This is a genomic window from Ruegeria sp. R13_0 (assembly GCF_017743995.1).
Lineage (GTDB): Bacteria > Pseudomonadota > Alphaproteobacteria > Rhodobacterales > Rhodobacteraceae > Ruegeria.
This window is the reverse complement of the sequence record NZ_JAGHRB010000001.1, coordinates 114,924-339,805: the sequence shown is the minus strand read 5'-3', so window position 1 is coordinate 339,805 and position 224,882 is coordinate 114,924. Positions and strand designations below refer to the sequence as shown.

The following is a 224,882-nucleotide window of genomic DNA, read 5'->3' as shown; positions in this document are numbered from 1 at the left end:
GTTTCTGCAACCCTCGCGCATTTTGCTGGAACAATGCGGAGTGTGGGACCGGCTGGACAGCCACGCCGCACCGCTGCAAGTTATGCGGATCGTTGATGCAGGCGGCGAAATTCCCGAACCGCGTGTTGTGCGGGACTTCAACGCCTCGGATATTTCCGAGCAACCTTTTGGCTGGAACCTGCCCAACTGGCTGCTGCGGCGCGAGATGGTCGCGCGCCTGTCGGAACTGCCCAATGTCGATTTCCGCCCCGGCACCGCGACGGTCAGCCTGTTCACTCGCACCGCCGAGGCCCGCGTGGGGCTGAGTGACGGCAGCCGTATCCGCTGCAAGCTGGTGATCGCCGCGGACGGGCGCAACTCACCGATGCGCGAAGCCGCCGGGATAGCCGTTCACACCACGCGTTACGGTCAAAAGGCCCTGGCCTTTGCCGTGACACACCCCATCGCGCATGAGAATGTCTCAACCGAGATTCACCGCTCTGGCGGGCCGTTCACGCTGGTGCCCTTGCCCGATTGGCAGGGTCAGCCGTCGTCGGCCATTGTCTGGATGGAGCGTGGTCCGCGCGCGGTCGAACTGCTGAACCTCGACGCCGAGGCTTTTGAGGCCGCGATGACAGAACGCTCCTGCGGGTTGTTCGGGCCTTTGAAGCTGGCTTCACGTCGCACGATCTGGCCGATCATCAGCCAATCCGCCGAACGATTGTCGGGCGAGCGTATTGCCCTGATGGCCGAAGCCGCCCATGTCGTGCCGCCCATCGGCGCGCAGGGTCTGAACATGTCATTGGGCGATCTGCGGACTCTGCTGGACCTTGCACAGGCCCGCCCCGATGGTCTGGGCGACACACAGATGCTTGAGGCCTACCACAAGGCCCGCCATGCAGAGATCGAGCTGCGCGTGAAAGGGATCGACCTTCTGAACCGCACCTCAATGCTTGAAGCGCGGCCCCTGAGGGACGCGCGCGCCATGGGCCTCAACGCGCTTTATTCCATGGCGCCAGTGCGCAAGACGTTGATGCAGATGGGCCTCGGCATGCGCTGAGGCCCAAGTGGCTTACAGAACCTGATCCAACACGCGCTTCAAACGCGCAATCGTGCCATCAACGTCATAGAGCTTATCAAGACCGAACAGACCCAACCGGAACGTGCTGAAACCGGCAGGCTCATCACATTGCAGAGGCACGCCAGCCGCGATCTGCATCCCCAAAGCGGCGAATTTCTTGCCGTTCTGAATCTCGGGATCGGCGGTATAGCTGACCACAACGCCCGGAGCGCCAAAGCCTTCAGCAGCGACCGAAACGATGCCCTTGTCCTTTAGCATCGCGCGCACGCCATTGCCTAAAGTCCATTGCGCCTCGCACAGTTTTTCAAAGCCGTAGTCCTGTGTCTCGGCCATCGTATCGCGGAATGCGCGCAGCGCGTCGGTTGGCATAGTCGCGTGATAGGCGTGACCGCCATCCTCATAGGCTTGCATGATTTGCCGCCACTTCTTGAGATCAATGGCAAAGCTGTCGGACTGAGTGTCCTGCAGCCGCGCCTCGGCCCGGTCCGAGAGCATGACCAGACCGGCACAAGGCGACGCGCTCCACCCTTTTTGCGGGGCCGAGATCAGCACGTCCACACCGGTTGCCTTCATGTCGACCCACACGCAGCCCGACGCAATGCAATCCAGAACCATCAGCGCGCCGACCTCATGCGCAGCTGCAGCCATGGCCGAGACATAGTCATCGGGAAGAATCACCCCGGCCGAGGTTTCCACATGCGGGGCAAACACCACATCCGGACGCTGTTCGCGGATCTTTGCAACCACATCGTCAATCGGTGCGGGTGTAAACGGCGACGGGCTGTCATTGCCGGTTTCACGCGCCTTCATCACAGTCACCGACCCAGTCAGCGCGCCGTTTTCGATAATCTGGCTCCAACGGTAGGAAAACCACCCGTTGCGCACCACCAAGACATTGGCATCACGGGCAAATTGACGGGCCACGGCCTCCATCCCATAGGTGCCACCACCGGGGATGATGGCAACGCCGTCCGCATTGTAGACCTGTTTCAGCATGCCCGAGATATCGCGCATCACCTGCTGAAAGCTTGCAGACATGTGATTCAGGGATCGGTCCGTGAACACAACCGAAAATTCTTCGAGGCCATTTGGGTCGATGGAATCCAGCAAGGCGGGCATTTTATGTCCTTTCGATCAATGTTGACGGCACCTTCAACACATTATCATTGCGGGTAAAGCGCATTTCCGACGAAAAGGTGACGCAAAGTCACCTTTGCTTTTTTAGTAAAAATTAACCCTCAAACGCACCAATATTTTAGTATTGACGCCAACTAGTGTCACATGCCCTTTACACTTCTGCGTGCTTCTGCCCAGATGCATACACTTTTAAAACGAAGGGAAATTAAAACCCGTGACTGCACATAAGCGGATCAGCTTTCAGAGTGTCCGAGATGAGGTAAAGCGCAGGATCGAAAGCCGAATTTGGCCTCAGGGATCATTGCTGCCTACCGAGACCCAACTGGCGGAAGAGTTCAATTGCGCCCGCGCGACCGTGAACCGCGCCCTGCGCGAACTGGCCGATCAGGGGGTCGTCGAACGCAAACGCAAAAGCGGAACCCGCGTCAAGAAAGAGCCCAGCAAACATGCCAAGCTGGAGTTTTCGCTGACCCGCCAGGTGGTTGAAAACCAGAACGCGACGTATCGTTACGCTCTGGTCGAGCGCAACGTTGTCACAAGCCCCGGCTGGCTGGCCTCGCAGCTGAGCGTCGCGCCAAATGCGCGTGTGCTGCACGTCATTTGCATGCACTACGCCGACAACAGGCCGTTTCAGCTGGAAGAGCGCTGGATCAACCTGGATACCGTCCCCGAAGTCGAAGAGGCCGACCTGAGCGACAATGGCCCACATGAATGGCTGCTGAATGCCGCACCGTTCACCGATGCCGAGGTCGCCTTTTGCGCCGTGTCCGCCGACAGCCGGTTGGCCGAGTTCATGGGCACCACCGCAGGCACATCGATGATTCAATTAGAGCGCACAACTTGGAAGGATGAAAAACCCCTGACCTTTGCGCGAATGACACATCATCCAGGCTTCTACATTCGCACCAAATACTGATCCGGTTCAGCCAATCGGTCCGGGCAAACGCTCTTCGCTGAGCAAGACATTCGCCTCGACATCGCCAGCACCGGGAAGGGTCATGATCCGTCGCCGCAGGACCCGTTCGAAATCCGACAAATCTCGTGCCACCACACGCAGACGGTAGTCGTATAGCCCCAGAACATGCTCGACCGTCTGTACCTCGGGGATGGCGCTGACGGCGCGCTCGAAATCCTCAAGGCTCACCTGCCCCTTGCGCGCCAGTTTGACTCCTAGGAAGACGGTGACGCCGAACCCCAAAGCCTCGGCATTCAGGCGTAGACGACGGCCCTTGATCACACCCGCCTCTTCCAGCCTTCGAATGCGCCGCCATGTGGCAGGCTGCGACAGGTCCAAGCGACGCCCGATCGCACCGGCACTTTGGGTTGCGTCCTGCACCAGAGCGCGCAGGATCTTGCGGTCGATTTCATCCAACTCGATCATACGGGCAGCACCTCGTCCCGTTTAAGGCGCGCGATGTGCATCAGGGCCTCGATGTCAGCGATATGCGGCAGGGTCAGAATGCGGTCCCGATAAACTACCTGATAGTGGGCCATGTCTCGCGCCAGCACCGACAGGCGCACATCCACGCGGCCAAGGAAGGTCTGAATTTCGATCACCTCGGCGACCTCGCGTGCGGCCGCGGTGAACTCGTCAAACGCCCGCGCCTGTGTCTTGTCCAGCGTGATCCGCAAAGAGACCTCAACCGCGTAGCCCAAAGCAGCCCAGTTGATCACGGCCTCTTGTCCTTCGATCACCCCTACCGCCTGCATCTTTTCGATCCGCCTCCAGCAAACGCCCGAACTGATACGGCACCGTTCGGCAAGTTCGGCCGTTGTCAGGCTTGGCTCCGCCTGAAAATGGCGCAATATCCGCCGATCAACATCATCAAGCATGATTTTTTCACGTTTCCACAATTCAGAGAATTATTCTTCATCTTTTTCGTAAATACTCAATCCCAACCCTATCGCCAATACCAAAGGCTCAGGCTAAAAGCACAGCAATCGAAACAGAAAGGACCAGCGAAATGCGCGTCTATTACGATCGCGATTGCGACATCAACCTGATCAAAGACAAAAAAGTGGCCATTCTGGGCTATGGCAGCCAAGGTCACGCGCACGCGCTGAACCTGCGCGACTCGGGTGCGAAGAACCTGGTCGTTGCCTTGCGCGAAGGGTCGCCCTCGGCCAAGAAAGCCGAAGGTGAAGGTCTGACGGTCATGGGTATCGCCGAAGCGGCAGCATGGTGCGATGTCATCATGTTCACCATGCCCGACGAACTGCAGGCTGAGACCTACAAGAAATACGTGCATGACAACATCAAGCCGGGCTCGGCTATTGCCTTCGCGCACGGCCTGAACGTCCACTTCGGCCTGATCGAGCCGAAAGAAGGCGTCGATGTCATCATGATGGCCCCTAAAGGCCCCGGCCACACCGTGCGTGGCGAATACACCAAAGGCGGCGGCGTGCCTTGCCTTGTTGCCGTCAACAACGACGCGACCGGCAAAGCACTGGAAATCGGTCTGTCCTACTGCTCGGCCATCGGTGGCGGCCGCTCGGGCATCATCGAAACCAACTTCCGTGAAGAATGCGAAACCGACCTGTTCGGCGAACAGGCCGTTCTGTGCGGTGGTCTGGTCGAGCTGATCCGCTGTGGCTTTGAAACTCTGGTCGAAGCGGGCTACGCGCCCGAGATGGCCTATTTCGAGTGTCTGCACGAAGTGAAGCTGATCGTTGACCTGATCTATGAAGGCGGCATCGCCGACATGGACTACTCGATCTCGAACACCGCCGAATACGGCCAGTACGTCACCGGCCCGCGTATCCTGAAGTACGACGAGACCAAAGCGCGTATGAAAGAGGTTCTGAACGACATCCAGCAGGGTAAATTCGTTCGTGACTTCATGCTGGAAAACGCTGTTGGCCAGCCGACCATCAAAGCGTCGCGCCGTGCCAATGACGAGCATATGATCGAGGAAACCGGTGCCAAACTGCGCGCCATGATGCCCTGGATCTCGGCAGGCAAAATGGTCGACAAAGAAAAGAACTAAGCCCGGCATCCGTCGGTGAAAGGGCGGCCCGTGTGGCCGCCCTTTTTCATTTGCACCCGCGCTAAACTCGCCCCATAAACGTCTGATCAAAAGCGATTTTCCCCCAACCCACAGGTTCTACTATGGTGTCCCAGCCCACAAATCAGGATTGGATAGGCGTCTTCTCGCTAGGCCTTATCTGGGGCGGTACATTCATGGTCGTGGCCATGGCGCTGGAGGGGTATGGCCCGATCACGGTTGCCACATCTCGCACCACGCTCGGCGCTTTGACGCTGCTTTTGCTGATGCGGATCACCGGACGTCGGTTTCCGACCCTCACCCCGGCACTTGGCGGCTCAATCATCCTGATCGGCCTGCTGTCCACGGCGATACCGTTCATACTGCTCAGTTGGGGGCAACAATTCGTGCCTTCGGCCTTTGCAGGCCTGTCGATGGCGGCCATCCCCTTGATGGTGTTGCCACTGGCGCATTTCTTCTCGGACGAACCGCTCAACCTGCGTCGATTTCTGGGGGTGTGCCTTGGGTTTTCCGGAGCATTGGTATTGATAGGTCCGGGGCTTTTGCAACTGGGCCAAGGAACCGAGCCACTTGCGCAGATGGCCTGTATCACAGCCGCCTTATGCTACGCGGTTTCCTCCATTCTGACGCGACGGTGCCCCCCGGTTGATCCGGTTGCACTGGCGGCCCTGACATTGCTGGTGGGAGCGGCGCTGCTGCTGCCGATCATGCTGATGACCGAGGGGTTGCCCGAATGGCAAGGCACCCGCCCTACTCTTGCGCTGATCGCACTGGGCCTGGTGCCGACAGCCTTGGCGAACCTCTTGCGTGTCTCGATCACGCGCAGCGCGGGGTCGGTATTTCTGACCCTCGTGAACTATCAGGTCCCCGTCTGGTCGATGGTTTTCGGAGCGTGGATTCTATCCGAGGCCCTGCCCCTGCGATTCTACATCGCACTGACCCTGATCCTGACGGGCATGGCTATCAGCCAGTGGTTCAGCCTGCGCAAAGCCCTGATCGGGCGCTAGGACGCCGCTGCCTCGACCTCGGCCACGATGCCATCAACCACCTGCGTCAACAGGGCAGCATCCTCGCATTCAGCCATGACACGGATCAGAGGCTCGGTCCCTGACTTGCGGATCAGCAGACGACCCTGCCCGTTCAGGCGCGCTTCGGCATCGGCAATCGCGGCTTGAACACTGGCGACCTCAAGCGGCAGTTGACCCTGCTGGTAGCGTACGTTTTTCAACAGCTGAGGGACCGTTTCAAACTGCTGCGCAAGCTCCGAGGCTTTGCGTCCGCTCAGAACCATCTCCGACAGGAAATGCAGCCCAGCCATCAGGCCGTCGCCAGTCGTCGCGTAGTCGCTCATGACGATATGGCCGGATTGTTCGCCGCCAAGGTTGAAGCCACCCTGGCGCATCCGTTCCACGACATAGCGATCGCCAACTGCCGTCCGCTCCAGCCGCAGGCCCTGCCCTTGCAGATGGCGCTCCAACCCGAGGTTAGACATGACCGTCGCCACCAAGGCACCACCACGCAGTTGCTCGGCCCGAGCCCAAGCCCCGGCCAACAGGGCCATCAGTTGATCGCCATCAGCAACCTTACCGTTTTCGTCAATCACGACGACCCGATCCGCATCTCCATCGAGGCAGATACCAACATCCGCGCCATGCGAGACAACGGTTTCCGCAGCCACGCGCGGCTTGGTCGAACCACATTCGAGATTGATATTCTTACCGTTGGGCGACACGCCCATCGGGATTACTTCGGCACCAAGCTCCCACAGGACCTCGGGCGCCGTGCGGTGGGCGGCACCATTGGCGCAGTCGATCACCACTTTCAAACCATCCAGACGCACATCGCGCGGAAGCGAGGATTTGACCCGCTCGCCATAACGGAATCGCGCATCATCAACCCGGCGGGCCCGCCCGATATTCTGGGCCTGAGCGGGGCTGACGCCCTCTTCGATCAAACGCTCAATCTCAAGCTCGGCCTGATCCGAGAGTTTATAGCCATCAGGCCCAAAGAACTTGATGCCGTTATCTTCCGCCGGATTGTGGCTGGCCGAGATCATAACTCCCAGATCCGCGCGCATGGATTGGGTCATCAGACCCACCGCAGGGGTCGGAACCGGTCCCAGCAGCAAAACGTTCATACCGGTCGAGGTCAAACCCGCCGTTAGCGCGTTTTCCAGCATGTAGCCAGACAGGCGCGTGTCCTTGCCGATGACCACGCGGTGAACGCCAGACGTGTCGCGGCGAAAATAGCGCCCGACCGCCGCACCTATGCGCAAGGCCATGTCTGCTGTCATCGGATGCGTATTGGCTGTGCCTCGCACACCATCAGTTCCGAACAGCTTGCGCATAGTTGACTCTCCGTAAAATCTGCCTGTGACCGGATTAACGGACGGCAGCCCATAGGCGCAAGGCCTGAGCTGTCTCGGCCACGTCATGGACCCGAATGATCTGCACGCCCTGGGACAATCCGTCCAGAGCAACCGCGATTGACCCCGGCGCGCGCGCGGTTTTTCGCGGCTCCTGCCCGATGGAGCCGATAAAGCCCTTGCGCGAGACGCCCAGTAGAATCGGGCAACCCAGCCCGTGGAACAGGCTTAAGTTGCGCAGGAGGACCAGATTGTGGTCCTCGGTCTTGCCGAAACCAATGCCGGGATCGACGATGATCAGATCCCGGTTCAAGCCCAACGCCTCAAGCCGTTCGATCTGGCCTGCTAGAAAATCATAGACGTCCAGCACCACGTTTTCATAGACCGGATTGTCCTGCATTGTCGCGGGATCGCCCTGCATATGCATGACACAGACCGGCGCGCCCAGCCCTGCGCAGAACGGCGCAAGCTCCGGGTCGAAGGTGAAGCCCGAGACATCATTGACCAGCCCCGCCCCGGCCTCGCAGGCCGCTTTCGCTACAGCGGTCTTGCGTGTGTCGATTGAGATCAGGGCGTTGGTCTCAGCCCGGATCGCTTCGATCACCGGGCGGGTCCGGGTGATCTCTTCGTCTGCGGGCACAAAATCTGCTCCGGGACGCGTGGATTCTCCGCCGATATCCAGAATCGTGGCACCGCGCGAGACCATCTCAAGGGCCCCTGCCCGCGCGGCCTCGACCGAACTGTGGATGCCACCGTCCGAGAAGCTGTCAGGCGTTGTGTTCAGGATGCCCATGATATGTGGACGCGCTATATCCAAACCGGACAGCGCCGCGCGCGGGCGGCTGAGGCGCTGTAGCACATCCGCGGGGATATCCGCTGCAGCTACGACCTGAGACGCTCCATCGCGCGAAAGCGCTTCGGCATGGGTGAACCACAGCGACTGCCCGGCCAAAGGCACGGCTCCATCCGGACGAGCAGTACCGTGCTGTACCAACGGTCGGTAGTAGCGGCTCACAATTGTGCCTGATCAATGGCCACGGCGCGCAGGGGCGTTTTCGGCTCTTTCGGCAATGCGCCTCCGATCACCATCATCTCGCTGGCCTCAAAGGTGGCGGCAAACCATGCCGCCAGCGCAACTGCGTCGGATGGCGCGGCAGAGGGGCCATCAACGGCATCCAGAACGATCTTTGACGGGGCCCAAACGCAAATCTGGCCGTTCTTCATCGCCCAATCCAGTTCGGTCCGGGTCGAAACGACCACGCAGCGATGATCGCGCGCGGCCAGAACCCACGCGTTCTGTTCGATCGACAAAAGGTCGATTCGGCGCTGGGTCATGGCGTGACCCGTCTGCGGTACTGGAAGGTCCGAGGCCCCAACACACAGGATCAAGGGACGCTGACGGTTTTCCAACTGATCGATCCAGCCGGTCAGGTTATCCGAGGCCATCGCCTCATTCGATAGATAAACAAGACGTGGATGCGGGCGTTCCTCTTCGACGACGTCGTGGTGCACGGCGTCCTTGCCGCGCACGATCTCGACCCCGAGCGCACCGGGGCCGCGATCCAGCTTTTCGATCCGAACAAAAACGCGAACTGCTTGCGGCTCCAGCAGGATACGTTCGGCCACGCGTTCGGCCAGTGTTTCCAACAGGTTCAGACGCTCGGCCGCCAGTTCATAGGCAATCGCCTCGGTCACGCGGTCATAGGACAGGATACGATCCACGTCGTCGTCGATATCCGAGGTCAGCGGGCGCACCTCGACCACGATATTGAAGCAGATACGCTGGGTCGTGCCGCGTTCTGCCTGAAAGGCACCGATCTCAACCTCGACAGTATGATCACGGAGCGAGATGCGATCCAAAGGCCCTCTGGGCGAAGTCGCCTCGGACCGTTCAGAGGGGTGCGCAAAAGCGAGGCGGATTTCAGAACTCATGGAGCAGGCCTTCTTGGGCTCGGTGAAACTTTCGCCCAATCTAGGCGTTTCGAGGGCCTATAGCATTCATACAAACGCCATTCCAACCGCTGATTTCGACGCTTTTTCTGCGTGCAATGGTATACGCTGCGCCTTGAATTCAAGACGCAGCGCCAGACCTGCCTCAGTTGCTCGCAGTGCGGTAATTGTGACGGTAGAAGATGTGAACACCAATCTGCGCCGTCTGTTTATAGACCCGCGCCCAGGACGGGCGGACCGCAGTGGTGTGATAGTGGGTCGCCCCTTCAGTCAGCTCTTTGGCAACACCATCCATCGCCGCGCGGGCGACTTTCGAGACACGCTCAAATGCTTTCTTCTCGTGGATCACTTCCTTGCGGCCATCACATGTATAGGTGAACTGGCACTGGTACTTTTTACCGGTCCCCTGACGGATCACACCGCAAAGGCTATCGGGAAAGCGGCTGCTTTTGACCCGGTTCAGGATGACCTCGGCCACGGCGAACTGGCCGCGCACGCTTTCACCACGGGCTTCAAAATACAGCGCCTCGGACAGGCATTTCCAGCCTTCATCCCCGGTCGCTTTTGGCTGTTGATCCAGCCAGTCCTTGGAATAGGACACTTTGATCGGTTCAGCCACTTTGCGCGGCTGGAACAATTTCAGATAGTCCCGAAAGCTCTGACCCGGCAACTCATTGCGGGCAACCAGTTCTTTCTTGGCGGTATCCGTGGCTTCCCTCTCAGAATAGGACGCACTCGGCAGCACGGTTGCTGCCAATGTGGCAACAGCCATTATGTAACGTAGCATCAGATAACCTCGCACAGGCACTTCACGCGCCAAACCCTCCCCCGGCGGGCGCGACGAGGCATTTAGCGCAGTCTTGCGCAAAGGTCCAGATCAGAGGCAAATACAAGTGGAAAATCGCTCGTAGGGAAAAACAATTCCGCCACAAGTTCGCTTATTGACCACTAATCATGGGGTTTCAGGCTGCTGTCAACCCCCAAGTCTGGACGAAATCGCCAGTTGAGCGGCAGCCAGCCGAGCGACCGGTACCCGGAACGGAGAACAGGACACGTAGTCAAAACCCAGATCGCGACAAATAGCGATTGATTCGGGGTTTCCGCCGTGTTCGCCGCAGACCGAAAGGGTCACATCGGGCTGTGCCGCGCGCCCCCTTTCAGACCCGAGCTTGAGCAATTCGCCAACCCCGTCCGCGTCCAGAACATGGAACGGGTCCTCGGTAAACACGCCCTGCCGAACATAGGCCGACATGAAACGCCCCGCGTCATCGCGTGACAGACCATAAGTCATCTGAGTCAAGTCATTGGTTCCGAAGCTTAAGAAAGCGGTGTTTGGTGCAATCTCTTCAGCGCGCAGGCAAGCACGTGGTGTTTCGACCATCACGCCGAGGCGGTATTCAAACTCTTGCCCCTTTTCCGCTGCGACAGCGGCCGCCACCGAGTCGATGCGGGACTTTACCAACTCGACCTCTCGCTTGGCCGAAACCAGAGGGATCATCACCTCGGGCACGACCGGCGCGCCGTTCTTGCGGGCCTCAAGCGTGGCTTCAAAAATCGCGCGAGCCTGCATGTCGTAGATTTCCGGGACCGTAACGCCCAGGCGAACGCCGCGCAGACCCAGCATCGGGTTGTATTCGGTCATTGCGGAGACGCGACGCTCCACATCCGAAACAGGCAGATCCAGTGCTTCGGCCAATTCGCGTTGGCCGCCGCGGGTGGTGGGCAGGAATTCGTGCAGCGGCGGGTCAAACAGGCGAATACAGACCGGTTGCCCCTCCATGATACGGAAAAGCTGCACAAAGTCGTCGCGCTGCATGGGCAGCAAACGCTCCAACACGGCCGCTCGACCGGATGAGGTCTGGGCAAAGATCATCTCGCGCATCACGATCAGGCGACCGGGGTCAAAGAACATATGCTCGGTCCGGCATAGGCCGATGCCCTGCGCCTGAAAATTCCGCGCGGTTTGCGCATCCGCAGGGGTATCGGCATTGGCGCGGATTTCGATGTCCCGCTCGGCATCCGCCCAGCCCATAAGAGTCTGGAAACAGTCGTCCAGCGCGGCCTCGAGCATCTCGGGCTGCCCCGCCAGAACCTGCCCCGAGCTTCCGTCGATCGTCAGAATGTCACCGGTCTTGAACACCCGTCCATCCGGGGTTGTCAGCATTTTCTTCTTGGTCTGGAACCGCATCTCGGACGCGCCGACGATACAGGGCAGACCCAAACCCCGCCCGATCACGGCGGCATGGCTGGTCATCCCGCCCTTTTCGGTCAGAACGGCAACGGCGGCATGCATACCCCGCACATCCTCGGGCGAGGTTTCACGGCGCACCAGTACACAGGCCTCACCCCGCGCGGCGCTGGCTTGCGCCTCGGCGGCCGTAAACACGATCTTGCCGGTCGATGCCCCCGGACTTGCGCCGATTGCGGTGGTCAGCACATCTCGCTCTGCTTCAGGATGGACCTGCCGGTGCAGCAGTTCGTTCAATGCATGAGGGTCCACGCGCATCACCGCCTCTTGCGGCGGGATGATACCGTCTTCAGCCAACCGCACCGCAATTCGCATCGCCGCGCGCGAGGTCCGCTGAACGCGCACACCGTCCAGAATATGCACATTGCCGTTCTGGATCACGAATTCGACCTGCATTTCCTCGCGCAGCTTCTCGCGCATCAAAGCGGCCTGAGCCTTCAGATCGGCAAAAGCACTGGGCGCCACTTCTTCCAGAGACGGCCCTCGCGGGTCTTTCTCAAGATACAGCGCCGAGACGTCTTCACCCAACGCATCCCGCCCCTGGCTCTGGCTCAGGTACCGTCCGGTGATCTGAGGCATACCGGTTGTCGGATCCACCAGTTGTAACACACCCGAGCCGCATTCGCCCTGCCCGACGCCCGGGATCATCTCTTGGATGACAAGCCCCAGCCCCGCATCGGCCGGAGCGCCCTTGGCCTGACGCAACAGGCGCGCTGAGGTGCCATCCCACGCCCGCGCCATCGAGCGCAGAACGCCAATCAGCTGCTCACCACGATCCTCGGGGAAAACCTCATCGGTCTCATCCTCATAGGCGTGCAGAGTGCGCTTGAGACCTACGACACCATCCTCGTCGATCTCGTCAAACACATCCGCATCCAGACGCGCCACATGGATCGCATAGCTTTGCACAAAGCGCAGATACATGGCTGCGGCAGGCTCATCACCCATCGAGTTCGACAGCTCGGCAAACCGCGCTTCGTTCATTCCGATATTCAGAACCGCGCCGGGGCCGCCCCAATCGGGGTCCTCGGAACTGGGGCGCACACACAACAAGGCCGTCGGCTCGAATTGCTCAAGGATTGCGGCCAGATCGGGGATTTGTCCCTCGGCGATGCGCTGCACTGCGTCAAACGACAACGCGACCGTGCGCGGCACCGGCATCTCCAACCGGACCAGACGTTGCAGGCACTTTGCCCGCCCCCCATGGGTGTGCGGGGCAACGGGTGCGGTGGGTGTGATGAGCGTGGTATGCGGATTATTCTGCACTGCGGCACCTTTTGGTTTCACCGCAGCATAGGCCCCTGCGCCGGTCACGCAAGGGTGATCTGGGCACGCAAATCCGCGCGCCCGGAGCTTTAGCCTTCGATCTTTGTCAGATCGGCAACGCTGGAACAGACCGAGCGGATCTGGCTGAGCAGGTTCAGACGGTTGCGACGCAGGATGTCATTGTCAGTGTTAACCTGCACATCCTCAAAGAACGCATCCACCGGCCCGCGCAGCGCGGCCATGGCCGCCATCGCAGTCGGGAAATCTTCGGCCTTGAGCGCCGGATCAATCTGCGCCTGCGCCGCATCAAGCGCCGCGAACAGAGCCTTTTCGCTGTCGGTCTCGGCGAATTTCACATCCGCTCCGTAGGAGTATTCGACCCCGTCCTTCTCTTCGGCCTGCGTCAGGATGTTGTTGGCGCGCTTGAACCCCTGCACGAGGTTTTCCCCATCCTCGGTCGCGATCACCGCGTTCAGTGCGCGAGCGCGTTTGACCAGCAGGTTGAGGTCGTCATTCCCCTCCATCGCTATACAGGCGTCGATGATGTCGTGGCGGATGCCCTCGTCGCGGAGGAAGACTTTGAGGCGGTCGTGGAAGAACTCCAATAACTCAGGAGCAGGTCTTACCACGTCGCGACCGCCTATCTTGGCAAGGACGAGCCCGGCACCGAGCACATTAACGCCACCAGAGAGGCTTGCTTCTTGCTTTTTCCTTTCGGCATGTTGCTCCGAATGGCGTTCGATTTGTATTGAAGCAAAATCTAACAAGCTAACCCGAATATCATTCTCCAAAGTCAACCGAATAACCCCCAACGCAGCACGTCGCAGCGCGAACGGGTCTTTCGAGCCGGTCGGTTTCTCATCAATGACCCAGAACCCGGTCAGCGTATCCAGCTTGTCGGCCAAAGCCACGGCCACCGAAACCGGCGCGGTGGGCACATCGTCGGACGGGCCAAGGGGCGAATAATGCTCTTCACTCGCTTGCCCCACCTCGGGCGGCAACTCGGCGGCCTCGGCATAGTAGCGGCCCATGAGGCCTTGCAGCTCAGGGAATTCGAACACCATCTCGGAGGACAGATCGGCCTTGCAGGCCTGTGCGGCCATCATCGCCAAGGCCGGAGTCGCCCCGACCGCCGGGGCCAGTTCATGCGCGAGGGCGGCGATACGTTCCACCCGTTCGCCCTGAGAGCCAAGCTTGGCGTGGAAAGTCACCGTGTTCAGACGCTCGACCCACGGCTCGAACCCGTCGGATTTGACGATGCGCAGGTCATTCTCCCAAAAGAACTTCGCATCCGCCAGACGGGCCGAGAGGACCTTCTGGTTCCCCGCCAGAATGGTCGCGCCATTGTCAGCGGTTTCGCGGTTGGCGACGGTGATGAAACGCTCGATCCGGCCGGTTTTGGGGTTCTTCACGGAAAAGAACTTCTGATGCTCTTTCATAGAGGTCTGCAGCACCTCGGGCGGCAGTTCCAGAAACTCCTCGTCGATCTGCCCCATCAGCACCACGGGCCATTCAACCAGACCAGCGACCTCGGCCAGCAAGCCTTTGTCATCGACAACTTCCAGACCGGCGGCAAAGGCCATGTTCTGGGCATCGTTCCAGATATGTTCGGCGCGTTCCTCGGGCGACAGGACCACAAAGGCACGTTTCAGCTTGGCGGCATAATCCTCGAACGAGGTGACGGCAAAGCGGTTCGGGGCCATGAACCGGTGGCCCTCGGTCGTGTCGCCAGAGGTGATGCCTTCGACCTCAAGCGGAACGACTTGCGCGCCGGCCTCATCGGTCAGAATGCACAGGATCGAGTGCAGAGGCCGCACCCACCGCATCGGGCCGGAACCCCAGCGCATCGACTTGGGCCATGGGAAGTTGCGGATCGTGGCCTCAAGCACTTCGGCCACGATCGCAGCCGCCGGGCGTCCGGGCTTTTCGATCTGGGCGAAATAGACCGCGCCTTTGGGGGTGTCGCGTTCCTCTAGCTGGTCGCGGGTCAGACCAGCGCCGCGCAGGAAGCCTTCGATGGCTTTGTCCGGCGCGCCGACCTTGGGACCTTTGCGTTCCTCGCGGATCGTGGGGCTCTCGGCCAGCAGGCCTTCGACCGCCAAGGTCAGACGGCGCGGCGTCGTCAGGGCGGCGGCGGAGGCATAGGTCAAACCGGCCTCGACCAAACCATCGGTGATCCGCTTTTTCAGGTCCTCAACCGCGCGGGTCTGCATACGCGCGGGGATCTCCTCGGAAAACAATTCGATCAGCAGGTCGGGCATTTTCGGTCCTTAGAAATTTACGATCGTCTGGATGACGATGGCATTGGCGATATCCACAAAGAATGCGGATACAAGGGGCAGCACGATAAAGGCAATAGGCGATGGACCATATCGCTTGGTTACCGCCGTCATATTCGCGATAGCGGTGGGGGTTGCGCCCAAGGCGAAGCCTCCGAACCCCGCAGCCAGCACCGCGGCCCGATAGTTTGAACCCATAACGGGGAACAAAATCCAGATGACAAACACAACGGTCAGCAGGGTTTGCGCGGTCATGATGACAACGATGGCCATCCCGAGTTCGGCGATGGTCCACAGTTGCAAGCTCATGAGAGACATTGCCAGGAACGCGCCCAGAGAGAACTCGGATATCAGCGCCAATGAGGGCGTCCGCGCAACAGGAGGGGCTTTGGGAAACAGCGCGGCCCGCAGGTTGGCAATGACGATCCCCATGATCAGGCAGGGCACGAACAATGGCAGCTTCAACCCGGCGGCTGCAATCACCTGATGCAGAAAGTAACCCGCAACAATCGCGACGTTGAGATACAACATCACCCGCATGATGGTCAGATGATCCACTTTCGCGGCGGCTTCGCTTGGCTTGTCGGGCAAACCAACCGTGTGTTCTTCTTCCGGCCGTTCAGGGGTGAGGTCTTTTCCCTCAACCAGGAACCGTGCAATGGGTCCCCCGACCAAAGCTGCCAGCACCAGACCCAGCGTCGCCACAGCGACGCCCAGTTCGGTCGCACCAACCAGTCCGGTGACTTCGCCAACTTCCGGAGCCCAGGCAATCGCCGTGCCGTGCCCACCGATCAAAGCGGCGGATCCGAACAGAACCCCGGCCTGCGCAGGGTAGCCAAAGACCACAGCCCCGGCCGCACCTACCCCATTTTGCAGAACGATCGTGACGAGGGTCAAAACCAACAACAGAAATAAAGGCTTGCCACCTGCTATCAGATCAGACAACCGCGCATTCAGCCCGATCCCTGCGAAGAACACCACCAGCAGGAAATCACGCGCGGCCAGGCCAAAACTCATCTCGATGCCGAAAACCAGGTACAGCATCAGCAAGAACACCGAGGCAAGCAGGCCCCCGGTCACCGGTTCGGGGATGTTGAACTGGCGCAGAACCGCCACCCTTGCGTTGATCTCGGCGCCGATGAGGTACACCGCAAATCCCATTGTCGCTGTTAGAAAATCGGGAATTTGCAGCATTTCCTCGATCACTGATCTGTCTCCTCCGGCCTCGGCGGACATTCCTCGCCAACGACAGTGCCGTCATAGGCTTTCTCACCACAATTGTTCAGTGCATGCCAGACATAGCCCTTTCCGTCCAGCGTGATGGCAACTATGCGGTCGACCCCGTAGTGGATATTCTTCGCGCTCATGAAGGCCTGCGCCTGCCCCGTCTTCAACGCTTCGGCCACGGCGACTGCATCATAGCAATCGAACCAACCCGGAGCGGTCAGGGGCTCGGCATTCTCGACCGGTATGAAGCCGGACAGCTGTTCCTTAGAGATATCCGTGTTGAAACAAGCCCGATACCGGATCGGAGAGCTATCGGCATCAATTGCCTGAAACGAAGAATAGGCAATTGGCTGCGGAGCCTCACCGCCCACGGGCAAGAGGGCGACGTCCTGTCCGGGCTTGGGTTCGACCTCATAGTAAAAGCCGTAGACTTGCAGGTAATACATGCCCGCCCCGGCAAGCACGGCCGAAAGCCCCAGAATGATCGCAAGCAATTTTCCCGTCATTGTCTTAGGCTGCCTCTTTCAAGTTCCTGAAAAATCGGACAGGTTTCGGGTGGAAACTGGAAACCACAAGGGTGTTTTCATGGAATCGACCCTCGCTGTTGGGTTCTTTGGTGCGCTGTTTGCGATCATGAACCCGATAACCAACCTGCCTGTGTTCCTGAGTGTTACGCAGGACCTGCCCCCTGCGGATCAACGCAAAGTCGCAGTTAAAACGGCGCTCTACTGCCTGGTCTTGGGCGGCGCGTTCGCGGCCATTGGCAGTCAGACGCTGAGCCTGTTCGGAATCAGCGTGGACCATCTGCGCGTCGCCGGAGGCTTGGTTGTGCTGATGATCGGCCTGAATATGCTGAACGGCAACGAAAGCACCTCGCATCACGGGACGGACGGCGAAAAAGAGGCCTATCCTGCGCCCGACACGGTCGCGTTCTACCCGCTGGCCTTTCCCATTCTGGTTGGTCCGGGCACGATCACGACCCTGATCCTGTACGCGCATCACGTCAACAAACCACTTGAAGCTGTTGTTTTTGCGGGTGTATTCCTGACAGTCGTTGCCTTGCTTCTGCTCACCTTCTGGAATGCCCCTTGGCTGTCCAAACGTCTTTCGAGCAACGCGCGCGTCATCATGAGCCGCTTCATGGGCATGATCCTGTCGGCCATCGCTATCGGCATGATTTCTGACGGCCTCAAGGCATTGCTGCCCGGATTGGCCTGAACGCTGCATCAGGCCTCGTACCCGGCGGCCTTGGTCAGGACAAACGCATCCGCACACTGCTTGGCCAGCGCCCGGACACGGCCTATATACGCCTGGCGTTCGGTTACCGAGATCACCCCGCGCGCGTCCAGCAGGTTGAATATGTGGCTGGCCTTAATGCACTGATCATAGGCCGGGTGCGCCATCACGATGCGCTTGCCTGACTTAGGATCATCATGCTCTTGCGCCAGAATGGTGGCGCATTCAGCCTCGGCCTCTTCGAAATGACGAAGCAGAACCTCAGTATTCGCCACATCAAAATTCCAACGGGCGTATTCCTCTTCGGTCTGCTTGAAGATATCACCGTATGTCAGCGGGCTTGGGGACTGAGGGTCGTTGAACGGCATGTCCATCACGTGGTCAATGCCCAGCACATACATCGCCAGACGCTCCAGACCATAAGTCAGCTCGCCGGAGACCGGCGCGCAGTCATGACCACCGACCTGCTGGAAATAGGTGAACTGACTGACTTCCATACCGTCGCACCAGACCTCCCACCCTAGGCCCCACGCGCCGAGGGTCGGGCTTTCCCAGTCGTCCTCGACAAAACGGATGTCGTGCAGCTCCATGTCGATGCCGATGGCCTCGAGGCTGCCCAGATACAGCTCTTGCAGGTTTGGCGGGCTGGGTTTGATCAGAACCTGATACTGATAGTAGTGCTGCAAACGGTTCGGGTTCTCACCATAGCGCCCATCGGTCGGACGGCGCGAGGGTTGGACATAAGCCGCGGCCCAAGCTTTGGACCCAAGAGCCCGCAAGGTGGTCGCCGGGTGGAACGTGCCAGCGCCCACCTCCATGTCATAAGGCTGCAGAATCGCACAGCCTTTCGAGGCCCAATAGGTCTGAAGCCGCAGGATGATCTCCTGAAAAGAACGAGGTGCGCTGGACTGATCGGTCATGACATTCCCTTTGGGCGCGCCTGCGCCCGGTTCCGATGGGTTTGGCCCTTCCTATGCAAGGGGCCGAGGGGCGTCAACGGGCCAATAGGTCCCTGCTGTATCTGCGCTGCCACACCGCAAATTCCCCGCATTCTCGCCATGGCTTTCGCCACCCGAAATCGGGTATTCTGAGCAAAAGCATCAAAACTGCATAAACGGGCAGAAAATGACACGAGTATTTACGGCAATTTTATTGTTTCTTTTGGTCGGCCTGCGCGCCGCAACCGCCCAGCAAGATCAGGGCGTCTGGGTTCAAGTCGAAGCGCAGCCATCCCTGCGTGAGGCGCAGGATCGTGCGCAGGTTTATGCCCGCGCGCTTCCCGACGTGAACGGCTTTCGCCTGGGCAGCGGTTGGTACGCCATTGTGATCGGCCCCTATCTGCGCAGCGACGCAGAACAGGTGCTGCGGGTTTACCGCGCCGAAGGACAAATTCCTCGCGACAGTTTCATCACCTTCTCAAGTTCCCTAGGCCAGCAGTACTGGCCGATCGGGGCGAATGTGTTGAACCGGGGCACCATTGCCCCGCCGGTAGAACCCGAACAACCCACTATTGACACGCTGTCAGGCGCAACCCCGCAGCCTTCGGATGAAACCCGTGCCCAGGCGCTTCAATCTGAGCGTTTGCTGACGTCGCAGGAACGCAAGGACCTGCAGACAGCCCTTCAGGCCGCGGGGTTCTATAACTCGACCATAGACGGAGCCTTCGGCCAAGGCACGCGCCGTTCCATGGCCGACTGGCAAAGCTTCAACGGATATGAGGCGACCGGCGTTCTGACCACTGTCCAACGCGCCGCATTGATTGAGGACTATAACGCGCCGCTAATCAGCGTCGGAATGGCACGATACACTGACGAGCAGGCCGGGATCACAGTTGGTCTGCCGCTGGAGGCCATCGCCTTTGATCGCTATGAGGCCCCTTTTGCGCATTTCCAAAGCACCTCTGACCTGAACGCACAGGCGCTGCTGATCAGTCAGGAGGGCGGCAAATCCACCCTGCGCGCGCTCTATGAGGTGATGCAGTCGCTGGAAATCGTGCCGCTGGACGGCCCGCGAGAGCTGCGCGGTGATCGCTTTACTCTGGAAGGGCGCGGCAAAGGCATCGTCTCTTACACCGAAGCGGCGCTGAAAGATGGCAAGATCAAAGGCTTCACGCTGGTCTGGCCCGAGGGTGATGAGGCTCGCCGCGCCCGTGTTCTGGCTGCGATGAAGGCCAGCTTTGCCACCACCGACGCGGTTCTGGATTCCAGCGCAGGCGCAGATGCTGAGCAGCGCGTCGATCTGGTCTCGGGTCTTCAGGTTCGCAAACCGCGCCTGTCCCGTTCAGGCTTCTTTGCGGATGCGTCCGGCACTGTCCTGACCGTATCCGAGGCCGCCGACAGCTGCAGCCGTGTGACGCTGGATGGCGATCAGGAGCTTCAAGTGGCCTGGACGGATGCCGATCTGGGCGTGTCTGTCCTGCGCCCGCGCAAGTCTTTGGCACCGATCAACGTGGCCGAGTTCCGCTCAGACCAGCCGCGTATTCAATCAGAGGTCGCGGTCTCAGGTTTCTCTTACGAAGGGGCTTTGGGGGCACCGACGCTGACCTTCGGCCAGATCGCGGACGTGCGCGGCCTGAACGGTGAATCCGTTGTAAAGCGCCTCGCTCTGGCTGCCCAACCGGGCGATGCCGGTGGTCCGGTCTTTGACGACAGCGGCAGCGTTGTCGGCATGCTTCTGCCCACCCCGTCCGAGGGTCGCACCCTGCCCGGCTCGGTCAGTCTGGCGGTTTCGACCCAAGGGCTGAATGATGTCCTGACGCAAGCGGGCATCTCGGGCCAAGCGGCGCAAGAGACGACCGAAATCTCACCCAATGAACTGAGCCGCCGCGCCAATGGGATGACTGTTCTGGTGCATTGCTGGGACTAACAATGCCCCAAAACTGAAAAAACCGCTGCGCATCTGCGCGGCGGCTTTCTCGTTTCTTGACTACAGAATGTCCGGCGTCACATAGATCAATGTCGGCCCCGAGGCCTGAAACGCGGCTTTGACCGCCTCCTGCATCTCATCCAGAGTTTTGGGCGCACTGGACAGCGCCCCGAACGCCTCGGCCAGTTTGCAGAAATCAGGATTACGCGCTACAACGGCGTTAGGTGCAATCTGACTGCGGACCATGCTGTCCTCTATCTCTTTCAGCTTGCCGTTGTCCCAGAGGATAATCGGCAACGGCAGGCCAAGCTCCACCGCCACGCCCAGTTCTTGCATCGTGTACTGGAACCCATAGTCCCCTGCGATCACCGCCGTTGGCCGCCCGCGCCGCGCCACTGCCCCACCGATGCCAGCGGGCAGAGCATAGCCCAAAGTGCCAAAGCCGGTCGGATGGTGCCAATGGTGGGGATAGGCCATGTCCCAGACCTCTTTCGCGGCATAGGCGAATTGGGTCATATCCGAATAGATCATGGTGTCGGCGGGCATCGCGGCGCGCAGCGCGTCTGCGACCGGAACGATACCTGGGCGCTCTGCATCAACCTCGGCCCGCCAGCGGGTGCGGGTCTCGGCAACTTCCTCAGCGTTCCAGCCTGCCGCAGGTTTGGCGCTTTCTGTAACGGCCCACAGAGCGCGGGCAAAGCTGGCGCTATCGGCCTGAATTTTGACAGCGGCGCGATGGCGGTCTGACAGCACCTCGGTGTCCAGATCGACGCGGACCAGATGCGCCGAATGACCAAGCTCTTCCCGCCAGAGATCAACCTCACCCAGCTCGGCCCCAACGGCGATCACCAGATCGGCTGAGGCGATCACCTCGGCGCTGCCGGGCCGAGGCAGCATCGCCCCGAAATCCAGCGGATAGTTCACACCGACCATTCCCCGCCCTGCGTAAGTCGTGAAACAGGCCGCACCCAGTTGGGTCAGGATTTGCCGCCATTCGTTCGATTTGCAGCCACCACCCAGAATGAACAAAGGCCGTTTGGAGATGTTCAGCAAGGACACAACCGGCGCAACATCCGGTGCAAACACCTTGGGGCGCAAGGCCGGTTGGTTCGGGAATGGCGCGGGATCGGCATCGCCCTCAAGCTGAGCAATCGGCACCTGTATGTGCTTTGGCCGCGGGCGCGAGAGTTCGAATTCCTCAAACGCGCGCTCGACCAGACCGTAGGCAGACCGAGCGGTGTTCGCTTGCGCCGACCAATCCGCAACCGTGCCCGCCGCCCCTTGCTGGTCCTTCATCTGATGCAACTGACCGCGCTGCGCCTGCGTCTCATCAAGACAGGATGACAGCACCAGCATCGGGACCGAGTCGCTATAGGCCTGCCCCATCGGCGTCATGATGTTGCACAGCCCGGGACCGGTGATGACATAGGCAACGCCCGGCTTACCTGTCGCCCGCGCGTAGCCATCGGCCATGAACCCGGCGCCCTGCTCGTGCCGAGCCAACACGTGTGTGATCCCGGCCTCTTCAATGCCGCGATACATTTCTTGGTTGTGGACGCCTGGAATGCCGAAAATCACATCCACGCCGCGATCCCTCAGCATATGGGAGATTTGCGCGCCAAGGGGTCTTTTCATCAGTCTCTCCAGAATTGGACGGTAAAGATTGCGTAGACGGCCAGCAACTCGAGCCGGCCGACCAGCATGCCTGCGGTCAACAACCATTTTGCGGTGTCGTTTAGACCGGCAAAATTACCCGCCGGGCCAATTTGGTTCCCTAGGCCCGGTCCGACATTGGCCAGCGCTGTCGCGGCACCTGAAACGGATGTGATGAAGTCCAGCCCGGTCAGCGCCAGCGCCCAGGACAAAATCCCCATCGACAGGACGAAGAACATGAAAAAGCTCATGACCGAGGTCAGAACGTCCCGGCTGACGGGCCTCCCGTCATAAAGCGGTACGAACACCCCATGCGGTGATCGAATGCGCCGGATCTGCGTTTTGATCGATGCAAACAGAAGCTGATAGCGGAACACCTTGATCGAACAGGCGGTCGATCCGGCGCAGCCTCCGATCAGACCGATCAGGAAGAACAGCATGATCGGGAAGCTGCCCCAGAGCATGTAGTCGACACTCGCATAGCCAGTGCCTGAGATGATTGAGGTGATGTTGAACAACGACTCGCGCAGGGCACTTTCCCAATGGTGCGGGAAGACCGAAGTCAGGAACACCGACATCACCACGACCAGTACCAGAATGGTTGCCAGAAAGGCGCGGATCTGACTGTCCCGCCATAGCGACGAGGTGTTGCCATTGGCCAGTTGCACATAGCGCACGAACGGCAATGCCGCGAGGATCATGAAGACCGAGGCCGCGTATTCCGCCGGGCCGCTGAAGGTTCCAAATGAGCTGTCGTAGTTCGAAAATCCGCCCGTTGCGATGGTCGTCATGGCGTGGACCGTCGCGTCAAAGAACCCCATCCCGACGGCCGCATAGACAAGGCCGCAGGCTAGCGTCAGAAACACATAGATTAATGAGATCTGGCCCGCGATCTCCTGTGCGCGGGGAAGGATTTTCCCCATGGTTTCAAACCCTTCCGAGCGGAAGATTTGCATACCACCGACCCGCAGCTCAGGCAGGAAAACCATAGCGACAACGATGATCCCGATGCCGCCCAGCCATTGCAGGATTCCTCGCCACAGCAGCAGGCCCTGCGGCAGGTCATCCAGACCCGAAATCACGGTCGATCCGGTGGTGGTCAGGCCTGACATCGCCTCAAAATAGGCGTCGACAAAGCGCAGCTCGGTCTCGCCAAACAGAAACGGAATTGCTCCGAACACCGGCAGCGCCACCCAGACACCCGAGGTCAGCAAAAAGGTCTGGCGGATGGTCAGACCTTCGCCCACGCCATTGGCGCAGCTCAGCGCAAGGACAACGCCGGTCAGTACGGTGATGATCGCGCTTTCAAGAAAGACATGCCACTCGCCTCGCCCCTCGATCATGTCGGCAAGCATAGGCAGCAGCATGGTCGCCCCCAGAATGGCGACCAGCATGCCAATCACATATCCGACCGGGCGAAGATCCATCATGACGCGCAGCGTTGGCGCGCCAGCCCGACCGTGTCAAGCAGATGACCCCGATTACTCGTCGGTTTTCGCAGCAACCTTTGGCATCGCCGGCGGTTTAGATGGCGCACGCGTCTTGCGAGGGGCCGGTTTAGGGGCCTCTGTCGTGGCTACAGCCGCTTTGGCCGGTGCACTTGGCGTCTTGGCGGCCGTTTTCGGCGCAGGCTTTGGGGTCGCCGGAGCTTTGGCCGGTGCCGCCTTTTTAGCCACGGTCTGTTTCGGAGTTGCCTTGGCCGCAGGTTTAGGTGTTGCGGACGCAGGGGCAGCCTTGGCCGCGGGTTTGGATGTCGCCGGTGTAGGCACTGCCTTGGCCGCTGGTTTTGTCTTTGCTGTTGCCGGGGTCGTCTTATCAGCCGTTTTGGGCTTTGCTACAGCCGGGGCTGCCTTAGCCGCAGGTTTAGGCGTCGCCGGTGCGGGGGCAGCTTTGGCGGCTTCTGGTTTCGTCGCCGTGCGTGGTTTAGCGGTGAATTTTGCAACCGGTTCCGCCTTGGGCTTCGATGCAGCGGGTTTGGGCTGCGCCTTCTTGGCAGTCGAGGCCCGCTTGGCCGGAGCAGGTTTTGCAGCCTGTTTGGCAACAGGTTTAGGTGCCGTCGCACGTTTTGCTGCAGGTTTGGCCGGCGCCGGCTCCGATGCTGTATTGCGCAGCGCGTGCAAGGGCGCCATCGGCAGTTCCATGGCCGACCGGGCCATGATCTGCATAATCTTCATCTGGCTGACCACGGCGTATCCAGCCACGCGCATTGCAGCCGCCTGCAGCTCCAACGGTTGGGAAATTGGGTTCATGACATGTCTCTCCTGTAAATGCGATGCAGCCGGAACTCTGAGAGAGGGATGCCCAGCCCGCGCCGATCACTCGGGCGGTTGGCGGGGTCTTGCAGTCCAAGGCGTCGCACGTCTCGGCTTCCTTCCGGGGGCGGCACACCCGTACAAACGGGCAAGCGGCAGCTGCATTCCCTGCCTTCATAGCCCAATTACTGCGCAAACGCAGCAAATTTCGCTGCATTGCGGCGAAAAAGCGCTGTTTAGAAGAAGACGCGGCTAAATTTTCCGCATCCCCGCAGGGTTAGCCCACGTGGAATAAGGTCGTGAACAGACGTGGATCAAGGCTGGAGGCCGCAAATGTAGGCCCTTCCGTCAGGATCGAGACCGCATCATGGCTGTGCAGGCTCTCCTGATGGCTGGCGATCACACGGAAATCGCCCACGTGATGATCGGCCAGCAGTTCCGCACAGAACAGGCGCGCAGCATCTTCGACAAAGATCGGATTGGCCGCGTTCAACTCGGCAAAAGCCTGTTCATCCTCACGCTTGACCATGACCTGCGTTTCGGTCGGGACGGCACGGCGGCACAGCTCGATCAGGTCTTCGAACCACAGGCAATCAGCGTCGCAATCCACCAGCACCGAAATCCGCGCGACCGAGCGCTGCGAGTGCGGCGTCGCCAACTGTCCGCGCTGCGACCGGGCATGCTCGCTCAGTTCCAGCGAGCAGGGGCAGGTCGAGGAATAGACATAGTCCAGATGCATGATCTTCTGGCGCACACCGTTCTGTTCGATCAGCTCCAGCGCGATGTCGTAATACTGGTAGCCCTCGAGGCCAGAGCGCAGGCTTTTAACCTTGGCCGGATAGGAAAAGCGCATCTGCAGGCGCGCGTCGAAACTGTCGAGATCAGTCAGATAGTCGCTCAGGGCCGCTTCCATCACCTCAAAGCTGAAGGTCCGCTCGGCATGTTTGTAGAAGGACCGCATGATGCGGGACATGTTGATGCCCTTCTTCTCGGCCTCAAGGCTCACCGTGCCGGTGACCGAAGTCTCAAGCGTCAGGTCATCCCCATCCTTGCGATGAAAACGGATCGGCAGGCGAAAGTTCGAGATGCCCACGTGCTGGATCTGCTGCTTGGCCCCCCGGATCAGGCTGGACGGGCCGTTTTGCAGGTCGGGCAATGTGGCCCGGTACGCCTCATCCGCGACAAAATCCTCGGGGTAGTCACGCGAAAGCGCGGGATAGTTCACCGCCGACATGCCGGGCACGAGACGCGCCAAGGACGGGTCCAGCTGGCTGATCTCGGCCGCAGGCGCGGTCTTGGCCCATTGCCGTAGCAATTTCAGCGCTTCAGCGGCCTGTTCCCGGTTTGGGGCGTCGTCAATGTCACGGGGGTGAACATTCATAGGCTGAGGTTCCTCGGTTGGCCGTCGAAATTAAGACGGCTGAAGTTCAGTATCCAGTTTAACCCGATACGGGCCAATTAACAGGATGGATCGAAAAAACCCAGCGTAAATCCGGCATTCTGCGCGCGGCAACGACACAGTTTACGCTAACCTCGGTGGATCAGAGAGGCAGGTTGCACCGCCCCTCTGTCTATAACGACACCTGCTAGCCCTGCGAAACGTCCAATGCGTGCTGGATATCGGCCAACAGATCGTTTGCATCCTCAAGACCAATGGACAGGCGGATCAGACCGGGTGTGATGCCCAGTTCATCTTTCTGTTCGTCGCTCAGACGTTGATGGGTTGTGGTTGCCGGATGGGTCGCGATGGATTTCGCATCCCCCAGATTGTTCGAGATCACCGGGATCGTCAGCGCATTGAGAAACGCAAAGGCTGCGTCCTTGCCGCCCTTGATGTCCAGCGACAGCACGGTTCCGCCCTTGCCCCCCAGCTGCGTCTGCACCAGAGCATTCTGCGCATGGGTTTTCAGGCCCGGATACAGCGTCCGCTCCAGCGCCGAGTGGCCTTCCAGCGCCTCGGCCACGGCCTGCGCTGTTGTGGCCTGCGCGTTGACCCGCAGGGCCATCGTTTCAAGACCCTTCAGCATGATCCACGCGCTGAACGGGCTGAGCGCGCCGCCGGTATGTTTCATGTAGGGTTCGACCGTGCCGCGGATGAACTCCTTGGTGCCAAGGATCACACCGCCCAGCGCCCGGCCCTGCCCGTCGATATGTTTGGTCGCCGAATAGATCACCACATCCGCGCCCTGTTCGACCGCGCGCGAGAACACCGGGGTCGAGAACACGTTATCCACCAGAACCAAAGCTCCGACCGAATGGGCCAGTTCCGCAACGGCAGCAATGTCGATCACCTCGAGCGTCGGGTTCGACATGGATTCGAAGAACACGGCCTTTGTGTCCGGGCGGATCGCCGCCTCCCACTGGTCAAGATCGGTGCCATCGACAAACGTCACCTCGACACCATAGCGGGTGAGGATGTTTTCCAGAATGAAGAGGCACGACCCGAACAGCGCCTTGGCCGAGACCACATGGTCCCCCGCCTTCAGCATTGAGGTCAACGCACCATTGACAGCTGCCATGCCGGACGCCGTGGCAAACGCATCCTCGGCCCCTTCCAGCGCGGCGATGCGCTGTTCGAACATCGACACAGTCGGGTTGCCGTAGCGGGCATAGATGAACTCATCCGGGCCACATTCCAAGAACCGGGCCTCGGCCTGTTCGGCAGTGTCATATACGAAGCCCTGGGTCAGGAAGATCGCTTCGCTCACCTCGTTGTACTGACTGCGACGGATGCCGCCATGGACGGCTTGGGTGCGTTTGGTCCAGTTCTCGCTCATGTCATTCCTTTCGGCCTCGATCCCCGAGGCGCATCAAAAAAACCCCAGACGCGGTCAAGCGAAAGGGGCCTTTCATCCTGACCTTTTAGCGGTGTTATTTAGCGTGGCCCGCAATCCGGTAACAAATCGCCACGTGGTGTTGTTGCCCTTACGCCGCAGTTGCGAATTCGTCAAGCCCGACACCTGCAACGTCACGGTTCTGTAATCGTTCATTCATGGAAACGTCATAGCGTCATGACAAAGCGGCACCACAACATCTTGTATGGGGCAGAGCTATGCCAGTAATCAGGATCAATGCTGTCAACGGACGTGCTGAGTTGCATGGTAGTTCCCGACCCTTGATCGAGGCTGTGCAAGAGGCCCAGAAATCCGACGGGCCAGTCATTATAATGACCCACGGATACAAGTATCGGCCCGACGATGCAGGTGCCTGCCCACACCGGCATATTCTGTCGCTGCATCCCAAGGCGATGCCCTGGTACAGCCCCAGCTGGCCACAACATCTGGGCTTTGGTAGCGGGTTTGAGGACGAAGGTCTTGCCATTGCCATTGGCTGGGACGCGCGGGGCCCGCTCTGGTCAGCGCAACGTCGTGCCGTTGAAGCGGGCAAGGTACTGGCCGAAGTCGTCCGCAAAGTACATCATTTGAACCCCAAGCGTCCGATCCATTTCATCGGCCATTCCATGGGTATCGAACTGGCGCTGGAGGCTCTGCATCACATTCCACCCGGCGCGCTCAGCCGGATCATTTCCCTCACCGGGGCTGCCTATCAATCCCGCGCCGTGGCGGCCCTGACCACACCTGCCGGGCGCGCGGCTGAATTCATCAACATCATCAGCCGCGAGAACGATCTATTCGACTTTCTTTATGAAACATTCATCCAGCCACCCCGTCGTGGTGATCTCAGCATTGGCGCGGGCCTGACGGCACCAAACTCGGTCACATTGCAGATCGATTGCCCAGACACGGTGGATCACCTGTCGGCGCTGATCTTCCCTCTCGCTGCGCCCGACCGGCGTATCTGCCATTGGTCCAGCTACACGCGTCCCGGCGTGCTGCGCGTCTACAACGCCTTGCTGCGCGACCCCGAGCGCCTCTGCCTGCAAAGGCTCAAACGCGGTATCCCCGAAAAACCGCACAGGCGCTGGTCACGGTTTTTTGCCCTACCCCGCCCACAGGGCCTCTTGCCGTTTGCTCAGAAAGCTTCATGATCCCCCCAGCTTGAGGAGACATCATGATCGACCTGTATTTCTGGCCCACCCCGAACGGTTGGAAAGCCTCCATCGCCCTGGAAGAGATGGAGCTGCCCTACACCACCCATCTGATCAATATCGGCAAGGGCGACCAGTTCGATCCGGAGTTTCTGAAGATCTCACCCAATAACCGCATGCCTGCCATAGTCGATCCGGACGGGCCTGATGGTTCGCCTATCACGGTGTTCGAAAGTGGCGCGATCCTGATGTATCTGGCCCGTAAAACCGGCCGGTTTTACGGCGCGACCGAACGGGACAGGGTTGCGGTAGAAGAGTGGCTGATGTGGCAGATGGGCGGCGTTGGCCCGATGGCGGGTCAGGCGCATCACTTCCTGAAATATGCCCCTAACCTGGAGCCTCCTCAGGACCTGCCCTATGCCAAAGACCGCTACCGAGCCGAAGTCGCCCGGCTTTACGGCGTGCTGGATCGGCGTCTGGCCGAGAACGAGTATGTCGCGGGTGATTTTTACTCGATCGCCGATATGTCTATCTGGGGCTGGGCGAGCCTTTGGGAGGGTCAGCAGCAGGTTCTGGACGACAAGCCTCACTTCGCCCGCTGGCTAGAGGCTGTGAGTGCCCGCCCGGGCGTGCAAGCCGGACGCGCCTTGTATGCAGAACTGCGCGGGGATCACAGCAGCAAGCAAGCGCAGAGTGTTCTGTTCAAGCGGTGAGGTAATGCGCATTCCCACCTGGAAGGTATTTCGCTAAAGCCGCCGCTGGATTGCAGACGAGCGTCCGGCAATCTATTATTTTATATATTTTTTTGCCACTGCACCTTTTCTCCGCTCAACTTAAGGTATAATCGATTCTTGCTGGCAGCAACGCCGCTTAAATACATTTCTCTGGAGATTTTGGATGAGTTGGAAATTCATCGTCCTTGGGGCGGGTTTAATTGTGTCTGCATGTACCGTTTCCCCATATGAATCCTGCATTCAGCAAGTGAGGTTTGCCTATAACGGTCAGATAGCAAGCGCCCAAAAAGAGATTAAGGCGGCGCACGCCAACCTCAGCAGAGGTTATAGTATAAAGAAGCACTCCTTCACTGAAACATACGTGGACAGATGTGTAAAAAACGGTGTTTTATATGCCTGCACAAAGGAACGAAAGAAAACGACCGAAGTTCCGATCCCAATCAACCGCGATGCCGAGGCGCAACGTCTGCGGCGAAATTCGGATCTACTTAAACAGCTGATTGAGACACGAGCTCGTGCGGCCGCACAGTGTAACGGCTTGCCGACCTCTTCTTGAAGCAACCCTAGAGGGTGTCACTGCTCGCCCTCTCCCCGCACCAGAACATCCAGCATTCCCGAGATATCCTCGATCTCTTCCGCAATTACATGGATCACGGTATCGGCCTTCTGCATTCGGCCCGTGACCCTCAGCAACCGCCCCGATATCACCGCGCGGCGGAATTGCTCGTAGATCTTGCGCCAGACCACGATGTTCACGATCCCCGTCTCATCCTCAAGCGTCAGAAAGATTACGCCTTTGGCGGTTCCGGGCCGTTGTCGCAGGATCACCAGACCCGCCACCGCCACCCGCGCGCCTTCGGGCGGCTGATCCAACCGGTTGGCAGGCAAACAGGCCGGCGGTCGGGGCCAGGTTCGGTTTGAAACATCAGGACAAGTCGCAGCAACAAGCATGAGAACAAAGATAGAACAACTGCTCAGAAAGTCCAGACGCGGCGCACAGAGTCGCAAATGAGGCTAGAAAGACCTAAATGCCTTGATTAAGGAAGAATTCGAACATCGCAAAAGGAAGACGCAAGCCATGGCAAAGATCACCTATGTCGAGCATAGCGGTACCGAACATACAGTCGACGTCGCCAATGGGCTGACCGTTATGGAAGGTGCCCGAGACAACAATATTCCCGGCATTGAGGCCGATTGCGGCGGCGCCTGCGCCTGCTCGACCTGCCACGTCTACATTCACCCCGACTGGGTCGAGAAAATCCCCGACAAGGACGACATGGAAGAGGACATGCTGGACTTTGCCTATGAGCCCGATCCGGCCCGCTCGCGTCTGACCTGCCAGATCAAGGTCACGGACGCACTGGACGGTCTGGTCGTGCAAATGCCGGAAAAACAGATCTGATGCCCTCCAAAGCGCCGCGTCCCCCCGTCTGCCGTTGGCACCATCGGGCACGCGGCGCGACACTGATGTTGTGCCTTTGGCTGGCGGGCGCAAGCTCTGCCGCAGCATCAGAAGAAATCATCGAAGCCCGATTTACCGAACCCACAACACGCTACGCCCATGGCGTATTGGGGGACGACTTGGAATACGGCGCCTTGGAACTCCGGGTCGAAACGCGCGGTTCAGACAGTGCGCAAACGTTGCGGACGATACGCCTGCCCCAAGATCGGGTTTTCGAAGACCTTTCCCCTCGACTGGTGGACATGGACTCGGACGGAAAGCCCGAAGTGATCGTGATCGAATCTCACGCGCAACTTGGCGCACAACTTGCAATCTACGACGCAAGCGGCACAAAGATCGCTGCCACCCCGCATATCGGAACGCGCTTCCGCTGGCTCGCCCCGATAGGAGCCGCTGATCTGGATGGCGATGGCTATACCGAGATCGCTTATATCGACCGCCCTCACCTCGCCAAAACCCTGCGCATCTGGCGCTACAAAGAGGGCGCGTTGGCCGAGATCGCCTCTCTGCCGGGTCTGACCAACCATCGCATCGGCGAAGACTATATCTCTGGTGGCCTGCGTGACTGCGGCAAGACGCCAGAACTGATCACAGCCAGCGCCGACTGGTCACGCATCATAAGCGTCGCCTACAACGGTGGATGGACCACGTCAGACCTCGGCCCCTTCACAGGCCGCCAAAGCCTGAACCAAGCCTTAGAGTGCTGATCCGCTCTTCATCTGGCTAAAAATATCCTGGGGATGAGGCCGCAGGCCGAGGGGGCAAAGCCCCCTGACCCACGTCAAAGTCAAAGCGCCCGCCACCCAATATCGCGGCGATAAAAGCCCTCGGGCCAATCCACTCCGTCAACCATTTCATAGACCCGATCCCGCGCTTCTTGCAAAGTCGCGCCTCGGGCGGTGACGTTCAGAACACGTCCGCCAACCGCTTGAATCTGACCTTCAACTGCCTTTGTCCCGGCGTGAAAAACCATGTTGCTGCTGTCTTCAGGAAGGTTATCCAAACCTTTGATAACCGAGCCTTTCTCATAATCACCCGGATACCCGTTGGCTGCCATAACAACGGTCATCGCATGATCATCGGCCCAGTTCACCCGCGTCTCGTCCAAGCGTCCTTCGGCTGCGGCATGCATCAGATCCATCGCTTGCGCCCCAAGACGCATCATCAAAACCTGACATTCGGGATCACCGAACCGGACGTTGTATTCCACCAAACGCGGCTGCCCGTCCTTGATCATCAAACCGGCATACAGAACCCCTTGGAACGGCGCGCCCCGGCGCTTCATCTCGGCCATGGTTGGGCGGATGATTTCATCCATCGCGCGCGCCTCAATCTCGGCGCTCAGAACCGGAGCCGGGGAGTAAGCCCCCATCCCACCGGTGTTCAGACCCGTATCCCCCTCGCCCACACGCTTGTGATCCTGCGCGGTGCCGATGGAAAGGATGTTCTCTCCATCGCACAGCACAAACAGCGAGGCCTCTTCGCCATCCATAAACTCTTCGATGACAACCTCGGCACCAGCCCCGCCGAACGCCCCGCCAAACATGTCGTCAATTGCGTCCAGAGCGGTCTGCTCATCCATCGCCACAATCACGCCCTTGCCCGCCGCCAGACCATCAGCCTTGACCACGATCGGAGCGCCCTGCTCTTGGATGTAAGCCTTGGCGGGCGCGGCTTTGGTGAACCGTGCATAGGCGGCAGTAGACGCGCCCGAGGCATCGCACACCTCTTTGGTGAAGCTCTTCGAGGCTTCCAACCGGGCCGCTTCGGCAGAGGGGCCAAACACCAGCACACCGGCTTCACGTAGCCGGTCGGCCACGCCAGCGGCCAGAGGGGCCTCGGGGCCGACGATCACGAAATCAATCGCGTTGGCCTCGGCGAAATTGACCACCGCACCGCCATTCTCGATATCCAGCGAAGCGCATTCGGCGATCTGGGCGATCCCGGCATTGCCCGGCGCAACGATCAGACGGTCGCATTTGGGGTTCTGCATCACCGCCCAGGCGAGGCTGTGTTCACGCCCACCGCTGCCGAGAATAAGAATGTTCATTGGGTCGTCTCCGATCTGCTTGGCCTCGCCTGCGCGGCGTTCTATGCTGGCAAGGCATTTGACACAAGGCGCTGAAATGTCCGACCTGCTTGACGACCCAATTCCCGGTCAAAACACCCCTGAATACTCGGTTTCCGAGATTTCTGGCGAGGTGAAGCGCACGCTAGAGGGCTCGTTCGGGCGAATCCGTGTACGCGGAGAGGTAGGGCGTGTGTTCAAGGCGCGCTCGGGTCATTTGTATTACGACATCAAGGACGACCGGAACGTTCTGGCCTGCACCACGTGGAAGGGTCAGATTTCCGGCCTGTCCGTTGTGCCCGAAGAAGGGTTGGAAGTCGTCGTCACCGGCCGCCTGACCGCATTCGGCGCGCAATCCAAATACAACATGAATGTCGATGAGGTTGCAGTCGCGGGCCAAGGCGCGCTGATGGCGCTGCTCGAAAAGCGCAAGAAACAGCTAGAGGCCGAAGGGCTGTTCGCGCCTGAGCGCAAGAAACCGCTGCCCTACCTGCCCCAGATCATCGGTGTCGTGACCTCTCCGTCCGGGGCGGTGATCCGCGATATTCTGCATCGTCTGCGCGACCGGTTCCCCCGCAAGGTTCTGATCTGGCCCGTTGCCGTACAGGGTGCAAACTGCGCCCCCGAGGTGACCCGCGCCATAGAAGGCTTCAACGCGCTGACGCCCGGTGGTGCGCTGCCGCGCCCCGATCTGATCATCGTTGCGCGCGGCGGCGGCTCAATCGAAGATCTGTGGGGGTTCAATGAGGAAAACGTAGCCCGCGCGGCGGCTGCATCAGAAATCCCGCTGATCTCAGCCGTAGGGCACGAGACGGACACGACGCTGATCGACTTTGTCTCCGACCGCCGCGCGCCGACGCCAACGGCCGCTGCGGAATTGGCTGTCCCCGTGCGGATGGAGTTGATGGCATGGACTAACGAACAGGGTGCGCGCCTATCGCGGGCCGCCAGTGATGCGGTTCAGCGCCGTGCGCAGCGACTGCGTGACGTGGCACGTGCGTTGCCACGCCCGGACAGCTTGTTGAACTCTCCACGGCAACGCCTTGATCTAATTGCAGAACGCCTGACACCCGCGCTAAATCGTGGGGTGCAAAACCGCCGCCTGCAACTGGTCGAGATGTCGGCGCATCTGCGCCCGTCGACTTTGCGAGGCGTCGTCTCCTCCCGTCAGGAACATCTACGTAACCTGTCTTCGCGCCTCTCCCTCCGCCCGATCCAGCGCGAGATTGAGCAACAACGCCAGTCTACCGCCCGACTGGCTGAGCGGCTGGACGCGGCCCAAACCGTCCGACTGGAGCGCCTGCGCCAGCAACTGAGCTCAACCGACCGCTTGCGTGAAACGCTCAGCTACAAGGCAACGCTGGCGCGGGGCTATGCGGTTGTCCGCGCCGAGGGTGACGTCGTGACGACCAAGGCGCAGGCCGGCAAACACGCGGTGCTTGAGATCGAATTCTCGGACGGTCGCCTGACGACCGGTCCATCTGGCCGCCCTGCCGCGAAAAAACCCAAACCCGACGCGCCGGATCAGGGATCGCTGTTCTAGAGGTTAAACCCCGACTTCAGGCCCCAGACACACCATCTCTTCCCCGAGGTCTTCCGCCTCATAGAGTTCGGTCGCCTGCGGGTCGCCTTCGAACTGCGCGATCAGCCCACCGCCCGAGCGAGTGAATACCCAGCATTGCGGGTCCAACCGGTCCTCGTAGACGAAACAGATCTGATCCTCGCGCTGATACCAGACGCCTTCTTTGCACTGTCCGTCCAAAAACGACCAGATCACGCGGCGGTTAGGCAGATACCGCTCGACTCCGTAAACCTGCCCTTCAAAGCCATAAAACAGGGTTTTGCCCCGCGTATACTCATCGAACTCGGCCCCAGACAGCGCCGTTTGCGCGCCCGCCGTCTGCGCCGACAGCGCCAATAGAATCACAAGATGCCTCAACATGAGGCCATAGTGTCAGATGCGGGCGGGCATGGCCAATCACCACGCCGGTATTCGCCTGCCCCCACGTCATTATTGTACCGCGTGCCTCCGCAAAGAACAGTGGTCTCGAACAAGACAGAGGGAACTGATGTGACAAACCTGCTATTCTGGCTCGCCGCCGCGTGCGCCTTGGCCTATTTGCCGCTATCCCCGCGCCCGGCAAGCGTGCTCCGCACCGTTCTGAAAACCGCGTCGGTTGCTTTCTTGGCCCTCATCGCCTTCCTCAGCGGAGGCGCGACTTTACTGGTTGTCGCCTTGGGCCTCTGCGCGGTTGGGGATGCTCTGCTGTCGCGAGAGTCCGACACCACCTTCATGGCGGGTATCGGCGCGTTTGCAACGGGCCATATCGCTTACATCGCACTATTCCTGACGCATCCCAGCAGCAACTTTGACCTCATTCTGGAACGTCCGGGATACTTCTGGTCACTCCTCATTCTGGGGATCGTTGCCGCCACTTTGCTCACCCCGCGCGCTGGAGAGCTAAGACTACCGGTTCTGCTCTACATCCCGATCATCCTCGGCATGGGAGTCGCAGTTCTGTCTTTGCCCGAGACCGGAATGCTGCGTTGGGCTTTACCGGCGGCACTGGCCTTCATCGCCTCGGATCTCGTGCTGGCGACCGAGAAGTTTCTACTGCCCCAAGACCACCCGGCGTTGAAGCTGACGCCCTATCTGGTCTGGCCGCTTTATTGGGCTGCGCAGGCTGGACTGCTGATCGCTTTCACCTGACCCTTTGCAACTCCGGTAAATCCACATTAGGTGGAGGGGAACACCTGCGGAGACCGAAAATGGCGTTTTTTTCAAAGCTGAAGGACAAGCTGTTCAAATCCTCGTCCCGTCTTGAGGAAGGGCTGGACGCCATTGTCGAAGACGGAGGTGAAGAAACCACCGCACCAGAGCCGGTGGCGCAGACGCCCGAACCCGCCCCGCAACCGCAGCCGCAACCGCAACCGCAACCGCAGGAACCTGCTCCTCAACCCGAGACTGCGCAAGAAAATCAGCCCGCATCCAGCGGATTGCTGGGTCGCCTGTTCAGCCGCACGGAAGCCAAGGCCGAAATCCGCCGGACCCTGGATGACGATATGCTGGAACAGCTCGAAGAGCTGCTGATCGCCTCGGACATGGGCGTCGACACGGCCCTGCGCGTCACTTCGAACATGGCCGAGGGGCGCTTTGGCCGCAAACTCTCGTCCCGAGAGATCAAGCAACTGCTGGCGCAGGAAGTGGCCCGCGTGATGGAGCCGGTGGCCCTCCCCCTGCCGATCTACCCCAAACGCCCGCAAGTGGTGCTGGTGGTTGGCGTCAACGGCTCTGGCAAGACCACGACCATCGGCAAACTGGCCAGCCAGTTCAAATCCGCGGGCAAGAAGGTCGTGATCGCCGCCGGAGATACCTTTCGCGCCGCCGCCGTGGAGCAACTTCAGGTCTGGGGTGACCGCGCTGGCGTCCCGGTTCTGACCGCGCCCGAAGGCTCGGACCCCGCCAGCCTTGCCTTTGACGCCCTGACCAAAGCGCAACAGGACGGCGCAGACCTACTGATGATCGACACCGCAGGCCGCCTGCAAAACCGCGCCGACCTGATGGAGGAACTGGCCAAGATCGTCCGCGTTATCCGCAAGGTCGATGAAACCGCGCCGCACAACACGCTGCTTGTGCTGGATGCGACCACGGGCCAGAACGCCCTCAGCCAGGTGGAAACCTTCCGCAAACTCGCCGATGTGTCGGGCCTTGTGATGACCAAACTGGACGGCACAGCAAAAGGCGGCGTGCTCGTCGCGCTGGCCGACAAGTTCGGCCTGCCGATCCACGCCATCGGCGTCGGAGAGCAAATAGACGACCTGGCCCCATTCGACCCCGAAGAATTCGCAGCGGCCCTGACCGGCCTCGACCAAAACTGATCCGCCTCTTCATCTGGCTGAAAATATCTTCGGGGGTCTGGGGGCAGACAGCCCCCAGCCTCACCACACGAGACAAGTTCTGACAATTGAGCGACTGGCTGATCTCACTCGAAGGCACCGAAGCGGGCCACAATCTCGCCCTTGGCCTGGCGTTGATGGCCGCCTTCCTGCACGCGGTCTTTGGAGCACTGCAAAAGGGCCGCCACGATCCGTGGCTGTCTCGTGGGGCCATCGACGCCTGCTATTGCCTGATGGCCATCCCCTTTGCCCTATTCGTCGTGCCATGGCCCGAACCCTATATGTGGCCCATTTTCGGCATCGTCTGGCTGATCCACATCACCTACAAGATCCTTCAGGCCTTGGCCTATACCAAAGGCTCCTACACGGTGGTCTACCCGGTCGTTCGCGGTACCGGCCCACTTTTCACTGTGATCGGAGCCTACCTTCTGTTCGGAGAAACCTTCACAGGCACGCAATGGTTCGGTGTGGCCGTCCTTCTGGCCGGCATCTTCGGGCTGGCTGCCTATAATTTCCGGTTTCTGGAAACCAATCGTGAGACTCTAGGCATCGCTCTTGCCCTGGCGATTGCCACCGGTCTCTTCGTAGCGCTCTACACGACCTATGACGCCTATGGCATCCGCGCCACCGTCGATCCGTTCACCTTTCTGGCCTGGTTCTTCATGATCGACGGATTCGCCATGCCGATCTACGGGTTCCTCAGATGGCGCGCCATGATCAACCGCCCCTCCCCCGGTCCGCTGATGCTGCGCGGGCTCGCAGGCGGCTTGATCGCGCCGCTTTCATTCGGGGCCATCATGCTAGCCACCCGATTAGACAAAGTCGGAGAAGCGGCTGTACTGCGGGAAACATCAACTGTATTTGCAGCCTTGATCGGGTGGCTGGTTTTGAAAGAAACCGTTGGCCCAAGACGCATCGCCCTGATGGCACTGATTGCATTGGGCGCTGTAATCGTTGAAATGGGCGGATGAACAGCAGGACACCACGATGACAGGCAAAAAAGAGATCAATCCGTTTCTGAAACAGGTGCTAGAGCTGGGCCCCCCGCTGGCCTTCTTCTTCATCTACCTGCGACTGCGTGATGATAGCTTTCTGATCGGCGGTATAGAGTATTCAGGCTTCATCATCGCAACCATCCTCTTTGTCCCGCTGATGCTGGCGGCAATGGGCATCTTGTGGTTCCTGACAGGCAAGCTCAGCCGGATGCAGATATTTACCGCCTTCATGGTGATCTTCTTCGGAGGCCTGACCGCCTGGTTCAACGATGAGCGGTTCTTCAAAATGAAGACCACGCTGGTCTACGGGTTCTTCTCGGTCATCCTTGGGATCGGGTTGCTGCAGGGCAAGTCCTACCTCGCCTACGTTCTGGACGAGATGCTGCCGATGAAGCACGAAGGCTGGATGATCCTGACCCGTCGCCTCTGTGCCTGCTTTGCCGTTCTGGCCATCGCCAATGAGATCGTCTGGCGCACCATGTCCACCGATCTTTGGGTCAAGATCGAAACCTTCGCCTTTCCCATCGCGCTGATGGCCTTCCTGATGTACCAGTTCCACCGTCTGCAAAGCTATCTGGAGGACCCTGATCGCCAATAGGTAACAAAAAGCCCCATTGGTATCACTTTGATATTCAATCAGGGAAACCGCTTGGCTTGTTGTCCTTGCTGTGAATAAATGCGTAACCACTCACCATCCTACTCCGGAGATCAGTACCCGAATGGCGGTATTCCCAAATAGCGGCTTCCTGTCCGATGCATCCGAAGGCCTGCGCGAGATGCTCTCGGCGTTGGCGACGGAAATCTCTTTGGATAAAAACGAAACCCTGTTCGATCAGGATGACGAAGGCGATGCGCTTTATGCCATCATCGAAGGGACGCTCGAAGTGTCCTTCCTGGCGATGAGCGGCCGAAAGCTGGCTTTGACGCTCATGCGCCCAGGCGAGGTTTTCGGTGAGATTGCCCTGTTCGACAGCGGCCCTCGCACTGCCACTGTTGCGGCGGCTGAACCTTCTCGGGTTCTGCGCGTGCGTCGCAGGGACGTGATGGAGCAAATCCGTCAGCACCCCGATCTTGCAGTTGATATGGTCCGTCTGGCCGGGTTGCGGATGCGGTCGATGAGTTCCCAGTTGAACGAGCAGGTCTTTCTGCCGATGCCGATTCGACTGGCGCGCAAACTGTTGCACCTGTCGTCTCTGCAGGACGATCCCACGGAACGCATTACCCTGTCACAAAGTGAATTGGCCGAATTCGTCGGGGCCACGCGTGAGGCCGTCTCGAAAACCATTTCGATCTGGAAACGCGACAATGTGGTCGAGGCATCGCGGGGCGGATTGCTGATCCACGACATCGAAGCTTTGCGCGCTTTGGCTGAATCAGACTTGATCTGACCCTTTGTGATCTTGTTCACAGACGACTCAGAAGACAGTGCCCTAAGGTAAACCTGTTACCGTAGGAGGTCAGTAATCATCCCCGATATCTGTCCACTGATCTCTCCCTGTACCTAAGCCATATGCCCAAAAGGCATATGGCTTATTTTCTTTCTGCTGGGCCTAATAGGACATGAAAAAAGGCCGGAGAAAACCCCGGCCCTTTTCGGTAGTTATGTGATGAGCTTAGTTTTCAAGGCTCAACGCGACAAAGCGCGGGTCGCCGCCGCGGCGTACCAACAGCAGCAGCGATTTGCGCCCGGCTTCGGTAGCTTCTTCAATACGCGCCTCAAGGTCGCTGATGGATTCGACCTTCTGCTGCCCGGCTTCGGTGATCAGATCACCTGCGCGCAGACCTTTCGCAAAGGCCTCCGAGGCTTCGTCAACCTCGGTCACGACCAGACCGTCCGCCTCTGCGTCCAGGCCCAGATCTTCACGCAGCGTATCTGTCAGCGGTGAAATGGTCAGGCCGAGAATGTCAGCGTTTTCTTCGGTTGGCGCATCCGGAGTATCTTCCTCACCCGCATCCGCACGCTCGGCATCCTCACGGCGCCCCAGAGTGACCAACACGGTCTGTGTACCTCCGTCGCGATGCACGACCACACGAACCGATTTGCCAACGGTCGTCTCACCGACCTGACGGACCAGACCGCGGGTATCTTCAACCTCGACCCCGTCAAAGCTGAGGATCACGTCCCCTGCTTTCAGACCGGCCTCTTTCGCAGGACCCTCAGGTACGTCGCTGATCAACGCACCGCCGGGTTTATCCAGCCCCATCGCCTCGGCCATATCCTCAGTTACGTCCTGAATCCGTACGCCCAGCCAACCCCGGCGGGTTTCGCCGAACTCACGCAGTTGGTCGACGACCTTGGTCACGACATTGGAGGCCATCGAAAAACCGATACCGATCGAGCCGCCGTTGGGCGACAGAATCGCGGTGTTCACGCCGATGACCTGACCGTCCATGTTGAACAGCGGACCACCCGAGTTGCCCCGGTTGATCGCCGCATCGGTCTGGATGTAGTCGTCATAGGACCCACTCAGCGCGCGATTGCGGGCCGAGACGATCCCCGCCGACACCGAGAACCCCTGCCCCAGCGGGTTGCCCATGGCAATCACCCAGTCGCCAACTCGCGCCGTGTCGCTGTCGCCGAACTGAACGTACTGCAGAGGCCCCGAAGCCTCCACTTTCAGCAGAGCAATATCGGTTTTCTCATCCGTGCCGATGACCTTGGCAGGCAGTTCCTTCACGGGCTGACCGTCACCGGGGAAGAATTCAATCAGAATCTCATCAGCCTCGGCGATGACGTGGTTATTTGTGACGATAAAGCCGTCTTCCGAGATCACGAACCCCGACCCCAGCGCATTACTGCGGCGCGGGCGGTCACCATTATCGCCGTTGCGATCCTGAAACTCGCGGAAGAAATCTTCGAACGGAGAGCCCTCGGGCACGATCCCCTGCGGTCCGGTCTGGCCTTCGATCAGGGTCGATGTGGTGATGTTGACCACCGCCGGGCTGATCTGTTCGGCCAGCGGCGCAAGGCTTTCCCCGCGTGCATAAGCAGCGACCGTCTGCGCTGCGATCAGAACCATCGCTCCGAAGGCCAGCCACATCAGTCGCATGAAACCAACACCATCGTCCCGCCGGACGGAAATACTGCGCGCTTGTGCCTGCACTTGGGAACTCCTTGTCGTCAAATTCATACAGACCACCCTAAGGCAGGCCTTCTTGACACCCAATGTAGTCGGTTTGATCACGCTCGCAACTGAGGATCGCGGGGAAATCACCGGCAAGTGAGTTCAGCGGGTCAAAACCCCAGCTGATAGGCGCCCCAAAGCAGCACCAGACCACTGACAACGCAGAGCAGCCCTGCCAAACGCCGCGCCTGTTCTGGCAGCGTGCGCAGCGCCTCTAACATACGTTCAATAAGCGAAGGGGCCAGCGCGTAGGCCAGCCCCTCGACAATCAGCACCAGCCCGAAGGCCAGAAGGATCATACCCATTACTGGGTCGCCTGCCCGGTGGGCGATTTCAGGTAGTTGAAGAACTCCGAATCCGGGCTGAGGACCATCGAGCTGTTCCCGCCCTGCAAGGCCCGCTCGTAGGCGGACAGTGAGCGGTAGAACTCAAAGAACTCGGGGTCTTTGCCAAAGGCTTCAGCGAAGATCGCGTTGCGTTCAGCGTCAGCCTCACCGCGGATGATCTCGGCCTCGCGGTTGGCATCCGAAACCAGTTCAACCACGGTCCGGTCGGCCTGCGCGCGGACACGCTGCGCGGCTTCGTTACCACGGGCGCGTTCGTCGGTCGCTTCACGTTCCCGCTCGGCTTTCATCCGATCAAAGGTCGCCTCAAGGTTCGCTTGCGGCAGGTCGGTTGCTTTCAGACGCACGTCGATGACGTTGACGCCCAGCGCGCGTGCCTCGGCAATTGCGCTGTTGCGGATCCGCAGCATCAGGGCCGCACGGTCAGAGCTGAGGATATCCCGCGAGGAGACCGAACCCAAAACTTCCCGGGTTTCCGCGCGAAGGATACGGTCAAGACGGTCCTCGGCCACCGGAATACCGCCAACACCAACGGCCTGACGGAACTGCTCCAGATCTGAAATCCGGTAGCGCGCGAAGGCATCAACCACCAGACGACGGTCATCAAGAGGTGTCACCTCAAGCGGTTGCACGTCGATCGAAAGGATGCGGTCATCATAGCGCACAACCTCTTGAATCAGAGGGATTTTAAACGCCAATCCGGGCTCTTCCTTGACCGCAACAACGCGACCAAACTGCAGAACCAGAGCGCGTTCACGCTCATCCACGATGAAGACCGAGGACAGAACACCGACAATCGCGAGGAAGACGACGGGTAGGATAAATGTCGTTTTACGCATCAGTTGCTCTCCGCTGCAGGGGTACGACGCAGTTCGTTCAACGGCAGGTACGGCACAACGCCCTGCCCCGAGCCGCCGGTGTTTTCGTCAAGGATGATCTTGTCCACGTCACCCAGAACCTGCTCCATGCGCTCCAGATACAGACGCTTGCGGGTTACATCCGGCGCTTTGGAATATTCCTCCAGAACCGCGCTGAAGCGGCTGGCCTCACCTTGGGCGCTGTTGATCTGTTGGGCGCGGTAGGCTTCGGCCTCTTCCAGAACCTGAGCGGCTTCACCACGCGCTTCCGCGAGAACACGGTTGGCATAGGCATCCGCCACATTCTGCAGACGATCCCGTTCCTGCGCAGCGGCCTGAACATCACGGAACGCGGCAATCACGTCCTGCGGCGGGTCAGCCTTGTCGAAGTTCACGCGGACGATGTTCACGCCCGAATCGTAGCTGTCCATTGTCGCCTGGATCAGTTCCTGCAGACGATCTGCAATGATACCACGATCTCTGTTCAGGATCGGAGCAAGTTCGCTTTGCGCGATAATCTCACGCATCGCCGACTCTGATACTGCCCGGATCGTTTGGCGCGGGTCGCGCAGGTTGAAGAGGAACTTGGCGGGGTCGTTGATATTCCAAACGACCTGATAGTCGATATCGACAACGTTTTCGTCACCGGTCAGCATCAGACCGTCATCGCTGCCACGCGCGCCGCCCATGTCTTCATTCTGTTCCCGTGTAACGGGGATGACTTCAGCAGTTACGAACGGCCAAGGTGCAAAGTTCAGACCGGGATTTCCAACAGCCGAGAATTCGCCAAGGAACAGTTCAACTGACTGTTCTTCCGGCTTGACGGTGTAAAAACTGGCCGCAGCCCAGAGGCCGATTGCGACCAATGCGCCAATCGCCAAGGTGCCCTTGGTAAAGATCGGACCACCGCCGCCACCGCCTGAACCGTTGCTCCCACGGCCACCGCCGCCACGACCGCCCATGAGGACGCGCAGCTGCTCTTGCCCTTTTTTCATCAGCTCATCGATTTCGGGGATCTGCGGGCTCTCCCCTTCGGGAGGCTTGCGCCCGTCACCGTTATTGCCCCGATTTCCTCCACCACCAGAGGAGCCTCCGCCCCCCCAGGGGCCACCGCTGTTGCCCGCCATATGTGTCTATTCCCTTGTGTTTGACCGTGTGATCACGGTGTTCCTTGTAACTTGGTTGCGCGCAGTTGCAAATCAAGCCGTGCGTACAGGTTGCCGCATTGTCACCAGTTCTTCGGCCATGACCGGGTGAACTGCAACCGTGCGGTCGAAATCTTCCTTGGTCGCACCCATTTTGACGGCAATGCCTGCCAGCTGGATCATCTCACCCGCGCCCGGCGCCACGATGTGACAACCCAACACCTTGCGCGTCGCCTGAGACACGATCAGCTTCATCAGAACCCTCTGAGTGCCACCGGCAAAGGATTTCTGCATCGGCTTGAACGAGGTCGCGTAGATTTCCACCGGCTCTTGTGCCGCCGCTTCTTCTTCGCTGAGGCCGACGGTGCCGAATTCGGGCTGGGTGAAAATCGCGGTCGGGATCAGTTCGTGATCCACAGGGGTCGGGTTGCCTTTGAAGACGGTCTCAACAAAGGCCATGCCTTCGCGGATCGCAACCGGGGTCAGGTTCACGCGGTCGGTCACATCACCAATCGCGTAGATCGAGGGCACGCCGGTTTGGCTATATTCATCCACGTCGATCTCTCCCTTGCGGCCACGTGCGACGCCCACGTCCTCCAGCCCCAGATTGTCCGTGTTCGGAGCGCGCCCGGTGGCATACATGACCACGTCGAAATGATCCTCGGTCCCGTCGGTGGCTTTGACGCGGATCTTGTCGCCCTCCTTCGTCATCTCAAGCACATTGGTGCCCAGACGCACGTCGATACCGTTCTGGCGCATCTCTTCACAGATCAGGCCCCGCGCCTCTTCGTCAAAGCCACGCAGGATCTGCGCACCGCGGTAAAACTGAGTAGTTTTGACGCCCAGCCCGTTCATGATCCCGGCAAATTCGCTGGCGATATAGCCGCCGCCGACGATCAGGATGCTTTCGGGCAGTTTCTCAAGGTGGAAGATTTCATTCGAGGTGATCGCCAGATCCGAGCCGGGGAAGTCCGGCACAACCGGACGGCCACCCGTCGCAATCAGGATATGCTTGGCGGTTTTGCGTGTGCCGTCGGCCAGTTCAACCGTATGCGGATCGACCACATGGGCGCGCTGATCAAAGCTCTCAACCCCGTTGTTTTTCAGGATGTTGCGGTAGATACCTTCCAGCCGATCCAGTTCCGTCACCAGCTTGTCGTGGAAGGTGTTCCAGTTGAACGCTCCGGGCTGAATGTCCCAGCCATAAGCCCGCGCGTCACCGACCATCCCTGAGTATTCGCTGGCGAAAACCATCAGTTTCTTGGGAACACAGCCACGGATAACGCAAGTGCCGCCGTACCGATCCTCTTCCGCCAGAGCCACTTTGGCACCGTTTTCACCCGCCGCTACGCGCGCCGCGCGGACCCCGCCCGAGCCTCCGCCGATTACGAAGAGATCATAGTCAAAGCTCATGCTGGGTTCCTTCATTCAGCTTGCAAAATTCTTTGGATATCTGGGCGCGAAAAGCGCCCTGCCAACCCCCAAAGGCGCAAATTTCGGTATATTTTGCCACGTCTTCGGGATGTCGCTTTCCACTCAGTCTGAAAAATCCGAAAACAGGTTGTCCTTGGCGCCCCCAAGGAACTGGTCCAACTCAACGGTTCCGGCATTGATATCGCGCAGCTCGACCCGACCATCGCCGTAGCCCACAACGACCTTGTCGCAGATATCTACGAACAGCCCGTTCTCGACGACACCCGGCACCTGGTTCAAAACCAGCGCCATCTGCCGGGCATTGCCGATCCGCTGCAGATGCAGGTCGAGGATATGGTTACCCTCATCGGTCACAAATGGGGCCTCACCATTCATGCGAAGGGCTGAATTGGTGCCAAGCACATCCATCGTATCCAGAACTTCTTCGATCAGCGTTCGAGTGGTCTGCCAGCCAAATGGGATCACCTCGACCGGCAGCGGGAATGCGCCGAGCGTTTCGACCTCTTTCCCGGCATCGGCGATCACCACCATCTGATCGCTGGCCGTTGCCACGATTTTTTCCTGCAGATGCGCGCCGCCACCGCCTTTGATGAGGTTCAGATCACCGTCGAACTCATCCGCGCCGTCAATCGTCAGGTCCAACCATCCGGCCTGATCCAGCGACACGACCTCGATCCCGACTTCACGCGCCAGTTGCGCGGTTCGGGTTGAGGTTGGTACGCCCTTGATGCGCAGGCCTTCTTGCTGGACACGCTCGCCCAGACGGCGAACAAGCCAGGCGGCGGTCGAACCGGTGCCCAGACCCACCCGCATTCCGTTTTCGACCATGTCGGCCGCGCGGTAGGCCGCAACGTATTTGGCTGTGTCGATTGGCGACAAATCCGCGGTCATTGGCAGTCTTCCCCAAATGCTCTGCAAGACTTATATGCAATGCTCCCCCCAACTTCGAGACCCAATTCACGTCGCCCGTATGTGAAAGATGTCGCTCAATTGCGCGTTTCCTATCGGAAACGTCGCAAACAAGGCTTTTCCGGTTTCGGTTGCTGTATATCTAGTCCGTATGATGACGCCCTATCGCCTGCACTATGCCCCTGATAACGCCTCGCTGGTGATCCGGCTGGTGCTGGACGAAATGAACCAGCCCTATGAGACGGTGCTGGTTGATCGTCGTCAGAACGCGCAAGACAGCACAGCCTACCGAGCGTTGAACCCGAACGGGCTGATCCCGGTTCTCGAAACCCCTCAGGGGCCGATATTCGAGACAGCAGCCATTCTGCTGTGGCTGGCCGACAGCCATGGGCAACTTGCGCCCACCTCGACCAGCCTTGACCGGGCCGCCTTTCTGAAATGGCTGTTTTTCGCGTCAAACACGCTCCACGCCGATCTGCGCATCCTGTTCTATGCCGAGAAATACATCGCCCCCGAACAGGCCGAGACCCTGCGGGCCGGGATACGCCCAAGGCTGCGCACTCATCTGAAAATTCTGGACGCGGTCGCTGCGCAAGCACCGGAATGGCTCAGCGCTGATCAGCCGTCAGTACTGACATACTATATCGCCTGCATGATGCGGTGGATGGCGCTCTACCCATCCAACGCTGACCGCAGCTGGTACCAACTGGCGGATACGCCCTATCTTCAGCGCATCCTGACACAGCTAGAGATGCGTCCCGCAACGCGAACGGCCATAGCCGCCGAAGGTCTTGGGGCCACGCCGTTCACCTCACCCATCTATGCCAACCCTCCTGAAGGCTCAGCTATCTGACATGTTCCTCTCTGTCTTCGATATGTTCAAAGTGGGCATCGGCCCGTCCTCATCCCACACCATGGGCCCCATGGTGGCCGCCGCGCGTTTTCTGGACGTGATGCGCGCATCGCCGTTTGAATTTGCCGGGCTGCGCGGCTCGCTACACGGTTCGCTGGCCTTTACCGGGGTGGGTCATGCCACCGACCGCGCCACCATTCTTGGCCTCGCCGGCTTCGTGCCGGACACATATGACAATGACAAGGCCGAGGCCACGCTGGCCGCAATTGCTGAGACGCACACGGTAACGCCCGAGGGGCTGCCGACGCTGGCCTTCAACCCCAAAACCGATCTGGTCTTTGACTACGACCACAACCTGCCCGGCCACGCCAACGGTATGATCCTGATGGCAACCGACGCGCAGGGCGATGTGATACTGAGGCAGGTCTTCTACTCGATCGGCGGCGGCTTTGTTCTGACCGAAGAGGAACTGGCCGCTGGCAAGGCCACCGACGAAGGCGCCCCGGTGCCCTTCCCCTTCAAATCCGCCGTCGAGATGTTGGAGATGGCAAAGTCCAGCGGCAAATCCATTGCTGAAATGAAACGTGCCAACGAAATCGCACGTGGCTGCGCGGATAGCTTTGCCAAGGGCTCTGCCCGGCTTTGGCAGGTCATGAACGACTGTATCGAGCGTGGATTGACCACCGATGGCATCCTGCCCGGCGGCCTCAGCGTCCGACGTCGCGCCAAGAGTATCTATGATGCGCTGATGGCCGAGCGCGGCATGAACCTGACCGCGCCGCACACCATCAACGATTGGATGAGCGTCTACGCCATGGCCGTGAATGAGGAAAACGCGGCTGGAGGTCAGGTGGTCACCGCGCCAACCAACGGCGCGGCAGGTGTTCTGCCTGCGGTGCTGCGTTATTACCTCGACCACGTGCCCGGCGCGTCCGAAAGCCATATCGAGGATTTCTTACTGACTGCAGCCGCCATTGGGGGGCTGGTGAAATTCAACGCCTCGATCTCTGGGGCTGAGGCTGGATGTCAGGCCGAAGTCGGCAGCGCCTCAGCGATGGCGGCGGCTGGTCTGTGCGCCGTCATGGGTGGCACACCCGAGCAGGTCGAGAACGCCGCCGAAATCGCGCTGGAGCATCATCTGGGTATGACCTGCGATCCGGTTGCAGGGCTGGTTCAAGTGCCATGCATCGAGCGCAACGGCCTTGGCGCGATCAAGGCCGTTTCGGCCGCGTCGCTTGCGTTGCGCGGGGATGGGCAGCATTTTGTACCTCTGGACGCTGTGATCGAGACAATGCGTCAGACCGGGCATGATATGCATGAGAAGTACAAAGAAACCTCATTGGGTGGTTTGGCCGTAAACGTCCCGAACTGCTGAGGTCAGACAGGAGGTGACGAAATGCGTGGACACTGTTTGTGTGGCAAAGTTGCGTATGAAGTTAGTCCTCCGGTCTTGTCCTGCGTCTCATGCCATTGCGACAGTTGCCGCCGCCAGTGCGCCGCTCCGATGACGACCTATTTCGGGGTGCGCGACGGCCAGTGGCGCTGGACCGGAGAAGAACCGAAGCGCTTCAACTCTTCGCCTGGGGTCGAACGGAGCTTCTGCCCACATTGCGGAACGCCGATCTCATTTCGGTCGACCAAGATGTCGGACGTTCTTCACCTCTATGTCGCGACGCTAGAGAGCCCCGAAGCCTTGCAGCCAACACTTCATGTCTCACATGAAGAGAAGTTGGAGTGGCTGAAACTGGGCGATGATTTGCCCACCTGCATCGGCCCGGACTACACCAAGGTTCAACCCCTTCCGAAGGCTTGAGAACAGAGCTTTTCTCGGCCTTGGGAAACCGCTAGCGTCGCGCCCATGACTCAGGATCGTCCCGTATTCGGCATCGTACTGATGCTTGGTTTCTGCGTACTTGCCCCGATGGGGGATGCGCTGGCAAAGCTGTTGGGGGAAACAACCCCGCTGGCGCTGTTGGTCTTCGTGCGTTTCGCTATTCAGGCGGCGATCCTTGTGCCCCTGGTCGCGATGACCGGCAGGCCATGGCGTATGCGGGGTCGTATTCTGCGACTGACTTTGATCCGCACGCTTTTGCACATCGCGGGCATCACCGCGATGTTCTCGGCATTGCAATTCCTGCCCCTTGCGGACGCGGTCGCCATCGCCTTCGTGATGCCCTTCATCATGCTGCTGCTCGGGAAATATATACTGAACGAAGAGGTCGGGCATCGCCGCCTTGCGGCCTGTATCGTCGGGTTCGCCGGAACCCTTCTGGTCATTCAACCCAGCTTTGCCGAAGTCGGGCTGCCCGCGCTTTTGCCCCTGATCGTCGCAGTTGTCTTTGCCTTGTTCATGCTGGTCACGCGCCAGATCGCCAAAGAGACCGACCCGATGTCGCTACAGGCCGTCTCGGGCGTGTTCGCCACAATCCTGCTACTGCCGCTTCTGATCTGGGGAACGCGGTCTAATATCTGGGAGCTGTCATTCACCCTCCCCTCGGGCAACGAACACTGGCTGCTTCTGTCGATCGGAGTGCTGGGGACCGTTGCCCATCTGTTTATGACATGGTCGCTGCGTTTTGCGCCCTCGGCCACGCTGGCACCGATGCAGTATCTTGAGATCCCCGTCGCCACCCTGATCGGCTGGCTGATCTTTCACGACCTACCAAACGGATTGGCCGCACTCGGCATCTTGATCACGATCGCAGCAGGCCTCTATGTTATTCTGCGCGAGAGGGCCACGGCGCGCTCTGCCCCGACTGAAACGCCTGCATAACCTGATCCAGAGCGCTGCGCGGTACCATCACCAACATTCCCGGACCGTCCATCTGAAGCTCAAGCTTTGAAATGACACGGTTCGAGGTGCCCACCTGCCCGCTTGGATCGAATTGAAGTCCCTCGATCGGCCACTCCAACCCACGGCTGCGTCCGGTGACTTGTTTCAGAGGAAAGAGAGAAACAACCGCGCCCGGTGTCAGATCCAACACGATGCTTGGCGGCACATGGAACACAACCTCATGCGCGCCGATCAGAATACAAGCTTTGTCCGGATACCGGACCAGAGTGTTCAAGACCGCCAATTGATGGTCTAGCCGCCCTCCCAGAAATCCTGCCCCCAACACCAAGGGGGCCTGCACGTTGCGCAGCGCCTTGTCGAAATCCGTGCTGTCCTGTTCCGCAATCGGAAAAAGGCGATCCTGGGGAATACGAGCTCTGATTTCCGAGGACAACGAATCGAAATCACCAATCACGGCATCCGGAATCCGTCCCGAATCAACCAGAACCGAGGCGCCGCCGTCTGCCGCGACCGCAAAAGTGACGCGATTCAGCACCAAATTCAGGTCTTCAGGACCGATCTGTCCCCCTCCAAACAGCCCGATTGGGCCATTTGAACGTACAATTGCCCCATTTTTCCTCAGATTGATCATTTTTCCCGGATTTGGACACATTGAGACCACAAAATGATAGGTTCATGCAGTTAGTTCCGAGTCGATCGGGCTGCCCCTGTCCGGGCGGATCGGCTCAGTTAGTTTGTAAAGGACGCATGTCTGATGGTACAGAACAACAAGGTATTGACCGTTTCCTATGGGACTTTTTCATGCACCTTGGAGGGGTTCGACGACTCTTTCGAGACCATGAAAGCCATAGCTGAATACTTCCGCGATCTTGCGGCAGAAGACAGATACTTTGGATCTGAACCCCCGCAACCAGACGCCGAAATGCTGACTCGGATTGCGCAGCGCGACAATGCGCAACAAGTCGAAGCACGCCCAAGCGATACCGGCCTGCTTCTGCGCGCCACGGAAACACCCCCCCGGACTGAAACACCCGCTTTCCCCGATGCGCCCCCCGCCCCCAAAGCGACCCTGCCACAGGAAGACGCCATGCCCCAATCGCCCGATCTGAATGTTGTCCAGCCGACCCCCTCTGCGACACCTGAAACAGACACTGCCGCATCTTTCTTCTCCGATGCTGCGCCGGTCGATGCCGACGCGGGCCCGGCGCCCGATAGCCTGGCCGCCAAACTGCAACGAATCCGCGCGGTCGTTTCCCATTCGGATGTGGATACGGACAACTATGCTGAGGAAGAGGTCGCCCCCCTAAAGGCCGACGCCCCCGCGCCGATGGACGCTGTCGCGGCCGCCTTTGCAGCAGGTTCGCTGAGCCCCGAAGATCTGGCCCCTCAGTCCCCGGCCCCTACCGAGGAACCTGCCGTCGAAGCCGTTGAAGAGGCACACGCGCCGGATGCCCCAGCCGTGGAATCGGCGCCGCTCGTTTTGCAAGATGAAACCCCATTGCAAGCCGAGAGTGAAGACGCCGTGGGAGAAGAGACCCCCGAGGTGATCTTCGCCGAATTCGACGAAGACGCCGAGACGGCGAGTGATGACAGCGATGAGGTTGAAAATATCCTCAGCCCTGCGGACGAAGCAGAAGACGACCAGCAAGGTGTTCTGACCGCTGAGGATGAAGAAAGCCTGTTCCTCGAGATTGACGAGATCGAAGAGGAAATGGATGCGCAGGCGACCACGGCGTCCTCGGATCTGGATCAGGATGTCTCACGCCTGATGGCAAAAGCAGATGAGCAGATGGACGACCCGACCGCGAGCGGTACGCGTGAAGCCTACTCTCATCTGCGCACGGCCGTAGCTGCAACCTCGGCGGAAGATGTGGCCAAGAAAGCGGCGGCTGATGAAGAGTATCGCGGCGATCTGGCCTCGGTCGTTAGCCCGCGCCGCCCGGATGATGTGCAGGTTACCAGCGAACGCCCTAATGCAGACATGGCGGCCCCTCTGAAGCTGGTCGCCGCGCAACGTATTGATGCGCCCAACGCGGATACAGGCCCGGTGACCCCCCGCCGTGTCACCTCGGATCAGTCCGAGGACGCGTCAGAGGAAAGCGGTTTCGCCCTGTTTGCACAGGATCAGGGCGCACAGTCCCTGTCCGACCTTCTCGAAGCGGCTGCGGCGTACTTGTCCTTTATCGAAGGACAGGAACAGTTCTCGCGCCCGCAATTGATGAACAAGGTCCGCTCGCTAAAACAGGATGAATTCAATCGCGAAGAAAGCCTGAAGTCCTTTGGGCAGCTTCTGCGCGACGGCAAGATCGAAAAGGCTGGCGGGGGGCGCTTTGCCGCCTCAAGTGACATCGGATTTCGCCCAGAAGGCGAACGCGCCGTAGGCTGATACACTTTATTTCGCTATCGAGCGTGGGTCGGAGATTTCTTCGACCCATTTTTTTGCGCTTACGTGACGGAATTTCGATGCGGACACGCATGTGGCTATGCTGCAGTGCAGAAAAATGGTATCGTCTTTGGTAAGGCAAGTGATCTTTCAGTTCGTGTTCAACTCAAGGCTCCGCCATGTATGAACTCCCTATTCGACGCCTCAGAGCATTCGACAAGCCCAAAATAGAAAGCCATTTCAAGAGTCTCGATGCAGAAGCACTGACATCCCGATTTGGCGTTCCCGTCAGCCCGGCCTTTGTTGAGACGTACCTCTCAGGCATATTCAATAATTCTGCGCTGGTATTTGGCGCGTTCCCCGATTCCTGCCTGCGCGGTGTCGGTGAATTACGCGCTGTTCCGGACAGCCCTAACCATGTCGCTGAACTGGCCTTCACCGTTGAAACCGTCTGGCAGGACCTGGGGATCGGCGATGCACTGCTGTCGCGGATCATAACAGCAGCCCGCAATCGAGGATTTCGCGAAGTCCATATGTTGTGTCTGGCCACCAATCACAAAATGCGCCGTCTGGCTGCAAAACACGAGGCAGAGTTGAAACTGACGACAGGACAGATTGAGGCGACGCTGACGGCACCCTGGCCCACCCCCTTCAGTGTCGCCGAAGAAATCTCGGCCGAGTATCATGCCATGGCCCGAGCGATCCTAAGCTGGCCGGGAAACGATCGACGAACCGGCTAGGGACTGACATAGACGCGAAGCGCCTTTACGATCAAATGCGCCAACAGAGCTGGACCGCCCGAAGCCGAAACTTCGGGCTTGCCCTCATCTCACTGTCTCCGTGTCGCGCTGAGAAATGACGCGAGCCTGTGACCCAAGCAGAGATACTGATCAGTCGGTTTTTTGGTCCGGGTCTTCTTTTCCGACACCTTTGAACACGAACTTGAATGGTAAAGCCCACAGAATGCCCAGCGCCACGTAAACCAGCAGCTCAAGCCAGATCGGAGGACGATCCAGCCAGTTCACCACCGTGACCACGGCGACAATATAGACAGGCAGGCCGATCACCAGAATGAACAGAGACCAACGCCTGCGCGCCTTGTAGCTAAGGCCGGGTGTCTTTTCGCCCGACATCAGTCTGCAAACGGGTCGGTCACCAGAATGGTGTCGTCCCGCTCCGGGCTGGTGGACAGCAGCGCCACTGGGCATTCGATCAGCTCTTCGACCCGGCGCACGTATTTGATCGCGTTTGCTGGCAGATCCGCCCAGCTGCGCGCGCCTTCGGTGGATTCGCTCCAACCTGGCATCTCTTCGTAGATGGGCGTGCAGCGCGCCTGCTGATCGGCAGCTGTCGGCAGATAGTCCAGACGCTCGCCATCCAACTCATAGCCGGTGCAGATCTTGAGCGTTTCGAACCCGTCCAGCACATCCAACTTGGTCAGAGAGATCCCATTCACTCCGCTCGTCGCGCAGGTCTGGCGCACCAGACAGGCATCGAACCAGCCGCAACGGCGCTGACGACCGGTGGTCGTGCCGAACTCATGGCCACGCTCGCCCAGTCGCTGACCATCGGCGTCCTCCAATTCGGTCGGGAACGGACCCTCACCTACACGGGTGGTGTAGGCTTTGACGATTCCCAGCACGAAGTCGATCGAGCCCGGCCCGATCCCCACACCGGTCGCCGCTTGACCGGCAATCACATTCGAGGACGTCACAAAAGGATAGGTGCCAAAGTCGATATCCAGCAGCGCACCCTGCGCGCCTTCGAAAAGGATACGTTTGCCCGCCTTGCGCTTTTCGTTGAGGACCTTCCAAACCGGAGCCGCAAAAGGCAGAATTTCCGCTGCAATTTCTTTCAGTTGCGCCAAGAGAGCATCGCGGTCAACAGGTTCAATCCCAAGACCTTTGCGCAAAGGATCGTGGTGCTGTAACGCCCGATCTACACGGGCTTCCAGCGTCGCCTCATCGGCGAGATCGGCTACACGAACCGAACGGCGTCCGACCTTGTCTTCGTAAGCCGGGCCAATCCCGCGCCCAGTTGTACCAATCTTGGTCCCTTTGCTGGCGGCTTCCTCGCGCGCGCGGTCCAGCTCACCATGGATCGGCAGAATCAGAGGGGTGTTCTCGGCAATCATCAGCGTCTCAGGCGTGATCTTAACGCCCTGAGCACGCACAGTCGCGATTTCTTTGACCAGATGCCACGGGTCCAGAACCACGCCATTGCCGATAACGCTCAACTTGCCGCCGCGTACAACGCCCGAGGGCAACGCGTGCAGTTTGTAAACCTCGCCATCAATAACCAGAGTGTGGCCGGCATTGTGCCCGCCCTGAAAACGCGCGATCACGTCCGCCCGCTCGCTGAGCCAGTCGACGATCTTGCCTTTTCCTTCGTCACCCCATTGGGCGCCGACAACAACCACGTTGGCCATATCCGGTCCTTTTCGCGAAAAGATATCAAACTCGGCTGATATAACGAGGCTCAGACGGTAGGGAAACCGATATTTCGCCGCATCTGCAAATCGCACTGTGCGCGATGCCTCCGGCGGGGATATTTTTAGCCAGATGAAGAACGGATCCCCTGCTTCATCTGGCCGAAAATATCCCGGGGGAGTCGCCAAAGGCGGCGGGGGCTGCGCCCCCACCTCGCTCTAGGGCAAGCGCACCGGTTTACCATGAGGCGTGGTCAGGTAAGCCTTTTCCCAAGCGCCCTGCAGCAAGGTGACCTCATCCTGGCCGGCATCCCCTTGTTCAGCCAACAGGGCCTCAAGGGTTTCAAGCCATGCGTGGAAGTAGTCATCCCCGCCATCCAGTTCTTTGTTCAGACCGTTCCGTTTCAACGTGTTCGAAAACCGATCTGCCCAGTCGGGCCAGTCAAAACGCCCCGCTTCGTTCAGCGCGACGGTGACTGCAAAGACCTGCGCATGCCAGGGTTCTAAGAACACAGGCTCTGGGGCGGTGGCCGTGATGCAGTTGCTCATGCAGGCTCCAGATAGGATTGCCACAGATCCAGCACCACCTCATCCTTGGCGTGTTCTGGATCGGCCCATAGCTCGGACGCCCGGAAAGATACGGCATAGAGAGGTTCTGGGGCTTCTCCCAGCCCGTGGGCATTGGAATCGGGTAGAACATGTGTGCCGTGCAGGCGAACGATCCTCCCTTGAGCCCCGGCGGCATAGCTCGGCAAACGCGTGTGCCCACCATCCACCAAACGGTTCGCGGAGGGTCGCACTGTTTGCACCATTTGCCCGACTTCGAACTGCGCCGCGATGTTCGAGTTGCGGTCCGCAGGGCCGCCTTTTGCCAATGCCGCTGCGACGGCTTGCGCTTTCAACATACGTTCTGCCAATGGATGATCCTCGACCGAGGTTTCGCCACGCAAGTCTTCGAGAGTCAGCACCCCTTTGGCGACCAACAGATCGGCCAGCCCAGAGATCCATTTCTCATAGTAGGAAAACCGGGTGTAGTCCTTCGGCGACAGCTGCTCACGCGCGTGGCGCGATGTGTCGATATTCCATTGTCCCAAAAAGCCCGAGGCCAGCGTCACTGCCAAAGCCCGCGCGTGCCAGTCTTCGGCAAAAATGGCGGCGTCTTCCGCTTCCGGGTTGATCGGGCCATCGCCAAACCGCCCTCCCATATCGTGAACGCGCGTCATGATGCCTCCTTGGGCAGGCCCGTGCCGATCATGCTGTCGCGGGTGACCAAAGCCGCGAGGTCCTCTTCGCCCAGCCCTTCTGTCCCCTCGGGGCGCATGGGCAGCACAAGATAGCGAATCTCGGCCGTGGAGTCCCAGACGCGTACCGCCGTATCCTCGGCTAGTGTCACACCGAATTCGGCCAGAACTCTGCGCGGCTCGCGCACGGCGCGGGCGCGATAGGCGTCGGATTTATACCAGCCGGGCGGAATACCCAGCAGCGGCCACGGGTAGCAACTGCAGAGCGTACAAACGACCATGTTGTGTTGCTCCGGCGTATTTTCGACCACCACCATATGCTCGCCCTGACGACCATAGTAGCCAAGCTCGGCCACGACCGGCGTTGCATCTTCAAGCAATGCGGCCTTGAAAGCAGGATCGCTCCAGGCCTTGGCGACAACGCGCGCGCCGTTCTGCGGGCCGATCTTGTTCTGGTAGGTGTCGATGATTTCATCCAGCGCCGCCGGGTCGATCAATCCCTTCCGGGTCAGAATCGTTTCGAGCGCTTTGACGCGCAGCGCGGGTTCGGGGGGCAGCAAGGCGTGCGGGTGGTCAGAATGGTCATGAGGCATGGCCGCAGGGTGCGCCAAGCCTGACCGATCTGTCCAGTCCCTTTGGCGTGATGTGCAACATCATCAACTGTGATGCCAACTCGTGACTTGCCCCCAGAACCAAACTTGCATAAGTACCACGCGATACACGCCACGCTGTACAGGACCACCATGGAAAACGTCGTTCTCATCATCCATCTTCTTCTGGCTTTGGGCCTGATCGCCGTCGTTCTGATGCAGCGGTCCGAGGGTGGCGGTCTTGGCATGGGTGGCGGTGGCGGCGGCGCCATGACAGGCCGTGCAGCCGCAACGGCCCTGGGCAAAGTGACCTGGATCCTGGCCGCCTGCTTTATCGTCACCTCGATCACCTTGACGATTCTGGCAGCGCAGAAGTCTTCGGGCAGCTCGGTCATCGACCGTTTGGGTGTTCCGGCCCCGGCCGCAACTGAAGAAAGCGCGCCTGCGGTTCCGTCCGCAGATGACCTGCTGCCTCCGGCGCAGGGCGACAATGCTCCGCTGATCCCGCAGGCCGACTAAGCCACAAAACCTAGAAACCTGAAAGAGAACTGCAACAGCATCTTGCGGTTCTCTTGCGCTATTGGCGCGAATCCTTTATACGTGAAGTCCCGTGATGCAGCGGTTTTTCGGAACCGTCGGGCAGCTGATTTTGACGTCTCACGGGAGCAGCCGAAAAAACATGGCGCGTTTTATTTTCATCACTGGTGGTGTGGTTTCGTCCTTGGGCAAAGGACTAGCTTCGGCGGCTCTGGGATCGCTGTTGCAGGCGCGGGGATACTCGGTGCGTCTGCGCAAGCTGGACCCCTATCTGAACGTCGACCCTGGCACCATGTCGCCTTTCGAGCATGGCGAAGTTTTCGTCACTGATGATGGCGCCGAAACCGATCTGGACCTTGGTCACTATGAACGCTTCACCGGTGTGGCCGCGCGCAAGACCGACTCGGTCAGCTCGGGGCGGATCTATTCCAACGTGTTGGAGAAAGAGCGCCGCGGAGATTACCTCGGCAAGACCATTCAGGTGATCCCGCACGTCACCAACGAGATCAAAGATTTCATCGCCATCGGTGAGGATGAGGTCGATTTCATGCTGTGTGAGATCGGCGGCACCGTGGGCGATATCGAAGGCCTGCCCTTCTTTGAAGCCATCCGTCAGTTCAGCCAGGACAAGCCGCGCGGGCAGTGTATCTTTATGCACCTGACGCTCCTGCCCTACATCAAGGCCTCGGGTGAGCTGAAAACCAAACCGACCCAACACTCGGTGAAAGAGCTGCGCTCGATCGGCCTGGCCCCCGATATTCTGGTCTGCCGGTCCGAAGGGCCGATCCCCACGAAAGAGCGCGAAAAGCTGGCCCTGTTCTGCAATGTACGCCCCGATAGCGTGATCGCGGCGCAGGACCTGTCCACCATCTACGACGCGCCTCTGGCCTATCATAAGGAAGGTTTGGATCAGGCGGTTCTGGACGCGTTCCAGATCAGCCCTGCCCCCAAGCCCGATCTGGCCAAATGGGAGGACGTTAGCGACCGTATCCACAACGCCGAAGGCGAGGTGAAGGTCGCGATTGTGGGCAAATACACCCAGCTGGAAGACGCCTATAAGTCGATTGCCGAGGCGCTGACCCATGGCGGCATGGCGAACCGCGTGAGGGTCAAGATCGAATGGGTCGATGCCGAGGTGTTCGACCACGAAGATGCCGCCCCCTATCTGGAAGGCTACCACGCCATCCTCGTCCCCGGCGGCTTTGGCGAACGTGGCACCGAAGGCAAGATCAAAGCTGCGCAGTACGCGCGCGAGCACAAGGTTCCGTATCTGGGCATCTGTCTTGGCATGCAGATGGCCGTGATCGAAGCCGCGCGAAATGCGGCTGGTATCGCCGAGGCGGGCTCGGAAGAGTTCGACCACGAGGCTGGCAAGAAACGGTTTGAGCCGGTGGTCTATCACCTCAAGGAATGGGTTCAGGGCAATCACAAAGTGGAACGCAAAGTGGGCGACGACAAGGGCGGCACCATGCGCCTTGGGGCCTATAACGCGGTTCTCGCCGAAGGGTCGAAAGTTGCAAATGTCTATGGCGGTACTCAGATCGAGGAACGCCACCGCCATCGCTATGAGGTCGATATCAAATATCGCGAGCAGCTTGAAAAAGCGGGCCTGAACTTCTCGGGCATGTCCCCCGATGGCCGCCTGCCCGAGATTGTCGAATGGTCGGATCACCCGTGGTTCATCGGCGTTCAGTATCACCCCGAGCTGAAATCCAAGCCGTTCGACCCACATCCCCTGTTCCGCGACTTCGTGCGCGCGGCCAAGGACAGCTCTCGACTGGTCTGATCCGGTCGCTGCAACGTGATGTACCGACACAATTAAGCGCTTAGGATTCCGGCGTCATGGGATTAACTGTTGAACGAGTTTCGACAGGAGATACCCATGACGACCCAAGCCCAACGTGCTGAAACCTTCACGCGCCTGCATGTCAAAGGCGACCCGGTCATCCTGTTCAACATCTGGGACGCTGGCAGCGCTGCCGCCGTGCGCGATGCAGGCGCGCAGGCGATCGCGACGGGTAGCGCTCCGGTCGCGATGGCGCAAGGCTATGCAGACGGTCAGCACATCCCGCTGGAGGCCGCGCTGGACAACGCAAAGCGTATCGTCAGCGCCGTTGATCTGCCCGTCACGCTGGACTTTGAAGGCGCCTATGCCGTCGATCCCACAGGCATCGCCGACAATACGGCACGGGCGTTGGATTGCGGTGTTGTTGGCTTCAATTTTGAGGATCAGATCGTCGGAGGAGACGGCCTTCACGCCATTCCCGATCAAGCCGCGCGAATCGAGGCGATGCGCAAGGCCTGCAACGCGGCCGGTATTCCCGCCTATATCAATGCCCGCACGGATATCTTCCTGAAAGCACCGGCTGACACGCATGATTCTACGATGCTTGAAGATGCCATAGCCCGCGCTTCGGCCTTCCAATCCGCAGGAGCCAGCGGGTTCTTTGCCCCGGGCCTGAAAGATGAAGCCATGATCCGACAGCTCTGTGAGGCCACCGAGTTGCCGGTCAACATCATCGCTCTGCCGGGAACACCAGACTCAGCGACTCTCGCCAAGCTGGGCGTGGCCCGGATCAGCTACGGCCCGGTGCCCTATCGCCAGATGATCGCATGGCTAACCGAACAGGCGCGAAAGGCCATCGGCTACGCCGAATAAGCGCAGCTTGCAATTTAGAAGCAAACTTCGCACCCTGCCCTAAACCAAAACGGGAGAGTTCCATGAGCAAAGGCTACTGGGTGGCCCATGTCGATGTCGATGATATGGAGACATACAAGAACTACATCGCAGCGAATGCAGAACCCTTCTCCGCCTATGGCGCCCGCTTTCTGGTGCGCGGCGGCTCGCGCGAGGTCAGAGAGGGCGCAGCGCGGGCAAGAACGGTTGTGATCGAGTTTCCCAGCTACGAACAGGCCCTCGCCTGTTACGAAAGCGAAGGCTATCAAAAGGCCAAAGCGCTGCGCGATCCTGTCTCGCTCGGCGATCTTGTGATCATTGAGGGCTATGACGGGTAGTCTCAACTTGGCGCGCCACAAAATATGGATTAGATTGGCCTCATGTTGAAAAAATTCTTCCAAGCGTTTCGACCGCCACAGACAGAACACCTGCCCGACCCCGACGCCGAACTGGCGCTGGGGGCATTGATGGTGCGTGTTGCACAGGCGGACCGGGACTACAAACTGGAAGAGATCAGCCTGATTGATCGCATTCTGGCCCGCCTCTATCAGCACAACGCGATCGAGGCCGCCAAAGTCCGCGCCACCTGCGAGAAACTTCATGCGGCGGCACCGGACACCGACACGTTCGGCAAGCTGATCCGCGAAACCACCGATCTGAACGAACGCCTCGCCGCGCTGGACGCGTTGTGGGAGGTCGTGCTGGCCGACGGCGACACGGATGAGGGTGAGGTCAAGATCGTCGAAGAGGCCCGCGTCGCGATGGGCCTCAGCTTCAATGACAGCAAATCCGCCCGTGAACGGGTGCAAAGTCGCTTGGAAGCTCATTAACCTGGCTCTATATCTGTTTCATGTTTCGTGATTTTCTGTCCCGGCTGACACAGCCTGACCCCGACCCTCTGGCCGAAGATGACGCCCGCTTGGCGCTGACGGCGCTTTTGGTGCGCATCGCCCGGTCCGACAACGACTATGCCGACTCGGAGATGGCCCGAATCGACAAGGTCTCGGTCGAACGCTATGGCCTTTCGCCCTTTGAGGCCGCAGGCCTGCGCGCCCGCGCCGAAGACCTTGAGGCCGAGGCCCCCGATACCGTCCGCTTCACCCGCGCCATTAAAGAGGCCGTCGCCTACGAGGATCGCCTGGCCGTTGTGCAGGCCATGTGGTCGGTCGCCCTTGCCGATGGGCAAAGGACCGGCGAAGAGGATTCGCTGCTGCGCCTTGTGGTTAGCCTATTGGGTGTCAGCGACGTGGATTCAGCCCTCGCCCGTCAGAAGGCCGCCAAAGCGTGACAGCGATGCTGGGCATGTATGACATGCCCGCCCTGCGCGCCTCTAACGATCGCTTCTGGGACCTGATCAGGACGCATTTGGGGTTCGGTCCCGCGAGTCTTGAGCGGTCCCGCGATTTCTGGGACATCTGGCGCGATCCCGATCTGATCTTTGCCCAAACCTGCGGCATGCCCTACCGAACGCAGCTTCATGACGCGGTGCAACTGATCGGCACGCCGGACTATGGTCTGCCCGGCTGCCCAGAGGGTTACTACAGATCTGTCTTTGTCGCCCGTGCCGATGATCCGCGTAGCCTGGCGGAGCTGACGGACGGGGTCTTTGCCTATAACGAACCCCTGTCTCAATCCGGCTGGTCTGCGCCGATTACGCATTTGTCCCGGATGGGGCTTTCACCGAAGCGCCTACAGCAAACCGGAGCGCATGCCAATTCGGCCCAATCCGTGGCCGAGGACATGAGCGATTTCGCCGCGCTCGACGCGCTGACCTGGGAACTTCTCAAGGCGCACACCGATCTGGGGGGCGCATTGCGCGACGTTGCCGAAACGGAACCGACCCCCGGGCTGCCCTATATCACGTCGAAATCGCAGGATGCGCCTCGGATCGCACGCGCGGTTCAGGCCGCCATTGATGATCTGGCGGATGAGGATCGAGGCAATCTGCGCATCCGTGGGTTGATCAAAATTCCCGCAAGCGCGTACCTCGCCATTCCAACTGCGGCTTCGCCCGAAGCACAGTTGCGCAGCAGCTAACCAATTTGATCACGACCTTTGGTCATTTTGATTGATTCCCCGCGCGAATCTGTGTTTTGCGCATTGCATTGCGCCGGATTTTCCGCCCTATTACCGCACCAACACCACTCATGACTGGAGCTTCCGTGACAGACGCCTCTGCCGTAATCGAGATCAAGGACCTTCACAAAAGCTTCGGCAATCTCGAGGTGCTCAAAGGCGTGGATATCACCGCGAAACGCGGCGATGTGGTCTCGCTCATCGGGTCCTCTGGCTCGGGGAAATCCACCTTACTGCGGTGCTGCAACCTTCTGGAAGACAGCCAGCAAGGGGAGATCACGTTCAAGGGCGAACCCGTCAAATGGAGCGGTTCGGGCAGTGCTCGCCGCCCCGCCGATCCCAAACAGGTCCTGCGCATTCGTACCAATCTGTCCATGGTGTTCCAGCAATTCAATCTGTGGGCGCACATGACCATTTTGCAAAATGTCATGGAGGCCCCGGTAACCGTTTTGGGCCGTGACAAGGCCGAAGTGGAAGACAGCGCGCGCAAATATCTGGAAAAGGTCGGCATCGGCGACAAATGCGATGTCTACCCGGCACAACTGTCCGGTGGTCAGCAACAACGCGCTGCCATCGCGCGCGGCCTGTGCATGGAGCCCGAAGCACTGCTGTTCGATGAACCCACCTCGGCACTCGACCCCGAGCTGGAGCAGGAAGTGATCAAAGTGATCAAGGATCTCGCCGCCGAGGGCCGGACGATGATCATCGTGACCCATGACATGAAGATGGCCGCCGATATCTCAAGCCACGTGGTGTTCCTGCATCAGGGCCGGATCGAAGAGGAAGGCAGCGCCGAAGACATCTTTACTGCGCCTGAATCCGAGCGGCTTCGGGGCTTTCTTTCCGCCACTCAGGCGGCATAAGTTTCAGAAACAGAACCAAACTGGGGAGTAACCAATGAAAAACCTGATTCTGTCCACCGCAGCACTGGCGCTGACCGCCGGCATCGCAATGGCCGACACCGTCCGAATGGGCACAGAGGGCGCCTACCCTCCGTACAACTTCATCAATGACGCCGGCGAAATCGACGGGTTCGAGCGTGAAGTGGGCGACGAGCTGTGCAAGCGCGCAAACCTGGACTGCGAGTGGGTCAAGAACGACTGGGACTCGATCATTCCGAACCTGGTCTCGGGTAACTACGACACCATCATCGCGGGCATGTCGATCACCGACGAGCGTGATGAAGTTATTGATTTCACTCAAAACTACTTCCCTCCGGCGGCGTCGGCCTATGTTGGCGCATCGGACGGGGTTGACGTAGGCGGCGGCATCGTTGCGGCACAGACTGCAACCATTCAAGCGGGTCACGTAGCTGAATCCGGCGCGACTCTGGTCGAATTCGCGACCCCCGAAGAAACCATCGCAGCCGTGCGTAACGGCGAAGCAGACGCCGTGTTTGCCGACAAGGACTTCCTTGTGCCGATCGTCGAAGAATCGGGCGGTGAGCTGGTATTTGTAGGGGATGACGTCCCGCTGGGCGGCGGTATCGGCCTGGGCATCCGTGAATCCGACGGCGAACTGCGCGGCAAGTTCGACGAAGCCATCACTTCGATGAAAGCGGATGGTTCGCTGAACGAACTGATCGTCAAATGGTTCGGCGAAGGCGTTCCGACCTACAACGCCGACGGCTCTGTCGTTTCCAACTGATCTGCACGAAAAGGTTCGGCGTCTTGAATGCGCCGAACCTGCCCCGGCCTCGCGCCGGAATTGACGTTCGAAAGACGCCACATGTTTTCCTATTGCGCTGATCCCGACACGCTGGGCACGTTCCGCTGGTTTTCGTGCTATTTGACCAACGGCGTGCATTGGTCGTTCTACCTGTCCTTCCTCAAGGTGCTTGGCCTGCTTGCCGTGACCGCTCCGGTCGCGCTGAGCTTCGGCTTTGCGGGCGCTATGGCAGCCAGGTCACATGTCGCGCCGCTCAGCTGGCTGGGTAAAGGGTACATCGCCATCGTGCGCGGCGTCCCGGACATCGCATTTTTTCTGTTTTTCGTCATCGCCCTGGATCAGGCCTTCGAGTGGACGCGCCACCAGGTCATGTGTCCCGAATGGACAGATCCGGTCCGTCAAGGCAATGATTTCATCGTCTGTCAGGCCGCCAAACTGCCCTTGGGCAGCGCCCCGGAATGGGTCCACGAGACCTATGGGTTCTTCTTGGCCGTTGTCACCTTTTCCATCGTTTTTGGCGCGTTTGCGGCCAACGTTCTGTTCGGCGGTATGCGCGCCGTGCCACATGCTCAGCTTGAAACGGCCGAGGCCTATGGCATGACCCGCCGCCAGACATTCTGGCGAATTCTGGTACCGCAGATGTGGGTCTACGCCCTGCCCGGCCTGTCCAACCTGTGGATGGTGCTTATAAAGGCCACCCCGCTTCTGTTCCTGCTGGGCATCGAAGACATCGTCTATTGGGCGCGTGAGTTGGGTGGCACCAAGACGTCACGCTTTACCGATTACCCCCATGGCGACTGGCGTATGTGGTATTTCCTGTTCCTGCTGATCTTCTACCTCGGCATGACCCGCATCTCGGAAATCGTGCTTGAAAAGCTGATGCGCCGCTTGTCCCACGGTCAGGCCACATCCGGCGGAGAGCTGCTGCGCAAGGAGACGACGGCATGAGCTGCATCCAGACGATCCAGGACTACGCCCTGCGCTCTGTCGGGCTTGGCGAACGCCTGCTACCAAAATCTGACTTTACCCTATGCGAACAGTTCACGCTGATTGGCTCGGGTATGATCTGGAATGTCTATTTCGGCATCATGGCCCTGGCGACTGGCTTTTTCCTGGCCACCGCGCTGGCCGTCGGCAAAGCATCTCCGAACAAATGGCTGCGCAAACCCTCGGAATGGTTCATCTTTCTGTTCAGAGGGTCTCCGCTGTTCATCCAGTTCTTTTTTGCCTATTTCTTCTTTCTGTCGCTGAAGAAACCCTATCCGATGTTCGACGCCCTGACGTCGGCCTGGTTGGGTGCGCTGATTGTACTGTTCCTCAACACAGCCGCTTATACGGGTGAGATCTTCTATGGCGCCCTCCGCTCGATCCCCAAGGGTGATATCGAGGCCGCAGATGCCTATGGCATGACCGGCTGGGCTCGCTTCCGCCGGATTGTCTGGCCGACCATGCTGCGACTGGCTTGGCCCGCCTACACTAACGAGGCAATCTTTCTGTTCCACGCGACAACGCTGGTCTTTTTCTCGGCCTTTCCGGCCTGGCAGCAGCGCGGAGACGCCCTGTATTACGCCAGCTATTTCGCGGATAAGACCTTCAACCCGTTCATCCCCTATCCGATTCTGGCCTTCTATTTCATCCTGCTGACGCTGGTCATCATCTGGGGCTTTGGTCTGGTCAACAAGCGACTGAACAGGCACCTGCCCGCTGCTCGGAAAAGCAAGATGAAGTTGCGGCTTAACCTGGCGCGCTGATCTCCAGCGCGCCTGAGCATCAAAATCTATCACTCTAAGCCGCGCTTCCAGCGCGGTTTTTTTGTTCGAAACTTAGGTAGATCGAGGGGAAATGGTACCGCCTCCCTGGCTTGAACAGGGGACCTCTGGATCCACAATCCAGCGCTCTAACCAACTGAGCTAAGGCGGCACTCGTGAGGGGCGATGTACCGAACACGCAACGGGAATGCAAGAGGATTAAAGCCTAATTTTCCAGCTTTGTTCGACAAGATCGACACCGAAAGAATGCACCGGCTTGCTGTCCACCAACTGCCATCCCGTGGACCGGTACAAGGCGCAGGCGGCCTTGTGGCTTTCATGGGTCCAGAGCTGCATTTGCTGGTATCCCGCTGCCTTGGCAAAGCCCATACAAGTGCCAAGAAGCCGCTTTCCCAGCCCCAGACCCCGCGCCTCGGGCACCAGAAGGAACAGGCGCAGTTTTGCGGTCTGCGCGTCGAGTTTGACGCAGAAGATGCTCCCCAATCTTTGGCCTTCTGCCTCGGCGATCCAACCCCTTTCGCACGAAGGGTCATGATCGGCAATAAATCCATCCAGAAAACGCGCGACCAGCGGGGCGAGGCTGTCATCAAACCCCTCATCGCGGGCATAGAGGGTTCCATGACGCTCAACCAGCCAAGGTGCATCCTGGGGCTGAAAAGCCCTGATCCTAACGTTCTCCATACCGTATCAGAGCGCAATGGCGGCTTGATTCTCAACCCCGTGCGCGCTAGCAGGAACGCTCAGTCCCCGGAGGCGCGTATGGGTATCAACACCGAACGAGACATTCAGGCCAACCTTCAGATCGGCCCCACCGATCAGGGTATGGTACGTCTGTTTATCGAGGCCGACGGCCTTGAGATTCCGATGGATTTCGATCCCGAGGAAGCCGAAGAGATCGCAGACGAGCTGCGTGCCGCCGCACAAGCTGCCCTGACCGTCAAAGGCTGAAGTGCGTCACAGCCGCGGGTCGCGCAACGCCTGCAATCGACGCGCGGCATCAGTGGCGAATTTCTGGATCATCTTTTTACGCCGGGCCGGAGGCAGTTTGTCCTCGGGTGCCATGCGAATGATCTCGGCATCATAAGCATCGGCGATGATCAGACCGGTTTCCTGAGGCAAAAGGTCCGTTGGGAATTCGGTATCGACAGCCCAAAAGAATCGATCGCACCACTCCAGATAGCCTTGCCACTTCGCATCTGACTGATAGTCGGCACGGCTGGATTTACACTCGATCACCCAAAGCTCGCCCTTTGGACCCAACCCCATCACATCAACGCGTAACCCTCGCGCCGGCACAAATTCTTCAACGGAAACAAAACCGTGGGCGGTTAGATGGCGCGCGACGCCGCGCGCAAGTTTCTGTCCGGGCTGCAAATCCAGTGTCATGTCCAGAATGTGAACAATTAGTGAACAAAAGTAAAGCCTTCACTCAGTGCTTGACATGATACCATATGGTATCTCATTAATATAATACCAAATGGTATCTTTACCGAGGCGACAAATGCAAACCCTTACCCAAAACGCGTTTCGTGCGCTGGCAGACCCAACCCGTCGGGACATCATCAAACTGCTTGCCTCTCAGGACATGACGATCGGGCAGTTGACGAACCGGTTCGACATGACGAGGGCTGCCGTCAAAAAGCACCTGACGGTCTTGTCTGATGGTGGGCTGATAACGGTGGAAGCCCGCGGCAGAGAACGCATCAACCGAATTGAACCACAGGGCATGGCCCCGGTCTTGGATTGGCTCAGCTACTTTGACCAGTTCTGGGACGACCGCCTCAACTCTCTTAAGGAAGCTATTGAAAGGAATAAAGAATGACGAATGCCGTATTGCAAAAGACGATTTTTCTACGGGCCGATCCAGATACTGTCTGGGCCTATCTGACTGAGCCCGAACGGCTGGCAGAGTGGTTTCACAAACCGGATTGCACGTTGACCAAAGGAAGCAAACTTCAAATGTTCGGGACCACAAGCGGCGACCTGCTGATCTGGGGCGAGGTACGGGAAGCACGTGCCCCTGAATATCTTGAGTACACATTCGCTGTGAAGCCGATGGGAGACGCGGTCAGTCTAGTCAGATGGACTCTGACCCCCGTCGCAGGCGGTACAAAGCTTAGCCTTCAACATGAAGGCCTGCCTCAGGGTGCGGATGCGTTCGGCCTGATCCTTGCGCTCGACAATGGCTGGGATGAGCATTTCGGCAAGATGCGCACGGCGTTGCACGAAACTGTTGATGCCTGACCCCTTGTGTAAACCCGCCGGACGCCCTACGTAGGCGCTTGGCGGGTTCTGCCCTTCTTGTGACTGGTAGCATTCTGGTGGCCTTAAGCAATTCCGAGGGGGCTGGCTCTGTTCAGGTCCTGGCCTGATTACCTGGCGCCCACCTGTACATACAGGTCCTCGGGAATCACACCGCACGGTTGACTGGTGGTCCCGCCACATTTTCCCTGAAATTCAGCGCTCTGCGCGGGCTTCCTGCTTGGCCAATGCGGGCTTGAAGCTGTCCGCCACAGGCGAGCCGCGACGTGGGCCGCCAGGTTTTTCTGCCATGCTCATGATCTTGTAGCCGAATTGGACGCCTGCAAACACGATCCCGTTCATGAACCAGATCATCGCAAGGGCGACCAGACCGATTTCAGAACTGGTAATCAAATGACGGAGGTTTGCCACGTTAAATGCCAGAAGCACCCCGACAAACACGGCCGAGATGACGAAACCCCAGGCGACTTGCGTGATATACAGGTGGATCAGTTTGGGCATGGCGAACCTCATTGCGCTATGACATTCAGGTTAGCGCATGTTTGGCTCGAGTAAAGGTGTCAGAATGCCTCGGGCTGTGCCTCACGGGCCATGTGATCCAGCACGGCGTTGACGAATTTCGGCTCTTTGCCTTCAGGGAAGAAGGCGCGTGCAACGTCGACGAACTCGGTGATGACCACTTTGGGCGGCGTGTCGCTTTGGGTCAGCTCGGCCCCGGCGGCGCGGAACAGCGCCCGCAGGGTTGGATCGATGCGCGAGATCGGCCATTTGGCGACCAGAGCACGGTCGGTCATCTGGTCGATCGGTGCCTGATAGTTCACCGCATTGTCGACCAGCGACCGGAAGACGCTGATATCGCCGTCCAGCATTTCTTCGCCCTCATAGACGGCACCGAACCGGTGATCCAGAAACTCATTCACGACCGCTTCGGTCGTCTGCCCCGATTGCTCCATCTGGAACAGCGCCTGCACGGCATAAAGCCGAGCGGCAGATTTCATCAGGCGTTTCTGGTTGGCCGGTTTCGGCGCGTCTGTCTTGGTCATGCTGTCGTGGATCCGTTGCTGTCGCCCGCCACAAGGATGGACTCGGACGGCGGCTTGAAACCCACGCCCTTTTTGGAAGAGCCCCACTTACGGCTGAGCGCGATCAGATGCAAGGCCGCAGCGGCTGCTCCGCCACCTTTATTCATCTTTTCGGGATTTGCGCGGACTTCGGCCTGATCGTCATTCTCGACGGTCAGGATACCGTTGCCGATGCAAAGCCCCTGCAAGCCCATCAATTGGATCGCACGGCTGGAATCGTTGCAGACGGTTTCATAATGCGTGGTCTCGCCGCGAATGACGCAGCCCAGCGCGACATAGCCGTCGAAATTGCACTGACGGTCGGCCATGGCGATGGCGGTTGGGATCTCAAGCGCGCCGGGAACTTCGACAACCTCACAGGTGCCGCCCGCCGCTTCGATCTCGACCTTCGCGCCCGCAATCAGATTGTCGGCAATCGCGCGATAGAACGGCGCCGCGACGATCAGTAGCTTTACCGGCTTGTCGAAGCTGGGTGTCGGCAGAATGCCATGTTTGTCTTGTTCAGCCATGATCAGTCTTCCTTCAGGATCGGACGGGTGCCAACGATGGACAGCCCAAATGCGTCCAGCCCCAGATATACGGTTTCGGGCGAGTCGGTCAGCAGGACCAGCTCTTGAATGCCCAGTTTAGAGAGTATCTGAGACCCCAGACCGGTTTGCTTGATCGTCCGCGGGCCTTCATCTTCGACCGCGTAGAGCGAGTTGCGCGGCTGACGGAACAGACAGACGACCCCCCGACCCTCTTCCGCGATCTTCTCCATTGCGCGTGGCAATTCACGAGAAGACTTCGGACCGAGGCCCAAGATATCCGGCGCTTCGTGCAGCGCGTGCGTGCGGGTCAGGACAGGCTCGGGCGTGGTGATGTCGCCTTTGATCATGACGACATGTTCGATGCCGTGAAGCTGATCGGTGAACAGGCGCATTTCCCATTCGCCGCCGTATTCCGACGAGACCATCTGACGCGAGGTTTCGACCACGAGGTTGTCATTGCGCGAGCGATAGGTGATCAGGTCGCTGATCGTACCGATCTTCATGTCATGGGTTTTGGCGAACTCGACCAGATCGGGCAGACGGGCCATGGTGCCGTCGGGTTTCATGATCTCACAGATCACGCCTGAGGGGTTCAACCCGGCCAGGCGCGAAATATCCACGGCAGCCTCGGTGTGGCCTGCGCGGACCAACACCCCACCCCGCTTGGCGCGCAAGGGGAAGATGTGGCCCGGTGTTGCGATATGGGCCATGGTGTTTTGTTCATTGATCGCCGTCGCCACGGTCAGCGCGCGATCTGCGGCGGAAATACCGGTCGACACGCCCTCACGCGCTTCGATAGAAACCGTAAACGCCGTTTCGTGGCGGGATGAGTTGTTCACCGCCATCATCGGAAGCGCCAGCGCTTCGACCCGTTCAGCCGTCATCGGCAGGCAGATCAAGCCGCGCCCATGGGTAGCCATGAAATTGATCGCCTCGGCATCGGCAAATTCTGCGGCAATGACCAGATCGCCTTCATTCTCGCGATCTTCATGATCAACGAGGATATACATCCGGCCCGCGCGGGCCTCTTCGATGATATCCTCAATCGGGCTGATCGCGTCGCGCAGCTGGGCCTCGACCGGGCCGGGGGTTTCAAAGCTCATGGGGCAGCCTTTCACAAGAGCATTTCTGCAAGGCGGGATAGACCACCCCGCATCCAAAAGCCAGAGCACAAACGGCCTGAGCGGGCTCAGACGCGACGTATTCTAACGCTCAGACGGTCTCGGCCAGGCGGGCGACGTAGCGGGCGAGAGTGTCGATTTCCAGATTCACCCGATCCCCCACGGCGACATCACCCCATGTGGTGACCTCTTTGGTGTGAGGGATGAAGTTGATGCCGAAATCGCACCCTTCGACATCATTTACCGTCAGAGACGTCCCGTTCAACGCAACCGAGCCTTTGGGAGCAATGAAGCGCGCCAAATCCTTGGGCGCGCGCAAGGTGACCCGCGTGCTGTCGCCTTCGTCGCGCAGATCGACAACTTCGGCAACGCCATCCACATGGCCCGACACGATGTGACCGCCAAGTTCGTCGCCAACTTTCAACGCACGCTCAAGGTTGACGCGCTTGCCCAGCGCCCAGCTGTTGAGGTTGGTTTTCGAGACGGTCTCGGCGCTGATCTGAACGTCATACCAATCATCGCCCAGCGCAATCACGGTCAGACAAACGCCATCGCTTGCAATCGATGCGCCAATGTCAATCGAGGCCGTGTCATAGCTCGTCTGGATACGCGCACGCAGGTCGCCTTGCTGGTCCAGCTCGGTCACTGTTCCGATATCGGTCACGATCCCTGTAAACATTCCGTCAACCCTCGCGTTCTACCCTGTCTCAGACTATCAGGGCCGAGGTAAGCTGATCCGCGCCGCCCGGCAAGCCCAACCTTGCCGAGAAACCCTCAGGCGGGCATAGTTTCGACAAGAATATTGGCTAAATCGCGCAGATGCACCACCCAGACCCACACGCTGACCCTCGGGTCTTTCTGTTCCTGCAAGGCCCGCATGGCCCGTTTTTCAACGCGTTGGGCCGGATGCTGCGTGCCTCGGGGGCGCAGACATGGCGTGTTGGCTTCAACGCGGGTGATCAGGCGTTCTGGTTCGACAGGAAAAGCTACATCCCCTATCGCGACGCGCCAGTACACTGGCCCGAAGTGCTACAGGCGCTGATCGCCGAGAAACAAGTGACAGACATCGTTCTCTACGGTGACACCCGCCCGATTCACGCCAACGCCGTCAGGATCGCCAAGACACGAGGCATCACCGTGCATGTGTTCGAGGAAGGCTACCTGCGCCCATGGTGGGTCACCTATGAGCGCGACGGCTCAAACGGCAATTCGCGGCTGATGTCTCTGGATCTGGACCAAATGGCGCAGGCCCTGTCGCATTCGGGCGGGCACGCGCCGCCGCCGCCGTCCCATTGGGGAGATATGCGCCAACACATTTTCTACGGCGCGCTCTACCACTGGTTCGTGCTGTTTCTGAACGGGCGCTATCGCAATTTCAGACCGCACCGTGCGCTGCCGGTTTCGAAAGAATTCCGCCTTTATTTCAAACGCCTTATGCTGATGCCCTTCCACCGGCTGCAACGAAGTCTGGCCACGGCGCGGGTACGTAGCGGGGCCTTTCCTTATCACCTTGTACTTTTGCAATTGGGGCATGACAGCTCGGTCCAGTCCCATTCAGACTATTCGGGAATGTGTGCTTTTTTAGAACAAATGATGGAGGGCTTCGCCAAGGGCGCCCCCGCACATCATCATCTGGTCATTAAGGAACATCCGCTTGAGAACCACCGCGAACCCCTCCGCCGCCGCGTTCGGGATTTGGCGGTCAGATTCGGGATAAATGGCCGGGTGCATTACGTCCCCGGCGGCAAACTGGCGAAACTGCTGGATGATGCCAGCTCGGCCGTGACCATCAACTCGACCGCCGGGCAGCAGGTGCTGTGGCGCGGCATCCCCCTGCGGATTTTTGGTCGCGCGGTCTATGACAAGCCGGAACTTGTGTCGCAACAGGAGGTTAGTCGTTTCTTCGCCGCCCCTGAGTTGCCCGATGTTGAGGCCTATCAGCTCTATCGACGGTTTCTGCTGGAAACCAGTCAGGTTCCGGGCGGCTACTACTCCAGACGCGGACGTCGGCAATTGCTGCGCCGCGCTGTCGATATGATGCTGAGGGCTGATGATCCCTATCAGGCCGCGCTGTCCGACGACGCGGCCCCAGAGCCACAGTTGAAAATCGTTGAGTAGACGCGGCCATCCTGCTCTGGAAGTTGTAGCGGTAAAAGAGTAGCTTTCCGAAAAACAAGCAGAACTGAGGTTATCGGCAGTGCATCGCTTTCCAATCCGTTGGGTACGGGGGGTCGCCCTTGTGACCTCGCTCGTCACTCTGAGTGCATGCCAGTTGCCCAAGGCGGGCCCTAACAAGAACGAGATTCTCGCGGGCTCCGTCAACAATGGCGGCAATGCGTTTGTGGTCGAAGTCGACGACCGCGTGTCGCGGGCCACATCGTCCGTGCCGCAGTTTGGATTCTCTTCCTCCTTTACCTCAGCCCCGTCGCTGACCGCAGATACCGTGCGCCCAGGGGACGTTTTGGGCCTGACGATCTGGGAAAACGTCGATGACGGGTTGCTGGCTGGCGAAACGGGGGCCTCGACCGCGCTGGAAGAGGTTCAGGTCGACAGCGAAGGCTTCATTTTCGTCCCCTACGCGGGCCGTTTGCGTGCCGCGGGTAATACTCCCGAAGAGTTGCGCGGGTTGATTACCGATGAGCTGGAAGAACAAACCCCCGACCCTCAGGTCGAAGTGCGCCGCCTGGCCGGAGACGGCTCGACCGTTTCACTGACCGGCACCATTGGCGCCCCTGGTATTTATCCAATCGAACGCCCCACCCGCACCCTGCTTGGCATGCTGTCTCAGGCCGGAGGGGTTTCAGTGGCCTCCGATATCGCTCTGGTCACCCTGATCCGGGGCGATCAACGCGGGACAGTCTGGTACGAGGACCTGTTCCGCAATCCCAAGCTGGATGTCGCGCTGCGCGGCGGCGACCGCATTCTGGTTGAGGAGGACAGCCGCTCATACATCGCGCTTGGCGCAACCGGTGGGCAATCGCGCGTCGCATTCGACAGTCAGGATCTGTCCGCACTTGAGGCTCTGGCTCAGGTTGGGGGGTTGGTATCCGTCTCATCCGATCCAACCGGCATTTTTATCCTGCGCCGCGAACGTCAGGACGTCGCGCGCCAGGTAATGGGGCGTCCGGATCTGCAGGGCGATCAGCGCATGATCTATCTGCTGAACCTGACCGCACCCAATGGCCTGTTCATTGCGCGTGATTTCGTGATCCGCGACGATGACACGATCTATGTGACCGAGGCACCCTATGCGCAGTGGACCAAGTCGATCTCTCTGATCGCCGGGGGCCTGACGCCGGTTGCAAATGTCGCCACCTTGACCGGCAACTAAACCATGACCCTTGGGGACCCCACCGCAACTGGCGCGGCGCGGTCCCGGGCGTTTGTCTACAATGGCGGGTTTCTGACCAACCGGCGCATCCGGCGCATTCTATCCCTTTCGGGATATGACATCCGGCTGGGCCTGCCCCGCCCCGAGGACACTGTAGCCATCTGGGGCAACAGCCCTACCGCCCATCGCGGGCGACGTATCGCTCAGAACCGGGGCACCCCTTTGCTGCGGGTCGAGGATGCCTTTCTACGATCTCTCCATCCCGGCCGCGAGGGCGAGCCGCCTCTGGGTCTGCTTCTGGATCGCTCGGGCCTGCACTTTGATCCGGCCCAACCGTCCGATCTGGAAACGCTTCTGGCGACACATCCGCTGGATGATACTGCACTTCTGAACCGCGCGCGTGGCGCGATTGAGCGCCTGAAGGAACTGAACCTCAGCAAATATTCCGCCTTTGACCCCGACGCGCCGATCCCCGACCCTGGCTATGTGCTGGTGATTGATCAGACGGTCGGCGATGCCTCAGTCACGGCCAGCCGAGGGGACCGCGCCCGGTTTCTTGAGATGTTGGTGATCGCGCAGGAAGAAAATCCCGGGATGCCGGTTCTGATCAAGACCCATCCCGAAACACTGGCTGGTCACCGCACCGGGCACTACACCGAACAGGACCTCTCGGATCGCGTTTCCTTCGTTGCGGAGAACATCAGCCCTTGGCCGCTGTTGGACGGTGCGGTCAGTGTCTATACGCTCTCGTCGCAAATGGGGTTCGAGGCCATTCTCGCCGGTCACAAACCCCGCGTTTTCGGGCAACCCTTCTATGCCGGCTGGGGTTTAACGCAGGACGAAGACCCCGTTCAACGCAGGCAACGCAATCTGACGCGCGCTCAATTGTTTGCTGCCGCGATGATGCTCTACCCCGTTTGGTATGATCCCTTTCGGAACCAGTTGTGTGAGCTAGAGGTCGTGCTGGATACGCTTGAGGCGCAGACCCGCGCGTGGCGGCAAGACCGTTTGGGATGGACCGCGTCGGGCATGCGGATGTGGAAGCGTAAGCATCTGCAAGCCATGTTTGGCCAGCACCAGAAGATTCGGTTTTTGCCGTCGCCACCTACCCCATCCGCCCGCCCCCATATGGTCTGGGCCAATCAATCCCGCGAGGCCGAGGGTAGTGTCACCCGTATCGAGGACGGCTTTCTCCGCTCACGCGGATTGGGAGCCCATCTTGTGCCACCCCTGTCGCTGGTGACGGATGATCTGGGGATCTACTACGACCCGACCCAAACCAGCCGCTTGGAAGAATGGATATCCAAGCGCGAGACCCTTCGTCCGGATCAGGAATACCGGGCCGAGCGTGTGATCTCGGCCCTCGTGTCCAAAGGGCTGAGCAAATACAACACCGGCGGCACTGCGCCGCCTCTGCCCAAAGGGCATCGCATTCTGGTGCCGGGGCAGGTCGAGGATGACGCCTCCATCCTGCTGGGCACCAGCACCGTCCGCACCAATCTGGACCTGCTGCGCGAGGTTCGGGCTGCCAATCCCGATGCCGTGGTGATTTACAAACCCCATCCGGATGTCGAAGCTGGCCTGCGTTCGGGCCGGATCGACACCGAGGGGTTGGCGGATGTGATCGCGACTGAGACCCACCCGTCAACCTTGCTGTCTGAGGTGCAGGAGGTCTGGACCATGACCTCGCTTTTAGGGTTCGAGGCGCTGCTGCGCGGCATTCCGGTGACAACTTTTGGCGCGCCCTTCTACGCTGGGTGGGGCCTGACCACCGACCTGGGCAGCGTCCCAGCCCGTCGCGGCGCACGCCCGTCCCTGCTGGGTTTGGTGCATGCGAGCCTGATCGACTATCCCCGCTATCTGGACCCGGTGACCGGCGTACCCTGCCCTGTGGAAACCGCCATCGAACGGCTGGCCCATGGGCAGCCCCCCAAACGCGGGCCGCTCAATCGCGCCTTGTCAAAGCTACAGGGTGCGTTTTCCACCCATGCCCATCTCTGGCGGCGCTAGATCGTTGCACGTGCCCAACGGTGTAATACGTCGCCACCGACCGGGCGCGCCTCGATCAACTCGAACCGAGGGGCGCTGTCCAGTTTTTCCAGCCCCAATGCGCCAATCGCCGAAAGGCCCTCGGCGCCGATGGTCAAGCCAGCAGTGAAACCGACAAGCTCATCGACCAGATCCTGCGCCAGCAGAGACGCCGCCAAAGCCGAGCCGCCTTCGCAAAAGACACTTGTCAGACCCTCCTGGCCCAGCTGCTGCAGCAGGTCGCGCGCATCAACCTGATGGTCGTGCAACGCACAAGGCAACAGCCGCGCGCCCAAGCCTTCCCACGTGCGGGCGCGCTCGGCGTCGGGATGCGGGCCATGACATAGCCAGACGGGCGTTTTTGAGGCCGTACGCGCCAGCTGGCCCATCAAGGGCAAGTCCAGATGGCGCGAGACAACCACGCGCACCGGCTGACGCTCTATCCCTAAATCCCGAACCGTCAGCGAGGGATCATCCGCGCGCGCCGTGCCAGCGCCGACCATGACGGCATCGTGCCGGGCGCGCATCGCGTGCACCTCGCGCCGCGCGGATGGTCCGGTGATCCACTGACTGTGTCCGGTGGACGTAGCTATCCGTCCGTCAAAACTGTTGGCCAGTTTCAACGTCACAAAAGGACGGCCCTGTTCGGTTTTCAGAAAGAACCCGGCCAGATCACGCTCGGCCTCTTGCGCCAGCACGCCGGTTTCAACCTCGATCCCGGCCTCGCGCAGCATGGCGAAGCCCTGCCCGGAAACCCGAGGATCGCTATCTTCGATCGCCGCAACAACGCGGGCCACACCGGCCGAGATCAACGCCCCGGCACAAGGGGGTGTCTTGCCGTAGTGGGCGCATGGCTCCAGCGAGACATAGGCCGTGGCCCCTTTTGCATGTGCGCGCGCTTGCGCCAAAGCCTCAGGCTCTGCATGGGGACGCCCGCCGGGTTGAGTCCACCCTCGCCCAACAATCCGCCCATCGCGCACGATAACGCACCCGACAGCCGGGTTGGGCCAGCACGACCCTTGTCCGCGCCGACCCAAAGACAAGGCCAGCGCCATAAATCGCTTATCTGTTTCGCTCACTCGTCCGTCGGAGGCTGCGGCGGGCGCAGTTCATGGACAAACTCCTCGAAATCATCGGCCGCCTGGAAATTCTTGTACACACTCGCAAAGCGAACATAGGCGACGGTGTCGATCCGCGCCAGAGCTTCCATGACGATCTCGCCAATTCTGTTGGACGGAATATCGGTGTCGCCCATGCTTTCCAGACGCCGTACAATGCCCGAGATCATCTGATCAATCCGTTCAGGATCAACCGGGCGCTTCTGCATCGAGATACGGATCGAACGTTCCAGCTTATCGCGGTCAAAGTCCTCGCGTTTTCCGTTGGTTTTGATCACCACCAGATCGCGCAGCTGGACCCGTTCATAGGTCGTAAAACGCCCTCCACAGGCCGGGCAAAACCGACGTCGGCGTATTGCAACGTGATCCTCTGCCGGGCGTGAATCTTTCACCTGAGTGTCGATATTTCCGCAAAACGGGCAGCGCATCCGCCGTCTCCTCGTCCCTAGCTGGCCTCTTTTGTAAGCACTTTGGCTTACTTATCCACAACTATAGGGCAGCCGCTAGGATTTGGGTAGTCGGAATTTTGCACCCCAAAATAAAGGGTCAGGACAGATGTGCCGCGACCAGCCGCCGATGCGGGGCGCGGCGGTGTTCAAACAGGTAAATCCCCTGCCAAGTTCCCAATACCATCTGCCCCTGACGGATGGGAATGGACAAGGACACCGGCATCATCGCCGCCTTGATATGGGCTGGCATGTCATCCGGCCCTTCGTAGGTATGGCGCAAGTAAGTCATTGAGGGATGATCAGACGGAGGCACAAGACGTTCAAAAAACGCATGCAAATCCGTCTGCACCTCGGGGTCTGCGTTCTCTTGCACCAGCAAAGAACAGGAGGTGTGCCTGACAAACAGCGTCAGGACACCATCCCGTTCAAACGAACTAAGCCAACCTGCAACCTGTGACGTGAACTCGTACAAGCCGGGCCCATCGGTCTGGAGCGCGAATTCCGTCTGCATTGCGCGTTCGACCTCTGGTCTTACCTGTTGAAAATCGGCCGGCGACCGCACCGCGCGTTTGCACTCTGTACGGACATGCTGGAACCAAATTTGAAGGGGCCACGTGAGCTGCCGGATTGCGCGGATGCATCAGCCGAAGGTGGCTTTAGCGAAAACTGCACGGCCGTTCTACGCCCGGTTGTCACACTAGGACCATAGCCCCGTAGCACATAGATTGGGTCCTGCCATCCCGCCCCAAGTCCACGGCGTGCAAAATCTGCAGCCGCGCACCAATATCCATCCGTATCATCCCTGCTACGGGGAACGACTTCGAAGTCGGTGCCATTGATTGCGTTAGTCTGGAATCCTAAATTCGCCGCATTAGCCGCCAAAGGAATACCAAGGGCAAACACCGCCAGTGCGGCGCAATACTTCAACTTATCCACCATACTCTTTCCTCACTTCCTGGACTTTTATACCTAGAGGTTAACACGCTCGCGGAAAGCAGACCTCACGATCATTTCAGCCCGCCAGTTTCTTTGTGAATGCAGCGTGAGCCGGCCGTGGTAGCGGATCACCCTCCAATCCGGGTATCGAGGCTGCCACATCTAACCGGAAGCGCCCCAGTCTGAGCGCGAGTTGAATTAGAGTATCCCGTCCACGCTCGATATCGCATTCGCCGACATATTCACCCTGGCTGCGGTGCAGGTCGTGCACGGATTGGGGCAGAACGCTCGGGCCTGTCAAAGCCTGAAGAAACGGATCCGTCATGCGTCAAACCCCTGCTCGGCAAAACGCTCAAGGAGAGCAGCATCCGGTATCATACAGGTTTCGTACCGACCGAATAGAACGTACCGGTTGCGGGCGATCGAGAAATACAGCGGGTCTTTCACAGCGCGTGGCAGAAACCGTACCAGCGAGAGAAAAGGCCAACCTCCCGGCAGTGCACGCATGGCTGCGGCAAAGGCATCAAGCCGCTGAAAAATCTTACCATCTACAATCACGAGGTTGGTCTCAAATTCTGCAGCAGACAGATTCAGCGCCTTGTACATCCTTTGACCAAGCGGAGACTGCGCTGTTGCGAACTCAAAGCGTCTGGCTTTGTCGCGTTTCAGCATGAACTGCAAAAAGCCTGAGCACAGCACGCATTCTCCGTCAAAGACGATCAGATTTCGCCCTTTGAACAGATCGGTTGTGTAAGTTTCTGCCATGGCGCCGCTACCTACCCAAGCTTGCCCAAAGAGCGTGTCATAAGGCCACCAGGTGGACAATGCGACAAGAAGGAGAAGTGTGCCGGGGAACCCAGTGACCGGTTGGTAAGACCGGCGGTGGCTCTGACCTCATCCCCAACAAGGTACTGACCCGGCAACGAAAAGGATATAGGCAGGAACGATTGACCGCGCTTGTGACATACTGCCAAATCCATTCGAATTTCTGACAGAAAAGCAGTATGCTGGAACGGCCCCGGTCCGGAGAAAGGAAGGCTTTGCTGCGATGGATGTGGATATTGAGCGCCTTCACCTTCTGCGCGAGGCGCTAGACGCGCAATTGGAAAAACCGAAAGCGTTGGAGGTGCTGGATCGCAGCGGAGTTGGTCCGAAGGACCTGCCGGAGGATGCGACCGCCTATTGCGCCCACAAAGAGGCGCTGTTTGTCCGCTATGCCTGCGATGCTCTGAACGATATCACCTTTGCGGCCAGTGTCGGGCTTGGCGTCACGTCCGCATCGACCTTGACGGCCTACATCAGCAAATACTCACGCGATCTGGAGCAGGTGATTGAAAACACGTCTCATTTCCACGACATAATCGACCCTGCCCTCGCCTTTAACCTGCGCGTTTCGGGGAATTTCGCCGCGCTAGAGGCCCGTTGGAAAGACGCCAGCTTTGCTCGCTATCACCGCCGGACCGAGTTCTTGATGTTTGCCGCCGTTGCCCGGATGCGCGACCTGACACAGACCGATCTCCGCCCTATCGAAATACGGTTCCAGCATGAGGTTGGGGATCATACCCATGCCTTCCAGCAACTGGCAGGTTTTCCGGTTGTCTTCGGTTCTGAAAGCCTCGAGATCGTCCTGTCTCCGTCCTCGCTGAACCTACCCGTCCCGACCTACGATCCCAGCCTGCGCGCCCATCTTCTGGAGCACGGGGAACGCGTTCTGGCCGAGCGTCGCGTGCCGCAGCAATCGACCCGCGCCAAGGTCGAAGGGTTGATCACCCGCTCACTGCCGGGCAAGATCCTCAGCGCGGATGATGTCGCGGCAAAACTCGGCATGAGCGCCCGCACCTTTGCCCGCCGGTTGCAAAATGAAGGCACCAGCTATCGCGATATCACCGAGGATTTGCGCTGTGATCTGGCACAAACCTTCATAACCAATGGAATGAACCTGTCTGAGATCGCTTTTTCTCTGGGCTACGCAGACCAATCCGCCTTTTCCACAGCGTTCAAGCGTTGGACCGGTCAACCGCCGAGCGCCTTCAAAACGCGGGTCGAACATCCGCTGACACTTGGAAGCCGGGGGTCATCAGCTTAACCGCCTCGCCCCGGCCCCGCCCCATGAGTGGACCACACAGATATAGAAACGGACACGCCACAACACGTGTGAAGTCGCGCCAATGTGTTTGGCGAATCTGCCAAAATGAACGGTGAAACGAAAAAAGGCGCCTCCGTCCGGGGCGCCTTTGATCTTACTGATCCAGGAAGGATCGCAGTTTCCGCGATCTGCTTGGGTGTTTCAGCTTCCGTAGGGCTTTCGCCTCGATCTGACGGATACGTTCGCGGGTCACGCTGAACTGCTGACCGACCTCTTCCAGAGTGTGGTCGGTGTTCATGCCGATGCCGAAACGCATCCGCAGAACCCGCTCCTCACGCGGGGTGAGTGAGGCCAGAACCCGTGTCGTGGTTTCCTTGAGGTTTTCCTGAATGGCGCTGTCCAGCGGCAGCACGGCATTCTTGTCCTCAATGAAATCACCCAGCTGGCTGTCTTCCTCGTCGCCGATAGGCGTCTCAAGGCTGATCGGCTCCTTGGCGATTTTCATCACCTTGCGCACTTTCTCAAGCGGCATCTGCAGCTTCTCGGCCAGTTCCTCTGGCGTCGGCTCGCGGCCGATTTCGTGCAGCATCTGACGACCGGTACGGACCAGCTTGTTGATCGTTTCGATCATGTGGACCGGGATACGGATGGTCCGCGCCTGATCCGCAATCGACCGCGTGATCGCCTGACGGATCCACCAGGTCGCATAGGTCGAGAACTTGTAGCCGCGGCGGTATTCGAACTTGTCCACCGCCTTCATCAGACCGATGTTACCTTCTTGAATAAGATCAAGGAATTGCAGACCACGGTTCGTGTATTTTTTGGCGATCGAGATCACCAGACGCAGGTTGGCTTCGACCATTTCCTTCTTGGCCTGCCGGGCTTCTTTCTCGCCCTTCTGAACCTGTTGAACGATGCGGCGGAATTCGCTGATATCCAGACCGACATACTGACCGACCTGAGCCATATCGCTGCGCAGCTCCTCAACCTTGTCGGTCGAGCGTTCGATGAACATCTGCCAGCCCCGGCCCGGCTTTTCAGCCATATCGGTCAGCCAGTTCGGGTCCAGCTCACGCCCGCGATAGGCGTCGATGAACTCCCGACGGTTGATCCGGGCCTGGTCGGCCAGTTTCACCATCGAGCTGTCCAGCGACATGATCCGGCGGTTGATGCCATAGAGCTGGTCGATCAGAGCCTCAATCCGGTTGTTGTGCAGGTGAAGACCGTTCACCAGTTCAACGATTTCGGAGCGCAACTTCTGATAGGTCTCTTCGTCTTTTGCGCTGAACGAACCATCCTCGTTCAAAGTAGCCGAAATCCGGCTGTCCTGCATCTCGGACAACATCGAGAAGTCGGTCGAAATGCGTTCAAGCGTGGTCAGAACCTGATCCTTGAGGGCGGCTTCCATCGCGGCCAGCGACATGTTGGCCTGATCGTCCTCGTCATCATCATCGTCATTGCTCAGCGGGTTGCCATCGGCATCCAGTTCAGGCCCGGTGTCTTTGGCAGGTTTGGCCGATTGCACGGCCGAGGTATCGACGACCGGCTCTTGCACGTCACCATCTTCGTCCATCTGGTTGCCAAAAGTGGTCTCCAGATCAATGACGTCGCGCAGAAGAATGTCTTCGGACAGAAGTTCGTCATGCCAGATGGTGATCGCCTGGAAGGTCAGAGGGCTTTCGCACAGACCCGCAATCATCGTGTTCCGGCCCGCTTCGATCCGCTTGGCGATAGCGATCTCGCCCTCGCGGCTCAGCAGTTCGACCGAACCCATCTCACGCAGATACATGCGGACGGGGTCGTCGGTACGGTCCAGCTTTTCGGTTGCGGTACCGGCCAGAGCCACCTCACGGTTGTTGTCCGTGGTGGTCAGTTCGGTCGAGCCTTTGTTTTCTTCTTCCTCGGCCTCTTCATCTTCGATGATGTTGATGCCCATCTCGGACAGCATCGACATAACGTCTTCGATCTGTTCCGAGCTGACCTGATCAGGCGGCAGAACCTGATTGAGCTGGTCGTAAGTGATGTAACCTTTCTCGCGGGCCTCGGCGATCATCTTCTTGACCTGGGCCTGGCTCATGTCCAGCGAGATTTCCTGTTCCTGCTCGTCTGACTTGCGATCTTCTGACGTGTCTTTGGCGGCCATTCAATGCTCCTGCAGGGATGGGTGATTCGTTTGATCCGAATCATTAGCGCGTGAAACTGATTCGGCCACCCGTTTACCTGTTTTTCTTTTCCAGTGCTTTACGAAAACATCACTTCAGCGACGTTTCCGTTCGAAATTGATCCCGGACATGATTGCCTTGAACGCATCCTTTTCGTCGCGATTGATTCGCGCGCCATTGTCGGCAATGTCGAAAACGGCCCTGTCCTCATTCTGACTGCGGCTTGTGCGGTTACGCTCTTCGGCGGCTTGCGCCAGCCGATAGGTCAGCGCCTCATCGGCCAGATCAGACAGTTCCTCTGCGGCTTCGGCAATCTCAGCATCCAACCCCCGGAGCGCTTTGATTTTCGCGAGTTCCTCGGCCAGTGTCATCTCGGCCTTTTCAACGTCGCCTGGTTTGAACACACAGGGGATCACTGCGACATGGCGAAGGCTCAGCAGATTTTCAAGGGGTTCGGCCCCCAAAGTTTCAACGATATGGTCCCTAAGGTTTTCTGGATCATCAATCGCATGGCGCAGAATAGCATGGCGCAGAGCAGCATGATCAGGATCGTGACAATCCATCTCTTCCAGCTGCGCCTCAAACTGGACCACGACCTGCGGGTTCAGAATCGCAATGGCCAGAATCGCGGCTTCACGCAGATGGATGTCCGCATTGTCCGAAGACGCCAGGAACGAGGCCCGCGCACCCGCGGTCGCAGGCTGTTTCTGCGGCTGCCACTTCCCTTTTGGTTGCCACGCACGGTTTTGTGACTGTCTCTGCGGCCGAAACAATTGCCAGCGCAGATCCTTGATCTCTTGCCCGTAATGGGACCGGATCGAGGGGTCACGGATCAGCTTGATCTTGTCGCGCAGCACCTTGTCGAGCGCAGCTTTGCGCTCAGGGCTGTCAAAAACCTTGCCCTCGGTCTCGCGTTGCCACAGCAGCTTGACCATTGGGATGGCCCCGTCCAATACGGCCTGAACAGCCCCTGCTCCGTCAGCCCGCAAAAGGTCGTCCGGGTCTTTACCTTCAGGCATCAGGGCAAAGCGCAGAGACTTTCCGGCCTCAAGTAGCGGCAAGGCCAGGTCAACGGCCCGCATCGCCGCGCGCAGGCCAGCGGTGTCGCCATCCAGCGCAATGATCGGCTCATTCGAAATCCGCCAGAGCAGCTGTAACTGGTGTTCCGTAATCGCCGTTCCAAGCGGAGCAACCGACGCGCCGAATCCAGCCTCGGCCAGCGCGATCACGTCCATATAGCCCTCGGCCACGATCAGCGGCTGCCCTTTCCCGGCCGCCTGCCGCGCAGGCCCGTGATTATATAGGCTGCGGCCTTTGTCGAATAACTCGGTCTCGGGTGAGTTCAGGTATTTGGCGTTGTCATTCGGGTCCATCGCCCTGCCGCCGAATGCAATACACCGGCCGCGCGGGTCGCGGATTGGGAACATGATCCGGTTGCGGAACGTGTCGTAAGGTTTCTTACCCTTGTTCGACGGCTTAGCCAGACCCGCCCCGAGGATCAGATCCTCGGCCACGTTCTTGCCGGTCAGATGGTCCCACAAAGCCTGCCAGCCGTCCGGGGCAAAACCGATCTCCCATCGCTCCAACGCCTTGGCGTCCAAACCCCTACGGGCCAGATAGTCGCGCGCCGCACCGCCTGCCCCGGTCTTGAGTTGCAGACGAAAGAACTGAACCGCCTGCTCCATCACCTCGGCCAGTTGCGTGCGGCGATCCTGCTTTTCCTGAGCTTTCGGGTCGCGCGCAGGCATGGGCATACCAGCTTCGCGCGCCAGAATTTCAACGGCCTCAATGAACGAGACATTCTCGGTTTCTTTGACGAAGGTGATCGCGTCACCTTTGGCATGGCAGCCAAAGCAGTAGTAGAAGCCCTTTTGGTCATCCACATGAAAAGACGCCGTTTTTTCGTGGTGAAACGGGCATGGCGCCCACATGTCCCCCTTGCCCTGATTGGATTTTCGCTGATCCCACATGACTTTACGCCCGACGACCTGAGACAGGCTCAGCCGGGTGCGCAACTCATCGAGAAATCCGGGGGGCAATGACATGGTTCAAACCTGCCAGAAATGAAAACGCGCGCCAAGGGGATGACGCGCGGTTGTCCACAGGGAATTTGCGGAGCTGTGGATTATTGCTGCAAACACAGCTCAAGCCACGCCGCACCAAGGTCCTTTTTGCGTACATCACGCATCTTTTGTTCGTAGACCCAGGGTGTGATCAACGGAATCGCCGCGTTATAGTTCTCGGGCCAAGTGGGGCTGGTTTCAGCCACGGCCTTCACAACATCGCGTTCTTTCACCTTGTCCAGACGCGCTTTCTGGATCGCGGCCACCACATCGGCCTGATACTGGCAGCTTTGTTCCTTGGTTTCGGCGGCGGCCAGAGGCGTTGCAAGCAAGGCTGCAGCGATGGCGATACGCAACATTGAGGTCTCCCGGATTCGTTTGTCTGCGCGCAGCTTACCCACCAGCACCGTTTTCGCAATCGACGCGCTGCATTCAGTTTGCGCACGGGGCAGAAAAGCCACCCCGTGCGCCAAGTGTCAAAGGCCTTTGGCCCTGTAGCTTTTGGCCACGCGATCAATTGCAACGATATAGGCCGCGGTGCGCAGATCCTCGACATCGTCGCGACTGTGCCAGACCTCGCGCATGGACTGGTAAGCAATCCGCATCGTGTCATCGAGGCCAGAGCGCACCAGCTCCAGCTCATCCGCGCCTTTGAGGTACTTGGCCTTGAAGTCCGGCGACATTGACCAGGCATCGCCCAGATAGCGATCCAACCGTTCAAGCTCGCTGACGATCAGCTCATGCCGCGCCTCTTCCTGACGGCGCTGCATGCGACCAAATCGAATGTGGCTGAGGTTCTTCACCCATTCGAAATACGAGACCGTCACACCGCCCGCGTTGGCATACATGTCAGGAATGATGACGGTGCCCTTCTTGCGCAGGACTTCATCTGCGCCCGCCGTCACCGGACCATTCGCGGCCTCGATGATCAGCGGAGCCTTGATCCTGTCGGCATTGTCCAGATTTATGACACCTTCCAGAGCGGCCGGGATGAGGATATCGCAATCTGCCTCAAGCACCGAGGAACCATTGGCTGAATGGGTCGCGTCCGGGTAGTCCTTTACGCCGCCATGTTTGACGATCCAGCTGCGCACAGCCTCAACGTCGATACCGTCCGGGTTGTACAGCGCACCGTCCCACTCGATGATACCGACAATGCGTGATCCATCTTCCTGAGCAAGGAACTTGGCCGCATGATAGCCCACATTGCCCAGCCCCTGAACGACAACGCGTTTGCCATCCAGCGTTCCGGACATACCGGCTTTGGCAATGTCTTCAGGGTGACGGAAGAACTCGCGTAGCGCATATTGGATGCCCCTACCCGTCGCCTCGACCCGCCCGGCGATGCCGCCTGCGTTCAACGGTTTGCCCGTCACACAAGCGCGCGCGTTGATGTCGGTGGTGTTCATCCGCGCGTATTGGTCGGCCATCCAGGCCATCTCGCGCTCACCCGTGCCCATGTCAGGGGCCGGAACGTTTTGCGAGGGGTTGATCAGATCGCGTTTGGCCAGCTCATAGGCGAAGCGCCGGGTGATCTGCTCCATCTCGTGTTCTTCGTATTTGCGCGGATCAATGCACAGCCCCCCTTTCGAGCCGCCAAACGGCGTCTCAACCAGGGCGCATTTGTAGGTCATCAGCGCAGCAAGCGCCTCAACCTCGTCCTGGTTCACCGCCAAGGCATAACGGATACCGCCTTTGACCGGCTCCATATGCTCGGAATGCACGGACCGGTAGCCGGTGAAAGTGTGAATCTCACCGCGCAGACGCACCCCGAAACGAACCGTGTAGGTGGCATTGCAGACCCGGATTTTCTGCTCCAGACCGGGCGGCAGATCCATCAGGGACGCCGCCCTGTTGAACATCAGATCCACACTTTCACGAAAGCTCGGTTCTTTGGTGCTGGTCATTAATTCCTCCGTACCGGTAAATGACGAACGTTATGACTTTTTGTCGCACCACTGGCGCGAAGCTGCAATCTTTTATGATGAAAATTTCATCACTTTATGAACGGGCGACAAAAACCCCTTGCTGAGTCGCCTCGGAAATTTTCGCGGCGCCAATTGTCGACGCAGTAGAAACAAAACCCTTGCCACCCCGTCAAATGCGGCAGTTTGCCGTTCAATCCCAGCAGCATAGTGGCAAAGTCGCCCAAATCTCGCCACGTTCGCCGACTAAATTCTTAAAGCTGATATGACCCGCCTTCCGTGCGCCGGATCACATGCAGGGATTAGATATGAGAAAACTGTTTAGGAATTCTGAATCCAGACGACTCGAGCAATCCAGCCGTTCCAACAAAGGTGCTGCGTCGTTCCTGCGCTCGGAGCGCGGGACGATGACCATCTTAACGCTGAGTTTGATCCTAATCATCTTCACGGTGAGTGGTTTTGCCGTCGACATGATGCGCTATGACCATGAAAGAGCGCGCCTTCAGTATTCGCTGGACCGCGCCGTTCTGGCCGCCGCGGACCTGCAGCAGGATCTTTGCCCCAAAGACGTTGTTCAGGACTACTTGGTCAAAGAAAATCTCGATGAGTTTCTGGACGGCGAGGTCAAGGTCACCCCAAAATCCTGCGATGATGATGGTAACAAGCTGATCGTCGGCAAACGCCGTGTTGAGGCAAGTGCAACGATGCCCGTAGGTATGCACTTTATGCAGTGGTGGGACGTCGATTCAATTGACGTCAACGTCGTCAGCGTCGCGGAAGAATCCATCGGCAACGTCGAAATCGCCATGGTTCTGGATGTTTCAGGCTCAATGAGAGGGTCGCGCCTGACCAATCTGAAAGGAGCGGCCAAGAGCTTTGTCACCAAAATGTATGAGAACACGAGTTCCGACAAACTCTCGATATCGATCATTCCCTACGCAACGCAGGTGGGTGTCCCTTCTGCTGTCATGAACCAGCTCACGACGGCCGGCTCCAACAGATTTGCCAATTGTATCGACTTTGAAGCCGAAGATCTGGCAGCCGGGTCGTTCGATCTTTCAAAGACTTACTATCAGTCGCTTTATTATTCTCGCTACGGCGGAGATCAGCGGCCCTCCGGTGGGTTCAGCTCACCGCGCATTGACGAACGGTGTCGCTCTGAAGCCAGCCGTCAACTTGTTGTTCACCAGAACAACGAGACCAACCTCCACACTTATATCGACTCGTTTTATGCGCGCGATAACACGTCGATCAATGTCGGCATGAAATGGGCCCTGACCTTGCTGGATGAAAACTTCCGTCCCGTCGTTAGCAATATGATCACGGCTGGTCAGGTGCCGGCTGATTTTGCGGGGCGCCCGGCCGATAGTGTTGGCAGTGATACGATGAAAGTCATCGTTTTGATGACCGATGGCGAGAATACCTCTCGCACATGGGTCGAGCCACCTTACAACAATGGACAATCGGGTATCTGGTGGAACGGAGACGAAGACGTCTATTCCGTCAACGTGAACCACTATGACGAAGACGAGGACAGCTTCAAATATGCATGGCTGGGTGTAGACAGAGCATACTGGGACAGTAGCCGGGGCAGATACTGGGTGCGCGACGAGTTTCAGGATCACGCTTTTGGCAACGGCGACTTCAATGTCTACCTTTGCAGAGGGAATTACTACAGCAGCGGCTATTGCGACAACCTCGACAGGAGCGAGGTTCGCCAGCTCGATGAAGATGGAAGTGCCCTATCTCTGACATGGCCCGCCTTGTGGGAGCGTACATCGCGTTACGAAATCTATCAGTTGCTGTATGATTCCGTCGGCTCGAGCGACGCATACAATTGGTACTACGCGGCGACTGAGACCGAAAACCGTTCTGCAAAAGACGATCAGGTCGAAGCGATGTGCGACTACGCGAAATCGGGTGCAAGAAACATCCTGATCTTCTCGGTCGCTTACGAAGCCACCACCAACGGTAGAAACCTCCTATGGTACTGCAAATCGGACGAAAACGCATATTTTGCACCTAAAGGGTCCGAGATTGGCGAAGTCTTCGACGATATCGCTGCCAGCATCCAGAATCTGAGGCTGACCCAATGATCCGACATTTGAACAAAGTACTGCGACGGTTTCGCCGCGAAGAAAAGGGGATGGCCACAATCGAATTTGTGATGTGGTTTCCCATCTTCATCATGACCACCTATACCGGCGTCGAATACGGGATTTTGGCGTGGAACCATGCCAACCTGGAGCGCGCCCTGGATTCCACAATCCAGGATGTGCGCATGAATCGGATTGATCTTTACGAAGGCGAAACTGGCTGGACGCACGATCTGATAAAGCGGATCATCTGCGAAGAGGCCGGTGCCATTCCAAAATGCGAGGAAAACCTTGCCGTTGAGATGACGAGGGTCAATCAATTCGACAGTAGCGCAGTCCTTTCTGGCGATTTTGACAAACCCTTTTGCGTCGATACCCCTGAAGAAATTCGCGGTAAAGACGACCAGATCTTTTCACCCGGAACAGCAAATGAGTTGATGATCATACGTGCTTGTGTGGAGGTATCGCCTTTGTTCATTGGCACAACGTTTGGCTACTTAGTTCGTCAAGATCCCGACGGCCAATATGAACTGCATGCAACGACGGTGTTTGTCCATGAACCTTAAATCACTCTTCAAAAAGCGCTTTGGCGATACTGCCGCGCGTTTTCTTCAGAAAGAAGATGGCGTCGTCAGCATCGAAGCAATTATGGTGTTTCCCCTACTCTTCTGGTCAGTCTTCACGGCCTATTCCTATTTCGACGGATATCGTCAGGGCGCCAGCAACCTGAAAGCAGCCTACGCCGTTGCCGATATCCTGTCCCGAGAGAAAGACACGGTAACGGATCAGTACATCACATCAATGTACGACCTGCAGAATTACATGATCGAGGAAGGCAACGGATTGTCGTTGCGGATCTCTTTCGTGCGCTGGGACACTGGCGACGAAAGCACGGACACTGATGATCGTCACTTTGTGGAATGGTCCTGCACACGCGGCGAAGGGCTAAAGCGTTGGTCCAACGCAACAGTTGAACAGGTTTCGGATCGCATTCCGATTATGGCAGACAATGCCACCATGATTTTGGTCGAGACAAGGCATCACTACGTGCGTCCGTTCAAGCTCGGGTTCGGCAGCAACAACTTCTTCATCGACAAGTTCATCTTCACGCAACCCCGCGGTTACACCTTCATCGAAGGTCCGGACTCGTGCAAGGACGCCAACAACGTGGATGATGGCGGGGGGAGTACCGAACATGACGACAGCACGCCGGAAGACACTGCAACGGTGGATCCAGTCACCGCTGTAACACCATAGCCGACAGTATTTCTGACATGAACTTGGCCTCGGCGGACGCTGTCATGCCGCCGACGCCAACCCGGCGGCCCAGCCGCCACCACAGGCCGGGGGCCCAGACATTGCTGGCCTTTTCGCGCGTTCGCACCAGAAAGCCATTGGATGGTTTGAACGCGAAAACACCTCGATCCACAGCTTCAATCTCTTCGACCCGCGCAATCACCTGCCCCGATCCGGTGCGCAGTTCCGATGCTGTCAGTTCGATCCTGTCCTGAGTGGCCATCCAAACGCGATAGGCCAGCCAAAGGGACGCTGCGCCAACCGCCAACAAAAACACCTGCCAGACGAGTTCAGGCGGAGAAGCCAGCGCCACGTAAATCACCAAAACACCTACGCTGCCCAGCATAGCAACACCGGCCACCCGTCTTGGGGATGATGCCTCGATCGTTGCCAGCACTTCGTCCTGCATGACTGCCTCCTGTCTGTCTGCTGTCTCGTGTATCCGCTTTGCGTAGAAATAAACAGGCCCTCCCCTGCCCTACATTTGCGCACATTCATGGTGCCTCTGCGCAAATTGACCACTCCCCGGCGGGGCATACATCCTGCACGCAGATCAAGGATGTTGCCATGTCCCTCAGACCCACATTGGAAACACGCAAGGCCGTACCGACGATGGAGGGTGCGGGCGTCAAGCTGCATCGCGCGTTTGGGTTTCAGGACCCGTCCGAATTGGACCCGTTTCTGTTGTTCGACGACTTCCGCAATGAGCGCCCGCAAGATTATCAGGCCGGCTTTCCCTGGCATCCTCATCGCGGGATCGAGACGATCACCTATGTGCTGTCCGGTACGGTCGAGCATTCGGACTCGCTAGGCAACAGCGGCACGCTCGGCGCGGGTGATGTGCAATGGATGACGGCGGGGTCGGGCATATTGCATCAGGAAATGCCGCACGGGAATACCTCGGGCCAGATGCACGGGTTTCAGCTCTGGGGCAACCTGCCCTCGGATCAGAAAATGACCGCTCCGCGCTATCAGGACGTTCAGGCGAAAGAGATCCCCGAAGTCATCGACGATGACGGCACCACAGTGCGCGTTATCGTGGGTGAGTTCTGGGGCAAAACCGGCCCGGTGGACGGCATTGCTGCAGATCCCCAATATCTGGACGTGCAAATTCCGGCCGGTGTCAAAAAGACCTTCAAGATTGATACCTACCGCCGCGCCTTTGCATATGTGTTCCAGGGCCAGGCGGCCTTTGCCGATGCGTCCCAGCCGACCGGAGTTTTGCTGGAAAAAGAAGTCGCCGGGCAAGAGGTAAATATCCGCGACATGTCCGGAGATCGCACTCTGGTGCGGTTCGGCACCGGTGATGAGATCACGGTTCAGGCCGGGCCCGAAGGTGTTCGCTTTCTGCTGATCTCGGGTGCTCCGATTGATGAGCCTGTGGCGTGGCACGGACCCATCGTTATGAACACGCGTGCCGAACTGGAACAGGCCTTTCGTGAGCTGCGCAATGGAACCTTCATTCGCCCTGCCCACTAAGGCCAAGCCTGACCCGATTATGGGTCAGGCGATCACTGCGCGGCGAACCATGTCCCAATAGATCTGCTCGACTTCGTCCAGCGATAGTCGCCCACCCGAGCGATACCAGGTCATCACACCATTCAGCATCGCAATCACCGCCAGCGTAGCGATCTTGGTGTCCGAGATCGCGAAGTGACCGGCTTTTTGGCCCTCACTCAAAATCCGCTCCAGAGAGTCCTCGTATGCGCGGCGCAGATCCTCGATCTCTGCGAAGTTGTCCGGCGTCAGGTTGCGCAACTCCATATAGGCGATAAAAACCTCGTCGGGGCGTTCCAGATGAAACCGAATGTGGAACCCGACAAAGCGGCGCAGAGCCTCTTGCGCGTCGCCGGTTTCACCAAGCGCATCATAGGCTTGCTGGAGCTCCTGCATGTGGTCGCGCATCAGGCGAAACAACAGGCTTTGCTTGTCAGGCGTGTAGTTATACAGCGCCCCGGCCTGAACGCCGACCTCTTTGGCGATCTGTCGCATCGAAACGGCGGCATAGCCATGGCGGGCAAAAAGACCCAACGCTGCCTTGCGGATGCGCGGGCCGGTTATGTCCGAATGTGATCCCTGTGTACGAGCCATGGACCGACACTATCTGAACGCATGTTCAGATAGAACCCCGCTTGAACAGATCGGATAAAAGAGGCATCACAAGACCAGCCTTTTGTGAAAGTACCCGTTATGAAGCGCCTGCCCGTTCTGGTTCTGATCCTGACCCTTGCCGGATGTACCAACTTCCCCGAGTTGGAGGGCAGCGAATCCCGCGCGGTCAAGACGGCACCTTTCCCCAAGCTTTTGCCCCTGCCGAACGTTCTGGGCGCGCCTGCCGATCCGGTCAGCGAAGCCTCAGCCGTTGAGCAGGACCTGACTGCCCGGAGCGAGGCTTTGGCAAAGAAAGCCGAAGCGCTGCAAAACGCGCAGGTCAACTAAAGATCGGCTTTTCCCAGCCCCGGCTGACGCGTGACGGATTGCACCCGTGCCCTGAACCGGCTAAGGCAGCGCTGAACGGGCAAAAGGCCCGAAATCAGACTGGTACGAGCGAAAGGAACCCACGGGATGACACAGGCGCTGCGGCTTGGAATTGCGGGCTTGGGAACTGTTGGCGTGGGTGTTGTCCGGATTGTCCGGCGTCATGCCGATCTGCTGCAGGCACGCACCGGACGCCCGATTGAAATCGTCGCCGTCTCGGCCCGTGATTCAAGCAAGGATCGGGGCGTGAACCTGTCGGACTATGCGTGGGAAACCGATCCCGTCGCTCTGGCAAAACGCGATGACGTGGACGTGTTTGTCGAATTGATGGGCGGTGAAAACGGCCCGGCCAAAGCCTCGGTCGAGGCGGCGCTGACCAGCGGCAAGGATGTTGTCACGGCCAACAAAGCTCTACTGGCCATCCATGGTCAGGAGCTGGCCGAAAAAGCCGAAGCCGCAGGCCGTGTGATCCGGTTCGAGGCCGCGGTCGCGGGAGGCATCCCTGTGATCAAATCCCTTACCGAAGGGCTGGCCGGGAATGAAATCACCCGCGTCATGGGCGTGATGAACGGCACCTGCAACTACATCCTGACCCGCATGCAATCGCAGGAAAAAGGCTATAACGCGCTGTTTGATGAATGCGCCGAACTGGGCTACCTCGAAGCGGATCCGAACCTGGATGTTGGGGGCATTGATGCGGCGCATAAACTGGCCCTGCTGTCCTCGATCGCGTTTGGCACGAAACCGAATTTCGATGGAATCGAGATTGAAGGCATCCAGCAGATCAGCCTCGACGATATCCATCAGGCCGATGACATGGGCTACCGGATCAAGCTGCTGGGTCTGGCTCAACGCACCGCACGCGGTCTGGAACAGCGTATGCAGCCCTGCCTCGTGCCCAGCGACTCGCCGCTGGGTCAGCTCGAAGGCGGCACCAATATGGTGGTGATTGAGGGCGACGCTGTTGAACAAGTGGTGCTGCGTGGCCCCGGAGCGGGCGAAGGCCCGACCGCAAGCGCGGTGATGGGCGATGTGTGCGATCTGGCACGTGGTCTGAAAATCTCGACCTTCGGACGCCCGGCGACCAGCCTTGAAGACGCCACCCCCGCGATCACAGGCCTGCCTGCGCCCTATTACCTGCGTCTGGGCTTGTTGGACAAACCCGGAGCGCTGGCCAAGGTTGCGGCCATTCTGGGCGATGCGGGCGTGTCGATTGACCGGATGCGCCAGTACGGCCATAGCGACAGCACAGCCCCCGTTCTGATTGTCACACACAAAACCACGCGGGCCACTCTGGACGTGGCGCTGGACGGGTTCCGCACAACCGATGTTGTCGCCGGTGAGCCTGTTGCGCTGCGCATCGAACAGGTCTGAACCCTTGCAGCCTGCGCCATCCGCAGGCTATGCCAGACGAAACGCCATTGCCTGCCAAAGGAATACAACGCATGAACGCTGCCAAAATCGACTTTAACGACCGCCTGCTGTCCTTGGGCCTAGCGCGGGTCGCGGAACAGGCCGCGCTTGCCTCAGCCTCGCTGGTGGGGCGCGGTGACGAGAAAGCCGCCGACCAGGCCGCCGTGAACGCCATGCGCGAACAGTTGAACCTGCTGGACATCGCAGGCGTTGTGGTCATCGGCGAAGGCGAGCGTGACGAAGCGCCGATGCTTTATATCGGTGAAGAGGTCGGCACAGGCGAAGGCCCCGGCGTGGATATCGCTCTGGACCCGCTGGAAGGCACAACGCTGACCGCGAAGGACATGCCCAATGCGCTGACCGTTATTGCCATGGGTCCGCGCGGCTCGATGCTGCATGCGCCGGATGTGTATATGGACAAGCTGGCTGTTGGCCCCGGCTACCCCGAAGGCGTTGTCTCGCTCGACATGAGCCCGCGCGAACGTGTTGAGGCACTGGCCAAGGCCAAGGGGTGCGAACCAGCCGATATTACCGTTTGCATCCTGGAGCGTCCGCGCCATGAGGCGATGATCGCCGAGGTGCGCGAAACCGGAGCCTCGATCCGTCTGATCACTGATGGCGATGTGGCGGGTGTCATGCACTGTGCCGAAAGCGAAACCACCGGCATCGACATGTATATGGGCCAGGGCGGCGCGCCCGAGGGCGTTCTGGCCGCTGCTGCTTTGAAATGTATGGGCGGTCAGATCTTTGGCCGCTTGCTGTTCCGCAACGATGACGAACGTGGCCGCGCCGCCAAGGCGGGCATCACCGATCTTGACCGTGTCTATGCACGTGACGAGATGGTGACGGCGGATGTGATCTTTGCCGCAACCGGCGTAACCGGTGGCTCTCTGCTGCCGCGCATCAAGCGTGAGCCGGGCTGGGTTGAAACCACCACCCTTCTGATGCGCTCGAAGACCGGATCGGTTCGCCGCATGTCCTACCGCACGCCGATGTGGTCGCACGACGAAGCCTAAGCGACTTGCGCCGATACCTTCGGCGAGAGTAGTTGTGAATAGATGAAGAGGCCGGGTCCAAATGGGTCCGGCCTTGGCATATGAGAGGCGCGATGATTTTTCTTGGGGTTGAGCAATCTTTGACAGGTCGGCGCTGGGTTGGGCCCTCGCCCGAAGTTGAGCGCGCGACTGAAATGTTGGTGCAGCAGGCTGGTTTGCCGCGTGCAGTGTGTCAGGTGTTGGCGCGGCGGGGCGTCCCTCCGATGGAGGCTGCCGGTTTTCTGGAGCCAAAGCTGAAAGAGCTTTTGCCCGACCCGCGCAGCATGAAAGATATGGAGACCGCTGCGACCCGGTTTTTGAAAGCGGTCCGTGAAAAGCAGCGGATCGCGGTTTTTGCGGATTATGATGTGGATGGGGGAAGTTCGGCGGCGTTGCTGCTGGTCTGGCTGCGTCAGATGGGTCTGCAGGCGACGCTCTATGTGCCAGACCGGATCGACGAAGGATATGGGCCGAACGTGCCTGCGATGCAATCGCTGGCAGCTTCGCATGATCTGATCATCTGCGTGGATTGCGGCACGCTGAGCCATGATCCGATCGCCGCTGCACAGGGCGCGGATGTGATTGTGCTGGATCACCATCTGGGCGGTGAGACCTTGCCGGATTGCGTGGCCGTGGTGAACCCGAACCGGCAGGATGAAAGCGGCGATCTGGGTTATCTATGTGCGGCAGGCGTTGTATTCCTGATGCTGGTCGAGGCTGGGCGGCAAATGCGGGAGGCTGGGGCCAAGGGACCGGATTTGGTGCCTCTGCTAGATCTGGTCGCGCTGGCGACTGTCGCCGATGTTGCCCCGTTGATCGAGGCGAACCGCGCTTTGGTCCGACAAGGTTTGAAGGTCATGGCAGGCCGTCAGCGCCCCGGCCTTGTGGCCCTGTCGGATGTCGCTCGTATGGATGCCGCGCCAAACAGCTATCACCTCGGGTTTCTGTTGGGACCTAGGGTGAACGCTGGGGGACGCATTGGACAGGCCGACCTTGGAGCGCGGCTGCTCAGCACCAACTCTTTGCACGAAGCGCAGGCTCTCTCCGAACGGCTAGACGCGCTGAACTCTGAACGGCGCGATATCGAAAATGCCGTACGCGCTGCGGCGCTTGACCAGGCGGAGGAGCGCGGTTTGGCCGCCCCCTTGGTCTGGGCTGCAGGCGAAGGTTGGCATCCCGGCGTCGTCGGTATCGTCGCCTCGCGCTTGAAAGAAAACGCCAATCGCCCGGCGATTGTGATCGGCTTTGACGGGGATGAAGGTAAAGGATCAGGGCGGTCGGTGTCGGGCGTTGATCTGGGGGCCTCGATCCAGCGACTGGCGGCTGAGGGGTTGTTGGTCAAAGGCGGCGGTCACAAGATGGCGGCCGGGCTGACCGTCATGCGCGATCAGTTGGAACCGGCCATGAAGCGCCTGTCAGAACTGCTGGAAAAACAAGGCGCAGGGCAAGGTGGTCCTGCAGACATGAAGCTCGACGGGGCATTGATGCCCGGCGCCGCAACCGTTGATCTGATCGAACAGATTGAGAAAGCCGGGCCTTTTGGGGCCAGCGCCCCTGCCCCGCGCTACGCCCTTCCTGACCTGCAGGTGCGTTTTGCCAAACGGGTCGGTGAGTCGCATCTGAAGCTCTCGCTTGCGGATGGCCTTGGCGGCGGGCTGGACGCGATCGCATTCGGAGCCTTTGACGGACCGATGGGCGAAAAGCTCACAAATCACGGCGGAGCGCGCTTTCATTTCGCCGGTCGGCTGGAGGTGAACACATGGAGTGGTCGCCAAAACGTACAGCTTCGTCTAGAGGACGCAGCCGAAGCGAAATAACTGGTTTCAAGGCAACGGCGGTACCGGTCAAAAAACTTTCGCATCCCTGCATTTTTCGGCTTGCGGGGGTCGGGGTGAAACCGTAAAAGGCCCTCCACAAGCTAGCGTGGCCCGTTCGTCTATCGGTTAGGACGCCAGGTTTTCAACCTGGAAAGAGGGGTTCGATTCCCCTACGGGCTACCATTTGCGCTTGTAAATACTGCCCCAGTGGCCCGTTCGTCTATCGGTTAGGACGCCAGGTTTTCAACCTGGAAAGAGGGGTTCGATTCCCCTACGGGCTGCCACTTCACCAGCATTCAATATATCGAAGATAATCAGAAGTCTGGCTCTATTGATGCGTTTCCAGTTGTGGTTGCTACAGCTCAATTCGTGCAAAACACTCTGGCAACCTTTCGTTCCAGATCCCCGAACCTCCGCTAGTTGTCTCGCTTTTCGACCATTGCGATCACAAAAAGATCGTTGAACCGAATGGCGAGCGCGGTGCCATGGTTAACCGGCACCTGCCTGGTGCTACCAGCCGCGACGGCCAAACAGGGAATGCAAGCGGTTCTGATCGGCAAACGGGTCGATCTCCTGCGCGCGTTCTAGGCCAGACACAACGCGGCCGACCAGAATCCAACTGATAGCGGCGAAGATGATGCCGCCGAAAGCCTGGCCCAAAAGAACTCCGGACGCTCCGGCCAGTGCCGATCCAATTGAGACGAAGACCCAAGTGCCCACAGTATGGCGGCCCCAGTTGATCCATGTGGAATAGACCGGGTGGCCCAGATTGTTGAAGCTGGCATTGGCGACGAAGATGACCCCGTTGAAGAATGACGCCAGCGCCAGCGGCCCGCAGAACAGGTAGATCAGCACGCGGGTCTCGCCCTCGGCCGCGAACAAATCCGCGATTGGTGCGCGCAAAAGGAAAAGGACCGCCGCCATCCCAAGGACGTAGATCGCCGTGAATTTGATACCGGCCAGAAAGGCCTCACGCACACGGGTGAACTGCTCGGCCCCATAATTCTGACCTACGATGGGTCCGATCGCACCCGACAGCGCAAAGATGACCGAGAACGCCACGGGTAGAAGCCGCCCGATCACGGCCATTCCGGCCACGGCATCCGTCCCGTACTCGGCGATTTCACGCACGACGATGGCATTGCCGATCGGCGTTGCCACATTGGTCAGCACGGCCGGGATCGCGATGGCCCGGACGGGTTTCAGATCGGATGCGACTTGCCGCAGCGATGGGCGGGCAAAGCCTCGGTGAACGCGCAGGGCGGGCCAAAGCGCGGCAACCAACATGCAGATCCGGGCCAGCACCGATGCGACGGCCGCACCCTCCAACCCCAAACCGACCCCAAAGATCAGGATCGGGTCGAGAACTGCGTTCACCACACCGCCATAGATCGTGGCCATCATGGATCGCCGGGCATCCCCATGAGCCCTCAGAACCGCCATTGCGACCATTGCAATCGCCATCACCCACATGGTCGGCAAAATGATCGAGACATAGCGTGTGGCGAGCCTTAACACCTCGCCCTCGGCCCCCAAAAGCGACAGCAACGCGCTGAGGTTCCAAAGCACCAGCACCGGGGTTATCAGCCCAACGCACAGACCCAGCGTTGCCACGCTGGAGGCATATTTTCGCGCCTCTTCCGGCCGCCCTGCCCCCAAGGCCCGTGCCGTTAACGCTCCGGCCGAGATCGACAGGCCGATATTGATTGCATTAGTGAAAAACAGCAGCGTTCCAGCATATCCCACCGCGGCAGCCAACGCGTCGTTCCCAAGCATCGAGATGAACACCATATCGACGAAATCGACCGCGAAGATCGCCATCAGACCGATGCTTGTCGTCAGAGACATGCGCGTGACATGTCGCATCAGGCTGCCACTCAGGAAAACGGCTTCGCCTTGGGATTGATTGGCCATGTTCTACCTGCTCTGCGACAGCGTTTGGGTTCTGTCACCTTCTCAGATGGCAGCGCAGCGTCAACTGTTTCGTTTCGCCCAAAAGGCGGGCCATTTTCGTGCAATCACCACCTAAACCGGTTTTGCAAGCCCTGAGCCGAAGCCGTGCTTGACAGAATCCAACCATCTCGTTCTGATACCAGCGTGAGCAAAAACACTGAATCAAACCAATGCATTGCCCGGATCACGCGCTGCTGTCAGCAACGCTCTCGGCATGGTTGCGTTCGGTCTGATGACCCCAAACGCCTGAAAGTCTGCCTCTCGTGACAGGACCCATGATGACTTATGTGCGGTTCATCGACCGCGCCAACCGGATGCTGGGTCGCGTGATCATGTATGGCATCTTCGTGATGATGGCGATCCTGCTCTATTCCTCGGTGTCCAAGACGTTCTTCGTGCCGTCCCTCTGGACGCTGGAAATGGCGCAGTTCGCGATGGTGGCTTATTACATGCTGGGCGGGCCTTACGCGATGCAGATGGGCGCGAATGTTCGGATGGATCTGCTCTATGGTGAATGGACGGACCGCAAGAAAAGCCAGATCGACGCGCTGACCGTGTTGTTTCTGATTACCTACCTCGGTTTTTTGCTCTGGGGTGGCTGGGACAGCCTGATGTATTCGTTCCAGTATGGTGGAGAACGCTCCTCCTCGGCCTGGCGGCCCTATATCTGGCCGATCAAGACCATCATGGTTATTGGCATCTTTCTGATGCTGCTTCAGGCGATATCGGAACTCTGCAAGGACATCCTGCGCCTCAAAGGCTTTGACATGGGCAAAAAGGATGATGAGCCCGTCCACATGGCCCCCGAAGACCTTGAAGGAGGGCATCGCGGGTGAGCTATGAACTGATTGCCGCGCTCATGTTCTCGACCATGATGCTGATGCTGCTGACCGGTCAGCGGGTCTTTGGCGCGATTGGCTTTGTCGCTGTGATCGCCGCCTTCTTCCTGTGGGGCGACCGCGGAGGATACGATCTCGGCTTTGCGGCGGCGATCAAAGTGATGCGATGGTATCCGCTGCTGACCCTGCCGATGTTCATCTTCATGGGCTACATCCTGTCTGAGTCGCGGATTGCCGATGACCTCTATCGGATGTTCCACGTCTGGATGGGCGGCCTGTCCGGGGGCCTCGCAATCGGGACCATCGGCCTCATGGTTCTGATCTCAGCCATGAACGGGCTGTCTGTGGCTGGTATGGCGATCGGAGCCACCATCGCCCTGCCCGAGCTGCTACGTCGCAACTATGACAAGCTGATGGTCACCGGCGTGATACAGGCCGGATCGTCTTTGGGCATTCTTGTCCCGCCCTCGGTTGTGTTGGTCCTCTATGCCATGATCGCGCGCCAACCCGTCGGACAACTCTGGCTGGCCGGCGTGATCCCCGGTCTGATGATGGCCACAATGTTCATCATCTATATCGCCATCCGCTGCCGCATAAATCCGGCACTTGGCCCCGTGATGAGCGAGGAAGAGCGCGCAGAGGTCACATGGGGCGAAAAAATGCGCCTGCTGGGCGCTGGCCTGCTGCCTCTGGGCATTTTCGCCGTGATGATGGTGCCCTTTGTCAACGGTTGGACATCGCTGGTGGAAAGTTCGGCCCTTGGTGCCATCGCGGCCTTTCTGGCGGCCGTTCTGAAGCGGCGCATGACATGGCAGGTCTTTGAAACCTCAATCAAGCAGACGCTGGGCATCACCTGCATGTTCATGTGGATCATCCTCGCCGCTCTCGCCTTTGGGGCCGTCTTCGATGGTCTGGGCGCGGTCAAAGCAATCGAGAATCTGTTTACCGTTCAACTCGGCCTGAACCCGTGGATCATCCTGATCCTGATGCAACTGAGCTTTCTGCTCATGGGGACGTTCCTTGATGACACGGCCATGCTGGTCATCGTGGCCCCACTTTACGTACCGCTGGTCGGCGCGCTTGGGTTTGACCTGATCTGGTACGGCGTGCTCTACACGATCACCTGCCAAATTGCTTATATGACACCGCCTTTCGGGTATAACCTGTTCCTGATGCGGGCGATGGCCCCGCCTGAGGTGACGATCAAAGACATTTACCGCTCAATCATCCCGTTTGTCTGCGTGATGGCTGTGGCACTGGGATTGGTGATGGCCTTCCCCGGCATTGCATTGTGGCTTCCGGGCATCGTCTACGGAAACTGAGCATACAAGAGAAGAAGCCGGATAAACCGGTTCGATTTCAACAAAAAGCACAGGAGAGGAAGACTATGACCACAACAAGACGCAGATTTTTACGCACTGCAGCTTTGGCCGCGCCTGCGACACTGGCAGCGCCCGCAATCGTCAAAGCGCAGGCCCCGATCAAATGGCGCTTTCAGACCTACGCAGGGGGTGCGTTGGGTGAGCATGTGACCAAACCGGCCATCGATTACATCAACGCCAACGCCAATGGCGAGCTTGAGATCGAGCTGTTCTATGCCGACCAGATCGTCCCTACCGGAGAGCTGTTCCAGGCGCTTCAGCGCGGCACAATCGACGGTGTGCATTCGGACGATGACTCGATGGCCTCACCCACGCCGCTGCGCGTGTTTGGAGGGTATTTCCCCTTCGCAACCAAGCACATCCTCGACGTTCCTGTCCTGTTTAACCAGTACGGTCTGGCTGATATCTGGCGCGACGAATACGCCAAGGTCGGTGTGCAATGGCTGTCCGCCGCAGGTCAGGACCCGTGCAACTTCAACACCAAAAAGGAAATCACCTCGGTCGCCGATCTGGATGGGTTGAAGCTCTATACCTTCCCGACCGCTGGTCGCTTCCTTGCCAAGTTCGGCGTGGTTCCGGTGAACATCCCCTATGAGGACGCCGAAGTCGCGGTTCAGACGGGCGAGCTGGATGGCATGGCCTGGTCTGGTATTACCGAAGACTACACGGTCGGCTGGGCTGATGTGACCGACTACTTCCTGACCAACAACATCTCGGGCGCGTGGATCGGATCGTGGTTCGCCAACCAAGAGCGTTGGAACGAGCTGCCGGATCACCTGAAATCTGTCGTGATGGCCGGGATCGAAGCCGGGCACACCTATCGGAACCAGTGGTACTGGGGTGGCGAAGCGGCGTTGCGGGCCAATGGTGACAAGCTGGAGTTGCGCTCGGTTCCACCCGGCGAATGGGCCGAGGTGGAGAACGCGGCCAAGGAGTTCTGGGACGAGATTGCTCAGGAAGGCGAAGTCCACCAGAAGATCATCGGCATCTTCCAAGAGTATAACAGCGTCATCAATCAGGCCGGCGTGCCTTACAACTTCGAATAAAGAAACGGGCGACCCCGCGCAAAGGGGTCGCCTTGCCAATTTTTCATCCACAGAAACCAACCGACATGCTAGAGGTCCTGAGACACCGAAGGTTCAGGGCAAGGGCAGAGCATGAAACTGGAATTCCACCACATCAACTTCGTCGCCGATGATGTTGATCGCATGCACGATTTCTACACCAACGTGCTGGGTTTGGATGATATCCCGCAGGACAATTTCCCGCGGACCGAGGCCGATGAGGACAACGGTTATGACGGCAAGATCCGCTTTGCAACCGAGGGCCACATGCAGATGCATCTGGCCGAACGCGCTTTTGACGTTGCCTTCAAAAACGGTCAGGTGATCAACCCGGTGGAACGCGGCCATATTGCCTTTCGTACCGATGACCTTCCTGCGTTCCTGAAGCTGCTGGACGAGCGCGGCATCCCCTATTCCGACTACGGCACCACCTTCGCAAAAGAATGGCATCAGGTCTTCTTTCAAGACCCCGAGGGCAACGTGATCGAGGTTCATCAACAGGTCGATCCGAGTGACTAAAAAAGGCCCACGCACTTAGATCGTGCAATGGGCCTTTGAAAGAGTAGCGGCGCAAACCGCCTAAACCTGACGGCTCAGACGAACCGGTTGACGTAGTTCTCGAGGATTTCCTGCTGACCGGAGCGAGGCTGCGGGTTGATATCCTCGGCCAAGACGCGGGCCGTGATCTCATCCAGACCAGAAGACAGCATGGATTGTGCAGTGTCCGACGACCAGCCCGCGTATCTATCCTCCAGCGCAGCCTCCAGCCCGCCATCTTCGATCATGGCGGCGGCCGCTTTCAAGCCGCGCGCGCAGATATCCATACCGCCCACATGCGCGGCGATCAGATCCTCGGCGTCGATCGACTGACGGCGGATCTTCGCGTCGAAATTGGTGCCGCCCGTGGTGAAGCCCCCGGCCTTGAGGATGTGATAGTAGGCCAAGGCGACTTCGGGTGTGTTGTTGGGGAACTGGTCCGTGTCCCAACCCGACTGATAGTCGTTGCGGTTCATATCGATAGAACCCAGCATGCCTTCAGCAACGGCAGTCGCGATCTCATGCTCAAAGCTGTGACCGGCCAGAATGGCGTGCCCCTGTTCGAGGTTCAGCTTGACCTCATCTTCAAGTCCGTATTTGCGAAGGAAACCGATGCAAGTTGCGGCGTCGTAGTCATACTGATGCTTGGACGGCTCCTGCGGCTTGGGTTCGACCAGAATGGCGCCCTTGAAGCCGATCTTGTGCTTGTACTCGACCACCATGTTCAGGAACCGGCCCATGTGATCAAGCTCAGCCCCCATATCGGTGTTGAGCAACGTCTCATAGCCTTCACGCCCGCCCCATAGGACGTAGTTCTCACCCCCCAGCTTGTGGGTCGCGTCGATGCAGGATTTCACCGTGGCGGCCGCAAAGGCAAACACGTCGGGATCAGGGTTCGTGCTGGCCCCACCCATCCAGCGGCGATGGCTGAACATGTTGGCGGTCCCCCAAAGCAGCTTGGTGCCCGAGACCTGCATTTTCTCACCAATATAGTCGGTGATCTCTTCCAGAGTTCTCAGGTTATCCGCATAGTTGCCCTGTTCAGGTCGGATATCCGCATCGTGCCAGCAGAAATAGGGCTGCCCGAGAATATCGAACATCTCGAACGCGATGTCGGCTTTCATCTTGGCCCGGCCCATATCATCCTGCGGATGCCAGGGGCGCTCAAGCGTGGGGCCACCAAACGGGTCGCCCCCTTCCCAGGCGAACGAGTGCCACCATGCGACGGCGAAACGCAGGTGATCCTCCATGCGTTTGCCCATGATGACTTCATCTGGATTGTAGTGACGGAAGGCGAGCGGGTTCTTGCTGTCTTCGCCTTCATACCGGATCTTTTCGATCTCTTGAAAGAAACCACTCGCCATTGTCTTCCCTCACTCAGTCTTTTCGCCGGGCTTTTTGCCCAGAATAATCATCGACAGCAGGTCATCATCGGTGACATCGGGGATGTCGACAGTTCCGACCAATTGACCGTTCTTCATGACCGAAGCCCGATCACACAGTTCCATCACAGCATGCACGTCGTGGTCGATCAGGAAAATCCCGATCCCCTGCGCCTTGAGCTTCTGGATCAGTTCCGCAACCATCTGGGTCTCATGCGGGCCCAATGCGGCTGTGGGTTCATCCATGATCAAGATACGCGCGTTGAAATACACCGCCCGGGCAATCGCCACCGACTGGCGCTGACCGCCAGACAGGGCCGAGACCGGGTCGTTGAACTTCTGGAAGTTCGGGTTCAGCTGACCCATGATCTTGCGGCACTCGGCCTCCATCGCGGCATCGTTGACCAAGCCCATCGGTGTCACCATCTCGCGCCCGAGAAATAGGTTCGAGCTGGCGTCGAGGTTGTCAGCCAAAGCGAGCGTCTGATAGATCGTCTCGATATTGTTGGCCCGCGCGTCCCGAGGGTTGTTGATCTCGACTTTTTCACCGTCGATCCGGATCTCACCGCTGTCCATCTGGTAGGCGCCGGACAGCACCTTGATCAGCGTGGACTTCCCTGCCCCGTTATGGCCCAGCAGGCCCACAACTTCGCCGGGGTAAAGGTCGACCGACACGTGATCCACCGCTTTGATGCCCCCGAAGGAAATCGAGATGTCGTTCATTTCGACCAGAGGTGGCTTGCCTGAACCGCGACCCGAGTTTGTGTTCTGCGTTTCTTCAGCTTGCATCATTTCGCCCCCAGACGTTTGCGATAGACGATGTCGATATAGACAGCCAGGACGAGCACAGCGCCGACGACGATGTTCTGGAACGGTGCGTCCACACCGACCATGGCCATCCCCGATTGCAGCGCCTGCATGATCAGGGCCCCCAGGATCGCACCATAGATGGTCCCCAGACCACCGGACAGGGCGGTCCCGCCAATTACGGCTGCAGCAATTACACGAAGCTCATCCAGCGTACCAATGTCGTTCGAGTGGTTGGCCAGACGGGCCGAAGCCACAACAGCGGACAGCGCGCACAAGAAACCCATCAAGGCAAAGATCTTAACAGTCATCATGCGCGTGTTGATACCCGAAAGCTCTGCCGCGTCGGGGTTGCCGCCGGTTGCAAAGATATAGCGGCCGAACCGGGTCTTGCGGGCCACGACAGTCAGTGTGACGGCCACCAGGATCAGGATCAGAACCGAGATCGGGATGCCGTAGCCGACGACCAGACCCTCGGGCATGATCTCACCACGCGCTTCGAACATACGCTCGAGCCGGCGTGTCGGGATGGCGTAGCTGTTGACGATGAAGACATAGCCCATGATCGCGATGCTGATGATCCCGGCCAGCGTTGTTTCAGCCCAGACGGGTTTGACCGGGAAACCATGTGCGGCCTTGGACCGACGCGCACTCCAGAGCGCCCAGATCGCAGCGGCTGTGGCGGCAAGGCCGAACAGAAGGCTGGCCGTTGTGCCAAGCGTTCCGTTGGTGCCGCCGAACATCAGGAACGTGCTGTCCAGCGGGCCAATGGTCTGGCCATCCGTCATGTACCAGGCGACGTTGCGCCAAACCAGAAACCCACCGAGGGTCACGATGAAGGCGGGAATTGTCAGGTACCCGATCATCCAGCCTTGAAAAGCCCCGATTAGGGTTCCAACCGCAAGCCCAACGACCAGAGTGATCGCCCAGGTGGCAGGGTTGTTCAGGCCCATGCCCAGCATGTTTGGCAAAAGCTCGGTCTGGGTCATGGCCATCACGGCGGAAGTCGTCGCCAGCAAGGCGCCGACAGACAGGTCGATGTGGCGCATCACAATGATGAACACCATGCCACAGGCCATGATCGCAACCGACACGGTCTGAATGGACAGGTTGAACAGGTTGCGAGAGGTCAGGAACCGCCCATCCGTGACGATATTGAACCCGATGCAAAGGACGATAAACGCGCCGATCATACCCAATAGTCGCATGTCCAGCTCAAGCTGCTGGAACAAGTTTTGCTTGCTTTTCTGGGGTACCGGCTGAGACGAAGTTTCGGTCATATCCGATCTTTCATGTTCAGCGATTGGGATCCCGGCCCGCCTATGCAGGCCGGGAATTATGTGTATTTAGTTACAGGGGGCTGGCCCGTTTTCCACGCCCTGGCACAGGTCTTCCAGCGGAATCCAGCCTGCGTCCACAACAACCGAGAGGTTGTCTTTTGTGATCGGAACGGGTGCCAGGAAGACCGAGGTCATCTCAGTGCCACCGGGTGACGTCCAGCTGACCGCGCCTTCAACATCTCCTGCAGCAGTGCCACCGCTCAGCGCGACTGCGATCTCGCCTGCGGCTTTGCCCAGCTCACGCGCGTCTTTCCAGACTGATACGGTTTGAGTGCCCAGCGCGACGCGGTTCAGCGCGGCATGGTCACCGTCCTGCCCCGAGACAGGGATACCTTCCATGCCCTGCGCCGTCAGCGCAGCAACAACACCACCAGCAGTACCATCATTCGACGCAACCACGGCGTCCACGTTGTTTTCGTTCGCCGTCAGGATCTGCTCCATGTTGCGCTGTGCGTTCGCAGGCAGCCAGCCATCGGTATAGGCTTCGCCGACGATTACAACGTCACCGCTGTCGACCGCGGCCTGTATGATCTCTTGCTGACCGCCGCGCAGGAAGTCCGCGTTCGGGTCGGTCGGAGATCCCTTGATCATGACGTAGTTGCCCTTTGGCATCGCTTCGAACACCGCGCGGGCCTGCATGCGGCCGACTTCGACGTTGTCGAATGTCAGGTAGAATGCACGGTCATCTTCGATCAGGCGGTCATATGCGATAACCGGGATACCCTCGTCCGCGGCCGCCTGAACAGCCGGGCCAATCGCCTGCGAGTCCTGCGCGAGGATGATCAGCGCGTCCACGCCCTGCGCGATCAGGCTTTCAATGTCCGCTAGCTGTTTGGCAGAAGACGACTGCGCATCGGCAGAGATATACTCGGCCCCACCGGCCTCGAGCGCGGATTTGATCGCGGCTTCGTCGGTCTTCCAACGCTCTTCCTGAAAGTTCGACCAGCTGACGCCAACGACGGTTTCAGCAAAGGCAGCCGTACCCATAAGGGCCGCTGCGACTGAAATGCTTAGGAATTTCTTCATGCTTTCCTCCCGTTTGATGAGTCCCTGCAATGTGATTCGAGGACTTCACATATTTGAGTAGCACATTTATTTCAGTCGGCAAAATATTTATGCTACCGCTAACATAAGAATCTGACTAAGGTGAATGCCAAGACGGGATTCGCGAGGGCAAGATGCTGAAAAACAAAGCCTCTTCTATCTCTACCGAGCAGCGGAACGTAACGCGGCTGCGCGTGCTGGAGCATATCCGCCGCAAGGGAGCGATCTCGCGCATTGATATTGCGGGTGCTTTGCAGACCAGCCCCGCCACCGTCACCACCGCAACGGCAGACCTGTTGTCTGCGGGGCTGATCCATGAGGTTGAAGGCGACCCTCAGTCTGGATCTCCTCGGCGCGGGCGGCCCCGTATTTTACTTAAGTTGAACGGTGGATCATTGCTGATCGCTGGGTTCAAAGTCACACGCCACTATGTCTCGGTTCTGATCGCAGATTTCGAAGGGCTTGAGATTGCGTCGATCAAATACCCGCTGGTCGAGGCCTGCATGACCCCGCTAGACTTTGCCCGAACCATCCGAAATGCGCTGGAAAGCGCCTGCGCGGCGGCGTCCGTTTCGATGTCAGACATCGCTGGGGTCTCGATCGGGATCGCGGGGCTGATCGATGCCGAGCACAACTTTGTCCATTGGTCCTCATCGATGTCGGAACGGAACGTGCCCCTCGGCCCGCTTCTTCTGCAGGAGCTCGACTGCCCTGTTTTCATTGAAAACGACGCCAATCTTGTTGCAAAGGCGGAACAATTGTTCGGACTGGGCAAAGGTCTGCGGAACTTCCTTGTCATCACGATAGAACACGGCGTCGGCCTAGGGATCGTCCTGAACGGCAAGCTCTACCGGGGTGAGCGCGGATGCGGGGCCGAATTTGGCCATACCAAAGTGCAACTGGATGGCGCGCTCTGCCAATGTGGCCAGCGCGGGTGTCTTGAAGCCTATGTCGGGGAATATGCCCTGATCCGAGAGGCCTCGATTGCCGGTCAGGATCGCGACCGGATCACCATTGCCGATCTGCATGACCACGCGCAGTCCGGTGACCAACATGCCTTGTCCGTGCTGGATCGGGCGGGGCAGGTATTCGGCATGGGCGTTTCGAACCTGATCAACCTGTTCGATCCCGAATGTATCATCATCTCGGGCAGTCAGGTCAGCTTTCAACACCTCTATTCCGACAGCGTGATGGAGCGGATACGCAAGGGGGTCGTCCACGTCGATGCCCCCCTGCCCGACATCAAAGTCAACCAGTGGGATGACACCATGTGGGCCAAAGGCGCCATTGCCTATGCCATCGAACAGGTCTCAACCTTGAAGATACGCGAGATGCCGACCCATGCATCGTGAGTGCGCCCTCCTACTGGCAAGCGCCACAGCTGTTGCGGCCGATCAGCCCGCACCAAGCTTTCAACAGATCGAGGTTGCCGAACATGTCTACGACGGCGGGTGGGAACATTTCGTGGGCGGAGGCGTTGCGGTGTTCGACTGCAACGGCGACAGCCTGCCCGACCTCTTCGCCGCAGGTGGATCAAACCCGTCGCAGCTGTTTCGCAACACCTCGGGCGGCGATCTCTCTTTCCGCGTCGACACGCCAGAGGCGCTGTCACTGACCGGAGTGACCGGGGCTTATCCACTGGATATCGACAGCGACGGCTTTCAGGATCTGGCGGTTCTGAGGGTTGGTGAGGATCTTTTGTTGCGAGGCCAACCCGACTGCCAGTTTACCCCTTTTGCCGATCTGAATTTTCAGTCGGATGATCATTGGACCACCGGTTTCTCGGCCACGTGGGAGGATGGCGAGACGCTGCCAACGCTGGCCTTCGGAACCTATGTCGACCGCTATGACCCCGAGGGTCCGTTCGAGACCTGCGGTCCGACGCTCCTCTATCGTCCCAAAGGATCAGGTTACGCCGCGCCGGTGCCACTCGAACCGGGCTATTGCTCTCTGTCGATCCTGTTTTCCGACTGGGCGCGCACGGGTCGGGCGGACCTGCGGGTCAGCAATGATCGCCACTACTATGTGCGCGGGGGGCAGGAGCAGCTCTGGGCGATGGAGGCTGAACCGCGGCTGTACACCGAGGACGACGGATGGCTGCCCTACTCGATCTGGGGAATGGGGATTGCTTCGCGCGATCTCACGGGTGACGGGTTCTCCGACGTCTACCTGACGTCGATGGGCGACCAGAAGTTTCAGGTGTTTGACCCATCCGAGGACAGCCCGACCTGGCGCGACGCGACCTATGAGAAAGGCACCACCGCGCACAGGCCGCATGTCGGCGGCGACGGGCGACCTTCGACGGGATGGCACGCGCAATTCGGAGACGCCAACAACGACGGGCTGGACGATATTTTCGTGACCAAGGGAAATGTCGAACAGATGCCTGTCGCGGCCTTGAACGACCCGAATAACCTGATGCTGCAACAGCCTGATGGCTCCTTTGTCGAAGCCGCCGCCAAGGCGGGTGTGGCCTCAATGGCCAAGTCGCGCGGCGGCGCTTTGGTTGATCTGAACAATGATGGCCAACTGGATTTGGTCGTCGTCAACCGAGGCGCGCCGTTGGAGGTTCACCAGAACACAACCACCGCTGGAAACTGGGTTCTTGTCGATGTTTCTCAGAACACCTCTAACCGTGCTGCGGTGGGCGGGTTTATCGAGATGCGAATGCCCTCCGGCTTTCAGACCCGCGAAATCACCATTGGCGGCGGCCATGCCGGGGGCACGTCAGGCCTGCATCATTTCGGATTGGGACAGGCTGAGGCAGTCGAGCTGCGGATGATCTGGCCGGATGGTTCCACAGGCGACTGGCAGGCGTATGACGCCAACCAGATCATCCGCCTCGATCACTGATCCACAGGCAGCCCGCTGGGAACGGTTTCGGGAACACCAAGCCTTAGGGCCGGGTCTTCAAGGGTGTTCAAAAAACTGAGGATCGCGTCGACCTCATCGTCGCTCAACGCAACCGGCTCCAGGCTATTGGCAGCAGCGATGGCCTCGGTCGTTTCAACCAAAGCCCGCTGATCATCGGCGCCCGGAAAATCGGGCAGACGTGCTTGTTCCAGCGAATACCGCTGCAGCGACCCTACAGGATCAAGGTGGTGACGCACCACATCCTCCAACTCGGCATAGGCACCGCTATGACCATAAGGCGCGGTCAGGGTCACGTTGCGCAGTGACGGTGTACGGAAGGCAAAGGCATCGTCGGCCTCTCCGGTCACCCGCATGCGACCATCGTCACGCACGTGACTTTCGAACCGCGCACCCTTCCCCGGCCCGATCTGAGGCATGGCGATGGCGTGGAAGCTATGGTCTGTCTGGAGCCATCCGGAATGGCAGGAACTACACCCCGCCTCGCCGTAAAACAGATCCAACCCTGCCTGCGCCTCGGGCGGCAGCTCGGCTTCTCCGCGCATCGCCTGATCAAAAAGGCTGTTGTCGGCCCGCCATTCGAAGGCAATGAAATCAGCTATGACGTTGGCAATCGTCGTAAAGGTGATCTCCTCCCCCGGCTGTGCGTCTTCGAACCGTGTCCGATATTCGGGAATGGCTGCGACACGCGCGGCGATCAGGTCCCAGGCCCCGCCCTCTTGCGTCAGCAGACCCAGGCGCACCGCTTTGCTGATTTCATTCTCGGAGTAATGCCCGGCCATCTCGTCCGGCGACAGAACCGGGAACATGGCCTGCGCCGCGAGGGCGGATTTGAACCCCGGCCGCATATGGGTTCCCAGCGGAGTGCGGATGCCGTTGGGGCGGCTCGCGTCAGCCTCAAGCCGCCCGTCATGGAAGAAGACCGTGAACTCGTCCGCGCCGAGGTTCCAAAGGCCTGGAGAATTACGAGGAATGCGCTGCTCTGGTCGGTTTTCGGGGTCCAGCGCACGTGTCACGCCCAGCCCGATGCCGCCCTCGCCCACACCCAGAGACAACCCGTCGGATGTGCCCAGGCGCGGATGGTGACATGACCCGCAGCTGATGTTGCGATTTCCCGACAGGATCGGATCGTAAAACAGCAACTGCCCCAGCTCGACAACGGTCAGATCGGGTTCGGCGAATTCGGGAGGTGGGCCAAGCTCTAGCGCCTGTGCGGCTGAGGCCAATCCCATCATTCCAATCGCCGAAATTACCCTCATGCCTAAGTCCCTGTGAGTTTGAGTGTAAGTGTCTGATGATAGGGCCGCTCAGGTGAAAAAACCATGCCGGGGAACGCGCTGATGTTGGGCGCGTTGGGATAGCCTGATGGTTCAAAACACAGACCCGCGCCCGCGTGAAACGGGGCCCCCAATGAACCGGCAGAATAGACCTGCGCCCCGGCCTGGTCGGAGAATACACGCAATCCAAGCCCATTTGCGGCGTCAATCGCCGCGATGGGCTGCTGCGCGTCACGATCGCTGTCGAACACGTAGAAATGATCGATGTTTTTGCCCGGGCGGCCCGGGTGCGTGAAATCTAGCGCCGTGTTTTGTACGTCTTGCAGGTTGCCGATTGGCACACCCTGCGCATCGGTCTCAAGCACATGCCCGGCATCTATTCGGAGGCTGAAGTCCTGAACGCCTACAGGACTGCCAAGCGTATAGTAGTTATGCTGCGCGATGCTGATCGGCGTTGGCCGGTCCGGCTGGGCCGTGATGGTATAGATCAGATTGGGAAAATTGAGCGAGACGTGCAGCACGAACCTGACCTCGCCCGGAAAGCCGCCTTCGCCATCGGGGGAAAGGTAACTCATCACCGCCTCACGATCCGAAAGCTGCTGCAGTGTCCAGATTTGGCGAGACAGGCCCTCGGTCCCGCCGTGCAGTGTATTGGCGCTCTCGTTCGGGTTCAGCCGGTATCGCGTGCCTTCAAGATCAAAGCCTGCACCCTTTATCCGGTTCGCCACCCGCCCGACTATTGCCCCATGATAAAAGGGATCGTTCAGATAGGCCTGAGGATCGCCATAGCCGAGGATCAACGGCGTATCGTCTATCCACCACCCTTGGGTGATCGCGCCATAGTTAAGGAGGCTGACGGACATGTCTTTGTCTTGCAACCGCACCTGTTCAATCTGCAAATCGCCTCCCCTTTTCCCCAGCGGGTCGCGCAGTGTCGCGACAACTCCGGTCCTATCCAAAGGCAAACTTGAAGACCGACCCAAGTTACTGCGCTCATATGACCGCCGAACAGGTCCCAACTCCACCCAAGGCGGCGGATGCCTTAGCGTTTACGTCTGAATGGCGGCTGCTCGCGCCTCAAGGTTAGCGCTATCATAGATATTGTTGAACGCCTAGACCAGATGAAAATTGCTTTTTTGTCCGCACTAAATGGCACTTACTTTCCTTGAGGCAGGGCACCCCAAACAGCGCGATCACGACCCCGCTGGTTGGCCAAGGATCACGTTTGCGCGGCCACATTCCGGGCGACCAGTTCCTTGTAGAGCGCGCGGATGCGCAATGTCATCGGGCCGGCCTTACCCTCTCCGATCTGTTTGCCGTCGATCTCTGCCACTGGGGTCTGCGCGCCGAAGGTGCCTGTCAGAAACGCCTCATCCGCACCATAGGCTTCGTAGAGAGAGTAGTTCTTTTCAAAAACCGGAATGTCATTGGCGCGGCACAGGTCGATCACCTTCTGCCGGGTCACCCCGTTCATGCAATAGTCCCCGGTCGAGGTCCAAACCTCACCCTTGCGTACGATGAAGAAGTTGCAGGCGTTGGTGGTGTTCACAAAGCCATGCGGGTCCAGCATCAGCCCCTCATCCGCGCCTGCCTGTTCCGCCTGCAAACAGGCGATGACACAGTTCAGTTTGGAGTGGCTGTTGAACTTCGCGTCCTGGCTAGTCGGCAACCCCCGCACCTGTGGCACTGTCGCCAAACGGATACCCCGCGCGGCCAGCGCCTCGGCGGGTTTGGAGTGTTCGACGATGGCCACAATCGTCGGCCCCCAGCGCGACAGCTTGGGATGCTGAAACGGCTTGGCCTTGCGGCCGCGCGTGATCATCAGCCGCGCGTGGGCATCGGTTGTCGCGCTATTGGCGGCGGCGGTGGCGTCCAGAATCTCGCGGATTTCCTCGCGCGTTTTTCCTATGTCCAGTGACACGGCCTTGCAGCTGTCAAACAACCGATCCATGTGTTCGTCAAAGAAGGCCCAGCATCCATCATAGAGCCGCAGCCCTTCCCACATGCCGTCCCCCAGCATGAACCCGGAATCATAGACCGAGACCTTGGCATCATCCTTTTGAACCAGCGCGCCATCGACCCAGATTTTCAGGTCATCGTTGCGGGCATCGTATTCCGCGTCGTGGGTTGAGAGTTCAGTTGTCATGCATCACCTTCCAGAACAAGTGCATCCGCCTTGAGCCGCTCATAATATGGCATCGCCGCATCGCAGACGGATTGAAGCGCAGGCGGCAAGGTCGGCAGCGCCCCCTCAGCGCCCGCAAACCCGGTTGAAGCATGCACGGCCGCGTACCAGTGGCTGGCCCAAACACCATCCGAAGGATGGCCGCCCGCAGGCCACGATAACATGGCCGGGTCAAAGGGCAGATCAATTGCCGCACATAGTTTCCGCAACATCTGTTCGGGCGCCTGGCGAATGTCATAGCTGTCGACGATCACCCCTGCCCCAGTTCGCGCACGGATCAGATCGTAGATCTCGGCCTGTTGTACAAAACCGATATCCTCAAGCGTCGGGTCTTCGCGTTTTGCGGCATAGCTGGCCAGCACACGCGCGGGGTGGCGGATCAGAAAGATATGTTTCAACCCATCCATCCAGGGCTGATCCAAGCCCCAAACCATATGCTGGGTCATGTGTTTCTGGTAGATATGCGCCTTACCTTCGGGCGGCTGCGCTGCGCAACCTTGCCCGACCTGAAGGGGGTCCGTTTCGCCCTCGGCGATGATCCGATCTCCCATCGGATGATCCAGCCCGGTCTCGGCCAGATAGGCCGCGTAGAACGGCTCATCCCAGACAGCGCAATCGGCGCGCGCGCCAAAGGCATACATCATCGCAGTGGACAGATTTCTGGGGCCAGACCAGCAGGCTATGTTCATTTCTTAAGACCCTTTAGTCAGGTTGACAGATGTTTTCTCGGGCGGACCGCAGCCCGAAGTTTTAGCATGTTCTGCGGTCACATAAGGACACAACTTCAAGTTCACGCACCCCCCTTCTGCTTGTCATCGCAACACCCCGATCTTGTCAACATCGAGTGTTCGTAGAGAGACGCAAACCGGTCTCAGGCAAACGCCAGTTTCATGTCGCAATTTTTCAGGTTGAATTTCGTTACAGATGTAACAATGCTGCAGCAACGACGGGATGATATCATGAAGCTCTATTCCTACTGGCGCTCGACCACTTCGTACCGGGTTCGCATCGCCTTGAATCTCAAGGGCCTCAGCTACGCCTACTGCCCGGTCGATCTGGTCGCCGGAGAGCAAAGCGAACCCGACTACTCCGCGCTCAACCCTGGCAAGGGTGTTCCGACCCTGGTTCTCGAAGACGGCACGGTCCTGACTCAGTCGCTCGCCATCATCGATTATCTGGAGGCCATAGCGCCAGAACCTCAGCTGCTGCCCGCCCAACCCCTGCTGCGCGCGCGCATCCAAGCCGCCGCGCACACCATCGCGATGGACATCCACCCGGTGAATAACCTGCGGGTTATGACCTACCTCAAATCTCAATTGGGAATGGACTCCGCCGGGCAGACCGCTTGGTTCCACCATTGGATGACCGAAGGATTTGCCGCCTATCAAGCGCTTTTGCCTGGCGGTACTCGGTTCAGTTTCGCAGATACCCCGACCCTCGCCGATATCTGCCTTGTCCCCCAGCTCTATAACGCGCATCGCTGGGGGGTGGACATGACACGCTTTCCGCGACTGCTGGAGATCGAAGAACACGCGCTGTCCCTTGCCGCTTTTGATCAGGCGCGCCCGGAAAACCAACCCGACGCGAGCTGACAAGTTTACGTAAGGGCAAGCGGATTATCGCCTAAACCTGTTTTAGCGCCCATAAAAGGCCAAGACGGGCCTTAGCAAACCTTGCCCAACAACTATCCCACGCTGTACGCTCGGAGGCTTATTCTACTAAAATTTGTTTTACCGGAGGTTTGAATGCGCTGGATCTTCCTCAATGGTCACAGCCTGGTTGGTGCGTCCGGAACGGTGAAAATACCGTCAGGCGGACTGTGCACTTTGGCTGCAATGCTGGTGTTGAATCATGGCCGACCCGTGGGCCGCGATCGGATCGAAGAAACACTTTGGGGTGAAGCAAGCCCGGAAAAAGCAAGGGACCGTCTGAACACGATGTTGTGGCGCCTGCGCAAACTGCTGCAAGCTGCGGGCGTGCAAGGTCACACGATCACCAACGGCCGGGATGCCCTCACATATGCCGCGCCCGAACCGTTCGATTGTGACGTGATCGCTTTGGGTGACATGGCCCGATCCGTCCTGCGCAACAACCTGACCACAACCGATGAGGCAGATGCAGCTTTGGCCTGTATCGACGACTGCAATACCGAGTTTCTGCCCTTCGCTCAGGATCACTGGAGCCTCGTCACGCGCGAGTCCCTCCGAAGCGCTCATCTGACGATCATCGAAGCTCTGCTGCGCTACATGCGCAAACAGGAACGCTGGGCCCGTGTTTCGGAACTGGCCGAGCGGCTGCTGCAGCTAGAACCAACGCTTGAGACCGGGCACCTCGAACTGATCGAGCTTCACGGGCAACGACACCAGTTCAGCGCGGCAAAGCGTCAGTATGACGTCATGCAGAAACTGGTCGATCCGGGGACAACTCTGGAAACGGCAAGCGCGTTGGATGCTTTGAAGATTGCGCGGAAGACCCGAAAATCCACCGTTGTCATGCGCCCTTCGATCAAGGCGGTCGAGTCCGCGATTGACCATATCGAAACGGCTCGGGACACGTTGCTGGGCAAGGCCTAGCCCTCCTAAACACCTGCCATATCAACACATTCTCAGGCCCCTGTTCCGCAGGGGCTTTTTTCGTGCCGCCCGCTGCCTTAATCCTGTGTGAGACGTGTTAGAGCCGTGTGAGACTAGGGTGAGAGCGCCCGGTCACGCTGGTCTCCATGACAGCCGAATCGTCTGATAGCGACAGAGCGCCGAGGCGAAACCGCCGATTTCTGGTTTCGATCTGGCAGCGACCGCAGTCCAGTGGCGACGCCGTTGAAGGCGCCATCTGGGAGGCCGACCCAAAGCTGCCCGGACGCATAGCCGAGCCAGCCCCGTTCCGGAAGCTGAGCGATCTGCCCGCGATCCTTCAGGCCTTTTTGGCAGATGAAGAGACGCGCCGATGATCCAGCTTCGCCCAACTCGTATGACCGTCACGGACCAGCGACCCACGCTCAGCTACCGCGTGGCCGTGAACGCACCGTCGATTGGTCGGCAGTTCTGGTTGGAGCTGGTCCTGGCGACGGACCCCGGGCTTTTCCTTCCCGAAGCGACCCGCGACCGTTCCGAGGCGAATTTCATCATCTTTTCGGGCCGATTTCCGGTTCATGGTGGCGACGCCATTGTCGAGATACCGCCCGGCAAGCTGATCAAACTCAAATCCGCCGACCGGATCTATGCCGCCGCCGCTCTGTTCGATGCGCGCCAGGACGGCAATCGCCTCGCCCTGTTTCGACCAGACGCCGAGGGCGTTTACGTCAGCGCGTCGCATTTCACAGGTGCCGGGCTTTATCGCCGGTTCGGTTTTGCCAACCGGACATCCTCGCAAACGGAAGAGGCGCCTCTGCACTGGGCCGGAGATCAGCCCGACCCGGAAACGCCCTCTTCTGCAACCCCACTTTCCCGTCCTGCCAACCTTCCAAGCGCGGGCCTTCCACGAAAGGGACCTGATCCAATGAACCAACAACCCAGCGGATTCATGCACCAATCCCACAATCAGGCACAGGCCCCCGCGCCTGTCACCTCGCAACCGGCGCAGCCTGCAATGGATTACGATGACGGCTTTGGCGCTCCTCCCCCTGCAGCCCCCCCTCCGGCCGCCGTGATGCCCGGGCAAGCGGCCCCGCAACCTATGCCGGTGATGCCGGGCGATGCAGCGCCCGCGCCCATGCCTGTGATGCCCGGACAGGCCGCGCCCGCCCCAATGCCGGTTATGCCGGGCCAAGCTGCACCTGCGCCGCAGCCGGTCATGCCGGGCCAAGCCGCCCCCGTGCCTCAGCCCGTTATGCCAGGCCAAGCCGCCCCAGCTCCAGCCGCTCCGGCAATGCCGCCTCAGAACGCGCCCGCCCAGCAAGCCGCCTATGCGCGCCCGTTCGACTATGTCCTGCCCGAGTTCGACAGCCTGAACCCGCTGGATATCATCAACAAGCTGCGCGAGGCGTGGTCGCGCTACGAATCCTTTACAGCCGGGGTCAATGACACGCGGGCCTTCCCGTTTTCGGCCATCGCGTTGCTTGAGATGGAGGCGCGGGCCAAGTCGGGCAATCACACCGCGTCTTTCACCGGAACCGGGTTCTACATTGCACCGAACCTGATCCTGACCAACGCGCATAACTACGCGGAAAGCCGCAGATACAACATGGCCCATACCGGCAAGGTCTATGCGGCCATGAATTCAAGCGACGGAACCCTGAACGCACGCGATGCGATCAGTGTCGAGACAATCACGCCCGCCTCGGATGTGACGCTCCACCCGCTCTATGACGGCTCTGACAGCGACACCAGCATGGGGCATGACCTTGCCATTGTTCGCGTCGCAAACGCGGCCCCGAACGGCCAGTACTTCCAGATTGCCAATTTCAGCCCCTCCCAGGATCTGCAAATTGCCGTCTGCGGCTACGGCGCCTCAAGCAGCGCACAACGCGACAACGACATTGACTGGCAGGACCTGCTGCCGACGGCGCAGGCTGACTATCGCCAGCGTATGGATGCCGATATCATCCGCGAGATCGCCCATGGTGGGGAATGCATCCTCTACAATCTGCAAACACTCTCGGGCAATTCGGGGTCGCCGGTCTTCATCCAGGGCGATGGATCTGACACCGGCGCGATGCCCGTTGTTGGCGTTCATTCCTCGCGTGTTCCGGGCAACCAGTTCCGCAATCGCGGCGTCTGGTTGACGCCAGCCAAACGCGACTGGGCCCTGTCCGGAGGCACCACCCCTGTGGCGTCCTCACAAGGCTACTATCCATCTCATCCGCACCGCCCCCAATACGGCCACGCAATGACCGGAGGTGCGGGCGCTGCCGCCGCCGTCGCGGGTGTCGAGATACTGGCCGCCGCCGGGATCGCCGCCTTCCAAAGTTCATCCGGCGACATCACCTGGAACCTGTCGAACATGGCGGGCTGGTTGCCAGCCGGAGGCCACCCGACGCCGGATATCCCGGTCCCTCGGGATCAGCTGCGGCAAACCAACCTCGAGGTCGCCTCGCCCGTCTACGATGGCGGTGTGCGGACAATGTATGCTCATTTCAACATGCGGTTCTTGCATGATGGAACAGGCGTTGGCGGCATCGTGATCGAACCCGCGCCACATGTCCTGAACGATGCTATGGGCGGCGCGCTGCGGATCGACATGCATATTGAGCCGCTGCTGGAGACCGCCAATTCCACCCGGCAGACAGGTGTAAACGTCGCCGTTGTCAAGGTGACGATGATCTACAACTTCAACTGGACCTTCACCGAAGACACCGTGATCGTGGACTATCGCCTCTATGGCGACGGCACCTACGAATCCTCGGTACGTGGGGGGCGGGCCAAGCTGGACGACACCGATACGTCCTACGCGCCGCACCGGAGGTAAGCAGATGTCGTATGTCACCTCGCATACCCTCCGCTGTCATCTGCCGCCCGGAAGGGCACGGCATGACCCCGGTCTTGCGCACCAGATGTCCGCCCCGGCCAGAGGTGCCACGCGCACCCTGCCGCCCACCTATCAGCGCGCCGGCACTGCCGCTGCACCTGCCACGTCGCTGGCCGCCAACGGCATCAGGCGGCATCTGCCCGCCCCTGTCTCGCGCGCCATGACACAGGCAGCGATCGGAGGGCACCCCCTCCCCGAGGGTAGGCCCGGCTCTGCAATGACAGACACCCAGCAGGATACGGTGGTCACCGACCCCACCGTAGCGCAGAGCCGGGCCAGCGACATCCCTGTACCCGCCCTTCTGAAGATCGTTGAGCGTACGGCCGTCGGTATCTCGGGCCAGGCGGGCTATGCCTTTGCCGGGGCCGAACCCGATGGCCCGGGGCTGAGGTTTGGCCTGCTGGGGCTGCGGCTCGATACCGGAGACATGGGCGACATGCTCCGGCTGGCGCTGGCGCGTGATGCGGAGTTGTCCGGTCTGCTGGGCGATGCCGCGTCCGAGATTCTGGACCGGGTTCTAGGTGCCGATCCATTGGCGCGCATGCGTCCCATGCAAGACGGCAAAGGCCTTTGGGACGCGCCTTACAAGACGCTTCTGTCCGCATTGGGCCAGCACCCGGCTGCAAAAGCCGCACAAAACCGCTTTGCCGTCGAGGCGCTCTTGATACCCGCCATCGACCTTCTGACCGGTAACGAGGCCCCCATCACTGGCCCGCTGCTGGCAAAAACCCTGTCCGCGATCGCCGCCCTTGGGCAAGAGGCCGGTTTGGCCGCCGTCGCCTCCGCAGGCTCCGTCGACACAACAGCGGCCCTCCTGGCGGCCTGCCCAGCCTGTGCCGAGCATTTCGCGGCCCTCGACCGTGACGCCATTTTGGCAAACTGGACACCCGGAGCAGCCTGATGATGACCCCTCGCGCCATGCCGGAAGATGCTGCAACGGCCCTAAAGGCCGCCCACGCAGCCCTGCCCCATGCCGCAGCTTTTCAAGCCATGCCATCAGCGGATCGCACCGCTCTGCAAACCAACCTCAGCCGCGTCCGGCAGGCGCTGGTGGCCCGACCACAAAACCTGACGCACCCGGCCGATCCCTATGACAGGGATGTTCTGGCGGGCGCGATGATCGGCCCGCAAACCGGCTATAGCCGGTTTGGCACGCAGCCCGATGCGCCCCCCGCACCAGACGAACCGACCCAGCCGCAATCATTGCTCCGCACGATCAACGACATGCCTGCCGCGACCGGCGCAATGATGGATGAGATCGGGTTCGCCGACTTCGTCGCCTCGCTGATCCACGGCACCTTTGATGCCATAGTCGACAGCTCAATCCGGCAGATGGAGGCGTTTGCCGATCTCGTCTCCTCGCTGTCGAAAACCGTTGATGATTTCAGCCGGGACAACGTCACCGACAATCAGGTCAAAGATTGGCTGATCGACCGCTACCCCGCCGATCTGCAACTGATCCTGCCCACGGCTTCGGGCGAGGTTCCCCGCGTGATGCCGCGCACGGCGGACGACGACTGGGGCGCAAGCCCCCCTTGGCTGGGTGAGTTCGATCTGGCCGGAGAAACCCTCAGCGAAGAACTGATCGAGACCCGCCTTGTACCCGCCGCCCGCAATCGGCTGGGCGAGGATCGTATGCGCTCACTCGCCTCTATGGCTCTGATGGGCCTACATAAAGTCAAGGTTGAGCGCGGCGAGATCAATGCCAGCGTCCGCATCCGCGCCAAGGCCCGCGACGCGGCGCGGGTTGGCTTTGCGCAGGATCAGGATCCGCAGGGCTCCAGCTGGTCTGGCCGGTCCGGTTTTTCTGCGCCCGTTGCGCAGGCCATGGTGTCGACCTCGGTGAACGCTCAATCGGATGCCGCCATTCAGGCCGAGTTGAAAGGCGAAGTGCGCGTCGTATTCGCGTCGGAAACCGTACCGCTGGAGTCCTTCATCTCGGACGCACAGCGCGTTCTGCTGGAACGCACGGCACGGCAATCGCAACCGGCTGCAGCCTCGCCGCAGGCCTCTGTCGCGATTGACCAAACGCCGGCGCAGTCTCAGCCGCAACCACCCGCAATGCCTGAGCCTGAACCCCAGCCACCCGCAGGAGGCAGCGCATGACCCAGGATCTGTCCCAAACGCTGACGCAGCTTCTGCAGGATCTGACCCGGTTGGACGACCTGCGACTGCGCGGGCTGCGCCGGGTCGAGGCTGATCTGCCGATGGAATTCGGGCTCGTGCCGGTTCAGGGCGGCGTGACGTTCAGAACGCTGCCCCCCACCGCCACACAGTCGAGGGATCTGGCCGTGCCAACCGGTGCGCTCAGCTTTTCCGTTGACGTCTCGGAAACAGGAGGTCGCGATGATTGACGCCGAAGGTGCCCTGCCCCTCGAAGACCTGCTGAACGCAATCTCGGCCCAGTTGGATCGCGCGCAGGCGGCGCTGGCTTTGAAGACCGAATCCACGGGGCTGACCTTTGCGGTCAAGGAACTGGGCCTCGATCTGAAGGCCGATATCGGCATCCAGGACGCGGCGATCATGGTGCGCCCTGCCGCGCCGGGTGAGCGGGACGTGTCGACCCTGAAGCTCAGCTTTACGACGGTCACGCGGCAGATGCTGGAAGAACACGCCGTCGAGATGCAGGCCGAAGAGCCCGATATTTCTGACGCGATGGACGATCTGTCGGATGAAGAGATCCGCCGGCTGGAATGGATCGGCGTGCGCAACCTCAACGATCTGGATGCAGCGCAATCCAAAGGCGGCGCGGCAAGCATCCGCAAGCTCTCGCGCCTGCCAGCGGCGCGGTTGAAGCAGGCGCTGGATCTGGCCGGACAACGGCGCGTTCAGCGTGTCACCCGCCTAGGACGCGACGACGTAGGACGGATGCGTCTAGCCGTACAGGGCCGCAACCTCGCCCGAGGCGGCCTGCCCATGGCCAGCCTCGCCGGTACGCGCGCTGAAATCATCGACGAAGGGGCCCAAGGCCTTGTGGTGGCCGCGCCCATGACTGCGACGGCCTCGGCCCTGACCCTGCAATGGCCGGACGGCACAACCTCGGACACTCCGATATCGGAGGGCGCGTCATGACCGGCTGGCTGATGATGCCCTGGGCGCCCGAAGCGCGTCTCTATTGCGCGCCGAAGCGGTTGCTGTTCACCCTGGCCTTGGGCGAAGACCCCGACCTGCCCAGCCGCGCGCCGGTACTGGCCGGAATGGCTCAACCCGCGCAGAAAACCGGGCATGGCGCGCTGGACCGCATTCTGGGTGTCTTTGGCGGCAATGTCCGCCTTGCTCGCCTGCACAGCCCGGCCAATCAGGCGAGCGGGTTTGACCTGACAGAACACGCCAGCGGCATGAGCCGGACCTATGTGGCCAGCTTTTCGGACTACAGCCGCATTGATCAGGCGGCAGACGCGTTGCGGCAATTGGCGGTCGTGACCTCGGCCAGCGCGGATTACTTCGTTGTCAGCTCTGACGCGCACTTGACCGGCACGTCGACCGAGGCCCCCGAGTCCTGGCCATGGGACATGATTGGCGCCAACCGAAGGGCCTCGGCCGAATTCGGCGACCCGGCCATAACCACGGCGGTTCTGGATACCGGGGCCGCGCGGCGTCATGCCGAAATCTCAGGGCGGTTGTCTTCCGGTTTCGACACGGTGAATTTCGCCGGGGCCGAACTGGCGCAAGGGCTGTCTCTGGTAGGCGACTACGGCACACGGGACACGGACCCGGACGAGTCCAACAACCCCCATGGGACGGCCTGTCTGGCCCTGATTGGCGGTAACGGGCGCGGCATGCCGCAAGGGCTGGCGACGCAGACCTCGCTTATGCCGGTGCGCGTTCTGGCTTCGGCCCGGACACCGCGACGCGGTAACACGGACAACATCGTCGGGGTCGGCGCACTATCGGATATCGACTGCGGCATCAAACGCGCGGTCGATTTGGGGGCGAAGGTTCTGAATTGCTCTTTCGGCACTGCGGAAAGCGCGATCAGCCCCGGTGATCCCATGCCGCATGCCGACACAACGGCCTATGCCCTGGCGCGTGGGACGATCGTAGTTGCCGCCTCGGGCAATTCAGGCAAGCGCGAGCGTTACCACCCCTCCGCTGCCGAGGGCGTGATCTCGGTCGGCTCGGTCGGACCGGACGGCAAGCCCTCGCAGTTTTCGACCACGGGCGACCACGTGGCTCTGTCCGCCCCCGGAGAGGCCATTCGAACGCCGCATATCGAGGGCTACCAATTGTCGACAGGGACCAGCTTTGCCGCGCCCTTTGTTGCCGGTGCCGCGGCCCTTCTGGTCGCACGCGCGCGCCGTGGGGCGCAACCGATCGACGGGCCTAAGGCTCGCGAAATCCTGACCGCAACCGCTCGTCCCTTTGACAGACCAACGCGCGGCAGCGGCGCGGGCATTCTCAACCTGCCAGCCGCGCTTGCAGCCGTCGACCGGCTGTCCGCGCATGCATCCACCCTGGGCAAGACGCCCCTGCACTGAAAGGACCGAAAATGGAAGGTTCGAAATTTGACAAGGCAGTCGCCCGATATCGCGCGCATCTGACCGACATTTTCCGGGTCACCGTGGATGAGCCTCTGCTGGCCGCCATCACCAAATGGCAGGGCCCGAACAACTACATAGCCGACAACGCAAGGGTCAGCACAACCGACCCAGACGAGATGGCGCGCCTGTCGGCAAGCCTGACGAAACGTCTGGACCTGGCCGAGGACGACGACGGTCTGTCCGACCAGATCAGCACGGTTCTGGCAGGCTATGGCACGTCGAACCGGGACAAGTTCCGGGTCGTTATCGCCTACATGATCACCACACAGCTCGGCAAACGCGACGCTTTTGTCGACCCCGCAAGTGAAGATTCCAGCTCAGACCCGAATGACGCGTCGACCGGGAATGGCGGTTCGGATGGCCAAAACAATGGCCAGGACGACGGCGCAAACCATGAAGGAGACCAGAAAATGCCCATCGTATTCATTGACGCCCGCGACTCCGAACGACGCGACACGCGCCGTCTGGACAAGATGTGGAAGGACTTGCAGGCCCGCAAGGAAAAGAACGCCAACCTCAGCAAGGATGAGGAAACGACGCTTGAACTTCTGACGCAGCTTCTGGAGGACCCGCCGAATTTCGCCCTTGAAAACACCTATGTCACGCTGCGCCAGGAACTGTCCAACGTGCTGGTGACGAAAGCGTTCCCACGGCTGAAGGACGGCATGATCGACGAGGCGTCGATTGACGATATCACCCGCGAGGCCCTGCTGGTCGCCGCTGTCTGGGGCGCCGTCGAATCCGAGGGGATCGTCACGCCCGGCATTGAAGACGGCAGTCTGATCCTGAACGACAACGGCGTCATCACCGGCATCAAGCTTGAGAAACCGACCGCGCGGTTCGGGCGGGTCATGACCTCGGCCGTGGCGCAAGTGAACAGCCATTTGGATCTGTTCCGTGCCGTTCTTCAGGTCATGGCCGAGGCCCCCGATGTGAACACCACCGGCCAGCTGAGGGCGAAGGACTGGCTGGCCGTGACGCGCAACCTGATTGCCTCGGGCGTCGAATTCGGCATGCCCGGCCTGCAGGGCCGCATCCGTGCCGCCATCGAAGACCGGCTATCCCCTACGCGTGAAAAGGTCACCGCCACGGCCGAGATCATCATTCCCGACCTCGAACAACACACCGCGCAAGAGGTGCAACAGGTCAATCTGGAAGCCGCACAGGCGCTGTATTTTGCGGCAATGATGGACGAAGCCCGCGTCTTCGACTGCGTTGATAAACTGGCCGAACTGTTCCAGATCGGTGCTGTTCCGCTGGAACGCAGCTCGGTCAGCGAGTTCCTCTATCGTTACATCCGGCAGACCCCGGAACGCATTTCTGCCTATGAACGCCGCAACCACTTTGCCCGTGTGTTCGGCGCAGCGGTAGGCGACCCGGATGCCGCCGGTGCCCTGTTCCGCAACTTCGACGACCTCTGGCTGCGCTTCGTCTCGGCCGTATCGGACTGGTTCCGCAAGCAACAGGTCGAGTCCCTGATCGCCAGCAAAGGGTCCTTTGTCCCCAGTCAGGAGCAAATCCGGAAATCCGGCCTCGATCTGGCGGCCAACCTGTCGCTCTATTGCTATGGCGGTACGTGGTTCGTGGCCTCCGAGTTGCAGAAGGATATCTCGAACTATGTCGATCTGTTGTCGTCGCCCGAGATCAAGCATCTCTATGGTGCGCGCGATATGTGGCAGGTGATCGACCAGATCTCGACGCTGGAGTTCGGACGCCCCGTCAACACGATCCGCGCCCGGACCATGGCGAATGCCGGTGCCACGATCATTGCATGGCTCGAGAAGAAATCGGATGCGCTCAGCCAGGTTGGCTCGATCCTGTTGAACCCGGTGGAAATCTCGAACCCGCCGCGCCGTACCGCATCGAACGCAATCAACGACCCATCGGATTTCGACCTGCTGACAGCCTGCGAGCAATGGCTGGCCGTGGAAGGCGTGGCCGAGGATATCGTCGAAGTGAAATCCGGGGCGTCGCCCTCTGCCGTGACGCAAACCGCGCCGGTTCGTATCCCGCCTGCTGCGCAGAACATTCTGGGCGCGTTCGGGTTTTCCCATCAGGACGACCCATCGGGCCACGCAAATGGGCACTACGCAAACGGCCGTATGAACTGAATGCCCAGCCCTGAGAAGGAGATGATCTCATGAGACCTCTAGTTTCCGATCAGGTCGGCAAAACCCTGAGCCACGCGGCACACCGGCTTGGCACCGCCAATCCGATGCGTCTGATCGGGGGTGCCGTTCAAGACGCGTTCAGCATGTCGGTGGGCGACGACCGGTACCGCCACAACTCGCTCAGCCCGGGTGTGCCCGCGTTGGAGGCGTCGTTCAACGAGACCGAACCCTATGGCCTGCGGTTCACAATGGAGCCGCTGGACCCCGGCGCCTCGGCAGCGATGAAACGGGCCGAGGCCTCGCGCCAGGTACGTCGCTGGATCTTGCCGATGTTCGGGCGTGACGCCCTGTATTGGTTCGACCGCGTATCCGAGGATTTCCGCGGCACCTCCGGCGGTGGCGGTCTGCGCTTTGGCGGCTGGTTTGGCGGTAGTCTGGACCGCGACGGGCTGTACAACTCGCGCGCCTACTATGAGTTGAACGACCAGCAGCTTACTGAGCTTCCGCAGCCCCTGAAGCAGTATATCGAAACCGCGCGAGGGTATTTCCCAAGGCTACAACCCCTGTTCGCGACGATCTCCGTGCGGCAGCGCAGTGGCCGGGAATGGGCGACCTTCCGGGTCATGGGGGCGCTACAGATCGAGGCGCTGCGCCCGATGCTCTCGGGCCTTGGGCTTGAGGCCAAAATGGCGCAACTGACGCGCCTGTTCGGCCTTGCCCTCGGCGGCGCGTTCGAGGCCCCCGATGGCGGGGTGCTGATCGGCATCACCGCAGGTCCGGACGGCCCCGAGCTGACCGTGGACCTGCTGCTGGCCGCGATCCCCGAAATACCCGACAGCTTTGTCGAGCTTCTGCGCCTCGGTCTGGCCGAACGACCCAGACACCTGCGCGCGCTCGACACCTGGATTGATGCATTCACACCGCAAGGGGCACAGACACCCGGCGATTTCTCGGTGCTTTCGATCCACCTGAAAAACTCCGCACCTGCACAGATTTCCCTGCATCTCAGGCCCATGGGGTTCGAGATCGCGGATGAGATCGCCTGAGGCCTTACCGCCTGCATCGCGGACGGAACCGATTGGAGAAGGATATGAACGCGCAAACGCCAGCCGTCCCAGCACATGCCCATACACCGCAGCCCGAGGATATCACCTCGCTCAATGAAACGCGGGTCAAGGTCAGGAACATGCTGATGCGCAGCCCGGCCTTTCTGGCGCTGCCACCTGAGGAACGCAGACGCGTCGCCTATGACACGGTGAATGTGTTCCACTTCCTCGGAGATGACGCGCCTGTCAGCGCCATGACCGACCCGATGGCCACCGCGCAGTCCATGGCTCCGGCCATGGCGATGAACCGTGGGCGAAGCGGCGTGAATACAGGTGCGGCGGCCGGGCGCGTACCGGTCACAAACGTTCAGCACACTTCTGCCGAGCCACCCGAGGGCGAATTCCGCGCAGGCGCCGCCCGCGAAGGGGCCGCCGTTGCGGGTGCGTTGCTGCAATCCGTCAATTTCGTCGAATTCGTCGGCGGTCTGATCCAGAACGTCTATGTCGCCATTGTCGATGCCTCGATCAAACAGATGCAGGCCTATGGCGAGATGGTCGCCTCGGTCTCGAAATCCGTGGATGAGTTCAAGCGCGACAACATCACTGCAAATCAGGGGCGGGACTACCTGACCGATCAATTCCCTGACCTGTTCGATATCTCGACCGAGGCGGATTTCTTTGGCGAAGGCGGCGGCGAGCCGCGCGTTGTCCTGCGGGACGGTGTTGATGAGCGCGAAGCGGCAGAACGCGTCGGGCGCGATCTGAACCTGACCGGAGATCAGGCTCCGCGCGCATTGGACAGCGACACGCTGGAACAGATCATCGTACCCGCTGCACAGATGCAGCTTGCCCTGTCCAGACATCGCCTTCTGGCTACTATGATGTTGATGGGGTTGCAGAAAATCGTGGTCACCGATGGCCGGATCAGTGCGAAGGTGATGTATAGCTTCAAATCGAAGGACGTGTCGCAGATGAAAAAGCGGGCACAGGAATTCGACTACGGCGACCAGATGAAAACCACGCGCCGAGGGGCATGGGACCGGGGCGATGATGGTACGAGCTACGAATCCAGCGGCTCCGGAAAGGATCGCGAAACCAGCTACAATCGCGGCAAACGCTGGTCGAAGGGTCACTACCAATCCGTGCAGGAGCCAGTGATCGAGATGCAAAGCGTGACCACCGAACAGACAAACGCCGCGTTGCAGACACAGGCGCAACTGGCTGGCTCGGTGGATATCAACTTCAAATCCGAGACGGTCGATCTGAACCGCATCGCGGATTCTATTCAGATGAACCAGATCCAGGATGCCGCCGGAATGATGCAGGCGGCGCAACCGGTTGCCGGATCACCCGGAACCGCCGCCGTTCAGCAACCTGCGCCCCAAGGTCAGCCTCAACCCACGACGCCCACACAGTAAGCGGGGCAGCCAATGGAACACCCACAACCCGCCACCCCGATAGACCGCGAGACACTGGATACCACGCGGATCAAGGTCCGTGAAATCCTCGGCCAGTCGCCAGCCTTTCAGGCCTTGCCGCCCGACGAACGCGCGGCCATTGCGCATGACATGGTGCGGGTGGGCAGTTACATGGCGAATCCGGACGGGTTGTTGAAAGACGCACCGGCGCGGCCTGAACCTCTGGCGCAGGCGCAATCCGGGACACGCCCCTCTACCCGAGGAGTCCGTGATGCCTCGCGCCGCGCTTCAGGAGACCACGGCTTCGCGGGTGAGGATTTTGAGGGCGGCGCAATCCGCCAAGGCACCGAGCAGTTCGGGGAACTTATTGGAAAAGTTGACTTTCCTCAATTCGTGGGCGGGCTGGTCCAAAATGTCTTTCAGGCGATCGTCACCTCGTCGATCGAGCAAATGCGCGCCTATGCCGAGATGCTGAAAAGCGTCTCGCAATCGGTTGATGATTTCGCCCGCGAGAATATCACCGAAAATAACGCCCGCGACTGGCTGACTGATACTTATCCCGACCTGTTCGATGTCTCGGTCGGCGGAGACGAGTTCTCGTTTGACGATGGCGGTGGCGGCCAACCCCGCCTCGTCACACGCGGCGAAGAGGTTGAGGGGCGCCTTGCCACTGTCTCAACCGATCTGGAACTGGACAAACCGGTCACCGATCTGTCCGACCCCGAAAGCGAGGCCAAGCTCGTGCGGGGCGCGCGGCTTGCGATGGCGAAAAGCCGAATGCAATTGCTTGCGTCGATGGTGGTCCTTGGCATCAGCAGGATCGTGGTGACCGATGGTTCGATCCGCGCCAAGGTCGTGTTCGGGATGCGCGCCTCAGATATCGCCCGGCGGCGGTCGAAGGCGTCGCTCTATGACCGGCAGAGCTCTCGCAATAAAAACGTCAGCGGGGCGGCGTTCGGGTTCTTTGGCATCGGCGGCGGGTCTGTGAACGTCAACGAGCAGAGCCACATGACCACAGTCGGATCTTCGCTGGACGAAAGCTCCTCCAGTTCGGCCGCGCTGAAGGCGCAGCTTTCGGGGGATGTGCGGGTGAACTTCAAATCGGATTTCCTGCCGATGGAGAAACTCGCCACGCCCGAGATGATGGCCGCCATTCAGGGCAATGCGATGCCACAGCAGCCGCCTCATCTGGCCAATTCCGAAACCCCGACCCCGCCGACTGACCAGAACCAGACCAGCACACAAGGATGAACGCGGGCATGAACGCGCATGCCACATATCCTGACGACCGCAGCGACGCCCAGCACATCCATCAGTTGGGCGCCTACGCGCAGCAATGCCTTGGCCGGTCCTCGCCTGCACTGGTTGCGCTTGCCCTGATCGACCTGCCGGTCTTGCCTGACGTCCAGATCGCCGACGCGCGCGACGGAGAGATCCTGCATGCTGTGGCCCCACTCTATTTCGCGATGGAGGTCGAAATGACCGGCCTCACCGCTGCCTTGTCACGGGTTGCGGGCTATTACGCATCCGGAGGGCTGCGCCTGCCCCGCGGCCCGGTTGCCAGCAAATTGATATCTCATCACCGGGAATACGAAACTCGCAGGCCCTCCGATGACCGATACGCCGCCTATCTCAGGCTGTTTGGCAACGCCCCAGAAGGTGCAGTTCCCTTTGCTATGCAAGGCGGTGTGAACGGCGCTTTCGACGAAGACATGCTGCAGCTGGCCGAGGCCTTGCACCGCTATGCCTCCTTGCCTGCTACCGATCTTTCGCCAACCGTGGCCCGGCGCGAAATTGCCCGTGCGGCCCGCAGTTTGGCGATGACGCTATTGGCCCATGCGGGCGGCGCGACCCACTACCTTGCCGACGAAGCCCTGGCTTTGATCCAGCGCGCAACGGACATCTTCGGGGATCGCAGCTTGCAGACCGCCTTGGGCAGCGCGCGGTTTTGGGATGCCGTTTCGGCCAGTCTGTCTACGGGTCATGGTCGGCCCGGTTTTCGCGATCCATCCTTGACGGCAACGGCACGGCAGCATCTGGCGCGCGGTCGGGCGGGCATGATCTTGATCGAATGGGTGGCAAGTCAGTTAAGCGAACTGGGCGGTGTCTCGCAGCTGCGCCTGGATCGGTCCGATCCTGTTCTGACCGAAGGCACGCGTTGGCTTGAGGCGACGCTTGACCTGCTGTCCCAGGCCGAGGCGATGCACCATGGTCTCTGACACCGCACGCCCCGAACAACGCAACAGCGTCCGCGCCGCTGTGCGTGGCTTGCTGGAGTCGAACCCCGCCTACGCCAATATCCCCGAGCCGGACCGCAAACGCCTCGCCCAAAACCTTGTTCAACTGACCGAAACCTCGTTGGAGCTGCTACGCGAGGAAGCCGCCACCGCGCCCCGCCCTGATCCTCCGCTGGCGACGGCCATGTCCGAACCCTTTGATCCTGCTGCCAATCGCCAGCTTTCGGACGTCGCGCAAGCCACTTTGGAGGGAATTGCCTTCCCTCGATTCGTGACCGAACTCGTGAACGGAGTTTTTCGCGGGCTGATTGATGCAAATGCCCAGCAACTACAGGCTTATGTCGAGATGATCTCGGGCGTTACGGCGGCCTCGGCAGACAGTCCGGCCGCCACCGGGCCGGATCAGGCGCGGGTTTGGCTGGTGCAACAGTTCCCGGATGCCTATGAGCTGGGCACCTCGCAAGACGACTGGGGCAACGAAGAGGAAAACGGTTCCACAGTCGTGCGGCTGCGCGAAGGGCGGGACGGACCCCCAAGGGAAGAGGTCGCGGCGTTGCTGGAACTGGCGGGCGAAGAGGCTGAGGGCTTTGACACCGAAGAGCCTGAAGAGGGGTTATTGGGGCGCGTTCGCGCCTATCTGTCGCGGAAGAAACAGAAGGTGATCGCCTCGCTTCTGACGCTGGGAATGAACCGTCTGGTGATTGATCACGGCAAGATCAAGGCCGGCATGAATTTCTCAATCGATGCGCGTTCGGCGGCCGAAGAAAACCGCGCGAGACGGTTTGAGATGAAGCACACCTCGACCATGGGCGGTTCGGTGGGGTTTGGTCCGTGGTCGGTCAATGCCTCGATGACCAATTCGATTGGGATCGTGAACACCAATCAAAGCCACCGCAGCGAGGAAATGAACCAGAACGTCAATATGAACGCGGATGTCGAGCTGCATTTCCACTCGGACTATCTGCCGCTGAACCAGCTGGCAGCGGCGGACAGTGTCAATCGCATTCGCGCCGTTAGCCTGAATCCCAACGCTCCGGCGCAGACGCGCGCGCCACGGCAACCCTCGGCGGCTCAGGTCGCGGCGCGTTCGGTGGTGAATACGCCGATCCAACATGCAGAAACGCGCGATCCACCGCAGATCCAGCAGCATCCCACAGGCAATCGGGATCAGGGCAGCAACGCCTCTCAGGGAGCGTCATCGGGCAGTGATCAGCCCTCGACGACGGATCGTCAGACGCCGACGGGCACTGATGCTACCCAAAGATCGGCGTGACGACCTGAAACCCAAGTTCCTGTATCTTAGAGAACTCGCTTGTTCCTGCGAACACAACGCAACCAGAATTACGCCCTGGACACCCCGTTTCTCGCAGCCACGAAATCGACAAGATGCGGAATATAGTCGTTCGGTCCATCACCTCCAGCAGAAAGCGCCATGGCAAAACTATTTTTTGCGGCGTTTCCGATTGGATTGGACAGCCCCACTTCATCCGCCATGGCTTCGAGATAACGTAGATCTTTCAGAGCATTGGATAGCGTGAACTTGTGGGACTCTCGATTGCCTTCAACGGCGTACCCCATGAAAGTCTGGTAAAACCCGCAGTCCATCCTGCTGCCACGAATAACCGAGTCGAATTCCTTGGTGGAAATTCCGACTTTTTCTGACAGTGCCAACGCTTCCGAATAAAGCGCCGCATACCCCAGCGAAAGAAAGTTATTCAAAAGCTTCATTTTGTGCCCTGCAGCACATGGGCCAATGTGAACAATGGTCTTTGCCCAAGCTGAGATAACAGGCTTCAACCGCTCAAAAACACCTAGGTCAGCACCGACCATGGTCGACAGCTCTCCGCTCTGTGCTTGAACGGGCGTCCCGCCCAACGGCGCGTCTGCCATGTGATGACCGGCCTGCGCCAACTTATTAGCCAGTGCCAAAGTGGAATTCGGGTCAGACGTGGAACAATCCACAATGACGCTACCGGCCTGCAGGGTTGGCATCATGGCGTCCACGATTGCCTCGACCTGAGGCGAACCGGGCGCACAAATATGGACAACCGAGGACACCGCTGCAAGCTCCGCGAGGTTTTTCGCCTCTGTCGCGCCCTGAGCGACTAGGTCATCGACAGGGCCACGGTTTCGATGAGTAACCACATTAACTGCGAAGCCTGCTTTTAGCAGATTTTCGGCCATACCCTGACCCATCAGGCCAACACCAACAAATCCGATTGTTTCTTTGCTCATCGGGGTCTCCATTTAAAGAACTATTGAGAGGTAGTTTGGACTAGCACGGACTGAAAGCGCAGTGACGGCTTAACTCTGTTTCGCAAACCAAGCGGCGGATCGCAGCGAAGGACCGCTTTTAGATCTTTTCGGCAGATGCTGCGCTTGAGCCAGATATTCGTTGTGGGCTCGAGACGGCCGCTCTCTGCAATTGGGTTCAATCTCTGCAGAACAAGAGATACAATTGAATGTGAGTGAACATTGCATGGCATTTGATAATTCAATCAGAGACCGCTTTACGCAACACTGGTTCGATGACATTCACAGTTTGTTGTTCCTGAGTGTTCAACTACGGACAGCACGTACTTCGACTTATTGGCAGCTTACCGTGCTGCTTTCCGAAATGTCTGCCTCGTGCCCACTGCTAGATTTTACTCCAACTTGACCCAAGCCGCATTCCTCGAAGAGCTTTGAACGCACGCGGCTACAAACTTAACGCCATTGAGTCCATCATGAACCGTTGGATAGACGACCGTAGGGTCAGGTGAACTCCCATTTCGGAAAGCTTGGATCGCCTCAGCAGCCTCTCCATAGATATTGGCGAAACCTTCAAGATATCCCTCGGGATGGCCCGGAGGGACCCTGCTCAAACGATTGGCAGCGTCACCAGTTCCGGCTCCATTTCGGGTGATCAGGCGCTTGGGTTCGTTGTATGGTGTGAACCAAAGGTAGTTGGGATCTTCTTGGGCCCACTCCAGCCCACCTTTTTCGCCGTAGACCCGCAACCGAAGTGCGTTTTCATTTCCGGGAGCCACCTGAGAAGACCACAGCATACCTCGCGCTCCTCCCTCGAAGCGAAGCAAGACGTGGGCGTTGTCATCGACTTTGCGCCCCGGCACAAAGGCCTGCAAGTCCGCCGCCAGGCTTTCCGCTGTCAGCCCGGTTACAAAGCAGGCAAGGTTGTAGGCATGGGTTCCGATGTCACCGGTCGATCCGCCCGCGCCCGAGCGTTCGGGATCAGTTCGCCACTCAGCCTGTTTGAAATCCTGCTGCTCGGTCAGCCAGTCCTGCGGGTATTCAACCTGAACCACGCGGATCTTGCCAATATCGCCGTTGGCAACCATTTCGCGCGCCTGCCGAACCATCGGATAACCCGTGTAATTGTGGGTCAAAATGAATAGGGCATTCGCGCTTTCTGCTGCTTTGACCAGCTTTTTTGCATCGGCAAGGGTCGAGGTGAGTGGCTTGTCACAAATGACATGAATACCGCGTTTCAGGAACTCGCGCGCGGCAGCATAGTGGACGTGATTTGGCGTGACGATTGAGACCGCCTCGATTCCGGATTTCAGCCGTGCTTCGCGGATCGCCATTTGTTTGAAGTCTTCATAGACCCGTTCGAGCCCCAATGCCTGACCACTTTCCAGAGATTTCTCTGGCGTCGAAGACAAGGCACCGGCAACCAACTCGAACTTGTCGTCCAATCGCGCGGCTATGCGATGAACGCCGCCGATGAAGGCGTCGTTTCCGCCGCCAACCATGCCAAGCCGTATGCGTCCCGAGGTTTCTTCACTGCGTCCCGTAACCATCACTCAATCCCCAGCATTTTACGATTGGCGGCTTCGTCGGCGCCACCGTCGGCGAAATCATCAAAGGCTTTCTCGGTCACACGTATGATGTGATCTGATACGAATTGAGCGCCTTCGCGCGCGCCATCCTCGGGGTGTTTGAGGCAGCATTCCCATTCGACCACAGCCCAGCCATCAAAGTCATTCGCGGCCATTTTTGAGAAGACCGCACCGAAGTCCACTTGGCCATCACCAAGCGACCGGAACCGCCCGGCCCGATCAACCCAGCTTTGATATCCGGAATAAACACCCTGCCTCCCGGTCGGGTTGAACTCGGCGTCTTTCACATGGAACATCCGGATCCGATCTTTGTAGATGTCGATATTGTCCAGATAGTCGAGGCATTGCAGCACGTAGTGCGACGGGTCGTATAGCATGCAGGCCCGCGGGTGATTTCCCGTCCGTTCCAGAAACATCTCATACGTCACACCATCGTGGAGGTCCTCTCCGGGATGGATTTCATAGCAAACATCAACGCCGCAGTCTTCGGCGTGATTTAGGATGGGCATCCACCGGCGCGCAAGCTCATCAAAAGCCGTTTCAATCAAACCGGCAGGGCGTTGCGGCCAAGGATAGACATAGGGCCATGCCAGCGCGCCAGAGAATGTTGCATGTGCGGAAATACCCAGGTTTTTTGACGCTGACAGAGCCTTTTTGACCTGATCCACTGCCCATTCTTGCCGGGCTTTCGGGTTCCCGCGAACGCTTTCGGCAGCAAAGCCATCAAACGCGCTGTCATAGGCTGGGTGAACGGCCACAAGCTGGCCCTGAAGATGCGTTGAAAGTTCGGTGACTTCGACGCCATTCTCCATGGCTTTGCCTTTGAAGTCATCGCAATAGCCGGTGCTGGACGCGGCCTGTTCAAGGTCGAACAACCGGCCGTCCCAACTGGGGACCTGAACGCCTTTGTATCCACAATCAGCCGCCCATTTGGTGATCGCGTCCCACGAATTGAACGGTGCTTCGTCCCCCGCAAATTGCGCAAGAAACAAAGCTGGACCTTTGATCGTCTTCATAAAATTTCCTCCCCAAAACCTAAGCCTCTACGGCGGTAAATTATCCTTCAGATAGATGTCGATACGGATACGTTCCTGCGCTTTGTTGAATGGAACCTTGTCCTTAGTAGCGCGCAAAAGACGGACGGCAGAACGAACAATATGCCCGGTGTCTTGCGAGATTAAGGCGTCAAATGTGCCAAGCCTAAGCGCCTCACGACTGAGCGGAGTAAGCTCATGCGCTATGATCACCAGATCTTTGCTGAACCTGTTCTCTGAAAGAAATTGTATCAGGCCGGCATTGCCCGCTGCTGACGAGTATATTCCGACCAGATCCGGATAGGTTTCAAAGATCTCGGGCATCATCTTGTAAATCAGATCAGGGTCATCCCGGCCTTCGACAGACGCCACAACTTGGAGGTGCGGAAATTCCTCGGCCACGATAATGTCAAAGCCTTGGCGACGCTCGAGATGGTCACGTGCTAAACGGGATCCTGTAAGAACCAAGACCTTGCCGTCGCGATGCACAAATCGCCCCATCAGCTGAGCGGCGGTTCGTCCTGCCGAAACGTTATCGATACCCACAAAGTGGTCTCGCTCAGAACTCGGCAAGTCAGACACCAAGGCGACCACCGGAACGCCTTTGTCCCTGAGCCTTTTAACAGCATCCCGAACAGAAGGTGTTTCGGGCCCGAAAACGGCAACCCCATCAACATCCAAACTGTCGACGGCATCCAGAATGTTGACGATATCTTGCGGCTCAAACGGAGCGACCTTCTTAATCGCAATGCGGGTCCGCTCGATAAATTGGTCACGGGATTGTTCTGCGATCTGACTGCTGATTGCCTCCACAAACTCGTTGTCAGTGTCCGGCAGAACAAAGAGGAAGTTGTAAACTCGGTTTCGCGCAAGGTTGGCCGCGGCCGTGTCGCGCACATAGCCCAGCTCATCAATTGCCTTTTGTACTTTCTGTACGGTTACGGCCCGCACGCCGGGGCGTCTGTTCAAGACCCGGTCAACAGTCGCGAGACTGACACCCGCGACGCGCGCGAGGTCGTTGACGGTTGGCTTTTTCACCAATTCTATTTTTCGTTTTTGGTCTTTCACGTGTTCTTCAGCCCTCAACCTCCCGTGCCAAGCCTTCAAACAACAAAGCAACAGCCTCAGCACCGGGATCGTTATGTCCAACTAGGTTTTCTTCGGGAACATAGGCTGCCCGGCCTGCCTTCGCACGACGAATATTTGCGGTGTTGTTCGCGCCTTCGCGGGCAGCCTCGGCCGCATGCGTCAGACCAGATGGCAACGCGGCAAGCGCCGGTGCCAGGGCGTCAATCATTGTCCGGTCACCGACCTTGGCACCCCCAACCTGGCTGACACGGTTTAGGCCCTCGACTAGGGATTTAGGCACGGAGGCCCCGCTTGCACAGGCATCCCCGGCCGCGTTGAAAAAGATCGCAAGAATCACACCGGACGACCCACCCATTGTCTGGCTTAATTCATTGCCCAACGCCGGAAACAGTTGCGTCAAATCAGCAAGAGGCATGCGATTAAGGCTACCTTGCAACGCTCTTGCGGCAGTCGCCAATGTGCTTCCTGTATCGCCATCTCCGGATTTCGCGTCCAGCTCGTTCAGGGTTTTCTCGGCGTTGATCAGCAGCTCAGACAACCGGGTGATCGTTTCCTTTGTTGCGGGATTGTTCGAAGGAATTGGATCGATTGGGGTCAGGCCATCAGGCAATGGCGCAACTTTGATCGGGTCGATGGAATTGACCCCGGGCCATGCGGCCAGATCGACGGGAGCTTCAAGGGCTGACAAATCGTCCTGATCCACGGGCAGAATGGAAACCGAAAACCCGTGCATATCCAACGACGTCATCATCGGTGCCGGGCCAATGATATGGTGGGCGATACCAGTTTCGGACAACGCGTGCGTGAGGACAGCCATTTCTAGCGGAGTCGTTGAACCCAGGTTGTTGACCAATGCCACGCAATCCCCAGACCCAACCCTTTGCTTCAGCTTCTCCACCACTGTGGACATGGCTGATACCGCATTTGAGAACTCGACTTGCTGTACGCCGGGCTCACCATGGATACCCAAGCCGAGCTCTGCTTTCCCGGGTGCGATCCGGTCTTCTTTTGGAGATCCCGGAACGGTACAGGTGTCCAGGCTCATACCGATGCTGACAACCTTTGCTATGGTGCGTCTCGCAGCGGCTGCGACAGTGTCCAAATCGGCACCGCTTTCGGCAAGCGCTCCGGCGATTTTGTGAACGAACAACGTACCCGCCACGCCACGTGGTTGCGGAAGATCGGGCAGGGCGATGTCATCGTCGACGACGACCATTTCAACCTTGCGACCCAAAGCGCGGGCGCGTTCCGCCGCCAGTCCAAAGTTCAACCGGTCGCCTGTGTAATTCTTGACAATTAGCAAGCACCCAGCCTCACCCGTGACCGCAAGAATGCCGGCCAAAACCGCCTCCACCGAGGGCGAGGCGAACACTTCACCGCAAACCGCTGCCGTCAACATACCAGCGCCAACGAAACCGGCATGGGCGGGCTCGTGACCAGACCCTCCTCCGGACACCAGGGCGACCTTCGACTTGTCCCAATCCGACCGGTATACAACCTTGATATGCGGATAGCCGTCCAGCCGGGTTAGCTGCCCGCCAGAGGACGCCAGAAGGCCGTCTATCGCCTCTGTCACCAGGGTTTCTTTTGTGTTGAGGAACTGGGCCATGCTTTTGCTCCTTAATTCACGCGCGCGCCGGACGCGTCAAAATACAACGGGTTGTGAGGGCGGATTTTTATAATCTTTCCAGATGGGTAGTCCTGATGGACATCAATCAGGGTTACAACCGGGTGTCCATTCAGGTCTAGGTGCAGCCGTGTTTGATCTCCCAGATGCTCGGCGCGTATCACACGCGCCTCGCTGCCTTCGCCTTCGATGATGTTTTCCGGGCGAAGACCAATCTGTGGGCCTTTGTGATCGCCTCCGAACAGTTCGGACGGCAGGATGTTTATCCTTGGCAGTCCCAACCGGCTGGCAACGTAAACACTACCGGGATTTTCATAGATATCCCGGGGTGTTCCGTATTGAACCAGCCTGCCGTTTTCCAAAACGCCGATATGCGTCGCCATTGTCATGGCTTCGACCTGATCGTGGGTCACGTAGAGCAAGGTTGACCCCAGATCGGCTTGAATCCTTTTCAACTCGACCCGCAAATCCGCCCGTAGCTTAGCGTCCAAAGAGCTGAGCGGTTCGTCCATCAGGAAGATCTGGGGATCGCGCACCAGCGCCCGTCCGATCGACACACGCTGCATTTCGCCGCCAGACAATTCGGTGGCTTTGTTGTCCAGTTTGTGCGGGATCTGGAGGATTTCCGAGACTTCGTTGACCTTCCTTGCGATCTCATCCTCTGGCGTCTTCAGGATCGGCGACCGCAGCGGGAAAGATAGGTTCTCACGCACTGTCATATGCGGGTACAGCGAGTATTGCTGGAAGACCATCGCCACATCGCGCTGGGCGGGCGTATCTATTCCAACGTCGCGCCCGGCAATGCGCACCGTTCCTGAATCCAGTTTCTCAAGCCCGGATATCAATCTCAGCGTCGTTGTTTTTCCCGCACCTGTCGGGCCTAGCAACACCACAAAGGCGCCGTTGGGGATCGTCATTGAGATATCATCCACCGCTTTGACGTTGCCAAATGACTTCGAGATATTCTCCAACACGACTTCAGCCATTGCTTAATACCTCGTCGTTCAGAGCGGACCTCAACGCGCGCCCGGTAGATTTTTCAAACAGGGTTACTGCTGGGGAGCGGAACTCCAATCCCACTGTCTCGCCGGGATTAACGGTCTCGCGGGCATCAATGCGGGCCTTCAGCTCTCCATTGGGGCTTTGCAGCGTTAAGATCTGGGTGGTTCCTAAGTATTCTGCGGCCAGGACCTTGGCCCTGTACGCGCTCGCATCCGACAGAAAAACATGCTCGGGGCGAACACCGAAAACCAAGTCACCTTCTGCCCCTTCCATCAGTTTGGGCACGGCTTCGTCATGGCCATTCAATCGAACCATTTCCGAGCCAGGCGCGACCTTTCCTTGAAACGGCAGGAAGTTCATCGAAGGAGACCCGATAAAGTCCGCAACGAACATCGTAGCTGGTTTGTCGTAGATTTCCTGCGGCGTGCCGAATTGCTCAATCACAGCATTATTCATCACCACGATCTTATCGCCCATTTGCATGGCCTCCAGCTGATCATGCGTAACGTACACAGTGGTTGCGCCCATGCGATCATGAAGCGCGCGCAGTTCTTCGGCCATGTGTTCCCGAAACTCGGCATCCAAGGCACCAAGAGGTTCGTCCATCATGAACGCCTTGGGTTCGCGAACAATCGCGCGCCCCAACGCCACGCGCTGCCTGTCGCCGCCTGACAACCCACCTACGGGGCTATCGAGGATGTCGTTGATCCCCAGAATTCCTGCGACTTCCTCGACTTTGGCCTTTACGGCGGCTCGCGGCATGCCCTGCGATATAAGGGGGTAGCTGATATTCTTACGCACGTTCATGTGGGGATACAGCGCGAACATCTGGAACACGAAGGCAATGTCTCGCTCTGATGGCGGCCGCTGGCTGATCTCTTCGCCGTCCAGATAGATTTCGCCCGAAGTTGGAAGCTCCAACCCCGCGATCATCCGCAAGGTCGTGGTTTTCCCGCAACCGGACGGGCCCAGCAACATGAAAAACTCGCCGTCCTCAATCGTGAACGAGCTTTCGCGGACAGCCGTGAAATCGCCGAACATCTTCTTTACGTTTTTAACTACGATCTGGGCCATTTCTACTCCGGGAAATGGCTGACGATGATGAACATGACGGTTCCGATCAGCGTGACGATGAAAGAGTAGGTGAAAGCCCAAAGGACAAAGGGTTGCATCAGCATGAAGACACCCAGTGCGATAAGGATGGTTGCGACCATCTCCCATGGGCCGCGGCGGAGCCGTAGTAATCCGGTAAGAAATTCGCTCATTTGCGTACGGCTCCGAATGTGATCCCACGCAGCAAGTGTTTGCGCATCAGGATGGTGAAAATCATGACGGGGATCAGGAAGATCGTGGCACCTGCCGCCACAGCAGGCCAGTCCAAGCCGCCAATACCGATAATGGTCGGAATGAACGGAGGTGCAGTCTGCGCATTCGCGGATGTCAGCAGCACGGCAAACGCGTATTCATTCCAGGCGAAGATCAGGCAGAAGATCGCAGTTGACGCGATGCCTGTGGCGGCTTGCGGCAGCACCACTTTGTAGAAGGCCTGAAACCTCGTGTAGCCATCTATGAGGGCGGCCTCTTCGTACTCTCTTGGGATTTCGTCGATGAAACCCTTTAGCAACCAAACCGCCAGGGAGATATTTACCCCCGTATAGAGCAGGATCATTCCCAGATGCGTATCGCTCAGCCCAAGGTTTCTGAACATGAGGAAGATCGGGATTGCAACAGCCACCGGGGGCATCATCCTCGTACTCAGGATGAAGAACAGAAGGTCATCCTTTAGCGGTACTTTAAATCGGCTGAACGCGTAGGCGGCCAGCGTACCAAGGAAGATACTCAAGAAGGTCGAGCCAAATCCGATGATAACCGAATTCATAAAGCGCTCGCCGAACTTTGATGGCCCGACAATCACCATGTCGTACTGGCGGACAATCTCATCAGCCCAGTTCTGCGGTGGGTTCGCTTCTAGAAACTCCTGCGTTTGCCGCGTGCGCGTGGTAAAAAGATTGACGTAGCCTTCAAGAGTTGGGTCAAAGACCACTTTGGGCGGATAGCTGATCGCATCGGCCGGGGACTTGAAGCCAGTCAGCAAGATCCACACCAGCGGGATCATTGTGATCAGCGCATAGGTGATGACCAAGAAGCCTGCGATCCATTTGGACCGGTTCGAAGGTTCGGTGACGGAAAAACTGCTCATCTCTGTTTCACCTTGTTCAGGGCTTTGACGTAGATCGACGCAAGGCCGAACACGGTGACGAAAAGGATGATCGCATAGGCCGAGGCATAGCCCGTACGCCATTTCTCAAAGGCTTCGCGTTTCAGGTTTATCGAAGTAAGCTCCGTAACAGACCCCGGCCCTCCGCCGGTGAGCTGAACCACCAGGTCGAACATCTTGAAGTTCTCGATCCCTCGAAACAGCACAGCGAGCATCAGGAACGGCAGCACCATCGGGATGGTAATCGTAAAGAACTGCCGCAACTTGCTGGCCCTGTCGATCTCGGCTGCCTCGTAGATGTAGTCGGGAATGCTGCGCAGCCCGGCCAGACAGATCAGCATCACGAAAGGGGTCCACATCCAGGTGTCAACGATCACAATCGCCCACGGGGCTAACGTGACTGATCCCAGCATTTCAAAGCTCGATGGATCCTTGCCGGTAAACCAGGACACGATGTAGTTAAACAGGCCGATCTGAGGTTGATACAGGAACTTCCAGAAGTTTCCGACAACGGCCGGAGACAGCATCATCGGCAACACGATAATTGTGGTCCAAAGATCGTTGCCCTTGAATTTCTTGTTGATCAACCACGCCAGAGCAAACCCGATCAGAACCTGGAAAAAGATCGTCCAGAACAGGAAATGAGCCGTTGCCTGCATATTCAGCCAAGTGTCCGAGTCTGTCAGTATACGCTCGTAATTCCTGAGTCCGACATCTTTGACTTCACGCCCGATCCGGTTGGCCTTGTAGTTGGTAAAGCTCAGTTGGATGGTCCAGATCAACGGAAAGATGTTGATCGCCAGCAATAGAAAAATCGTTGGGGAGATGAATATCCAGGCGATCGCGCGGTCGGATAATCCCCGGATTTTTCGCGCAACTCGCTCGGGCGTTGCCTGCGCAACGCGATCTACGGTCCTGTCAGACATCTCTTTGCCAGTTCTTGTTGGTTTAGGACTCACGGGTGAAGGTGGAGCGGGATTGCACCCGCTCCGGCCTGTGTCCGGATTACAGCTTGCCTTCGTCTTCGAAGACTTCCGTCCAATCTTCGATTAGAAGATCCAACGCTTCCTGAGCTGTACCTTGGTCGGCAACCACGTAGTCGTGGATGCGTTTCTGCATTGCCAGCAGAAGTTCCGCGTAAGCAGGCTCTTGCCAGAAATCCTGCACACCGCCCATTGCTTCCAGGAAGTCTCCGGCAAACGGTTGACTGTCCACGAAACCGGGATCTTCCAGCACCGAGTTGTGCGCCGAGTAGCCGCCCAGTTCCCACCATTTGGCCTGCACTTCTGGCTGCGCGAACCACTTGATGTACTCAAGTGCGGCGTCCTGCTTGTCGGAGTAGCTGACAACAGAGATACCTTGTCCGCCCAGTGTCGAACCAGCCTGATTTTGGGGTGGGTTCACGAAGAAGTCGATCTTGTCACCGCCGGTATTGGGGTCGGCATAGAGACCTGGAAAGAACGCAAACCAGTTCATGGCCATGGCGACCTGACCGGACTTAAAGGCGTCCAAGCTCTCACCCATGTAGGAGTTGGTATATCCCGGAGGCGTCGCCGTTTCGTAGAATTCCTTGTAGAACTCCAGAGCTTCAACTGCTTCGGGTGAGTTTACCGCGCCTTCCATGTCATATGAGCCCGGGGTGTTTTCGTATTTGAAGCCCCAAGGATACAGCGCTCCGGTCACACCCATGGTGATCCCCTCCGAGCCGCGCTCGGTAAAGATTGCTGCCCCATAGACGGTCTTGCCGTCGATCTCACGACCTTGGAAGAACTGAGCGATCTGCAGCAGCTCTTTCTGAGACTGAGGTTCACGCAGGTCCTGACCCGTAGCCTCTTTGTAAGCGGCCTGGATGTCTGGGTTCTCGAACCAATCCTTGCGATAGAACCAGCCGTTTGCATCGCCCATCGCAGGCAGCGCGTAGTAGTTTGGTGTGCCCTTAGGCCATGTCGAGTAAGCGTAGACAGTGGCCGGCGCGAAATCGTCCATGCTGATGCCTTCAGCATCGAAGAACTCGTTCAGCTGGACATAATGACCATTCTCAGCGCCCCCGCCGATCCATTGGCTGTCACCAATCAGCAGGTCGCAAAGCTTCCCCCCCGAGTTCAACTCGTTCAGCATCCGGTCCGCAAAATTTGGCCAGGGAACAAACTCGAAGTTCATTGTGTGGCCGGATTCTGCTTCGAATTCTTTTGATAGCTCAACAAGCGCGTTGGCCGGGTCCCATGCAGCCCAACATAGCGTCAGATCTTCAGCATTTGCCTTGGTAGAAAGAGTAGTAGCGGCAAGGACTATTGCGCTGGCCGAGGCCAGTTTTGTGTAAGTCATCCATTCCTCCCTTTTTGCGCCGTCAATCGAGGATGTGCGAATCGCGGCATACTTAGAAGGCTATTTGAGGTACGCACCTCAAGTCCAGAATTTTTTGAGGTTCGTACCTCAGACTAACAAAGAAGGTCGTCAATTTCGCTTTTTAGCCATTGTTTTCAAATGAACTTTTTGGTTTGCGAAGATGCGCATGTATATTCAGCAGTGAGGAAGGAATGGCCATACCGATCAAAATCAACGCGGCTGACAAACCCTGCCATCATACCGCCAACGGGTTTAGCGAACCCGCAGTTGCAAGCATTTGCGTCTGATCTCCGCAGCAAACAACGGACCAAGCCTGTTCCATCAACTCCGGACGGTTTCGTGTCTCATGTCGATGGCTCACTCGTGCAACAGATTTTCTACACTTCGAAGCGAGAGCGGCAAGTGAATGTATAGCGTCACCCTAGGCGGATGATCTCGGGACTGGATACGAAGTGATTGAAAAAGACAGGTCTGGTTTTGGTAAAAGCTGCGCAACCGCCCTGCCCCGCTTTACCAAAGTTCTTCTGACAAAACCTCTCGACAAAGGCTGGTATAGTCTTTTGCTATACCATGTCCTTCGTAGTTTGCCTCAATACCAAGCGCGTTGTAGTTCGCGCGTGTTGCGCAGGCGCGACACCATCCTGCAACCACAGCAAAACAGTGTCCGCAACTTGTTCTCCAAACTCAGAGACGCCACAATGTACTGTAGACAAAGCTGGCCAGCATTCTGATGCTTCCTTGATGTCGTCGAAACCGACAATCTGAAACTCCGTTCCAATCTTGGCCTGAGTTTCATGGCAGGCATTGATCATCCCAAAAGCAACGAGATCATTGAAACAAACTGCGGCATCGCACGCAGGATGCTCTTTGAAGAGGCGGACTGTTGCTTCATGTCCAAACGATCGGCTGGATTCCCCAGTTTTTACAATAGGCTGCAAGTGGTTGTCTTTCATCGCACTGATATAGCCGGACAGCCTTTCCTGAGTGACTTCGGCACCATCCAGACCACCGACAAAGGCGATGTTTCGCGCGCCCGTTTCGATCAGGTACTGCGTGGCCGCCCGTCCACCCTCTGCGTAGTCAGGAGCGATAAATGGAAATCTGCCCGTTTCGCTTTCAACCTGTCGCAAGACTTGCATCAATGGAATGCCAGCTCGCTTTACCGCGGAGAGGGTGTTTGTGACATCGCCATAGGCGGGCGACAGGATCAAGGCCGAAACACCATGCTCAAGCATAGCGCCCACCACCTGATCCTGAAGTTCAGGGTCTTCGTTCGTGTTAGCCAAGACGACCGCGTAGCCTCGGGACCCCAACGCCATCTGCAACGAAGTCGCAAACTCGGTGAAAAACGGGTTAGTTAGGTCGTTGATCACCAAACCTATTAGCGCCGTTCCTGTGGATCGCAGATTTGCCGCCGATCGATTGTAGACATACCCAATCTCTTTCATCGCGGTATGGACGAGCTTGCGTGTCTCCGGCCTCACCTGCGTGCTGCCTTGCAACACAAGGCTTACCGTCGACTTTGAAACGCCCGCCGAGTTGGCGACATCTATGATCGTGGGTCTTCGCATTCAGGCTATTGTTCAACTCCATGCAAGCTGAGAAGCGTGGTCATCCGTGCTTTAGCCAGTTCAGGATCCGAGAGCAAACCGGCCTGATCCGCCAATCTGAACACTTGCGCGTAGTGGCAGATGTCACGGCTGGATTGGAACCCACCCGGCATGATGAAATGGGACTGGGCTCCGTTCAGCCATGCAAGATAGGCAATCCCGGCTTTGTAGAACCGCGTCGGAGCCTTAAATATCTCTCGACTGAGGGGAACGGTCGGTGCGAACAGCGCGTTGTAGCGATCCATGTCGCCCATAGCCAATGCTTCAAGCGCCTGGCTGGCGGCGGGGGCGATCGCAGCGAAAATGCCAAGCAGAGCATGGGAAAAATGCGTTCCATCCCCGGCAATAAGATCCGCGTAGTTGAAATCGTCACCGGTGTAGAGGCGCACGCCGTCCGGCAACCTCGCGCGGAAGGCTTCTTCATGTGCCTGATCCAGCAGGGATATTTTTATCCCATCAACCTTGGCAGGATTTTCGTTGATCAGGGACAGCACAAAATCGCTGGCCGCGTCGATATCCGTGCTCCCCCAATAACCCGTCAATGCAGGATCGAACATATCGCCCAGCCAGTGCAGGATTACAGGCTCCGCAGCCCCATCGATAAGCGCGCGGTATACATCATGGTAGGTGTCCGGGCCCGCGTTGATCGCTGGAAAGGCGCGTGACGCCATCAGGATCAATTGCCCTCCCGCGGCTTCGATCGCCTCGGCTTGATGCTCGTAGGCTGACAGGATTTCACCTGCTGTGTTCAACGCGCTTAGAGGCAAGTGATCAGTCCCTGCCCCACAAGCCACGCGAGGCGACAACGGATGGGCCTGCGCAGCCTTCATTGTGCGCTGGATCAACTCCAACGCTGTCTCCCAATCGACACCCATACCCCGTTGTGCGGTATCCATGGCTTCGGCCAGGCCCAGCCCTTGATCCCAGAGCCCCTGACGAAAGCGCAGCGTCGCTTCCCAATCAACGGTGGGGCGCCCATCCCAGGGGTTACGTTCTGCCAGCGGGTCTGAAACCACATGAGCCGCGGCAAAAGCCGTACGTGTCAGAGGCACTTGCGGCGCGCGCGGCACTAGCGGCGTTCCAGTCAGCGCATAGGGTTCCAACTGCCCATCAGGGTTTGGCAAAATCAATTTCATTGTCTCAAACCTCCAAATCCAGAACCAGAATGCCGTCGATACCACCCACGGCATTCTCAACCAGCTGCGCGCCCAGCGCCTTGTGCGTTTCGTTGTTCTGATAGGCCTCCAGCGCGGCCCAATCGTCGAAATCGATCACGAACCCATGCATGTATCCGCGTTCAATCTGCTCGGGGCTCTCGCTTCGCCCCCCGGTGAACGCGCTGGCTCCGGGAAGGGCCTTGGACACGTCTGCTAGGCCTTTGTAGATGGCTCCGATTGTCTCTTCTGTCACGTCGACGCGAAATTTGGTCAGTACGATGTGGCGGATCATTTTTAGAAACCCTGGTCTTGTTTGATCATGTCGGCAGCTTTTTCCCCGATCATGATTGTAGGTGCATTGGTGTTCGAAGAATTGACCGTCGGCATAACCGACGCATCCGCGACGCGAAGCCCTTCGATCCCATTGAATCGCAGGCGCGGGTCCAGAACGGCTTCGGCATCGCTGCCCATACGGCAGGTGCCAGCGCAGTGGTGCGATGTTTTGGAATGTACGCAGATAAAATCGAAATACTCCTGCTCGGTCCGCACGTCCGGGCCCGGCAAACGTTCGGCCAGGATGTACGGCTTCAGCGCATCCTGTGCGAGGATGTTCTGCACCAGCTTCAGCCCACGAATGGACATCTCGCGATCGTAAGGATCCGCCAGATAGTTGGGATCAATAAGCGGCATCTCCGCGGGGTCTGAACTTTGCAACCGGACGGTTCCGCGTGACCTGGGGCGCAGGAAACAGGCGTTCAGTGTCACCCCACCGTTGGGCATCGCCTCGACCCCTGCTTCAATGCCGGTACCAAGCCCCAGATGCATCTGAAGATCCGGTGAACGCGCATCCGGGTCTGCGTACCAGAACCCACCCGTTTCGAACAAGCTGGACGCGACCGGTCCCTTGCGGGTGAAAAGGTATTGAAGGCCTGCGAATGCTGAAAGGTGCAGCTTAGCGAAACGGTCATAGGTGTGCGGGCCGGTCACTTCGCAGATCGAGTACAAATCCAAATGGTCTTGCAGGTTCGCGCCGACCTGAGGTTGATGATAAACCGCGTCGATACCAAGACCGTCCAAATGATCCGCTGGGCCGATACCCGACAGTTGCAACAAGCGTGGCGAACCGATGGCACCTGAGGACAGAATGACCTCTTTCGCGGCCAGGATCTTGTCCCCGTTCGTCATCTCGACACCAGTCGCCCTGCCCTTGCCCACCATAATGCGGCGGACCTGTGCGCCGGTGCGCACCGTCAGGTTCGGTCGGCTGCGGTTTGGCGCGATAAACGCCATCGCGGCAGATGAGCGTCGCGCATTGCGCTGGGTCAGCTGATAGTACCCCGCGCCATCCTGCTTCGCCCCATTCACATCGCGCGTTTCGGGAATCCCCACTTCCCCTGCGGCCTTGATGTACGCATCGCAGATTGGCAAAGGTGCTGCGGGCATGGACACGCCCAGTGGTCCGCCCTTGCCGTGAAATTCGTCGTCGTAGGTGTCGTTGTCCTCGGATTTTTTGAAATAGGGCAGCACGTCGGCATAGCTCCAACCCTCGCACCCCATCTGTCTCCAGTCATCGTAATCCTGTGCTGCACCCCGCGTGTAGATTTGCGCGTTGATCGCAGACCCCCCGCCGATCACCTTGGCCTGGGTGTAGTTAAAGACCTTGTTCTGCATGTGCTTTTGCGGAACCGTGGACCAGCCCCAGCTGCCGATACCCTTGGTCATCTTCGCGAACCCGGCGGGCAGGTGAAAGAACGGGTGACGGTCGGTGGAGCCGGCCTCTAGCAACAGCACATGCGCCGAGGGTTCTTCGGAAAGACGCGCAGCGATCACCGAGCCTGCCGAGCCGCCCCCAATGACAATGAAATCATATCCTTCAGACATTCTTATGCGCCCTGACTTACAGACGTGAAATCGACAAGCCGCCATCCACCGGGATGGCGGCGCCGTTCGCAAAGTGCATCTGCCCCTGAACCAGCGGGACGACAACGGATCCAATGTCTTCGGGCGCACCCCAGCGTGCCGCGGGAACAAGACCGCCTTCGATGCGGTCGGTGTACTTGTCGCGCAGGCCAGCCGTCATCTCCGTCGCGATGATGCCTGGTCGCAGCTCAAAGACGCCGATGCCTTCGGGGGCCATACGTACTGCGAACAACTGAGCCATCATCGCTGCGGCCGCCTTGGACACGCAGTACTCGGCGCGTTCGATCGACACCATTGTCGCGCTGACAGAGGTGACAAAGGTGATTGATCGATAGGTATCTTGCGGCTGTTCTAACATGCGCCGAGCCACTTCTTGCGCCAGAAAAAACGCGCCACGCAGGTTGATGTTCTGCACGAAATCCCAGTTCTCAGGCTTCAGATCCAGCATGTCGCCGCGCACCGGTGCCCCAACCCCTGCGTTGTTTATCAACGCGGTGATCGGTCCCAAATCAGCTTGGATCTGATCCAGTAGCGCCGGAACGTGATCAATGTCGGACACATCGTGCTGCACATAGATTGCGTTTGGGCCAAGCTCTGCCAAAGCCGCCTGAACAACCGGTTTGTCGGGTGCCGAGCGAGAGGCTATTGCGACCTTGTACCCCGCCGCGATCAAGGCACGCGCCACCCCGAGACCAATGCCCTGTTGTCCTCCGGTCACCAATGCAGTTCCGGTCATGCAGCGAACTCCGTTTCAATAATGTGACGACCTGCACGGAGTGCGAGTGCGGCTATCGTGAGGGCCGGGTTCACCGCTGCAGAAGTCGGAAGAACTGACGCGTCGACGATGAAAAGGTTCTTATGGTCGTGGCTACGACAGAACGTGTCGACGACACTGCTTGACGGATCATTGCCCATCCGCGCTGTGCCGCATTGATGTGACGGAGTGCGCCGATCAAATGGTCGCGACAATACAACAGGAAACCCGGCCTGCTTCAGATGCGCCTTTAGCCGCGCAACTAGGGCCTCGTGCGCAGCCCAATTCGAGCGTTTCCAATCCAGCTTGATCTGGCCACCTTCGACCGTCACCCGGCTTTCTGGGTTCGGCAGGTCCTCCGACATAGCATAGAAATCAAAGCTGCGATTGGCGATCAGTGCTGCAATTGGAGCCGGTAGATGGGTTTGCGACGCAAGGATCGGCCCAGTGATCTTTCCCAACATCTGAATGTTGCCCAAAGGCAAACCACCCTGCCCGTCGCTGTTATAATAGTCGTTGAACATTAATGTCTTTTGATAGAGAGCTCTATTGCGACGCAGTGGATGAAGGGCCAGCACCGCCGAGCAATTGTGGTTCATGAAGTTACGCCCGACCTGATCGGACCGATTGGCAAAACCGGTTGGAAAATTGTCGTTCGCGGACTGCAGCAACAGGACTGAGGACTGTACCGCACCTGCCGCAAGCACGATTACCGGCGCACTAAGGGCACCGTGGCCATCAACCTCGACGCTTGTGACGCGACCAACGGCATCAACCTTCAGTTTAAGGACACGCGCGTTAGTTAAAAGTTCGACATTCTCGTGCTTCAATGCTTCGGCAAGCGCACAAGTTTCGGCATCCATTTTGCCACCGCATGTATTGGGAAACGCATCCCAAGTTGTTTGCCCAGCCTCGAGCCAGGTCTCAATTTCCACGCCCAAAGGCACTGAGGATGGCGTCAGGCCTGCTTGGCTTAGCCGCGTCCTCAGGTCTGCAATATCAACCTCATCCGACACAGGTGGGTGTGGGTAACCCCCACTGTGCGGTGGCTCGGTGGGATCTTCTTTGGTGGTCCCACGTACGTCGTAAAGCTGTTCCGCGGCGGTATAATCTGTCTCCAGCTCTTCGTAGGGCATGGGCCAGCCGTGAGAGTAGCCCCCCATAAGCTGACGCGGCTCAAAATCCTCTTTCCGATAACGTATCAAAGCTGCGCCGTAGAACTTGGAATTGCCGCCAACGCAGTAGTAGTTTCCCGGGTTGAAAAGCTTGCCTGCTCCATCCACCCATGTTTCATCGGGGCGGAAGTGCCCACTAGCAAAGATCGCCCTTGGGTCTCGATCCTGAGGTGAGGGCTGCAATCTCTCACCTCGTTCAAGGATCAGAATGCGACGACCGGACGGGGCCAACGCCGCAGCCAGCGTTGCCCCCCCGATACCCGACCCGATGATTATGACGTCAGCCCGATTCATGGAAGGATCCGCATCTCGCTTTCGGGATCAAAAGCCACGGCCTTTTCCATGTTTACTGCAAAGTTGAAATCCTGCCCCGGTGCGACCTCTGCATCCGAACGCATACGCGCGATCACATCTCGCCCGCCCAATTGCATCGAGACAAAGGTGTCCGATCCAGCGGGTTCCGTCACCACGATACGGTTGGTCATCTGCGCGATGTTCGACGACTTTCGATCCGCGCCATCCATATCGGTGATTGTCTCAGGACGGATTCCCAACAAGATCTCGCGCCCATCCCATGCGGCTAGGTTGTCCTGGCTGAACGGAAGTTGCGCCATGGATCCGTCGTGAACGGCGACCTCTGCATGGGGGCGGCCATTCAAAACCCTAACCTTGGCCGGAACCACATTCATTGCCGGCGAGCCCATGAAAGTTGCGACGAAGATATTCGCAGGCGTGTCATAGATTTCCTGCGGCGTGCCCAGCTGCTGGACATAGCCGCCGTTCATCACGGCAATGCGGCTTGAAAGCGTCATTGCCTCGATCTGGTCATGCGTTACGTAGACGATGGTGGTCCCGAGGTTCTGATGCAGCTTCTTGATCTCGGTTCGCATATCAACGCGCAGCTTGGCATCGAGGTTCGAGAGTGGTTCATCGAACAGAAAGACATCCGGGTTTCGCACCAGCGCGCGACCCATTGCAACCCGCTGACGCTGACCGCCGGACAACTGCCCGGGCTTGCGATCCAGCAACTGCTCGATCTGCAAGAGCTTGGCAACTTCTTGCATCGCTTTGTCGCGTTCAGGCTTAGGCACCCCGTGCATCTCAAGCCCGAAAGTGATGTTCTGCCCGACCGTCATATTGGGATACAAAGCATAGCTTTGGAAAACCATGGCAATGTTGCGGTTGGACGGGTGCACCCCATTCATCACCTGGTCCTTGATGCGGATTTCGCCGCTTGTGATCTCTTCCAGCCCCGCAATCATGTTCAGCAGAGTGGATTTGCCACAGCCCGAAGGACCGACCAGCACCAGGAACTCACCCTCCTGCACCGAAATATCCACTTTGTGCAGAACCTCGACCGCCCCGTAGGATTTAGTCGCGTTGTCTATGTCTAGAAAACCCATGAGGTCTTATCCTTTCACCGAACCCGCCATCAGGCCGCGGACGAAGTATCGACCGGCCACGATGTAGACGAGCAGAGTTGGCATGGCCGCCAGAATGGCGCCTGCGAAATGAACGTTGTATTCCTTCACGCCGGTGGACGACTGCACCAGATTGTTCAGTGCCACCGTCATCGGCTGGCTGTTGGCATCGGCAAAGGACGCGCCGAACAGGAAGTCATTCCAAATATTGGTGAACTGCCAGATGATCGAAACCACGGCGATCGGCCCGGAACTGGGCAGAAGTATGCGCCAGAAAATCTGAAAGAACCCAGCGCCATCAATCTGCGCCGCCCGGATCAGCTCGGTAGGGAACACCGCGTAATAGTTGCGGAAGTACAGCGTGGTGAAGCCAATCCCGTAGACCACGTGCACCAGTGCCAGACCCCATGTTGTGCCCGCCAGCCCGATTATACCCAGCATCCGCGCCATTGGGATCAGAACAATCTGGAACGGGATGAAGCAGGCGAACAGCATAAGACCGAATAAGATGGTGTCGTACTTGAAGCGCCACTTGGTCAGCACATAGCCATTCAACGCTCCGAGGATGGTCGAGACGATCACCGCCGGAACCACCATCTTGATCGAGTTCCAGAAGTAGGGCTTCAGCCCTGTCGGATCGACGCCGATCTGCGCTGAAGACCACGCCTTGAGCCACGGCTCAATCGTGAAGACCTGCGGCAGGTTCATCATGCCGCCGCCGGTGATCTCTTCCAAAGGCTTCACCGAGTTCACCAGCATGACATAGAGCGGCAGCAGGTAGAACAGACCGAACAGCAACAGCACCAGATAGATCAGCGTGCGCGTAACGCGGCCCGTGCGGATTGCGGTATCCTGAGTTGCTTGAGACATCAGCGTTTCTCCCGCAATTCGGCGTAAAGATAGGGGATCATGATCGCCGCAATGGTCATCAGCATGATCGTGGCCGACGCCGCACCGATCCCCATCTGGTTTCGCGTGAACGTGTAGGAATACATGAAGGTTGCGGGCAGTTCGGTGGCACGACCGGGCCCACCCCCGGTCAGGGCGATGACAAGGTCAAAGGTCTTAATCGCCAAGTGGCTGAGGATCACGAAGGCCGACAAGAAGGCTGGTCGCAGTTGCGGAATGATGATCCGGCGATAGAGGTTCCAGTTCGAGGCGCCATCCATTTGAGCAGCACGCAGGATTTCATTGTCGATTCCACGCAGGCCAGCCAAGAACATCGCCATCACGAAGCCGCTCGTCTGCCAGACGGCCGCCAGAACCACCGTGTAGATGGCGTAATCACGGTTTTTTATCCAGTCGAACTCGAAGCTTGTCCAGCCCCATGTATGCATGACGTTTTCCAAGCCGATGCCAGGGTCAAGGAACCACTTCCAGGCGGTGCCGGTGACGATGAAGCTCAGAGCCATAGGATAGAGGTAGATGGGACGCAGCAGCCCTTCTCCCCGGATTTTCTGATCAAGGAAGATCGCCAGACCCAGGCCGATACAGGTGCAGATCACGATATAGAGGCTCGCGAAAATCCCCATATTGATCAACGAGGTTTCCCAATGGCTCAGCCGCCACAATTTGTCGTAGTTTTCCCATCCGACCCATCCAAAGGACGGCAGGATGCGACTGTCGGTGAATGACAGGTAGACCGAAAACAGAATGAACCCGTAGACAAAGACCAACATCATCGCCAGCGACGGTGACAGGACCAGCTTGGGTATCCAGTTCTGAAGGCGTGTCTTAAAATCCGCGTCGGCTGAAGCAGCCATGGCGCGCCCTCCTCGTTCGAGTCGTGTTAAATCGGAGCTTTTGCGCCCGCTTGGTGACAGGGCGGCCAGACCGCCGCCCCATCGGGAGGATCACTTATGGATCACTTGGCGATTGAAACGGCATCAACCAGTTCGGTCACGGCATCTTCGCTGCCGTACTCGCCGTTAAAGTGAGCGGTCACAACGTCATAGACGGCGTTCTTGACTGACGCAGGCGCAGCATGTCCGTGTGCCATCGAGCCGAACAGGTTGCCTGACGAAGCCGCGGCAGCCAAATCTTTCATGCCCTGCTGACCACACGCATCCAGATCGCTGCCGTCCACGTCTGTCCGCGCAGGCACCGAGCCCTTCACCTTGTTGAAGGCAATCTGGAAGGACGGCGACAGGATCGCGCTGGCCAGCGCGGCTTGCTCGGCCGATACCGTACCGCCCTGGTCAAACATCATGAACTGGTCAGCGTTGAAGGTGACTTGATCCTGAGTACCCGGGAAGCGGAAGCACAGAAAGTCCTCACCCGGCACTTTGCCGGCGTTCAGGAATTCGCCTTTGGCCCAATCACCCATCATCTGGAAGCCGGCCTCACCGTTGATGACCATTGCTGTCGCCAGGTTCCAATCACGACCCGAGAAATTCTCATCCACGTTGTCGCGGATAAAGGCCATACGGTCGAACGCTTCTTTCATCGCGTCGCCACCCAGTGTTTCCTCGTCCAGGTCGATGAAGGCCGCTTTGTAACCGTCAGGCCCCAGCGTCGACATCGCGATAGCATCGAACACAGTCGCATCTTGCCAGGCCTGACCACCATGCGCGATCGGAGTGACGCCAGCAGCTTTCAACGCCTCAACCGCTGCGACGAATTCGTCCCAGTTGGTGGGCTGTGCAATACCGTTGGCGTCCAGCACCGCTTTATTGGCCCAGACCCAGTTGGTCGAGTGTACGTTCACAGGGGCCGAGACCCATTTGCCGTCGTGCTTGGCGAAGGCTTTCAGCGCATCTGGGACGACGTCATCCCAACCTTCCTGGGCTGCCACTTCGTTCAGGTCGGCCAGCGCGCCCTGATCGGCCCAGTCCAGAATGTCAAAGCCCAGAGCCTGAACTGCTGTTGGAGCGTTACCTGCGGTGACGCGTGCGCGCAGAACGGTCATCGCCTGCTCACCACCGCCACCTGCAACAGGCATGTCGGTCCATCCAATGCCCTGTCCGGACAGGTCGTCCTTGAGAACGTTTAGTGCTGCGGCCTCACCGCCAGACGTCCACCAATGCAGAACTTCCACGTCTTCAGCGTGCGCAAGGCTGGTCGTGCACAGTAGACCTGCTACAAACAGCGATTTTGTCTTCATAAATTTACGCATTCTTGTTTCCTCCCTTAATGCGTTATTCTCACTCGGGACCAATCTGGTACCCGGTCTTAGTCTTGCGGAACCCATGGCGCCCGGCTGCTGCCGATACGCATGACCACTGATTTCACTTCGAAGAATTCCTCGAACCCATATCGTCCGATTTCCCGCCCCTGCCCGGATTGTTTGACCCCACCGAAAGCGACCTCGGGGAACCCGTCCATCCAGGTATTGGTCCAAACCGTTCCCGCTTGTGCTCGGCGGGCAAACTCTAGGCAGGTGTGAACGTTCTCGCTCCAGACCCCTGCCGACAGACCGTAAGCGCTATCATTCGTCAGCGCGATGGCTTCGTCCAGTGTTTTGAAAGTCAAAACAGAAAGAACAGGCCCGAATACTTCATCGCGGGCAACGGGCATGTCAGGCGAGACGTCAGAAATCACCGTCGGCTGATAGAACTGAGCGCCGAGGCCTTCGACCTCAAGCGGCTCACCACCCAGATCAATAGTCGCACCGGAAGCCTGCGCCTGTTTGACATACGCGTCGATTTTTGAGTTGTGCTCGGACGTTACGATAGCCCCAACTTGCGTTGTCGGGTCCAAAGGATCGCCGAATTTGACTTTGCGCGACAGGGCGACGACACGCTCGCGGAATTCATCGGCGATGTCCTCGTGCACAATGATGCGACTACTTGAATTGCAGCACTGGCCAACATTGAAATAGACACCGAACACAACCGCATCAGCGGCTGCATTCAGATCGGCTTCGGGAAAGATGACCTGAGGGTTCTTGCCCCCAAGCTCAAGCGCAACTTTCTTGAGTGTTTCCGATGCTACTGCGCTGATCGTCTTGCCCACAGCCGTTGAGCCCGTAAAGCTGATCATGTCCACGCTGTCATGGCTCGACATCACACTGCCAACGGGAACTCCGTAACCCAGAACGATATTGCATACACCGGCGGGCAATCCGGCTTCGATCAACAATTCGCCCAGCATCAAGGTTGTCGACGGTGTCATCTCAGACGGTTTCACAACAACGGTGCAACCTGCCGCCAACGCGAAGGGCAGTTTCTGACTGAGAATCCAGAACGGAAAATTCCAAGGCGTGATGATGGATACGACACCGATGGGTTCCTTCAGCACGACACCCATCATATCTGCGCCAAGAGTGTTGTGGCTGTCGCCGTGCGTGCTGCGTGCCAATGAGGCCGCATAGCGCCAAAGGTCTGCTGCACCGCCGACCTCACCCTTGGATTGGCTGATCGGCTTACCGCTTTCCAGCGTTTCGGTCAGTGCGATCCGGTCGACATTTTGCTCAATCAGGTCGGCAACCTTCATTAAAACGGTGGCCCGTTCTTTGCCCGATGCCCGGCTCCAAACACCGCTGTCGAACGCCTTGCGCGCCGCCTGGATCGCAGCCTCGGCTTCAGTCTCGCCACCCAAGGCCGAACGACTGACGATGTGCCCGTGCGAGGGCGAGCGCCGTTCGAACGTCTTACCCGACGCACTATTCTGCCACCTGCCATCGATGAGATGCCGACCTTCGAACAACGGCGGAAGCTCGAACGGGATAGCAGGGTTGATGGTGATGTCTTTCATATTGTCAAAGGCCCGAAAATGTGGGGTTACGTTTTTCCATGAACGCTGCGACGCCTTCTTCGCGGTCCGCTGAGGCGGCAATTGCTGCGCTACCAAGGGCTTCGACCACGGCATGAGTGTCTTCACCGACCGCTGCATGGATCATGTTTTTTGAGATTTCGGTGGCGCGAGGCGAAAGGTCGCTAAGTTCGGCGGTGATCTCAAGCGCGCGCGCCAGTACGTCGTCAGCCACCTCGGTCGCATAGCCTAAGGCCAACGCGCGGTCGGCACCGATACGGCGCCCGAAGAGTGCCATTTCCTTCACCGAAGCTTCGGGGATCAGACGAGTCAACCGCTGTGTCCCGGACCAGCCGGGCACAATCCCGACCCGAGCTTCGGGCAAAGCCAACGTGGACCGCGGGGTCATCAGGCGCAAATCGCAACAACTGGCCAGCTCTAGCCCGCCGCCGAACGCGTGGCCGTTGATCGCAGCAATTGTCGGTTTGCTGATCCGCGCCAAGCGATCAAAGATACGATGTCCGTCACGGACCCAATGGCGGGCGAATTCGGCGGGGCTCAGACCGTCCCAAGCACCGATATCAGCACCGCAACAAAACGCTTTTTCCCCTGCGCCAGTCAGAACCAGCGCACGAACGGACGCGTCACGCTCGACCTCTGTCAGGCCAGTTTCCAGCGCGTGCAGCATATCTACAGTTAGCGCATTGAGCTTGGCCTCGTTGTCCAAAGTCAGGACGGCGGTTGCACCCTCGATGTGAATGCGAAGCTTGCTCACAGTGTCATCCCCGTCGGGCCGACTGCGAATAGCGACTTGGACATTTGAACCGCGTTTTCCGCGACTTTGACGCGACCGCCTGAAGCTTCTACAATATCGCGCTGCGCCTCAATGCCGGGCATGATTTCCGTCGCGACCAGCCCCTGATCCGTCAGGCGTATGACGCAACGCTCAGTCACATAGAGCACATCTTGACCGGTTTCACGGGCACGGCGGCCCGAGAATGTGACATGCTCGACCTGATCCACCATCTTGGTGAATTTTCCTGGGGCATTCACTTGAATCCCGTCATCTGTCAGGTCGATCTTGGCACCGGCTTCGAACCAGCCCGAGAACACGATCTTTTTGGCCCGCGCGGTAATATCGACAAAACCACCGCATCCTGCCGTTAGGTAGGGCTTCTTACCAAGTTTGGAGACGTTCACATTGCCTTCTACATCGACCTCTAGGAACGAGAGGAACGACATGTCGAACCCGCCGCCCTGGAAATAGATGAATTGCTGTGGTGACGGAACGAAAGCGTGTGCGTTGGATGCGCACCCAAAAGCAAAGCCGGTCAGTGGGACGCCGCCAACGGCCCCCTGCTCGATCGCCCATGTCACCGCCTGAGGATGGCCCTCCTCCAACAAAACACGCGGGACCATTGCGCTGATGCCAAAGCCCAAGTTGGCACTCATGCCGCTGCGCAGTTCTTGGGCGGCGCGGCGCGCGATGACCTTTTCGACACCATGCTCGGCCAGCGAAAAGCTGCCCCAAGGGCGCATAATCTGGCCAGAGATCGCAGGGTCATAGGGCGTCTCTGTCGTTTGCATCTGCTCTGGGTCTTCAACGATCAGGTCGACTAGATGCCCCGGCACGCGCACGTCATGGGGGCGCAAGCTACCCGCGGCAGTCACACGTTGAACCTGTGCGATCACGAGCCCACCGTGGTTGCGTACGCAAATCGCTTGCTCCAACCCGCCCAGATAGGCACCTTCATGTTCATAGGTCAGGTTGCCAAACTCATCCGCCGTGGTTGCGCGCAAAACGCACACGTTCGGGTTGATATTTGGGAAGTGCAGCCAAGTCTGACCGTCGAATTCCTTTCGGTTAACGATTGGAGCCGCCGCACCACGCGCGTTCATCGCGCATCCTTCCCGAACAGGATCCACGAAAGTCTCAAGCCCGACCTGTGTGAGAACACCGGGTCGATGCGCTGCGGCTTCGCGATGCATATCGAACAGAATTCCCGATGGCACGTTGTATGCGGCCACTCGGTCTTCGACGATCATCTTCCAGATTTCCGGCATCTCAAGGCTGGAAGGGCCCGACGGGTATGAACCGGCGAGAACGCGGCTTAGCAGTCCATCCTGCGCCAGATAATCCATTCCCTTCACGCCATACATATCCCCGGCGGCGATTGGGTGCAGCGTTGTAATGTTGCGCGGATGCGCTTCAGAGCGATACCGCTCTCCGAGTGCCTTCAGCACAAGGTCGGGGCACCCCAGCGCAGAGGACGACGATACGGTGACAACCGCATTGTCTGGGATACGAGAAACGGCCTCGGAAACGGAAACAAGCTTGGTCATCAGAAACCGCCATAATCTATGTTGATACGTTCACCCGACGCTGCGGCCTCACGAACGCTCAGAGCGATTGACAGCGATTTCACGCCATCAGGTCCGTCGGCAGCAGGACGGCCTTGTCCCGCCGCTGCGGCGACAAATTCCGAAACGCCGTGAACGTATAGAGAGTGGTCCGAAAAGGGGATTTCTTCACTTCCGGCTTCAGTCACCAGCTGTATTGCCCCAACCGGGCGCTGCGTCATGATGCCATCCGCAAAAATCGAACCCTCGGTTCCATGCACCTGCAGGCCAGACCCGGCAAAGGGGTGCGTAAAGCTCTCGTGCGTCATGACCATCGCGCCCGAAGGCATCGTCCACACGGACATGCACGAGTCCTCGACCCCCTGCCCCATCCCGGAACTGGCCATTTGCGCAACGACAGACACCGGGTCTTCATTGAGCAGGAAGCGGGTGACATCCGCGTCATGAACAACGATGTCAGGGATCACACCACCGCCAGCATCGGCAGAGTTGATACGCCACCCCTGCAAGTTCTCGGGCAAATGCACCGCGTGATGGATGCGCAACGAAAGAACCTCGCCGACGCGCCCGTCTGCGATCAGGTTACGAATGGCACGATGACTGCCAGAGCATCGCAGGTGGTGGTTAGTACCAAAAGTCACGCCAGCCGCGTCGGCCGCGCGCACCATTTCGACAGCTTCCGCCTGCGTCATCCCAAGCGGCTTTTCACATAGAACATGCTTGCCAGCCGCGATGGCAGCCATCGCCTGACCATGGTGCTTCTCATTTGTGGAGGAAATGTAGACGGCTTTCACGCCATCGTCGGACAGCGCCGCGTTCAGGTCTGTGGTTGCATTGGGAATACTGTGCTCCTTAGCCCAGGTTTGCACCCGGTCAGGGGAATTACTGACGACCCAGGTCACGTCGTTGTCTGCCTGCTGACGCACCGCGTCCAACATATATTGCGAAGCTATAGTGCTCGCTCCGACAAATGCCCAGTTCATCTGATTTCCCCGCAATTGGAACGTTCCAAAACATCTAATGGAACGTTCCAAATTTGACAAGAAAAAACTCTGTGCGCACCATAAAGGCAAGAAAATATGGCTAAAAACGCGACGCTTGCAGCCTCATCCAAAACAATCACAGGGAATCGAAGGGATTCACGGCGTGCCTACACTCTGACTGAGTCGCAGAAATTCGCCTCGCGCTACTAACATCAACGCGTCAGAGCGACCCCTTCCACGGTCACCCTGTGCATAAGACGTCGAAACCCATGGTAGTCGTTGATCGCTTTGTGCCACGTCGCTCTGTTATCCCAAATGGCGATGTCGCCTACCTGCCAACGCAGGCGACATTGGAATTCAGGCTGCTTGCAGTGATCGTAAATCATGCCCAGCACCGCGGCAGACTCATCCGCGCTCAAGCCTTTGATTTCGGTCGTGAACACAGGATTGACGAACAACCCGCGCCTACCGCTGAGAGGATGCGTGATGACAACGGGGTGTAAAGTGTCTTGCGTGGCAGCTTCGGCGTTCCCCAACCGGCCGCTTTTCGCGGCTTCTGTGTCCACGATGCTGGCCCCGAAGACATGGCGAGAGGAATGCACCGCCCACAAATCATCTAAGAAACCACGCATTGTGGGCGACAAAGCTTCGTAGGCGGCAGCCATCGACACAAACAACGTGTCGCCACCATGGGGCGGAACCTCAAGGGCGTGCAGGATCGAGCCCATAGCAGGCTCCTGATCATAAGAGTGGTCAGTATGCCACCCCTCTCCCACAGCCTCTTTCTGATCCTTCTCTTTCAACACCGTGGCAATCTCAGGATGGCCGTCCACCGGTTTGAAAAATCGGTTCACATTGATTGGGCCGAACCTTCTCGCAAAGGTCAGATGCTCTTGCGGGCTAACACTTTGACCCCTCAGTGCGATAACGGAATACTCTACGAAGGCTGACTTAATTGCGTCGAATTGATCTTCACGCCGGATGTCCGCCCCGACGATTTCCGCACCCAATCCACCGGTGAGAGGTTTTACTTCCATGCGCCTTCCTCCCTGCTTCGCTCAGCCTAAAAGACGAGAAATATCACTTCATAGCAATCGGCTTCGCTTCATACAGCTCCAATGGAAGATCGTCCGGGTCGGTGAAGAAAGTGAACCGATGGCCGGTATATTCATCGACACGGATATCTTCGACGAGGACACCTTTCTGTTCCAGGCTGTTTTTCTGCGCCTCGATATCATCCACAACAAACGCAAGATGCCGCAGACCTCGTGCTTCGGGACGAGACATGCGTTTGGGCGGGTTGGCAAAGGAAAACAGTTCAATCTGAGAGCCGTCCGGCAACGCCAAATCCAGCTTCCAAGATTGCCGCTCAGCCCTGAAATTCTCCGCAACAATTCTTAAACCTAGCGTCTCTGAGTAAAACGCCTTGGACCGTTCATAGTCCGAACAAATGACGGCTGCATGGTGGATTGATTTCAAGCTACCCACAGACTCTTTTCCGCATATTATCAGTGTTTTAAATCCAATTCTTGAGGCAAATTTTCACTCCACTTTCGAAGCTCTTCAAGAAAACCAAGAGCTGTCCGGCCAAACTCAGTAATCGAATATTGCACGGAAACAGGAGCTGTATCCATTATCTGTCGGCGAACCAGACCCTGCGCCTCAAGTTGACGCAATCTTTCGGTGATCATCTTTTTGCTTGCCCCGCCGATCATGCGCGAAAGATCGTTGAAACGAACAGGTCCATCCCTAAGATGCCACAAGATCGAACCTGTCCACTTTCCACCAATGATTCGCATACCACGCTCGATTGCACATGGCTCATGACACGCCTCTGAGACATGTCGGCGCCCTTTGGCATCCTCATTAACTCGCGCCCGCATCATCGTCCTTTCGCTCAGACAGCTAGGTTACCAAAAGTATACTAGTTGATTTCTCATACCTACACTCTCAAATGCTATTTGAACCCGCTGAAAGTCAAGGGTTCAAAGATTGCACAAATAGGATATGGACATGAGCAAAATCCTGATCTTGAACGGCACTCAGCCCTACGAATTCGCCCCCGGACAGTTGAACGCCAGCCTTGCCGACCGGGCGCGCGGTATGCTGACGGCAATGGGCCACGAAGTTCGCGTGACCACCGTCGCCGACGGCTATGACGCGAATGCTGAGGTTGAGGCGCACCTCTGGGCCGATACAGTCATCATGCAGTTCCCGGTGAACTGGATGGGTGTTCCGTGGATCTTCAAGAAATACATGGATGAGGTTTATACGGCCGGCATGGACGGTCGTATGTGCGCAGGCGACGGTCGAACGACTGACTCACCCAAGGCCAATTACGGCACCGGCGGCACGCTAAATGACAAGAAATACATGCTGTCAGTTACCTTCAACGCCCCGAAAGAAGCGTTCGATGATGCGTCCGAGCCTTTTTTTGCGGGTGCCAGCGTCGACGACCTACTAGCACCTATGCACTTGAACGCAAAGTTCTTTGCCATGCAGCCCCTTCCGACTTTTGCTGCATTTGATGTTATGAAGAACCCGGAAATCGAGGCCGATTTCGCTCGATTTGACGTACATCTGAAAACCACATTTACCGAGGTTGAACATGTCCCAGCCTGATATCCATCTTTTCACTGCGGGAACGATGAACGGGTACAAACCGGTTATCTTTCTAGAGGAGGCAGGTGTCCCTTACGACCTGACTCACATCAACTTTTCCAAGCAGGAACAAAAGGCGCCGGTTTATCTGGCGCTGAACCCTAACGGAAAGATCCCAACAATCGAGGATCGTTCGGAGGGGCGCGCCATCTTCGAATCTGGTGCGATCCTATGGCATCTGGCCGAAAAATACGGAAAGTTCTTGCCTTCGGAACCAGAAAAACGGTCCGAGGTGATGCAGTGGCTTCTGTTTCAAGTCGGCCATGTAGGCCCCATGATGGGACAGGCAATGTATTTCCAGCACATTGCAGCGCCCAATGGCCATAACGAGCCCTTTTCAATCAGCAGATACGTGGACGAAAGCCGCCGCTTGATGGAGGTGATGAATACACGTCTGGACGGGCGTGAATGGATCGCTGCGGACGAATACACCATTGCCGACATGATGCTGTACCCGTGGGCGCGTGCTCATGTCTGGGCACGGGTGGATGTATCGGACCTGCCGTATCTGAACGCATGGTTCGACCGCATTGATGCCCGGCCCGCCGTGCAGCGGGCGTTGACCATTCCCAAGGCCAACCCTCAGTTCTGGGACGCCGACGCAGATGCCAGCGCCTTTGCCAAGGAAAACGCAGCGCGGTTTTCGAGCGATGTGAAAGGAAGCTGAAGCGGTGAATGCCGGGCATTTCCGGCATGATCACCACACGAACGGACAGGAAATTCCAGTGCGCCCTCGCTGAACAACCGTTGCAGGGTTGCAAGGCGAGGGTCTCCACGACAACCTTCATCCTATAGAAAAACACTCAATCGGGGTGGTCGCTTGCCGACCACTACAACCTTGGAATTTTGAAGGGTCCCTAATTTATGGCACTGCATAACCACCCCATGTGGCGGAAGCCGCAACATCATCCAGACCTCGATCACACTCACGACCACGTCCACTGGGCCGAGTTGTTCTATGACCTGATCCATGTTGTGACGATCTTCCTTCTTGGGAACTACCTGTCACACCACCTCGATCTGAGTGGGTTTCTTGTTTTCGCCGGGGTCTTCATCACGCTCTGGTACGCGTGGGGTGAGCTCAGTATTTTCAACTCGATCTACGTCAGCACCGATTTCTGGCATCGCCTGATCATGGCCGTGATGATCTGTACGGTGATGTTCATGGCCGCCGCCATCCCCGCCATCGACGGCAAGGGCTGGGTTTTCTTCGCGTTGGGGTTTGCCGCGAACAGAGCCATGATCGCCGCGCTATATTTCCGTGCTCAGCGAACCAATTCCTCGGGCGTTTCGATGTCGGCGGCACAGATCCGCAACTTCTCGGCCTTTGCAGTGATCTTTGCCACTACGGCGTTTCTGCCTAAACCGCTTGCCTATTGGGCATTTGCTGCCGCGATGGTTGCCACGCAGGCGATGTACATGATCCCCGGCGTCACTGTCCTGCGCTTTGAACGGTTCGTCCCGCGCCTCGGTCATATGGCAGAGCGGTTTGCCTTGTTGACGCTGATCGTTTTAGGTGAAGGGTTCTTCAAACTGGTCGTCACACTGTCTGAGAAAGGCATCTACAAAGTTTCACCCGACGTGCTCGTCAACTTTGTAATTGGCGGCGTTTCGATGTTCGTGATGTGTTGGATCTATTTTGACTTCGTTGGCAACGCCAAACCCAAAGACAAAGAGGTTTCGACCTTGGTGATCTGGTGGCTTGCTCATCTGGTCTTGATGTTGTGTGGCGTAATGGTCGGCGTGGCCCTTGCGGCCGAGGTTAAGGTCGGGTTTTGGGAGCCTTACCCAACAGAATATGCCGCCATTGGCTGTTTCGGCCTTGCAGGCTACATCGCCATGCTTTGGGTACTTCAGAACGTCATTGAACACCGTGTGGCCTCAGATTTCGGGCGCTGGGATGTGCGGGTGTTTGGGATCGTTCTGGCAATCGCCTGTTTCTATGTTGTCCCGCATGTCCCATCGTTGGTTGGCAATCTGATTTGGGGCACGGCGTTGTTGTCGCAAATCGCGTTTCCCTTGATGCGCGCAAGAGCGAAGCTTCGCCATGACTGAAGCGGTCACAGCTGCAAACTACCTGAGAAAAAGAGTGTACTGGTGGCTCGAGCGCCCAGACCGTGCTGCGACCGGCCCTTGGGTCCTTGAGCTAGCTCTTATCGCTCTGATCACGCTGAATGTGGCCGCCGTTATCCTTGAAACGGTCGATTCAATCTATGACCGCTGGGGGTTCGCACTCAACTTGTTCGAAAGTCTTTCATTGTTCGTTTTCGTAGTGGAGTACGCGGCTAGGCTTTGGGTTGCGACAGAAAACCCGAACTACAAGTCGCGCGCTTCCTGGGCCGTTTCTCCCATCGCTATCATCGACCTATTGGCCATACTCCCAGCGCTGCTTTACCTACTCTTTCCGGTTGACCTGCGGCTGCTAAGAACCTTCCGTATGTTGCGCTTGCTCAAACTCACAAGGTACTCACCCGCGCTCGGCATGCTGCTTGCGGTGTTCGAGGAAGAAGCGGGCGCCTTTTTTGCGGGTTTCTTCATCCTGATGGTGATGCTGATCTTTGCTGCAAGTGGCGCTTGGCTCGCAGAACACGAAGCGCAACCAGAAGCCTTTGGCTCAATCCCGGCAGCGATGTGGTGGGCGATGGCTACACTGACAACCGTCGGCTATGGCGACGTGACGCCCGTGACAGTCGCAGGAAAGATATTTGGCGCTGCGATCACGGTGATTGGCATTGGTATGGCTGCATTGCCAGCAGGGATCATCGCAAGTGGGCTAAACGATCAATTGCATCGACGACGCTCCAGACTTGAGCAAGAATTTCGAACGGCCTTGGAAGATGGCGATATCTGCGAAGCAGACGAAGCGGATATTGAAGCTGTTCGCAAGCAGTTGGGTTTATCGCGTCGATCTGCCGAGCAGATCCGAGATCGCGTCCATGCCGAAACGATATCAGCAGTCAAACGTTGCCCAACATGTGGTCAAACAACAATACACGAAACCAAGGCGTAACACTCGTGCGGTGTTTCAATTAAGTCCATATTCAGAAAGCACAATGGAGTGCCGCAAGAAGCCAATACTGGATCCCTTTGTGCGCGGCGCTGGATCGTGCGCGTACCGTCAAGAGATAGAAAAACCGCCAGGGCGCTCCGCTGCGCACCGATTTCGAGTTAGGTAGCGCTGATGTCGTCACACCAAACCAGGCTCGAGAAAGAGCCCTCGAATATCGACGCATAGCAAAGTACAGACTGAACCCTAGACTCAACGCCCAGCGCGAAATCCCGACCTTCGAAGAGTTCAGCCGACAGGTCCACATCGACAGCCTGCCGATATGGAAGAATGCCACGCATGGACAGCAATGGCTCAACACTTTGCGCGACTACCCTCCGAGAACTAACTCCTTCCAATTGTGCGCATCATTTGGCGGAAGAAGAGCGACGGAGCTAGCCGGTTCATGGCGTTCGATAGAGTTGCAACGCGACCAACGGGCACAAATGCTTTTCGGTTTTGACAACCGCGGAGAATGATCTGGGCTGCGTCTTGTGGCGTCATATAGTCAACACCGTCAGTTGCGGATCCCGGACGGGCGAATCCCTTAGCATCTCTTTCGGTTTGCCCGATGTTCGTTGCAACAAAGGAAGGTGCAGCAATAGTAACGGACACCCCATGGTGGGTTTCCTCGGCTCTAAGAGACTTAAAAAAACCTTCCATTGCATGCTTGCTAGCGGCGTAGGCAGTTCTATGGAAAAGCGGCGCAAATCCGGCGACTGATGAGATCGCCAGGTGCGTTCCCTTGGATTTTCTTAGTGCAAATAGGAAATGCCGAGCGCACTCAACCGCTGAAAAATAGTTGATCTCAAAAAGGTCGCGATGTGAGTTCAAGTCACTGTCGGCAAACGCCGAGATTTGTGTGACCCCTGCGTTGTAAATAACCATGTCAATTGAAGGCCTTTCCTTCAAAATCTGAGCGCATACATCTGCACACTGCTTAGGTTTTGTCAGGTCACAAGCGTAGAGGCTAAGATCTTTCTCATCCACCAAAGCGTCGAGGCGTGGGCCTGGAAGGTCAATGATTACGGTATGCCAACCTTGTTCTCGCAATGCTTCAGATAAAGCTTGCCCCAGGCCGCCAGCACCACCAGTTATGACTGCAGTTTTTTTCACTTCGCGTGCTCCCACCAGAGCTCAAATGCTTCAGCGCTTGAGTGTTTGGGGTGATAGCCGAACTTCACCTTAAGTGCCGTGTTGTCCAGCACAGGCCGAAACTGCAAAAAGCGAACTTGTTCAGGACCATAGCGAGAAAGACCAACGGGCCGAGCCACGGCCAGTGCCATCTTGACCAGTTTTGGCGGCAACCAGCGCACAGTCTTGCCCATGGCCTCGGCGATTTGGGAAACAGTAAGCGCACCGTCGCCAGAGACGTTGAAAATTCCCGCAGGCCCGTTTGTCGATGCGCGCAGCAGTATTTCTGCCAGGTCTTTGTCCCATATGAAGACAAAGGGGCTCTCCGAACCTTTCAGCCCAAGTAGGCGGGGCTTTTGGAACAGAGACGTTATCTGGTTCTCGATATGGTTCCCGAGAACTGTCCCAACCCTCAATACGACTTGCTCTAATTCCGGGGCTGTTTTTCTCGAGTCTGCCAGCATCTCCTCAACCAGTCTTTTGTGCCAAGAATACGCGAATTCCCGATTGCCGCGAATTGCGTCCTTTTCTCGCAATAGCGCAGGATTGTCGGCGTGATAGCCATAGGCCGCGCCAGAGGACGTAACGACCAGTCGCTGTACTCCTGCGGAGATGGAGGCATCAAGAACTTTCCGCGTACCTTCAACATCGACCTGGTACTCGAGGTCCCGCGTTGTGTCTGGCCCGGGGGTTACAATCGAAGCAAGATGCACGACGGTGTCGGGGCATTCTGACATGATGACGTCGTGTGGGTCGCTACTGGTCACATCCATCTTTATAAACCGCGCGTTTGGCGGCAAATTCACAGGTTCTCGGATATCCGTAGCTATGACGGCATAATTGTCCTTCTGCGCCAGACGACTTAGCAGCGCTGTTCCGACTGCACCTGCAGCGCCAGTGATGAGAAGGCGTTTCATGCCGGAAGCTCCCGCTTTGCGAAGAAGCCCGCAAGAACCAATCCAGAAATCGCGTGCCATATGCCCCACAAAGCAGCGGCAACAGCCATTCCGCCCATCCCTCCAAAAAAGGCGAAGATCAGGATGAGCCCCAGTCCTGAATTCTGAATACCTGTTTCGATGGTAACTGAACGGCGATCCCGCTCGGACAACCCTGTGATCGTCGCCGTTGTATACCCGCCGAGGAATGCCAGCGTATTGTGGACAATAACGAGACCTATGACAGCTCCGGCGACCTGAAGGAAGTTCGCCCAATTGGCAGCCAGCGCGAGCACAATGAAGGCAATAAAGATAGCCATTGAGAGCCATTGCATTGGGCGGCGGATGCGATCAGCCAATTGTTTTAACCGCGCGTTTACTAGCATCCCGAGGACCAATGGTAGGATCAGCATGAACCCGACCGTTGTTGCGACGGCGACCGGGTCAATTTCAGTGCGCTGCAAGATTTCGCGTGTCGGGCCATATAGGCTACCCCAAAATGCAATGTTTGCCGGTGTGACAACGATGGCTCCGACCGTCGCAAAAGCGGTCATTGAAACCGATAGCGCCACATTCCCTTTCGCCCGATGGGTCATGAAATTTGATATGTTCCCACCAGGGCACGCAGCAACGAGGATAAGGCCCATCGCTACAGATGGCATCGGTCGCAGTGCGACAATCATAAGAAGAGTAAGCGCTGGAAGTACCAGAAACTGCGATGCAAGACCGACAATGAGGGGCTTGGGTGCACCTGCAATGCGCCGAAAATCATCCGTACGTAAATCCAGCGCGATCGAGAACATGACGATCGCTAGGATGGCATTGAGAACTCTAAGATTTCCGGCATCAAAATTCAGAACGACCTGATCTATTCCGTTCATGCTCGGGCCGCCTTGAGTGCCGCGATTTGACCCGTTACCTCCCTCCTATAGGTCGCTTTGTCCACGTAGTAGGCCATGCGCGGAAGGTCGATGTAGTTCATACCTCCTGTTGCTCTCTCATACCCATCGGACTTGGTAGAGCGGATTGCCTGCGCCGCGGAGTTGCCTGACCGCAATCCGGCGATGTAGCGAGCGACCATTTCGGCTTGCTCATGACGTCCTTGCCAGCCCAATCCCGACGCTTCGACCATGCCAAGAACAAACAGGTCATCTCGTTCAGGGTGCATGCAATTGAGGTAGAGGTGAGGTGCGGAACCTTTCCAATTCAGATGTTTCTGGTCGATGAACGGGTAGTGCAGCTTATACCCGGTCGCGGCCAGTATCATGTCATATTCAGCCGAGGTCCCATCGCGGAAATGAACGGTTTTGCCGTCCAAACGCTCAATATCCGGACGGACCATCAGGTCGCCATGACCCGCGTGGAACAGAATGAGGGAATTGACCACAGGATGCGACTCGTAGAGAGCATAATCCGGTTTCGGAAATCCGTATTTTTGCGGATCACCGACAAACCACTTCAGGATCGCGCCATCGACTTTTCGCTTCAACCACATGGGCAGGCGGATCTTACCCCCCATGGTGTCGGCGGGGACTCCGAAGACATATTTGGGAACAAAGTAGTACCCGCGGCGCACAGAGAGGTCGCAAGAAACGCCGTGGTGAATGGCATCGACTGCGATGTCGCAACCGGAGTTGCCCGCACCAACAACCAGAACGCGCTTACCGGCAAATTGGGTGGGATAGCGGTACTCGGACGCATGGATGAGCTCACCTGTGAATTCACCCTGGAAATCCGGCATGTTCGGTTCCGACAGCGTACCGTTGGCAATCATTAACCCTGCGAAGTTTTGGATATGATGGGTGCCGGTATTGTCTCGCCAGGTTATTTCCCATCCGCCGCGTTCCAATGGTTCGGTCTTCAGAACTTCGGCTCCGAAATGAAAGTTCTGATACAGGTCAAACGCTTTTGCGAAGTCTTGGAAATAGGTCTTCATTTCGCGATGTGACGGATATTCTGCCGTATCCTCCAGCATCGGGAAATCGGTGAATTCCGTCATGCGCTTGGAAGAAATGAGATGGGCGGTCTCGTACATCGTGGACCGAGGTGCATCGATGTTCCACAGACCACCCACATCATCGGCCAGTTCAAATCCTTGAAATGGCACTCCCTGCTCGACAAGCGTCTTTGCCATTGCAAGGCCCATTGGCCCCGCACCGATCAAAGCAAAACACTCTTCGGGGCGGGCCTTTGCCTCAACCAGCTGGCCCGCTCTCACCTGCGCCTGTTCCATTCGCGTCTCCTCCTGCGACAGTGTTTATCTTGAACGAACGTTCTAAATAAGGCAAACTGGTTTTTGAGATGCCACAACATGCTGTAAAAGAAAGAAAAAGAGCTCCGTCGCAGCGATCCGTCGCAGCGAGAGAACGAATCTTCGATGCTGCAGAACAAGTTTTTGCTGAGAGGGGATTCGAGGGCGCTTCAATTCGAGACATTGCTGAACGCGCAGGTGTTCGAAAGGCCAATGTAAATTTTCACGGGGGTCCTAAAGAAGAGTTGTTCGAGCGTATAGTGGCGCGTCGAGCTTCTGAACTCTCTGAAGAACGCATCTCTAGAATTGAATTGTTGGACGCACAGTCGGACTGGAGTGTCGGTGATTTGTTGTCAGCCTTCATGCTGCCGCTCGTTTCGCGAGCCTTCAGCGAAGATCCTCAGTGGCTTGCTTATGCACGAATAGTGGCGATTGTCTCAGCTGATACGCGGTGGAGAGATTTGGCTCAAACCCACTTTGATCCGGTGGCCATGAGGGTTGTAGAAAAGCTGTGCTCAAAACACCCTGAGGCTAGTCCAGAACGAGTTGCGGGTGCGTTGGTGTTTGCCGTGTCTTCAATGCTCGCTCTGTGTACGTCGCAGTGGCGAATTTTGGCCCTAAGCGGAAACATTGGCCAGGCGGATCGCGAGAGCATGACCTTGAACCTTTTGAGTTTCTGTGAGGCAGGCTTAATCGGCAGTTTGCAGAAAGCGGAGTGATTGACAGCAGCGCGTCGGTCTCGCTAGAAGATCTGGCTAAGGCCTCACAACCTTTGATAACAAGTCGCGCGGGTAAGGTTGCCGAGACGAAGACTCTGGGGCAGTCTTTTCAGTACAACTTGTGTTGAGGCGGCTGGGGCTTTCTAAGCTTCTATCCATGAAAAGATGATCGCCGCTCAATGTGCTGTAAACCTATTCTCGGATTACTCGTCTGACAGCGCCGCCACCCATACCGGTCACACTTCAGTTGTGTTCTCAGCCGGTCATTAAAGCGGAATTAAGTACATTTGAACCCGTTTCCCACAATCCGAGTTAAACACTTGGTCCGAAGATGGACCACCCTGTGGCGCGTACCAGTTCTTGAAATGCAATTGTTGCCAAATAGGAATTGCCTTTTTGATCGAGCCCGGGGCTCCAGGCGACAACAGATGCGATACCAGGTACAATGCACAGGATTCCGCCGCCAACACCGCTTTTCGCTGGAAGGCCAACGCGGAAGGCAAATTCGCCCGAAGCATCGTAGGATCCACACATCATCATGAGCGCAGTAACTCTTCTTGCTCTTTGCGCTGATAATACTGTGGCGCCGGTGGCCGGATTTTGACCCGCCGCCGCAAGAAAACGACCTGCTAGCGCCAACTGTTCGCAAGACATGGCGATGCTACACTGGCGAAAGTAGAGCGACAGAACCTCCTCTACGGGAGACTTAAGGTTTCCTTCCGCCTGCATAAAATGGGCAAGCGCACGATTTCTGGAACCGGTTCGGATCTCTGAATCTGCAACCGAGACATCAACCTCAACCGAGTTGTCTTCTGCAAGCTCTCGGCACAACGCTAAGAGGTCGTTGATTGCGTCGTCAGCAGAACGGTTTTCGAGCAGAACATCGGCCACTACGATCGCTCCGGGGTTGATAAACGGGTTCCTCGGGATTCCGCGCTCGTGTTCGAGCTGAACGATTGAATTGAACGGATCGCCGGAAGGTTCTCGGCCAACTCTCTGCCACAAGGTGGCGCCAACCCGTTGCAGTGCCAAAGTAAGCGAGAACACTTTTGAGATACTCTGGATTGAAAACAACGTGTTCGCGTCCCCAGCAGACACGAGCGGACCGTTGATGGGTGCAACGGCAATACCGAATTGGTTCAAATCAACTGTGGCGAGTTCTGGAATATACTGTGCTACCTTCCCCCTTTCGGACATGCCGGCAATGCGATCTGCGATATCGTCCAAGACTTCCTGAAGCCTTTCGCTTTCAATGGTTTTGAGTGTCGGCATGGGTCTCCTCCGTCCAGACAGTGTGATCTACGCCCTTACTCAGTTCGGGAAATTTGCTTGCGACAAAGCGAGGTTCAAGGTTCTGTCGGCGTTGCGAGAAATAATCCACCGTTAGTTTGTAGACGGTTCCAGAGAGCAGCACTATCGCCACCAAATTGATGGTCGCCATTATTCCCATGGCCGCATCCGCGAAATTGAACACTGTCGCGACAGCTTGCACAGCGCCCCAGACAACCATTGAAAGGCAACTCAATCGCAAGATGTAAATCGGCAATTTGCCTTCCAGTTTTAGGAACGTCATCGCGTTTTCGGCATATGAGTAGTTGCCAAGTATGGATGTGAAGCCAAAGAAGACGATGGCAATCGCGATAAAATGGCGGCCGATTTCGCCGAGATGGACCGCCGCCGCGTCTTGAGTCAGTCGCATTCCGGTAGGTCCATCAATTTCGATCGCGCCCGACAGAAGAATAAGCAGTGCAGTTGCCGTTGCGACCAAAATCGTGTCCACAAAACACCCAAATGCCTGGACGAAACCTTGGCTGGAAGGGTGATGAGGATCAGGTGTTGCAACTGCTGCAATGTTTGGTGCTGAGCCCATGCCCGCTTCGTTGGAGAAAAGTCCCCGTTTGATGCCGTTAAGCGCAGCAGCCATGACGCCTCCTGTCACGCCTCCAGCAGCTTCCTGCAGGCCAAATGCACCCGCAACAATCGACCACAACATAGCGGGTACTTCGGAAATGTTCAGGACTACGACAACACCTGCAAGCAAAAGGTAGAGACCAGCCATGAGCGGTACAACGATCTCTGCAAACTTTGCGATGGTTCTTATTCCGCCGAATATGACCACCGCTGCGGCTGCGGCCAGCGCTATGCCAACGACCAATTTATTTAACCCGAACGCGCCCTCGAAAGCCTCAGCAATCGAGTTGGATTGGACCGCGACAAAAACCAAACCAAAGCTGACAATCAAGCAGATCGAGAAAATGACCCCAGCCCAAGGAGCGTTCAAGGCGTTGGCCATGTAGAACGCGGGACCTCCTCTGAACCTTCCGTTGGAAGATGTGACTTTGTAGAGTTGGGCCAAAGTACTTTCGGAATAGGCGGTGGCCATTCCAACCAATGCCACGATCCACATCCAAAAGATTGCGCCTGGACCTCCCAAGGTCAGAGCCACGGCTACGCCAGCAAGGTTTCCAGTGCCGACGCGAGAAGCCAGACTTACTGTCAGCGCTTGAAAAGGAGTAATACCTCTTTTGTCCGTGCTCTTCGCAGACGTCAGGACGCGCAACATTTCCCCAAAATGGAGAAACTGAAGCGCACCAAGACGAATTGAAAAAAAGATACCGGTTCCAAGAAGACCGTAGATCAATACGTAGTTCCAAAGAACCGTGTTTATGCCGTTAACCAATATTTCCAAAGCGCGCCCCTTGAGAATTCAAGCACTTCCAGGAAGGCAAATAGGTCTGCCTGTTTTTTCATCATGCACGAATATGCGACGGCTGTCAGGATTATGCTGCGAAGATTCTCTGAGCGTTTGGTGCACGGGTCATTGAAGTTGTGCCACAAACACATGACAACACGAGCGTTGACGGTGCACATGGCGGGGTCTGTGCCGTAGAGATTTGAATTGTACTGACCGAAACGTCCTTAGGGACAAAGACGATCTTCTTCGCCTCGCCGCACGTGAACGGACATTTGTACAGCCGCAGCGTATGACAGCTGTGCGGTCCTTGCTGTAAGCTCCGTCAGGCCTAAATCTCACGCATGGTGCGAACGACAGCAATGCGGACTTGGCAGCCGGTGCTAACTCTTCTTTAGGCTTTCCGCGGGGAGCCAATCGACGGCCCGAGTTCCGGCTCATAGTTCTCGGGACGGAACCCCTCCCCGGTTCCCGCAGAATAGATTTCCATGGCTTCAACCAAAGTTAAATAGGTTGCCTTGTTTTCGTGAATGAATGTGCCTTCGTGAAGATAGACGCAGGTAATTCCCCAATCGTTGATTGGATTATTCTCAATCCGGCAAACCACAATCAAACAGTCGCTGTGTCGGTCCCGGCAGCCATCAACAAAAAACGACTTTCCGTGTTCGTTCGCTGCAAAAACCGTCCCGAACGAAAGCGCCCGAAAGTAATCCATAAGTGTGTGATTTTTCCCCGGCTCAGGACAGCACGGAAACTCTGACGGTGTCCGCCAGTTCAGTTGTGCGGCACCTTCAGTCAGAGACGGAGTAATCTCGGGCAACTTGGGTGGTTCGACCCGTTTGCGGTGTTCAAACAGCCACTCACCCAGACCTGCGCCCGAAGGCGATGTTGAGCTTGCCGCCCAGTTCTCAAGTTTCCGCTTGCTCTCTGCGGCCTCTGATGCCGATACCGTGCGCATCCAATCATATTGGTTCGGAAGTGGCTTATGTTTCGGCTTCGAGGGATCGGCAAAGAACTCTTCAACAGAACCGTATGCCTCAAGAACCCGCTTAAGTGTGATCGGGTTCAGCAAGATGTTCTCAAGTCTCGTGATCCAGCGGAGGTTCTCTGGGCGGTTGTTCATTCGGTTGGTGTCAATGTGATCGACAATGTGCTGGCTGGTTGGTGGCTCGCCATGAAAGGCCGTTGCGACGATCCGGTGAACTTTGTGGCTCCCGAAATTCGCGTATCCTGAGTGGGCGTCTTTGGTGCCGAAGGTCCAGAAGTTGTCGAGCTTACGGTGCCGTCCGCCGGAGCGCTTCTTGCGAAGAATCGCACCGTTGTCCCGAACGTCGTAAACGTCCCCTTTGAAGGTGCAGGTTCGGGTCTCTTTGAACGTATTGACGAAAAGGTCTGACATTTTTCACCTCTAGTTTGGACAGCCGGAGGCCGCGCACAGACTTCGCCTGTGCCTTGGCAGTGCTGTTTTTTTAGGGTTGATCGGTTAGTTTACGTTGGGAGTGTCTGCGAAGACCAAGCTAACCGGGGTTGTAGGTCCGTTGCATGGGTCCAAAGCCCATTCATGGACTTCCCAAGCTGCGTTTCGGTAGGGGCCAACAAATCCACCTTTGGATTTTCCAACCTTCTGCCAAACTTTGCCGACTGGTGAGGCGCGAAGCTGTTCGTTGGTGCGATAGATGTAGAAAACTCCTATGCCAGCACGGGCTTCTAGCTTCATCGCTTTCACGATGTTTCGGTAGTCTTTGAACAACTGGAATAGTGCGATCTTAGTGTCTTGCGGAAAGGATTTCCGGCCTGCGAGAATGTCTCGCGCGAACCGATCAGAGAACCCTCCGATTTCGGCTACGTCTCTCGCCGTTAAGCCAAGATAAGAACACATCGTTGCGTAAGCCGCGTCGTGGCGGTGCTGTCCATCCATCTTCTTCTCTCCTGAGTGGCGCGGCCAGTTGCCGTCTACCGGTGAATGATTTAGTTCCGTTTTCGGAACAAGATATTGATGGTTCCGAAAACGGAACCTGTCAACTAGTTTCTGAAAACAAATCACATTGGTGATCAAGCCGATTAACGGCGCTTGGCCGCCGCTCCTCACACTATCGAATTGATCGGTAGCTCAGGGCTCGATGCAGACGTTCAACGTACTGCGGCTGCGGGAATTTGACGGAGTGTCTGGATTGCAGGCGCAGGAGCCGTTCTGGCAATGTCCGAATTGCTCAGTTCATAGATCGGTAACCCCTGCTTGGACGGGGCGCTCCAAATAGGTGGACAGCGCTACGTAACTCTTGGTCGAGACTACTTCCGGGAGCGCGTAGAGTCGTGCGAGCAGTGCTTCCATGGCCTGCGTACTTTCCATCCGTACCTTCAAGATCATGCAGGTATCACCGGTGACGGAATGGATTTCTTCAACTTCGGGAAGCTCTGTGATCTGCATAAGGTCCTCGCTCTTTCCCCATCCTGTTGTGTTGACGTGAATGAATGCCAAAAACCGCTTTCCAGTCATTGTTGGGTCAAGCTGGGCCGACACCGACTTGATCCGCCCGCTGGACTTGTAGCGCTTTACACGCTCATGCACGGCGGGTGCAGAAAGTCCGACGGCCTTGCCCAAATCACTATAGCTCTGTTTAGCGTCTTTGCTCAGGAGGCTTAATAGGTTTCGGTCAATCCTATCCAAGCCATATCTGTCTTTAGACATTCTCCGAACCTCATTCGATTTTTTTTGATTTCTCAGAATACAGTACCGCCATGCCGAATAATCGTCTACTGGAATGACTTCGAAAGGTGCGCGATATGAATCCAGTTTGGCTCCTGATGCTCGGTATCAGTATTGTCGGATCAAACTCCTTGGTCCTCAGTCCAATCGCATCAGATGTCGCGATGTCCTTGCCGCGCAGTTCCGCAACTGATGTTATGTTGGCTTCGGCGGTGTATGGCGCGGCAACAGCCATCAGCGCCCTCATACTTGCGCCGAAGGCCGATCAGATTGGTCTCCGACGGGCCCTGTTCCTAGCGCTTGTGGGGTTGTGTTTTGCTATGGCAATCTGCGCATCAGCTCCAGCGCTATGGGTTCTGATTGCCGGTCAGGCATTGGCCGGATTGGCAGCGGGGCTTGCGTTGCCAGCAATCTATGGTTTGGCGGCTGAGATTGCACCAACGGGACGAGAGAGCGAAACTCTCGGAAAAGTTCTGACGGGTTGGACACTCAGCCTCGTTGCAGGGGTAAGCATATCTGCCGTCCTCACCGACTTCATGCATTGGCGCGCGGTTTACATGCTCTTGGGCACTGCCGCTCTCTTCTTGCTGATCGCTTTGAAACGCAACAGTACTTCGGAGCCCCGTTCAGTTGGCAACGTCACCTCACCATTGAAGGCCTTGCGGATTGAGGGTTTGCCACCGATCCTATTTGCCGTGGCCTGCTACATGGCCGCATTCTATGGGCTCTATGCGTATCTCGGTCCCCATCTGACCCAAGGTCTTGGAGTCGCGACCGGCATCGCTGGTCTTGCGGCGTTATCTTATGGTGTCGGCTTTGGCGTCGTCGCACCGTTAGATCGCTTGATCGACAGGCATGGCGCGCCGAAATCCGCTCCCGTCATATTCGCCCTATTGCTTTGCGCATACATCGGGCTTTCCTTGCTTGCACCGTTCGGCATGGCGCTCATCGCTTTCTGTTTCGCGTGGGGTGCTGCAAACCATCTTGGATTGAACATACTCGTAGGCCAGTTGACGGCTCTCTCTCCGCAGCAACGCGCGACCATACTTGGCCTCTACAGTGCGGTTACCTATGCGGCGATGTTTGTTGGCACTACGGTGTTCAAAATCGTTTACGAACTGTTTGGCTTTTCGGTCATTGCACTACTATCCGCTGCTTGCATCGCGCCCGCTTTATTCAGCGCAGTCCGAAGACAAAACCACGTCTCGAAAGCGGACATTCATCGCAATGCAAAGAACGGCTAGGTTCTGGACCCATAAATTTGGTTGCTGCCATCTCGGCTGTGTGATTCAAGCCCCAGAATTTCAAGGGTGTATCATGAGCAATTCATTCTGGTTGACCGACGAACAGATGTCGCGGCTTCGGCCATACTTTCCGAAGAGCCACGGCAAGCCGAGCGCTGATGACCGACGTGTACTGAGCGGGATTGTTTTCTTCAATCGCAAGGGATTAAGTTGGTGGGAAGCGCCTCGCAAACATGGGTCGCCAAAGACGCTCTACAATCGTTGGAAACGATGGAGCGATTTGGGTGTATTAGCTCGGATCATGAGCGGGCTGGCTACTGAAGGCACGGACCACAAGAAGATCATGATTTGCGCAACATCCCTCAAAGCGCACCCCACGGCCTCCAGCCCGCGGCTAAAATAAGGGGGGCGCGGCAGACTGATCGGACACACCAAGGGCGGTAAGAACAAGAAACTGTATGTAATTTCTGACAGCTTCGGACGTCCCATCCGCTTCTTCATATCCGCTGGGCAGGTCAGCGATTATACAGAAGCCAGGGCACTAGTGAACAGTCTACCATCGGCTGATTGGTTGCTGGGTGATTGCGGGTATGATGCGGACTGGTTCCGCGAAGCTCTGATAAACAAGGGAAAAAGGCCTTGCATCCCTGGTTGAAAATCACGCGACAATCCCGTCCGGTACGACAAGCGGCGCTATAAACGCCGTAACCGCATCGAGATCATGTTCGGGCGCCTGAAGGATTGGCGGCGGGTTGCCACCCGATATGACAGATGCCCAAAGGTCTTCCTATCAGCAATCGCACCCGCGGCTACCATCTTGTTCTGGCTGCAAATCAATGAGCCTGGAGCCCAAGCGAAGTGACGAGTATCAGACCCGTTTTGCGAAAAGTCCCTGTAAATTGCCGGGCATCGGGGAAATCCAGCCCAAAGCGACCCCGCTAAAATGCGATACTGAGACTGGCGCCTGAATTTTCCTCTCAATGTAAAGTCTGCTCCGTCTCTAATTGAAAGCGCATGCGCCAACGCGCGGGAATTGCGGCACAATTCCGGGTCAGAAAATACAACTGAAGTGAGACAGGTATGAGTGGCGGGGAGACAGGGATTCGAACCCTGGGGACGCTCTCACGCCCAACGGTTTTCAAGACCGCCGCATTCGACCACTCTGCCACCTCCCCGTCGAATGCAGGGTCTAAGGCCAACTGAAATCAGAGGCAAGTCGAAATCGGGAAATCTTGCCGAAGCCCAAGCAGCGGACTTTCCATAGAACCACACCCACGTTATGATCCGCATGAAAGACCGCAGCAGACTGGCGCGAAGAACCGGCTGGCTGACGGTGGGGCTCGGGGAACGAGGCCCCTTCAGGCAAGGGATGACAAAATGAAGCGAGCGACTGAGATCCGCCCAGGGCCAAAACGGCTGGCGTGCTTGGCTGTAGCCTTGGTGGTGTTGTCGGGTTGCGAGGAAACGCTGGCAACCGCAGAAAAACCCGACGAAAATACCAGCAAGAACGAACTTTTCCCGCAATCCTCCGGCGACACACAGCGCGATGTCGAAGCACCGGACGTGTTCCAATTGACCGAGGCCGGATTGTGGGACGGTCGCCCCTCGCTGGGCGGGATCTGGGTGGCCCACCCTGATGTGACTCAGCCCGAACGGGTGATCATCAAAAACGCCACGAACAACAAATCGGTGACCGGCGCTTTGTTCAGGCGGGAGCGCAACCTGCCCGGCCCCGCCTTGCAGGTATCATCTGCAGCGGCGGAGCAATTGGGTATCCTTGCTGGCGCGCCGACCAAGATCAACGTGGTGGCCTTGCGGCGAGAAACCGTTGAGGTCGCGCCCGAGCCCGAGGTCGCTGAGGCCGAGACCGCGCCCGAAGCAAGCACCGAGCCCGCCGCCGCCAGTGACGTGGCCGAGATTGATGCATCCGAGGCCACCTCTGAGACGGAAAAACCGGCTAAGCGCAAATGGTGGCAGAAAAAAGCCCCTGCCGCAGCGGCGACTGCAGGCGTTGTGGGCGCAGCCGCTGTTGCCTCAGACGCAGCCCAGGATGGGGCCGAGGCCGCCGTCGCTAATGACGTAGCCGAGGTTGACGCATCCGACGCCACTTCTGAGACGGAAAAACCGGCCAAGCGCAAATGGTGGCAGAAGAAAGAGCCCGCCGCAGCGGAGACCGCAGGCACTGTAGGCGCAGCCGCTGTTGCCTCGGACGCAGCCGAGACCGACGTCGAGGCGACCGTAGAGACACCGAGCGCTGCCGCAGCGGCGGCCAGCACAGCTCCGGCTTTGACTGATGCGCCGGTGGTTGCGCCTGCCGAAAAACCGGCCAAACGCAAGTGGTGGCAGAAAAAAGACCCCAACGCGATCACCGAAACTACGCTTGACCCGATCGAAGGGGCCGCAGCCGCTATCGACGCCGCGGAGCCGACGCCTGTCGCCGCAACGGCCGCCACGACATCGTCTCTTTCGAAACCCTTTGTTCAGGTTGGTACGTTTGGTGTTCAGTCCAATGCCAACAGCGCCGCCGCCAAAATCCGCAGAAACGGCATGTCGGCAGAGGTGCGAGAGTTGAAGACCGAAGACAACACCGTCTGGCGCGTGCTGGTCGGACCCGCCGCCACCCGCGCCGAGCGCAAGGCCATCCAGAACGACGTGAAGGATCTGGGCTTTGGCGATGCGTTCACCGTGGCCAACTGAGAACAGGAGGCACCTTATGCTATCCGCATTGCGAACATCCGTTTTCACCCTCGGGATGGCTGTTCTGGCCCTGCCCGCCCACGCGTTCGATACCTCGGCGCGCGCGGCATATGTGATGGATCAGACCACAGGTACCGTGCTTCTTTCCAAAGACGCCGATCAGCCGCTTCCGCCCGCATCCATGTCCAAGCTCATGACGCTTTACGTCGCGTTCGAAGCGCTGCGGGATGGGCGTTTGACGCTGCAGGAAACCCTGCCTGTCTCGGAACATGCCATGAGCTATGGTGGCTCGACCATGTTCTTGAACACGCAGGACCGTGTGACTGTCGAGGATCTGATACGCGGTATCATCGTACTGTCCGGCAATGATGCCTGCGTGGTAATTGCCGAGGCGCTCAGCCCTGATGGGACCGAGGCCGGATTTGCCCGCTATATGACCCAGCGCGCGCAGCAGATGGGGATGAACAACTCGAACTTTGCCAATTCCAACGGATGGCCCGCTGCCGGGCATTTGATGTCCGTGCATGATCTGGCCGTTCTCGCGGATCGGCTGATCACGGATTTCCCCGAATATTACCCTCTGTTCGCTGAAGAAGAATTCGAGTTTGACGGGCGCGCGCCTTCGAACAAGCGCAACCGCAACCCGCTGCTACGGCTGAACATTGGGGCCGACGGCCTGAAAACCGGCCATACACAAGAGGCCGGCTACGGCCTTGTCGGATCAGCCAAACAAGGCGACCGCCGTGTGATCTTCGTTCTCACTGGCCTAGACAGTACCGCTCAGCGGGCAGAGGAGGCTGAGTCCGTGGTTAACTGGTCGTTTCGAAATTTTGTCGAGAGGACAGTTGCCACCGAAGAAGCGCCGATAGCCGAAGCCAAGCTTTGGATGGGTGAGAAAAAGACCGTGGGTCTGGTGCCCGACGGCGACCTAAATGTTTTGTTCCCGGTTCTGGGCACCCAGAATATCGAGGCCGAGGTTGTCTATGACGGCCCCATCAACGCACCTGTTGCCAAAGGCCAGAAACTGGCCGAGCTGGTGATCAAGCCCGAAGGTCTGCCCGAAATCCGACGCCCTCTGTTCGCCGCCGAGGATGTCCCGTCGGGCGGTTTCATGGTGCGCATGATGACGGTCGGCGGCATTGTCTTGAAAGACGTTATCAACAACCCGCTGGAGTCGATGTGACGCAACGCGGGTTATTCCTGACCTTTGAAGGCATAGACGGATCAGGCAAATCAACTCAGGCCCGGATGCTGGCCGAGTCCTTGCGCAATGCGGGCCATCAGGTCGTTCTGACGCGCGAACCCGGCGGGTCGCCGGGGGCAGAAGAAATCCGCCGCCTCGTGCTGGAAGGCGACCCTGACCGTTGGTCGGCGGAAACCGAGCTGTTGCTGTTCACCGCCGCCCGCCGCGATCATCTGGAGCGGACAATCGAACCGGCCTTGGATGCGGGAAAAGTGGTGATCTGCGACCGCTTCGCCGACAGCACAAGGATGTATCAGGGGCTGTCTCGGGGGAATCTGCGGGCGGTGGTCGACCAACTCCATGACCTGATGATCGGGCGCGAGCCGGACATGACCCTGCTGATCGACATGGACCCGGACACCGGCCTGTCCCGCGCCAAAGGGCGACAGGGCACCGAGGAGCGGTTCGAAGATTTCGGCCCTGCCCTGCAAAAACAGATGCGCGCCGGGTTTCTGGCGCTGGCCGATGAGTTTTCCGACCGGTTTCGCGTCATCGATGGCAATCGCGACATGGACAGTGTCGCACATGATGTGAGAGATATCGTCGAGGCAGCTTTGCGATAGACGATGAGCGACGACATCCCAACCCCAGATCAGGCGCCCAGAGCGCCGCATCCGCGTGAGACCGCGCAGCTGTTCGGGCAGGACACGGCCGAGCAAGCCTTTCTGAACGCCTACAACTCGGACCGGCTGCACCATGGTTGGCTTCTGACCGGCCCGCGTGGGGTCGGCAAGGCCACGTTAGCATGGCGGATCGCGCGGTTTCTGCTCGCCACCCCTCCGGCGGATGACGGAGGGCTGTTTGGCGCGCCTCCGCCCCCGGAGACTCTAGAGATCGACCCGGACCACCCGGTGTCGCATCGCATATCTGCTGGTGCTGAACCGGGGCTGGCGGCGATCACCCGGTCGTTGAACGATCAGGGGCGTCTCCGGAATGAGATCGTGGTGGATGACATCCGCAAGCTGGGCAAGTTCTTCGGCCTATCCTCGGCAGATGGCGGGCGGCGTGTGGTCATTGTAGACGCGGCTGATGAGATGAATGTCAGTGCTGCGAATGCCCTTCTGAAAATGCTGGAGGAGCCACCGGCGCGCACCACGTTGCTGCTGATCTCGCACCAACCCTCGCGCCTGTTGCCGACGATCCGGTCACGTTGCCGAACCTTGCGTCTCTCACCGCTGGATCCTGAGGATATGCAGGCCGCTTTGACGCAGACCGGGGCGGAGGTTCCCAGCCAAACCGATCACCTTGCCGCTCTGGCCGCTGGGTCGGTGGGCGACGCGGTTCGTCTCATCAATCTGGGCGGGCTTGAAATCTATGCCGAATTGATCGCCATTCTGGGCACCTTGCCCCGAATGGACCGTCAGCGCGCCCTTAAGCTGGCCGAAGCCGCCGCCCAGCGCGGCGCGGCCGAACGTTTCGAGCTGTTGCTGACCCTGATCGACGTGGCACTATCTCGTCTGGCAATGACCGGCGCAACAGGCGCAGCCCCCTTACCGGAAGCCGCCCCCAACGAGGCGGAAACTCTGACCCGGCTTTCGGCCTCACCTCATCAGGCCCGCAACTGGGCCGAGGTGGCGGCAACGATCACCGCCCGAGCACGTCATGGTCAGGCGGTGAACCTTGACCCTGCCGCGTTGGTCCTAGATACGATGTTCAAGATACAAGAAACCTCCGGTCAGAGCAGATGAGCAACATCCCCCAGATCACCGATAGCCATTGCCATCTGGACTTCCCCGATTTCGAGGGGCAATTGGACCAGATCATCGCCAATGCAGCCGAGGCCGGTGTGACCCGCATGGTCACCATCTGCACCCGCCTGCGCAATGAACCCAGCGTGCGCGCCATCGCCGAGGCTCATGCACCGATCTTCTATGCCGCCGGCACCCACCCGATGAGCGCGGCGGACGAGCCGATGGCCACGGTCGATGAACTGGTCGCACTGGCACAGCATCCGAAATTCGTCGGCATCGGCGAGACCGGGCTGGACTATCACTACACTGCCGACAGCGCCGAGGTACAAAAGCAGTCTCTGCGCATTCATATCGAGGCGGCCCAACGCACCGGCCTGCCTCTGATCATCCACGCCCGCGCAGCCGATGACGATATGGCGCGCATTCTGGCCGAGGAATACCGCAACGCGCCCTATTCCTGCGTGATGCACTGTTTCTCATCCTCGGCAGAGCTGGCAAAAGCTGCCCTTGACCTAGGGTTCTACCTGTCGATGTCCGGGATCGCTGCATTCCCCAAAAGTCAGGAGCTGCGCGATATCTTCGCGACCGCCCCCGCTGATCGCATTCTGGTCGAAACCGACGCCCCTTATCTTGCGCCGCCCCCATACCGGGGCAAACGCAATGAACCCGCCTATACCGCTCACACTGCCCGCAAAGGGGCCGAGGTGTTCGGCATGGACTACGCAGATTTCGCCGCCCAGACACAGCTAAACTTTGACCGCCTGTTCTCAAAAGCGGCACAGTATAAGGCTGCCGCATGACACAGCTGCGCTGCACCATTCTGGGCTGCGGGTCTTCGGGCGGCGTGCCGCGCCTTGGTGGGCATTGGGGCGATTGCGACCCCGAAAACCCAAGAAATATCCGCCGTCGCTGCTCGATGTTGGTCGAAAGAGATGGGCCGGAAGGCACAACTACGGTCCTGATCGACACCTCGCCGGATATGCGCAGCCAGTTGCTGGATACCGGAACCGGGCGGCTGGACGGGGTGGTCTATACCCATTCTCACGCCGATCATGTGCACGGCCTTGATGATCTGAGAATGATCGTTTTCAACATGAAAACCCGTGTAACCGTCTGGGCGGATGGCGACACTCAGAACGCCCTGCTGGGACGGTTCGGATATGCGTTTATCCAACCCGAGGGCTCTCCGTACCCGCCGATTCTGGAGCTGAAATCCATTGACGGCCCGTTCGAGATCGATGGTCCCGGAGGTCCGATCCCATTGCGCCCCTTCCGCGTGAACCATGGGTCAATCGACGCGCTGGGGTTTCGGATGGGCAATCTCGCCTATCTGCCCGACGTCGCCGAAATCTATGACGATGCCTGGGTTGAGATGGAAGGCCTGGATTGTCTCGTCATCGACGCCCTGCGTCGTACGCCGCACCCTACCCATGCGCATCTGGAAAAAACCCTGGGGTGGATTGAGAAACTGCAGCCCAAACGCGCCGTCCTGACCAATATGCATATCGACCTGGACTATGCGACGGTCGAGGCCGAAACCGCCGATCACATCACCCCCGCCTATGACGGGATGGTGATCGAGCAAGCGCTGTAAGGCCCTGCCGTTTGTGGCACACATATCGCCAGCACCGGGGGCGATATGCTTCAAAGCCTGATTGACGTTATCCTACCGGTCTTTCTGGTGATTGGCGCAGGCTACGCGGCAACCCGTTCGGGCTATTTCAAAGAGATGCATGTCGACGGTTTGATGCGCTTTACGCAGGGCTTTGCTATTCCCTGCCTACTGTTTCTTGCCATTGCCCATCTGGATCTCAGTGCCAGTTTCGACCCTCGGCTTCTGGTCAGTTTCTATTCTGCAGCCGCACTTTGTTTTACTGCAGGACTGTTCGGGGCACGGCTGATCTTTGGCCGTGATTGGGAAGACTGCGTCGCCATCGGCTTTTGCTGCCTGTTCTCGAACTCGGTCCTTCTGGGCCTGCCCATTACCGAACGCGCCTATGGCCCAGAAAGCCTGACGGGCAATTACGCCATCATCGCCTTCCACTCACCGTTCTGCTACGGCGTCGGGATCACTGTGATGGAGATCGTGCGCAATCGCGGCCATGGTGGCACAAAAATGGTGCGCTCGGTTCTGTCTGCGATGTTCAAGAACGCGTTGATCCTAGGCATCGCGCTAGGTTTCGTGGTCAATCTGTCCGGGCTGGTCATTCCGCAAGTGGTGGATGAGGCGCTGGAACTGGTGACCCGCGCCGCCCTGCCCGGCGCGTTGTTCGCGCTGGGCGGCGTGCTCGTGAAATACAAACCCGAAGGCGATCTTCGCACGATCGCCTATGTTTGCGGGATTTCTCTGATGTTGCACCCAAGCTTAGTTTGGCTGTTCGGAACAACCACAGGGCTGCCGCAGGACCTTTTCCGCTCCGGAGTGCTGAACGCAGCGATGGCCCCAGGTTTCAACGCCTATATTTTCGCCAACATGTACGGGCGCGCCAAACGGGTCGCGGCCTCGTCAGTGCTGATCGGAACCGCCGCCTCGATCCTAACCGTCTGGCTTTGGCTGACACTTTTGGGCTAACACCCGCCTTGACATAGAGAACCGGCGACACACTTACCGCTCAGGAACAGGAGCCCGGAATGCCGCACGCCATCATCGTTGCCCATGGTCAGCCCTCAGATCCGGAACCAGCTGAGGCATCGCTGGCCACGTTCGCCGCTGAGGTGAACGCGCTTGCGGCCGATGTGTCGGTCCATTCTGCCACGCTGGCCAATTCCGACGCACTTGAAGAGGTGATGGACAGCCTGCCCCACGACACGGTAATTTACCCTTTGTTCATGGCCAAGGGATGGTTTGTGACCAGCGCCTTGCCCAAACGTATCGGGGATCGCAACTTGCGAATTTTGAGCCCGTTGGGAACGGACCCCATGCTTCCCGATCTTGTCAGCGACGCGTTGAAATCGGCCCTGAAGGAAAACGACTGGAGCGCAACTGCTTCCGATCTGATCGTCGCCGCGCACGGCTCAGGCCGCAGTAGAAACCCATCGGCCGTCGCGAATGACTTTGCCGAGCAACTGTCGCAGAGAATGACGTTCCGCTCGATCCGCGTCGGATTTGTCGAAGAACCCCCGTCGATTTCCGATGCTGCCAACGGAGTGTCAGATCAGTCGCTTTGCCTACCCTTCTTCGCCTGTCGCGGAGGACACGTGCTGGAAGATGTCCCAGAAGAGTTGAACAAGGCGCGTTTCCGAGGCATCGTTCTGCCAGTGATCGGCGAATTGCCCCCGATAAAGCGCCAAATCGCGGACACTCTGCAAGCGGCGTTTTCCGCAGCCTGATCTCAGGACTGCGCCTTGAGCAGCGTGGAATACAGACGGTGGCAGGATCGACCCTCTCGCTTGGCTTGATACAGCGCGAGGTCCGAGGCCTGCAGAACATCTTCGGCCCTCGGGCTGTCAAAATGCGTTGACAAGGCGGTGCCGATACTTGCGGAGATACGGCAATCCTTGTCCTGAAACCTCATCGGTTGGTTCAGTCTTTCGATCAACCGGTCTGCAATCGCCGAAAGCCGGTCCGTGTTGGACAGGCCTTGGAAGATAACAACGAACTCGTCCCCGCCGATTCGCGCCACCGTGTCGTCGTCTCGGGTTTCTTCGATCATGATCCGCGCGGCCTGCTGCAAAACGAAATCCCCGGCAGCATGTCCCAGACGGTCATTCACGGATTTGAAATAGTCCAGATCAATATGCATCACCGCAAACGGCGCGTTCGAAGCGATCATCTGTCCTAGAAGGCTGTCCATGGCGCGCCGGTTTTTTACTCCGGTCAGGGTGTCGGTATAGGCCTGCTCCTCAGCCGCGAGCATTGCGCCCTGCAGCCTGAGGTTCAGCGACCGAGACGCATCCATGGCGGCCGATTTCGCCTCAACCAGATAGAGCAGCTCGATCGCCAGATCAGTGCCGGAAAAATCAGCGCTGGTCAGGGCATAGTCGCGCACCGCGTCGAGGATCGAGATACCGAAGGACAGGTTGATAACCGCCCCTTCCCCGCCCGGCAGCGGGGCGACCAGCCCCTTGAGGGCCGTGCGCGGCTCATCATGAAACCTAAGGTGCAGATTCGCCCCGGCCATGGCCATAAGTGCAGGTATGGTTGTCACCGTGCGGGGACGAACCATTTCGAAAATATCTAGAAAACTTTGCCCCTCCATCACGCAGTCGGGGCGCAGCTTCTGCAAAGTCGGGCCGACGCGGAGGATGTGACCGTTCTGATCGACCAGCAGAAACATCGGACACAGGGTTTTCAGCAGTTCTGCCAGATCATCCATCCGCGTCATGCGCCCCGCGCCCCCAAATCGAATTGCCGCCCCTCAGCAAATGCGCTTTCGACAAGCAGGATTGAGATTACCTCAGCCTCGCCCTGCTGACCTTCATGCGACAACATCACCAAGGCGCCGTAGTCATCAGCCATCGCACGTAAAACACCGACCATTGCGCTGGCATATCCGGGCAGCCCGGGCCCGCAGATGAGTTGGAATTCAGTCTGCGAAAGCTCTTGTAATTCGAGGACAGGAAGAGACAGGTCGGACACGGCCAGTCGGACCCGATCCGCCAGATCGTCAAGGGAATGGAGGAATTCGACGTATGTCACACCGCCAAACCTCAAAAGGCGACGCAGTGCTTCGGTATTGGGATGCGAGACCAGGTAGGTTCCCACGTCTTCCATAATCTCGGGTCGCGGCCGGGCGAGTTCCGTACTGAGCGCATCCAGCAGAGAGGTCGTAATCGCGTCATCGTAGGTCAACATGGCCTCAAACTCGGAAAACCCCAATCCGGCCGAATCTGTTACGCGCTGCCAACACGGCCGCCCGTAGGTTGCGCATACAAACGACTGTATCGCCCGATTGATCAGACCATGCATCAGATGCCTCAGATTGGTTGCACCCGTACTGTGGCCTGACAATCCTTAACAAATAGCCAAGAACCGCTGCTGATCAGCGGAAAGACCTCTTAGTATCATAGCGATATCAAAAATCCGTCGGTGCCCCACCTTCGGCTTTGCGGCGGGTGACGAACTCAGCAAGCTCCTCGCGAATACCCTCGTCCAGAGCGGGGGCCTCGAAGCTTCCGATGATCTCTTTGAACATGTGATGTGCGCGTTCTGCAGTCCAGATACCGCCCGCGATCTCCCATCCTTCGTAGTTCTTCCAGTCGCTCAGAAACGGTTGATAGAAGGCGGTCGTGTAGCGGTCCTGAGTGTGCTGAATGCCAAAGAAATGCCCGTCATTCCCGACCGCACGGATCGCGTCCAGGGCGATCTCATCCGGGCCGGTCGCTATGAGATCAGGATTCATATACCTCTGAATTTGCTGAAGGATTTCGCAATCCATGATGAACTTTTCAGGGCTTGCGATCAACCCGCCCTCAAGCCACCCCGCTGCGTGATAGACCATGTTGGTCCCCGACTGCACCGACGCCCAGAGCGAGTTTGACGTCTCCCACACCGACTGCCCATCTGGCACATTCGCCGCACAGACGCCCGATGATCGCATCGGCAGACCGTAGAAGCGTGCCATCTGGCCGGTCATCTGAGTGGCCCGCATATACTCTGGCGTCCCAAAAGCCGGGGCCCCGGATTTCATATCCACGTTCGAGGTGAAGGTTCCAATCACGCAGGGGATCCCCGGACGAACATATTGGAACAGAGCGATAGCACAGAGCGCCTCGGCCAGAGATTGCGCCACGGCGCCAGCGATAGTGACGGGGGCCATCGCTCCGGCCAAAGTAAACGGCGTGACAACAATCGCCTGACCGCGCCGCGCCAGACGCAGGCAGCCGTCAATCATCGGATGGTCGTGCTTCAGCGGCGAGGTCGAGTTGATGTTGGTATACATCCGCGGCGTGGCCTCGAACTCTTCATGACTCAGCCCGCCCGCGATGCGGACCATCTCCATCACGTCTTCGACCCGCTCTTTACCCAGCGAATAGGCGTGCATCGCCTTATCCGTCAGGGTCAGCTTGTCATAGAGCACATCGAGGTGGCGGATGCTGGCGTGAATATCGACCGGCTCTACCGGGTAGCCTCCGGCAAAATGGATGCAGTTGAAATACTGTGTCAGCTTCAGCAGATTGCGGCACATCTCGCGGTTGCCGGGCACCTTGGTTCCGATTTCCATATCCCAGTAGTTCGGAGGCGAGGAGACGTTGCCAAACAGGATGTTCCGCCCACCAATCTCGATCTTCCGGTCGGGATTGCGCGGCGTGATCGTGAAACGGCTCGGGGCTTTTGCCACCATCTCCATCACGAAATCGCGGCCCATCCGCACGTTGTCACCGTCTATCGTACAGCCCGCCTCACGCAGGATGCCGATGGCTTCTTCGTTGTAGAACTCGACCCCGATCTCTTCGAGAATTCGCATGGCGCCGTCGTGGATAGCCTCGATCCCGCCCTGATCCAGAGGCTCGGTCGGTGCATCAATATTGACCGGAGGGTTCCACGGCATCTGATCAATAGCCGCACTTCCCCTGCGCTCCGCAGCGCCCGCGCGCCCTCCGCTACGACGTCTGCGCGATTTGGTTCCGGCCATGTTCGCCTCCCTGCCAGGTGCCTGCTTTTAAGCAAGCCCGGGAAAGCGGTAACAGGCCGTTCCATCTGCGACAGATTTTGTCGTTTACGAGCCTTGAACCGCCGTAAACGGGTTCTGCAGATCTAGTTATCCGCCAACCAAGCCGGGATATGACCAATATCGGGCAAGACCACATCCGCCATCGGCGCCAGAACGTCGGCTTTGGCGAGACCGGTGAGGACTCCGATCGTGGTCATCCCTGCCGCCCGCCCGGCCTGCAGGTCGTGCAGGCTGTCGCCGACCATTGCAATGCGATCCGGCTGCACGCCGATATGCGCAGCAAACGCCAGCAATTGGCCGGGGCCGGGCTTGAACCCATGGCCGCTGTCATAACCGGCGATAAAGTCGAAATGGTCTTTGACGCCCACCGACTCCAGATGCTGAAGCGCCGGGTGCTCGCTGTCGTTTGTGGCAACCCCCAGCTTGAGGCCGGCCTGTTTCAACGCATCCAGAAACGGCCCCAACGGCACCGCCTGCGCTTGCGGCGCGGCTGCGGCCTCGGCATTCATCAACTCGATCAAGGCGTCACGCGGCATGCCATCGACATGCGGCAACAAGGCGTCTGCGATTTCCTCAACGGTTCCCGCAATCACGACGCTATCAGGAGAATAGGTCTCGGTCTCAAGGTCGAAGCCGATGATCCGACCCAGTTCCGCCGCACGGTCCGAGTCATTCTCGGCCACGCGCAACAACATGGTCCGTCCGAACGTGCCCCAGGTGTTGGCGAAGTCAAACAACGTGCCGTCCTTGTCGAACACGATCGCATCAATTGGCATGAAAAGCTCCTGCAGAATATCAGGTCCAGTGAACGTCGGAACCACCCGACAACACCGCTTGCGCCTGAGCGGGTTGGTCATACGGCACCGCCGCCGCGTCACAAAATGCCATGATCCACGAATCGTCAAGCATCAGGAAATCCAGAACCGAGGCCAGAAACTCGGGTTCACCTGCCCTGTCGCGTAGATCATTTGCAGCGGCGCCGGTAGAACCCAGGAAAATGGGCAAAAGCTCCTCATTCCCGACCAACCATCCGAGGGCATTCAGAGCAAGAGTTTGGGCGGAATCTTCGGAAATCGACATAAACTGGCCTCAGTCCCCTGTCTTGGAAAGGGTTTGTTAACCAGACTCATAAACACTTTGTTCACGCATGCAATCAATGGTGAGCAACTATGTCCGTGCAGGGAACCATCCTTGTTTTAGATGGGGTATCCACAAACCGCATCATGCTGAAGGTTCAGCTGACGGCGGCGTGGTACCACGTGGTGCAAGGTGAGAAATTGGAAGGCCTCGCCGCGCTCTTGCGGCGTGTGCGGCCTGATCTGGTGCTGACCGCGCAAACGCTGCCCGACGGCACGGCGGCGGATGTCAAAAGCCTGATTGCGAAGAATCCGGCCTTGGGCGACGTGCCCGTCGTGGCCCTGACCGCCCAGAATGACAAGCAAGCTCGATTGCGGGCTTTGGCGGATGGTCTGGATGATGTTCTGACCCACCCGTTCAAGGACACACTGCTGCTGGCCCGCATCCGCAGCCTTTTGCGCGCGCGCGCCGACACGCAGGACCTGCAATTGCGCGAGGACCCACAGTCTCTTGGCCTGGCCGAGCCGGATACGCCGCTCATTACTGCCCCCCAAAGGGCCCGCGTTGCGGTATTGGCGCAAACGCCACGCAACGGCGCGCTTTGGCAAAAGGCGCTTTCCGGGCAGTCCCGCTACGCCCTGACCTCGCACCACCAATCGGATCTTCAGGCCTTGCTCTCTGGCCCGATCCCGGATGCAATCGTGGTCGAGCTGGATGCAGACCGATCCGCGCTGAACATCCTGGCTGACCTCAGATCGCGCGGGGCCACGCGCCATACGGTTCTGATCGGGGTGTTGAGCGACAACAACGCCACCCGCGCGTCCGAGGCGCTGGATCGAGGGGCAGATGCCGTCTGTCTCGGCGGGTTCTGCGCAGATGAGATTGTTTTGCGGCTGGACAACCAGATTGCCCGCAAAAGCCGGATGGACAGGATGCGCGATTCGCTGAAGAAAGGGATCGCCGAGTCGTGGATCGACCCTCTGACCGGGTTGCAGAACCGCCGCTATGCCATGCGCGCCATCCAGCAAATTGCGCAGCAATCGGCACAGACCGGGCGCGGTTTTGCCCTGATGCTGGCCGATCTGGATCATTTCAAGGCGATCAATGACGAATACGGTCACGCCAGTGGGGATTGCGTGCTGACCCAAGCGGCGGCGCGGATGCAACAAGTCGTCGGCAAGGCCGGGTTCGTCGCACGTATCGGCGGGGAAGAGTTCATGATCGCCATTCCGAACATCTCGCGCGCCAAGGCTCTGACGATGGCAAGCACCCTGTGCGAGGCGATCTGCGCAGTACCTTTCCGCCTGCCCGATCAGCGCACACCGATTGCCGTAACCATAAGTGTGGGCCTGAAAATGTCTGCTCCGGCCTACCTTTCACAAGACGAGGCCGAACCCGTCGAGCAGTTGATCAAATCCGCAGACAAAGCGCTCTACGCGGCGAAACAGGCCGGCCGCAACCAAGTGCAGATCAGGCAGAGCGCTGCCTGATCGCCTCAGTGCTTTTTGTTGTGACCGCGCGGGCCGCGTTTGACGACTTCTTCCAGACGGGTCGCGTAGGTCTGACGCTCCTCGTCGCTCATCTGCGTGACCAGAACCAACCATTTCTCTTGCAGCGCAGCCTGCAAGTCCGCGGTCGCCTGAGCCTGCTGCTGCAGCAAGAGTGTGACAGTTTCGGGATCAAAGGGAACGGCCCGCAGCGCCTCGGTCACGACCATGAAGTCCTGAGATCGCCCCTTGGCCCCTTTGCCGTGCAGGCCGGAGAGCTCTCCCCTCAGGGCTTTGCGGTCCTCCTTCGGCAAAGCGCGGTACAATGCGGGTCCAAAACCCGGCGGTGCCTTGGCGTGATCGCTGTTCTTTAGCCGCAATACGCTGCCGACCGCGACCCCGATGATCAACAGGTTGATCGCTAGTGACAGAGACAGAACGATCGGCATCCAACGGCGTTTCGGTTTTGGATCAGTGTTCATTCCGTGCTCTCCAGAAAACTGGTGTCAAATCCAAGGTCGGCCGCCAGAACGCTGCCATCCGTCGCGCCGAACAGGCCGGCCGTATCCGGCAGAACGGCAGGCGCAAAAAACCCGATGAAGACCCCGGTGACGCTGGCGGCAGCCAGACCGCTAAAGCCCTGCCATCCCCCGATATTGTCCAGAATGCGTGACCAATGGGACCGTTCAGGGCGCGCGTGTTTCACCAACCGCCCCAGCCGAGTGGTCTCAGCGTCTGTCTGGATACGCACGGCAAGATCATCCGGCAACTCGGATCGGTCCTTGCGCGCCTGAGCAAACAGATTTTCCAGTTCCATGTCGTCATCAGCCATCGTCATACCCCAGTTCTTCCCGCCGTCCGGCCAATATGGCCGACAAAGCCCGCTTTCCACGCGCGGTCAAGCTCTCGACCGCTTCTACCGAGAGACCCATGACCCCGGCAATCTCGGGGTTGGACAGCTCCTCAATATGCCTCAACACGACGGCTTGTCGCTGTCGGTCAGGCAATTGCATAAGCGCAACCTGCAACGCGTCATGGCGCGCCGTATCCTGCATTTTCTCAACCACGCTGGCCGCGTTGTCGGGCGGCTCAGCCTCTTCGGGGAGCTGCTCGGGTGTCTTTTTGCGCTTGCGGTCCAGACACAGGTTCAGCGTGACCCGATAGAGCCAGGTCGACACTTTGGCCGTGCCCGGCACCCATTTCGGAGCCATCTGCCACAGCCGCATCATGGCATCCTGCGTCACATCCTCGGCCTCGGCCCGGTTGCCCAACATGCGCAGAGAGACTGAGTAGCAACGCGGGCCCAGCCGGTCCGTCAGGATCCGCGCCGCACCGGCATCGCCATCGGCAAACATCCTCAGCAACCTATCGTCACCGAGGTCGTCCGCGACGCACCCCGCGCCGCGAACGTCTTGAGGGTGGGAGGTCAGATCCTCCATCCTGCATCAGCTATCGTCAGCGTCCGATTTATGGCGCTTTTTGTGATGTTTGCCCATCTTGTCTTTTGCATCGGCAAATTCCTGTTCCGAGATACCGCCGCTGCTATCCGCGTCGATCCGATCAAACATCTTGTCAGCCCGGCGCGGTTTGGGCAACTCATCGGTGCTGAGAACCCCATCGCCATTCGCGTCATGTTTCTCGAACATTTTGGCCACCTTGTCGTTGGCCTTCTGTTGGGCTGCGGCCTGCATCTCCTCAAGGCTTATCTGTCCGTCGCCGTCAGTATCCGCCTTTGTGAAGCGTTGCGCGCGATGGGCCTGCATCTCTTCTTTTGTGATCTGGCCGTCTGCATTGGCGTCCAGTTCCTGAAACGAGACGGGCTCACGATCCTTTGGGCCTGCTGCCAGTGCCGATGTACCTGTGATCGCCACTGCCGACAGAACGATGGCCGGGATGAATTTCGAGTTCTTCATATCGGTTTCCCCATATTGGCGCGACCTGATTGCCGCTGCTCATACCCATTCAAACGCGGCACCATCGGGTTTCCGTCGAAAAAAGTTTATCGAAGGATCAGCGGGTCACGAACTCTTGCCCTACCCAAGCGATGCAAAGCGACGCACCCCCCTTTTCTATTGCGCCAAACAGGCCCATTATCCGCAAAAGATAAATGCGCGAGTTACATTATCATGGATCAGACGATCACCCCCGAAGTGGAAGAAGAGCGCGAAACATGGCCTGCTTTGGTCAAAGGCTTTCGTTGTAAATGCCCAAAATGTGGCGAAGGCAAGCTGCTGCACAGCTACCTCAAGGTGAACGACAGCTGCTCGAATTGCGGGCAAGAGCTGTTTCACCACCGCGCAGATGACGGCCCCGCCTATCTGACGATTCTGCTGGTTGGGCACCTGCTGGCCCCTGCTCTGCACGTCTCATATGTACATTGGCGCCCGGATCCGTGGACCATGGCCATCGGGTTCTCCATCGGCTGCATAGCTTTGTCGCTGTTCCTGCTGCCCCGCCTGAAGGGGGCTGTCGTGGCTTATCAATGGGCGCGGCGCATGCATGGGTTCGAGAAAGCCGCGTGACCGTCGACAAGACCGCCATCCGCAACGCAGCCACCGTCATCGTTCTGCGGGACCGTTTTACCGCGCCCTCGATCCTGATGGGGCAACGCGGGGCCAAAGCGGCGTTCATGCCGAACAAATTCGTGTTTCCCGGCGGCGCGGTCGACCCCGAGGATTCAAGCATCCCACTGGCCGCCCCGCTGCCCCAACTCTGCTATGATCGCTTGGCCGAGCAGGCCGAGGCTGACCTGCAGCAGGCACTTGCCGTAGCAGCCATTCGAGAGTTGTGGGAGGAAACCGGGATGGTCCTTGGCCAACCCGGTGAATGGGACGGCGACGCTCCGGCCGATTGGGCCAGCTTTGCGGCTTTGGGCTTCAAACCCTCGGCCGAGGCGCTGCAGTTCGTGTTCCGCGCGGTTACCCCTCCGGGTCGGCCCAGACGGTTTGATGCGCGGTTCTTTCTGGTCGATGCGCAGGCAATTCAAGGCGATCTGGACGATTTCAGCCGCGCCTCGGATGAGCTGTCGCACCTGCAATGGGTCAAACTGGACGAGGTTCGAAACTTCGACCTGCCCTTCATCACCGAGGTCGTGCTGGCCGAGATCACGGCGCGGGTCACCGACCCGACACCGCCATCTTCTGTCCCGTTCTATCTCAACAATGATGAGGCCAGCCTGTTCCAAAGGCTCAGGGGCTATCCCATGCCCGAGGTTGACTGACCCCAACCTTACTTCATGCGGCTGATCACAACCGTGACTTCGGGCTTTTTGCCGATCTCAGCTTTGGCCGTCTGACGCACGATCCGGCGCATGGCCTCTTCCAGCTTGTCATCGTCGCGCAGGGTCTTGGCCTCGGCCCGCATCAGGAACTGGTTCAGGTCTTCCTCAAGCACCTCAACCAGCGCCGCGCGAGAGGTTCCGATCTCCGGCAGGCCCATCGTATCACACCATGGCTCACCCAGAGGCTCGTCCTCTTCATCCAGAATGACGGTTACGGTCACGTGGCCGTTCAGCGCCATGCGGATACGGTCGCGCACAACCCCGTCCAACGCTCCGACCTTGACCGTGCCATCCAGATAGGTCCGCCCGGTTTCGACATAGTCGACAACTTTGGGCGCATTGCCGGTCAAATCCAGCATGGTGCCGTTGACGGCCAGAATACCCGTGCGTCCACCAGCCTCGGCCAGTTTGGCATGTTCGCGCAGGTGGCGATGTTCGCCATGCATCGGGATCACCATTTGAGGGTCAATCAACCCGTGGACTTTCTCAAGATCAGGCCGGTTGGCATGGCCCGAAACGTGATAAAGGCCCGAGCTGTCATCCACCACATCCACGCCCTTTTCGCTGAGCTGATTGATGATGAAAATCACACCACGCTCATTGCCGGGAATGGTTTTCGAGGAGAACAGGAACAGGTCGCCCTCTTTCAACTCGATACCGCGGTACTTGCCACGCGCCAGCTGCGCGCTGGCGGCGCGGCGTTCGCCCTGACTGCCGGTCACAATCAGCATCAGGTTCTGACGCGGAAGCTCTACAGCCTCTTCGGCGCTGATCACTTTGGGGAAATCCGACAGGATGCCGGTTTCCGTTGCAGCCTCGATCATCCGGCGCATGGCCCTACCCAACAGCACGACCGAGCGCCCGGCCCGCTGGCCAGCCTCCGCCAAGGTCTTAACCCGCGCCACGTTCGAGGCGAATGTGGTCGCCACAACCATACCTTCGGCGCTTTCGACCAGCTTGGTGATCTCGGGTCCGACCTCGGACTCTGAGCGTCCGGGGTGGCTCGAGAACACATTGGTGCTGTCACAGACCAAGGCCTTCACACCGGATTTGGCGACATCGGCCCAGAGATCGGGATCAAACGGTTCGCCCACCACCGGGTTTAAGTCCAGCTTGAAGTCCCCCGAATGCACGATCCGCCCTTCGGGCGTGTCGATCACCAGTGCGGCGCTTTCGGGGATCGAGTGCGAAACCGGCAGGAAGCCAACAGTGAATGGTCCGGCCGAGACCTGCTCGGGCCAAGCCGAGGCAGTACGCACAGCATCTTCAGGGTGGCCATGTTCTTCCATCTTCCGACGGGCAATATTCGCGGTGAAGGCGCGCGCATAGATCGGAGCCCCCAGCGCCTCATAGCAATGCGCCACGGCGCCCACGTGGTCTTCGTGCGCGTGGGTGACAAAAACCGCCTCTAGCCGGTCGGCGCGTTCCTGTAGCCATGAGATATCGGCATGGATCAGGTCCACACCCGGTGTTGTGTCCATATCGGGGAAGGTCACACCCAGATCGACGAGGATCAGACGTTCCTTGCCCGGCGCACCATAGCCGTACACATAGGCGTTCATGCCGATTTCACCGGCCCCGCCTAACGGCAGGTAGATCAGTCTTTCGCTGCTCATGTTGAGCCATTTTCCTTGTTATAGCGATGGATCACGGTCAGCCCGTGCATCGTCAGATCATCTTCGATTGCGTCGAACCCCACGTCGGCCTGATCGAACAAGGGTGCAAGCCCTCCGGTTCCAACGACTTTCATCGGCATTCCGTATTCGGTCTTGATGCGGGCGATCAGCCCCTCAATCAGACCGGAATAGCCCCAATACACGCCCGATTGGATGCAGCCAACCGTATTCGTTCCAATCACCTTGTCCGGGCGGGTGATGTCGATGTGCGGCAGAGCGGCGGCCCCTTGGTGCAGGGCCTCAAGGCTCAGGTTCACGCCCGGCGCGATGACGCCTCCGACATAGGCCCCATCAGAGGCGACGACGTCAAAGTTTGTCGCCGTCCCAAAATCGACAACCACAACGTCTCCGCCATGACGGTCAAAGGCCCCCACCGCATTGGCGAGGCGATCAGGACCCGGCACCGTGCCTTCGTCAATGCGCGGTGCGACCGGCAGCAGGCAATCCGGCTTGCCCACAACCAGCGGACGGCAGCCAAAGAACCGATCCGCAAAGATACGCAGGTTGAACACCACGCGCGGCACAGTCGAGGCGATGATCACGTCCGTAATGTCAGCCTCGATCCCGTAGTGTTTCACCAGCGTAGAATACCAGGTGAAATAGGCATCCGCCGTGCGTGAATGATGGGTCGAGGTGCGCAGGGTACACAGAAAACTCTCACCATCCCAGATCGAGAAAACGGTATTTGTATTGCCGCAATCGATGGCCAGAAGCATCTGAGCCCCCTTCAGAAAAACACGTCCGCCGCAGGAATGCTTACACGGCCTTTGGCGGTGTTTAGGACAAGGTTGCCCCCCGCGTCTACCGTTTCGAAGGTACCAACCGTTTCCGACGTGGCGGTACGGGCGGTAATGACCTCACCCAACCGCGCTGCGCGGGCCAACCATGCCGTGCGGATCGGTTCAAAGCCGTAGGTGACGAATTGGGTTTCATAGCCGGCATAGGCGATGGCGAGTTCGGTCAGAAAATCCTCGGGCGTGACATGCGCGCCTGTTTCCGACAGCAAAGAGACCGGTCGAACCGCCCCCGGCTCAACGGCATCCGCGCCGGGCGCTTCGGTCAGATTGACACCGATCCCAATCGACAGATGAGACACTCCGCGCCCCTGCCCCGTGCTCTCTAGAAGAATACCCGCAAGCTTGCCGCCGTTCAGCAGCACGTCATTGGGCCATTTCAGCGACAAGCCTGAGGCTCTGCCCGTCACAGCGACACAGGCATCGAACAAGGCCAAAGCTGCCACGAAGCTGCGCAGAGCCGCACTCTCCGGATCACCCTGAGGGCGCATCAGAAGGGTCGAGGCCAAATTGCCCTTGGGATTGGCCCAAGCCCGCCCTCGCCTGCCGCGCGCTGCGGTCTGGTGATGTGCCATGATCCACACGGGGCCTTGCGCCGTGGGTGCAAGACGCGCGGCTTCGTTCAGCGTGCTATCCACCTCTTGCAAGATGTGTAGGCCGTACCCGTCGGGCCAACTGCTCATGTCAGTAAGGCCCACTTGCGGGGTTGCGCAGCTGCATCCTCTTGGTGGTTTTCATCAGTTGACAAGCGTCGCAGCGGCAGCGGCTGCTGCGCCCTCGACACCAAACTGGTAGAACACACCGATCAGCATCAAAGCCGCCGATCCCATCAAGGCCACCCACAAGACAGGGGTTGAGCGGGTTTCGATGGGGTCTTCATTCTCGGCGCCGAAATACATGTAGAAGACGATCCGCAGATAGTAGAACGCACCGATGACCGAGGCGATGGCCGACACGATCACCAATCCGGTCAGACCCGCGCTGACACCCGCCTGCCAAACACCGAACTTGGCAAAGAACCCAAGCATGGGCGGCACACCCGCCAAGCTGAACATCAGGATTAGAACGGCCAGAGCCTTACCCGGATCGCGCTTGGAATACTGGCGCAAGGCGTCGATGTCTGTGACGGGTTTGCCGTCCCGCTCCATCATCAGGATGAAGGCGAAGGTGCCGATGTTCATCGTCACGTAGATCGCCAGATACATCAGCATGGCTTTCACGCCCAACTCAGTTCCTGCAGCCAAACCGATCAGCGCATAGCCCATATGGGCGATCGAAGAAAACGCCATCAGACGTTTGATGTCGCGCTGGCCAATGGCGGCAACCGCGCCGAGCAGCATGGACAGAACCGACAGCAACACGATCACCTGCTGCCAATCCTCTACAATGCCTCCAAACGCGTCATGCAGAAGCCGTGCAAACAGCGCCATGGCAGCCACTTTCGGAGCGGTCGCAAAGAAGGCTGTGATCGGCGTCGGAGACCCTTCGTACACATCCGGGGTCCACATGTGGAAGGGCACGGCCGAAACCTTGAAGGCCAGACCCGAGATCAGGAAGATCAGACCGAAGAGCAGACCGACCGAGACGTCTCCCGCCTGAACGGTGGCGATGATGCCCGAGAACAGCGTGGTGCCGGTGAACCCGTAAACCAACGACGCGCCATAGAGCAGCAGGCCCGAGCTAAGCGCACCCAGAACGAAATACTTCAGACCGGCCTCAGTAGATTTCGCACTGTCCCGGCGCAGCGCTGCCACGACATAGAGGGCCAGCGATTGAAGCTCCAACCCCATGTAAAGCGACATCAGATCGCCCGCGCTGACCATCATCATCATCCCAACCGCAGCCAATGCGACCAGCACAGGGTATTCAAACCGCAGCAGGTTGCGGCGGGCCATGTAGTCCTGGCTCATGACCAGAACGGCAGCGGCGGAAAGTAAGATGGCAACTTTGGAAAACCGCGCAAAGCCGTCATCCACGAACATTCCATTGAACGCCACGTTGGTCCCGTCACCGTTGCTTGAGATCCAAATCGCCAGAAGCGCCATCAGACCCGCCGTGGACCAAACCAATGCCGGAGCCAGCTCGTCCTTCTTTGTGTAAACGGCCCCGATCAGAGCAGCCATCGCATATACGGCCAGAACGATCTCTGGCAGGATTATTGTCAGATCAGCTTGGATCATGTCTCCAAAGCTCCCTTAATGCGAAGCGGCCGTCTGGGTCGCAGCTTCAGCCGCGGCCAGAGCCGTGTCATAGTTCGAAATCAATGCAGCGGTCGAGTTGCCGATCACATCGGTCACCAGCGACGGGTAGACGCCCAGCAGGATGGTCATCACGATGAGCGGCGCAAAGATCAGCCGCTCACGCGAGCTCATGTCGGTCATCGCCTTGAGGCTTTCCTTGATCAGATCGCCGAACACGACCCGACGGTAAAGCCATAGCGCATACCCGGCCGAGAAGATCACGCCGGTCGCGGCCACTGCGGTTACCCATGTGTTGACCTGGAACGCGCCCATCAGGGTCAGGAATTCACCGATGAAGCCCGAGGTGCCCGGCAGGCCAACGTTGGCCATGGTGAACAGCATGAAGACCAACGCATAGGCGGGCATCCGGATCACCAGACCTCCGTACGCGTCGATATCGCGGGTGTGCATCCGGTCGTAAATCACGCCGACACACAAGAACAAGGCGGCCGAGATAAACCCGTGGCTGAGCATCTGGAAGATCGCGCCATCAATGCCCTGCTGGTTCGCCGCAAAAATCCCCATGGTCACAAAGCCCATATGCGCGACCGAGGAATAGGCGATCAGCTTCTTCATATCCTCCTGCACGAGCGCCACAAGCGAGGTGTAAACAACGGCAATCGCCGACATCCACAGCACCAGATCGGTCATCACCGCCGAGCCAACCGGGAACATCGGCAGGCTGAACCGCAGGAAGCCATAACCGCCCATTTTCAACAGGATCGCCGCCAGCACAACCGAGCCTGCTGTCGGGGCCTGCACGTGCGCATCCGGAAGCCAGGTATGCACCGGCCACATCGGCATTTTCACAGCGAAGGAGGCAAAGAAGGCCAAGAACATCAGCGTCTGCATCCCGCCGACGACGTAGATGCCCAACACACTAAAGCTTTCGGACGAGAACTGATGGGTCATCAGCGCCTCGATGTCTGTAGTGCCAGCATCCGCGTACATCGCAACCATCGCCACCAACATCAGCACCGAGCCGAGGAAGGTGTAGAGGAAGAACTTAAAGCTCGCGTAGATGCGATCCTTGCCGCCCCAGATGCCGATGATCAGGAACATCGGGATCAGGCCTGCCTCGAAGAACAGGTAGAACAGCACCAAATCCAGCGCCATGAACACGCCAAGCATCAGCGTTTCCAGCAGCAGGAAGGCGATCATGTATTCCTTGACCCGTTCGGTCACGTTCCAGCTGGCCAGAATGGTCAGGGGCATGATGAAGGTGGTCAGCAATACGAACAGCACGCTGATGCCATCGACGCCCATCTTGTACTTCAGACCCATCAGCCACTCACCCTCTTCCACCATCTGGAAGCCGGTGTTCGAGGGATCAAAGCCCGTGTAGATACCAATCGACACAAGGAAGGTTACCGTGGTCGCAAGCAGCGCCACCCATTTGGCATTCCGCTGCGCCGCCGCATCATTTCCGTGCAGGAACAGCGCCAGAATACCCGCAGCAATAGCCGGGATGAAGGTCACGATCGAGAGGATATTGTCCATTACTGCGCCCCTCCGCCGATCGACATCCAGGTCACAAGGGCCGCGATGCCCAGCACCATCCAGAAGGCGTAGGTAAAGATGTACCCGGTCTGCGCCTTGCCTGCGAGGCGGGTGAAGAAGGGAACAACGCCCATTGCTACTCCGTTCAGGAAGCCATCAATTGTGTTGCCATCGCCGCGCTTCCACAGAAGGCGGCCAAGGGCCAGAGTGGGTTTTACAAAGATCGCATCATAAATCTCGTCAAAGTACCATTTGTTCAGCAGGAACAGGTACAACGGACGCTGGTTTGCAGCCAGACGCGCGGGCAGCGACGTGTTCACGATGTAGAACCAGTAGGCCACGACAAACCCAAGCAGCATCGCCACGAAAGGCGAGACCTTAACCCATTTCGGGACGGCATGGGCGTCATCCAGCACGGTATTGTCCGGTGCGATATACAAAGCGCCCTCACCCGGTTCGCCCGCGAAGACGTAGTGATGATCTCCGTGGGCGTCTTTCTTGCCATGTGTCTCATCCGCATGGTCATCCCCGTGCGCCTCATCCGAGTGAGCATCGGCATGATCGTCACCGTGATGCTCTTCGGCGGTACCATCGGCGACATGCTCGGCATGGGTCGCATCGTCATGACCTTCACCATGCGCCGAGGCCTCGGCCACCGGGATCCCGTAGAACTTCCCGACCTTGTCCGTGTGACCGAAGAAGTTGCCGTACCAGATCATCCCCGCAAAAACCGCGCCCAGCGACAGAACGCCCAGAGGAATCAGCATCACCTTCGGGCTTTCATGGGCGTGATCATGCGTATGCTTGTCACCGCGCGGTGTGCCGTAGAAGGTCAGGAAAATCAAACGCCAGCTGTAGAACGAGGTGAAAACAGCCGCGATCACCAGCATCCAGAAGGCATATCCCGTGCCGCCCGCAAAGGCGCTTTCAATGATCGCGTCCTTGGACAGGAACCCGGCAAAGCCGAAGGTGGTCAGCGGGATACCGACACCCGTGATGGCCAGCGTTCCGATCATCATCGCCCAGAACGTATAGGGGATCTTATTCCGCAGCCCGCCATATTCGGTCATTTCCTGCTCGTGATGCATCGCATGGATTACCGAACCGGCCCCGAGGAACAAAAGCGCCTTGAAGAACGCGTGCGTCAGCAGGTGGAACATCGCCGCCGAGTACATGCCGACGCCTGCGGCCACGAACATGTAGCCCAGCTGCGAACAGGTCGAATAAGCGATGACGCGTTTGATGTCGGTCTGAACCAATCCCACGGTCGCCGCAAAAAACGCGGTCGAGGCACCAAGGAAGGTGATGAACCCGGTCGCACCCGGCGCGAACTCCATCAGCGGCGACATGCGGCAGACAAGGAAGACACCCGCCGTCACCATGGTCGCGGCGTGGATAAGGGCCGATACAGGCGTCGGACCTTCCATCGCATCGGGCAACCATGTGTGCAGGATCAACTGCGCCGATTTACCCATCGCGCCGATGAACAGAAGGACACAGATCACCTCAATCGCGTTCCACTCACCCCAGAGGAAGCTGAGTTGAATTTCCGACAGGTCAGAGGCCGAGGCAAAGATATCCGAGAAGTTGATGCTGTCAGTCAGGAAGAAGATCGCGAAAATCCCCAGCGCAAAGCCGAAATCGCCAACCCGGTTGACGATAAACGCCTTCATGGCCGCCGCATTGGCGCTGGACTTGCGATAATAGAAACCGATCAGCAGGTATGAGGCAACGCCCACGCCCTCCCAGCCGAAGAACATCTGCACCAGGTTGTCAGCAGTCACCAGCATCAGCATCGCGAAGGTGAAGAAGGAGAGATAGGCAAAGAAGCGCGGCTTATAGCTTTCACCCTCCCGCCATTGCGGGTCGTGATCCATGTAGCCGAAGGAATAGAGGTGCACGAGCGCCGAGACCGTCGTCACCACGATCAGCATGATCGCGGTCAGGCGGTCCAGACGAATGGCCCAACTTGTTGAAAGCGAGCCGCTCTCGATCCAGCGCAGGATTTCGATCTGTTGGGTCTGACCATCGAAAGCCAGGAACACGATCCACGACAGCAGACAGGCCAGAAACAGCAGGCCCGTCGCAGTCCACATGGCGGCTTTCTCACCGATGAACCGCCAGCCGAACCCGCAGATCAGAGCGCCCACAAGCGGGGCAAAGAGGATGGTGGTTTCCATAGTTCTCTCAGCCCTTCATCATATTGACGTCTTCAACCGCGATGGTGCCACGGTTGCGGAAGAAGCAGACCAGTATGGCCAGACCAATCGCCGCCTCCGCCGCCGCAACGGTCAGCACGAACAGCGTGAACACCTGCCCGACCAGATCGCCGAGAAAGCTGGAAAACGCCACAAGGTTGATATTCACTGCCAGCAGCATCAACTCGATGCTCATCAGCAGGATGATGACATTCTTGCGGTTCAGGAAGAGACCAAAGATGCCGATGACGAACAGCGTCGCCGCGACCGTAAGATAGTGTTCAAGTCCGATCATCTTCTTAAAGTCCCTGCCCCGGTTTCACGTCCTTCAACTCCATCGCCTTGGCCGGGTCGCGCATCATCTGGCCGACGATGTCCTGACGCTTAATGTCCTGACGGTGGCGCAAAGTCAGCACGATGGCGCCGATCATCGCCACCAGCAGGATCAAGCCCGCAAGCTGGAACAGAAGGAAATATTGATCGTAAAGAATGACACCCAGCGCCTCGGTATTGTGACGGTCGCTCGGCACCGGCTGCGCCAGATTAGCCTCAACGCCTTGCGCGCTGTCCCACGCTCCGAACGCCATGATGAACTGCATCAGGATCACCAGACCAATCAACAGAGCCAGCGGCATGTACCGCGCCATCTCGGCCTTGAGCTCGGCAAAGTCCACGTCCAGCATCATCACCACGAACAGGAACAGCACCGCGACCGCGCCCACGTAGACGATGATCAACAGCATCGCCACGAATTCGGCACCCAGCAGTACGAACAGCCCCGCCGACGACAGGAAAGACAGGATCAGCCACAGCACCGAATGCACCGGCTGACGGCTGATCACCGTGAACAGCCCGCCGGTGATGGTGCTGATGGCAAACAGGTAGAAGGCAAAGACGGTCATTGATCCTCATCCTCGTTGTCGCCCAGAACCTCTTGCGCCAGATCCAGCGCGCGGGTCATGGCCGGGATGCCAGCAAAGACCGACATCTGACCGATCGTTTCCACGATCTCTTGTTTCTTTGCGCCCGCCTCAAGCGCATGGCGCACGGTCTGACGCACGGCCGAGTCCGCCTGAGCGCCCTGACAGGTCAGCCCGGCCAGCGTCAGCAGTAGACGCGTCTTGGCATCCAACCCGTCCTTATTGACGGTGTTGCCGAACATCATCTCCATGACCTCTTTGGGCATGGTCGGCCACAGGTTCTCGAACCCTTTGGGAGAGAAATTCTCCATCGCCGGGTTCATCGCCTTGGCCATGTCCTGCGCCTGCTTCATCATCAGCTCAAACGGGTTTGTCGGCGTGTCACTCATCTGTACGGCGCGTCCATTTCCAGATTGCGGGCGATTTCGGCTTCCCAGCGTTCACCGTTGTCGAGCAGTTTTTCCTTGTCGTAAAAGAGCTCTTCGCGGGTTTCCGTTGCGAATTCGAAGTTCGGGCCTTCGACAATTGCATCGACCGGGCAGGCTTCTTGGCAGAAACCGCAATAGATGCATTTGGTCATGTCGATGTCATAGCGCGTGGTGCGGCGGGAGCCGTCTTCGCGCGGTTCGGCGTCGATGGTGATGGCTTGCGCCGGGCAAATCGCCTCGCAGAGCTTACAGGCGATGCAGCGTTCCTCGCCGTTTGGATATCGGCGCAGGGCATGTTCTCCGCGGAACCGAGGCGACAGAGGGCCTTTTTCATGCGGATAATTCACGGTGGCCTTGGGCGCGAAGAAATACTTCAGCCCCAGCTTCATGCCGACCCAGAAGTCTTGCAGCAGGAAGTATTTGGCAGCGCGGGTGTAGTCGATTTGGGTCATATCAGCCTCCTACGCTCCAACGCGCGAATGCGCCCCAGAACCATTCGAATTTTGCCGCAAAGGCTACAAACACCACCCAGGCCAGCGAGAACGGCAGGAACACTTTCCAGCCCAGCCGCATCAGCTGGTCATAGCGGTAGCGCGGTGTGATCGCCTTAACCATCGCGAAGAGGAAGAAGAAGAATGCCATCTTCGCGACCATCCATAGCACACCGTCAGGCAGGCCAGGGATCGGCGACAGCCAGCCGCCGAAGAACAGCAGCGTGGTCAGGGCGCACATCAGGAAGATGGCGATGTATTCGCCTGCCATGAACAGCAGGAAGGGCGTGGCCGAGTATTCGACCTGATAGCCTGCGACCAATTCCGATTCCGCCTCGGGCAAGTCGAAGGGCGGGCGGTTGGTCTCGGCCAGCGCCGAGATGAAGAATAGGAAGACCATCGGGAAATGCGGCAGCCAGTACCAGCTGAAGAAACCGAACGAGCCATCCTGTGCGCGGACGATGTCGCCAAAGTTCATCGAACCCGTCGAGATAATCACGCCGATGATGATCAGGCCGATCGACACCTCGTAAGAGATCATCTGCGCCGCAGAGCGCAACGAGCCGAGGAACGGGTACTTTGAGTTCGACGCCCAACCGCCCATAATCACGCCATAAACCTCCAACGAGGATACGGCGAAGACATAGAGGATCGCCACATTCAGATCTGACAGCACCCAGCCGTCGTTGAACGGGATCACGGCCCAAGCGATCATTGCCAGTACGAAAGACGTCAGCGGCGCCAAGATGAACACGGTACGGTCCGCGCCTGCCGGGATGACGACCTCTTTGACCACATATTTCAGCGCGTCGGCCACTGTTTGCAATAGACCGTAAGCACCTACCACATTGGGGCCCCGGCGCATCTGAACAGCGGCCCAGATCTTGCGGTCACCATAGACAAGGAACAACAGCGAGATCATCACAAAGGCCACAACGGCAAGCACCTGCGCCAGGACGATCAGGGCGATGCCGCCCGGTGTGTTAAAGAAATCAGCCATTGGTCCTCACACCGTGGGTCGTCGGGGATATCTCTGCGGGACGGATCATTCTGCAGCCATCCTGTCTGTGTTTTTCGCCTGCGCCGACAGCTCGGCCATCAGTTGCGAGGCGCGCGCGATCGGGTTGGTCAGGTAGAAATCCTTGACCGCATTGCGGAAACTCGCCTTGCCCAGCACGCCAGCCTCAAGCGGCTGCACTTCGTTCTCGATCACCTCGTCGATGCGCGCCAGATGCGGCACCGCCTCGATCAACGCGGTCCGCAATTGCGCCAAGGAATCGAAGGGCAGCGTCGCCCCCAACTCGGCAGAGAGCGCACGCAAGATGGCCCAGTTTTCTTTGGCCTCACCCGGTGCAAAGCCCGCACGCATGGCCAACTGAGGACGGCCTTCGGTGTTCACGAACAACCCGTTTTCCTCGGTATAGGCGGCGGCGGGCAGGATCACATCAGCGCGGTGCGCGCCACGGTCGCCATGGCTGCCCTGATAGATCACGAATGCGCCGTCTCCGATTTCGACCTCATCCGCGCCGAGGTTATAGATCACATCAGCCGCGCTGATCGCGTCCATACCGTCTGCGTTGGTGGCATCCACATCCATCGCGCCCACACGCGCGGCGGCAGTATGCAGGATGATCAGCCCACTTTCGGTATTGTTTGCAACGGTTTGCGCGGCGGCCAGAACGGCGGCGCCATCGGCCTCTTGCAGCGCGCCCTGACCGACAATGACCAAAGAGCGTTTTGCTTTGATCTCATCATCGCCGCCCATGTCGACAACCTTTTGCAAAGCTGCGCGGTCATCACCCATGTGGTGGTATTCATAGGTCAGATCGGCCGCCGGGCCGACCAGAGCAACCTCGGCCCCATGCGCCCAGGCTTTGCGGATGCGGGCGTTCAGAACAGGAGCCTCATCGCGCGGATTGGTGCCGATCAGCAAAATACGCTCGGCCATGTCGATATCTTCGATCGCGGCGATCCCGGCATAGGCCCCACGGTTGCCCGCAGGCAGCTTGGCCCCGTCCGTACGGCATTCGACAACGCCGCCCTGCCCTTCGATCATCTGCTTCAGTGCAAAGATCGCCTCAACCGGGGCTAGATCACCAATGAGACCCGCCGGTTTTTCGGCCCCTTTCAGCGCTTCAGCGGCTTTGGTCAGCGCCTCAGGCCATGAGGCCGGGCGCAGCTTGCCGTTTTCGCGCACATACGGACGGTCCAGACGCTGACGGCGCAACCCGTCCCAGACGAACCGGGTTTTGTCGCTGATCCATTCCTCGTTCACGCCATCATGGTTGCGCGGCAGGAACCGCATCACTTCACGTCCTTTGGTATCCACGCGGATGTTCGACCCCAAGGCATCCATCACGTCAATGCTCTCGGTCTTGGTCAATTCCCACGGGCGCGCGGTGAAGGCATAGGGTTTCGAGGTCAGCGCCCCCACGGGACAAAGATCAATGATGTTGCCCTGCAGGTTCGAGTGCAGCGTCTGGTTCAGATAGGAAGTAATCTCTGCATCCTCGCCTCGCCCTGTCTGACCCATCTGAGTGATGCCGGCGACCTCGGTAGTGAAGCGCACACAGCGGGTGCAACTGATGCAACGGGTCATCGCGGTGCCGACCAACGGCCCCAAATCCAGATCATCTACGGCGCGCTTGGCTTCCTTAAAACGCGAACCCGAAACACCATAGGCCATGGCCTGATCCTGCAGGTCGCACTCACCCCCCTGATCGCAGATCGGGCAATCCAGAGGGTGGTTGATCAGCAAAAACTCCATCACCCCTTCGCGGGCCTTTTTGACCATGGGTGAGTTCGTCTTGACCTGTGGCGGCTGCCCCTCCGGCCCGGGACGCAGATCACGCACCTGCATCGCGCAGGAGGCTGCAGGTTTCGGAGGGCCGCCCACGACCTCAACCAGACACATCCGGCAGTTCCCCGCAATCGACAGACGTTCGTGATAGCAGAAGCGTGGCACCTCGACCCCGGCCTCTTCACAGGCCTGGATCAGGGTCATGGCACCATCGACTTCGATTTCCTGCCCGTCGATATTGATCTTGCGGAGGTCAGACATCGTCAGTTCGCCCTCAAATAAACGCCGATGGCGCTGTTTCTGTCGATTTCCTTCCGCCCCAACGTGCAGAAGGAATTCGGGTTCTCGTAGGTCACGCCGTTGGAGGCCAGATAAGCCTCACCCTTGGCGCGCATCCGGTCTTTTTCGGCATCGGATTCGACATAGTCCCGGATCTCTTGGTCCGAGTAGCCAAGGCTGTTCGCCTCGGACCGCAGCCCCCACATCACGTTGATCGCCTTCAGCTTTCGCCCACTGATCGAGGGGCAATAATCTGAGATCTCTTTCGCGACTGCGATGTAATACAGCTCATTGTCGATCTGTTTCACCTCACGCAAAGGCGGCTTGGCCTCGGCGATCGCGGGGATCATCAGCGCAAGACCGATGGCAAATTTTTTCGCATAAGACATGGCAGGTCCTTTCATCTTGGATCGACCAAGATGGGTGTCGCCCTGTCTGCTATGCAATAACAGACCGCTGGCCCTGCCGTGATATGCGGAAAATAGCCTCATGGTCTCTGGCAGGTTCCCGCAAGAGTCAGTTTATCGTCGCTGATGCGCAGGTTCTGCGGTTCGGTATCCGGGCCAACCTTCCAAACAATACGCGAAGAGCCGAAGTTCTGGATGCAGAATTTGGTACCTTCGAAACGCCCTGCCTCACGCGCGCCGTCAATCGAAGCGGAGGCGTTTCTTACCACGACAGTGAATTCAGTGGGGGTTTTGCGTTTGTCGACCGATTTGGCCTTGGCACGAAAATACTGGCCGTCAAACAGTACACGGTCCTCGGACGAGGCGGCGGCGCAGGCCGAGATCAGCACAAGCCCCGCCAGGCCAGCAAAGGTTGAGAATTTCATTGTCTTCACTTTGTTTATTCCTGTCAGATGGCTGGCATCTGGGCGGCTGCGCGCGCGATCAGAATGGTGTGTCATCCCGCTCACTCCGCTGCGACCTGAGCACAACGATTGTCGCGCCACTTGCTTGCTTGTTTCAAATCCGCCCATCCAAAGGCGTGTTCACTTGGACCTTTCTGGCGCAGACGCTCTAACCGCGCCATGGCTTCATCCAGATCTGGCTGGTGTCCTGCGGGCACCCACCACATGACGAAATGCTGATCCCCCAGCAGTTCAAACCACTCCTGACGGCGGTCGTAGAACTGTTTATGTATGGTGCCCCAGACAAATGTCTCAAGGCTCGCGACGTCTTCCCAAACCGTCAGGTTGGCGACAAATTGAGGATCACCCCCAATCGCGTTTTCCGTATTCCCGGTTCCCGGCTCGCCCGAGCCTTCCATCATCCATACAAAGCCCGGCATCCGCTTGCCCAGGCCGTTGACCTTGTCGAGATTGGCCATGAACTCAGCCACCCGAGGGTCATCCGTCGGGGCCAGCAGGCGGCCAATATTCAGTTCGGCCAGATGATATCCGTCGGGCTGCCTGATCATTCCGCTGCCATAGCCCCCATGCGGCCTGATTTCTGCGCCTTAATGCGGTCCTCGATCTCTTCGCGGAAGTTGCGGATCAGGCCCTGGATCGGCCAGGCCGCGGCATCGCCCAACGCGCAGATCGTGTGGCCTTCGACCTGCTTGGTCACGTCAAACAGCATGTCGATCTCTTCCAGTTCGGCCTCGCCGCGCACAAGGCGGTCCATCACGCGCATCATCCAGCCGGTGCCTTCGCGGCAGGGCGTACACTGGCCGCAGCTTTCATGCTTGTAGAATTTCGACAGCCTCCAGATCGCCTTGATGATGTCGGTGGACTTGTCCATCACGATCACCGCCGCCGTCCCAAGGCCCGAGCCGAGCTCACCGCGCAGATAGTCAAAATCCATGATCGCATCGCGCATGTTTTCACCGCGCACGCACGGAACAGACGATCCACCCGGAATCACCGCGAGCAGGTTGTCCCAGCCGCCGCGAATGCCTCCGCAATGGGTTTCGATCAGCTGCTCGAACGGGATCGACATCGCCTCTTCAACGACGCAGGGGTTGTTCACATGGCCCGAGATCGCAAACAGCTTGGTGCCGGCGTTGTTCTGACGACCAAAGCCTGCGAACCAGTCCGCGCCCCGGCGCAAGATGGTCGGCACAACGGCGATGGACTCCACGTTATTCACCGTGGTCGGGCAGCCATAGAGGCCCGCGCCAGCCGGGAATGGGGGCTTCATGCGCGGCATACCCTTTTTGCCCTCAAGGCTTTCGATCAGCGCTGTTTCTTCACCGCAGATGTAAGCGCCCGCGCCGTGATGCAGGAAGATGTCGAAATCCCATCCCGAGCCGGCCGCGTTCTTACCCAATAGCCCGGCGTCATAGGCCTCATCAATCGCGGCCTGCAGCGCCTCGCGTTCGCGGATGTATTCGCCGCGCAGGTAGATATAGCAGGTATGCGCATTCATCGCGAAAGAGGCAATCAGGCAGCCTTCGATCAGCGTATGCGGATCGTGGCGCATAATCTCACGGTCTTTGCAGGTGCCCGGCTCAGATTCATCCGCATTCACGACCAGATAAGACGGGCGGCCATCGCTTTCCTTGGGCATGAACGACCATTTCAGACCAGTTGGGAAGCCCGCGCCACCGCGCCCACGAAGCCCTGAGTCTTTCATCGTCTGGATGATCCAATCCCGACCCTTTTCGATCAGGCCAGCGGTGCCATCCCAATGACCTCGGGCTTGCGCGCCGCGCAGAGTACGCTCGTGCATCCCGTAGATGTTGGTAAAGATCCGGTCCTGATCCTTCAGCATCGCGTGTTACCCTTGGCTATCCTGACGCATGCGCCAGAGTTGAAATATGTTGACGCCTGCATAGATGAAGCCAGCCAAAGCGGCGAAATCAAATAGCAGTGCATAACGCCCCGGCATTCCAATCGCGGGGCCGATGAACAAGGTCATGCCAAGCCAAACCACCATCGTCACCGCGATGACGATGCCGATGTGGCGGCCCTTGCGGGCTATGGCTTGCTCTTTGTCCTTGTCCATCTCGTCCTTATGGCCCTTGCAGGGGCGTTTAGTCTTCGTAAGTGCCATCTTCCTTGGCACGTTTGGCGAATTCGGTCTCATCCCCAACGGCCAGCTTGGCCGCTTGTTCAATCCAGCCATCGCGTTCGATCCGGCCCTTGAACTTCAGGCGCGCATCCACCCAGGCCACGTGCTCAGGCGTCCAAGCCGCGATCTGATCATAGTGGAAAAAGCCCAGCTCGTTCAGCGTCTCTTCCAGCTTCGGCCCCACGCCTTTCAGCATCTTGAAGTCATCTGGCAGTCCCCCACGCGCCTCGGTCAGCGTTCGGGGTTTATCTTCCTCGACTTCTTTCGCCTTGGCTTCAGCGGCCTGTTTCACGGCAGGTTTCGGTGGCTCTGGCGCTTTTGGCGGTTTCGCCGCCGCCGATGCCCCAGCCTGTTTACCGTCTTTCCCCAACCAAGGCGTGAGGATCGGAACCTCAGTCCCGTCGATCCGCTTGACCGTATCGCCCAGTTCGGCCGCCAAGGCCACGCTGGCATTGTGTTCCGGCTTTCCAGCCTCATGTTCGGTCAGGCTGCTGAGGCCTTTCAAAGGCTCGGCCGCATATCGCCCGTTCTGAGGGCCGGGCGTAGGCACCTTCCCCGCCGCCAGATCGTCAATGATCTTGCCAAAACTCTCGGCGGTCAGGTCTTCATAGTAATCCTTGCCGATCTGCGCCATCGGAGCATTCGTACAGGACCCAAGGCATTCGACCTCTTCCCAGCTCAGCTTGCCATCAGCGGATAGCGCATGCGGCTTGGCCGCGATCTTGTCCTTGCAGACCGCAATCAGATCCTCGGCACCGCAAATCATGCAGGAGGTCGTGCCACACACCTGAATATGCGCCACCGAGCCGACCGGCTGCAGTTGGAACATGAAGTAGAACGAGGCGACCTCGAGCACACGGATATAGGCCATGCCCAGCATGTCGGCGACAGATTCAATCGCCGGGCGGGACAGCCAACCCTCCTGCTCCTGCGCGCGCCACAGCAGAGGGATCACCGCACTGGCCTGACGCCCCTCGGGGTATTTGGTAATTTGCGCTTCGGCCCATTGCTGGTTTGCAACGGTGAAGGCAAAGCTTTTGGGTTGTTCGGGGTGTAGCCTACGAAGCATCGGCCTCATCCAGTATTTCGATGTAACAAGAGTCTTTGGAGGCTCTGACGGCTAAGGTTACCCCTAGAGCACTAAATTCCGGGGACAAATAGTCACCCGATATCTGGGGCCTCTTACATTTGAGATCGGACACATACTCAACCTCCAATGGACGCAGCAATATGTTGAATGTCGAAACAGTCAAAATTGATGCGTCCAAATGCTGCTTGGCGCTCGTGGGTGGCCCCTCTTCGTAATTGGAGAAAGCAGCGCAATACTCACTATCATCCAAAGGCAACAAACAATACTCGAGGTTACTTGCCATTTTCGGAAGTATAGTTTGCCAAGTGTCATAAAACTGCTGACGTTCCGCATCCGTCACTTCAGCGGCTGAAATTGATGCCAATCCAAGGATTGTTCCTATGAAGAAAGGCAACCTCACCGATCAATCTCCCCAAACACCACATCCATAGTGCCAATGATCGCCGCAACGTCAGCCAGCTGATGCCCTCCGGCGACGTGATCCATGGCTTGCAGATGCAGGAAACCCGGCGCGCGCAGTTTGGCGCGGTAAGGCTTGTTGGTGCCGTCGGCGACCAGATAGACGCCGAATTCGCCTTTGGGGGCCTCGACGGCGGCGTAGACTTCGCCTGCGGGGACGTGGAAGCCTTCGGTATACAGTTTGAAGTGATGGATCAGGCTCTCCATCGAGGTCTTCATGTCCGAGCGTTTCGGCGGGGTGATCTTGCCACGTGCCAGTACGTCGCCCGGGCATTCGCGGATTTTGGCGATGGCCTGACGGATGATCAGCAGCGACTGGCGCATCTCTTCCATGCGGCAGAGATAGCGGTCGTAGCAGTCGCCATTCTTGCCGACGGGGATCTGGAACTCGAACTCGTCGTAGCATTCGTAGGGCTGCGCGCGGCGCAAATCCCACGCGAGGCCTGAGCCACGGACCATCACGCCCGAGAAGCCGTATTTCTGAATGTCATCCTCGGTCACCACACCGATATCGGCGTTGCGCTGCTTGAAGATGCGGTTTTCGGTCAACAACCCGTCAATGTCGTCGAGAACAGCGGGGAATTCGTGGCTCCATGCCTCGATATCGTCCAGCAGTTCGGGCGGCAGGTCCTGATGGACGCCGCCGGGGCGGAAATAGGCGGCGTGCAGGCGGGCGCCACAGGCGCGCTCATAGAACACCATCAGCTTTTCGCGTTCTTCAAAACCCCACAGCGGCGGGGTCAGAGCGCCCACATCCATCGCCTGTGTGGTCACGTTCAGCAGGTGGTTCAGGATGCGCCCGATCTCGGAATACAGAACCCGGATCAGCGAGCCGCGGCGTGGCACTTCAACCCCAGTCAATTTCTCAATCGCCAGACACCAGGCATGCTCCTGGTTCATCGGCGCCACGTAATCCAGACGGTCGAAATACGGCAAGTTCTGCAGATACGTCCGGCTTTCCATCAGCTTTTCGGTGCCACGGTGCAGCAGACCGATATGCGGATCGCAGCGTTCGACGATTTCTCCGTCCAGCTCAAGCACCAAACGCAAAACGCCATGCGCTGCAGGGTGTTGCGGGCCGAAGTTGATGTTGAAATTGCGGATTTTCTGCTCGCCGCTCAGCGCGTCCGTGCTGCCGTCATCATATCTTGAGCCGTCCATCATGAGACCTCAGAATATCGACGCTCTGCACGAGCGATAGTTGAAAAAATTAGCGCTACAGGACCAATCATTGGCAATAAGAAGAGCGCCACGCGGCGTGCTGGAACCTTTTGGATTCGAGCCACGATCAACAGTGGTGCGAGCAAAAAACCATACGCGCCCAATCCCACCGATATCACGGTCAAAAAATCGACAAATGACACTTCGACAAAACCCATCAGCTGCGCCCCCGCTTTTTCTTTGCGTCCGCGCGCACCCGGACTTTCTCGGCCTCAGCCGCCTTGGCTGCGGCGCCGGCAAGCAGCACCCCAAGAGCGCCCAAAATGATCAGTTCCCCCAGCATCTCAGCGACGCTCCATCTCTTGCAGCTTCATGGCCATGATCCACAGCAGGATCAACGTTCCAATCGGAATGACACAGGCAAACGCCCAGAACTTCTCGATCCCGAAATGCGGCAGCAGTTTCAGCATCGGGATGATCGTGGCGATCGTGAAAGCGATCCAGATCAGGAACTCCATGGCTTACGACTCCTGTTTTTCATCCCCCGGAAGAATGTAGTTGGCACCTTCCCATGGGGACATGAAATCAAACTGACGGTATTCCTGCACGAGGCTGACGGGTTCATAAACCACGCGTTTCTGCGCCTCGTCATAACGAACCTCGGTATAGCCGGTGGTCGGGAAATCCTTGCGTAACGGATAGCCGCGGAACCCGTAATCGGTCAGGATGCGCCGCAGGTCCGGATGGCCCGAGAACAGGATGCCGAACATGTCGAATACCTCACGCTCGAACCAGTTGGCCGAGGGATGGGTATCGACGATCGAGGGCACCATGTCTTCTTCGCGGATCGAAACCCGCAGACGAATGCGCTGGTTCTGGTACATCGACAGGAAGTGATAGACTACGTCGAACCGCTTGGCGCGTTCGGGGTAATCCACGCCTGTGATATCGACCAGAGTCGAGAACTGGCAAGAGCGGTCGCTTTTGAGGAATTCGATGAACTCCACAAGGTTTGACGGCGCCACATCCACGTTCAGCTCACCATGGGTGACGTCCCAAGACAACACACAGTCGGACCGTTTCAGTTCCAGATGCGTACCGAGTTCTTTGAGTGCTTCACTCATGTTCCGCACCTCCGTCATCACCATAGTCAAACCCGCCAAAAACCGACGCACCTCTGATTGCTTCTAGCGGATAGACTTCTTTCTTAGGCGTGCCATTGCCGAGTTGCCATGCGCATTCCACCTGATTGTCAGAAACACTAACAACGGTCATTTTGGCCCCTCCGCTCTTTAGTTCCACGACATCACCGACTTCAATCATAGCAACCTCAGCGCACGATCGTGCCGGTGCGGCGGATTTTGCGTTGCAGCTGCATCAGACCGTACAGCAGCGCCTCAGCGGTCGGAGGGCAGCCGGGGACGTAGATATCCACCGGAACGATACGGTCACAGCCGCGCACGACGGAATAGGAATAGTGATAATAGCCGCCGCCATTGGCGCAGGACCCCATCGAGATCACATAGCGCGGCTCGGGCATCTGGTCATAGACCTTGCGCAGCGCCGGAGCCATCTTGTTGGTCAGCGTACCGGCCACGATCATCACGTCGGACTGGCGTGGGGACGCACGCGGCGCGATGCCAAACCGTTCCGCGTCATAGCGCGGCATCGAGGTGTGCATCATCTCGACCGCGCAACAGGCCAAACCAAAGGTCATCCAATGCAAAGACCCGGTCCGCGCCCAATTGATGATGTCTTCGGTCGAGGTCAGCAGGAAGCCTTTGTCCTGCAGCTCGGCATTGAGGGCCTGGGTGGCGACTTCTTTGTCGACGCCGGCGGTATTTGCACCCGTCATCACTCCCATTCCAAGGCCCCCTTCTTCCATTCATAGGCAAAGCCGATGGTCAAAACGCCCAAGAAGACCATCATCGACCAGAACCCTACATCGCTGATGTCCTTAAAGCCCACGGCCCAAGGGAACAGGAACGCAATCTCTAGGTCGAAAATGATGAAAAGGATCGAAACCAGATAGAAGCGCACATCGAACTTCATCCGAGCGTCATCAAACGCGTTGAAGCCGCATTCATAGGCGCTGACTTTTTCGGGATCGGGGTTGCGAACTGCCAGAACGACAGCTGCCAGAATCAGGACAATTCCCAGGCCGATGGCTACGGCCAGAAACACCAGAATAGGGAGATACTCCCGCAGCAGGTCTTCCACGTCTAGCTCCTTTCCTGCGCATCCCCTTTCGGAGGGCGCCGTCAATTGGCGTGTTGACTCGACTTTCTCTAGCCCCACGCGGTCAGAGGGTCAACCGAACACAAGCGCGCACCACGTCATTCATCCCCTTGACAGACCTTCGGGAATCACCCCGATTTCGCCTCAGCGGACAATAGACGCCCCAAGTTAATCTTTGTTGTTCCACTTGGGGTTACGTTTTTCAAAGAATGCTTCGATGCCTTCGCGTGCTTCCGGCGTTTCCCATCGGGCGACCAACGCTTGGATGGTATGGTCAATCACACTGTCGTCAAGACGCGGGCCGAGGTTTTGAACCAAGGCCTTAGCGGATGCCACAGCCCCCGGCGCGCAGGACAGGTAGGGGGTGAGTTCATCCTCGACAGCGCGCATCAGTTGATCGGCTGGCACCACTTTTGCCAACAGGCCAAGCTCCACAGCCTCGGCGGCATCAAACAGACGCGCCGACATGAAAACGCGCCGCGCACGCGCCTCCCCCATCCGCGCGATCACGTATGGCCCAATCGTCGCTGGGATCAGGCCCAGTCGGGTCTCGGTCAGGCCCATTTTCAGGGTGTCAACGCCCACTGCCACATCGCAGACCGAAGCCAGACCGACGCCGCCGCCAAACGCGTTGCCTTGCAATGCACCAATCAAAGGTTTGGGCATCTCGTTCAGCGCCTTCAGCATTTCCGCCAACTTGCGCGCCTCGGTGAATCGGGTCTCGGCATCCGCAGCCATCTGATCGCGCATCCACCCCAGATCGCCCCCGGCGCAGAAACTCTTGCCAGAGCCGGTCAGCACAACAACGCGCACCGCCTCATCGCGCCCGAGCTGCTCCGCTGCCTGCGTCAATTCGCTGATCATCAGCGCCGACATGGCGTTGTGCTTTTCAGCGCGCGACAGGGTCAGCGTCGCAACGCCTCGGTTATCTGTGACGACCGCAATCGTTTCAAACATGTCAGCCTCTCATTGCCTGCGCCATCTGCGCGGCTTCGTCCAGAACTGCTGCGTCCAGACCGGTCTCATATCCCAGCCGCTCCAGATGGGCGGCGACGGCTTCGGTCGCGACATTGCCAGCCGCGCCGGGTGCATAGGGGCATCCGCCCAAGCCACCGACCGCAGAGTCAAACACCCGCACGCCCAGCGCCAGCGAGGCATCAATATTGTCCATGGCTCGCCCGTTGGTGTTGTGGAAATGGCCCGCAAGCCGGGTAACGGGCACCCTGTCGCGCACCGCCAGCAGCATATGCGCGATCTTGTCCGGGGTTCCCTGCCCGATCGTGTCGCCCAGCGAAATCTCATAGCACCCATGCGCGAACAGAGCGTCCGCGACCTCAGCCACTTTTTCCGGCGGAGTCGGACCGTCATATGGGCAATCGGTCACGCATGAGACATAGCCCCGGACCGGCAAGTCGATATGGCGCGCGGCCTCAAGGATCGGCGCGAACCGTTCAATGGATTCCGCGATGGTCGCGTTGATATTGGCTTTCGAGAACCCCTCGGAGGCTGATGCAAACACTGCGATCTCATCCGCTTTGGCCGCCAGCGCGTCTTCATAGCCGCGCAAGTTCGGCGTCAACGCCGCATAACGCACGCCCTCGGCCCGTTTGATTCCAGCCAGAACCGCGCCGCTTCCCGCCATCTGGGGCACCCATTTAGGGGACACAAAACTGGCCACCTCAATTCGGTTGAACCCGGCGCGGCTAAGGCAATCGACCAACGCCACCTTCTCGGCCACTGGAATCTCGCGCTGTTCGTTCTGAAGTCCATCCCTTGGCCCGACCTCGAATATCTCGACCCGCTCTTTCATCAGCGCATCCCTCCCCGGCTTCTTTTCGTTTTACATTTGGATGGCTCGACTGTGCCACGCAATGCACGGCCCGAACAGATCAATCCTCAGCCAATCGAACCAGCGCCGCGCCGGCCTCGACCTGCGCACCTGCGTCGGCCAACACCTCAGCCACCACACCGTCGCGCGCCGCAAGCAGTGAATGCTCCATCTTCATGGCTTCCAGAATCGCCAGCCGGTCACCCTCTTTCACCGCCTGCCCCGCCGAGGCAAATACGGCCTTGACCAGACCCGGCATCGGCGCCTCGATCACGTTGGTATCTCCTGCAGCGCTGGCATCGCGATCCAAGGGATCAACGATTTCGAACACCTGCCCATAGTCTTCAAACACCGTGACCTGAGAACCAGCGACGGCGACATGGGGCATGCGCTGTCCATCAATGGTCCAGCCACCATTGCGCTGCGCAATCACCTGCGCGCCATTCACAGTCCAGACCTGCCGGTGCGGGCCTTCCACCTGAACATCCAGATCAAGAACCTCACCGTCGCGCATCAGCTGCACGGCCCGGTGCAACGGCCCCCACAGGGTTAAGCCAGTCTCTGAGGTCGTCTCTGTCAGCCCCAGCGCTGTCATCGCCGCGGCCACCACGGAAGCATTGACCGCGTCCGTCGTCTGGACCAAATGCTCCAGATCGCGCCCGATCAGACCCGTATCCACATCGCCCGAGGCAAACCCACCATGGCGTGTCAGAGCGCCAAGGAAGGCCAGATTGGTAACCGTCCCGGCAACCTCGGTTTGACGCAGGGCGCGATGCAGGCTCTCAAGCGCGACCGCGCGGGTCGGACCATGCACGACGACCTTGGCGATCATCGGATCATACCAGGGGCTGATCGTATCCCCCGCCCGCACGCCACTATCCGCGCGGCACTCAGGCGGAAATCGCAGATGGGTCAAGGTTCCCGTTGCGGGCAAAAAGCCCTTGGGCACATCCTCGGCATAGAGCCGCGCCTCAAACGCGTGACCATTGATCGACAGGTCGTTCTGCTGCCTCGGTAAGCTTTCACCCGCTGCTACGCGCAACTGCCATTCGACCAGGTCCACACCCGTAATCGCCTCGGTCACAGGATGTTCAACCTGCAGGCGCGTGTTCATCTCCATGAACCAGAAGCGATCCGGCCGCAGCCCGTCGGACGCGTCGACAATGAACTCAACCGTCCCGGCACCTTTGTAGCCGATCGCCTCTGCCGCACGTACACCGGCCTGCCCCATCGCCTCGCGCATCTCGGGCGTCATACCGGGGGCCGGCGCCTCTTCAATCACCTTCTGATGTCGCCGTTGAAGCGAACAGTCCCGTTCAAACAGATGCACCGCATGGGTACCATCGCCAAAGACCTGAACCTCGATATGCCGAGGTTTGGCTACGAATTTCTCGACCAGAACCGCATCGTTGCCAAAGGCGGTCTTTGCCTCACCGCGCGCGCTGTCCAAGGCGTCCGAGAACGCTTCGGAAGTCTCAACCAACCGCATACCTTTGCCGCCGCCGCCCGCAACCGCCTTGATCAGAACGGGGTAGCCGATGGCCGCTGCTGCCTCGGCCAGATGAGCGGGGTCCTGATTGTCACCATGATATCCGGGCACAACGGGGACGCCTGCGTCCTCCATCAAAGCCTTGGCTGCATCCTTAAGACCCATCTTGCGGATCGCATCCGCCGATGGGCCGATGAATGTCAGCCCTGCAGCCTCAACCGCATCCACGAAATCCGGGTTCTCGGACAGAAACCCATAGCCGGGATGGATCGCCTGCGCCCCGGTCTCGAGCGCCGCCTGGATGATCACATCTCCCTTCAGATAGCTTTCAGCCGGAGCGGCCGCGCCGATATGCACCGCCTCATCTGCCATCTGCACATGCTTCGCCGAGGCATCCGCATCCGAATAGACGGCCACACAGGACACACCCATTTTCTGAGCGGTTTCGACAACACGACAGGCGATCTCACCCCGGTTTGCGATTAGGATTTTACTGAACATGACAAACCGCCTCTTCGAAGATAGAACCAGACGAGCATTCGGTGCTTAGGCTCCAAGAGGATGCAGTGCATTCGAAAGCTTCATCACGGAAATAGAACAGAAAGTTTCTCGCAAGGTCAGACCTGGCCGAAATTATGGTCCAAGGTGTTTCGTCGAGACTTTCTATAAAGTCGCCATCCACCTCGTAAAACTCTCCCCAAGCTGGCGCCACTTTGCTGAATCTGCACTGCCCACCGAACCACCCGTGATCATTGATCGACGTGAAACGAAATCGCTGGCAACCAGCAAACCGGATAAACAGATGCCCTCGCGCCAGATGCGATGGATTCAACCACTCATTTGGGCAAAACCGCAACCAGAGATCGCCACCTGCTCTTGCAGCTACCGGCATCGGCGCATTCGGATCCGCGTTCCAATCCTCGTTCAATTTCGTGAAATGTGTGTCCATTGGGAAATCACATCCTGAACACGCCGAAACGTGTTTCCTCGATCGGGGCGTTCAGAGCGGCGCTCAATGACAACGCCAAGACATCGCGGGATTTGCGTGGGTCGATGATGCCGTCATCCCACAACCGAGCAGAGGCATAGAGCGGATGAGACTGCTCCTCGAACATGTCCAAGGTCGGGCGCTTGAATTCGGCCTCTTCCTCGGCAGACCATGTCCCGCCCTGCCGCTCGATCCCGTCGCGCTTGACGGTAGCCAGAACGCCCGCCGCCTGCTCTCCGCCCATCACGGAAATCCGTGAGTTCGGCCAGGTCCACAGGAACCGAGGCTGATAGGCCCGACCCGCCATGCCATAGTTCCCGGCCCCGAAGGACCCTCCGACCAGCATCGTGATCTTCGGCACCGAGGTTGTCGCCACCGCCGTCACCATCTTGGCGCCATGCCGCGCGATGCCTTCGTTCTCGTATTTGCGACCGACCATAAAGCCGGTGATATTCTGCAGGAACACCAGTGGGATACGACGCTGAGAACATAGCTCAACAAAATGCGCGCCCTTCTGCGCGGCCTCGGAAAACAGCACGCCATTATTGGCGATGATTCCAACCGGGCAGCCTTTGACATGGGCAAAGCCGGTCACCAGCGTTTCCCCGAACCGCGGCTTGAACTCATCGAACCGAGAGCCATCAACCAGACGCGCGATCACCTCGCGGATGTCGTAGGGCGTGCGCAGATCAGCCGGAACAACACCGAGGATTTCCTCAGGGTCATATGCTGGGTCTTCTGGGCTGGCCCAATCTACCGTCTGCGGTTTGCTCAGGTTCAGCGACCCAACAGCCCGACGTGCCAAAGCCAGCGCGTGGGCGTCATCCTCGGCCAGATAATCCGCCACGCCGGACAGGCGCGTATGGACATCACCTCCGCCCAGATCTTCGGAACTCACAACCTCGCCGGTCGCCGCCTTGACCAAGGGCGGCCCGGCGAGAAAGATCGTGCCCTGTTCTTTCACGATGATCGTCACGTCGGACATGGCAGGCACATAGGCCCCACCCGCCGTACAAGAGCCCATCACCACGGCGATCTGAGCGATCCCCTTCGCGCTCATCCGCGCTTGGTTATAAAAGATGCGGCCAAAGTGGTCGCGGTCGGGGAAGACCTCATCCTGATTGGGCAGGTTCGCCCCGCCGCTGTCGACCAGATAGATACAGGGCAGATGGTTTTCCTCGGCGATCTCCTGCGCGCGGAGGTGTTTTTTGACGGTCATCGGATAGTAAGTGCCGCCCTTCACGGTGGCGTCGTTGCACACCACCATGACCTCACGCCCCTGTACCCGGCCAATCCCCGCGATCACCCCGGCACAAGGCGCGGCATCGCCATACATCCCATGAGCCGCCGTCGCGCCGATCTCCAGAAACGGAGACCCTGGATCGAGCAGATTCGCCACCCTGCGTCTGGGAAGCATCTTGCCCCGAGAGACATGCCGCGCGCGAGATTTCTCGCCACCGCCCATTCGAGCGGCTTCTGCGGCGGATGAAACTTGCGCCAGCGCGTCGAGATGGGCTGCGCGGTTTGTTTTGAAGCCCTCGGAGTTGGGCATGGCTTTGGATGTGAATTTCATAGGACCTCCACCGAGAACACTTTACGGAAGAAACGGGCGCGCAAAAGAACGAGCAAAAACGTGCCGAAAACCAATAAGCTCAAGGTCCCTGCGATTATCCGCAAGTCACCACCAGACCCGATAGTGAGCACCAACAAAAGTGCCAGAGAGAAAAACAAAGAAAGACCAAGCACTAGGGGAAGAACTATCCCCATCAGAATTGCTGAAATGCTGTATCGCCACCGCAAACGAATGTTCGATCGACAATTTGAACACTGACAACTTTCGTTGATCACGTATCCAGTCACTCCTCCGCGAACTGTCGTCAACAACGCAAACGCGGGCTGCATTTCATTGCACTTTGGGCAGCGAAATCCGGAGATTCTCGAAAAAAGGGTCAAGACACTTCCCCCGCCGCCCGCGCCTTCAACTCCTTCCGGATCACCTTCCCTGTCACCGTCATCGGCAACTCGTCCAGAAACGCCACCTCGCGCGGATAGGAGTACTGCGCCAGACGGTCCTTGACCCAGTCCTGCAACTCCGGCCCTGAGGCCTCGACCCCCGGTTTTAACACAACATAGGCCTTCACGATCTCGGTCCGCAGCGGGTCGGGCTTGCCGACCACGCCGACCGTTGCCACCGCCGGGTGGGTCAACAGGCAATCCTCGATCTCAGCCGGGCCGATGCGATATCCGGCTGAGGTGATCACGTCATCATCGCGGCCGACGAAGCGCAGATACTCGCCCTCCCAAACTCCTCGGTCTCCGGTGATCAGCCAATCGCCCCGGAACTTCTCAGCCGTGGCCTCGGGCCGGTTCCAGTATTCCAGTAGCATCGAGGCCGAGCCGCGCCGGATGGCCACATCGCCCTCGTCCCTCGTGGGCGTGCCGTCCTCATCAATCACCGCGACCTCATGGCCTGGTACCGGTTTGCCGATACAGCCGGGACGCACCGGGAAATCCTCGGCGCAGGACGAGACGACCATGTTGCATTCGGTCTGGCCGTAGAACTCGTTGATCGTCAGTCCAAAGGCCTGTTGCCCCCAAGCCAGCATCTCGGCGCCCAGAGGCTCACCTCCTGACGCGACCGAACGCAGCCCGGGGATGCTCTGATCCGCCGCTTTCAGCATCCGCAGCGCGGTCGGCGGGAAGAACACATTGCGCACGCCGCCGCGCGCGATCACATCGGCGCAGGCCTCGGGGGTGAATTTGTCCAGCCGTGAGGCCACCACCGGGATGCCCAGCGCGAGGCCCGGCATCAGGACATCGAACAGCCCTCCAATCCAGGCCCAATCCGCCGGGGTCCAGAGGCAATCCCCCGCGCGCAGGTGATTATGACTGATCGAAACGCCGGGCAGATGGCCGGTCAGCACGCGGTGCCCGTGCAAAGCCCCCTTTGGGCTGCCAGTTGTGCCCGACGTATAGATCAGCACGGCGGGGTCTTCGGGGCCGGTATTCGCAAAGGGCAGCTCTGGGCCGGGATGGGCAACCTCAGCGGCGATCACCGGCTCGGCCAGATCACCCAGCAGCTCGGCGCCCTCGGCATCCGTCAGAACGATCCCTGCCCCGGCATCCGCCACGCGGGAGCGCAGCGCGTCCTGTTTGAAAAGCTTGAACAGAGGCACCGAGATCGCGCCGATCTTCCAGATCGCCAGATGCGCCGCCGCACACCACGGAGACTGGCTGAGCAAAACGCCAACCCGTTCACCGGTCTGAACCTTGGGCAAGAGCGCCCGCGCAAGCCCATCGGCCATCTCGTGCAGTTGACCGTAAGTGACCGGCCTCTCTTCGCCCTCAGTTAGATCGACCAAGGCGACCTGCTCGGGCGGATGGGTCAGACACTGGCGCGCCATGTTCAGCCGATCGGGTACATCCCAGCCACCCGCCGAGCGCAAACCCGGTATGCGCAGATCGCCTGACATCAAAATTTTCCTTTATTTTCTGGGCCTGCAGTTATGTCACACTTGCCGGGTGCGCTCACGCAAATTTGACCCAGATCAGAGAGTGCAGGCAGCGCCCGTGCAAAACAGCGGTCATCAACTGAACCAAAGGCAGAACAATGACCAATAAACTCGCCGCTTTGACCCTCTCCACCGCGCTGGTCGCGCTGGCTGGCCCCGCACTCGCCCAATCGCAAGGTGACTGGACCGTTGGTTTCGGTGTCGGCTACCTGGACCCGAAATCCGACAACGGCACTCTGGCAGGCGCGGACGCCACCATTGACGCCGACACCCGCCCGATCTTCACCGCCGAGTATTTCGTCCGTGACAATCTGGGTATCGAACTGCTGGCCGCGACCCCGTTCAAGCACAACATCTCGCTGAACGGCGTCGAGACCTCTTCGGTCAAGCACCTTCCGCCCACCTTGTCGCTGAACTACCACTTCCCGACCAACAGCGCGTGGAAGCCTTATGTTGGTGCCGGTCTGAACTACACCATCTTCTTCGACGAAAGCCTGGACGGTCTTGAAATCGACAACTCGTTCGGTGTCTCGCTGCAGGCCGGTCTGGACTATATGGTCAGCGACGCTGGCGCGATCCGCCTGAACGTGCGCTGGTTCGACATCGACTCGGACGTCAAACTGAACGGTTCCGACATCGGTACAGCCGAAATCGACCCTTACCTGATTGGCGTATCCTACGTCCATCGCTTCTGATCCTTTGATCGAAACGCCCCGCAGTTCCCTCGGCTGCGGGGCGCTTTCTTACCCCAGCATTTCGCTCATCATTTCGCGACCAATCAGCATGCGGCGGATTTCGCTGGTCCCGGCCCCGATCTCCATCAGCTTGGCATCCCGGAAGATCCGGCTGACCGGAGCGTCTGACAGGAACCCGGCCCCGCCCATCGCCTGTACGGCCTGATGCGCCTGCGTCATCGCCGCCTCGGACGCGTATAGACAGCACGCCGCCGCGTCCTGACGAGTCACGTCCCCCCGGTCGCACGCCTTGGCGACCTCGTATACGTAAGCACGGGCCGAGTTCATCGCGGTGTACATGTCCGCGATCTTGCCCTGCATCAGTTGGAACATGCCGATAGGTTTGCCGAACTGTTTGCGCTCGGCCAGATAGGGCATGATTTCATCCAGACATGCGGCCATGATGCCGGTTCCGATCCCGGCCAACACGACTCGTTCGTAGTCGAGCCCGGACATCAGAACGGCAACCCCCTTGCCCTCTTCGCCCAGAACATTCTCGAACGGCACTTCGACATCTTCAAAGATCAACTCGGCGGTGTTGGACCCGCGCATCCCAAGCTTGTCGAAATGGGGCGAGGTCGAGAAACCCGTCATCTCTTTCTCGATCAGAAACGCGGTGATCCCTTTCGATCCCGCATCCGGGTCGGTCTTGGCGTAGACGACCAGAGTATCCGCGTCCGGCCCATTGGTGATCCAATACTTGTTCCCGTTCAGGCGGTAGTGATCATTGCGCTTCTCGGCGCGCAGCTTCATCGACACCACATCCGACCCGGCCGAGGGTTCGGACATCGCCAGCGCGCCCACATGCTCGCCCGAGATCAGGCGCGGCAGGTATTTCTGCTTTTGCTCTTCCGTGCCGTTCAGCTTGATCTGGTTCACGCAGAGGTTCGAATGCGCGCCATAGGACAGCGAGACCGAGGCCGAAGCCCGCGCGATTTCTTCAATCGCGACAGTATGCGCCAGATAGGACATGCCGGCGCCGCCATATTCCTCTGGCACGGTCACGCCCAAAAGGCCCAGCGCACCCATCTCGGTCCAAAGCTCATTGGGGAACGCGTTCGACGCATCGACCTCGGCGGCCATCGGCTTGACCCGT

At 58.7% G+C, this 224,882-nt stretch carries 226 protein-coding genes, 4 tRNA genes, 1 pseudogene and 1 riboswitch (2 of these 232 cut by a window edge); of the genes and pseudogenes, 91 read left to right on the top strand and 140 right to left on the bottom strand.

What is annotated here, in order from left to right; translation table 11 throughout:
- On the top strand, positions 1-1,039 hold the 3' portion of the coding sequence (locus tag J7394_RS01655) for a UbiH/UbiF family hydroxylase (RefSeq protein WP_209250485.1). Its footprint begins 158 nt before the window's first position; 1,039 of the gene's 1,197 nt are visible here — the last part of the coding sequence; its start codon lies beyond the left edge, outside the window; it ends in the stop codon at positions 1,037-1,039.
- A gap of 12 nt (positions 1,040-1,051) precedes the next feature.
- On the opposite strand, the gene J7394_RS01650 is transcribed toward J7394_RS01655, so the two are convergent.
- Positions 1,052-2,179 carry an aminotransferase class V-fold PLP-dependent enzyme gene (locus J7394_RS01650; RefSeq protein WP_209250484.1) on the bottom strand — a complete coding sequence of 376 codons (1,128 nt, stop codon included), beginning with the start codon at positions 2,177-2,179 and terminating at the stop codon, positions 1,052-1,054.
- A gap of 232 nt (positions 2,180-2,411) precedes the next feature.
- Between J7394_RS01650 and J7394_RS01645 the strand changes: the two genes are divergently transcribed.
- Positions 2,412-3,113, top strand: a complete 702-nt coding sequence (locus tag J7394_RS01645) for a GntR family transcriptional regulator (protein ID WP_209250483.1) — start codon at positions 2,412-2,414, stop codon at positions 3,111-3,113.
- 6 nt (positions 3,114-3,119) lie between these two features.
- Here the strand turns inward: J7394_RS01645 and J7394_RS01640 are convergent, their stop codons facing one another.
- Both J7394_RS01640 and J7394_RS01635 read right to left on the bottom strand, forming a co-directional pair.
- Complete coding sequence (locus J7394_RS01640) at positions 3,120-3,578, bottom strand: Lrp/AsnC family transcriptional regulator (protein WP_209250482.1); 459 nt, start codon at positions 3,576-3,578, stop codon at positions 3,120-3,122.
- Positions 3,575-4,030: an Lrp/AsnC family transcriptional regulator gene (locus J7394_RS01635; protein WP_209250481.1), complete on the bottom strand. Its 456-nt coding sequence runs from the start codon at positions 4,028-4,030 to the stop codon at positions 3,575-3,577. Before J7394_RS01635 ends, J7394_RS01640 begins: the two co-directional genes overlap by 4 nt.
- Before the next feature lie 131 nt (positions 4,031-4,161).
- On the opposite strand from J7394_RS01635, the gene ilvC reads away from it, so the two are divergent.
- Positions 4,162-5,184, top strand: coding sequence for a ketol-acid reductoisomerase (ilvC, locus tag J7394_RS01630; protein ID WP_209250480.1), 1,023 nt, complete (start codon positions 4,162-4,164; stop codon positions 5,182-5,184).
- A 122-nt stretch (positions 5,185-5,306) separates the two neighbouring features.
- Positions 5,307-6,209 (top strand): DMT family transporter, encoded by a 903-nt coding sequence (locus tag J7394_RS01625; RefSeq protein ID WP_209250478.1) that lies wholly within the window; start codon positions 5,307-5,309, stop codon positions 6,207-6,209.
- Here J7394_RS01625 and glmM read toward each other — a convergent pair.
- The 8 genes from glmM to J7394_RS01585 form a co-directional block, all read right to left on the bottom strand.
- Entirely contained in the window at positions 6,206-7,549 is a 1,344-nt protein-coding gene (glmM, locus tag J7394_RS01620; protein WP_209250476.1) for a phosphoglucosamine mutase, read from the bottom strand. The two genes, J7394_RS01625 and glmM, sit on opposite strands and share 4 nt — an antisense overlap.
- A gap of 34 nt (positions 7,550-7,583) precedes the next feature.
- Complete coding sequence (gene folP / locus J7394_RS01615; RefSeq protein ID WP_209250474.1) at positions 7,584-8,582, bottom strand: dihydropteroate synthase; 999 nt, start codon at positions 8,580-8,582, stop codon at positions 7,584-7,586.
- A complete protein-coding gene (locus tag J7394_RS01610; protein WP_170470064.1) occupies positions 8,579-9,499 on the bottom strand; it encodes a dihydroneopterin aldolase in 921 nt (306 codons plus the stop codon). Before J7394_RS01610 ends, folP begins: the two co-directional genes overlap by 4 nt.
- 163 nt (positions 9,500-9,662) lie before the next feature.
- On the bottom strand, positions 9,663-10,304 hold the full coding sequence (locus J7394_RS01605; protein ID WP_209250472.1) for a cell wall hydrolase: 642 nt from the start codon (positions 10,302-10,304) through the stop codon (positions 9,663-9,665).
- Positions 10,305-10,490: 186 nt separating this feature from the next.
- On the bottom strand, positions 10,491-13,052 hold the full coding sequence (locus tag J7394_RS01600; RefSeq protein WP_209250713.1) for a putative PEP-binding protein: 2,562 nt from the start codon (positions 13,050-13,052) through the stop codon (positions 10,491-10,493).
- A gap of 68 nt (positions 13,053-13,120) precedes the next feature.
- Entirely contained in the window at positions 13,121-15,292 is a 2,172-nt protein-coding gene (gene glyS, locus J7394_RS01595; protein WP_209250470.1) for a glycine--tRNA ligase subunit beta, read from the bottom strand.
- Positions 15,293-15,301: 9 nt separating this feature from the next.
- Entirely contained in the window at positions 15,302-16,504 is a 1,203-nt protein-coding gene (gltS, locus tag J7394_RS01590; protein ID WP_371811916.1) for a sodium/glutamate symporter, read from the bottom strand.
- A gap of 8 nt (positions 16,505-16,512) precedes the next feature.
- Positions 16,513-17,043 (bottom strand): DUF6446 family protein, encoded by a 531-nt coding sequence (locus tag J7394_RS01585; protein ID WP_209250469.1) that lies wholly within the window; start codon positions 17,041-17,043, stop codon positions 16,513-16,515.
- Between the two features lie 79 nt (positions 17,044-17,122).
- On the opposite strand from J7394_RS01585, the gene J7394_RS01580 reads away from it, so the two are divergent.
- Entirely contained in the window at positions 17,123-17,755 is a 633-nt protein-coding gene (locus J7394_RS01580) for a MarC family protein (protein WP_209250468.1), read from the top strand.
- Positions 17,756-17,763: 8 nt separating this feature from the next.
- On the opposite strand, the gene J7394_RS01575 is transcribed toward J7394_RS01580, so the two are convergent.
- The gene (locus tag J7394_RS01575) at positions 17,764-18,693 is read right to left on the bottom strand and encodes a glycine--tRNA ligase subunit alpha (RefSeq protein ID WP_209250467.1); all 930 of its coding nucleotides are present in this window, start codon (positions 18,691-18,693) and stop codon (positions 17,764-17,766) included.
- Between the two features lie 205 nt (positions 18,694-18,898).
- On the opposite strand from J7394_RS01575, the gene J7394_RS01570 reads away from it, so the two are divergent.
- On the top strand, positions 18,899-20,638 hold the full coding sequence (locus J7394_RS01570; RefSeq protein WP_209250466.1) for a serine protease: 1,740 nt from the start codon (positions 18,899-18,901) through the stop codon (positions 20,636-20,638).
- Between the two features lie 60 nt (positions 20,639-20,698).
- On the opposite strand, the gene J7394_RS01565 is transcribed toward J7394_RS01570, so the two are convergent.
- The 5 genes from J7394_RS01565 to metZ all read right to left on the bottom strand — a co-directional run bounded on the left by J7394_RS01565 (position 20,699) and on the right by metZ (position 27,320).
- A complete protein-coding gene (locus J7394_RS01565) occupies positions 20,699-22,273 on the bottom strand; it encodes a 5-guanidino-2-oxopentanoate decarboxylase (RefSeq protein ID WP_209250465.1) in 1,575 nt (524 codons plus the stop codon).
- On the bottom strand, positions 22,273-23,721 hold the full coding sequence (locus J7394_RS01560; protein ID WP_209250463.1) for a TrkH family potassium uptake protein: 1,449 nt from the start codon (positions 23,719-23,721) through the stop codon (positions 22,273-22,275). Before J7394_RS01560 ends, J7394_RS01565 begins: the two co-directional genes overlap by 1 nt.
- A gap of 51 nt (positions 23,722-23,772) precedes the next feature.
- The gene (locus J7394_RS01555) at positions 23,773-24,540 is read right to left on the bottom strand and encodes a hypothetical protein (protein WP_209250462.1); all 768 of its coding nucleotides are present in this window, start codon (positions 24,538-24,540) and stop codon (positions 23,773-23,775) included.
- Positions 24,541-24,820: 280 nt separating this feature from the next.
- Positions 24,821-25,924 (bottom strand): GTP cyclohydrolase FolE2, encoded by a 1,104-nt coding sequence (folE2, locus tag J7394_RS01550; RefSeq protein WP_209250460.1) that lies wholly within the window; start codon positions 25,922-25,924, stop codon positions 24,821-24,823.
- A 205-nt stretch (positions 25,925-26,129) separates the two neighbouring features.
- The gene (gene metZ / locus J7394_RS01545; protein WP_209250459.1) at positions 26,130-27,320 is read right to left on the bottom strand and encodes an O-succinylhomoserine sulfhydrylase; all 1,191 of its coding nucleotides are present in this window, start codon (positions 27,318-27,320) and stop codon (positions 26,130-26,132) included.
- A 65-nt stretch (positions 27,321-27,385) separates the two neighbouring features.
- Positions 27,386-27,463, bottom strand: a riboswitch (SAM riboswitch).
- A 132-nt stretch (positions 27,464-27,595) separates the two neighbouring features.
- Here metZ and J7394_RS01540 point away from each other — a divergent pair.
- The 3 genes from J7394_RS01540 to J7394_RS01530 all read left to right on the top strand — a co-directional run bounded on the left by J7394_RS01540 (position 27,596) and on the right by J7394_RS01530 (position 29,821).
- The gene (locus tag J7394_RS01540; RefSeq protein WP_209250458.1) at positions 27,596-28,531 is read left to right on the top strand and encodes an alpha/beta hydrolase; all 936 of its coding nucleotides are present in this window, start codon (positions 27,596-27,598) and stop codon (positions 28,529-28,531) included.
- A 23-nt stretch (positions 28,532-28,554) separates the two neighbouring features.
- A complete protein-coding gene (locus J7394_RS01535) occupies positions 28,555-29,244 on the top strand; it encodes a glutathione S-transferase N-terminal domain-containing protein (protein WP_209250457.1) in 690 nt (229 codons plus the stop codon).
- Positions 29,245-29,428: 184 nt separating this feature from the next.
- Positions 29,429-29,821 (top strand): hypothetical protein, encoded by a 393-nt coding sequence (locus tag J7394_RS01530; protein WP_209250456.1) that lies wholly within the window; start codon positions 29,429-29,431, stop codon positions 29,819-29,821.
- 17 nt (positions 29,822-29,838) lie between these two features.
- Here the strand turns inward: J7394_RS01530 and J7394_RS01525 are convergent, their stop codons facing one another.
- Positions 29,839-30,216 (bottom strand): OB-fold nucleic acid binding domain-containing protein, encoded by a 378-nt coding sequence (locus tag J7394_RS01525; protein ID WP_209250455.1) that lies wholly within the window; start codon positions 30,214-30,216, stop codon positions 29,839-29,841.
- A 127-nt stretch (positions 30,217-30,343) separates the two neighbouring features.
- On the opposite strand from J7394_RS01525, the gene J7394_RS01520 reads away from it, so the two are divergent.
- Complete coding sequence (locus J7394_RS01520; protein ID WP_209250454.1) at positions 30,344-30,667, top strand: 2Fe-2S iron-sulfur cluster-binding protein; 324 nt, start codon at positions 30,344-30,346, stop codon at positions 30,665-30,667.
- Positions 30,667-31,434: a VCBS repeat-containing protein gene (locus J7394_RS01515; RefSeq protein ID WP_209250452.1), complete on the top strand. Its 768-nt coding sequence runs from the start codon at positions 30,667-30,669 to the stop codon at positions 31,432-31,434. Before J7394_RS01520 ends, J7394_RS01515 begins: the two co-directional genes overlap by 1 nt.
- A gap of 80 nt (positions 31,435-31,514) precedes the next feature.
- Here the strand turns inward: J7394_RS01515 and purD are convergent, their stop codons facing one another.
- Positions 31,515-32,777, bottom strand: coding sequence for a phosphoribosylamine--glycine ligase (purD, locus tag J7394_RS01510; RefSeq protein ID WP_209250450.1), 1,263 nt, complete (start codon positions 32,775-32,777; stop codon positions 31,515-31,517).
- Between the two features lie 76 nt (positions 32,778-32,853).
- Between purD and xseA the strand changes: the two genes are divergently transcribed.
- Entirely contained in the window at positions 32,854-34,338 is a 1,485-nt protein-coding gene (gene xseA / locus J7394_RS01505) for an exodeoxyribonuclease VII large subunit (protein WP_209250448.1), read from the top strand.
- Between the two features lie 3 nt (positions 34,339-34,341).
- On the opposite strand, the gene J7394_RS01500 is transcribed toward xseA, so the two are convergent.
- Positions 34,342-34,737, bottom strand: a complete 396-nt coding sequence (locus J7394_RS01500) for a hypothetical protein (RefSeq protein WP_247747989.1) — start codon at positions 34,735-34,737, stop codon at positions 34,342-34,344.
- 129 nt (positions 34,738-34,866) lie between these two features.
- Between J7394_RS01500 and J7394_RS01495 the strand changes: the two genes are divergently transcribed.
- From J7394_RS01495 to J7394_RS01475, 5 genes are all read left to right on the top strand, one after another.
- A complete protein-coding gene (locus tag J7394_RS01495) occupies positions 34,867-35,505 on the top strand; it encodes a lysoplasmalogenase (RefSeq protein WP_209250446.1) in 639 nt (212 codons plus the stop codon).
- Positions 35,506-35,564: 59 nt separating this feature from the next.
- A complete protein-coding gene (gene ftsY / locus J7394_RS01490) occupies positions 35,565-36,674 on the top strand; it encodes a signal recognition particle-docking protein FtsY (protein ID WP_209250444.1) in 1,110 nt (369 codons plus the stop codon).
- Positions 36,675-36,760: 86 nt separating this feature from the next.
- Positions 36,761-37,663, top strand: coding sequence for an EamA family transporter (locus J7394_RS01485; protein ID WP_209250443.1), 903 nt, complete (start codon positions 36,761-36,763; stop codon positions 37,661-37,663).
- Between the two features lie 16 nt (positions 37,664-37,679).
- On the top strand, positions 37,680-38,285 hold the full coding sequence (locus tag J7394_RS01480; protein ID WP_170376332.1) for an inner membrane-spanning protein YciB: 606 nt from the start codon (positions 37,680-37,682) through the stop codon (positions 38,283-38,285).
- A gap of 121 nt (positions 38,286-38,406) precedes the next feature.
- On the top strand, positions 38,407-39,075 hold the full coding sequence (locus J7394_RS01475) for a Crp/Fnr family transcriptional regulator (RefSeq protein ID WP_209250442.1): 669 nt from the start codon (positions 38,407-38,409) through the stop codon (positions 39,073-39,075).
- 225 nt (positions 39,076-39,300) lie between these two features.
- Here J7394_RS01475 and J7394_RS01470 read toward each other — a convergent pair whose 3' ends face one another.
- The 6 genes from J7394_RS01470 to rpiA all read right to left on the bottom strand — a co-directional run bounded on the left by J7394_RS01470 (position 39,301) and on the right by rpiA (position 45,483).
- Complete coding sequence (locus J7394_RS01470; RefSeq protein ID WP_247748008.1) at positions 39,301-40,737, bottom strand: Do family serine endopeptidase; 1,437 nt, start codon at positions 40,735-40,737, stop codon at positions 39,301-39,303.
- Between the two features lie 185 nt (positions 40,738-40,922).
- Complete coding sequence (locus J7394_RS01465) at positions 40,923-41,117, bottom strand: DUF2065 domain-containing protein (protein WP_170381551.1); 195 nt, start codon at positions 41,115-41,117, stop codon at positions 40,923-40,925.
- Positions 41,117-41,995 carry a protease modulator HflC gene (gene hflC / locus J7394_RS01460; protein ID WP_209250440.1) on the bottom strand — a complete coding sequence of 293 codons (879 nt, stop codon included), beginning with the start codon at positions 41,993-41,995 and terminating at the stop codon, positions 41,117-41,119. Before hflC ends, J7394_RS01465 begins: the two co-directional genes overlap by 1 nt.
- On the bottom strand, positions 41,995-43,140 hold the full coding sequence (gene hflK / locus J7394_RS01455; RefSeq protein WP_209250438.1) for an FtsH protease activity modulator HflK: 1,146 nt from the start codon (positions 43,138-43,140) through the stop codon (positions 41,995-41,997). Before hflK ends, hflC begins: the two co-directional genes overlap by 1 nt.
- Before the next feature lie 72 nt (positions 43,141-43,212).
- Positions 43,213-44,571: a glutathione-disulfide reductase gene (gor, locus tag J7394_RS01450; protein WP_209250436.1), complete on the bottom strand. Its 1,359-nt coding sequence runs from the start codon at positions 44,569-44,571 to the stop codon at positions 43,213-43,215.
- Between the two features lie 123 nt (positions 44,572-44,694).
- Positions 44,695-45,483, bottom strand: a complete 789-nt coding sequence (rpiA, locus tag J7394_RS01445; RefSeq protein WP_209250434.1) for a ribose-5-phosphate isomerase RpiA — start codon at positions 45,481-45,483, stop codon at positions 44,695-44,697.
- Positions 45,484-45,652: 169 nt separating this feature from the next.
- On the opposite strand from rpiA, the gene J7394_RS01440 reads away from it, so the two are divergent.
- The 4 genes from J7394_RS01440 to J7394_RS01425 are packed head-to-tail and all read left to right on the top strand — an operon-like array spanning position 45,653 to position 49,127.
- Entirely contained in the window at positions 45,653-46,354 is a 702-nt protein-coding gene (locus tag J7394_RS01440) for a glutathione S-transferase family protein (RefSeq protein WP_209250709.1), read from the top strand.
- Position 46,355: 1 nt separating this feature from the next.
- Positions 46,356-47,729, top strand: coding sequence for an L-serine ammonia-lyase (locus tag J7394_RS01435; RefSeq protein WP_209250432.1), 1,374 nt, complete (start codon positions 46,356-46,358; stop codon positions 47,727-47,729).
- 21 nt (positions 47,730-47,750) lie between these two features.
- Positions 47,751-48,167 (top strand): GFA family protein, encoded by a 417-nt coding sequence (locus tag J7394_RS01430; protein ID WP_209250430.1) that lies wholly within the window; start codon positions 47,751-47,753, stop codon positions 48,165-48,167.
- A 45-nt stretch (positions 48,168-48,212) separates the two neighbouring features.
- Positions 48,213-49,127, top strand: a complete 915-nt coding sequence (locus J7394_RS01425; protein ID WP_209250428.1) for a DMT family transporter — start codon at positions 48,213-48,215, stop codon at positions 49,125-49,127.
- On the opposite strand, the gene J7394_RS01420 is transcribed toward J7394_RS01425, so the two are convergent.
- Positions 49,072-49,683 carry a thiamine diphosphokinase gene (locus J7394_RS01420; protein WP_371811910.1) on the bottom strand — a complete coding sequence of 204 codons (612 nt, stop codon included), beginning with the start codon at positions 49,681-49,683 and terminating at the stop codon, positions 49,072-49,074. The genes J7394_RS01425 and J7394_RS01420 overlap by 56 nt on opposite strands.
- Before the next feature lie 219 nt (positions 49,684-49,902).
- Here J7394_RS01420 and J7394_RS01415 point away from each other — a divergent pair, with 219 nt between their 5' ends.
- Together J7394_RS01415 and J7394_RS01410 are read left to right on the top strand one after the other, a co-directional pair.
- Entirely contained in the window at positions 49,903-51,534 is a 1,632-nt protein-coding gene (locus tag J7394_RS01415) for a hypothetical protein (RefSeq protein WP_209250425.1), read from the top strand.
- Between the two features lie 176 nt (positions 51,535-51,710).
- Positions 51,711-52,271, top strand: a complete 561-nt coding sequence (locus J7394_RS01410; RefSeq protein WP_209250424.1) for a GNAT family N-acetyltransferase — start codon at positions 51,711-51,713, stop codon at positions 52,269-52,271.
- Positions 52,272-52,421: 150 nt separating this feature from the next.
- On the opposite strand, the gene J7394_RS01405 is transcribed toward J7394_RS01410, so the two are convergent.
- The 5 genes from J7394_RS01405 to nthA all read right to left on the bottom strand — a co-directional run bounded on the left by J7394_RS01405 (position 52,422) and on the right by nthA (position 55,793).
- On the bottom strand, positions 52,422-52,664 hold the full coding sequence (locus tag J7394_RS01405; RefSeq protein ID WP_209250423.1) for a DUF2842 domain-containing protein: 243 nt from the start codon (positions 52,662-52,664) through the stop codon (positions 52,422-52,424).
- Positions 52,664-53,959 (bottom strand): adenylosuccinate synthase, encoded by a 1,296-nt coding sequence (locus J7394_RS01400; RefSeq protein ID WP_209250422.1) that lies wholly within the window; start codon positions 53,957-53,959, stop codon positions 52,664-52,666. Before J7394_RS01400 ends, J7394_RS01405 begins: the two co-directional genes overlap by 1 nt.
- A gap of 219 nt (positions 53,960-54,178) precedes the next feature.
- Positions 54,179-54,508: a nitrile hydratase accessory protein gene (locus J7394_RS01395; RefSeq protein WP_209250421.1), complete on the bottom strand. Its 330-nt coding sequence runs from the start codon at positions 54,506-54,508 to the stop codon at positions 54,179-54,181.
- Positions 54,505-55,182, bottom strand: a complete 678-nt coding sequence (nthB, locus tag J7394_RS01390) for a nitrile hydratase subunit beta (protein WP_209250420.1) — start codon at positions 55,180-55,182, stop codon at positions 54,505-54,507. Before nthB ends, J7394_RS01395 begins: the two co-directional genes overlap by 4 nt.
- Entirely contained in the window at positions 55,179-55,793 is a 615-nt protein-coding gene (gene nthA, locus J7394_RS01385) for a nitrile hydratase subunit alpha (protein WP_209250418.1), read from the bottom strand. Before nthA ends, nthB begins: the two co-directional genes overlap by 4 nt.
- A gap of 150 nt (positions 55,794-55,943) precedes the next feature.
- Between nthA and secG the strand changes: the two genes are divergently transcribed.
- The 11 genes from secG to J7394_RS01330 all read left to right on the top strand — a co-directional run bounded on the left by secG (position 55,944) and on the right by J7394_RS01330 (position 64,499).
- Entirely contained in the window at positions 55,944-56,309 is a 366-nt protein-coding gene (gene secG / locus J7394_RS01380; protein ID WP_170376300.1) for a preprotein translocase subunit SecG, read from the top strand.
- A gap of 160 nt (positions 56,310-56,469) precedes the next feature.
- Positions 56,470-58,113 (top strand): CTP synthase, encoded by a 1,644-nt coding sequence (locus J7394_RS01375; RefSeq protein WP_170376297.1) that lies wholly within the window; start codon positions 56,470-56,472, stop codon positions 58,111-58,113.
- Between the two features lie 96 nt (positions 58,114-58,209).
- The gene (locus J7394_RS01370; RefSeq protein ID WP_209250416.1) at positions 58,210-58,986 is read left to right on the top strand and encodes an isocitrate lyase/phosphoenolpyruvate mutase family protein; all 777 of its coding nucleotides are present in this window, start codon (positions 58,210-58,212) and stop codon (positions 58,984-58,986) included.
- 62 nt (positions 58,987-59,048) lie between these two features.
- Positions 59,049-59,342: a DUF1330 domain-containing protein gene (locus J7394_RS01365; RefSeq protein ID WP_170470190.1), complete on the top strand. Its 294-nt coding sequence runs from the start codon at positions 59,049-59,051 to the stop codon at positions 59,340-59,342.
- A gap of 42 nt (positions 59,343-59,384) precedes the next feature.
- Positions 59,385-59,834: a TerB family tellurite resistance protein gene (locus J7394_RS01360; RefSeq protein ID WP_209250414.1), complete on the top strand. Its 450-nt coding sequence runs from the start codon at positions 59,385-59,387 to the stop codon at positions 59,832-59,834.
- Positions 59,835-59,854: 20 nt separating this feature from the next.
- The gene (locus J7394_RS01355) at positions 59,855-60,292 is read left to right on the top strand and encodes a TerB family tellurite resistance protein (protein WP_170376289.1); all 438 of its coding nucleotides are present in this window, start codon (positions 59,855-59,857) and stop codon (positions 60,290-60,292) included.
- A 5-nt stretch (positions 60,293-60,297) separates the two neighbouring features.
- Positions 60,298-61,041 carry a phosphate/phosphite/phosphonate ABC transporter substrate-binding protein gene (locus J7394_RS01350; RefSeq protein ID WP_209250707.1) on the top strand — a complete coding sequence of 248 codons (744 nt, stop codon included), beginning with the start codon at positions 60,298-60,300 and terminating at the stop codon, positions 61,039-61,041.
- 125 nt (positions 61,042-61,166) lie between these two features.
- Positions 61,167-61,943, top strand: coding sequence for an amino acid ABC transporter ATP-binding protein (locus J7394_RS01345; RefSeq protein ID WP_170718231.1), 777 nt, complete (start codon positions 61,167-61,169; stop codon positions 61,941-61,943).
- A gap of 34 nt (positions 61,944-61,977) precedes the next feature.
- On the top strand, positions 61,978-62,727 hold the full coding sequence (locus tag J7394_RS01340; RefSeq protein ID WP_209250412.1) for a transporter substrate-binding domain-containing protein: 750 nt from the start codon (positions 61,978-61,980) through the stop codon (positions 62,725-62,727).
- An 81-nt stretch (positions 62,728-62,808) separates the two neighbouring features.
- The gene (locus J7394_RS01335) at positions 62,809-63,696 is read left to right on the top strand and encodes an ABC transporter permease (protein WP_209250410.1); all 888 of its coding nucleotides are present in this window, start codon (positions 62,809-62,811) and stop codon (positions 63,694-63,696) included.
- Complete coding sequence (locus tag J7394_RS01330) at positions 63,693-64,499, top strand: ABC transporter permease (protein ID WP_170470205.1); 807 nt, start codon at positions 63,693-63,695, stop codon at positions 64,497-64,499. Before J7394_RS01335 ends, J7394_RS01330 begins: the two co-directional genes overlap by 4 nt.
- 92 nt (positions 64,500-64,591) lie before the next feature.
- Here J7394_RS01330 and J7394_RS01325 read toward each other — a convergent pair.
- Positions 64,592-64,668 (bottom strand) — tRNA-His (locus J7394_RS01325).
- Positions 64,669-64,715: 47 nt separating this feature from the next.
- A complete protein-coding gene (locus tag J7394_RS01320; RefSeq protein WP_209250408.1) occupies positions 64,716-65,198 on the bottom strand; it encodes a GNAT family N-acetyltransferase in 483 nt (160 codons plus the stop codon).
- Between the two features lie 78 nt (positions 65,199-65,276).
- Between J7394_RS01320 and J7394_RS01315 the strand changes: the two genes are divergently transcribed.
- On the top strand, positions 65,277-65,465 hold the full coding sequence (locus tag J7394_RS01315) for a DUF6324 family protein (RefSeq protein ID WP_209250406.1): 189 nt from the start codon (positions 65,277-65,279) through the stop codon (positions 65,463-65,465).
- A gap of 6 nt (positions 65,466-65,471) precedes the next feature.
- On the opposite strand, the gene J7394_RS01310 is transcribed toward J7394_RS01315, so the two are convergent.
- The gene (locus tag J7394_RS01310) at positions 65,472-65,903 is read right to left on the bottom strand and encodes an MmcB family DNA repair protein (protein WP_170718233.1); all 432 of its coding nucleotides are present in this window, start codon (positions 65,901-65,903) and stop codon (positions 65,472-65,474) included.
- A 115-nt stretch (positions 65,904-66,018) separates the two neighbouring features.
- On the opposite strand from J7394_RS01310, the gene J7394_RS01305 reads away from it, so the two are divergent.
- Complete coding sequence (locus J7394_RS01305) at positions 66,019-66,339, top strand: helix-turn-helix transcriptional regulator (RefSeq protein WP_170677532.1); 321 nt, start codon at positions 66,019-66,021, stop codon at positions 66,337-66,339.
- Complete coding sequence (locus J7394_RS01300; protein ID WP_209250405.1) at positions 66,336-66,761, top strand: SRPBCC domain-containing protein; 426 nt, start codon at positions 66,336-66,338, stop codon at positions 66,759-66,761. Before J7394_RS01305 ends, J7394_RS01300 begins: the two co-directional genes overlap by 4 nt.
- Positions 66,762-66,974: 213 nt before the next feature.
- Here the strand turns inward: J7394_RS01300 and J7394_RS01295 are convergent, their stop codons facing one another.
- The 5 genes from J7394_RS01295 to J7394_RS01275 all read right to left on the bottom strand — a co-directional run bounded on the left by J7394_RS01295 (position 66,975) and on the right by J7394_RS01275 (position 70,191).
- Complete coding sequence (locus tag J7394_RS01295) at positions 66,975-67,280, bottom strand: hypothetical protein (protein WP_209250404.1); 306 nt, start codon at positions 67,278-67,280, stop codon at positions 66,975-66,977.
- 59 nt (positions 67,281-67,339) lie between these two features.
- The gene (nusB, locus tag J7394_RS01290; RefSeq protein WP_209250403.1) at positions 67,340-67,822 is read right to left on the bottom strand and encodes a transcription antitermination factor NusB; all 483 of its coding nucleotides are present in this window, start codon (positions 67,820-67,822) and stop codon (positions 67,340-67,342) included.
- Complete coding sequence (locus tag J7394_RS01285) at positions 67,819-68,370, bottom strand: 6,7-dimethyl-8-ribityllumazine synthase (protein ID WP_209250402.1); 552 nt, start codon at positions 68,368-68,370, stop codon at positions 67,819-67,821. The genes nusB and J7394_RS01285 overlap by 4 nt, the downstream gene beginning before the upstream one ends.
- A 2-nt stretch (positions 68,371-68,372) precedes the next feature.
- Positions 68,373-69,494 (bottom strand): 3,4-dihydroxy-2-butanone-4-phosphate synthase, encoded by a 1,122-nt coding sequence (gene ribB / locus J7394_RS01280; protein ID WP_209250401.1) that lies wholly within the window; start codon positions 69,492-69,494, stop codon positions 68,373-68,375.
- Between the two features lie 109 nt (positions 69,495-69,603).
- Positions 69,604-70,191, bottom strand: coding sequence for a riboflavin synthase (locus tag J7394_RS01275; protein WP_170470232.1), 588 nt, complete (start codon positions 70,189-70,191; stop codon positions 69,604-69,606).
- 140 nt (positions 70,192-70,331) lie between these two features.
- On the opposite strand from J7394_RS01275, the gene J7394_RS01270 reads away from it, so the two are divergent.
- From J7394_RS01270 to J7394_RS01260, 3 genes are all read left to right on the top strand, one after another.
- Complete coding sequence (locus tag J7394_RS01270) at positions 70,332-71,630, top strand: capsule biosynthesis protein (protein WP_209250400.1); 1,299 nt, start codon at positions 70,332-70,334, stop codon at positions 71,628-71,630.
- A 121-nt stretch (positions 71,631-71,751) separates the two neighbouring features.
- Positions 71,752-72,843 carry a polysaccharide biosynthesis/export family protein gene (locus J7394_RS01265; RefSeq protein ID WP_371811909.1) on the top strand — a complete coding sequence of 364 codons (1,092 nt, stop codon included), beginning with the start codon at positions 71,752-71,754 and terminating at the stop codon, positions 72,841-72,843.
- 3 nt (positions 72,844-72,846) lie between these two features.
- Positions 72,847-74,853: a capsular polysaccharide biosynthesis protein gene (locus tag J7394_RS01260; RefSeq protein ID WP_209250397.1), complete on the top strand. Its 2,007-nt coding sequence runs from the start codon at positions 72,847-72,849 to the stop codon at positions 74,851-74,853.
- On the opposite strand, the gene ribD is transcribed toward J7394_RS01260, so the two are convergent.
- From ribD to J7394_RS01240, 4 genes are all read right to left on the bottom strand, one after another.
- The gene (ribD, locus tag J7394_RS01255) at positions 74,850-75,950 is read right to left on the bottom strand and encodes a bifunctional diaminohydroxyphosphoribosylaminopyrimidine deaminase/5-amino-6-(5-phosphoribosylamino)uracil reductase RibD (protein ID WP_209250395.1); all 1,101 of its coding nucleotides are present in this window, start codon (positions 75,948-75,950) and stop codon (positions 74,850-74,852) included. The genes J7394_RS01260 and ribD overlap by 4 nt on opposite strands.
- Positions 75,947-76,417: a transcriptional regulator NrdR gene (nrdR, locus tag J7394_RS01250; protein ID WP_170478243.1), complete on the bottom strand. Its 471-nt coding sequence runs from the start codon at positions 76,415-76,417 to the stop codon at positions 75,947-75,949. The genes ribD and nrdR overlap by 4 nt, the downstream gene beginning before the upstream one ends.
- Positions 76,418-76,535: 118 nt before the next feature.
- Positions 76,536-76,949 (bottom strand): secondary thiamine-phosphate synthase enzyme YjbQ, encoded by a 414-nt coding sequence (locus tag J7394_RS01245; RefSeq protein ID WP_209250393.1) that lies wholly within the window; start codon positions 76,947-76,949, stop codon positions 76,536-76,538.
- A 746-nt stretch (positions 76,950-77,695) separates the two neighbouring features.
- Positions 77,696-78,139: a thiol-disulfide oxidoreductase DCC family protein gene (locus tag J7394_RS01240; protein WP_209250391.1), complete on the bottom strand. Its 444-nt coding sequence runs from the start codon at positions 78,137-78,139 to the stop codon at positions 77,696-77,698.
- A 283-nt stretch (positions 78,140-78,422) separates the two neighbouring features.
- Between J7394_RS01240 and J7394_RS01235 the strand changes: the two genes are divergently transcribed.
- Positions 78,423-79,460 (top strand): AraC family transcriptional regulator, encoded by a 1,038-nt coding sequence (locus J7394_RS01235; RefSeq protein WP_209250389.1) that lies wholly within the window; start codon positions 78,423-78,425, stop codon positions 79,458-79,460.
- 154 nt (positions 79,461-79,614) lie between these two features.
- On the opposite strand, the gene rpoD is transcribed toward J7394_RS01235, so the two are convergent.
- From rpoD to J7394_RS01215, 4 genes are all read right to left on the bottom strand, one after another.
- Positions 79,615-81,603 carry an RNA polymerase sigma factor RpoD gene (gene rpoD, locus J7394_RS01230; RefSeq protein WP_209250387.1) on the bottom strand — a complete coding sequence of 663 codons (1,989 nt, stop codon included), beginning with the start codon at positions 81,601-81,603 and terminating at the stop codon, positions 79,615-79,617.
- A gap of 114 nt (positions 81,604-81,717) precedes the next feature.
- Positions 81,718-83,667, bottom strand: coding sequence for a DNA primase (gene dnaG / locus J7394_RS01225; RefSeq protein WP_209250385.1), 1,950 nt, complete (start codon positions 83,665-83,667; stop codon positions 81,718-81,720).
- 80 nt (positions 83,668-83,747) lie between these two features.
- Complete coding sequence (locus J7394_RS01220) at positions 83,748-84,044, bottom strand: hypothetical protein (protein ID WP_209250383.1); 297 nt, start codon at positions 84,042-84,044, stop codon at positions 83,748-83,750.
- Between the two features lie 117 nt (positions 84,045-84,161).
- A complete protein-coding gene (locus J7394_RS01215; RefSeq protein WP_209250381.1) occupies positions 84,162-85,592 on the bottom strand; it encodes a Glu/Leu/Phe/Val dehydrogenase in 1,431 nt (476 codons plus the stop codon).
- Positions 85,593-86,017: 425 nt separating this feature from the next.
- Here J7394_RS01215 and J7394_RS01210 point away from each other — a divergent pair, with 425 nt between their 5' ends.
- The 3 genes from J7394_RS01210 to J7394_RS01200 are packed head-to-tail and all read left to right on the top strand — an operon-like array spanning position 86,018 to position 88,963.
- Positions 86,018-87,706 carry a VWA domain-containing protein gene (locus J7394_RS01210; RefSeq protein WP_209250380.1) on the top strand — a complete coding sequence of 563 codons (1,689 nt, stop codon included), beginning with the start codon at positions 86,018-86,020 and terminating at the stop codon, positions 87,704-87,706.
- A gap of 50 nt (positions 87,707-87,756) precedes the next feature.
- A complete protein-coding gene (locus tag J7394_RS01205; protein ID WP_247747988.1) occupies positions 87,757-88,272 on the top strand; it encodes a TadE/TadG family type IV pilus assembly protein in 516 nt (171 codons plus the stop codon).
- Positions 88,262-88,963, top strand: coding sequence for a TadE/TadG family type IV pilus assembly protein (locus tag J7394_RS01200; RefSeq protein WP_209250378.1), 702 nt, complete (start codon positions 88,262-88,264; stop codon positions 88,961-88,963). Before J7394_RS01205 ends, J7394_RS01200 begins: the two co-directional genes overlap by 11 nt.
- Here the strand turns inward: J7394_RS01200 and J7394_RS01195 are convergent.
- Complete coding sequence (locus tag J7394_RS01195; RefSeq protein WP_209250377.1) at positions 88,944-89,411, bottom strand: hypothetical protein; 468 nt, start codon at positions 89,409-89,411, stop codon at positions 88,944-88,946. The two genes, J7394_RS01200 and J7394_RS01195, sit on opposite strands and share 20 nt — an antisense overlap.
- 158 nt (positions 89,412-89,569) lie before the next feature.
- Here J7394_RS01195 and J7394_RS01190 point away from each other — a divergent pair, with 158 nt between their 5' ends.
- Positions 89,570-90,481, top strand: coding sequence for a pirin family protein (locus J7394_RS01190; protein WP_170457842.1), 912 nt, complete (start codon positions 89,570-89,572; stop codon positions 90,479-90,481).
- Positions 90,482-90,505: 24 nt separating this feature from the next.
- On the opposite strand, the gene J7394_RS01185 is transcribed toward J7394_RS01190, so the two are convergent.
- A complete protein-coding gene (locus J7394_RS01185; protein WP_209250376.1) occupies positions 90,506-91,093 on the bottom strand; it encodes a TetR/AcrR family transcriptional regulator in 588 nt (195 codons plus the stop codon).
- Positions 91,094-91,177: 84 nt separating this feature from the next.
- Here J7394_RS01185 and J7394_RS01180 point away from each other — a divergent pair, with 84 nt between their 5' ends.
- From J7394_RS01180 to J7394_RS01155, 6 genes are all read left to right on the top strand, one after another.
- Positions 91,178-91,441 (top strand): hypothetical protein, encoded by a 264-nt coding sequence (locus tag J7394_RS01180; protein WP_371811908.1) that lies wholly within the window; start codon positions 91,178-91,180, stop codon positions 91,439-91,441.
- Positions 91,442-91,567: 126 nt separating this feature from the next.
- Positions 91,568-92,854: a homoserine dehydrogenase gene (locus tag J7394_RS01175; RefSeq protein ID WP_209250375.1), complete on the top strand. Its 1,287-nt coding sequence runs from the start codon at positions 91,568-91,570 to the stop codon at positions 92,852-92,854.
- 71 nt (positions 92,855-92,925) lie between these two features.
- The gene (gene glpX, locus J7394_RS01170) at positions 92,926-93,909 is read left to right on the top strand and encodes a class II fructose-bisphosphatase (protein WP_170642301.1); all 984 of its coding nucleotides are present in this window, start codon (positions 92,926-92,928) and stop codon (positions 93,907-93,909) included.
- Between the two features lie 92 nt (positions 93,910-94,001).
- Entirely contained in the window at positions 94,002-95,744 is a 1,743-nt protein-coding gene (gene recJ / locus J7394_RS01165) for a single-stranded-DNA-specific exonuclease RecJ (RefSeq protein ID WP_209250373.1), read from the top strand.
- A 108-nt stretch (positions 95,745-95,852) separates the two neighbouring features.
- Positions 95,853-95,927: transfer RNA gene (locus J7394_RS01160), tRNA-Glu, on the top strand.
- Positions 95,928-95,953: 26 nt separating this feature from the next.
- Positions 95,954-96,028, top strand: a tRNA-Glu gene (locus tag J7394_RS01155).
- 226 nt (positions 96,029-96,254) lie between these two features.
- On the opposite strand, the gene J7394_RS01150 is transcribed toward J7394_RS01155, so the two are convergent.
- A complete protein-coding gene (locus J7394_RS01150) occupies positions 96,255-97,658 on the bottom strand; it encodes an MATE family efflux transporter (protein WP_247747987.1) in 1,404 nt (467 codons plus the stop codon).
- Positions 97,659-97,972: 314 nt separating this feature from the next.
- Here J7394_RS01150 and J7394_RS01145 point away from each other — a divergent pair, with 314 nt between their 5' ends.
- The 4 genes from J7394_RS01145 to J7394_RS01130 all read left to right on the top strand — a co-directional run bounded on the left by J7394_RS01145 (position 97,973) and on the right by J7394_RS01130 (position 101,501).
- A complete protein-coding gene (locus J7394_RS01145; RefSeq protein WP_170376848.1) occupies positions 97,973-98,533 on the top strand; it encodes a TRAP transporter small permease subunit in 561 nt (186 codons plus the stop codon).
- Entirely contained in the window at positions 98,530-99,858 is a 1,329-nt protein-coding gene (locus J7394_RS01140; protein ID WP_209250371.1) for a TRAP transporter large permease subunit, read from the top strand. The genes J7394_RS01145 and J7394_RS01140 overlap by 4 nt, the downstream gene beginning before the upstream one ends.
- A 65-nt stretch (positions 99,859-99,923) precedes the next feature.
- Positions 99,924-100,964 (top strand): TRAP transporter substrate-binding protein, encoded by a 1,041-nt coding sequence (locus J7394_RS01135; RefSeq protein ID WP_170376212.1) that lies wholly within the window; start codon positions 99,924-99,926, stop codon positions 100,962-100,964.
- A gap of 111 nt (positions 100,965-101,075) precedes the next feature.
- Positions 101,076-101,501 (top strand): VOC family protein, encoded by a 426-nt coding sequence (locus J7394_RS01130; protein WP_209250369.1) that lies wholly within the window; start codon positions 101,076-101,078, stop codon positions 101,499-101,501.
- 74 nt (positions 101,502-101,575) lie between these two features.
- Here the strand turns inward: J7394_RS01130 and xylA are convergent, their stop codons facing one another.
- From xylA to xylF, 4 genes are all read right to left on the bottom strand, one after another.
- On the bottom strand, positions 101,576-102,883 hold the full coding sequence (gene xylA, locus J7394_RS01125) for a xylose isomerase (protein ID WP_209250368.1): 1,308 nt from the start codon (positions 102,881-102,883) through the stop codon (positions 101,576-101,578).
- A 9-nt stretch (positions 102,884-102,892) separates the two neighbouring features.
- Positions 102,893-103,690: an ATP-binding cassette domain-containing protein gene (locus tag J7394_RS01120; protein ID WP_170470561.1), complete on the bottom strand. Its 798-nt coding sequence runs from the start codon at positions 103,688-103,690 to the stop codon at positions 102,893-102,895.
- A complete protein-coding gene (locus J7394_RS01115) occupies positions 103,690-104,988 on the bottom strand; it encodes a sugar ABC transporter permease (RefSeq protein WP_209250367.1) in 1,299 nt (432 codons plus the stop codon). The genes J7394_RS01120 and J7394_RS01115 overlap by 1 nt, the downstream gene beginning before the upstream one ends.
- A 66-nt stretch (positions 104,989-105,054) precedes the next feature.
- Positions 105,055-106,074, bottom strand: a complete 1,020-nt coding sequence (gene xylF / locus J7394_RS01110) for a D-xylose ABC transporter substrate-binding protein (RefSeq protein ID WP_170642309.1) — start codon at positions 106,072-106,074, stop codon at positions 105,055-105,057.
- A 152-nt stretch (positions 106,075-106,226) separates the two neighbouring features.
- Between xylF and J7394_RS01105 the strand changes: the two genes are divergently transcribed.
- Both J7394_RS01105 and J7394_RS01100 read left to right on the top strand, forming a co-directional pair.
- Entirely contained in the window at positions 106,227-107,444 is a 1,218-nt protein-coding gene (locus tag J7394_RS01105; protein ID WP_209250366.1) for an ROK family transcriptional regulator, read from the top strand.
- Positions 107,434-108,945, top strand: coding sequence for a CRTAC1 family protein (locus J7394_RS01100; protein ID WP_209250365.1), 1,512 nt, complete (start codon positions 107,434-107,436; stop codon positions 108,943-108,945). Before J7394_RS01105 ends, J7394_RS01100 begins: the two co-directional genes overlap by 11 nt.
- On the opposite strand, the gene J7394_RS01095 is transcribed toward J7394_RS01100, so the two are convergent.
- From J7394_RS01095 to J7394_RS01080, 4 genes are all read right to left on the bottom strand, one after another.
- Positions 108,939-110,222, bottom strand: a complete 1,284-nt coding sequence (locus J7394_RS01095; RefSeq protein ID WP_209250364.1) for a cytochrome-c peroxidase — start codon at positions 110,220-110,222, stop codon at positions 108,939-108,941. The two genes, J7394_RS01100 and J7394_RS01095, sit on opposite strands and share 7 nt — an antisense overlap.
- A gap of 2 nt (positions 110,223-110,224) precedes the next feature.
- Positions 110,225-111,124, bottom strand: a complete 900-nt coding sequence (locus tag J7394_RS01090; protein WP_371811915.1) for an aldose epimerase family protein — start codon at positions 111,122-111,124, stop codon at positions 110,225-110,227.
- Between the two features lie 335 nt (positions 111,125-111,459).
- Positions 111,460-112,386, bottom strand: coding sequence for an aminotransferase class IV (locus J7394_RS01085; RefSeq protein ID WP_209250361.1), 927 nt, complete (start codon positions 112,384-112,386; stop codon positions 111,460-111,462).
- Positions 112,383-113,114: an HAD family hydrolase gene (locus J7394_RS01080; protein WP_209250359.1), complete on the bottom strand. Its 732-nt coding sequence runs from the start codon at positions 113,112-113,114 to the stop codon at positions 112,383-112,385. The genes J7394_RS01085 and J7394_RS01080 overlap by 4 nt, the downstream gene beginning before the upstream one ends.
- Before the next feature lie 243 nt (positions 113,115-113,357).
- Between J7394_RS01080 and maiA the strand changes: the two genes are divergently transcribed.
- The 15 genes from maiA (at position 113,358) to J7394_RS01005 (ending at position 130,514) form a co-directional block, all read left to right on the top strand.
- Positions 113,358-114,017: a maleylacetoacetate isomerase gene (maiA, locus tag J7394_RS01075; RefSeq protein ID WP_247747986.1), complete on the top strand. Its 660-nt coding sequence runs from the start codon at positions 113,358-113,360 to the stop codon at positions 114,015-114,017.
- A 153-nt stretch (positions 114,018-114,170) separates the two neighbouring features.
- Positions 114,171-114,998, top strand: coding sequence for a winged helix-turn-helix domain-containing protein (locus J7394_RS01070; protein ID WP_209250357.1), 828 nt, complete (start codon positions 114,171-114,173; stop codon positions 114,996-114,998).
- A gap of 146 nt (positions 114,999-115,144) precedes the next feature.
- Entirely contained in the window at positions 115,145-115,372 is a 228-nt protein-coding gene (locus J7394_RS01065) for a hypothetical protein (RefSeq protein ID WP_170478141.1), read from the top strand.
- Positions 115,369-117,828, top strand: a complete 2,460-nt coding sequence (locus J7394_RS23065) for a serine protease (RefSeq protein ID WP_209250355.1) — start codon at positions 115,369-115,371, stop codon at positions 117,826-117,828. The genes J7394_RS01065 and J7394_RS23065 overlap by 4 nt, the downstream gene beginning before the upstream one ends.
- Positions 117,829-117,832: 4 nt before the next feature.
- Entirely contained in the window at positions 117,833-118,789 is a 957-nt protein-coding gene (locus J7394_RS01055; protein ID WP_209250353.1) for a hypothetical protein, read from the top strand.
- Positions 118,789-119,994 carry a hypothetical protein gene (locus tag J7394_RS01050; RefSeq protein WP_209250351.1) on the top strand — a complete coding sequence of 402 codons (1,206 nt, stop codon included), beginning with the start codon at positions 118,789-118,791 and terminating at the stop codon, positions 119,992-119,994. Before J7394_RS01055 ends, J7394_RS01050 begins: the two co-directional genes overlap by 1 nt.
- Positions 119,991-120,242, top strand: a complete 252-nt coding sequence (locus J7394_RS01045; RefSeq protein WP_209250349.1) for a hypothetical protein — start codon at positions 119,991-119,993, stop codon at positions 120,240-120,242. Before J7394_RS01050 ends, J7394_RS01045 begins: the two co-directional genes overlap by 4 nt.
- Entirely contained in the window at positions 120,235-120,960 is a 726-nt protein-coding gene (locus J7394_RS01040; RefSeq protein WP_209250347.1) for a hypothetical protein, read from the top strand. Before J7394_RS01045 ends, J7394_RS01040 begins: the two co-directional genes overlap by 8 nt.
- The gene (locus tag J7394_RS01035) at positions 120,957-122,366 is read left to right on the top strand and encodes a S8 family serine peptidase (RefSeq protein WP_209250346.1); all 1,410 of its coding nucleotides are present in this window, start codon (positions 120,957-120,959) and stop codon (positions 122,364-122,366) included. Before J7394_RS01040 ends, J7394_RS01035 begins: the two co-directional genes overlap by 4 nt.
- 11 nt (positions 122,367-122,377) lie before the next feature.
- A complete protein-coding gene (locus J7394_RS01030; RefSeq protein ID WP_209250345.1) occupies positions 122,378-124,540 on the top strand; it encodes a DUF2853 family protein in 2,163 nt (720 codons plus the stop codon).
- Between the two features lie 29 nt (positions 124,541-124,569).
- Complete coding sequence (locus J7394_RS01025) at positions 124,570-125,586, top strand: hypothetical protein (protein ID WP_209250344.1); 1,017 nt, start codon at positions 124,570-124,572, stop codon at positions 125,584-125,586.
- A 44-nt stretch (positions 125,587-125,630) separates the two neighbouring features.
- A complete protein-coding gene (locus tag J7394_RS01020) occupies positions 125,631-127,004 on the top strand; it encodes a hypothetical protein (RefSeq protein WP_209250343.1) in 1,374 nt (457 codons plus the stop codon).
- Between the two features lie 12 nt (positions 127,005-127,016).
- The gene (locus J7394_RS01015) at positions 127,017-128,255 is read left to right on the top strand and encodes a hypothetical protein (protein WP_209250342.1); all 1,239 of its coding nucleotides are present in this window, start codon (positions 127,017-127,019) and stop codon (positions 128,253-128,255) included.
- An 8-nt stretch (positions 128,256-128,263) separates the two neighbouring features.
- A complete protein-coding gene (locus J7394_RS01010) occupies positions 128,264-129,223 on the top strand; it encodes a hypothetical protein (RefSeq protein ID WP_209250341.1) in 960 nt (319 codons plus the stop codon).
- The gene (locus tag J7394_RS01005) at positions 129,213-130,514 is read left to right on the top strand and encodes a hypothetical protein (RefSeq protein ID WP_209250339.1); all 1,302 of its coding nucleotides are present in this window, start codon (positions 129,213-129,215) and stop codon (positions 130,512-130,514) included. Before J7394_RS01010 ends, J7394_RS01005 begins: the two co-directional genes overlap by 11 nt.
- A gap of 68 nt (positions 130,515-130,582) precedes the next feature.
- Here the strand turns inward: J7394_RS01005 and J7394_RS01000 are convergent, their stop codons facing one another.
- The 28 genes from J7394_RS01000 to J7394_RS00865 all read right to left on the bottom strand — a co-directional run bounded on the left by J7394_RS01000 (position 130,583) and on the right by J7394_RS00865 (position 160,268).
- Positions 130,583-131,476 (bottom strand): NAD(P)-dependent oxidoreductase, encoded by an 894-nt coding sequence (locus tag J7394_RS01000; RefSeq protein ID WP_209250337.1) that lies wholly within the window; start codon positions 131,474-131,476, stop codon positions 130,583-130,585.
- Between the two features lie 410 nt (positions 131,477-131,886).
- Entirely contained in the window at positions 131,887-133,041 is a 1,155-nt protein-coding gene (locus tag J7394_RS00995; RefSeq protein ID WP_209250336.1) for a Gfo/Idh/MocA family protein, read from the bottom strand.
- Positions 133,041-134,096 (bottom strand): sugar phosphate isomerase/epimerase, encoded by a 1,056-nt coding sequence (locus J7394_RS00990; RefSeq protein ID WP_209250335.1) that lies wholly within the window; start codon positions 134,094-134,096, stop codon positions 133,041-133,043. The genes J7394_RS00995 and J7394_RS00990 overlap by 1 nt, the downstream gene beginning before the upstream one ends.
- Before the next feature lie 27 nt (positions 134,097-134,123).
- Entirely contained in the window at positions 134,124-135,182 is a 1,059-nt protein-coding gene (locus J7394_RS00985; RefSeq protein ID WP_209250334.1) for a LacI family DNA-binding transcriptional regulator, read from the bottom strand.
- Between the two features lie 7 nt (positions 135,183-135,189).
- Entirely contained in the window at positions 135,190-136,812 is a 1,623-nt protein-coding gene (locus J7394_RS00980) for a dihydroxyacetone kinase subunit DhaK (RefSeq protein ID WP_209250333.1), read from the bottom strand.
- Positions 136,813-136,823: 11 nt separating this feature from the next.
- Complete coding sequence (locus J7394_RS00975; RefSeq protein ID WP_170637979.1) at positions 136,824-137,816, bottom strand: ABC transporter ATP-binding protein; 993 nt, start codon at positions 137,814-137,816, stop codon at positions 136,824-136,826.
- On the bottom strand, positions 137,809-138,906 hold the full coding sequence (locus J7394_RS00970) for an ABC transporter ATP-binding protein (RefSeq protein ID WP_209250332.1): 1,098 nt from the start codon (positions 138,904-138,906) through the stop codon (positions 137,809-137,811). The genes J7394_RS00975 and J7394_RS00970 overlap by 8 nt, the downstream gene beginning before the upstream one ends.
- Positions 138,907-138,908: 2 nt before the next feature.
- Positions 138,909-139,097 (bottom strand): hypothetical protein, encoded by a 189-nt coding sequence (locus tag J7394_RS00965; protein ID WP_155150119.1) that lies wholly within the window; start codon positions 139,095-139,097, stop codon positions 138,909-138,911.
- On the bottom strand, positions 139,094-140,032 hold the full coding sequence (locus J7394_RS00960) for a carbohydrate ABC transporter permease (protein ID WP_010442361.1): 939 nt from the start codon (positions 140,030-140,032) through the stop codon (positions 139,094-139,096). Before J7394_RS00960 ends, J7394_RS00965 begins: the two co-directional genes overlap by 4 nt.
- Positions 140,029-140,976, bottom strand: coding sequence for a carbohydrate ABC transporter permease (locus J7394_RS00955; RefSeq protein WP_155150124.1), 948 nt, complete (start codon positions 140,974-140,976; stop codon positions 140,029-140,031). The genes J7394_RS00960 and J7394_RS00955 overlap by 4 nt, the downstream gene beginning before the upstream one ends.
- 79 nt (positions 140,977-141,055) lie before the next feature.
- The gene (locus tag J7394_RS00950; RefSeq protein WP_170375848.1) at positions 141,056-142,375 is read right to left on the bottom strand and encodes an ABC transporter substrate-binding protein; all 1,320 of its coding nucleotides are present in this window, start codon (positions 142,373-142,375) and stop codon (positions 141,056-141,058) included.
- A 584-nt stretch (positions 142,376-142,959) separates the two neighbouring features.
- Positions 142,960-143,967, bottom strand: a complete 1,008-nt coding sequence (locus J7394_RS00945; protein WP_209250331.1) for a LacI family DNA-binding transcriptional regulator — start codon at positions 143,965-143,967, stop codon at positions 142,960-142,962.
- 5 nt (positions 143,968-143,972) lie between these two features.
- The gene (locus J7394_RS00940; protein WP_209250329.1) at positions 143,973-145,142 is read right to left on the bottom strand and encodes a dihydrodipicolinate synthase family protein; all 1,170 of its coding nucleotides are present in this window, start codon (positions 145,140-145,142) and stop codon (positions 143,973-143,975) included.
- A gap of 4 nt (positions 145,143-145,146) precedes the next feature.
- A complete protein-coding gene (locus J7394_RS00935; protein ID WP_209250327.1) occupies positions 145,147-145,455 on the bottom strand; it encodes a Dabb family protein in 309 nt (102 codons plus the stop codon).
- Between the two features lie 2 nt (positions 145,456-145,457).
- Complete coding sequence (locus J7394_RS00930; RefSeq protein ID WP_209250325.1) at positions 145,458-147,044, bottom strand: GMC family oxidoreductase; 1,587 nt, start codon at positions 147,042-147,044, stop codon at positions 145,458-145,460.
- Positions 147,045-147,060: 16 nt separating this feature from the next.
- A complete protein-coding gene (locus tag J7394_RS00925) occupies positions 147,061-147,819 on the bottom strand; it encodes a 3-ketoacyl-ACP reductase (RefSeq protein WP_209250323.1) in 759 nt (252 codons plus the stop codon).
- Positions 147,816-149,306 (bottom strand): FAD-dependent oxidoreductase, encoded by a 1,491-nt coding sequence (locus J7394_RS00920; RefSeq protein WP_209250321.1) that lies wholly within the window; start codon positions 149,304-149,306, stop codon positions 147,816-147,818. The genes J7394_RS00925 and J7394_RS00920 overlap by 4 nt, the downstream gene beginning before the upstream one ends.
- Positions 149,303-150,415, bottom strand: a complete 1,113-nt coding sequence (locus tag J7394_RS00915) for an ABC transporter ATP-binding protein (protein ID WP_209250319.1) — start codon at positions 150,413-150,415, stop codon at positions 149,303-149,305. Before J7394_RS00915 ends, J7394_RS00920 begins: the two co-directional genes overlap by 4 nt.
- Before the next feature lie 6 nt (positions 150,416-150,421).
- Positions 150,422-151,303, bottom strand: a complete 882-nt coding sequence (locus J7394_RS00910; protein WP_068340098.1) for a carbohydrate ABC transporter permease — start codon at positions 151,301-151,303, stop codon at positions 150,422-150,424.
- Positions 151,303-152,196 (bottom strand): carbohydrate ABC transporter permease, encoded by an 894-nt coding sequence (locus J7394_RS00905; RefSeq protein WP_170376146.1) that lies wholly within the window; start codon positions 152,194-152,196, stop codon positions 151,303-151,305. Before J7394_RS00905 ends, J7394_RS00910 begins: the two co-directional genes overlap by 1 nt.
- A 101-nt stretch (positions 152,197-152,297) precedes the next feature.
- Positions 152,298-153,536, bottom strand: coding sequence for an ABC transporter substrate-binding protein (locus tag J7394_RS00900; protein WP_170551916.1), 1,239 nt, complete (start codon positions 153,534-153,536; stop codon positions 152,298-152,300).
- A 68-nt stretch (positions 153,537-153,604) separates the two neighbouring features.
- A complete protein-coding gene (locus J7394_RS00895) occupies positions 153,605-155,128 on the bottom strand; it encodes an aldehyde dehydrogenase family protein (RefSeq protein ID WP_209250318.1) in 1,524 nt (507 codons plus the stop codon).
- Between the two features lie 4 nt (positions 155,129-155,132).
- Positions 155,133-155,900, bottom strand: coding sequence for an enoyl-CoA hydratase/isomerase family protein (locus J7394_RS00890; protein ID WP_209250317.1), 768 nt, complete (start codon positions 155,898-155,900; stop codon positions 155,133-155,135).
- Positions 155,897-157,468 (bottom strand): acyl CoA:acetate/3-ketoacid CoA transferase, encoded by a 1,572-nt coding sequence (locus J7394_RS00885; protein ID WP_209250316.1) that lies wholly within the window; start codon positions 157,466-157,468, stop codon positions 155,897-155,899. Before J7394_RS00885 ends, J7394_RS00890 begins: the two co-directional genes overlap by 4 nt.
- Entirely contained in the window at positions 157,468-158,469 is a 1,002-nt protein-coding gene (locus J7394_RS00880; RefSeq protein ID WP_209250315.1) for a Gfo/Idh/MocA family protein, read from the bottom strand. Before J7394_RS00880 ends, J7394_RS00885 begins: the two co-directional genes overlap by 1 nt.
- Before the next feature lie 212 nt (positions 158,470-158,681).
- Entirely contained in the window at positions 158,682-159,506 is an 825-nt protein-coding gene (locus J7394_RS00875; protein ID WP_209250314.1) for a TauD/TfdA family dioxygenase, read from the bottom strand.
- Between the two features lie 43 nt (positions 159,507-159,549).
- Positions 159,550-159,957, bottom strand: a complete 408-nt coding sequence (locus J7394_RS00870; RefSeq protein WP_371811906.1) for a VOC family protein — start codon at positions 159,955-159,957, stop codon at positions 159,550-159,552.
- 20 nt (positions 159,958-159,977) lie between these two features.
- Complete coding sequence (locus J7394_RS00865) at positions 159,978-160,268, bottom strand: helix-turn-helix domain-containing protein (RefSeq protein WP_247747984.1); 291 nt, start codon at positions 160,266-160,268, stop codon at positions 159,978-159,980.
- Positions 160,269-160,482: 214 nt separating this feature from the next.
- Here J7394_RS00865 and J7394_RS00860 point away from each other — a divergent pair, with 214 nt between their 5' ends.
- From J7394_RS00860 to J7394_RS00845, 4 genes are all read left to right on the top strand, one after another.
- Positions 160,483-161,091, top strand: a complete 609-nt coding sequence (locus tag J7394_RS00860; RefSeq protein WP_209250313.1) for an NAD(P)H-dependent oxidoreductase — start codon at positions 160,483-160,485, stop codon at positions 161,089-161,091.
- A complete protein-coding gene (locus tag J7394_RS00855) occupies positions 161,078-161,797 on the top strand; it encodes a glutathione S-transferase family protein (protein ID WP_209250311.1) in 720 nt (239 codons plus the stop codon). The genes J7394_RS00860 and J7394_RS00855 overlap by 14 nt, the downstream gene beginning before the upstream one ends.
- 197 nt (positions 161,798-161,994) lie before the next feature.
- Positions 161,995-163,185, top strand: a complete 1,191-nt coding sequence (locus tag J7394_RS00850; RefSeq protein ID WP_209250309.1) for a low temperature requirement protein A — start codon at positions 161,995-161,997, stop codon at positions 163,183-163,185.
- The gene (locus J7394_RS00845) at positions 163,178-164,140 is read left to right on the top strand and encodes an ion transporter (protein WP_209250307.1); all 963 of its coding nucleotides are present in this window, start codon (positions 163,178-163,180) and stop codon (positions 164,138-164,140) included. Before J7394_RS00850 ends, J7394_RS00845 begins: the two co-directional genes overlap by 8 nt.
- A 381-nt stretch (positions 164,141-164,521) precedes the next feature.
- Here J7394_RS00845 and J7394_RS00840 read toward each other — a convergent pair whose 3' ends face one another.
- Genes J7394_RS00840 through J7394_RS00825 form a run of 4 tightly spaced genes read right to left on the bottom strand, consistent with a single transcriptional unit; the run spans position 164,522 to position 168,478 of the window.
- A complete protein-coding gene (locus tag J7394_RS00840; protein WP_371811905.1) occupies positions 164,522-165,292 on the bottom strand; it encodes an SDR family NAD(P)-dependent oxidoreductase in 771 nt (256 codons plus the stop codon).
- Positions 165,289-166,287, bottom strand: coding sequence for an SDR family oxidoreductase (locus J7394_RS00835; protein WP_247747983.1), 999 nt, complete (start codon positions 166,285-166,287; stop codon positions 165,289-165,291). Before J7394_RS00835 ends, J7394_RS00840 begins: the two co-directional genes overlap by 4 nt.
- On the bottom strand, positions 166,224-167,126 hold the full coding sequence (locus tag J7394_RS00830; protein ID WP_209250303.1) for a bile acid:sodium symporter family protein: 903 nt from the start codon (positions 167,124-167,126) through the stop codon (positions 166,224-166,226). The genes J7394_RS00835 and J7394_RS00830 overlap by 64 nt, the downstream gene beginning before the upstream one ends.
- Positions 167,123-168,478 (bottom strand): NAD(P)/FAD-dependent oxidoreductase, encoded by a 1,356-nt coding sequence (locus J7394_RS00825; protein ID WP_209250301.1) that lies wholly within the window; start codon positions 168,476-168,478, stop codon positions 167,123-167,125. Before J7394_RS00825 ends, J7394_RS00830 begins: the two co-directional genes overlap by 4 nt.
- A gap of 68 nt (positions 168,479-168,546) precedes the next feature.
- Between J7394_RS00825 and J7394_RS00820 the strand changes: the two genes are divergently transcribed.
- On the top strand, positions 168,547-169,215 hold the full coding sequence (locus J7394_RS00820; RefSeq protein WP_209250299.1) for a TetR/AcrR family transcriptional regulator: 669 nt from the start codon (positions 168,547-168,549) through the stop codon (positions 169,213-169,215).
- 312 nt (positions 169,216-169,527) lie between these two features.
- Here J7394_RS00820 and J7394_RS00815 read toward each other — a convergent pair whose 3' ends face one another.
- The 6 genes from J7394_RS00815 to J7394_RS22830 form a co-directional block, all read right to left on the bottom strand.
- Positions 169,528-170,487 (bottom strand): glutaminase, encoded by a 960-nt coding sequence (locus tag J7394_RS00815; protein WP_209250297.1) that lies wholly within the window; start codon positions 170,485-170,487, stop codon positions 169,528-169,530.
- Positions 170,465-171,904: a sodium:alanine symporter family protein gene (locus tag J7394_RS00810; protein ID WP_209250295.1), complete on the bottom strand. Its 1,440-nt coding sequence runs from the start codon at positions 171,902-171,904 to the stop codon at positions 170,465-170,467. The genes J7394_RS00815 and J7394_RS00810 overlap by 23 nt, the downstream gene beginning before the upstream one ends.
- Before the next feature lie 397 nt (positions 171,905-172,301).
- Entirely contained in the window at positions 172,302-173,306 is a 1,005-nt protein-coding gene (locus J7394_RS00805) for an HNH endonuclease signature motif containing protein (RefSeq protein WP_209250293.1), read from the bottom strand.
- 84 nt (positions 173,307-173,390) lie between these two features.
- Positions 173,391-173,825 (bottom strand): hypothetical protein, encoded by a 435-nt coding sequence (locus J7394_RS00800; RefSeq protein ID WP_209250291.1) that lies wholly within the window; start codon positions 173,823-173,825, stop codon positions 173,391-173,393.
- 297 nt (positions 173,826-174,122) lie between these two features.
- Positions 174,123-174,596, bottom strand: coding sequence for an Lrp/AsnC family transcriptional regulator (locus tag J7394_RS00795; RefSeq protein ID WP_209250290.1), 474 nt, complete (start codon positions 174,594-174,596; stop codon positions 174,123-174,125).
- A gap of 10 nt (positions 174,597-174,606) precedes the next feature.
- A complete protein-coding gene (locus J7394_RS22830) occupies positions 174,607-174,849 on the bottom strand; it encodes a hypothetical protein (protein WP_247748021.1) in 243 nt (80 codons plus the stop codon).
- Here J7394_RS22830 and J7394_RS00790 point away from each other — a divergent pair.
- Both J7394_RS00790 and J7394_RS00785 read left to right on the top strand, forming a co-directional pair.
- Positions 174,746-175,858, top strand: a complete 1,113-nt coding sequence (locus J7394_RS00790; RefSeq protein ID WP_371811914.1) for an MFS transporter — start codon at positions 174,746-174,748, stop codon at positions 175,856-175,858. The genes J7394_RS22830 and J7394_RS00790 overlap by 104 nt on opposite strands.
- Positions 175,859-175,931: 73 nt before the next feature.
- A pseudogene (locus J7394_RS00785) lies at positions 175,932-176,720 on the top strand (IS5 family transposase).
- Between the two features lie 223 nt (positions 176,721-176,943).
- Here J7394_RS00785 and J7394_RS00780 read toward each other — a convergent pair.
- Positions 176,944-177,033, bottom strand: a tRNA-Ser gene (locus J7394_RS00780).
- Between the two features lie 202 nt (positions 177,034-177,235).
- Between J7394_RS00780 and J7394_RS23090 the strand changes: the two genes are divergently transcribed.
- Genes J7394_RS23090 through J7394_RS00740 form a run of 8 tightly spaced genes read left to right on the top strand, consistent with a single transcriptional unit; the run spans position 177,236 to position 184,819 of the window.
- Positions 177,236-178,555 (top strand): SPOR domain-containing protein, encoded by a 1,320-nt coding sequence (locus J7394_RS23090; RefSeq protein ID WP_209250288.1) that lies wholly within the window; start codon positions 177,236-177,238, stop codon positions 178,553-178,555.
- A gap of 16 nt (positions 178,556-178,571) precedes the next feature.
- A complete protein-coding gene (locus J7394_RS00770; protein ID WP_209250287.1) occupies positions 178,572-179,738 on the top strand; it encodes a D-alanyl-D-alanine carboxypeptidase family protein in 1,167 nt (388 codons plus the stop codon).
- Positions 179,735-180,361 carry a dTMP kinase gene (gene tmk / locus J7394_RS00765; protein WP_209250286.1) on the top strand — a complete coding sequence of 209 codons (627 nt, stop codon included), beginning with the start codon at positions 179,735-179,737 and terminating at the stop codon, positions 180,359-180,361. Before J7394_RS00770 ends, tmk begins: the two co-directional genes overlap by 4 nt.
- Positions 180,362-180,364: 3 nt before the next feature.
- Positions 180,365-181,486 (top strand): DNA polymerase III subunit delta', encoded by a 1,122-nt coding sequence (locus J7394_RS00760; RefSeq protein WP_209250285.1) that lies wholly within the window; start codon positions 180,365-180,367, stop codon positions 181,484-181,486.
- The gene (locus tag J7394_RS00755; protein WP_209250284.1) at positions 181,483-182,289 is read left to right on the top strand and encodes a TatD family hydrolase; all 807 of its coding nucleotides are present in this window, start codon (positions 181,483-181,485) and stop codon (positions 182,287-182,289) included. Before J7394_RS00760 ends, J7394_RS00755 begins: the two co-directional genes overlap by 4 nt.
- On the top strand, positions 182,286-183,083 hold the full coding sequence (locus J7394_RS00750) for an MBL fold metallo-hydrolase (protein WP_209250282.1): 798 nt from the start codon (positions 182,286-182,288) through the stop codon (positions 183,081-183,083). The genes J7394_RS00755 and J7394_RS00750 overlap by 4 nt, the downstream gene beginning before the upstream one ends.
- Positions 183,084-183,128: 45 nt before the next feature.
- The gene (locus J7394_RS00745; protein WP_209250280.1) at positions 183,129-184,061 is read left to right on the top strand and encodes an AEC family transporter; all 933 of its coding nucleotides are present in this window, start codon (positions 183,129-183,131) and stop codon (positions 184,059-184,061) included.
- 59 nt (positions 184,062-184,120) lie between these two features.
- Positions 184,121-184,819: a CbiX/SirB N-terminal domain-containing protein gene (locus J7394_RS00740; protein ID WP_209250278.1), complete on the top strand. Its 699-nt coding sequence runs from the start codon at positions 184,121-184,123 to the stop codon at positions 184,817-184,819.
- Positions 184,820-184,821: 2 nt separating this feature from the next.
- Here J7394_RS00740 and J7394_RS00735 read toward each other — a convergent pair whose 3' ends face one another.
- From J7394_RS00735 to J7394_RS00715, 5 genes are all read right to left on the bottom strand, one after another.
- Complete coding sequence (locus tag J7394_RS00735) at positions 184,822-185,814, bottom strand: GGDEF domain-containing protein (RefSeq protein WP_209250277.1); 993 nt, start codon at positions 185,812-185,814, stop codon at positions 184,822-184,824.
- Positions 185,811-186,398 carry a heme NO-binding domain-containing protein gene (locus J7394_RS00730; RefSeq protein ID WP_209250276.1) on the bottom strand — a complete coding sequence of 196 codons (588 nt, stop codon included), beginning with the start codon at positions 186,396-186,398 and terminating at the stop codon, positions 185,811-185,813. Before J7394_RS00730 ends, J7394_RS00735 begins: the two co-directional genes overlap by 4 nt.
- Positions 186,399-186,504: 106 nt before the next feature.
- Positions 186,505-188,064 carry a trimethylamine methyltransferase family protein gene (locus J7394_RS00725; RefSeq protein ID WP_209250275.1) on the bottom strand — a complete coding sequence of 520 codons (1,560 nt, stop codon included), beginning with the start codon at positions 188,062-188,064 and terminating at the stop codon, positions 186,505-186,507.
- A gap of 122 nt (positions 188,065-188,186) precedes the next feature.
- Positions 188,187-188,879 carry an HAD family hydrolase gene (locus J7394_RS00720; RefSeq protein ID WP_209250274.1) on the bottom strand — a complete coding sequence of 231 codons (693 nt, stop codon included), beginning with the start codon at positions 188,877-188,879 and terminating at the stop codon, positions 188,187-188,189.
- Between the two features lie 19 nt (positions 188,880-188,898).
- Positions 188,899-189,183, bottom strand: a complete 285-nt coding sequence (locus tag J7394_RS00715) for a DUF3572 domain-containing protein (protein ID WP_170375177.1) — start codon at positions 189,181-189,183, stop codon at positions 188,899-188,901.
- A gap of 89 nt (positions 189,184-189,272) precedes the next feature.
- On the opposite strand from J7394_RS00715, the gene J7394_RS00710 reads away from it, so the two are divergent.
- Positions 189,273-190,670: a diguanylate cyclase gene (locus J7394_RS00710; RefSeq protein WP_209250273.1), complete on the top strand. Its 1,398-nt coding sequence runs from the start codon at positions 189,273-189,275 to the stop codon at positions 190,668-190,670.
- Positions 190,671-190,675: 5 nt separating this feature from the next.
- Here the strand turns inward: J7394_RS00710 and J7394_RS00705 are convergent, their stop codons facing one another.
- Genes J7394_RS00705 through J7394_RS00690 form a run of 4 tightly spaced genes read right to left on the bottom strand, consistent with a single transcriptional unit; the run spans position 190,676 to position 192,580 of the window.
- Positions 190,676-191,149 carry a periplasmic heavy metal sensor gene (locus tag J7394_RS00705; RefSeq protein WP_209250272.1) on the bottom strand — a complete coding sequence of 158 codons (474 nt, stop codon included), beginning with the start codon at positions 191,147-191,149 and terminating at the stop codon, positions 190,676-190,678.
- Positions 191,146-191,499 (bottom strand): hypothetical protein, encoded by a 354-nt coding sequence (locus J7394_RS00700; protein ID WP_209250271.1) that lies wholly within the window; start codon positions 191,497-191,499, stop codon positions 191,146-191,148. The genes J7394_RS00705 and J7394_RS00700 overlap by 4 nt, the downstream gene beginning before the upstream one ends.
- A complete protein-coding gene (locus J7394_RS00695; protein ID WP_209250269.1) occupies positions 191,492-192,106 on the bottom strand; it encodes an RNA polymerase sigma factor in 615 nt (204 codons plus the stop codon). The genes J7394_RS00700 and J7394_RS00695 overlap by 8 nt, the downstream gene beginning before the upstream one ends.
- Positions 192,107-192,112: 6 nt before the next feature.
- Positions 192,113-192,580 carry an EF-hand domain-containing protein gene (locus J7394_RS00690; RefSeq protein ID WP_209250268.1) on the bottom strand — a complete coding sequence of 156 codons (468 nt, stop codon included), beginning with the start codon at positions 192,578-192,580 and terminating at the stop codon, positions 192,113-192,115.
- Positions 192,581-192,793: 213 nt separating this feature from the next.
- Here J7394_RS00690 and J7394_RS00685 point away from each other — a divergent pair, with 213 nt between their 5' ends.
- Both J7394_RS00685 and J7394_RS00680 read left to right on the top strand, forming a co-directional pair.
- On the top strand, positions 192,794-193,189 hold the full coding sequence (locus tag J7394_RS00685) for a DUF983 domain-containing protein (RefSeq protein WP_209250267.1): 396 nt from the start codon (positions 192,794-192,796) through the stop codon (positions 193,187-193,189).
- On the top strand, positions 193,186-193,887 hold the full coding sequence (locus tag J7394_RS00680; RefSeq protein ID WP_209250266.1) for an NUDIX hydrolase: 702 nt from the start codon (positions 193,186-193,188) through the stop codon (positions 193,885-193,887). The genes J7394_RS00685 and J7394_RS00680 overlap by 4 nt, the downstream gene beginning before the upstream one ends.
- Before the next feature lie 8 nt (positions 193,888-193,895).
- On the opposite strand, the gene J7394_RS00675 is transcribed toward J7394_RS00680, so the two are convergent.
- From J7394_RS00675 to J7394_RS00525, 32 genes are all read right to left on the bottom strand, one after another.
- A complete protein-coding gene (locus J7394_RS00675) occupies positions 193,896-195,563 on the bottom strand; it encodes a ribonuclease J (protein ID WP_209250265.1) in 1,668 nt (555 codons plus the stop codon).
- On the bottom strand, positions 195,560-196,339 hold the full coding sequence (locus J7394_RS00670) for a type III pantothenate kinase (protein WP_209250264.1): 780 nt from the start codon (positions 196,337-196,339) through the stop codon (positions 195,560-195,562). Before J7394_RS00670 ends, J7394_RS00675 begins: the two co-directional genes overlap by 4 nt.
- A gap of 11 nt (positions 196,340-196,350) precedes the next feature.
- Entirely contained in the window at positions 196,351-197,100 is a 750-nt protein-coding gene (locus J7394_RS00665; RefSeq protein ID WP_170691963.1) for a biotin--[acetyl-CoA-carboxylase] ligase, read from the bottom strand.
- A 54-nt stretch (positions 197,101-197,154) separates the two neighbouring features.
- Positions 197,155-198,597, bottom strand: a complete 1,443-nt coding sequence (gene nuoN, locus J7394_RS00660) for an NADH-quinone oxidoreductase subunit NuoN (RefSeq protein WP_209250263.1) — start codon at positions 198,595-198,597, stop codon at positions 197,155-197,157.
- A gap of 15 nt (positions 198,598-198,612) precedes the next feature.
- Positions 198,613-200,157: an NADH-quinone oxidoreductase subunit M gene (locus J7394_RS00655; RefSeq protein WP_170375153.1), complete on the bottom strand. Its 1,545-nt coding sequence runs from the start codon at positions 200,155-200,157 to the stop codon at positions 198,613-198,615.
- Positions 200,157-202,337, bottom strand: a complete 2,181-nt coding sequence (gene nuoL / locus J7394_RS00650; protein ID WP_209250262.1) for an NADH-quinone oxidoreductase subunit L — start codon at positions 202,335-202,337, stop codon at positions 200,157-200,159. Before nuoL ends, J7394_RS00655 begins: the two co-directional genes overlap by 1 nt.
- Before the next feature lie 7 nt (positions 202,338-202,344).
- On the bottom strand, positions 202,345-202,650 hold the full coding sequence (nuoK, locus tag J7394_RS00645; RefSeq protein ID WP_005984024.1) for an NADH-quinone oxidoreductase subunit NuoK: 306 nt from the start codon (positions 202,648-202,650) through the stop codon (positions 202,345-202,347).
- Between the two features lie 4 nt (positions 202,651-202,654).
- Positions 202,655-203,257 carry an NADH-quinone oxidoreductase subunit J gene (locus tag J7394_RS00640; RefSeq protein ID WP_170768089.1) on the bottom strand — a complete coding sequence of 201 codons (603 nt, stop codon included), beginning with the start codon at positions 203,255-203,257 and terminating at the stop codon, positions 202,655-202,657.
- Positions 203,254-203,664, bottom strand: coding sequence for a carboxymuconolactone decarboxylase family protein (locus J7394_RS00635; protein ID WP_170642992.1), 411 nt, complete (start codon positions 203,662-203,664; stop codon positions 203,254-203,256). Before J7394_RS00635 ends, J7394_RS00640 begins: the two co-directional genes overlap by 4 nt.
- A complete protein-coding gene (gene nuoI / locus J7394_RS00630) occupies positions 203,661-204,155 on the bottom strand; it encodes an NADH-quinone oxidoreductase subunit NuoI (protein WP_039524264.1) in 495 nt (164 codons plus the stop codon). The genes J7394_RS00635 and nuoI overlap by 4 nt, the downstream gene beginning before the upstream one ends.
- A 1-nt stretch (position 204,156) precedes the next feature.
- Positions 204,157-205,194, bottom strand: a complete 1,038-nt coding sequence (nuoH, locus tag J7394_RS00625; RefSeq protein WP_209250261.1) for an NADH-quinone oxidoreductase subunit NuoH — start codon at positions 205,192-205,194, stop codon at positions 204,157-204,159.
- Between the two features lie 45 nt (positions 205,195-205,239).
- Positions 205,240-207,255 carry an NADH-quinone oxidoreductase subunit NuoG gene (gene nuoG, locus J7394_RS00620; RefSeq protein ID WP_209250260.1) on the bottom strand — a complete coding sequence of 672 codons (2,016 nt, stop codon included), beginning with the start codon at positions 207,253-207,255 and terminating at the stop codon, positions 205,240-205,242.
- Between the two features lie 2 nt (positions 207,256-207,257).
- A complete protein-coding gene (locus tag J7394_RS00615) occupies positions 207,258-207,662 on the bottom strand; it encodes a DUF5333 domain-containing protein (protein ID WP_247747982.1) in 405 nt (134 codons plus the stop codon).
- 98 nt (positions 207,663-207,760) lie between these two features.
- Complete coding sequence (locus J7394_RS00610; RefSeq protein WP_209250256.1) at positions 207,761-208,105, bottom strand: hypothetical protein; 345 nt, start codon at positions 208,103-208,105, stop codon at positions 207,761-207,763.
- Positions 208,106-208,185: 80 nt separating this feature from the next.
- Positions 208,186-208,692 (bottom strand): DUF3291 domain-containing protein, encoded by a 507-nt coding sequence (locus J7394_RS00605; RefSeq protein ID WP_209250254.1) that lies wholly within the window; start codon positions 208,690-208,692, stop codon positions 208,186-208,188.
- Positions 208,689-209,987: an NADH-quinone oxidoreductase subunit NuoF gene (gene nuoF / locus J7394_RS00600; RefSeq protein WP_170461087.1), complete on the bottom strand. Its 1,299-nt coding sequence runs from the start codon at positions 209,985-209,987 to the stop codon at positions 208,689-208,691. The genes J7394_RS00605 and nuoF overlap by 4 nt, the downstream gene beginning before the upstream one ends.
- A gap of 6 nt (positions 209,988-209,993) precedes the next feature.
- Complete coding sequence (locus tag J7394_RS00595; RefSeq protein ID WP_209250253.1) at positions 209,994-210,221, bottom strand: DUF5337 domain-containing protein; 228 nt, start codon at positions 210,219-210,221, stop codon at positions 209,994-209,996.
- Positions 210,222-210,249: 28 nt separating this feature from the next.
- Positions 210,250-211,356, bottom strand: coding sequence for an NADH-quinone oxidoreductase subunit NuoE (nuoE, locus tag J7394_RS00590; protein WP_209250252.1), 1,107 nt, complete (start codon positions 211,354-211,356; stop codon positions 210,250-210,252).
- A 417-nt stretch (positions 211,357-211,773) separates the two neighbouring features.
- A complete protein-coding gene (locus J7394_RS00585; RefSeq protein ID WP_170621366.1) occupies positions 211,774-212,997 on the bottom strand; it encodes an NADH-quinone oxidoreductase subunit D in 1,224 nt (407 codons plus the stop codon).
- The gene (locus J7394_RS00580; RefSeq protein ID WP_209250251.1) at positions 212,997-213,215 is read right to left on the bottom strand and encodes a hypothetical protein; all 219 of its coding nucleotides are present in this window, start codon (positions 213,213-213,215) and stop codon (positions 212,997-212,999) included. Before J7394_RS00580 ends, J7394_RS00585 begins: the two co-directional genes overlap by 1 nt.
- Entirely contained in the window at positions 213,215-213,340 is a 126-nt protein-coding gene (locus J7394_RS22995) for a hypothetical protein (RefSeq protein ID WP_256439753.1), read from the bottom strand. The genes J7394_RS00580 and J7394_RS22995 overlap by 1 nt, the downstream gene beginning before the upstream one ends.
- Position 213,341: 1 nt before the next feature.
- Positions 213,342-213,515, bottom strand: coding sequence for a hypothetical protein (locus J7394_RS00575; RefSeq protein WP_170461080.1), 174 nt, complete (start codon positions 213,513-213,515; stop codon positions 213,342-213,344).
- Positions 213,516-213,518: 3 nt separating this feature from the next.
- A complete protein-coding gene (locus J7394_RS00570; RefSeq protein ID WP_170375126.1) occupies positions 213,519-214,121 on the bottom strand; it encodes an NADH-quinone oxidoreductase subunit C in 603 nt (200 codons plus the stop codon).
- Positions 214,114-214,320, bottom strand: a complete 207-nt coding sequence (locus J7394_RS00565; RefSeq protein ID WP_209250250.1) for a YodC family protein — start codon at positions 214,318-214,320, stop codon at positions 214,114-214,116. Before J7394_RS00565 ends, J7394_RS00570 begins: the two co-directional genes overlap by 8 nt.
- Before the next feature lie 7 nt (positions 214,321-214,327).
- On the bottom strand, positions 214,328-214,861 hold the full coding sequence (locus J7394_RS00560; RefSeq protein WP_037307875.1) for an NADH-quinone oxidoreductase subunit B family protein: 534 nt from the start codon (positions 214,859-214,861) through the stop codon (positions 214,328-214,330).
- Positions 214,852-215,217, bottom strand: coding sequence for an NADH-quinone oxidoreductase subunit A (locus tag J7394_RS00555; protein WP_170375125.1), 366 nt, complete (start codon positions 215,215-215,217; stop codon positions 214,852-214,854). Before J7394_RS00555 ends, J7394_RS00560 begins: the two co-directional genes overlap by 10 nt.
- A gap of 186 nt (positions 215,218-215,403) precedes the next feature.
- A complete protein-coding gene (locus J7394_RS00550; RefSeq protein ID WP_209250249.1) occupies positions 215,404-216,192 on the bottom strand; it encodes a crotonase/enoyl-CoA hydratase family protein in 789 nt (262 codons plus the stop codon).
- A 1-nt stretch (position 216,193) separates the two neighbouring features.
- A complete protein-coding gene (locus J7394_RS00545; protein WP_209250248.1) occupies positions 216,194-217,045 on the bottom strand; it encodes a hydroxymethylglutaryl-CoA lyase in 852 nt (283 codons plus the stop codon).
- A gap of 79 nt (positions 217,046-217,124) precedes the next feature.
- Positions 217,125-219,053 (bottom strand): acetyl/propionyl/methylcrotonyl-CoA carboxylase subunit alpha, encoded by a 1,929-nt coding sequence (locus tag J7394_RS00540; protein ID WP_209250247.1) that lies wholly within the window; start codon positions 219,051-219,053, stop codon positions 217,125-217,127.
- A complete protein-coding gene (locus J7394_RS00535) occupies positions 219,043-219,501 on the bottom strand; it encodes a hypothetical protein (RefSeq protein WP_209250245.1) in 459 nt (152 codons plus the stop codon). The genes J7394_RS00540 and J7394_RS00535 overlap by 11 nt, the downstream gene beginning before the upstream one ends.
- 7 nt (positions 219,502-219,508) lie before the next feature.
- Complete coding sequence (locus tag J7394_RS00530; protein WP_209250243.1) at positions 219,509-221,113, bottom strand: carboxyl transferase domain-containing protein; 1,605 nt, start codon at positions 221,111-221,113, stop codon at positions 219,509-219,511.
- 376 nt (positions 221,114-221,489) lie between these two features.
- Positions 221,490-223,013 (bottom strand): AMP-binding protein, encoded by a 1,524-nt coding sequence (locus tag J7394_RS00525; RefSeq protein ID WP_209250241.1) that lies wholly within the window; start codon positions 223,011-223,013, stop codon positions 221,490-221,492.
- A 137-nt stretch (positions 223,014-223,150) separates the two neighbouring features.
- Between J7394_RS00525 and J7394_RS00520 the strand changes: the two genes are divergently transcribed.
- Positions 223,151-223,747: an OmpW family protein gene (locus J7394_RS00520; RefSeq protein WP_209250239.1), complete on the top strand. Its 597-nt coding sequence runs from the start codon at positions 223,151-223,153 to the stop codon at positions 223,745-223,747.
- A gap of 48 nt (positions 223,748-223,795) precedes the next feature.
- On the opposite strand, the gene J7394_RS00515 is transcribed toward J7394_RS00520, so the two are convergent.
- On the bottom strand, positions 223,796-224,882 hold the 3' portion of the coding sequence (locus tag J7394_RS00515; RefSeq protein ID WP_209250237.1) for an isovaleryl-CoA dehydrogenase. It continues 80 nt past the right edge of the window; only the last 1,087 of its 1,167 coding nucleotides appear in the window; its start codon lies off the right edge, out of view; its stop codon occupies positions 223,796-223,798.

What these genes read in the sequence shown, in the direction of transcription:
- J7394_RS01650 (WP_209250484.1), bottom strand. Translation starts at nt 2,179, where the DNA reads ATGCCCGCCTTGCTGGATTCCATCGACCCAAATGGCCTCGAAGAATTT.
- J7394_RS01640 (WP_209250482.1), bottom strand. Translation starts at nt 3,578, where the DNA reads ATGATCGAGTTGGATGAAATCGACCGCAAGATCCTGCGCGCTCTGGTG.
- J7394_RS01635 (WP_209250481.1), bottom strand. Translation starts at nt 4,030, where the DNA reads ATGCTTGATGATGTTGATCGGCGGATATTGCGCCATTTTCAGGCGGAG.
- ilvC (WP_209250480.1), top strand. Translation starts at nt 4,162, where the DNA reads ATGCGCGTCTATTACGATCGCGATTGCGACATCAACCTGATCAAAGAC.
- J7394_RS01625 (WP_209250478.1), top strand. Translation starts at nt 5,307, where the DNA reads ATGGTGTCCCAGCCCACAAATCAGGATTGGATAGGCGTCTTCTCGCTA.
- glmM (WP_209250476.1), bottom strand. Translation starts at nt 7,549, where the DNA reads ATGCGCAAGCTGTTCGGAACTGATGGTGTGCGAGGCACAGCCAATACG.
- J7394_RS01610 (WP_170470064.1), bottom strand. Translation starts at nt 9,499, where the DNA reads ATGAGTTCTGAAATCCGCCTCGCTTTTGCGCACCCCTCTGAACGGTCC.
- J7394_RS01605 (WP_209250472.1), bottom strand. Translation starts at nt 10,304, where the DNA reads ATGCTACGTTACATAATGGCTGTTGCCACATTGGCAGCAACCGTGCTG.
- glyS (WP_209250470.1), bottom strand. Translation starts at nt 15,292, where the DNA reads ATGCCCGACCTGCTGATCGAATTGTTTTCCGAGGAGATCCCCGCGCGT.
- gltS (WP_371811916.1), bottom strand. Translation starts at nt 16,504, where the DNA reads ATGCTGCAAATTCCCGATTTTCTAACAGCGACAATGGGATTTGCGGTG.
- J7394_RS01585 (WP_209250469.1), bottom strand. Translation starts at nt 17,043, where the DNA reads ATGACGGGAAAATTGCTTGCGATCATTCTGGGGCTTTCGGCCGTGCTT.
- J7394_RS01580 (WP_209250468.1), top strand. Translation starts at nt 17,123, where the DNA reads ATGGAATCGACCCTCGCTGTTGGGTTCTTTGGTGCGCTGTTTGCGATC.
- J7394_RS01575 (WP_209250467.1), bottom strand. Translation starts at nt 18,693, where the DNA reads ATGACCGATCAGTCCAGCGCACCTCGTTCTTTTCAGGAGATCATCCTG.
- J7394_RS01570 (WP_209250466.1), top strand. Translation starts at nt 18,899, where the DNA reads ATGACACGAGTATTTACGGCAATTTTATTGTTTCTTTTGGTCGGCCTG.
- J7394_RS01565 (WP_209250465.1), bottom strand. Translation starts at nt 22,273, where the DNA reads ATGAAAAGACCCCTTGGCGCGCAAATCTCCCATATGCTGAGGGATCGC.
- J7394_RS01560 (WP_209250463.1), bottom strand. Translation starts at nt 23,721, where the DNA reads ATGATGGATCTTCGCCCGGTCGGATATGTGATTGGCATGCTGGTCGCC.
- J7394_RS01555 (WP_209250462.1), bottom strand. Translation starts at nt 24,540, where the DNA reads ATGAACCCAATTTCCCAACCGTTGGAGCTGCAGGCGGCTGCAATGCGC.
- folE2 (WP_209250460.1), bottom strand. Translation starts at nt 25,924, where the DNA reads ATGAATGTTCACCCCCGTGACATTGACGACGCCCCAAACCGGGAACAG.
- metZ (WP_209250459.1), bottom strand. Translation starts at nt 27,320, where the DNA reads ATGAGCGAGAACTGGACCAAACGCACCCAAGCCGTCCATGGCGGCATC.
- J7394_RS01540 (WP_209250458.1), top strand. Translation starts at nt 27,596, where the DNA reads ATGCCAGTAATCAGGATCAATGCTGTCAACGGACGTGCTGAGTTGCAT.
- J7394_RS01535 (WP_209250457.1), top strand. Translation starts at nt 28,555, where the DNA reads ATGATCGACCTGTATTTCTGGCCCACCCCGAACGGTTGGAAAGCCTCC.
- J7394_RS01530 (WP_209250456.1), top strand. Translation starts at nt 29,429, where the DNA reads ATGAGTTGGAAATTCATCGTCCTTGGGGCGGGTTTAATTGTGTCTGCA.
- J7394_RS01525 (WP_209250455.1), bottom strand. Translation starts at nt 30,216, where the DNA reads ATGCTTGTTGCTGCGACTTGTCCTGATGTTTCAAACCGAACCTGGCCC.
- J7394_RS01520 (WP_209250454.1), top strand. Translation starts at nt 30,344, where the DNA reads ATGGCAAAGATCACCTATGTCGAGCATAGCGGTACCGAACATACAGTC.
- J7394_RS01515 (WP_209250452.1), top strand. Translation starts at nt 30,667, where the DNA reads ATGCCCTCCAAAGCGCCGCGTCCCCCCGTCTGCCGTTGGCACCATCGG.
- purD (WP_209250450.1), bottom strand. Translation starts at nt 32,777, where the DNA reads ATGAACATTCTTATTCTCGGCAGCGGTGGGCGTGAACACAGCCTCGCC.
- xseA (WP_209250448.1), top strand. Translation starts at nt 32,854, where the DNA reads ATGTCCGACCTGCTTGACGACCCAATTCCCGGTCAAAACACCCCTGAA.
- J7394_RS01500 (WP_247747989.1), bottom strand. Translation starts at nt 34,737, where the DNA reads ATGTTGAGGCATCTTGTGATTCTATTGGCGCTGTCGGCGCAGACGGCG.
- ftsY (WP_209250444.1), top strand. Translation starts at nt 35,565, where the DNA reads ATGGCGTTTTTTTCAAAGCTGAAGGACAAGCTGTTCAAATCCTCGTCC.
- J7394_RS01480 (WP_170376332.1), top strand. Translation starts at nt 37,680, where the DNA reads ATGACAGGCAAAAAAGAGATCAATCCGTTTCTGAAACAGGTGCTAGAG.
- J7394_RS01475 (WP_209250442.1), top strand. Translation starts at nt 38,407, where the DNA reads ATGGCGGTATTCCCAAATAGCGGCTTCCTGTCCGATGCATCCGAAGGC.
- J7394_RS01470 (WP_247748008.1), bottom strand. Translation starts at nt 40,737, where the DNA reads ATGCGACTGATGTGGCTGGCCTTCGGAGCGATGGTTCTGATCGCAGCG.
- J7394_RS01465 (WP_170381551.1), bottom strand. Translation starts at nt 41,117, where the DNA reads ATGGGTATGATCCTTCTGGCCTTCGGGCTGGTGCTGATTGTCGAGGGG.
- hflC (WP_209250440.1), bottom strand. Translation starts at nt 41,995, where the DNA reads ATGCGTAAAACGACATTTATCCTACCCGTCGTCTTCCTCGCGATTGTC.
- hflK (WP_209250438.1), bottom strand. Translation starts at nt 43,140, where the DNA reads ATGGCGGGCAACAGCGGTGGCCCCTGGGGGGGCGGAGGCTCCTCTGGT.
- gor (WP_209250436.1), bottom strand. Translation starts at nt 44,571, where the DNA reads ATGAGCTTTGACTATGATCTCTTCGTAATCGGCGGAGGCTCGGGCGGG.
- rpiA (WP_209250434.1), bottom strand. Translation starts at nt 45,483, where the DNA reads ATGACCGCGGATTTGTCGCCAATCGACACAGCCAAATACGTTGCGGCC.
- J7394_RS01440 (WP_209250709.1), top strand. Translation starts at nt 45,653, where the DNA reads ATGATGACGCCCTATCGCCTGCACTATGCCCCTGATAACGCCTCGCTG.
- J7394_RS01435 (WP_209250432.1), top strand. Translation starts at nt 46,356, where the DNA reads ATGTTCCTCTCTGTCTTCGATATGTTCAAAGTGGGCATCGGCCCGTCC.
- J7394_RS01430 (WP_209250430.1), top strand. Translation starts at nt 47,751, where the DNA reads ATGCGTGGACACTGTTTGTGTGGCAAAGTTGCGTATGAAGTTAGTCCT.
- J7394_RS01425 (WP_209250428.1), top strand. Translation starts at nt 48,213, where the DNA reads ATGACTCAGGATCGTCCCGTATTCGGCATCGTACTGATGCTTGGTTTC.
- J7394_RS01415 (WP_209250425.1), top strand. Translation starts at nt 49,903, where the DNA reads ATGGTACAGAACAACAAGGTATTGACCGTTTCCTATGGGACTTTTTCA.
- J7394_RS01410 (WP_209250424.1), top strand. Translation starts at nt 51,711, where the DNA reads ATGTATGAACTCCCTATTCGACGCCTCAGAGCATTCGACAAGCCCAAA.
- J7394_RS01405 (WP_209250423.1), bottom strand. Translation starts at nt 52,664, where the DNA reads ATGTCGGGCGAAAAGACACCCGGCCTTAGCTACAAGGCGCGCAGGCGT.
- J7394_RS01400 (WP_209250422.1), bottom strand. Translation starts at nt 53,959, where the DNA reads ATGGCCAACGTGGTTGTTGTCGGCGCCCAATGGGGTGACGAAGGAAAA.
- J7394_RS01395 (WP_209250421.1), bottom strand. Translation starts at nt 54,508, where the DNA reads ATGAGCAACTGCATCACGGCCACCGCCCCAGAGCCTGTGTTCTTAGAA.
- nthB (WP_209250420.1), bottom strand. Translation starts at nt 55,182, where the DNA reads ATGACGCGCGTTCACGATATGGGAGGGCGGTTTGGCGATGGCCCGATC.
- nthA (WP_209250418.1), bottom strand. Translation starts at nt 55,793, where the DNA reads ATGCCTCATGACCATTCTGACCACCCGCACGCCTTGCTGCCCCCCGAA.
- secG (WP_170376300.1), top strand. Translation starts at nt 55,944, where the DNA reads ATGGAAAACGTCGTTCTCATCATCCATCTTCTTCTGGCTTTGGGCCTG.
- J7394_RS01375 (WP_170376297.1), top strand. Translation starts at nt 56,470, where the DNA reads ATGGCGCGTTTTATTTTCATCACTGGTGGTGTGGTTTCGTCCTTGGGC.
- J7394_RS01370 (WP_209250416.1), top strand. Translation starts at nt 58,210, where the DNA reads ATGACGACCCAAGCCCAACGTGCTGAAACCTTCACGCGCCTGCATGTC.
- J7394_RS01365 (WP_170470190.1), top strand. Translation starts at nt 59,049, where the DNA reads ATGAGCAAAGGCTACTGGGTGGCCCATGTCGATGTCGATGATATGGAG.
- J7394_RS01360 (WP_209250414.1), top strand. Translation starts at nt 59,385, where the DNA reads ATGTTGAAAAAATTCTTCCAAGCGTTTCGACCGCCACAGACAGAACAC.
- J7394_RS01355 (WP_170376289.1), top strand. Translation starts at nt 59,855, where the DNA reads ATGTTTCGTGATTTTCTGTCCCGGCTGACACAGCCTGACCCCGACCCT.
- J7394_RS01350 (WP_209250707.1), top strand. Translation starts at nt 60,298, where the DNA reads ATGCTGGGCATGTATGACATGCCCGCCCTGCGCGCCTCTAACGATCGC.
- J7394_RS01340 (WP_209250412.1), top strand. Translation starts at nt 61,978, where the DNA reads ATGAAAAACCTGATTCTGTCCACCGCAGCACTGGCGCTGACCGCCGGC.
- J7394_RS01335 (WP_209250410.1), top strand. Translation starts at nt 62,809, where the DNA reads ATGTTTTCCTATTGCGCTGATCCCGACACGCTGGGCACGTTCCGCTGG.
- J7394_RS01330 (WP_170470205.1), top strand. Translation starts at nt 63,693, where the DNA reads ATGAGCTGCATCCAGACGATCCAGGACTACGCCCTGCGCTCTGTCGGG.
- J7394_RS01320 (WP_209250408.1), bottom strand. Translation starts at nt 65,198, where the DNA reads ATGGAGAACGTTAGGATCAGGGCTTTTCAGCCCCAGGATGCACCTTGG.
- J7394_RS01315 (WP_209250406.1), top strand. Translation starts at nt 65,277, where the DNA reads ATGGGTATCAACACCGAACGAGACATTCAGGCCAACCTTCAGATCGGC.
- J7394_RS01310 (WP_170718233.1), bottom strand. Translation starts at nt 65,903, where the DNA reads ATGACACTGGATTTGCAGCCCGGACAGAAACTTGCGCGCGGCGTCGCG.
- J7394_RS01305 (WP_170677532.1), top strand. Translation starts at nt 66,019, where the DNA reads ATGCAAACCCTTACCCAAAACGCGTTTCGTGCGCTGGCAGACCCAACC.
- J7394_RS01300 (WP_209250405.1), top strand. Translation starts at nt 66,336, where the DNA reads ATGACGAATGCCGTATTGCAAAAGACGATTTTTCTACGGGCCGATCCA.
- J7394_RS01295 (WP_209250404.1), bottom strand. Translation starts at nt 67,280, where the DNA reads ATGCCCAAACTGATCCACCTGTATATCACGCAAGTCGCCTGGGGTTTC.
- nusB (WP_209250403.1), bottom strand. Translation starts at nt 67,822, where the DNA reads ATGACCAAGACAGACGCGCCGAAACCGGCCAACCAGAAACGCCTGATG.
- J7394_RS01285 (WP_209250402.1), bottom strand. Translation starts at nt 68,370, where the DNA reads ATGGCTGAACAAGACAAACATGGCATTCTGCCGACACCCAGCTTCGAC.
- ribB (WP_209250401.1), bottom strand. Translation starts at nt 69,494, where the DNA reads ATGAGCTTTGAAACCCCCGGCCCGGTCGAGGCCCAGCTGCGCGACGCG.
- J7394_RS01275 (WP_170470232.1), bottom strand. Translation starts at nt 70,191, where the DNA reads ATGTTTACAGGGATCGTGACCGATATCGGAACAGTGACCGAGCTGGAC.
- J7394_RS01270 (WP_209250400.1), top strand. Translation starts at nt 70,332, where the DNA reads ATGCACCACCCAGACCCACACGCTGACCCTCGGGTCTTTCTGTTCCTG.
- J7394_RS01260 (WP_209250397.1), top strand. Translation starts at nt 72,847, where the DNA reads ATGACCCTTGGGGACCCCACCGCAACTGGCGCGGCGCGGTCCCGGGCG.
- nrdR (WP_170478243.1), bottom strand. Translation starts at nt 76,417, where the DNA reads ATGCGCTGCCCGTTTTGCGGAAATATCGACACTCAGGTGAAAGATTCA.
- J7394_RS01245 (WP_209250393.1), bottom strand. Translation starts at nt 76,949, where the DNA reads ATGCAGACGGAATTCGCGCTCCAGACCGATGGGCCCGGCTTGTACGAG.
- J7394_RS01240 (WP_209250391.1), bottom strand. Translation starts at nt 78,139, where the DNA reads ATGGCAGAAACTTACACAACCGATCTGTTCAAAGGGCGAAATCTGATC.
- J7394_RS01235 (WP_209250389.1), top strand. Translation starts at nt 78,423, where the DNA reads ATGGATGTGGATATTGAGCGCCTTCACCTTCTGCGCGAGGCGCTAGAC.
- rpoD (WP_209250387.1), bottom strand. Translation starts at nt 81,603, where the DNA reads ATGGCCGCCAAAGACACGTCAGAAGATCGCAAGTCAGACGAGCAGGAA.
- dnaG (WP_209250385.1), bottom strand. Translation starts at nt 83,667, where the DNA reads ATGTCATTGCCCCCCGGATTTCTCGATGAGTTGCGCACCCGGCTGAGC.
- J7394_RS01220 (WP_209250383.1), bottom strand. Translation starts at nt 84,044, where the DNA reads ATGTTGCGTATCGCCATCGCTGCAGCCTTGCTTGCAACGCCTCTGGCC.
- J7394_RS01215 (WP_209250381.1), bottom strand. Translation starts at nt 85,592, where the DNA reads ATGACCAGCACCAAAGAACCGAGCTTTCGTGAAAGTGTGGATCTGATG.
- J7394_RS01210 (WP_209250380.1), top strand. Translation starts at nt 86,018, where the DNA reads ATGACCATCTTAACGCTGAGTTTGATCCTAATCATCTTCACGGTGAGT.
- J7394_RS01205 (WP_247747988.1), top strand. Translation starts at nt 87,757, where the DNA reads ATGGCCACAATCGAATTTGTGATGTGGTTTCCCATCTTCATCATGACC.
- J7394_RS01200 (WP_209250378.1), top strand. Translation starts at nt 88,262, where the DNA reads ATGAACCTTAAATCACTCTTCAAAAAGCGCTTTGGCGATACTGCCGCG.
- J7394_RS01195 (WP_209250377.1), bottom strand. Translation starts at nt 89,411, where the DNA reads ATGCAGGACGAAGTGCTGGCAACGATCGAGGCATCATCCCCAAGACGG.
- J7394_RS01190 (WP_170457842.1), top strand. Translation starts at nt 89,570, where the DNA reads ATGTCCCTCAGACCCACATTGGAAACACGCAAGGCCGTACCGACGATG.
- J7394_RS01185 (WP_209250376.1), bottom strand. Translation starts at nt 91,093, where the DNA reads ATGGCTCGTACACAGGGATCACATTCGGACATAACCGGCCCGCGCATC.
- J7394_RS01175 (WP_209250375.1), top strand. Translation starts at nt 91,568, where the DNA reads ATGACACAGGCGCTGCGGCTTGGAATTGCGGGCTTGGGAACTGTTGGC.
- glpX (WP_170642301.1), top strand. Translation starts at nt 92,926, where the DNA reads ATGAACGCTGCCAAAATCGACTTTAACGACCGCCTGCTGTCCTTGGGC.
- recJ (WP_209250373.1), top strand. Translation starts at nt 94,002, where the DNA reads ATGATTTTTCTTGGGGTTGAGCAATCTTTGACAGGTCGGCGCTGGGTT.
- J7394_RS01150 (WP_247747987.1), bottom strand. Translation starts at nt 97,658, where the DNA reads ATGGCCAATCAATCCCAAGGCGAAGCCGTTTTCCTGAGTGGCAGCCTG.
- J7394_RS01145 (WP_170376848.1), top strand. Translation starts at nt 97,973, where the DNA reads ATGATGACTTATGTGCGGTTCATCGACCGCGCCAACCGGATGCTGGGT.
- J7394_RS01135 (WP_170376212.1), top strand. Translation starts at nt 99,924, where the DNA reads ATGACCACAACAAGACGCAGATTTTTACGCACTGCAGCTTTGGCCGCG.
- J7394_RS01130 (WP_209250369.1), top strand. Translation starts at nt 101,076, where the DNA reads ATGAAACTGGAATTCCACCACATCAACTTCGTCGCCGATGATGTTGAT.
- xylA (WP_209250368.1), bottom strand. Translation starts at nt 102,883, where the DNA reads ATGGCGAGTGGTTTCTTTCAAGAGATCGAAAAGATCCGGTATGAAGGC.
- J7394_RS01120 (WP_170470561.1), bottom strand. Translation starts at nt 103,690, where the DNA reads ATGCAAGCTGAAGAAACGCAGAACACAAACTCGGGTCGCGGTTCAGGC.
- J7394_RS01115 (WP_209250367.1), bottom strand. Translation starts at nt 104,988, where the DNA reads ATGACCGAAACTTCGTCTCAGCCGGTACCCCAGAAAAGCAAGCAAAAC.
- xylF (WP_170642309.1), bottom strand. Translation starts at nt 106,074, where the DNA reads ATGAAGAAATTCCTAAGCATTTCAGTCGCAGCGGCCCTTATGGGTACG.
- J7394_RS01105 (WP_209250366.1), top strand. Translation starts at nt 106,227, where the DNA reads ATGCTGAAAAACAAAGCCTCTTCTATCTCTACCGAGCAGCGGAACGTA.
- J7394_RS01100 (WP_209250365.1), top strand. Translation starts at nt 107,434, where the DNA reads ATGCATCGTGAGTGCGCCCTCCTACTGGCAAGCGCCACAGCTGTTGCG.
- J7394_RS01095 (WP_209250364.1), bottom strand. Translation starts at nt 110,222, where the DNA reads ATGAGGGTAATTTCGGCGATTGGAATGATGGGATTGGCCTCAGCCGCA.
- J7394_RS01085 (WP_209250361.1), bottom strand. Translation starts at nt 112,386, where the DNA reads ATGACAACTGAACTCTCAACCCACGACGCGGAATACGATGCCCGCAAC.
- J7394_RS01080 (WP_209250359.1), bottom strand. Translation starts at nt 113,114, where the DNA reads ATGAACATAGCCTGCTGGTCTGGCCCCAGAAATCTGTCCACTGCGATG.
- maiA (WP_247747986.1), top strand. Translation starts at nt 113,358, where the DNA reads ATGCTGCAGCAACGACGGGATGATATCATGAAGCTCTATTCCTACTGG.
- J7394_RS01070 (WP_209250357.1), top strand. Translation starts at nt 114,171, where the DNA reads ATGCGCTGGATCTTCCTCAATGGTCACAGCCTGGTTGGTGCGTCCGGA.
- J7394_RS01065 (WP_170478141.1), top strand. Translation starts at nt 115,145, where the DNA reads ATGACAGCCGAATCGTCTGATAGCGACAGAGCGCCGAGGCGAAACCGC.
- J7394_RS23065 (WP_209250355.1), top strand. Translation starts at nt 115,369, where the DNA reads ATGATCCAGCTTCGCCCAACTCGTATGACCGTCACGGACCAGCGACCC.
- J7394_RS01055 (WP_209250353.1), top strand. Translation starts at nt 117,833, where the DNA reads ATGTCGTATGTCACCTCGCATACCCTCCGCTGTCATCTGCCGCCCGGA.
- J7394_RS01050 (WP_209250351.1), top strand. Translation starts at nt 118,789, where the DNA reads ATGATGACCCCTCGCGCCATGCCGGAAGATGCTGCAACGGCCCTAAAG.
- J7394_RS01045 (WP_209250349.1), top strand. Translation starts at nt 119,991, where the DNA reads ATGACCCAGGATCTGTCCCAAACGCTGACGCAGCTTCTGCAGGATCTG.
- J7394_RS01040 (WP_209250347.1), top strand. Translation starts at nt 120,235, where the DNA reads ATGATTGACGCCGAAGGTGCCCTGCCCCTCGAAGACCTGCTGAACGCA.
- J7394_RS01035 (WP_209250346.1), top strand. Translation starts at nt 120,957, where the DNA reads ATGACCGGCTGGCTGATGATGCCCTGGGCGCCCGAAGCGCGTCTCTAT.
- J7394_RS01030 (WP_209250345.1), top strand. Translation starts at nt 122,378, where the DNA reads ATGGAAGGTTCGAAATTTGACAAGGCAGTCGCCCGATATCGCGCGCAT.
- J7394_RS01025 (WP_209250344.1), top strand. Translation starts at nt 124,570, where the DNA reads ATGAGACCTCTAGTTTCCGATCAGGTCGGCAAAACCCTGAGCCACGCG.
- J7394_RS01020 (WP_209250343.1), top strand. Translation starts at nt 125,631, where the DNA reads ATGAACGCGCAAACGCCAGCCGTCCCAGCACATGCCCATACACCGCAG.
- J7394_RS01015 (WP_209250342.1), top strand. Translation starts at nt 127,017, where the DNA reads ATGGAACACCCACAACCCGCCACCCCGATAGACCGCGAGACACTGGAT.
- J7394_RS01010 (WP_209250341.1), top strand. Translation starts at nt 128,264, where the DNA reads ATGAACGCGCATGCCACATATCCTGACGACCGCAGCGACGCCCAGCAC.
- J7394_RS01005 (WP_209250339.1), top strand. Translation starts at nt 129,213, where the DNA reads ATGGTCTCTGACACCGCACGCCCCGAACAACGCAACAGCGTCCGCGCC.
- J7394_RS01000 (WP_209250337.1), bottom strand. Translation starts at nt 131,476, where the DNA reads ATGAGCAAAGAAACAATCGGATTTGTTGGTGTTGGCCTGATGGGTCAG.
- J7394_RS00995 (WP_209250336.1), bottom strand. Translation starts at nt 133,041, where the DNA reads ATGGTTACGGGACGCAGTGAAGAAACCTCGGGACGCATACGGCTTGGC.
- J7394_RS00990 (WP_209250335.1), bottom strand. Translation starts at nt 134,096, where the DNA reads ATGAAGACGATCAAAGGTCCAGCTTTGTTTCTTGCGCAATTTGCGGGG.
- J7394_RS00980 (WP_209250333.1), bottom strand. Translation starts at nt 136,812, where the DNA reads ATGGCCCAGTTCCTCAACACAAAAGAAACCCTGGTGACAGAGGCGATA.
- J7394_RS00975 (WP_170637979.1), bottom strand. Translation starts at nt 137,816, where the DNA reads ATGGCTGAAGTCGTGTTGGAGAATATCTCGAAGTCATTTGGCAACGTC.
- J7394_RS00970 (WP_209250332.1), bottom strand. Translation starts at nt 138,906, where the DNA reads ATGGCCCAGATCGTAGTTAAAAACGTAAAGAAGATGTTCGGCGATTTC.
- J7394_RS00965 (WP_155150119.1), bottom strand. Translation starts at nt 139,097, where the DNA reads ATGAGCGAATTTCTTACCGGATTACTACGGCTCCGCCGCGGCCCATGG.
- J7394_RS00960 (WP_010442361.1), bottom strand. Translation starts at nt 140,032, where the DNA reads ATGAGCAGTTTTTCCGTCACCGAACCTTCGAACCGGTCCAAATGGATC.
- J7394_RS00955 (WP_155150124.1), bottom strand. Translation starts at nt 140,976, where the DNA reads ATGTCTGACAGGACCGTAGATCGCGTTGCGCAGGCAACGCCCGAGCGA.
- J7394_RS00950 (WP_170375848.1), bottom strand. Translation starts at nt 142,375, where the DNA reads ATGACTTACACAAAACTGGCCTCGGCCAGCGCAATAGTCCTTGCCGCT.
- J7394_RS00945 (WP_209250331.1), bottom strand. Translation starts at nt 143,967, where the DNA reads ATGCGAAGACCCACGATCATAGATGTCGCCAACTCGGCGGGCGTTTCA.
- J7394_RS00940 (WP_209250329.1), bottom strand. Translation starts at nt 145,142, where the DNA reads ATGAAATTGATTTTGCCAAACCCTGATGGGCAGTTGGAACCCTATGCG.
- J7394_RS00935 (WP_209250327.1), bottom strand. Translation starts at nt 145,455, where the DNA reads ATGATCCGCCACATCGTACTGACCAAATTTCGCGTCGACGTGACAGAA.
- J7394_RS00930 (WP_209250325.1), bottom strand. Translation starts at nt 147,044, where the DNA reads ATGTCTGAAGGATATGATTTCATTGTCATTGGGGGCGGCTCGGCAGGC.
- J7394_RS00925 (WP_209250323.1), bottom strand. Translation starts at nt 147,819, where the DNA reads ATGACCGGAACTGCATTGGTGACCGGAGGACAACAGGGCATTGGTCTC.
- J7394_RS00920 (WP_209250321.1), bottom strand. Translation starts at nt 149,306, where the DNA reads ATGAATCGGGCTGACGTCATAATCATCGGGTCGGGTATCGGGGGGGCA.
- J7394_RS00915 (WP_209250319.1), bottom strand. Translation starts at nt 150,415, where the DNA reads ATGGGTTTTCTAGACATAGACAACGCGACTAAATCCTACGGGGCGGTC.
- J7394_RS00910 (WP_068340098.1), bottom strand. Translation starts at nt 151,303, where the DNA reads ATGTCTCAAGCAACTCAGGATACCGCAATCCGCACGGGCCGCGTTACG.
- J7394_RS00905 (WP_170376146.1), bottom strand. Translation starts at nt 152,196, where the DNA reads ATGGCTGCTTCAGCCGACGCGGATTTTAAGACACGCCTTCAGAACTGG.
- J7394_RS00900 (WP_170551916.1), bottom strand. Translation starts at nt 153,536, where the DNA reads ATGAAGACAAAATCGCTGTTTGTAGCAGGTCTACTGTGCACGACCAGC.
- J7394_RS00895 (WP_209250318.1), bottom strand. Translation starts at nt 155,128, where the DNA reads ATGAAAGACATCACCATCAACCCTGCTATCCCGTTCGAGCTTCCGCCG.
- J7394_RS00885 (WP_209250316.1), bottom strand. Translation starts at nt 157,468, where the DNA reads ATGACCAAGCTTGTTTCCGTTTCCGAGGCCGTTTCTCGTATCCCAGAC.
- J7394_RS00880 (WP_209250315.1), bottom strand. Translation starts at nt 158,469, where the DNA reads ATGAACTGGGCATTTGTCGGAGCGAGCACTATAGCTTCGCAATATATG.
- J7394_RS00875 (WP_209250314.1), bottom strand. Translation starts at nt 159,506, where the DNA reads ATGGAAGTAAAACCTCTCACCGGTGGATTGGGTGCGGAAATCGTCGGG.
- J7394_RS00865 (WP_247747984.1), bottom strand. Translation starts at nt 160,268, where the DNA reads ATGCGAATCATTGGTGGAAAGTGGACAGGTTCGATCTTGTGGCATCTT.
- J7394_RS00860 (WP_209250313.1), top strand. Translation starts at nt 160,483, where the DNA reads ATGAGCAAAATCCTGATCTTGAACGGCACTCAGCCCTACGAATTCGCC.
- J7394_RS00855 (WP_209250311.1), top strand. Translation starts at nt 161,078, where the DNA reads ATGTCCCAGCCTGATATCCATCTTTTCACTGCGGGAACGATGAACGGG.
- J7394_RS00850 (WP_209250309.1), top strand. Translation starts at nt 161,995, where the DNA reads ATGGCACTGCATAACCACCCCATGTGGCGGAAGCCGCAACATCATCCA.
- J7394_RS00845 (WP_209250307.1), top strand. Translation starts at nt 163,178, where the DNA reads ATGACTGAAGCGGTCACAGCTGCAAACTACCTGAGAAAAAGAGTGTAC.
- J7394_RS00835 (WP_247747983.1), bottom strand. Translation starts at nt 166,287, where the DNA reads ATGGCACGCGATTTCTGGATTGGTTCTTGCGGGCTTCTTCGCAAAGCG.
- J7394_RS00830 (WP_209250303.1), bottom strand. Translation starts at nt 167,126, where the DNA reads ATGAACGGAATAGATCAGGTCGTTCTGAATTTTGATGCCGGAAATCTT.
- J7394_RS00825 (WP_209250301.1), bottom strand. Translation starts at nt 168,478, where the DNA reads ATGGAACAGGCGCAGGTGAGAGCGGGCCAGCTGGTTGAGGCAAAGGCC.
- J7394_RS00820 (WP_209250299.1), top strand. Translation starts at nt 168,547, where the DNA reads ATGCCACAACATGCTGTAAAAGAAAGAAAAAGAGCTCCGTCGCAGCGA.
- J7394_RS00815 (WP_209250297.1), bottom strand. Translation starts at nt 170,487, where the DNA reads ATGCCGACACTCAAAACCATTGAAAGCGAAAGGCTTCAGGAAGTCTTG.
- J7394_RS00805 (WP_209250293.1), bottom strand. Translation starts at nt 173,306, where the DNA reads ATGTCAGACCTTTTCGTCAATACGTTCAAAGAGACCCGAACCTGCACC.
- J7394_RS00800 (WP_209250291.1), bottom strand. Translation starts at nt 173,825, where the DNA reads ATGGATGGACAGCACCGCCACGACGCGGCTTACGCAACGATGTGTTCT.
- J7394_RS00795 (WP_209250290.1), bottom strand. Translation starts at nt 174,596, where the DNA reads ATGTCTAAAGACAGATATGGCTTGGATAGGATTGACCGAAACCTATTA.
- J7394_RS22830 (WP_247748021.1), bottom strand. Translation starts at nt 174,849, where the DNA reads ATGGCTGTTGCCGCGCCATACACCGCCGAAGCCAACATAACATCAGTT.
- J7394_RS23090 (WP_209250288.1), top strand. Translation starts at nt 177,236, where the DNA reads ATGAAGCGAGCGACTGAGATCCGCCCAGGGCCAAAACGGCTGGCGTGC.
- J7394_RS00770 (WP_209250287.1), top strand. Translation starts at nt 178,572, where the DNA reads ATGCTATCCGCATTGCGAACATCCGTTTTCACCCTCGGGATGGCTGTT.
- J7394_RS00760 (WP_209250285.1), top strand. Translation starts at nt 180,365, where the DNA reads ATGAGCGACGACATCCCAACCCCAGATCAGGCGCCCAGAGCGCCGCAT.
- J7394_RS00755 (WP_209250284.1), top strand. Translation starts at nt 181,483, where the DNA reads ATGAGCAACATCCCCCAGATCACCGATAGCCATTGCCATCTGGACTTC.
- J7394_RS00750 (WP_209250282.1), top strand. Translation starts at nt 182,286, where the DNA reads ATGACACAGCTGCGCTGCACCATTCTGGGCTGCGGGTCTTCGGGCGGC.
- J7394_RS00745 (WP_209250280.1), top strand. Translation starts at nt 183,129, where the DNA reads ATGCTTCAAAGCCTGATTGACGTTATCCTACCGGTCTTTCTGGTGATT.
- J7394_RS00740 (WP_209250278.1), top strand. Translation starts at nt 184,121, where the DNA reads ATGCCGCACGCCATCATCGTTGCCCATGGTCAGCCCTCAGATCCGGAA.
- J7394_RS00735 (WP_209250277.1), bottom strand. Translation starts at nt 185,814, where the DNA reads ATGACGCGGATGGATGATCTGGCAGAACTGCTGAAAACCCTGTGTCCG.
- J7394_RS00730 (WP_209250276.1), bottom strand. Translation starts at nt 186,398, where the DNA reads ATGCATGGTCTGATCAATCGGGCGATACAGTCGTTTGTATGCGCAACC.
- J7394_RS00725 (WP_209250275.1), bottom strand. Translation starts at nt 188,064, where the DNA reads ATGGCCGGAACCAAATCGCGCAGACGTCGTAGCGGAGGGCGCGCGGGC.
- J7394_RS00720 (WP_209250274.1), bottom strand. Translation starts at nt 188,879, where the DNA reads ATGCCAATTGATGCGATCGTGTTCGACAAGGACGGCACGTTGTTTGAC.
- J7394_RS00715 (WP_170375177.1), bottom strand. Translation starts at nt 189,183, where the DNA reads ATGTCGATTTCCGAAGATTCCGCCCAAACTCTTGCTCTGAATGCCCTC.
- J7394_RS00710 (WP_209250273.1), top strand. Translation starts at nt 189,273, where the DNA reads ATGTCCGTGCAGGGAACCATCCTTGTTTTAGATGGGGTATCCACAAAC.
- J7394_RS00705 (WP_209250272.1), bottom strand. Translation starts at nt 191,149, where the DNA reads ATGAACACTGATCCAAAACCGAAACGCCGTTGGATGCCGATCGTTCTG.
- J7394_RS00700 (WP_209250271.1), bottom strand. Translation starts at nt 191,499, where the DNA reads ATGGCTGATGACGACATGGAACTGGAAAATCTGTTTGCTCAGGCGCGC.
- J7394_RS00695 (WP_209250269.1), bottom strand. Translation starts at nt 192,106, where the DNA reads ATGGAGGATCTGACCTCCCACCCTCAAGACGTTCGCGGCGCGGGGTGC.
- J7394_RS00690 (WP_209250268.1), bottom strand. Translation starts at nt 192,580, where the DNA reads ATGAAGAACTCGAAATTCATCCCGGCCATCGTTCTGTCGGCAGTGGCG.
- J7394_RS00685 (WP_209250267.1), top strand. Translation starts at nt 192,794, where the DNA reads ATGGATCAGACGATCACCCCCGAAGTGGAAGAAGAGCGCGAAACATGG.
- J7394_RS00675 (WP_209250265.1), bottom strand. Translation starts at nt 195,563, where the DNA reads ATGAGCAGCGAAAGACTGATCTACCTGCCGTTAGGCGGGGCCGGTGAA.
- J7394_RS00670 (WP_209250264.1), bottom strand. Translation starts at nt 196,339, where the DNA reads ATGCTTCTGGCCATCGATTGCGGCAATACAAATACCGTTTTCTCGATC.
- J7394_RS00665 (WP_170691963.1), bottom strand. Translation starts at nt 197,100, where the DNA reads ATGAGCAGTTGGCCCGACGGGTACGGCCTACACATCTTGCAAGAGGTG.
- nuoN (WP_209250263.1), bottom strand. Translation starts at nt 198,597, where the DNA reads ATGATCCAAGCTGATCTGACAATAATCCTGCCAGAGATCGTTCTGGCC.
- J7394_RS00655 (WP_170375153.1), bottom strand. Translation starts at nt 200,157, where the DNA reads ATGGACAATATCCTCTCGATCGTGACCTTCATCCCGGCTATTGCTGCG.
- nuoL (WP_209250262.1), bottom strand. Translation starts at nt 202,337, where the DNA reads ATGGAAACCACCATCCTCTTTGCCCCGCTTGTGGGCGCTCTGATCTGC.
- nuoK (WP_005984024.1), bottom strand. Translation starts at nt 202,650, where the DNA reads ATGATCGGACTTGAACACTATCTTACGGTCGCGGCGACGCTGTTCGTC.
- J7394_RS00640 (WP_170768089.1), bottom strand. Translation starts at nt 203,257, where the DNA reads ATGACCGTCTTTGCCTTCTACCTGTTTGCCATCAGCACCATCACCGGC.
- J7394_RS00635 (WP_170642992.1), bottom strand. Translation starts at nt 203,664, where the DNA reads ATGAGTGACACGCCGACAAACCCGTTTGAGCTGATGATGAAGCAGGCG.
- nuoI (WP_039524264.1), bottom strand. Translation starts at nt 204,155, where the DNA reads ATGACCCAAATCGACTACACCCGCGCTGCCAAATACTTCCTGCTGCAA.
- nuoH (WP_209250261.1), bottom strand. Translation starts at nt 205,194, where the DNA reads ATGGCTGATTTCTTTAACACACCGGGCGGCATCGCCCTGATCGTCCTG.
- nuoG (WP_209250260.1), bottom strand. Translation starts at nt 207,255, where the DNA reads ATGTCTGACCTCCGCAAGATCAATATCGACGGGCAGGAAATCGAAGTC.
- J7394_RS00615 (WP_247747982.1), bottom strand. Translation starts at nt 207,662, where the DNA reads ATGTCTTATGCGAAAAAATTTGCCATCGGTCTTGCGCTGATGATCCCC.
- J7394_RS00610 (WP_209250256.1), bottom strand. Translation starts at nt 208,105, where the DNA reads ATGAAATTCTCAACCTTTGCTGGCCTGGCGGGGCTTGTGCTGATCTCG.
- J7394_RS00605 (WP_209250254.1), bottom strand. Translation starts at nt 208,692, where the DNA reads ATGATCAGGCAGCCCGACGGATATCATCTGGCCGAACTGAATATTGGC.
- nuoF (WP_170461087.1), bottom strand. Translation starts at nt 209,987, where the DNA reads ATGCTGAAGGATCAGGACCGGATCTTTACCAACATCTACGGGATGCAC.
- J7394_RS00595 (WP_209250253.1), bottom strand. Translation starts at nt 210,221, where the DNA reads ATGGACAAGGACAAAGAGCAAGCCATAGCCCGCAAGGGCCGCCACATC.
- nuoE (WP_209250252.1), bottom strand. Translation starts at nt 211,356, where the DNA reads ATGCTTCGTAGGCTACACCCCGAACAACCCAAAAGCTTTGCCTTCACC.
- J7394_RS00585 (WP_170621366.1), bottom strand. Translation starts at nt 212,997, where the DNA reads ATGGACGGCTCAAGATATGATGACGGCAGCACGGACGCGCTGAGCGGC.
- J7394_RS00580 (WP_209250251.1), bottom strand. Translation starts at nt 213,215, where the DNA reads ATGGGTTTTGTCGAAGTGTCATTTGTCGATTTTTTGACCGTGATATCG.
- J7394_RS22995 (WP_256439753.1), bottom strand. Translation starts at nt 213,340, where the DNA reads ATGCTGGGGGAACTGATCATTTTGGGCGCTCTTGGGGTGCTGCTTGCC.
- J7394_RS00575 (WP_170461080.1), bottom strand. Translation starts at nt 213,515, where the DNA reads ATGGAGTTCCTGATCTGGATCGCTTTCACGATCGCCACGATCATCCCG.
- J7394_RS00570 (WP_170375126.1), bottom strand. Translation starts at nt 214,121, where the DNA reads ATGAGTGAAGCACTCAAAGAACTCGGTACGCATCTGGAACTGAAACGG.
- J7394_RS00565 (WP_209250250.1), bottom strand. Translation starts at nt 214,320, where the DNA reads ATGATTGAAGTCGGTGATGTCGTGGAACTAAAGAGCGGAGGGGCCAAA.
- J7394_RS00560 (WP_037307875.1), bottom strand. Translation starts at nt 214,861, where the DNA reads ATGGGAGTGATGACGGGTGCAAATACCGCCGGCGTCGACAAAGAAGTC.
- J7394_RS00550 (WP_209250249.1), bottom strand. Translation starts at nt 216,192, where the DNA reads ATGTTTGAAACGATTGCGGTCGTCACAGATAACCGAGGCGTTGCGACG.
- J7394_RS00545 (WP_209250248.1), bottom strand. Translation starts at nt 217,045, where the DNA reads ATGAAAGAGCGGGTCGAGATATTCGAGGTCGGGCCAAGGGATGGACTT.
- J7394_RS00540 (WP_209250247.1), bottom strand. Translation starts at nt 219,053, where the DNA reads ATGTTCAGTAAAATCCTAATCGCAAACCGGGGTGAGATCGCCTGTCGT.
- J7394_RS00535 (WP_209250245.1), bottom strand. Translation starts at nt 219,501, where the DNA reads ATGGACACACATTTCACGAAATTGAACGAGGATTGGAACGCGGATCCG.
- J7394_RS00530 (WP_209250243.1), bottom strand. Translation starts at nt 221,113, where the DNA reads ATGAAATTCACATCCAAAGCCATGCCCAACTCCGAGGGCTTCAAAACA.
- J7394_RS00525 (WP_209250241.1), bottom strand. Translation starts at nt 223,013, where the DNA reads ATGTCAGGCGATCTGCGCATACCGGGTTTGCGCTCGGCGGGTGGCTGG.
- J7394_RS00520 (WP_209250239.1), top strand. Translation starts at nt 223,151, where the DNA reads ATGACCAATAAACTCGCCGCTTTGACCCTCTCCACCGCGCTGGTCGCG.